Annotated in this window: 190 protein-coding genes, 3 tRNA genes, 4 rRNA genes and 3 pseudogenes; 101 read left to right on the top strand and 99 right to left on the bottom strand. The window is 58.7% G+C overall.

From position 1 onward, the window contains the following. Window positions 1–40 precede the first annotated feature (40 nt). Window positions 41–874, top strand: a complete 834-nt coding sequence (gene tauD, locus ACA064_RS01000; protein ID WP_497671721.1) for a taurine dioxygenase — start codon at window positions 41–43, stop codon at window positions 872–874. Window positions 875–985: 111 nt separating this feature from the next. Here the strand turns inward: tauD and mgrA are convergent, their stop codons facing one another. The 4 genes and pseudogenes from mgrA to ACA064_RS00980 all read right to left on the bottom strand — a co-directional run. Beyond that, the gene (gene mgrA, locus ACA064_RS00995; RefSeq protein WP_497671720.1) at window positions 986–2,023 is read right to left on the bottom strand and encodes an L-glyceraldehyde 3-phosphate reductase; all 1,038 of its coding nucleotides are present in this window, start codon (window positions 2,021–2,023) and stop codon (window positions 986–988) included. Between the two features lie 151 nt (window positions 2,024–2,174). Then, the gene (locus ACA064_RS00990) at window positions 2,175–2,576 is read right to left on the bottom strand and encodes a type II toxin-antitoxin system HicB family antitoxin (RefSeq protein WP_150641424.1); all 402 of its coding nucleotides are present in this window, start codon (window positions 2,574–2,576) and stop codon (window positions 2,175–2,177) included. A gap of 92 nt (window positions 2,577–2,668) precedes the next feature. Continuing rightward, complete coding sequence (locus ACA064_RS00985; RefSeq protein WP_497671719.1) at window positions 2,669–2,851, bottom strand: type II toxin-antitoxin system HicA family toxin; 183 nt, start codon at window positions 2,849–2,851, stop codon at window positions 2,669–2,671. A gap of 110 nt (window positions 2,852–2,961) precedes the next feature. Next, a pseudogene (locus tag ACA064_RS00980) lies at window positions 2,962–3,036 on the bottom strand (3-ketoacyl-ACP reductase); the annotation flags it as partial. A 42-nt stretch (window positions 3,037–3,078) separates the two neighbouring features. Here ACA064_RS00980 and ACA064_RS00975 point away from each other — a divergent pair. Beyond that, window positions 3,079–3,336 carry a hypothetical protein gene (locus tag ACA064_RS00975; protein ID WP_497671718.1) on the top strand — a complete coding sequence of 86 codons (258 nt, stop codon included), beginning with the start codon at window positions 3,079–3,081 and terminating at the stop codon, window positions 3,334–3,336. Window positions 3,337–3,354: 18 nt separating this feature from the next. Here the strand turns inward: ACA064_RS00975 and betT are convergent, their stop codons facing one another. Then, a complete protein-coding gene (gene betT / locus ACA064_RS00970; RefSeq protein WP_497674146.1) occupies window positions 3,355–5,310 on the bottom strand; it encodes a choline transporter BetT in 1,956 nt (651 codons plus the stop codon). Window positions 5,311–5,689: 379 nt separating this feature from the next. Beyond that, a complete protein-coding gene (epsC, locus tag ACA064_RS00965; protein WP_497671717.1) occupies window positions 5,690–6,616 on the bottom strand; it encodes a serine O-acetyltransferase EpsC in 927 nt (308 codons plus the stop codon). A 192-nt stretch (window positions 6,617–6,808) separates the two neighbouring features. On the opposite strand from epsC, the gene ACA064_RS00960 reads away from it, so the two are divergent. From ACA064_RS00960 to ACA064_RS00905, 12 genes are all read left to right on the top strand, one after another. After that, window positions 6,809–7,801 carry a D-cysteine desulfhydrase gene (locus tag ACA064_RS00960; RefSeq protein ID WP_497671716.1) on the top strand — a complete coding sequence of 331 codons (993 nt, stop codon included), beginning with the start codon at window positions 6,809–6,811 and terminating at the stop codon, window positions 7,799–7,801. Window positions 7,802–8,097: 296 nt separating this feature from the next. Further along, a complete protein-coding gene (tcyJ, locus tag ACA064_RS00955) occupies window positions 8,098–8,892 on the top strand; it encodes a cystine ABC transporter substrate-binding protein (protein ID WP_497671715.1) in 795 nt (264 codons plus the stop codon). Beyond that, window positions 8,892–9,557, top strand: coding sequence for a cystine ABC transporter permease (gene tcyL, locus ACA064_RS00950; protein ID WP_497671714.1), 666 nt, complete (start codon window positions 8,892–8,894; stop codon window positions 9,555–9,557). The genes tcyJ and tcyL overlap by 1 nt, the downstream gene beginning before the upstream one ends. A 4-nt stretch (window positions 9,558–9,561) precedes the next feature. Further along, entirely contained in the window at window positions 9,562–10,314 is a 753-nt protein-coding gene (gene tcyN / locus ACA064_RS00945; protein ID WP_497671713.1) for an L-cystine ABC transporter ATP-binding protein TcyN, read from the top strand. A 622-nt stretch (window positions 10,315–10,936) separates the two neighbouring features. Continuing rightward, window positions 10,937–11,701 carry a hypothetical protein gene (locus ACA064_RS00940; RefSeq protein WP_497671712.1) on the top strand — a complete coding sequence of 255 codons (765 nt, stop codon included), beginning with the start codon at window positions 10,937–10,939 and terminating at the stop codon, window positions 11,699–11,701. Between the two features lie 262 nt (window positions 11,702–11,963). Next, window positions 11,964–13,205 carry an SfnB family sulfur acquisition oxidoreductase gene (locus ACA064_RS00935; RefSeq protein ID WP_497671711.1) on the top strand — a complete coding sequence of 414 codons (1,242 nt, stop codon included), beginning with the start codon at window positions 11,964–11,966 and terminating at the stop codon, window positions 13,203–13,205. A 38-nt stretch (window positions 13,206–13,243) separates the two neighbouring features. Further along, window positions 13,244–14,437, top strand: a complete 1,194-nt coding sequence (locus ACA064_RS00930; protein ID WP_497671710.1) for an SfnB family sulfur acquisition oxidoreductase — start codon at window positions 13,244–13,246, stop codon at window positions 14,435–14,437. Further along, complete coding sequence (locus tag ACA064_RS00925; protein WP_497671709.1) at window positions 14,437–15,804, top strand: LLM class flavin-dependent oxidoreductase; 1,368 nt, start codon at window positions 14,437–14,439, stop codon at window positions 15,802–15,804. The genes ACA064_RS00930 and ACA064_RS00925 overlap by 1 nt, the downstream gene beginning before the upstream one ends. Before the next feature lie 127 nt (window positions 15,805–15,931). Then, window positions 15,932–16,741: a MetQ/NlpA family ABC transporter substrate-binding protein gene (locus ACA064_RS00920; RefSeq protein WP_497671708.1), complete on the top strand. Its 810-nt coding sequence runs from the start codon at window positions 15,932–15,934 to the stop codon at window positions 16,739–16,741. Window positions 16,742–16,743: 2 nt separating this feature from the next. Next, complete coding sequence (locus ACA064_RS00915; protein ID WP_497671707.1) at window positions 16,744–17,868, top strand: methionine ABC transporter ATP-binding protein; 1,125 nt, start codon at window positions 16,744–16,746, stop codon at window positions 17,866–17,868. Beyond that, entirely contained in the window at window positions 17,858–18,502 is a 645-nt protein-coding gene (locus tag ACA064_RS00910; protein WP_054595074.1) for a methionine ABC transporter permease, read from the top strand. Before ACA064_RS00915 ends, ACA064_RS00910 begins: the two co-directional genes overlap by 11 nt. A 199-nt stretch (window positions 18,503–18,701) precedes the next feature. Then, complete coding sequence (locus ACA064_RS00905) at window positions 18,702–19,331, top strand: class I SAM-dependent methyltransferase (RefSeq protein ID WP_497671706.1); 630 nt, start codon at window positions 18,702–18,704, stop codon at window positions 19,329–19,331. 30 nt (window positions 19,332–19,361) lie between these two features. Here ACA064_RS00905 and ACA064_RS00900 read toward each other — a convergent pair whose 3' ends face one another. Genes ACA064_RS00900 through ACA064_RS00890 form a run of 3 tightly spaced genes read right to left on the bottom strand, consistent with a single transcriptional unit; the run spans window position 19,362 to window position 24,585 of the window. After that, the gene (locus ACA064_RS00900; protein ID WP_497671705.1) at window positions 19,362–22,415 is read right to left on the bottom strand and encodes an efflux RND transporter permease subunit; all 3,054 of its coding nucleotides are present in this window, start codon (window positions 22,413–22,415) and stop codon (window positions 19,362–19,364) included. Further along, window positions 22,412–23,482: an efflux RND transporter periplasmic adaptor subunit gene (locus ACA064_RS00895; RefSeq protein ID WP_497671704.1), complete on the bottom strand. Its 1,071-nt coding sequence runs from the start codon at window positions 23,480–23,482 to the stop codon at window positions 22,412–22,414. The genes ACA064_RS00900 and ACA064_RS00895 overlap by 4 nt, the downstream gene beginning before the upstream one ends. After that, a complete protein-coding gene (locus ACA064_RS00890) occupies window positions 23,479–24,585 on the bottom strand; it encodes an efflux RND transporter periplasmic adaptor subunit (protein WP_497671703.1) in 1,107 nt (368 codons plus the stop codon). Before ACA064_RS00890 ends, ACA064_RS00895 begins: the two co-directional genes overlap by 4 nt. Window positions 24,586–24,746: 161 nt before the next feature. Between ACA064_RS00890 and ACA064_RS00885 the strand changes: the two genes are divergently transcribed. After that, window positions 24,747–25,907, top strand: coding sequence for an AAA family ATPase (locus ACA064_RS00885; protein WP_497671702.1), 1,161 nt, complete (start codon window positions 24,747–24,749; stop codon window positions 25,905–25,907). A gap of 175 nt (window positions 25,908–26,082) precedes the next feature. Here ACA064_RS00885 and ACA064_RS00880 read toward each other — a convergent pair whose 3' ends face one another. The 3 genes from ACA064_RS00880 to ACA064_RS00870 all read right to left on the bottom strand — a co-directional run bounded on the left by ACA064_RS00880 (window position 26,083) and on the right by ACA064_RS00870 (window position 28,619). Next, the gene (locus ACA064_RS00880) at window positions 26,083–26,865 is read right to left on the bottom strand and encodes a MetQ/NlpA family ABC transporter substrate-binding protein (RefSeq protein WP_497671701.1); all 783 of its coding nucleotides are present in this window, start codon (window positions 26,863–26,865) and stop codon (window positions 26,083–26,085) included. A 180-nt stretch (window positions 26,866–27,045) separates the two neighbouring features. Continuing rightward, on the bottom strand, window positions 27,046–27,981 hold the full coding sequence (locus ACA064_RS00875; protein ID WP_497671700.1) for a sigma 54-interacting transcriptional regulator: 936 nt from the start codon (window positions 27,979–27,981) through the stop codon (window positions 27,046–27,048). A 56-nt stretch (window positions 27,982–28,037) separates the two neighbouring features. Next, window positions 28,038–28,619, bottom strand: a complete 582-nt coding sequence (locus tag ACA064_RS00870; RefSeq protein ID WP_497671699.1) for an alpha/beta hydrolase — start codon at window positions 28,617–28,619, stop codon at window positions 28,038–28,040. A 465-nt stretch (window positions 28,620–29,084) separates the two neighbouring features. On the opposite strand from ACA064_RS00870, the gene ACA064_RS00865 reads away from it, so the two are divergent. After that, window positions 29,085–30,089, top strand: a complete 1,005-nt coding sequence (locus ACA064_RS00865; RefSeq protein WP_497671698.1) for an AraC family transcriptional regulator — start codon at window positions 29,085–29,087, stop codon at window positions 30,087–30,089. A 144-nt stretch (window positions 30,090–30,233) separates the two neighbouring features. On the opposite strand, the gene ACA064_RS00860 is transcribed toward ACA064_RS00865, so the two are convergent. Continuing rightward, window positions 30,234–30,602, bottom strand: coding sequence for a response regulator (locus ACA064_RS00860; RefSeq protein WP_497671697.1), 369 nt, complete (start codon window positions 30,600–30,602; stop codon window positions 30,234–30,236). 87 nt (window positions 30,603–30,689) lie between these two features. After that, entirely contained in the window at window positions 30,690–31,376 is a 687-nt protein-coding gene (locus tag ACA064_RS00855) for a Crp/Fnr family transcriptional regulator (RefSeq protein WP_497671696.1), read from the bottom strand. A gap of 85 nt (window positions 31,377–31,461) precedes the next feature. Between ACA064_RS00855 and ACA064_RS00850 the strand changes: the two genes are divergently transcribed. Next, window positions 31,462–31,986 carry an Mpo1 family 2-hydroxy fatty acid dioxygenase gene (locus tag ACA064_RS00850; RefSeq protein WP_497671695.1) on the top strand — a complete coding sequence of 175 codons (525 nt, stop codon included), beginning with the start codon at window positions 31,462–31,464 and terminating at the stop codon, window positions 31,984–31,986. Window positions 31,987–32,033: 47 nt separating this feature from the next. On the opposite strand, the gene ACA064_RS00845 is transcribed toward ACA064_RS00850, so the two are convergent. The 6 genes from ACA064_RS00845 to dibA form a co-directional block, all read right to left on the bottom strand. Further along, entirely contained in the window at window positions 32,034–33,023 is a 990-nt protein-coding gene (locus ACA064_RS00845; protein WP_497671694.1) for a sulfate/molybdate ABC transporter ATP-binding protein, read from the bottom strand. Window positions 33,024–33,026: 3 nt separating this feature from the next. After that, a complete protein-coding gene (cysW, locus tag ACA064_RS00840; RefSeq protein WP_497671693.1) occupies window positions 33,027–33,899 on the bottom strand; it encodes a sulfate ABC transporter permease subunit CysW in 873 nt (290 codons plus the stop codon). A 13-nt stretch (window positions 33,900–33,912) separates the two neighbouring features. Next, window positions 33,913–34,731: a sulfate ABC transporter permease subunit CysT gene (cysT, locus tag ACA064_RS00835; protein ID WP_489358652.1), complete on the bottom strand. Its 819-nt coding sequence runs from the start codon at window positions 34,729–34,731 to the stop codon at window positions 33,913–33,915. Window positions 34,732–34,896: 165 nt separating this feature from the next. Further along, the gene (locus tag ACA064_RS00830) at window positions 34,897–35,907 is read right to left on the bottom strand and encodes a sulfate ABC transporter substrate-binding protein (RefSeq protein WP_497671692.1); all 1,011 of its coding nucleotides are present in this window, start codon (window positions 35,905–35,907) and stop codon (window positions 34,897–34,899) included. A 75-nt stretch (window positions 35,908–35,982) separates the two neighbouring features. Then, window positions 35,983–36,165 carry a sulfur starvation response protein OscA gene (oscA, locus tag ACA064_RS00825; protein ID WP_007945260.1) on the bottom strand — a complete coding sequence of 61 codons (183 nt, stop codon included), beginning with the start codon at window positions 36,163–36,165 and terminating at the stop codon, window positions 35,983–35,985. A gap of 292 nt (window positions 36,166–36,457) precedes the next feature. Continuing rightward, complete coding sequence (gene dibA / locus ACA064_RS00820; RefSeq protein WP_497671691.1) at window positions 36,458–38,377, bottom strand: phosphodiesterase DibA; 1,920 nt, start codon at window positions 38,375–38,377, stop codon at window positions 36,458–36,460. 144 nt (window positions 38,378–38,521) lie between these two features. Between dibA and desA the strand changes: the two genes are divergently transcribed. Further along, entirely contained in the window at window positions 38,522–39,706 is a 1,185-nt protein-coding gene (gene desA / locus ACA064_RS00815) for a delta-9 fatty acid desaturase DesA (protein ID WP_497671690.1), read from the top strand. 271 nt (window positions 39,707–39,977) lie between these two features. Then, window positions 39,978–40,967, top strand: a complete 990-nt coding sequence (locus ACA064_RS00810) for a GGDEF domain-containing protein (RefSeq protein ID WP_497671689.1) — start codon at window positions 39,978–39,980, stop codon at window positions 40,965–40,967. 35 nt (window positions 40,968–41,002) lie between these two features. Here ACA064_RS00810 and ACA064_RS00805 read toward each other — a convergent pair. From ACA064_RS00805 to gabD, 3 genes and pseudogenes are all read right to left on the bottom strand, one after another. Next, a pseudogene (locus tag ACA064_RS00805) lies at window positions 41,003–41,404 on the bottom strand (HDOD domain-containing protein); the annotation flags it as partial. A 65-nt stretch (window positions 41,405–41,469) separates the two neighbouring features. Continuing rightward, window positions 41,470–42,747: a 4-aminobutyrate--2-oxoglutarate transaminase gene (gene gabT / locus ACA064_RS00800; RefSeq protein WP_497671688.1), complete on the bottom strand. Its 1,278-nt coding sequence runs from the start codon at window positions 42,745–42,747 to the stop codon at window positions 41,470–41,472. Between the two features lie 183 nt (window positions 42,748–42,930). After that, window positions 42,931–44,373 (bottom strand): NADP-dependent succinate-semialdehyde dehydrogenase, encoded by a 1,443-nt coding sequence (gene gabD / locus ACA064_RS00795; protein ID WP_497671687.1) that lies wholly within the window; start codon window positions 44,371–44,373, stop codon window positions 42,931–42,933. A 350-nt stretch (window positions 44,374–44,723) separates the two neighbouring features. On the opposite strand from gabD, the gene ACA064_RS00790 reads away from it, so the two are divergent. Continuing rightward, window positions 44,724–44,800: transfer RNA gene (locus ACA064_RS00790), tRNA-Arg, on the top strand. A gap of 230 nt (window positions 44,801–45,030) precedes the next feature. Here the strand turns inward: ACA064_RS00790 and ACA064_RS00785 are convergent. The 16 genes from ACA064_RS00785 to ACA064_RS00710 all read right to left on the bottom strand — a co-directional run bounded on the left by ACA064_RS00785 (window position 45,031) and on the right by ACA064_RS00710 (window position 70,117). Continuing rightward, a complete protein-coding gene (locus tag ACA064_RS00785; RefSeq protein WP_497671686.1) occupies window positions 45,031–45,945 on the bottom strand; it encodes a hypothetical protein in 915 nt (304 codons plus the stop codon). A 2-nt stretch (window positions 45,946–45,947) separates the two neighbouring features. Beyond that, window positions 45,948–47,036 (bottom strand): type IV toxin-antitoxin system AbiEi family antitoxin, encoded by a 1,089-nt coding sequence (locus tag ACA064_RS00780; RefSeq protein ID WP_497671685.1) that lies wholly within the window; start codon window positions 47,034–47,036, stop codon window positions 45,948–45,950. A gap of 353 nt (window positions 47,037–47,389) precedes the next feature. Beyond that, on the bottom strand, window positions 47,390–47,584 hold the full coding sequence (locus tag ACA064_RS00775; RefSeq protein WP_497671684.1) for a hypothetical protein: 195 nt from the start codon (window positions 47,582–47,584) through the stop codon (window positions 47,390–47,392). An 82-nt stretch (window positions 47,585–47,666) separates the two neighbouring features. Further along, window positions 47,667–48,356: a hypothetical protein gene (locus ACA064_RS00770; protein WP_497671683.1), complete on the bottom strand. Its 690-nt coding sequence runs from the start codon at window positions 48,354–48,356 to the stop codon at window positions 47,667–47,669. After that, complete coding sequence (locus tag ACA064_RS00765; RefSeq protein WP_497671682.1) at window positions 48,353–48,940, bottom strand: RNA polymerase sigma factor; 588 nt, start codon at window positions 48,938–48,940, stop codon at window positions 48,353–48,355. Before ACA064_RS00765 ends, ACA064_RS00770 begins: the two co-directional genes overlap by 4 nt. 37 nt (window positions 48,941–48,977) lie before the next feature. Beyond that, complete coding sequence (locus ACA064_RS00760; protein WP_497671681.1) at window positions 48,978–50,729, bottom strand: vWA domain-containing protein; 1,752 nt, start codon at window positions 50,727–50,729, stop codon at window positions 48,978–48,980. A gap of 85 nt (window positions 50,730–50,814) precedes the next feature. Continuing rightward, the gene (locus ACA064_RS00755; protein WP_497671680.1) at window positions 50,815–51,375 is read right to left on the bottom strand and encodes a YbhB/YbcL family Raf kinase inhibitor-like protein; all 561 of its coding nucleotides are present in this window, start codon (window positions 51,373–51,375) and stop codon (window positions 50,815–50,817) included. A gap of 159 nt (window positions 51,376–51,534) precedes the next feature. Beyond that, the gene (locus ACA064_RS00750) at window positions 51,535–52,230 is read right to left on the bottom strand and encodes a hypothetical protein (protein WP_497671679.1); all 696 of its coding nucleotides are present in this window, start codon (window positions 52,228–52,230) and stop codon (window positions 51,535–51,537) included. A 125-nt stretch (window positions 52,231–52,355) separates the two neighbouring features. Next, window positions 52,356–62,192, bottom strand: a complete 9,837-nt coding sequence (locus ACA064_RS00745; RefSeq protein ID WP_497671678.1) for a two-partner secretion domain-containing protein — start codon at window positions 62,190–62,192, stop codon at window positions 52,356–52,358. Window positions 62,193–62,217: 25 nt separating this feature from the next. Continuing rightward, the gene (locus ACA064_RS00740; protein WP_497671677.1) at window positions 62,218–63,942 is read right to left on the bottom strand and encodes a ShlB/FhaC/HecB family hemolysin secretion/activation protein; all 1,725 of its coding nucleotides are present in this window, start codon (window positions 63,940–63,942) and stop codon (window positions 62,218–62,220) included. 387 nt (window positions 63,943–64,329) lie between these two features. Next, window positions 64,330–65,841, bottom strand: coding sequence for a YdgA family protein (locus ACA064_RS00735; RefSeq protein ID WP_497671676.1), 1,512 nt, complete (start codon window positions 65,839–65,841; stop codon window positions 64,330–64,332). A gap of 286 nt (window positions 65,842–66,127) precedes the next feature. Next, the gene (locus ACA064_RS00730) at window positions 66,128–66,760 is read right to left on the bottom strand and encodes an NADH:ubiquinone oxidoreductase subunit N (RefSeq protein WP_497671675.1); all 633 of its coding nucleotides are present in this window, start codon (window positions 66,758–66,760) and stop codon (window positions 66,128–66,130) included. Between the two features lie 275 nt (window positions 66,761–67,035). Continuing rightward, window positions 67,036–67,314, bottom strand: a complete 279-nt coding sequence (locus ACA064_RS00725) for a hypothetical protein (protein WP_497671674.1) — start codon at window positions 67,312–67,314, stop codon at window positions 67,036–67,038. Between the two features lie 353 nt (window positions 67,315–67,667). Then, window positions 67,668–69,137, bottom strand: coding sequence for a Fic family protein (locus ACA064_RS00720; protein ID WP_497671673.1), 1,470 nt, complete (start codon window positions 69,135–69,137; stop codon window positions 67,668–67,670). Between the two features lie 101 nt (window positions 69,138–69,238). Then, window positions 69,239–69,484 carry a DUF2789 domain-containing protein gene (locus ACA064_RS00715; protein ID WP_497671672.1) on the bottom strand — a complete coding sequence of 82 codons (246 nt, stop codon included), beginning with the start codon at window positions 69,482–69,484 and terminating at the stop codon, window positions 69,239–69,241. Between the two features lie 168 nt (window positions 69,485–69,652). After that, complete coding sequence (locus tag ACA064_RS00710) at window positions 69,653–70,117, bottom strand: aminoacyl-tRNA deacylase (RefSeq protein WP_497671671.1); 465 nt, start codon at window positions 70,115–70,117, stop codon at window positions 69,653–69,655. Between the two features lie 222 nt (window positions 70,118–70,339). On the opposite strand from ACA064_RS00710, the gene ACA064_RS00705 reads away from it, so the two are divergent. The 3 genes from ACA064_RS00705 (at window position 70,340) to ACA064_RS00695 (ending at window position 74,216) form a co-directional block, all read left to right on the top strand. Further along, window positions 70,340–71,707 carry an NfeD family protein gene (locus ACA064_RS00705; protein ID WP_497671670.1) on the top strand — a complete coding sequence of 456 codons (1,368 nt, stop codon included), beginning with the start codon at window positions 70,340–70,342 and terminating at the stop codon, window positions 71,705–71,707. Between the two features lie 2 nt (window positions 71,708–71,709). After that, window positions 71,710–72,465 carry a slipin family protein gene (locus tag ACA064_RS00700; RefSeq protein WP_497671669.1) on the top strand — a complete coding sequence of 252 codons (756 nt, stop codon included), beginning with the start codon at window positions 71,710–71,712 and terminating at the stop codon, window positions 72,463–72,465. Between the two features lie 749 nt (window positions 72,466–73,214). Continuing rightward, the gene (locus ACA064_RS00695) at window positions 73,215–74,216 is read left to right on the top strand and encodes an RHS repeat-associated core domain-containing protein (RefSeq protein ID WP_497671668.1); all 1,002 of its coding nucleotides are present in this window, start codon (window positions 73,215–73,217) and stop codon (window positions 74,214–74,216) included. 103 nt (window positions 74,217–74,319) lie between these two features. On the opposite strand, the gene ACA064_RS00690 is transcribed toward ACA064_RS00695, so the two are convergent. The 7 genes from ACA064_RS00690 to ACA064_RS00660 form a co-directional block, all read right to left on the bottom strand. Beyond that, window positions 74,320–75,186, bottom strand: coding sequence for an ABC transporter permease (locus ACA064_RS00690; RefSeq protein WP_497671667.1), 867 nt, complete (start codon window positions 75,184–75,186; stop codon window positions 74,320–74,322). A 19-nt stretch (window positions 75,187–75,205) separates the two neighbouring features. After that, window positions 75,206–76,066 (bottom strand): ABC transporter ATP-binding protein, encoded by an 861-nt coding sequence (locus ACA064_RS00685; protein ID WP_497671666.1) that lies wholly within the window; start codon window positions 76,064–76,066, stop codon window positions 75,206–75,208. Window positions 76,067–76,071: 5 nt separating this feature from the next. After that, entirely contained in the window at window positions 76,072–77,091 is a 1,020-nt protein-coding gene (locus ACA064_RS00680; protein ID WP_497671665.1) for an ABC transporter substrate-binding protein, read from the bottom strand. Window positions 77,092–77,127: 36 nt separating this feature from the next. Continuing rightward, the gene (locus ACA064_RS00675) at window positions 77,128–78,024 is read right to left on the bottom strand and encodes a TauD/TfdA dioxygenase family protein (RefSeq protein WP_497671664.1); all 897 of its coding nucleotides are present in this window, start codon (window positions 78,022–78,024) and stop codon (window positions 77,128–77,130) included. A 368-nt stretch (window positions 78,025–78,392) separates the two neighbouring features. Next, window positions 78,393–79,751 carry an HlyD family type I secretion periplasmic adaptor subunit gene (locus tag ACA064_RS00670; RefSeq protein WP_497671663.1) on the bottom strand — a complete coding sequence of 453 codons (1,359 nt, stop codon included), beginning with the start codon at window positions 79,749–79,751 and terminating at the stop codon, window positions 78,393–78,395. Beyond that, window positions 79,741–81,897 carry a type I secretion system permease/ATPase gene (locus ACA064_RS00665; RefSeq protein ID WP_497671662.1) on the bottom strand — a complete coding sequence of 719 codons (2,157 nt, stop codon included), beginning with the start codon at window positions 81,895–81,897 and terminating at the stop codon, window positions 79,741–79,743. Before ACA064_RS00665 ends, ACA064_RS00670 begins: the two co-directional genes overlap by 11 nt. A 44-nt stretch (window positions 81,898–81,941) precedes the next feature. Continuing rightward, a complete protein-coding gene (locus ACA064_RS00660; protein ID WP_497671661.1) occupies window positions 81,942–83,294 on the bottom strand; it encodes a TolC family outer membrane protein in 1,353 nt (450 codons plus the stop codon). A gap of 350 nt (window positions 83,295–83,644) precedes the next feature. On the opposite strand from ACA064_RS00660, the pseudogene ACA064_RS00655 reads away from it, so the two are divergent. The 3 genes and pseudogenes from ACA064_RS00655 to ACA064_RS00645 all read left to right on the top strand — a co-directional run. Continuing rightward, a pseudogene (locus ACA064_RS00655) lies at window positions 83,645–91,042 on the top strand (retention module-containing protein); the annotation flags it as partial. Then, a complete protein-coding gene (locus ACA064_RS00650) occupies window positions 91,037–96,229 on the top strand; it encodes an immunoglobulin-like domain-containing protein (RefSeq protein WP_497674145.1) in 5,193 nt (1,730 codons plus the stop codon). The pseudogene ACA064_RS00655 and the gene ACA064_RS00650, both read left to right, overlap by 6 nt. A gap of 137 nt (window positions 96,230–96,366) precedes the next feature. Then, window positions 96,367–96,705: a tryptophan synthase subunit beta gene (locus tag ACA064_RS00645; RefSeq protein ID WP_489358615.1), complete on the top strand. Its 339-nt coding sequence runs from the start codon at window positions 96,367–96,369 to the stop codon at window positions 96,703–96,705. 234 nt (window positions 96,706–96,939) lie between these two features. On the opposite strand, the gene lapD is transcribed toward ACA064_RS00645, so the two are convergent. Then, window positions 96,940–98,886, bottom strand: coding sequence for a cyclic di-GMP receptor LapD (gene lapD / locus ACA064_RS00640; protein WP_497671660.1), 1,947 nt, complete (start codon window positions 98,884–98,886; stop codon window positions 96,940–96,942). 14 nt (window positions 98,887–98,900) lie between these two features. Continuing rightward, window positions 98,901–99,593, bottom strand: a complete 693-nt coding sequence (lapG, locus tag ACA064_RS00635) for a cysteine protease LapG (RefSeq protein ID WP_497671659.1) — start codon at window positions 99,591–99,593, stop codon at window positions 98,901–98,903. 267 nt (window positions 99,594–99,860) lie between these two features. Between lapG and ACA064_RS00630 the strand changes: the two genes are divergently transcribed. The 9 genes from ACA064_RS00630 to ACA064_RS00590 all read left to right on the top strand — a co-directional run bounded on the left by ACA064_RS00630 (window position 99,861) and on the right by ACA064_RS00590 (window position 112,713). Beyond that, the gene (locus tag ACA064_RS00630; RefSeq protein WP_497671658.1) at window positions 99,861–100,571 is read left to right on the top strand and encodes a GntR family transcriptional regulator; all 711 of its coding nucleotides are present in this window, start codon (window positions 99,861–99,863) and stop codon (window positions 100,569–100,571) included. 792 nt (window positions 100,572–101,363) lie between these two features. Further along, window positions 101,364–102,140, top strand: a complete 777-nt coding sequence (locus tag ACA064_RS00625; protein ID WP_497671657.1) for a DUF3050 domain-containing protein — start codon at window positions 101,364–101,366, stop codon at window positions 102,138–102,140. Next, window positions 102,137–103,066: a diiron oxygenase gene (locus ACA064_RS00620; RefSeq protein WP_497671656.1), complete on the top strand. Its 930-nt coding sequence runs from the start codon at window positions 102,137–102,139 to the stop codon at window positions 103,064–103,066. Before ACA064_RS00625 ends, ACA064_RS00620 begins: the two co-directional genes overlap by 4 nt. Window positions 103,067–103,080: 14 nt before the next feature. Beyond that, window positions 103,081–106,542, top strand: a complete 3,462-nt coding sequence (locus tag ACA064_RS00615; RefSeq protein WP_497671655.1) for a non-ribosomal peptide synthetase — start codon at window positions 103,081–103,083, stop codon at window positions 106,540–106,542. Window positions 106,543–106,574: 32 nt separating this feature from the next. Further along, complete coding sequence (locus ACA064_RS00610) at window positions 106,575–107,042, top strand: SRPBCC family protein (protein ID WP_497671654.1); 468 nt, start codon at window positions 106,575–106,577, stop codon at window positions 107,040–107,042. Window positions 107,043–107,333: 291 nt separating this feature from the next. Continuing rightward, the gene (locus ACA064_RS00605; protein WP_497671653.1) at window positions 107,334–107,834 is read left to right on the top strand and encodes a sigma-70 family RNA polymerase sigma factor; all 501 of its coding nucleotides are present in this window, start codon (window positions 107,334–107,336) and stop codon (window positions 107,832–107,834) included. After that, window positions 107,834–108,847 (top strand): FecR domain-containing protein, encoded by a 1,014-nt coding sequence (locus tag ACA064_RS00600; protein WP_497671652.1) that lies wholly within the window; start codon window positions 107,834–107,836, stop codon window positions 108,845–108,847. Before ACA064_RS00605 ends, ACA064_RS00600 begins: the two co-directional genes overlap by 1 nt. A 104-nt stretch (window positions 108,848–108,951) precedes the next feature. Beyond that, a complete protein-coding gene (locus tag ACA064_RS00595; RefSeq protein WP_497671651.1) occupies window positions 108,952–111,465 on the top strand; it encodes a TonB-dependent siderophore receptor in 2,514 nt (837 codons plus the stop codon). A 72-nt stretch (window positions 111,466–111,537) separates the two neighbouring features. Continuing rightward, the gene (locus ACA064_RS00590; RefSeq protein ID WP_497671650.1) at window positions 111,538–112,713 is read left to right on the top strand and encodes a PepSY-associated TM helix domain-containing protein; all 1,176 of its coding nucleotides are present in this window, start codon (window positions 111,538–111,540) and stop codon (window positions 112,711–112,713) included. Window positions 112,714–112,844: 131 nt separating this feature from the next. On the opposite strand, the gene rrf (ACA064_RS00585) is transcribed toward ACA064_RS00590, so the two are convergent. The 8 genes from rrf (ACA064_RS00585) to ACA064_RS00550 form a co-directional block, all read right to left on the bottom strand. Then, window positions 112,845–112,960 (bottom strand): 5S ribosomal RNA (rrf, locus tag ACA064_RS00585). A 107-nt stretch (window positions 112,961–113,067) separates the two neighbouring features. Next, window positions 113,068–113,183, bottom strand: a 5S ribosomal RNA gene (gene rrf / locus ACA064_RS00580). Window positions 113,184–113,359: 176 nt separating this feature from the next. After that, window positions 113,360–116,251: ribosomal RNA gene (locus ACA064_RS00575) — 23S ribosomal RNA — on the bottom strand. A gap of 238 nt (window positions 116,252–116,489) precedes the next feature. Further along, window positions 116,490–116,565 (bottom strand) — tRNA-Ala (locus tag ACA064_RS00570). A gap of 30 nt (window positions 116,566–116,595) precedes the next feature. Continuing rightward, window positions 116,596–116,672: transfer RNA gene (locus ACA064_RS00565), tRNA-Ile, on the bottom strand. Window positions 116,673–116,794: 122 nt separating this feature from the next. Then, window positions 116,795–118,333: ribosomal RNA gene (locus ACA064_RS00560) — 16S ribosomal RNA — on the bottom strand. The 16S, 23S and 5S rRNA genes sit together here with 2 tRNA genes alongside, the layout of an rRNA operon. Window positions 118,334–118,979: 646 nt before the next feature. After that, complete coding sequence (locus ACA064_RS00555; RefSeq protein WP_497671649.1) at window positions 118,980–120,200, bottom strand: CaiB/BaiF CoA transferase family protein; 1,221 nt, start codon at window positions 120,198–120,200, stop codon at window positions 118,980–118,982. 13 nt (window positions 120,201–120,213) lie between these two features. Further along, entirely contained in the window at window positions 120,214–121,395 is a 1,182-nt protein-coding gene (locus ACA064_RS00550) for an acyl-CoA dehydrogenase (protein WP_497671648.1), read from the bottom strand. 157 nt (window positions 121,396–121,552) lie between these two features. Here ACA064_RS00550 and ACA064_RS00545 point away from each other — a divergent pair, with 157 nt between their 5' ends. Further along, a complete protein-coding gene (locus tag ACA064_RS00545) occupies window positions 121,553–122,452 on the top strand; it encodes a LysR family transcriptional regulator (protein WP_497671647.1) in 900 nt (299 codons plus the stop codon). 292 nt (window positions 122,453–122,744) lie between these two features. Here ACA064_RS00545 and ACA064_RS00540 read toward each other — a convergent pair whose 3' ends face one another. Then, entirely contained in the window at window positions 122,745–122,912 is a 168-nt protein-coding gene (locus ACA064_RS00540; RefSeq protein ID WP_497671646.1) for a hypothetical protein, read from the bottom strand. Between ACA064_RS00540 and ACA064_RS00535 the strand changes: the two genes are divergently transcribed. From ACA064_RS00535 to ACA064_RS00490, 10 genes are all read left to right on the top strand, one after another. Then, window positions 122,905–124,026, top strand: coding sequence for a Re/Si-specific NAD(P)(+) transhydrogenase subunit alpha (locus ACA064_RS00535; RefSeq protein WP_497671645.1), 1,122 nt, complete (start codon window positions 122,905–122,907; stop codon window positions 124,024–124,026). The genes ACA064_RS00540 and ACA064_RS00535 overlap by 8 nt on opposite strands. 15 nt (window positions 124,027–124,041) lie before the next feature. Continuing rightward, window positions 124,042–124,380, top strand: coding sequence for an NAD(P) transhydrogenase subunit alpha part 2 (locus ACA064_RS00530; protein ID WP_497671644.1), 339 nt, complete (start codon window positions 124,042–124,044; stop codon window positions 124,378–124,380). After that, window positions 124,377–125,813 (top strand): NAD(P)(+) transhydrogenase (Re/Si-specific) subunit beta, encoded by a 1,437-nt coding sequence (locus ACA064_RS00525; RefSeq protein WP_497671643.1) that lies wholly within the window; start codon window positions 124,377–124,379, stop codon window positions 125,811–125,813. The genes ACA064_RS00530 and ACA064_RS00525 overlap by 4 nt, the downstream gene beginning before the upstream one ends. Window positions 125,814–125,992: 179 nt before the next feature. Next, window positions 125,993–127,486 (top strand): succinyl-CoA:acetate CoA-transferase ScpC, encoded by a 1,494-nt coding sequence (gene scpC / locus ACA064_RS00520; protein WP_497671642.1) that lies wholly within the window; start codon window positions 125,993–125,995, stop codon window positions 127,484–127,486. 319 nt (window positions 127,487–127,805) lie between these two features. Further along, the gene (locus ACA064_RS00515; protein ID WP_497671641.1) at window positions 127,806–128,021 is read left to right on the top strand and encodes a DUF1127 domain-containing protein; all 216 of its coding nucleotides are present in this window, start codon (window positions 127,806–127,808) and stop codon (window positions 128,019–128,021) included. Window positions 128,022–128,293: 272 nt separating this feature from the next. Next, the gene (locus ACA064_RS00510) at window positions 128,294–128,503 is read left to right on the top strand and encodes a DUF1127 domain-containing protein (protein WP_497671640.1); all 210 of its coding nucleotides are present in this window, start codon (window positions 128,294–128,296) and stop codon (window positions 128,501–128,503) included. Window positions 128,504–128,679: 176 nt separating this feature from the next. Beyond that, a complete protein-coding gene (locus tag ACA064_RS00505) occupies window positions 128,680–128,997 on the top strand; it encodes a DUF2388 domain-containing protein (RefSeq protein WP_497671639.1) in 318 nt (105 codons plus the stop codon). Window positions 128,998–129,103: 106 nt separating this feature from the next. Then, window positions 129,104–129,412, top strand: coding sequence for a DUF2388 domain-containing protein (locus tag ACA064_RS00500; protein ID WP_497671638.1), 309 nt, complete (start codon window positions 129,104–129,106; stop codon window positions 129,410–129,412). 26 nt (window positions 129,413–129,438) lie between these two features. Beyond that, window positions 129,439–129,759, top strand: a complete 321-nt coding sequence (locus ACA064_RS00495) for a DUF2388 domain-containing protein (RefSeq protein ID WP_497671637.1) — start codon at window positions 129,439–129,441, stop codon at window positions 129,757–129,759. Next, entirely contained in the window at window positions 129,756–131,717 is a 1,962-nt protein-coding gene (locus ACA064_RS00490) for a DUF7844 domain-containing protein (RefSeq protein WP_497671636.1), read from the top strand. Before ACA064_RS00495 ends, ACA064_RS00490 begins: the two co-directional genes overlap by 4 nt. A 156-nt stretch (window positions 131,718–131,873) precedes the next feature. Here ACA064_RS00490 and ACA064_RS00485 read toward each other — a convergent pair whose 3' ends face one another. Continuing rightward, window positions 131,874–132,275 carry a GFA family protein gene (locus ACA064_RS00485; RefSeq protein ID WP_497671635.1) on the bottom strand — a complete coding sequence of 134 codons (402 nt, stop codon included), beginning with the start codon at window positions 132,273–132,275 and terminating at the stop codon, window positions 131,874–131,876. Between the two features lie 349 nt (window positions 132,276–132,624). Here ACA064_RS00485 and ACA064_RS00480 point away from each other — a divergent pair, with 349 nt between their 5' ends. The 9 genes from ACA064_RS00480 to ACA064_RS00440 all read left to right on the top strand — a co-directional run bounded on the left by ACA064_RS00480 (window position 132,625) and on the right by ACA064_RS00440 (window position 143,109). Further along, window positions 132,625–133,932, top strand: coding sequence for a CitMHS family transporter (locus ACA064_RS00480; RefSeq protein ID WP_497671634.1), 1,308 nt, complete (start codon window positions 132,625–132,627; stop codon window positions 133,930–133,932). An 84-nt stretch (window positions 133,933–134,016) separates the two neighbouring features. After that, the gene (locus ACA064_RS00475; RefSeq protein WP_497671633.1) at window positions 134,017–134,784 is read left to right on the top strand and encodes a TerC family protein; all 768 of its coding nucleotides are present in this window, start codon (window positions 134,017–134,019) and stop codon (window positions 134,782–134,784) included. A 224-nt stretch (window positions 134,785–135,008) separates the two neighbouring features. Continuing rightward, window positions 135,009–136,667, top strand: coding sequence for a Na/Pi cotransporter family protein (locus ACA064_RS00470; RefSeq protein ID WP_497671632.1), 1,659 nt, complete (start codon window positions 135,009–135,011; stop codon window positions 136,665–136,667). 235 nt (window positions 136,668–136,902) lie between these two features. Next, on the top strand, window positions 136,903–138,282 hold the full coding sequence (locus ACA064_RS00465; RefSeq protein WP_497671631.1) for a M16 family metallopeptidase: 1,380 nt from the start codon (window positions 136,903–136,905) through the stop codon (window positions 138,280–138,282). A gap of 212 nt (window positions 138,283–138,494) precedes the next feature. After that, window positions 138,495–139,538, top strand: coding sequence for a DUF5924 family protein (locus ACA064_RS00460; protein ID WP_497671630.1), 1,044 nt, complete (start codon window positions 138,495–138,497; stop codon window positions 139,536–139,538). Window positions 139,539–139,591: 53 nt separating this feature from the next. Then, the gene (locus ACA064_RS00455; protein ID WP_497671629.1) at window positions 139,592–140,740 is read left to right on the top strand and encodes an ABC transporter permease; all 1,149 of its coding nucleotides are present in this window, start codon (window positions 139,592–139,594) and stop codon (window positions 140,738–140,740) included. Continuing rightward, entirely contained in the window at window positions 140,737–141,540 is an 804-nt protein-coding gene (locus ACA064_RS00450) for an ABC transporter ATP-binding protein (RefSeq protein ID WP_497671628.1), read from the top strand. Before ACA064_RS00455 ends, ACA064_RS00450 begins: the two co-directional genes overlap by 4 nt. A gap of 1 nt (window position 141,541) precedes the next feature. Then, window positions 141,542–142,480, top strand: coding sequence for an MlaD family protein (locus ACA064_RS00445; RefSeq protein ID WP_497671627.1), 939 nt, complete (start codon window positions 141,542–141,544; stop codon window positions 142,478–142,480). Beyond that, the gene (locus tag ACA064_RS00440; RefSeq protein ID WP_497671626.1) at window positions 142,477–143,109 is read left to right on the top strand and encodes an ABC-type transport auxiliary lipoprotein family protein; all 633 of its coding nucleotides are present in this window, start codon (window positions 142,477–142,479) and stop codon (window positions 143,107–143,109) included. Before ACA064_RS00445 ends, ACA064_RS00440 begins: the two co-directional genes overlap by 4 nt. Window positions 143,110–143,148: 39 nt before the next feature. Here ACA064_RS00440 and znuA read toward each other — a convergent pair whose 3' ends face one another. Next, window positions 143,149–144,096: a zinc ABC transporter substrate-binding protein ZnuA gene (znuA, locus tag ACA064_RS00435; RefSeq protein ID WP_497671625.1), complete on the bottom strand. Its 948-nt coding sequence runs from the start codon at window positions 144,094–144,096 to the stop codon at window positions 143,149–143,151. Window positions 144,097–144,153: 57 nt separating this feature from the next. On the opposite strand from znuA, the gene zur reads away from it, so the two are divergent. From zur to ACA064_RS00415, 4 genes are read left to right on the top strand one after another with little or no spacing between them, the layout of a single operon-like run. Continuing rightward, a complete protein-coding gene (zur, locus tag ACA064_RS00430; protein WP_497671624.1) occupies window positions 144,154–144,636 on the top strand; it encodes a zinc uptake transcriptional repressor Zur in 483 nt (160 codons plus the stop codon). After that, entirely contained in the window at window positions 144,636–145,421 is a 786-nt protein-coding gene (gene znuC, locus ACA064_RS00425) for a zinc ABC transporter ATP-binding protein ZnuC (RefSeq protein WP_497671623.1), read from the top strand. The genes zur and znuC overlap by 1 nt, the downstream gene beginning before the upstream one ends. Then, window positions 145,414–146,202 (top strand): zinc ABC transporter permease subunit ZnuB, encoded by a 789-nt coding sequence (znuB, locus tag ACA064_RS00420; protein WP_497671622.1) that lies wholly within the window; start codon window positions 145,414–145,416, stop codon window positions 146,200–146,202. The genes znuC and znuB overlap by 8 nt, the downstream gene beginning before the upstream one ends. Window positions 146,203–146,239: 37 nt before the next feature. Further along, window positions 146,240–146,956, top strand: a complete 717-nt coding sequence (locus ACA064_RS00415; protein WP_497671621.1) for a PA5502 family lipoprotein — start codon at window positions 146,240–146,242, stop codon at window positions 146,954–146,956. Window positions 146,957–147,090: 134 nt separating this feature from the next. Here the strand turns inward: ACA064_RS00415 and katE are convergent, their stop codons facing one another. Next, entirely contained in the window at window positions 147,091–149,229 is a 2,139-nt protein-coding gene (gene katE / locus ACA064_RS00410) for a catalase HPII (RefSeq protein WP_497671620.1), read from the bottom strand. Between the two features lie 262 nt (window positions 149,230–149,491). Between katE and ACA064_RS00405 the strand changes: the two genes are divergently transcribed. The 3 genes from ACA064_RS00405 (at window position 149,492) to ACA064_RS00395 (ending at window position 152,005) form a co-directional block, all read left to right on the top strand. After that, the gene (locus ACA064_RS00405) at window positions 149,492–150,499 is read left to right on the top strand and encodes a methionine ABC transporter ATP-binding protein (RefSeq protein WP_497671619.1); all 1,008 of its coding nucleotides are present in this window, start codon (window positions 149,492–149,494) and stop codon (window positions 150,497–150,499) included. Beyond that, window positions 150,499–151,173, top strand: a complete 675-nt coding sequence (locus ACA064_RS00400) for a methionine ABC transporter permease (protein ID WP_497671618.1) — start codon at window positions 150,499–150,501, stop codon at window positions 151,171–151,173. Before ACA064_RS00405 ends, ACA064_RS00400 begins: the two co-directional genes overlap by 1 nt. A 61-nt stretch (window positions 151,174–151,234) precedes the next feature. After that, entirely contained in the window at window positions 151,235–152,005 is a 771-nt protein-coding gene (locus tag ACA064_RS00395) for a MetQ/NlpA family ABC transporter substrate-binding protein (RefSeq protein WP_497671617.1), read from the top strand. A 181-nt stretch (window positions 152,006–152,186) separates the two neighbouring features. Here ACA064_RS00395 and ACA064_RS00390 read toward each other — a convergent pair whose 3' ends face one another. From ACA064_RS00390 to ACA064_RS00370, 5 genes are read right to left on the bottom strand one after another with little or no spacing between them, the layout of a single operon-like run. Beyond that, window positions 152,187–152,822 carry an SCO family protein gene (locus ACA064_RS00390; protein ID WP_497671616.1) on the bottom strand — a complete coding sequence of 212 codons (636 nt, stop codon included), beginning with the start codon at window positions 152,820–152,822 and terminating at the stop codon, window positions 152,187–152,189. Further along, complete coding sequence (gene cyoE / locus ACA064_RS00385) at window positions 152,819–153,718, bottom strand: heme o synthase (protein WP_497671615.1); 900 nt, start codon at window positions 153,716–153,718, stop codon at window positions 152,819–152,821. The genes ACA064_RS00390 and cyoE overlap by 4 nt, the downstream gene beginning before the upstream one ends. Next, complete coding sequence (locus ACA064_RS00380; RefSeq protein ID WP_497671614.1) at window positions 153,706–154,782, bottom strand: COX15/CtaA family protein; 1,077 nt, start codon at window positions 154,780–154,782, stop codon at window positions 153,706–153,708. Before ACA064_RS00380 ends, cyoE begins: the two co-directional genes overlap by 13 nt. Window positions 154,783–154,792: 10 nt before the next feature. After that, the gene (locus ACA064_RS00375) at window positions 154,793–155,401 is read right to left on the bottom strand and encodes a PA_0111/PP_0108 family redox-active disulfide protein (protein WP_497671613.1); all 609 of its coding nucleotides are present in this window, start codon (window positions 155,399–155,401) and stop codon (window positions 154,793–154,795) included. Then, on the bottom strand, window positions 155,367–156,107 hold the full coding sequence (locus ACA064_RS00370; RefSeq protein ID WP_497671612.1) for an SURF1 family protein: 741 nt from the start codon (window positions 156,105–156,107) through the stop codon (window positions 155,367–155,369). Before ACA064_RS00370 ends, ACA064_RS00375 begins: the two co-directional genes overlap by 35 nt. A 70-nt stretch (window positions 156,108–156,177) precedes the next feature. On the opposite strand from ACA064_RS00370, the gene ACA064_RS00365 reads away from it, so the two are divergent. Then, complete coding sequence (locus ACA064_RS00365) at window positions 156,178–156,381, top strand: twin transmembrane helix small protein (protein ID WP_497671611.1); 204 nt, start codon at window positions 156,178–156,180, stop codon at window positions 156,379–156,381. Window positions 156,382–156,389: 8 nt separating this feature from the next. On the opposite strand, the gene ACA064_RS00360 is transcribed toward ACA064_RS00365, so the two are convergent. The 4 genes from ACA064_RS00360 to coxB all read right to left on the bottom strand — a co-directional run bounded on the left by ACA064_RS00360 (window position 156,390) and on the right by coxB (window position 160,690). Then, on the bottom strand, window positions 156,390–157,277 hold the full coding sequence (locus ACA064_RS00360; RefSeq protein WP_497671610.1) for a cytochrome c oxidase subunit 3: 888 nt from the start codon (window positions 157,275–157,277) through the stop codon (window positions 156,390–156,392). Between the two features lie 46 nt (window positions 157,278–157,323). Then, entirely contained in the window at window positions 157,324–157,866 is a 543-nt protein-coding gene (locus ACA064_RS00355; protein WP_497671609.1) for a cytochrome c oxidase assembly protein, read from the bottom strand. 21 nt (window positions 157,867–157,887) lie between these two features. Beyond that, window positions 157,888–159,480: a cytochrome c oxidase subunit I gene (gene ctaD / locus ACA064_RS00350; RefSeq protein ID WP_497671608.1), complete on the bottom strand. Its 1,593-nt coding sequence runs from the start codon at window positions 159,478–159,480 to the stop codon at window positions 157,888–157,890. An 82-nt stretch (window positions 159,481–159,562) separates the two neighbouring features. Next, window positions 159,563–160,690, bottom strand: coding sequence for a cytochrome c oxidase subunit II (gene coxB, locus ACA064_RS00345; RefSeq protein ID WP_497671607.1), 1,128 nt, complete (start codon window positions 160,688–160,690; stop codon window positions 159,563–159,565). Between the two features lie 372 nt (window positions 160,691–161,062). Here coxB and ACA064_RS00340 point away from each other — a divergent pair, with 372 nt between their 5' ends. Continuing rightward, window positions 161,063–161,710 carry a hypothetical protein gene (locus ACA064_RS00340; protein WP_497671606.1) on the top strand — a complete coding sequence of 216 codons (648 nt, stop codon included), beginning with the start codon at window positions 161,063–161,065 and terminating at the stop codon, window positions 161,708–161,710. 162 nt (window positions 161,711–161,872) lie between these two features. On the opposite strand, the gene ACA064_RS00335 is transcribed toward ACA064_RS00340, so the two are convergent. The 3 genes from ACA064_RS00335 to ACA064_RS00325 all read right to left on the bottom strand — a co-directional run bounded on the left by ACA064_RS00335 (window position 161,873) and on the right by ACA064_RS00325 (window position 165,542). After that, the gene (locus ACA064_RS00335; protein ID WP_497671605.1) at window positions 161,873–163,414 is read right to left on the bottom strand and encodes a SulP family inorganic anion transporter; all 1,542 of its coding nucleotides are present in this window, start codon (window positions 163,412–163,414) and stop codon (window positions 161,873–161,875) included. Between the two features lie 92 nt (window positions 163,415–163,506). Beyond that, window positions 163,507–164,238, bottom strand: a complete 732-nt coding sequence (locus tag ACA064_RS00330) for a carbonic anhydrase (RefSeq protein WP_497671604.1) — start codon at window positions 164,236–164,238, stop codon at window positions 163,507–163,509. 245 nt (window positions 164,239–164,483) lie between these two features. Then, window positions 164,484–165,542 carry a PA0069 family radical SAM protein gene (locus ACA064_RS00325; protein WP_497671603.1) on the bottom strand — a complete coding sequence of 353 codons (1,059 nt, stop codon included), beginning with the start codon at window positions 165,540–165,542 and terminating at the stop codon, window positions 164,484–164,486. A 230-nt stretch (window positions 165,543–165,772) separates the two neighbouring features. Between ACA064_RS00325 and ACA064_RS00320 the strand changes: the two genes are divergently transcribed. Next, a complete protein-coding gene (locus ACA064_RS00320) occupies window positions 165,773–166,078 on the top strand; it encodes a hypothetical protein (RefSeq protein WP_497671602.1) in 306 nt (101 codons plus the stop codon). 292 nt (window positions 166,079–166,370) lie between these two features. Next, on the top strand, window positions 166,371–167,015 hold the full coding sequence (locus tag ACA064_RS00315; RefSeq protein WP_497671601.1) for a dual specificity protein phosphatase family protein: 645 nt from the start codon (window positions 166,371–166,373) through the stop codon (window positions 167,013–167,015). 27 nt (window positions 167,016–167,042) lie between these two features. Here ACA064_RS00315 and ACA064_RS00310 read toward each other — a convergent pair whose 3' ends face one another. Together ACA064_RS00310 and prlC are read right to left on the bottom strand one after the other, a co-directional pair. Next, a complete protein-coding gene (locus tag ACA064_RS00310; protein ID WP_150805063.1) occupies window positions 167,043–167,333 on the bottom strand; it encodes a YheV family putative zinc ribbon protein in 291 nt (96 codons plus the stop codon). After that, window positions 167,330–169,417, bottom strand: a complete 2,088-nt coding sequence (gene prlC / locus ACA064_RS00305; protein ID WP_497674362.1) for an oligopeptidase A — start codon at window positions 169,415–169,417, stop codon at window positions 167,330–167,332. Before prlC ends, ACA064_RS00310 begins: the two co-directional genes overlap by 4 nt. 67 nt (window positions 169,418–169,484) lie before the next feature. Here prlC and ACA064_RS00300 point away from each other — a divergent pair, with 67 nt between their 5' ends. Together ACA064_RS00300 and ACA064_RS00295 are read left to right on the top strand one after the other, a co-directional pair. After that, window positions 169,485–170,030, top strand: a complete 546-nt coding sequence (locus tag ACA064_RS00300; RefSeq protein ID WP_497671600.1) for a gamma carbonic anhydrase family protein — start codon at window positions 169,485–169,487, stop codon at window positions 170,028–170,030. A 27-nt stretch (window positions 170,031–170,057) separates the two neighbouring features. Then, window positions 170,058–170,708, top strand: coding sequence for an HAD family hydrolase (locus ACA064_RS00295; protein ID WP_497671599.1), 651 nt, complete (start codon window positions 170,058–170,060; stop codon window positions 170,706–170,708). A 71-nt stretch (window positions 170,709–170,779) separates the two neighbouring features. On the opposite strand, the gene ACA064_RS00290 is transcribed toward ACA064_RS00295, so the two are convergent. Beyond that, entirely contained in the window at window positions 170,780–171,730 is a 951-nt protein-coding gene (locus tag ACA064_RS00290; protein ID WP_497671598.1) for a homoserine kinase, read from the bottom strand. A gap of 61 nt (window positions 171,731–171,791) precedes the next feature. Then, window positions 171,792–172,079, bottom strand: coding sequence for a DUF2782 domain-containing protein (locus tag ACA064_RS00285; RefSeq protein ID WP_497671597.1), 288 nt, complete (start codon window positions 172,077–172,079; stop codon window positions 171,792–171,794). Between the two features lie 72 nt (window positions 172,080–172,151). Between ACA064_RS00285 and polA the strand changes: the two genes are divergently transcribed. Next, window positions 172,152–174,923, top strand: coding sequence for a DNA polymerase I (polA, locus tag ACA064_RS00280; RefSeq protein WP_497671596.1), 2,772 nt, complete (start codon window positions 172,152–172,154; stop codon window positions 174,921–174,923). A gap of 287 nt (window positions 174,924–175,210) precedes the next feature. Here polA and yihA read toward each other — a convergent pair whose 3' ends face one another. Next, complete coding sequence (gene yihA, locus ACA064_RS00275; protein ID WP_497671595.1) at window positions 175,211–175,852, bottom strand: ribosome biogenesis GTP-binding protein YihA/YsxC; 642 nt, start codon at window positions 175,850–175,852, stop codon at window positions 175,211–175,213. A gap of 191 nt (window positions 175,853–176,043) precedes the next feature. Here yihA and ACA064_RS00270 point away from each other — a divergent pair, with 191 nt between their 5' ends. The 7 genes from ACA064_RS00270 to ACA064_RS00240 all read left to right on the top strand — a co-directional run bounded on the left by ACA064_RS00270 (window position 176,044) and on the right by ACA064_RS00240 (window position 183,430). Next, on the top strand, window positions 176,044–176,334 hold the full coding sequence (locus ACA064_RS00270) for a c-type cytochrome (protein WP_347903030.1): 291 nt from the start codon (window positions 176,044–176,046) through the stop codon (window positions 176,332–176,334). A gap of 46 nt (window positions 176,335–176,380) precedes the next feature. Continuing rightward, window positions 176,381–176,986: a c-type cytochrome gene (locus ACA064_RS00265; RefSeq protein ID WP_497671594.1), complete on the top strand. Its 606-nt coding sequence runs from the start codon at window positions 176,381–176,383 to the stop codon at window positions 176,984–176,986. Window positions 176,987–177,185: 199 nt separating this feature from the next. After that, the gene (locus ACA064_RS00260) at window positions 177,186–177,833 is read left to right on the top strand and encodes a thiol:disulfide interchange protein DsbA/DsbL (protein ID WP_497671593.1); all 648 of its coding nucleotides are present in this window, start codon (window positions 177,186–177,188) and stop codon (window positions 177,831–177,833) included. Window positions 177,834–177,847: 14 nt separating this feature from the next. Further along, complete coding sequence (locus ACA064_RS00255) at window positions 177,848–178,723, top strand: endonuclease/exonuclease/phosphatase family protein (RefSeq protein WP_497671592.1); 876 nt, start codon at window positions 177,848–177,850, stop codon at window positions 178,721–178,723. Beyond that, on the top strand, window positions 178,724–180,853 hold the full coding sequence (locus ACA064_RS00250) for a diguanylate cyclase (protein WP_497671591.1): 2,130 nt from the start codon (window positions 178,724–178,726) through the stop codon (window positions 180,851–180,853). It begins immediately after the preceding gene. 104 nt (window positions 180,854–180,957) lie between these two features. Next, a complete protein-coding gene (locus ACA064_RS00245) occupies window positions 180,958–181,737 on the top strand; it encodes an N-acetylmuramoyl-L-alanine amidase (RefSeq protein ID WP_497671590.1) in 780 nt (259 codons plus the stop codon). A 73-nt stretch (window positions 181,738–181,810) separates the two neighbouring features. Further along, window positions 181,811–183,430, top strand: a complete 1,620-nt coding sequence (locus ACA064_RS00240) for an EAL domain-containing protein (protein ID WP_497671589.1) — start codon at window positions 181,811–181,813, stop codon at window positions 183,428–183,430. Between the two features lie 15 nt (window positions 183,431–183,445). Here ACA064_RS00240 and ACA064_RS00235 read toward each other — a convergent pair whose 3' ends face one another. Both ACA064_RS00235 and algB read right to left on the bottom strand, forming a co-directional pair. Further along, window positions 183,446–185,236 carry an ATP-binding protein gene (locus tag ACA064_RS00235; protein ID WP_497671588.1) on the bottom strand — a complete coding sequence of 597 codons (1,791 nt, stop codon included), beginning with the start codon at window positions 185,234–185,236 and terminating at the stop codon, window positions 183,446–183,448. A gap of 10 nt (window positions 185,237–185,246) precedes the next feature. Then, complete coding sequence (gene algB, locus ACA064_RS00230; RefSeq protein ID WP_497671587.1) at window positions 185,247–186,593, bottom strand: sigma-54-dependent response regulator transcription factor AlgB; 1,347 nt, start codon at window positions 186,591–186,593, stop codon at window positions 185,247–185,249. Window positions 186,594–187,033: 440 nt separating this feature from the next. On the opposite strand from algB, the gene ACA064_RS00225 reads away from it, so the two are divergent. The 5 genes from ACA064_RS00225 to ACA064_RS00205 all read left to right on the top strand — a co-directional run bounded on the left by ACA064_RS00225 (window position 187,034) and on the right by ACA064_RS00205 (window position 191,418). After that, on the top strand, window positions 187,034–187,321 hold the full coding sequence (locus ACA064_RS00225; RefSeq protein ID WP_497671586.1) for a hypothetical protein: 288 nt from the start codon (window positions 187,034–187,036) through the stop codon (window positions 187,319–187,321). 87 nt (window positions 187,322–187,408) lie between these two features. Further along, complete coding sequence (locus tag ACA064_RS00220; protein WP_003177151.1) at window positions 187,409–187,573, top strand: DUF1328 domain-containing protein; 165 nt, start codon at window positions 187,409–187,411, stop codon at window positions 187,571–187,573. Between the two features lie 2 nt (window positions 187,574–187,575). Further along, window positions 187,576–188,040, top strand: coding sequence for an inhibitor of vertebrate lysozyme family protein (locus ACA064_RS00215; RefSeq protein ID WP_497671585.1), 465 nt, complete (start codon window positions 187,576–187,578; stop codon window positions 188,038–188,040). A 714-nt stretch (window positions 188,041–188,754) separates the two neighbouring features. After that, the gene (gene gltP, locus ACA064_RS00210; RefSeq protein WP_497671584.1) at window positions 188,755–190,086 is read left to right on the top strand and encodes a glutamate/aspartate:proton symporter GltP; all 1,332 of its coding nucleotides are present in this window, start codon (window positions 188,755–188,757) and stop codon (window positions 190,084–190,086) included. Window positions 190,087–190,188: 102 nt separating this feature from the next. Next, a complete protein-coding gene (locus ACA064_RS00205) occupies window positions 190,189–191,418 on the top strand; it encodes a nucleoside recognition domain-containing protein (RefSeq protein ID WP_497671583.1) in 1,230 nt (409 codons plus the stop codon). A 39-nt stretch (window positions 191,419–191,457) separates the two neighbouring features. Here ACA064_RS00205 and ACA064_RS00200 read toward each other — a convergent pair whose 3' ends face one another. Next, window positions 191,458–192,534 carry an aminopeptidase gene (locus ACA064_RS00200; RefSeq protein WP_497671582.1) on the bottom strand — a complete coding sequence of 359 codons (1,077 nt, stop codon included), beginning with the start codon at window positions 192,532–192,534 and terminating at the stop codon, window positions 191,458–191,460. A gap of 74 nt (window positions 192,535–192,608) precedes the next feature. On the opposite strand from ACA064_RS00200, the gene ACA064_RS00195 reads away from it, so the two are divergent. Both ACA064_RS00195 and ACA064_RS00190 read left to right on the top strand, forming a co-directional pair. After that, a complete protein-coding gene (locus tag ACA064_RS00195) occupies window positions 192,609–193,025 on the top strand; it encodes a PA0061/PA0062 family lipoprotein (protein WP_497671581.1) in 417 nt (138 codons plus the stop codon). A gap of 40 nt (window positions 193,026–193,065) precedes the next feature. Further along, window positions 193,066–193,488, top strand: coding sequence for a PA0061/PA0062 family lipoprotein (locus ACA064_RS00190; protein ID WP_497671580.1), 423 nt, complete (start codon window positions 193,066–193,068; stop codon window positions 193,486–193,488). 7 nt (window positions 193,489–193,495) lie between these two features. Here ACA064_RS00190 and ACA064_RS00185 read toward each other — a convergent pair whose 3' ends face one another. Together ACA064_RS00185 and ACA064_RS00180 are read right to left on the bottom strand one after the other, a co-directional pair. After that, window positions 193,496–193,729 (bottom strand): DUF1161 domain-containing protein, encoded by a 234-nt coding sequence (locus ACA064_RS00185; RefSeq protein ID WP_497671579.1) that lies wholly within the window; start codon window positions 193,727–193,729, stop codon window positions 193,496–193,498. 205 nt (window positions 193,730–193,934) lie between these two features. Next, complete coding sequence (locus tag ACA064_RS00180) at window positions 193,935–194,366, bottom strand: OsmC family protein (RefSeq protein WP_497671578.1); 432 nt, start codon at window positions 194,364–194,366, stop codon at window positions 193,935–193,937. A 242-nt stretch (window positions 194,367–194,608) separates the two neighbouring features. Here ACA064_RS00180 and ACA064_RS00175 point away from each other — a divergent pair, with 242 nt between their 5' ends. Continuing rightward, complete coding sequence (locus ACA064_RS00175; protein ID WP_497671577.1) at window positions 194,609–195,610, top strand: LLM class flavin-dependent oxidoreductase; 1,002 nt, start codon at window positions 194,609–194,611, stop codon at window positions 195,608–195,610. 62 nt (window positions 195,611–195,672) lie between these two features. Here ACA064_RS00175 and ACA064_RS00170 read toward each other — a convergent pair whose 3' ends face one another. Together ACA064_RS00170 and ACA064_RS00165 are read right to left on the bottom strand one after the other, a co-directional pair. Further along, window positions 195,673–195,897 (bottom strand): DUF1161 domain-containing protein, encoded by a 225-nt coding sequence (locus ACA064_RS00170; protein ID WP_497671576.1) that lies wholly within the window; start codon window positions 195,895–195,897, stop codon window positions 195,673–195,675. 127 nt (window positions 195,898–196,024) lie between these two features. After that, entirely contained in the window at window positions 196,025–196,240 is a 216-nt protein-coding gene (locus tag ACA064_RS00165; RefSeq protein WP_150642221.1) for a dodecin, read from the bottom strand. A 157-nt stretch (window positions 196,241–196,397) separates the two neighbouring features. Between ACA064_RS00165 and ACA064_RS00160 the strand changes: the two genes are divergently transcribed. Further along, entirely contained in the window at window positions 196,398–196,724 is a 327-nt protein-coding gene (locus ACA064_RS00160) for an ElaB/YgaM/YqjD family protein (RefSeq protein ID WP_497671575.1), read from the top strand. On the opposite strand, the gene ACA064_RS00155 is transcribed toward ACA064_RS00160, so the two are convergent. Then, window positions 196,721–197,614: a LysR family transcriptional regulator gene (locus ACA064_RS00155; protein ID WP_497671574.1), complete on the bottom strand. Its 894-nt coding sequence runs from the start codon at window positions 197,612–197,614 to the stop codon at window positions 196,721–196,723. The two genes, ACA064_RS00160 and ACA064_RS00155, sit on opposite strands and share 4 nt — an antisense overlap. 112 nt (window positions 197,615–197,726) lie before the next feature. Here ACA064_RS00155 and trpB point away from each other — a divergent pair, with 112 nt between their 5' ends. Both trpB and trpA read left to right on the top strand, forming a co-directional pair. Further along, on the top strand, window positions 197,727–198,959 hold the full coding sequence (gene trpB / locus ACA064_RS00150) for a tryptophan synthase subunit beta (RefSeq protein ID WP_497671573.1): 1,233 nt from the start codon (window positions 197,727–197,729) through the stop codon (window positions 198,957–198,959). After that, the gene (gene trpA, locus ACA064_RS00145; RefSeq protein ID WP_497671572.1) at window positions 198,959–199,771 is read left to right on the top strand and encodes a tryptophan synthase subunit alpha; all 813 of its coding nucleotides are present in this window, start codon (window positions 198,959–198,961) and stop codon (window positions 199,769–199,771) included. The genes trpB and trpA overlap by 1 nt, the downstream gene beginning before the upstream one ends. Window positions 199,772–199,990: 219 nt before the next feature. On the opposite strand, the gene ACA064_RS00140 is transcribed toward trpA, so the two are convergent. Together ACA064_RS00140 and ACA064_RS00135 are read right to left on the bottom strand one after the other, a co-directional pair. Further along, window positions 199,991–200,353 carry a DUF6124 family protein gene (locus tag ACA064_RS00140; RefSeq protein ID WP_497671571.1) on the bottom strand — a complete coding sequence of 121 codons (363 nt, stop codon included), beginning with the start codon at window positions 200,351–200,353 and terminating at the stop codon, window positions 199,991–199,993. A gap of 466 nt (window positions 200,354–200,819) precedes the next feature. Further along, the gene (locus ACA064_RS00135) at window positions 200,820–201,146 is read right to left on the bottom strand and encodes a DOPA 4,5-dioxygenase family protein (protein ID WP_497674361.1); all 327 of its coding nucleotides are present in this window, start codon (window positions 201,144–201,146) and stop codon (window positions 200,820–200,822) included. 83 nt (window positions 201,147–201,229) lie between these two features. On the opposite strand from ACA064_RS00135, the gene ACA064_RS00130 reads away from it, so the two are divergent. After that, window positions 201,230–201,901: an NAD(P)-dependent oxidoreductase gene (locus ACA064_RS00130; protein ID WP_497671570.1), complete on the top strand. Its 672-nt coding sequence runs from the start codon at window positions 201,230–201,232 to the stop codon at window positions 201,899–201,901. Here ACA064_RS00130 and ACA064_RS00125 read toward each other — a convergent pair. After that, a complete protein-coding gene (locus ACA064_RS00125) occupies window positions 201,888–202,838 on the bottom strand; it encodes a choline sulfate utilization transcriptional regulator (RefSeq protein WP_497671569.1) in 951 nt (316 codons plus the stop codon). The genes ACA064_RS00130 and ACA064_RS00125 overlap by 14 nt on opposite strands. Window positions 202,839–202,952: 114 nt before the next feature. Between ACA064_RS00125 and betC the strand changes: the two genes are divergently transcribed. The 3 genes from betC to ACA064_RS00110 all read left to right on the top strand — a co-directional run bounded on the left by betC (window position 202,953) and on the right by ACA064_RS00110 (window position 207,132). After that, complete coding sequence (betC, locus tag ACA064_RS00120; RefSeq protein WP_497671568.1) at window positions 202,953–204,464, top strand: choline-sulfatase; 1,512 nt, start codon at window positions 202,953–202,955, stop codon at window positions 204,462–204,464. Window positions 204,465–204,482: 18 nt separating this feature from the next. Continuing rightward, complete coding sequence (gene choX, locus ACA064_RS00115) at window positions 204,483–205,403, top strand: choline ABC transporter substrate-binding protein (protein WP_497671567.1); 921 nt, start codon at window positions 204,483–204,485, stop codon at window positions 205,401–205,403. 160 nt (window positions 205,404–205,563) lie between these two features. Beyond that, entirely contained in the window at window positions 205,564–207,132 is a 1,569-nt protein-coding gene (locus ACA064_RS00110) for a SulP family inorganic anion transporter (protein WP_497671566.1), read from the top strand. A gap of 131 nt (window positions 207,133–207,263) precedes the next feature. Here ACA064_RS00110 and aroE read toward each other — a convergent pair whose 3' ends face one another. Both aroE and hemF read right to left on the bottom strand, forming a co-directional pair. Next, window positions 207,264–208,085, bottom strand: coding sequence for a shikimate dehydrogenase (gene aroE / locus ACA064_RS00105; protein WP_497671565.1), 822 nt, complete (start codon window positions 208,083–208,085; stop codon window positions 207,264–207,266). Between the two features lie 13 nt (window positions 208,086–208,098). Further along, on the bottom strand, window positions 208,099–209,013 hold the full coding sequence (gene hemF, locus ACA064_RS00100) for an oxygen-dependent coproporphyrinogen oxidase (RefSeq protein ID WP_497671564.1): 915 nt from the start codon (window positions 209,011–209,013) through the stop codon (window positions 208,099–208,101). 167 nt (window positions 209,014–209,180) lie between these two features. Here hemF and ACA064_RS00095 point away from each other — a divergent pair, with 167 nt between their 5' ends. Further along, complete coding sequence (locus ACA064_RS00095; RefSeq protein WP_497671563.1) at window positions 209,181–210,158, top strand: NADPH:quinone reductase; 978 nt, start codon at window positions 209,181–209,183, stop codon at window positions 210,156–210,158. A 126-nt stretch (window positions 210,159–210,284) separates the two neighbouring features. On the opposite strand, the gene tsaC is transcribed toward ACA064_RS00095, so the two are convergent. The 3 genes from tsaC to ACA064_RS00080 form a co-directional block, all read right to left on the bottom strand. After that, window positions 210,285–210,842 carry an L-threonylcarbamoyladenylate synthase type 1 TsaC gene (gene tsaC / locus ACA064_RS00090; protein WP_497671562.1) on the bottom strand — a complete coding sequence of 186 codons (558 nt, stop codon included), beginning with the start codon at window positions 210,840–210,842 and terminating at the stop codon, window positions 210,285–210,287. A gap of 88 nt (window positions 210,843–210,930) precedes the next feature. Beyond that, a complete protein-coding gene (dprA, locus tag ACA064_RS00085; protein WP_497671561.1) occupies window positions 210,931–212,037 on the bottom strand; it encodes a DNA-processing protein DprA in 1,107 nt (368 codons plus the stop codon). 90 nt (window positions 212,038–212,127) lie between these two features. Next, window positions 212,128–213,153 (bottom strand): LysM peptidoglycan-binding domain-containing protein, encoded by a 1,026-nt coding sequence (locus tag ACA064_RS00080; protein ID WP_497671560.1) that lies wholly within the window; start codon window positions 213,151–213,153, stop codon window positions 212,128–212,130. 146 nt (window positions 213,154–213,299) lie between these two features. On the opposite strand from ACA064_RS00080, the gene def reads away from it, so the two are divergent. From def to ACA064_RS00055, 5 genes are all read left to right on the top strand, one after another. Next, window positions 213,300–213,806, top strand: coding sequence for a peptide deformylase (gene def / locus ACA064_RS00075; RefSeq protein WP_497671559.1), 507 nt, complete (start codon window positions 213,300–213,302; stop codon window positions 213,804–213,806). Between the two features lie 69 nt (window positions 213,807–213,875). Then, window positions 213,876–214,835 carry a methionyl-tRNA formyltransferase gene (fmt, locus tag ACA064_RS00070; protein WP_497671558.1) on the top strand — a complete coding sequence of 320 codons (960 nt, stop codon included), beginning with the start codon at window positions 213,876–213,878 and terminating at the stop codon, window positions 214,833–214,835. Next, window positions 214,832–216,157 carry a 16S rRNA (cytosine(967)-C(5))-methyltransferase RsmB gene (gene rsmB / locus ACA064_RS00065; RefSeq protein ID WP_497671557.1) on the top strand — a complete coding sequence of 442 codons (1,326 nt, stop codon included), beginning with the start codon at window positions 214,832–214,834 and terminating at the stop codon, window positions 216,155–216,157. Before fmt ends, rsmB begins: the two co-directional genes overlap by 4 nt. Before the next feature lie 22 nt (window positions 216,158–216,179). After that, on the top strand, window positions 216,180–217,553 hold the full coding sequence (gene trkA / locus ACA064_RS00060; RefSeq protein WP_497671556.1) for a Trk system potassium transporter TrkA: 1,374 nt from the start codon (window positions 216,180–216,182) through the stop codon (window positions 217,551–217,553). Between the two features lie 164 nt (window positions 217,554–217,717). Further along, a complete protein-coding gene (locus ACA064_RS00055) occupies window positions 217,718–218,032 on the top strand; it encodes a tetratricopeptide repeat protein (RefSeq protein WP_497671555.1) in 315 nt (104 codons plus the stop codon). A gap of 100 nt (window positions 218,033–218,132) precedes the next feature. Here ACA064_RS00055 and ACA064_RS00050 read toward each other — a convergent pair whose 3' ends face one another. Both ACA064_RS00050 and tag read right to left on the bottom strand, forming a co-directional pair. Beyond that, the gene (locus ACA064_RS00050) at window positions 218,133–219,020 is read right to left on the bottom strand and encodes a lysophospholipid acyltransferase (protein ID WP_497671554.1); all 888 of its coding nucleotides are present in this window, start codon (window positions 219,018–219,020) and stop codon (window positions 218,133–218,135) included. A 40-nt stretch (window positions 219,021–219,060) separates the two neighbouring features. Beyond that, window positions 219,061–219,618 (bottom strand): DNA-3-methyladenine glycosylase I, encoded by a 558-nt coding sequence (gene tag, locus ACA064_RS00045; protein WP_497671553.1) that lies wholly within the window; start codon window positions 219,616–219,618, stop codon window positions 219,061–219,063. A gap of 81 nt (window positions 219,619–219,699) precedes the next feature. Between tag and glyQ the strand changes: the two genes are divergently transcribed. The 4 genes from glyQ to ACA064_RS00025 all read left to right on the top strand — a co-directional run bounded on the left by glyQ (window position 219,700) and on the right by ACA064_RS00025 (window position 224,093). Beyond that, the gene (gene glyQ, locus ACA064_RS00040) at window positions 219,700–220,653 is read left to right on the top strand and encodes a glycine--tRNA ligase subunit alpha (protein WP_461967480.1); all 954 of its coding nucleotides are present in this window, start codon (window positions 219,700–219,702) and stop codon (window positions 220,651–220,653) included. After that, entirely contained in the window at window positions 220,650–222,704 is a 2,055-nt protein-coding gene (gene glyS / locus ACA064_RS00035; RefSeq protein WP_497671552.1) for a glycine--tRNA ligase subunit beta, read from the top strand. Before glyQ ends, glyS begins: the two co-directional genes overlap by 4 nt. Window positions 222,705–222,722: 18 nt before the next feature. Next, window positions 222,723–223,256 carry a D-glycero-beta-D-manno-heptose 1,7-bisphosphate 7-phosphatase gene (gene gmhB, locus ACA064_RS00030; protein ID WP_497671551.1) on the top strand — a complete coding sequence of 178 codons (534 nt, stop codon included), beginning with the start codon at window positions 222,723–222,725 and terminating at the stop codon, window positions 223,254–223,256. 66 nt (window positions 223,257–223,322) lie between these two features. Then, window positions 223,323–224,093, top strand: a complete 771-nt coding sequence (locus ACA064_RS00025) for a lysophospholipid acyltransferase family protein (protein WP_497671550.1) — start codon at window positions 223,323–223,325, stop codon at window positions 224,091–224,093. Window positions 224,094–224,482: 389 nt separating this feature from the next. Here the strand turns inward: ACA064_RS00025 and gyrB are convergent, their stop codons facing one another. The 4 genes from gyrB to dnaA are packed head-to-tail and all read right to left on the bottom strand — an operon-like array spanning window position 224,483 to window position 230,686. Continuing rightward, the gene (gyrB, locus tag ACA064_RS00020; RefSeq protein ID WP_150642192.1) at window positions 224,483–226,900 is read right to left on the bottom strand and encodes a DNA topoisomerase (ATP-hydrolyzing) subunit B; all 2,418 of its coding nucleotides are present in this window, start codon (window positions 226,898–226,900) and stop codon (window positions 224,483–224,485) included. A 4-nt stretch (window positions 226,901–226,904) separates the two neighbouring features. Further along, window positions 226,905–228,008 carry a DNA replication/repair protein RecF gene (gene recF / locus ACA064_RS00015; RefSeq protein WP_497671549.1) on the bottom strand — a complete coding sequence of 368 codons (1,104 nt, stop codon included), beginning with the start codon at window positions 228,006–228,008 and terminating at the stop codon, window positions 226,905–226,907. Window positions 228,009–228,028: 20 nt separating this feature from the next. Beyond that, entirely contained in the window at window positions 228,029–229,132 is a 1,104-nt protein-coding gene (gene dnaN, locus ACA064_RS00010; RefSeq protein ID WP_497671548.1) for a DNA polymerase III subunit beta, read from the bottom strand. A gap of 39 nt (window positions 229,133–229,171) precedes the next feature. Further along, the gene (gene dnaA / locus ACA064_RS00005; RefSeq protein WP_497671547.1) at window positions 229,172–230,686 is read right to left on the bottom strand and encodes a chromosomal replication initiator protein DnaA; all 1,515 of its coding nucleotides are present in this window, start codon (window positions 230,684–230,686) and stop codon (window positions 229,172–229,174) included.

Below are 230,686 nucleotides of genomic sequence, written 5' to 3'. Positions count from 1 at the left end.
GATTACGCCGACACTTCGGCGCTGAATTCGAGAAACGATCATGAGCCTGAGCATTACTCCCCTTAGCTGCGCCCTTGGCGCCCGGATCAGTGGCGTCGACATCACGCAACCGCTGAACGTCGAGCAACGCGACGCCATCGAGCAGGCGCTGCTCAAGCATCAAGTCCTGTTCTTTCGTGAGCAGCCGTTGAACCCACAGCAACAGGCGCGGTTCGCCGCCAACTTCGGTGACCTGCACATCCACCCGATCTACCCCAATGTGCCGGAGCAACCTGAGGTGCTGATCCTCGACACAGCGCAGACCGACGTCCGCGACAATGCCGTCTGGCATACCGACGTGACCTTCCTGCCGACCCCGGCCCTGGGCGCGGTGCTCAGCGCCAAGCTGTTGCCGGCGTTTGGTGGCGACACCCTGTGGGCCAGCGGCATCGCGGCTTATGAAGCACTGTCGGCGCCGATGCAAAACCTGCTGCAAGGGTTGACCGCGACCCATGACTTCATCAAATCCTTCCCGCTTGAACGGTTCGGCACCACCACCGAAGACCTGGCGCGCTGGGAAGAGGCGCGCAAGAAGAACCCGCCGCTGTCGCATCCGGTAATCCGCACTCACCCGGTCAGCGGACGCAAGTCGCTGTTCGTCAATGAAGGCTTCACCACCCGTATCAATGAGCTGTCGGAAACCGAAAGCGAAGCGATCCTGAAACTGCTGTTCGCCCACGCCACCCGCCCGGAATTCACTATCCGCTGGCGCTGGGAAGAGAACGACGTAGCCTTCTGGGACAACCGCGTCACCCAACACTTCGCCGTCGACGACTACCGCCCGCAACGGCGCGTGATGCACCGGGCGACGATATTGGGGGATGTGCCGTTTTAAGATCAAAAGATCGCAGCCTGCGGCAGCTCCTACGGGGACCGGTTATCAACCCGCCTTTGTAGGAGCTGCCGCAGGCTGCGATCTTTTCGGCAGCACACCGGATTACAAGACTTACTCAGCCGTAGAAGGCTTCTCCCACAAATTAATCCCGCCTTCTTGGGCAAAGCGGTCGATTTCGGCCAACTCCTCTGCACTGAAGCTCAAATTTTTCAACGCCCCGACGTTTTCGATGATCTGCTCCGGGCGACTGGCGCCAATCAGCGCGGAGGTCACCCGGGTGTCACGCAGGGTCCAGGCCAGGGCCATTTGCGCGAGGCTTTGGCCGCGGCGTTGGGCGATTTCGTTGAGGGCGCGCACGTGGGCAATATTGGCCTGCGACAGGTGCGAGGCTTGCAGCGAACCGCCGCCCGGACGGTTCACCCGCGCATCCTTGGGTACACCGTTGAGGTATTTATCGGTCAGCAGGCCCTGGGCCAACGGAGTGAAGGCGATCACCCCGGCGCCGAGTTCATCGGTTGTATCCAGCAGGTCTTTTTCCACCCAGCGGTTGAGCAGGTTGTAGGCTGGTTGATGGATCAACAGCGGCACTTTCCACTCTTTCAGCAAAGCTGCGATTTCACGGGTTTTGGCCCCGGAATACGACGAGATACCGATGTACAGCGCCTTGCCTTGCTGCACTGCTGTGGCCAGCGCACCGGCGGTTTCTTCCAGAGGAGTATCCGGGTCGAAGCGGTGCGAATAGAAGATGTCCACATAGTCGACGCCCAACCGCTGCAGGCTCTGATCGAGGCTTGCCAGCACGTATTTGCGCGAACCGCCGCCCTGACCATACGGACCGGGCCACATGTCCCAACCGGCTTTACTGGAGATGATCAGCTCGTCGCGGTAGTGCTTGAAGTCTTCGCGCAACAAACGGCCGAAGTTGATCTCGGCGCTGCCGTAGGGCGGGCCATAGTTGTTGGCCAGGTCGAAGTGATTGATGCCCAGGTCGAAGGCAGTGCGCAGCAACGAGCGCTGGGTATCGATCGGCGTGCTGTCGCCGAAGTTGTGCCACAGGCCCAGGGACAATGCCGGCAGCACCAGACCGCTGCGTCCGACGCGGCGGTAGGGAATGGAGTCGTAGCGGTTTTCGGCAGCAATATAAGTCATCGAATCCTCTTTGGTTGGAGTCTGCGGTGTCTCTGAAACTCTGAAGGTCGTTGCGACCTTATCGCGAGCAAAGTCTTCTCATCATATTCAATACGGCACCGCTACCGCGTGATCGTTCCCCCACATATGCGCGAGGGAACGATCACCTGCTTCACGCCGACAATTCTCGCAATGCCGCCGCAGCCAGAAATCCGGACCGTGAGCTGTAACGACGGTCCCGTTTTACGGTTTGATCGATACGCTCAAGCAACTGCTCAGGAAGCGTGGCGTTGAAGCGTACCGATTTCCCGAAGTAAGGCGTCACGTCAAACTCGACCACACCCCATACACCGCCGGCATAGTCGGGATTATCAAGGTGATCATCTATCTCGTGCACTTGTGGAAGTGGATCGCCATCGGCGACCAGTCCTTCGTAATGCAAGGACAATGCTTCTTTCACGTTTTCGAATGCTTGCGACACAGTGCTACCTGCGGAGAAGCAACCCGGCACATCAGGGACAATCACTCCATAGTCTGAGTCGGCATCCTTGTGCAGAACGACTGGGAATTTCATGTTGGTGGACCCTTCCTCTAAATCCGGTATCGTTGGAGACCGGTTTCTTTCCAATACGACCCTATAAGGGTGCTCGTACCTGCTTACCGGCCTCATTTCAGTCCGGCCTGTTTCAGTATGCTGTTGATCGTACCTTTCGGCAGATCGGAGTCCGGATGCTTGATGGTGACCCTACCCGGCTTGCTCGGATGTTTGTATTGGTGATGGCTGCCTTTCACCGCCACCAGATACCACCCGTCCTCCTCGATCGCTTTGATCATTTCCCGACTTCGCATCACCCTCGCCCTTTTCGACAGCCTCTGTGGCGCACTGTACACAGCAAAGGGCAAGCTCAATACACACCATACACACTCAGTTAAATGTTAGTCTACAAATCCTGCCTTTGTTGCTTGGCGATCACGGCGCCGATGCCGCGGGAGGCTCCGGTAACAATGGCGACTTTCAACGTTTGGCTTCGCAGTCGCCATCAACTACGCCAGCAGCGCCAAAGGAGGACACCCGCATGCACACCACCATCATCATCGCCTTCGGCCTGGTCCTTCTGGCCCTGATGCTGTTGATCGGGCAGAAACTCGGTTTCAGCCAGCAAACAGTTACCTACAGTTTCATCGTCCTGTGGCTGGCACTGACGGCGATCAATGGCGCCGTGGGCATAGTCACCGCAGGGCAATCGCTGGTCTCTGAACTGATGGTCGGTAGTGTGGTGTTCAGCATACCGGTGGCCGCTCTGGTGCTGTTCATGGTGCTGAACAAAGCCTGAGCGGCCACTGGCCCTTGATCAACGCACCAGATGCAGGAACTGCATGTGCCGTTCGTACTGGTCGAGGATGTCGTTGATGATCTGCTCCTTGGTGTAACCCACCAGATCGTAGTCCTGACTGCCTTCACTCAGATGCACTTCAGCCCGGTAATACCGACGGTTGTTGAGCTCTTTGGAGCCCATCCCGCCTCGGGCGAAAGACGGTGTGAAGTAACCGCGCATCTGCACCTGATAGATGAATGGGTGCTGCTCGCCATGCCCGATTTCCAGGCTGACGCTGTCATTGGCCGGGTCCGGTTGAGCAACCACGTTGAGGCCTTTTTCGACGAACACCGCCGTCACTTCTTCGATGGCCGGGCGCACCGAGGAGTCGAGGAAACGGTACACCTCATCCCGTGACGGGAAATGCACGGCCTGGCTCAGGCGCTGACGCCAACCGCCGCGTCGCGACCCGGACACCGGTGCCAGCGAGTGCAGTTGTGCGATCTGCTTCTGCGACTCGAGGTAGAACGCCTTGTGCAGCCCCCACATCATCAGCAGCAGGATCAACGAAAACGGCAGCGAAGTGAGCACCACTGCTGATTTCAGCGAGTCGATGCTGCCGGCGAACAACAAGGCACTGGTAATCAGCGCGGTCATCGCGCCCCAGAACACCCGCAGCCATTTCGGCCCGTCTTCATCGGGGTTGCCGCCACGGGCGGAGAGCGTCGAGAGCACCACGGTGCCGGAGTCTGCCGAGGTGACGAAGAACACGAAGCTGATAAACACCGTGACCGCGATCACGGCCTTGCCCCCGGGGTAGGTTTCCAGCAGCAAGTACAGGGTCATCGACGGGTTTTCGAGGGCCGACATACCCATAGCACTCATGCCGTGATTGAGCACCTGATCGATGGCGCTGTTGCCGAAGATCGACATCCACGCCAAGGTGAAGCCCAGGGGAATCAGCAGCACGCCGAAGACGAATTCGCGGATGGTCCGGCCGCGGGAAATCCGTGCGATGAACAACCCTACGAACGGCGACCATGCAATCCACCAGGCCCAATAGAACACCGTCCAGCCGCCCAGCCAGTCGCTGGGTTTGTCATAGGCGTAGAGGTCGAAACTCTTCATCGGCAGGGCGCCGAGATAGTCGCCGATGTTCTGGATCAGGGTGTTGAGCAGGTGCTGGGTGGGCCCGGCGAACAATACGAACAGCAGCAGCGCACAGGCCAGCAGCATGTTGATGTCGGACATCACCCGCACGCCTTTATCGACCCCGGAGACGGCGACGAGGATCGCCGCGCCCATCATCAGGGTGATCAGGCCGACCTGAATCCACTGGGTGTGAGCGATACCGAACAGAAAGTCGAGACCGGAGTTGAGGTGCAATACGCCAAAGCCCATGTCCGCGCCCAAGCCGAATACCGTGGCAATGATGCCGAAGCCATCCACCGCGTAACCGATCGGACCGTTGATGCGCTTACCAATCAGAGGGTACAGCGCCGAACGCAAGGCCAGCGGCAGGTTATGCCGATAGGCGAAGTAGGCCAATGCCATACCGACGAAAGCGAACACGCCCCAGCCGTGCAGGCCCCAGTGCAGAAACAGAATCTGCATGGCCTGGCGCGCAGCGTCCGCAGTGCCGGCTTCGCCTTGGGGCGGCTGCAGCATGTGCGTCAGCGGTTCGGAAACACAGAAGAAAAACAGCGTGATGCTGATCCCTGCGGCGAACAGCATGCCGGCCCAGGACAGGTAACTGAATTCGGGTTCGTCGTGGTCGGCACCGAGCTTGATCTTGCCGTAGCCGGACAAGGCGGTGACCACCACGAAGACCAGATACAGAGTCATCGCCAGCATGTAGTACCAGCCGACCGTATTGGCCGCCCAGTTTTGTGCGGCCAGTAGCCAGGCACCGGCCTGTTCCGGCATGGCGATGACCACCAGGCCGAACAACAGAATGAAGCTCGCCGCGAAGTAGAACACTGGCGGGTTCATGCGGATCTGACCGCTTGGAGGGGTGGACGGTGCACTCATGAAAGGTGCACCTCGAGGGGATGGAATGTGGCTGGATAAAACGGACTCAGCAAAGGTAAGCCTCCTGTTGTGAGCGGGCAGCGAACCACCGGTTTAACTTGAACGTGCGTTCAAGTTAAACATGAATAGGTGTTTCAGGACTAATCGCAAGGCCAGGTGGTACTTTTCGTACGCTAGCTCAAGAAGGGTATGTGGCGAGGGGGCTTGCCCCCGTTCGGCTGCGCAGCAGTCGTAAATTCTGCCAACCCGGTGTATCTGACAAAACGGGGTTGCAGGTTTCAGGGCTGCTTCGCAGCCCAGCGGGAGCAAGCTCCCTCGCCACAGGGGATAAGCGGTGTCGCTACTTCTGCGTCCCGTCATCATGTTGCAGATTGGCCTGGGTCAGGTTGCAGCCAGCCGGCACGCTGCGGGTCAGCCAGACGTTGCCGCCGATGGTCGAGCCCTTGCCGATGGTGATCCGCCCGAGGATGGTCGCGCCAGCGTAGATCACCACATCGTCTTCGACAATCGGGTGGCGCGGATGGCCTTTTTGCAACTGGCCGTCCTCGTCCGCGGGGAAACGTTTTGCACCGAGGGTCACGGCCTGGTAGATGCGCACTCGCTCACCGATGATCGCCGTCTCGCCGATCACCACACCCGTCCCGTGATCGATAAAGAAGCTGGCGCCGATCTGCGCGCCGGGGTGGATATCGATGCCGGTTGCCGAGTGGGCAATCTCCGAACTGATTCGTGCCAGCAACGGCAAGCCGGCGCGATACAGGTGATGCGCCAGTCGATGATGAATCACCGCAAGAATTCCCGGATAGCACAACAGCACTTCATCCACGCTGCGCGCCGCCGGATCTCCGTGAAAGGCTGCCAGCACGTCGGTATCGAGCAGGCTGCGCAAGCCCGGTAAGGCCAGGGCGAAATCCTGGATCAATTGAATGGCCTTGGTTTCGACTTCGCTATCGACTTTGGCGCTTTGCCGAGCGACATAACGCAGTTCAAGACGTGCCTGGGCCAGCAAGGCATTGAGCGCCACATCCAGGGTATGGCCGACGTAGAAGTCTTCACTCTCCTCACGCAGGTCCACCGGGCCGAGGCGCATCGGGAACAGTGCGCCGCACAGCGCTTCGAGAATCTCGGCCATGGCCGCCCGCGACGGCAATTCGCGCCCGCCCTGCTCGCCGCTGATGCGGCCGTTCTGAGTACGCCACTGCTCTCGGGCATCGCGCAGTTGGCTGACTATGGTCTCCAACTGCCAATGGCTGGAACGCTCGCTCACGGTAAAGACTCCTCATTCATGCGGCCGGACGGTCTGGCTGCGGAAACGGCATCCACTTTACGGTACGGGCCCGAACCTGAATTAAGAACTAATTGTGTGGGTATCAGCACGTTTGGATATAAGCGATTGACGGTTGCCCCAGTAAAAAGGCCTGCCTATAGTCCAGACACCTCTTACAACCAGTGCGGACCCATGATCAAACAACAGCTTGCTCGCTTCAATCGTCTGGAACTCCTAGGCAACGCCACCGCGCTGGAAAAACTCGAGCGCCTGTCGACCTGGCTCGGTCGCGATGTATACGTCAAACGCGATGACACTACGCCACTGGCACTGGGCGGCAACAAGTTGCGCAAACTCGAATACCTGGCGGCCGATGCGCTGGCCGCCGGTGCCGATACCTTGATCACTGCAGGCGCCATTCAGTCCAACCATGTGCGCCAGACCGCAGCCTTGGCCGCCAAGCTCGGGCTGGGTTGTGTCGCACTGCTGGAAAACCCCATTGGCACCAGCGACAGCAACTACCTGGCAAACGGTAACCGCCTGCTGCTGGATCTGTTCGACGCCAAAGTCGAGTTGGTGGACAACCTGGACAACGCCGACGATCAGCTGCACGCCCTCGCCGAACGCCTGCGGTCCAGCGGCAAGAAACCCTATCTGGTGCCGATTGGCGGCTCCAACGCTTTAGGTGCCTTGGGTTATGTCCGGGCGGGTCTGGAGCTGGCCGCGCAGATAGAGGACAGCGGCCTGAAATTCGCCGCCGTGGTGTTGGCCTCCGGCAGTGCCGGGACCCATAGCGGTCTGGCCCTGGCGCTGAGCGAAGCGCTGCCGGATTTGCCGGTGGTGGGTGTCACGGTTTCACGCACTGAGGAAGCCCAGCGGCCGAAGGTCCAGGACCTGGCCGAGCGCACTGCTGAATTGCTCGGCATGAGTGTGCCGGCGAGCTTCAAGATTGAGCTGTGGGACGAATATTTTGCCCCGCGCTATGGCGAACCAAATGCCGGCACCCTGGCGGCGATCAAGCTGGTGGCCAGTCACGAAGGCTTGTTGCTCGATCCGGTTTACACCGGCAAGGCCATGGCCGGTTTGCTCGATGGAATCGGCCGCAATCGTTTCGATGACGGTCCGATCATCTTCCTGCACACCGGCGGGGCGCCGGCGTTGTTTGCGTATGCGGGGATGTTTTAAAAGCAAAAAATTGCAGCCTTCGGCAGCTCCTACAAAGGCAGGTTGATCACCGATCCCGTAGGAACTGCCGCAGGCTGCGATCTTTTCGAATGCGATAAAATTTTTATTCTAGAAAGGAATAAGAATGTATTTTTATATTATTTTCCTATCTAAGAGCGCTGCCATATAGTCGCGCAGTAGGCGAATATGCCGCGAGACGCAAAGGCTGCTTTAAGGCAGGATATTGCAGTCGTCCAGATCCAGAGATTCGCCTTCTTTTCCAAATGCATCTTCATAAGAAAACATAGGGGCTTTTCATGAATTTTTCCGCACTACGTCGAAACCTGCTTATCGGCTCGCTGGGTCTGGCACTTGGTGCCGGTTTGCTGGGACAAGCGGTTGCCGGTGAGCAACTGCAAAAAATCAAGGATGCCGGCGTGATCAATGTCGGACTGGAAGGCACCTATCCACCGTTCAGTTTCGTCGATGCCGACGGCAAACTGGCCGGCTTCGAAGTAGAGTTCTCTGAAGCCCTGGCCAAAGAGCTGGGCGTGAAAGTCAAACTGCAGCCAACCAAATGGGACGGCATCCTCGCGGCGCTGGAGTCCAAGCGCCTGGACGCGGTGATCAACCAGGTGACCATCTCCGAAGAGCGCAAAAAGAAGTATGACTTCTCCGAGCCCTACACCATCTCCGGGATTCAGGCGCTGACCCTGAAAAAGAACGAAGGCACCATCAAGACCGCCGCCGATCTGGCCGGCAAGAAGGTCGGTGTGGGCTTGGGCACTAACTATGAGCAATGGCTCAAGGATAACCAACCTAAAGCCATCATCAAGACCTACGACGATGATCCGACCAAGTATCAGGACCTGCGCGTAGGCCGTATCGACGCCATCCTGGTAGACCGTCTGGCCGCTCTCGAACTGACCTCCAAAGCCAAGGACACCGCCGTTGCCGGCGAACCGTTCTCTCGTCAGGAAGCCGGTATTGCCCTACGCAAAGGCGAGCCTGAACTGCTGGCGGCGGTGAACAAAGCCATCGACAAGCTGCGCGCCGACGGCACCCTGGCCAAGATCTCGCAGAAATACTTCAACGCTGACGTCACTAAATAATGGAAGAAGCTTTCCAACTCGCGCTGGATTCCGCGCCCTTCCTGCTGAAGGGCGCGTACTACACGGTCATCTTGAGCCTCGGCGGGATGTTCTTCGGCCTCGTGCTGGGCTTCGGCCTGGCCCTGATGCGCCTGTCGCGCTTCAAGATGGTGAGCTGGATTGCCCGCATCTACGTGTCGTTCTTTCGCGGCACGCCGTTGCTGGTGCAACTGTTCGTGATCTATTACGGCTTGCCACAATTGGGCATCGAACTTGATCCGCTGCCAGCGGCCCTGATCGGCTTCTCGCTGAACATGGCCGCCTACGCCTGCGAAATCCTCCGTGCCGCGATCAGCTCCATCGAGCGCGGCCAGTGGGAAGCCGCCGCCAGTATCGGCATGACCCGCGCGCAGACCCTGCGCAGGGCCATCCTGCCGCAAGCGATGCGCACGGCCCTGCCGCCGCTGGGCAACAGCTTCATTTCGCTGGTCAAGGACACCGCGCTGGCCGCCACCATTCAGGTGCCGGAACTGTTCCGTCAGGCGCAGCTGATTACCGCTCGCACCTTCGAAATCTTCACCATGTATCTGGCCGCCGCACTGATCTACTGGATTCTTGCAACGGTGCTGTCGCACCTGCAAAACCAGTTGGAAGCGCGGGTCAATCGGCACGACCAGGAGTTTTGACCCAATGATTGTCGTGGAAAAACTGACAAAGCAGTTCAAGGGTCAAGTCGTGCTCAACGGCATCGATCTGCAAGTGAAGGAAGGCGAGGTAGTGGCGATCATCGGGCCCAGCGGCTCGGGCAAGACGACCTTCCTGCGCTGTCTGAATTTTCTCGAAGAACCCACCAGTGGCCGGATCAAGGTGGGTGATATCGAGATTGATGGTAGCCGACCGTTGAACCAGCAACAGGGGCTGGTGCGCCGGTTGCGCCAGCACGTGGGTTTCGTGTTTCAGAGTTTCAACCTGTTCCCCCACCGCACGGCGCTGGAAAACGTGATCGAAGGCCCATTGGTGGTCAAAAAGATGCCAAAGGACAAAGCCCTGGTCCTGGGTCGTGCGCTGATGGCCAAGGTTGGCTTGGCGGGCAAGGAGGACGCTTACCCGCGCAGGCTGTCCGGTGGGCAGCAACAACGTGTAGCGATTGCCCGGGCGCTGGCGATGGAGCCGGAGGTGATTCTGTTCGATGAGCCTACCTCAGCCCTGGACCCGGAATTGGTTGGCGAAGTACTGGCGACCATTCGCGGCCTGGCCGAAGAGAAACGCACCATGGTGATTGTCACCCATGAAATGGGCTTCGCCCGGGATGTGGCCAATCGGGTGGTGTTTTTCGACAAGGGTGTAATCGTCGAACAGGGAGAAGCCAAGGCATTGTTTGCCAACCCGAAAGAAGAGCGTACTCGGCAGTTCCTCAGCAAGTTTCTTAACGGTCGTACTTAAATACTGCCTCGACTAACTCGTTCCAAGGATGGGGCGAGTCTGCCAAAACACATTTGTATGGTTAAGTTTCATCCCCAGCACTAATTACATCTCCTGACGAATACTTTTTCAACTTGAGCAATTAGCAGTCGTTGTATAAGTAGATCTTACATCACGCCTTTATCAAACCGTAAATCCTCCCGCCCCTACCCTATCAGCCATTCGGCCGTGCGGTTATTAATTGTATGCGACGCCCGCACATACCTCTGGTTACACATTCCTTTGATAAACCGGGAATAATCATGACTATGGTTTGCCCGGCTCTATCGGTCAGCAATGCGGTTTTTCGACGCAACAGCCTCTGGGTAAAAGTCATATGACGCGCACACTAAAATGCCAATCACATGTAGGCTTTTTCTGATTAGAGGCCTATCAATAAGTTTACCCATAGAATTGCTTGACATGAACTCCGCCCGCCACTTATCTAAACCACAACTATCAGACTCCATTACACACTCTGAATTTTTCAGCTCATTGGCTTATCACTTTGTAACTTGCGTGGCGCTATATAGGTGAAGGCTTGACACTTGCGTTGTGTACTTGCCCGAAACGGATTTCGCTGCACTCTATCAAGGAGAACGACATGACACGTAACTCAGCAAAACCGGAACTTGGCGCTCCGTCTCTGGCACACAGCCCTATGCATGGCATAGGTGTCATAGCTGCCGCTCATATGCTGATCGAGATACCGCCCTATGCCGCCATGGACGAAGGTGACCTCATCGAATTGTTCTGGGGCGGCTGCTATGTGGCGTCTCGGTCACTCAAGGCCGCCGACATCGGAAAGCCTGTCAGCCTGCGGGTGCCGGAGAGTTTTATTCAGAATGGCACTTCGCGAATCCACTATCGGGTCATGCAAGTCGGACAGGGTCCGGCGCTATCGGCTGCGAGGCGGGTCCAGGTCAAGCTTGACTGCCCGGGCGGGCAACCGTCAGAACTCTGCGGAGACGAAAACCAGGGCCTTGAACCTATGGGTATCCCTGAAACAATTCGCCGCCAAGGGGTCAACCCCAACCAAATCAAGCGCGGCGTACCACTGACCATAGAACCCTACCTGAACATGGCTGCCGAGGATGAAATCACCGTGCGCTGGGGCGATGTGCGCATGGACCTGCCCAAAGTCAAAGCCGACGAGGTCGGCAAGCCGATCAATGTCTGGGTACCCCCGGCGGTGATTCTGGAGGCAGGGGAAGACAATCAACTGGAAATCACCTACTGCATTCTCGATCGCGTCGGCAACAACTCGCGCTGGGCGCCGGCCCGCAAGCTCAAGATCGGAGCAGCCAACCCATACAGCAAAATACCGGTGAGAACGGTGCTTCGAGCGGCCGAAACCCGACGCCGCTGAGCTCTCCTCCCCGCCGCTCCGGGCTTGAAACCTCCGGAGCGGAGATCCTGACAACAGACCTTCTATGCTTATTCATAAAAGTTAGTTTATTAATTATTTATACGCGATTAGGGTATATAGACCGGACCACCGGACATTCTTGTTTTTGATTTCGCCGCAACTTTAGCGGCACTTCCATGAGATGTGAGGTAGGTATGGTCCGGAACACAATCACCCAAGTGCAGATCGCCAGGGCATTGCGTGCAGCCAAGGAGCGGCACTGATGTCTAATCTGGCAGATGCATCCGTCCAGAGTGATCTGGACATCGCCCCGCTGTTGTTGCCCGCACGGGTCCTGCGCAATGACGCAGAAGCCCTCAAAGCCGCCCATGAACTGGCTGACATCGCCCGCTTGCAAGCATCCCGGCGCGACCAGCAGCGCAAGTTACCGTGGTCGGAAATAGAGCAGCTCACCCGCAGCGGCCTGGGCAGTATTTCCATCCCCCGTGAGTTCGGCGGTCCGCAGGTCTCCTTCGTCACCTTGGCCGAAGTATTCGCGATTATTTCCGCGGCTGACCCCGCGTTGGGGCAGATCCCGCAAAACCAGTTCGGCATTCTCAATGTGCTGTTGCACAGCGCCACCGAACGGCAAAAAAAGCAGCTGTTCCAAAGCGTGCTCGAAGGCTGGCGGATCGGTAATGCGGGACCTGAGCGCGGAACCAAAAACACCCTTGAGCTCAAAGCCCGGATCAACGCCAAAGGTGACAGCTTCGTTATCGACGGCCAGAAGTTTTACTCCACCGGAGCCTTGTTCGCTCACTGGATTGCCGTCAAAGCCCTGAACGACGAAGGCAAGCAAGTCATGGCGTTCGTCCGCCGTGGCGCGCCCGGCCTGCGCATCGTCGATGACTGGTCAGGCTTTGGCCAAAGGACCACTGCCAGTGGCACCGTGCTGCTCAACAACGTACCGGTCGAAGCCGAACTGGTGGTGGATAACTGGCGGTTGAGCGAGGTTGCGAATACTCAAGGCGCCGTGTCGCAATTGATTCAGGCCGCCATTGATCTCGGTATCGCCCGTGGAGCGATCGCCGATAGCATCAACTTTGTCCGCGAACGCTCGCGCCCATGGATCGACGCCAATGTCGAACGGGCCAGCGATGACCTCTACGTGATCGCCGACATCGGTAAGCTGAAAATCGAACTGCACGCTGCCGAAGCACTGCTGCGCAAGGCTGGGCAAGTGCTCGATCAGGTCAGCACCGCACCTGTGACTGCCGAATCCGCCGCCCGCGCTTCGATTGCGGTGGCCGAAGCCAAAGTACTGACCACCGAGATCTCGTTGCTGGCCAGCGAGAAGCTGTTCGAACTGGCCGGCAGTCGCGCAACCCTCGCCGAATTCAATCTCGACCGCCACTGGCGCAATGCGCGCGTCCATACCCTTCACGACCCGGTGCGCTGGAAATATCACGCCGTGGGCGCCTATCACCTGAACGGCACCTTGCCGGCCAGGCATTCCTGGATCTGACGACCAGAACACTTTTGACCAGATCTCTGGAGAAACACATGACTCTTTCTCAACACGTCGCGGTCATAACCAGCGACGAACAAGCCCTGATCGTCGCCAGCGACCTGGCCGAAGACTTCAAACGCGACAGCGCCTTGCGTGATCGCGAGCGCCGCCTGCCATACCCGGAGCTGGAAGTATTTTCGCGCTCCGGCCTATGGGGCATCAGCGTGCCGAAGACCTATGGTGGTGCTGGCGTTTCCAATGTCACCCTGGCCAAGGTCATTGCCTTGATCGCCCAAGCCGACTCTTCCCTCGGGCAGATCCCGCAGAACCACTTTTATGCTCTCGAAGTGCTGCGGGTAAACGGCAGCCCTGAGCAGCAAAAACGCCTCTACGCCGAGGTCTTGGCCGGCCGGCGCTTCGGTAATGCGCTGGCAGAACTGGGCACCAAAACCGCCCACGACCGCGTCACCAGCCTGAAGCGTGACGGCGAGGGTTACCGTATCAACGGTCGCAAGTTCTATTCGACCGGGGCGATTTACGCGCAACGAATTCCTACGTCAGTGGTGGATGAAAACGGCGTGCAGCAATTGGCCTTTGTGCCGCGCGACAGTAAGGGTCTGACGGTGATCGACGACTGGAGCGGCTTCGGCCAGCGCACCACCGGCAGCGGTTCGGTGGTGTTCGATAACGTCTACGTCGCGGCCGAGGATGTAATCCCGTTCCAGAGCGCCTTCGAGCGCCCGACTCCGGTCGGCCCACTGGCGCAGATACTCCACGCGGCCATCGACACCGGGATTGCTCGCGCCGCGTATGAAGACGCGCTGCATTTTGTCCGGACCAAGACCCGGCCGTGGATTGATTCCGGCAACGACAAAGCCACTGAAGACCCACTGACAATCAAGAGCTTCGGCCATTTGAGCATTCGCCTGCATGCCGCCGAAGCACTGCTCGAACGCGCGGGTGAATTCCTCGACCAGGCTCAAGCTGAAACGAACGCCAAAACCGTCGCCGCAGCGTCTATCGCTGTCGCCGAAGCCCGCGCCATCAGCACCGAAATTTCCCTGGCGGCCGGAAGCACCCTGTTCGAACTGGCGGGCAGCCAGGCCACCCTGGCCGAACACGGTCTGGACCGCCACTGGCGCAATGCCCGGGTGCACACCCTGCACGACCCGGTGCGCTGGAAGTACCACGCGGTCGGCAACTATTACCTCAATGATGAAAATCCGCCGCTGCGGGGGACTATCTGATGCCCTCGCCTTTAACAAAGAGAAAAAAAATCCTGCTCAATGCTTTCAACATGAATTGCATCGGGCACATCAACCATGGCCTGTGGACTCACCCGCGGGACAATTCGACTCAATACAACACAGTCGAATACTGGACCGAACTGGCGCAACTGCTGGAGCGCGGGCTGTTCGACGGGTTGTTCATTGCCGATATCGTGGGCGTCTACGACGTCTATCAACAGTCGGTGGACGTACCGCTCAAAGAGTCGATCCAGTTGCCGGTCAATGATCCGTTGCTGCTGGTCTCGGCCATGGCCGCAGTGACCAAAAACCTTGGCTTCGGCCTGACCGCCAACCTGACCTACGAACCGCCGTATCTGTTCGCCCGACGCATGTCGACCCTCGATCACCTGAGCCGCGGTCGGGTCGGCTGGAACATCGTCACCGGTTACCTCGACAGCGCTGCCAAGGCCATGGGCCTGAGCCAGCAGGTCGAGCATGACCGGCGATACGACCAGGCCGACGAATACCTGGAAGTGCTCTACAAACTCTGGGAAGGCAGTTGGGAACACGACGCGGTGCTCAATGATCCGCAGCGGCGGATCTATGCGCAGCCTGACAAGGTCCACAAGGTGCAGCACCATGGCGAGTTTTACCAGGTCGAAGGCTATCACCTCTGTGAGCCATCCCCTCAGCGCACGCCGGTGCTGTTCCAGGCCGGCAGCTCGGATCGCGGCTTGCAGTTCGCCGGGCGGCATGCCGAGTGTGTGTTCATCAGCGGGCAGAACAAAGCGGCGACCAAGGTGCAGGTCGACAAGGTCCGCGCCAGCGCCGTCGAGGCCGGACGCAATCCCGAGGACATCAAGGTGTTCATGGGCTTGAACGTGATCGTCGGCGCCACCGAAGAACTTGCCTGGAAGAAGCATGCCGAGTACCTGAGCTACGCCAGCGCCGAGGCCGGGGTTGCGCATTTCGCCAGTTCCACGGGCATCGACTTCGCCGAGTACGAGCTCGATGAGCCGATCCAGTATGTGAAAAGCAACGCTATTCAGTCAGCCACCAAGACCCTGCAAAACAACGACTGGACACGCCGCAAATTGCTCGAACAACACGCCTTGGGCGGACGCTACATCACCCTGGTCGGCTCACCCGAACAGGTCGCCGACGAGCTCGAATCCTGGATTGGCGAAACCGGCCTGGACGGCTTCAACCTGACCCGCATCGTCACCCCGGAAAGCTATGTCGACTTCATCGACCTGGTGATCCCCGAGTTGCAACGCAGAGGCTCGTACAAGACCGCTTACGACAATGGCAGCCTGCGGGAAAAGCTGTTTCACGGGGAGGCGCATTTGCCCCAACAACATACCGGCTCGGCGTTCCGACGCTAAAAGCATCGCGAGCAAGCTCGCTCCCACAGTGGATCTGCGGTGTTCACACAACTCCTGTGGAGCGAGCTTGCTCGCGATGAGGCCCACCCAAACCCCAAATAATTAATGCACTGACTGGAAACCCATCATGACCAAAAGCCTCTTCACCCAACCAGTCAAAGCACTGGCCCTTGCCCTCGGATTGTTCAGCGCCGCCACCCACGCCGCCGATGCCCCGTTGAAAATCGGCACCACCGCCGCTTTCGCTATTCCACTGGAAACCGCCGTCATCGAGGCCGGCAAGCAAGGCCTGAAGGTCGAGCTGGTGGAGTTCAGCGACTGGATCGCACCCAACGTCAGCCTCGCCTCGGGCGATATCGACGTGAACTACTTCCAGCACATTCCGTTCCTGGAAAACGCCAAGGCCGCCGGTGGTTTTGATCTGGTGCCGTTTGCACCCGGGATCATCAACAATGTCGGGCTCTACTCGAAAAAATACAAAAGCCTCGACGAACTGCCCCAAGGCGCCAGCGTGGCCATCGCCAACGACCCGATCAACAGCGGACGCGGCTTGCAACTGCTAGCCAAGGCCGGGCTGATCAGCCTCAAACCCGGCGTCGGCTACAAGGCCACCGAAGACGACATCATCGCCAATCCGAAGAAGCTGAAAATCCTCCAGGTCGAGGCCGTGCAACTGGTGCGCGCCTACGATGACGCCGATCTGGTACAGGGCTACCCGGCCTATATCCGTCTGGCAAAAACCTTCGATGCCGAGTCTGCCTTGCTGTTCGACGGCCTCGATCACAAGGAATACGTGATCCAGTTCGTGATCCAGCCCAAGAGCAAAACCGATCCACGGCTGATCAAATTCGTCGACATCTACCAGCACTCCCCAGTCGTGCGCGCAGCGCTGGATAAAGCACACGGCAAGCTCTACCAAGCCGGCTGGGAAGGTTAAGCATGAGTACAGCGACCGCCCAACGCAGGCTGGACAACCCGCCAGCGCGCAACGCCGAACAGACCGAGTTGCATCCCGAACTGAATCACGCCCACGTGCGCTTTATCGGCCTGGGCAAGACCTACGACGGCCAACAAGGCCCGGTCACCGCCTTGCACGGTATCGACCTGGCGATCCAGCGTGGCGAGGTGTTCGGCATCATCGGCCGCAGCGGCGCCGGCAAGTCGTCGCTGATCCGCACCATCAATCGCCTGGAGCAACCGAGCAGCGGCCGGGTACTGATCGATCACGTGGACATTGGCGAGTTCGATGAGGACCGGCTGGTGGCGCTGCGTCGGCGCATCGGCATGATCTTCCAGCACTTCAATCTGATGTCGGCCAAGACCGTTTGGCAGAACGTCGAGTTGCCGCTCAAGGTTGCCGGGGTAGCCAAGGAGCAACGCGAGCGCAAGGTCCGCGAACTGTTGGAACTAGTGGGTCTGCAAGACAAGCACAAGGCCTATCCGGCGCGGCTTTCCGGCGGGCAAAAACAGCGCGTCGGGATTGCGCGGGCGCTGGTCCATGACCCGGCGATTCTGCTCTGTGACGAAGCCACTTCGGCGCTCGATCCGGAGACCACCCAGTCGATCCTCGGCCTGCTGCGCGAGATCAATCAGCGGCTCGGCCTGACCATCATTTTGATCACCCATGAGATGGCGGTGATCCGCGATATCTGTGATCGGGTGGTGGTGCTCGAACACGGACGCATCGTCGAGCAAGGGCCGGTCTGGGAAGTCTTTGGCAACCCGCAGCATGAGGTCAGCAAGACCTTGCTCGCGCCATTGCAACACGGCTTGCCGGAAGAGCTGCAAAGCCGTTTGCAAGCGCAACCGCAGTCGGCGCAGGCCGCCGTGGTGCTGCGGCTGCAGTTCACCGGCAGCGCGGCTGACGAACCGGACCTGGCCGCGCTGTTCAGCGCCCTTGGCGGCCGCGTGCGGTTGTTGCAGGGCGGAATCGAGCGAATTCAGGGGCACGCATTGGGACAACTGCTACTGGCGGTGACGGGGTCTTCGCTGAGCGCGGAACAATTACGCCAGCGCGCCACGCAATGGGCACAACAGACGGAGGTGCTGGGCTATGTGGTTTGATCGGTTACTTCAAGGCGTCATCGACACCTTCCTGATGGTCGGCGTGTCATCGCTGATCGCGCTGTTGGCGGGTATTCCACTGGCGGTGATTCTGGTCACCAGCTCCAAGGGCGGGATCTATGAAGCCCCGGCGCTGAATCGGGCGCTGGGGGCCTTCGTCAACCTGTTCCGCTCGATCCCGTTTCTGATTCTGATGGTCGCGCTGATTCCTTTCACCCGGCTGATCGTCGGCACCACCTATGGAGTATGGGCGGCCGTGGTCCCTCTGACCATCGCCGCCACGCCGTTTTTTGCGCGCATCGCCGAAGTCAGCCTGCGCGAAGTCGACCACGGCCTGATCGAAGCCGCCCAGGCCATGGGCTGCCGGCGCTGGCATATCGTCTGGCATGTGCTGTTACCGGAAGCGCTGCCGGGGATCGTCGGCGGTTTCACCATCACCCTGGTGACCATGATCAACTCCTCGGCCATGGCCGGTGCGATTGGTGCGGGCGGCTTGGGTGACATCGCGTATCGCTATGGGTATCAACGGTTCGATAGCCAGATCATGCTCACGGTGATTGTGTTGTTGGTGATTCTGGTGGCGGTGATTCAGTTGGGAGGGGATCGGTTGGCGCGGGGGTTGAATAAGCGTTGAGTCGACTGCCGCGAAGATCAAAAGATCGCAGCCTTCGGCAGCTCCTACAGGGGATTAGCGTATACCAGTGATATCGCGGGTGAACACGGTCGGCGTAGGAGCTGCCGCAGGCTGCGATCTTTTAAGGCGCGGCGCTTTTTTCGAGGTCTATCAGGTTGGGGTATAGTCGGCCCATCGCCCTTTGCCTGCGCAGCCCATCATGAAACTCGCCCCGACCGACCTCGAACAGATCACCTCTACCACCCTGGGCCATTACAACCAGGTGGCCGAGAGCTTTCGTGAAGGCACTCGCGACCACGACGTCAGCCAGAACATCGACGCGCTGCTGCGACATATTCAAGGCCAGGCGCCGTTCACTATTCTCGACTTCGGCTGCGGCCCGGGACGCGATCTGCAAACCTTCACCCGCATGGGCCATATCGCGGTGGGTCTCGACGGCTCGGAACGCCTCGCGCAAATGGCTCGCGAAGACAGCGGTTGCGAGGTCTGGCAGCAGGACTTTCTCAAGCTCGACCTGCCCAACGAGCACTTCGACGGGATTTTCGCCAATGCAGTGCTGTTTCATGTTCCTGGGCAGGAGTTGCCTCGGGTTTTGCGGCAACTACGTGCCACGTTGAAACCCGGTGGGGTGTTGTTCAGCTCCAACCCCCGTGGCGAGAATCAGGAAGGCTGGAATGGCCCGCGTTATGGTGCGTATCACGACCTGACATCGTGGCGCAGGATGTTGACCGAGGGCGGGTTTGCCGAGCTGGAACACTACTATCGACCAGCCGGGCTGCCGCGCGAGCAGCAACCCTGGTTGGCGAGTGTCTGGCGCAAGCCGGTGTAGACAGTTCGGACGCCATCGCGAGCTTGCTCGCTATTGTGCTTCTTTCTTCGGCTCGCGAATTTTGTACCAGGCCACATACAGCGCCGGCAGGAACAACAGCGTCAACAACGTGGCGATGATGATGCCGCCGATCATTGCGTAGGCCATCGGCCCCCAGAACACTTCGCGGGCGATGGGGATCATGCCCAGGCTCGCAGCGGCGGCGGTGAGCAGGATCGGTCGACGGCGGTGCTCGGTGGCTTGTACCACCGCGTCCCACGGCGCGTAGCCATCGCGCTCATACTCATCGATCTGGGTCACAAGGATCACTGAGTTGCGGATGATGATGCCGATCAGCGCGAGGATCCCGAGGATTGCCACAAAGCCCATGGGCGTACCAGTGGGGATCAGCGCCAGGACCACGCCGATCAGTCCCAGCGGCGCAACGCTGGCCACCAGGAACAGCTTCTGCACGCTGTGCAGCTGGATCATCAGGAAGGTCGCCATCAGGAACAGCATCAGCGGTACGACTTTGGCGATCGGTCCCTGAGCCTTGCTGCTTTCCTCTACCGTGCCACCGGTCTCGACCGAATAACCGACCGGCAACGCAGCGGCGAATTTGTCGATGTCAGGCTTCAACTGTTTGACCAGATCGGTTGGCTGGATCTCGTCGCGTACCGCGGCCTTGATGGTGATGGTCGGTTTGCGGTCGCGACGCCAGACCAGGGGTTGTTCAAGTTCATAACGCACACTGGCAAACGCCAATAGTGGAATCGAGGTGCCGCCCGGGGTGAGGATCTGCAGGTTCTGCAGGGTTTCCGGCGAGCCGCGCTCGGTGTCTTCGGCGCGGCCGACCACCTTGATCAGGTAGATATCGTCATGTACCTGAGTCACTGGCGAGCCGCTGACAATGCTGTTCATCAGGTTCGCCACATCTTCCGAGGACAATCCCAACTGCCGCGCCTTGTCCTGGGCGATGTCGATGCGCAGGACTTTGCCCGGTTCGTTCCAGTCGTAAATCATCTCGCCGATGTGCGAGTTGCTGTCGAGCATGGTCGCCAGATCGATGGCATGTTTGCGCACCTGATCGATCTCCTTGCCGCTGACCCGATACTGAATCGGCCGCCCCACTGGCGGGCCCATTTCCAGCGCCTGTACAAAGCTGCCGACGCCAACGAAATCTTCCCGCAGGCGTTTGTTCAAGCGTTGCATCAGCGCCGTGCGCTCTTCCAGGCCCTTGCTGACGATCACCAGTTGCGCGTAGTAAGGGTTCTGCAATTGCTGGTCGAGGGGCAGGTAAAAACGGATCGCGCCTTCACCAATGTAAGTGCTCCAGCGCAGGATGTCCGGATCGTCCTTCAGCGTCGCTTCGAAACGATCGACCGCCAGCCGGGTTTCGTTGATCGAGGCGTTTTGCGGCAGGTTCAGGTCGACCAGGATTTCCGGACGATCCGAGGACGGGAAGAACTGGTTCTGCACAAAGCCCATGGAAAACACCGCGAGCACGAACAGCAATACGGTGATGCCGATCGCCCACCAGCGATTGCGCAGACTCCACAACAGCCCGCCGTTGAAAGCGCGACCGATGCGTCCCGGTTCCGCCGAATGGGGCTTTACGTTGGTGCTGAGGATATGCACGCCGATCACCGGGGCGAACAGCACCGCGACGATCCACGACACCAGCATCGCCACGGCGATGACCGCGAACAGGGTGAAGGTGTATTCACCGGCGGAGCTGGCATTCAAACCGATGGGCACGAAGCCGGCGACGGTCACCAGGGTGCCGGTGAGCATGGGAAACGCCGTCGAGGTGTAGGCGAAGGTTGCCGCCTGCTCCTTGGTCTCGCCTTTTTCCAGGCGCGTCACCATCATTTCGACGGTGATCATCGCGTCGTCCACCAGCAGGCCGAGGGCGATGATCAACGCACCGAGGGAAATCCGCTGCATGGTGATGCCGCTGTATTCCATGAAGACGAAGACCATCGCCAGCACCAGCGGAATCGAGCAGGCCACCACCAGCCCGGCGCGCACGCCGAGGCTGACGAAACTGACGATCAGAACAATCACCACCGCTTCGAACAGCGCACGGGTAAAACCACCCACCGCCACTTCCACCACTTCGGCCTGATCGGAAACCTTGTGCACGCCGACGCCCACCGGCAGATCGGCGGTGAGTTCTTGCATACGTTGATGCAGGGCGCTGCCGAAGTCCTGAATGTTCCCGCCCTTTTTCATGGCGATTGCCAGGCCGATGGCCGGCTGACCATTAAAACGGAACAGCGGCGTTGCCGGATCGACATAACCTCGGCTGATTTCGGCGACATCCGCAAGGCGATAGAAGCGATCGTTGAGCCGCAGATTGACGTTGGCCAGGTCTTTCTCCGAAGCGAATTGCCCCGAAGTGCGCACCGAGATGCGTTCGGGTCCCGCCTCGATCACCCCGGCCGGGGTCACCGCATTCTGCGATTGCAGACTTTGCACCACCTGGCGTTGATCGATACCCAGCGCCGCGAGTTTGCGGGTGGAGAAGTTCAGGTAGAGCACTTCGTCCTGCTCGCCGATCATTTCGACTTTGCCCAGGTTCGGCACTTCACGGATCTCGGCGCGCACCTGTTCGACATAATCGCGCAACTGACGCATCGTCAGCCCGTCGGCGGTGAAGGCATACACCGAACCGTAGACATCGCCGAACTCGTCGTTGAAGGCCGGGCCCTGCAACCCTTGCGGGAAGGTGCCACGGATGTCATCGATCTTCTTGCGCACCTGGTACCAGATCTCGGGAATGTCTTTGGCACTGGTGGTGTCGCGCAGGTACACGAACACGGTGGATTCGCCGGGTCGGGTGTAGCTCTTCACGTAGTCGAGGGAATCAAGCTCTTCGAGTTTTTTCTCGATGCGGTCGGTGACCTGCTTGAGGGTTTCCTCCTGGGTCGCACCAGGCCAGCGAGTCTGGATCACCATGGTTTTGATGGTGAACGAAGGGTCTTCTTCACGGCCCAGGTTCAGGTATGAGAACACCCCCATCAGCAACGCGACGAACATCAGGTACCAGACAAAGGACTGATGCTTGATGGCCCATTCGGATAAATTGAAACTCCCTTTCATCGTGGGCTTTCCTCGTCGACTTTGACTTTCTGCCCCGGCTTGAGGCTGTTCACTCCGGCGCTGACCACCCGCTCACCGGCCTTGACCCCGGAGGCCAGGACCACCGTGTGGCCATTGCGGCTGACAAAGGTCACATCGCGGGGTGACACTGTTTGCGTCTGGATATCGATGACCCAGATCCGGCTCTTGCCGTCGACTTCCTGCACGGCACTGAGCGGCAGTTCGATACGCGGTTCGATGGCCGAGCTGAGAGTCACGCTGATGGCGGTGCCCAGGCGAAATCCGGCCGGCGTTTCGGCCAGTGTCAGACGCGCGCGCCGAGTGCGGGTCGCGCTCTGCGCTTGGGGTTCGATCTCGCGCACGATGGCGGTGGTGTTGATGCTCGGATCGAGCTGTGCGGCGACTTTGAATACCACGTCGGCGGGCAGCCGCTCAACCAGGCTCGCAGGCAGATCGATCACCGCTTCCTTGATGTCCGGCCGCGCCAGGGTCACCACTTGCTGTCCGGCGCTGACCACCTGCCCGGCTTCGGCATTCCAGGCGGTGACGATAGCAGCGTGATCGGTGCGCAGTTCGCTGTAGTTGAGCTGATCGCGGGCCTGGTTGACGGCGGCCCTGGCTTGCTCCAGTGAGGCGCTGGTGGTTTTCAGATCGGTCTGGGCAATGTCCAGCTGCGCTTGGGCGCCGACTCCGCGGTCGAACAGCTCCTGCTGCCGCCGGGCGTTGGCCTGGGCGTTGATCCATTGCGCCTCGATCCGCGCCAAGTCACCCTGCCTTGCACGCAGCTGGTTCTGTTGATCGGTCGGGTCGAGGGTCGCGAGCAAGGCGCCCTTCTCGACGTCGCTACCGACATCGACGTTGCGGCTGGCGATCCGTCCCGATACCCGAAAACCGAGATTGCTTTCAAACCGCGCCTGAATGCTCCCGGCGAAACGCCCGAGGTTTTCTTCCGATTCGGACTGGACCTCAATGGACAGCACCGGGCGCACCGGCTCCGGCGGTGGCTCTTTTTTTGAGCAAGCGACCAGCAGCAAACCGGCCGACAGCAATGCGAACAAGCGCTTCACGGCTGGGCTCCTGGCTGAGTGGAGCCCTGCGCAGGCTTCGCGGCGATCTCCACCAACATGCCCGGGTGCAACAATTGCCCACCGGCCGTCACGACATTTTCACCACCGTTCAGGCCCTCACTGATGATCACCTTTCCGGTCAGGTAACGGGCAACCTTGACCGTATGCAACTGTGCCTTGCCATCGCCGTCCACCAGCCACACGGCCGGGTCGCTGAGGTTCTTGGTCAAAGCCGACCACGGCAATTCAACAGCGGACTTGCCCGGCACCTTGGCCGTGGCACTGACCACCGAGCCCAGTTCCATGCCCGCGGGCAGTTCACTCAAGGTCACCTTGACCTGCACCGTGCCGGTTTGCGCGGAGACCGCCGGGGTGATTTCGCGGACGGTGCCGGGGGTCTTGATCTGCGGATTGTCGAGCAGGCTGACCTCCACGGTTTTATCCGTCGGCGGCTCGACCAACAGCGATTCGTAGACGTTGAATACCGCATCGCGCTCGCCGTCCCGGGCCAGGCTGAAGACCGGCACAGTGGCTTGCATCACCTGGCCGACTTCGGCCTGGCGCGCAGTGATCACCCCCGGCGCATCGGCGATCAGCGCGGTGTAACTGAGTTGCTCGCGGGCGTTGGCCAGTTGCGCCCGGGCCGCGGCCAAAGCGCTCTGGCTACTGCGCAACGCGGCCTGGGCAGCGTCGTATTCGCTCTGGCTGGTGTAGCCCTTGGGCAGGAGTTTCTGCTGGCGGACGAATGCCGCAGCGGTCTGCTTGACCCGCGCCTGCTCGGCAACCACTTGCGCCTGGGCTGAATCGACATTGGTCTGCAGGTCTTTAGGGTCGAGTCTGGCCAGCACCTGCCTGGCCGAAACCCGGTCACCGACATCGACCATACGCTGGATGATCTTGCCGCCTACCCGAAACGACAATTCAGTCTGGACCCGTGCCTGGACATCACCGGTGAGCGTTACCGTAGCGGCAAAGTCGGCAGGTCTCACCTCCTGCACAAACACCCGCGGGCGTTGGCGCTCCACGGGCTGTTTATCGCCACATGCGGTCAACAAGGCAAATAGGCTCAGGCCTACGACCAATTTCATTCCGGGACCAGCCATGCAGACTCCTTTGCGTGATACGGGCGGACACGTGACGATACGAATGTGAGCTTAGAACAGGCTTGCGCTTGCACATACGATGTGCAGCGACTCTGTAGTGAGGGATCACTGCGTTCCCGACAATAAGGCAAACTGCCGAACCACGCAGCAGGAACTTCCTCATGCTAAAAACCCTCGCGGTGGCCAATTACCGCTCGATCAACAAACTGGTCATCCCCCTCGATCGATTGAACGTGATTACCGGCCCCAACGGCAGCGGCAAGTCCAACTTGTATCGCGCCCTGCGCCTATTGGCGGAGACAGCCCAGGGCGGCGTAATCAATGGGCTGGCCCGTGAGGGTGGGCTGGATTCAACCTTTTGGGCCGGGCCCGAGATCCTTTCGCGACGTATGCGCAACGCAGAAGTGGCCGTCGAAGCCTCTGTGCGCCGGGCCCCAAAGCGCTTGCGCCTGGGATTTTCTGGTGAAGATTTCAGCTACTCGATCGCACTGGGCTTGCCAGAACCCAGCCTTTCGTACTTTTCTCTGGACCCGGAAATCAAACGCGAATGTATTTGGGCTGGACCGATTTATCGTCCCGCCAGCCTGCTGGTCGATCGCGCCGGCTCGATGATCCGTGCCCGCGAAGACCGCAGTTGGGATGTGCTCGCACAACACACACCGACCTTCGACAGCCTGTTTGATCAGGTCGGCAGCCTGCGCTCCTCACCAGAAGTGTTATTGCTGCGCGAGACCATTCGTGGCTGGCGTTTTTATGACCATTTTCGCAGCGATGCCGAGGCCCCCGCGCGCCAACCGCAACTGGGCACCCGCACCCCGGTGTTGCACCATGACGGTCGCGATCTCGCCGCTGCGTTGCAAACCATCCGTGAAATCGGTGATCCAGAGGCGTTACAGTCCGCCATCAGCGACGCCTTCCCCGGCGCAACGCTGAATATCGCGCCGCTGCAAGGTGGGCGCTTCGCCATTGAGTTTAATCAGGAAGGTTTGTTGCGCCCGCTGTCTGCCGCGGAACTGTCGGATGGCACGCTGCGTTATCTGCTGCTGATCGCCGCGCTACTGACCTCACGTCCACCGACGCTTATGGTGCTCAACGAACCGGAAACCAGCTTGCACCCAGATCTGTTACCGGCGTTGGCGCGGCTGATCATCCGCGCCTCGGAAAATTGCCAGGTGTGGGTGGTGTCCCACGCCAGCCGCTTGATCGCGGCTCTGCAGCAAGACCCGGAGTGCAATTCCATCGTGCTGGAGAAGCATTTCGGCCAGACCGAGGTCGTTGGCCAAGGGATGCTGGATGAACCGGCGTGGTATTGGCCGGATTGAGGGTTAAGACGGTATCTACGGGATTGTGTGGTAACTGTGGGAGCGTGGCTTGCCTGCGAAAGGTCCGTCCGAAGGACCGTTCTCTCAGCCAATAAAAAACGCCGACGCTTTACCAGCCGTCGACGTTGAAACCTTGAAACCTTGAAACCTTGAAAGGGTTTTAAAGCGCGCTGAATCAGAACGCCGGCAATACTGCGCCGCTGTATTTTTTCGCGATGAATGCTTTCACTTCCGGGCTGGTCAGTGCCTTGGCGAGTTTCTGGATGGCATCGCTGTCCTTGTTGTCCGGACGGGCAACCAGGAAGTTCACGTACGGCGAATCGGCACCTTCGATAATCAGCGCATCCTTGGCCGGGTTCAGGCCGGCTTCCAGCGCGTAGTTGGTGTTGATCATGTCCAGGTCGACCTGGTCCAGAACACGCGGCAGCAGGGCCGACTCAAGCTCTTTGAACTTGAAGTTATGCGGGTTCTTGGCGATATCTTTCGGGGTCGCCAGCGCATTTTTCGGGTCTTTCAATTCGATCAGACCAGCCTTCTGCAGCAGGATCAACGCACGACCGCTGTTGCTGCCTTCGTTCGGGATAGCGATGGTCGCGCCGTCTTTGAGCTCGGCCAGGGTTTTGACTTTCTTCGAGTAGCCACCGAAAGGTTCGACGTGAACGCCGATCACGGTCACCAGATTAGTGCCTTTGCCTTCGTTAAAGCTTTTCAGGTACGGCAGGGTCTGGAAGTAGTTGGCGTCCAGACGCTTCTGATCGACCTGCACGTTCGGTTGCACATAGTCAGTGAAGACCTTGATTTCCAGATCCACGCCTTCTTTGGCGAGGGTCGGCTTGATCAGTTCAAGAATTTCAGCGTGGGGCACCGGCGTTGCGGCAACCACCAGTTTCTCGCCAGCCTGGGCGATGCCTGCGGCCAGGGCAGCCGCCAGTGCGGTGAACAACAGAACCTTTTTCATGCAGTGTCCTTATCGAAAATCACAGTCGTCATCGACGACGGCTTCAAGTGAGGTGCCAATGAAATGCTATCGCTGGCGTGGAGCGGACAATACCGGGATTTTTTATTCCCTAACAATATCTTTTATTCACTTTCATATTCCATTTTATTCATACAGGCGCCGCCCGCTCCACACCGCGACCTACAAAGACTGCGTAAGCCGTTCGAGCAGGCTTTTCAGGGCTGCCCGCTCGCCAGCAGAACCGCCGTTGATGACTCGCTCGACCTGGTGCTCGATCAGCGGTAACGGCGCCAGGGTTTCCGGCAGATTCAGATGCTCGGGCAAAATCTCGTCGCCACTGCTGACCAGCAACGCAAAGTGAATGACGTTCTCCAGCTCACGGGTATTGCCCGGCCAACTGTGATGCTCCAGAAGTTGCTGCGCCGCTTCGCTGATCAAGGGCACCGGCAAGTCCAGACGCTGGCTGTAGATGCCGAGGAAATACTCGGCTAGTGAAAGGATATCGCCGACCCGTTCGCGCAATGCCGGCAGTTCCAGCTGGCCTTCGCTCAAGTAGTGATAAAGCCGCTCATGAAATTTCCCGGCAGCCACCGCTTGCGCCAGATCGATGCTGGTAGCCGCTACCAGCCGCACATCCACCGGGCTCGGCTGCTGGGCGCCAACGCGGGTAACTTCATGGTTCTCCAGTGCCGCGAGCAGTTTGACCTGGATTGGCAGCGGCAAGTCACCGATTTCGTCCAGGTACAAGGTGCCGCCGTTGGCTGAACCGAACCAACCTGCGCGGCTGCTGGCCGAGCCGCTGTGACTGCCGGCGGCATAACCGAACAACTCGGCATCGGCGTAGGTCGGACTGATCGCTCCGCAGTTGACCGAAACGAACAAACCACCACGGTCGCTGCCCCGGTGGATATGCCGCGCGAGCAGTTCTTTACCGCTCCCGGTTTCGCCGCGGATCAGCACGGAAATCGAACGTGGTGCCAGTTGTTCGAGTTCGTGGCGCAGTTGTCGTGAACGGGGATCGACGAATACCAGCGCCTTGGCGCGAATGCTCAGCGGGCTTTTTTCCGCGTCGGGAAAGGTCAGCAGTGGCTGACCGAAGGTTTCATGCAGACTCATGACAGACTCCCGCCCAAATCCGCCGGGAGACGGGAGGCGTTAAAAAAATAAAAGACTCAAGCGCGGCGCAGAGAATGCTGTTCCATGCGATTTTGCAGACGGTAAAGATAAGCGAAGCCCTGCTCCCAGCGTTGGTGCCCGGACTTAACATTGATGTGTCCGGCACCGGTCAGAATCCCGGCTTCGGCGCCCCAGTTGCGGGCCAGCTCCAGAGCACGAGTGGCGCTGACCGCACTGTCGTTATCCGAGCTGACAACCTGGCAGGGGAACGGCAACAGGTGCGTCGGGATCGGCGCGAAGTTGCGCAAGGCCGGCGCGCAGGCAGGGCGTTCGACATCCGCTGGTGCGACCAGCAACGCGCCGCGGACCTGACGCAAAAAGCTGAAGGGCGCCTGTGCTGCCCAATGGGCAACGGTGATGCAACCCAGACTGTGGGCAATCAGGATCACCGGTGTGCTGTCAGCCGCGATCGCCTGCGCCAAGGCTGCGACCCAATCCTCGCGACGCGGCGTCAACCAGTCGGCCTGCTCCACGCGCGCGCTGTTTGGCAAACTGTTCTGCCAGTGGCTTTGCCAATGATCTTCTGGCGATCCTTGCCAGCCCGGCACGATCAGGTAGCGAATTGATTCGTTGCGCATGGGGAGCCCTCCGGCTGCTTGTCTGTTCAGGATCGATTATAGGGAGGAGAGTTATATTCGTTAAGGAATAAGAAGATATTTATTAATGCATTTTAGGAATATACAACTCATAACCCCGGAAATAAAAAAAGGCCGCACCCTGCCAAGGAGACGGCCCGAAAATCGTTGAATCAGGATTGAATCATTGACCTAAAACACTTATATCTCAAAGTATTATTATTCGTTATTAATAGAATATATTCGAATAATAGAACCCGCGACGACTCTCAAGGCCATACCATTCAAGGCACGGGCGCGCCTGAGCACGATCAACCCGTGCGTTGTAGTACATTCGGGCGCCTGGGGCTTGCAGAAGTACCCTGCATGATTCCATTCTCTGGTTATTGATGTTCGCATCCTGCCCTGCGTCATTGCGCAGCGTGCTACCTGTGAACGCCAACCTGTTGACTGGAAGCGCCAATCATCATGATTGAACCTACCTCTCTCGCCAGCTGGACCCGCGCCCTGCGCAAACAACTCGACGCTCTTGGCCTCGACAGCGATGCACTGTGCCGCGAAGCCGGGCTCGACCCGCAACTGATGGACGACCCGAACGCCAGTTATCCGCTGTCCGCCACCACGCGTCTCTGGGAAATAGCGGTCAAGGCCAGCGGCGACCCGGCGATCGGCTTGCGGGTTTCACGTTTCGTCAGCCCGACCACCTTTCACGCGCTGGGATATGCGCTAGTGGCCAGCGGTAGCTTGCGCGAAGTCTTTGAGCGGATTGTGCGTTATCACCAGGTGGTCAGCGACGCTCTGGAGCTGGAATTAAACCTGAATGGCGACCGCTATTGCTTTCATTTGAAGGTGCCTCAAAGCAGCCCAGCACCGGCGTTCGAAGCCATTGATGCCTTTGCGGCGATCTATGTGCGTACCTGCCGCAATCGTCTGGGCCGGGACTATGCGCCGCTGGCGGTGTACCTGCGCCGGCCGGAACCAGCTGACCCCAAACACTGGCATACGGTGTTCCGCGCACCAGTCTTCTTTGCGGCCGAAGAGGACCGTCTGGAGTTTGCCGTCAGCGATTTCGACAGTCACCTGGATGACGCCAACCCGGAACTGGCCGAACACAACGAAACGGTGCTAACGCGCACCCTTACGCAATCGAAACCATTGACCTGGGAGCGCAAGGTCCGCTCTGCAATTGAAGCGCAATTACCAGAAGGCGAACCCTCTGCCGAACGCATCGCCGAGGCTTTGCATTTGAGCCTGCGCAGTCTGCAGCGACATCTGGCCGATGAAGGTTGTCGCTTTGATACCTTGCTCAATGAGTGTCGGGAGAATCTGGCGCTGCTGCACCTGCGTGACCCGCAGTGCTCATTGAGCGAGATCAGCTATCTATTGGGTTTTGCCGACATCAGCAGCTTCAGCCGCGCATTCAAGCGCTGGACTGGAATGACACCGGGGCAGTTTCGGGATGGGTTGCGCTGAACAATGAGATTTGTATTGCCTGTGCCGGCCTCATCGCGAGCAGGCTCGCTCCCACAGGTAAGGGGGTGTTCACAAACCTGTGGTCAGACTCATACCTTGTGGGAGCGAGCTTGCTCGCGATGGCATCAGCCCAGACACCACCAATCAGCGCCCTCGATCACGCCGCAACAATTTGCGCACCCGCGTCACCAACTCACTCACGGCAAACGGTTTGAGCAAATAATCATCGGCATCCAACTCAAGCCCGCGCAGTCGGTCTTCAATTCCGTCTTTGGTGGTCAGAAACAACACCGGCGTCGCGCCGCGCTTACGGATTTGCTGCTGCAATTGCCAGGCATTCAGTCCAGGCAACATGACGTCAAGGATGACCAGATCGTACTCAGGCCGCTCTTCGATAAAGCGTCGCCCCTGCATCCCGTCGACCGCCACATCCACCGCATAGCTCGCTTCGCCCAGGCCCTCGGCCAAGAGCTTTGCAGTCTTGGGTTCGTCTTCCACTAACAGCAAACGCATGGTGCACCTCGATTTTGGTAGATACAGGCTAGGCGCCTTGGTAACCATTGCCCATCACTAACGGTTATTTCGGATGAGCCGACGGATTCAGGTCTGCGCCGCGCCCCGTAATTTTTCCAGGTCCAGCACCTCGATTTCGCCGTATCCCAACTGCACGATGCCCTGGTTCTGCAGATCCTTGAGGATCTGATTAGTGGTCTGCCGGGACAGCGAAAGCATCAGTGCCAACTGGTCCTGGGGCAACTGCAGGACCCGCCGCGAGGGCTCGCTCTGGCCATAACCTTCAGCAATCATCAGCAGCCGGTGAGCCACGCGCGCCGCCGCTGGCATCAGACTCAACTGTTCGAGATTGATGAATGTCAGGCGCAATTTATGGCTCATCAACAACGCCAGGTGGCGCCAATAGTGTGGATGTTCTCCCAGCAGTTCGAGCAACGCGGCCTGAGGCACCTGCAACAGAATGCAGCGGCCGACTCCGCAGGCGTCGTGGGTTCGCGGCCGGCCATCGAACAGGCAGATTTCACCGAACCAGTGCGGCGGTTCGACCATGCTCAGCAGCGCTTCCTTGCCCTGCTCGTTGACCGCGCCAATACGCACCGCCCCCTCAAGCACTGCATACAAACCGCAAGGCGGATCACCGCGCTTGAACAACCTCTGCCCGGGCGCCAGGCGCCGCACCCTGGCGGCGGTCAGCAGACTATCCTGTAACAAGGCAGGCAAATTATTGAACCACTGACCGCTTGATAAGCGCGGACGCCAGGCCTGCATATCCATTTGAACTCCAGTTGATTGTCGCCTGGCTGACAGAGCGAAGATTGAGCGCAGGGCATGATCGAACTCCCTACAGGAGGAAATAACAATGAAAAGCCTCGTTGACCATCTCAGTCAATACGCCACCTACCATCGTGACCCGCGAAATATCGTCAGCCACTTTATTGGCATTCCACTGATTGTGGTGGCTGTTGCGGTATTGCTGTCACGGCCGCAATGGTCGCTGGCCGGGCTCTGGGTGTCGCCAGCGGTGCTGTTGGCATTGGCTTGCGCGTGGTTTTATTTGCGCCTGGAACTGCGCCTGGGAGTGCTGATGAGCGTATTGCTCGGCCTGTCCGTTTGGCTAGGTCATGTGCTCGCGCTACAGAGCACGCTCGTCTGGCTCGGCAGCGGAATCGGCATGTTCGTCATCGGTTGGGCAATCCAGTTTGTCGGCCATCACTACGAAGGACGCAAACCGGCGTTTGTCGATGATGTGACGGGACTGATCGTCGGGCCGTTGTTTGTCGTGGTTGAACTGGCGTTCATGCTGGGGTTGCGGCAAGACCTCAAAGAGCAGATCGAGGCGCGAGTGGGTGGGGTGCGGATCAATCGGAAAAATGCGGCGGCTTGAAAATTTTTAAAAGATCGCAGCCTGCGGCAGGCTGCGATCTTTTGATCTTAAAGGTTAGCGACTTTCTGCCAGACCTTGGGTTTGAAGAACAGCGTCTCACCGCGCGCCAGGCCGATCAGGCTGTCGTGATCCTTGACCACTTCTGCTTCGATCAACTCATTCTGCCCTTCGACTTTCAGCGTCACCCGGGTAGTCGCGCCCAGCGGGCGGATATCGCGCACTTCAGCGGCGTGGTGGTCTTCCAGTTCATGGCGCGACAACGACACCTCATGGGGACGGAACAGCACGTGGTTGTCTTCACCAAGGTGCAGGCGATTGGAGTCTCCAAGGAAGTGGTACACAAAATCGCTGGCCGGGTTTTCATAGACTTCACCCGGCGAACCGATCTGCTCGATCACGCCCTTGTTCATCACCACGATCCGGTCGGCCACTTCCATGGCCTCCTCCTGGTCATGGGTCACAAACACCGAGGTCAGGTTGATGTCTTCGTGCAACCGCGCCAGCCAGCGACGCAGTTCTTTACGAACCTTGGCATCCAGCGCGCCAAAGGGTTCGTCCAGTAGCAGGACTTTCGGCTCCACCGCCAGGGCACGGGCCAGGGCGATACGTTGACGCTGGCCACCGGAAAGCTGTTCCGGATAACGATCGGAGAGCCAGTCCAGTTGCACCATGTTCAGCAGTTCGTGGACTTTGACAGCGATCTGGCTTTCCGTCGGGCGCTGGTTTTTCGGCTTCATGCGCAGACCGAACGCGACGTTGTCGAACACCGTCATGTGGCGAAACAGCGCGTAGTGCTGGAACACGAACCCGACGTTGCGATCACGCACGTCATGGCCGGAGACGTCTTCGCCATGGAACACGATGCTGCCGGCATCCGGGGTTTCGAGCCCGGCGATGATCCGCAGCAGGGTGGTCTTGCCGCAACCGGACGGGCCGAGCAGCGCCACCAGCTCACCGCTCTGGATGTCCAGATTGATGCTGTTCAGGGCCTTGAAGGCGTGGAAGTTCTTGCTGACATTACGGACTTCGATCGACATGATTTATTCCTCCGCCGCACTGGCGCGCAGGCGGTTAATACGGTTCTCGCTCCACTGCTTGAGCAGCAGGATGAAGAGCGCCAGGATCAGCAACAGACTCGCCACGGCGAACGCCGCAACGTGGTTGTATTCGTTGTAGAGAATCTCGACATGCAGCGGCAAGGTGTTGGTCACCCCACGGATGTGCCCGGACACCACCGAAACCGCGCCGAACTCACCCATTGCCCGCGCGGTACAGAGCACCACGCCATAGATCAGACCCCACTTGATGTTCGGCACAGTGATATGCCAGAACATTTGCCAGCCATTGGCACCGAGCAACCGCGCGGCTTCTTCTTCCTGGGTACCCTGTTCCTGCATCAGCGGGATCAGTTCCCGGGCCACGAACGGCACGGTGACAAAGATGGTCGCCAACACAATGCCCGGCAGCGCAAAGACGATCTGGATGTCGTGGTCCTGCAGCCATGGGCCGAAGAAGCCCTGGGCACCGAACATCAGTACATAGACCAGACCGGCGATCACTGGCGAGACCGAAAACGGCAAGTCGATCAGGGTCACCAGCATGCTCTTGCCGCGGAACGAGTACTTGCTCACGCACCAGGCGGCGCTGACGCCGAACACCAGATTGAGTGGCACCGAAATCAACACCGCGATCACCGTCAGCTTCAGGGCCGATAGCGCATCCGGCTCGAAGATCGCGGAGAAGAAGGCGCCGAGGCCGAGTTTCAGCCCTTGGGACACCACGATAAACAGCGGCAACAACAGAAACAGGGCAAAGATCAGCCAGCCGAGGCCGATCAGAATGCGTCGTGAAACGGCGCTGCCACGACGGGCGGCGTTGGCCGAGGAAGCGGCGGTAAGCGTTGAACTGGACATATTCCGGGCCTCCTTATGGGGTTTCGATGCGCCGCTGCAACAAGTTGATCAGCAGCAACAGGACGAAGGAAACCACCAGCATCAGCACGCCGATGGAGGTGGCGCCGGTGTAGTCATATTGGTCGAGCTTGACCATGATCAGCAGCGGCAGGATCTCGGTCTTCATCGGCATGTTGCCGGCGATGAAGATCACCGACCCGTACTCGCCAACGCCTCGGGCAAAGGCCAGGGCGAAACCGGTCAGCCAGGCGGGCAGCAAGGCCGGCACCAGGATGTAGCGGAACACCTGCAACGGCTTGGCTCCCAGGCAGGCAGCGGCTTCTTCGACTTCCCGGGGAATGTCGGCGAGCACTGGCTGCACCGTACGCACCACGAACGGCAAGGTGACGAAGGTCAGTGCCAGGGTGATACCCAGCGGGGTGTAGGCGATTTTGAAGCCCAGATCAGCGGCGAACTGCCCGACCAGGCCATTGGGCGCATACAGTGCCGTCAGCGCAATACCGGCCACGGCGGTGGGCAGCGCGAATGGCAGGTCGATCATCGCGTCGATGATCTTGCGTCCGGGGAAGGTGTAGCGCACAAGCACCCAGGCTAGCAATGTACCGATGATGCCGTTGATGATCGCGGCGTACAGCGCGGTACCGAAACTCAGCTTCAACGCCGCCAGCACACGGGGTGCGGAGATGATCGCCCAGAATTGATCCCAGGTGAGTTGAGCGGCATGCACGAACATCGCTGCCAGGGGTATGAGCACAATCAGGCTGAGGTACACCAAGGTGTAACCCAGCGTCAGCCCGAAGCCGGGTATGACGGGGGAGATACGACGCGACATAAAAGTCCTTGGTTGACTGAACGGACACGCAAAGCCCGCAAACGAATGCGGGCTCTACTGTATGAGCGAGCTTGCTCGCGATGGTCGTTAATGATGACGCGTTTTTACTGGGTAAACGCGGCGCTCTTGAGTCCATCGCGAGCAAGCTCGCTCCTACAATTTTCCTTACTGAGCGGTGTAAATCTTGTCGAACACACCACCGTCATTGAAGAATTTCGGTTGGGCAGTTTTCCAGCCGCCGAAGTCTTTGTCGATAGTCACCAGGTCCAGTTTCGGGAACTGTTGGGCATACTTGGCCGCCACATCCTTGTCACGCGGACGGTAGAAGTTCTTCGCCGCGATCTCCTGGCCGGCCGGGCTGTACAGGTATTTCAAATAGGCTTCGGCGATTTCGGTATTGCCCTTTTTTTCGGCGTTTTTATCCACCACCGCCACTGGCGGCTCGGCGAGGATCGACAGGGATGGCACCACAATGTCGAACTTATCGGCACCGCCGTCTTCTTTCAGGGCCAGGAAGGCTTCGTTTTCCCAGGCCAGCAGCACGTCACCCTGACCGTTGTTGACGAAGGTAATGGTCGAACCACGGGCACCGGTATCCAGCACGGGAACATGCTTGAACAGCTCCTGGACGTATTCCTGAGCCTTGGCCTCGCTACCGCCGGCTTTCAGGCCATAGGCCCAGGCGGCAAGGAAGTTCCAGCGCGCACCGCCGCTGGTTTTCGGGTTCGGGGTGATCACTTCAACCCCGTTTTTGGTCAGATCGCCCCAGTCCTTGATGCCCTTGGGGTTGCCCTTGCGCACCAGGAACACGATGGTCGAGGTGTAGGGAGTACTGGCCTCAGGCAAGCGTTTCTGCCAATCCACCGGCAGGGACTTGCCGAGCTTGGCGATTTCGTCGATGTCACCGGCCAGTGCCAGAGTCACCACGTCAGCCCGCAAGCCATCAATCACCGCCCGACCCTGTTTGCCCGAGCCACCGTGGGATTGCTGGATTTTCACGTTGTCGCCAGCGTGGTCTTGCTTCCAGAATTTGACGAACTCAGCGTTGTAATCCTGATACAGCTCACGGGTCGGGTCATACGACACGTTGAGCAACTCGTAATCCTTGGCAACCGCGGAACCAGCAAAAACAGCACTGGCCAGCGCGGCCAGAGCGTAACGGCGAATCGACGACATAGTGAAAGCTCCTGAAATTCTTGGGGTGTTGGCTTTTCTTATGGGTTCTGGAATCCGGTTGCCTCGGATATTGCTTCAGCTCGGTTTGTTACTTGGGTTCTGCAAGCGGAATTTTTCTTTGCGTTCGATCTGTACCACTTGAGCGTTATGCACGGTGATTTCCACCGCCCCGAAGCGCAGGTCGCGCAATGCGCTCTGGATCTCGCGCAAGATGGTCGCTTCGTCCTGGCCGTCAACGCTACGTAGAGATGCGCTCATGGTGCTGCTCCTGAAATAAGAGGTGCCTGGCAGTGGCGGCACTGCTTGCGGCGTGAGAGCAATAGTAGATAGGTGCTGATATTCTTAAAAATACTATTTAAGAATGTTTATATAACCAGAATGAATTATTTGCTGGGACGGGGGTTTGCGTGGGGATTGGGGGTGGCAAGATCAAAAGATCGCAGGCTTCGCCAGCTCCTACGAAGGCTCCGCGTTCACCCTGAATGAACGCAAATCCCGTAGGAGCTGCCGCAGATTGCGATCTTTTTGGACGACACTCGGGCTTCAGGCTTTACCGAATCACCGGCGCTCTCGCCCAGTCCAGTTGCTCTGCCGGCACTGGCCGCCCAAACCAGTAACCCTGGCCCAGGTCGCAGCCATGCTCGAGCAGGAAACCCGCCTGCTCGATCTGCTCGATGCCTTCAGCATGCACTTGCATGCCCATGCTTTGCGCCAGAGCGATAATTACCCGAACAATGGCTGCATCGTCGTCATCCCAAGGCAATCCGGCGACGAAACCCTGATCGATCTTGAGTTTCTGCACCGGCAGCCGCTTGAGCCGCAGCAGCGATGAATAACCCGTGCCAAAGTCATCAATGGCCAGGCGCAAACCCAGTTCGCGCAACCGGTGCATTTGCTCCAGCGCTACTTCGGGGTCTTCCATCACCGCACTTTCGGTGACTTCCAACTCCAAAAAAGCCGGATCCAGGCCTGTGTCGTGCAACACCTGGGCAACCTGCTGATAAAGCTCACGACGGGCGAACAGGCGACTGGAAACATTCACCGCGACGAACGACAGCGCCACTCCGGCCTTCAACCATTGGCACATCTGCTGACAGGCTTGCTGCATCACCCAGGCATCAATCTCGGCAATCAATCCGGTGCGCTCGGCAATCGGAATGAACTCCGCCGGCGCCACCAGGCCACGCTCGGGGTGCTCCCAGCGCACCAGCGCCTCGACGCCGATCAACCGACTGGTTCGCAATTCATGCACCGGCTGGTAGTACACCCGCAGCTCCTGCTGCTCCAGGGCGCGCCGCAACTCATTGGCGATTTCTACCCGGTGCTGAGCGTGAGCAGTGAGTTCTTCGGTGTACAGGGCATACCCTTCACGCCCGGCACTTTTGGCCTTGAACAGCGCCGAATCAGCATTGCGCAGTAGTTGCTCGGCACTCAACGCATCGCTGGGGAACAGACTGATGCCGATGCTGGCGTTGATGAAGAGCTGGTGCCCGTCGAACTTGAACGGCTCCTTCAGCCCGTCGATGATCCGCTGAGCCAGCGCTGCCGCTTGCATCAATTGCGGGCAACTTTCGGCCAGTACGGCAAACTCGTCGCCACCCAGTCGCGCCAAAGTGACCCCGGTGCCGAACATCCCTCGCAGCCGCTCGGCCACCGCCTTGAGCAGCTGATCGCCGACGTTGTGGCCGAGGCTATCGTTGATGATCTTGAAGTGATCCAGATCGATCAGCAGCAAGGCGCAGCCACGCTTGTGAATCTGCGCCGAGGCCAGCGCCTGCTCGGCCCGGTCGGTGAAGAGCAAGCGATTGGGCAAGTCGGTCAGCGGATCGTGGTGCGCCAGATGGGCCAGTTCGTGCTGCGAATCCTTGATCGCGCTGATGTCGGAAAATACCGCGACATACTGACTGAGTTCACCCTGGTCATCCTTTATGACCCGGATGGTCTGCCACTGGGGGTAGATCTCACCACACTTTCGCCGGTTCCAGATCTCACCGCTCCACTCGCCGGTGTTTTCCAGCGACTCAAACATCGCTGCATAGAAGGTCGATGGATGATGGCCGGACTTGAACATGCTCGGCTGGCGACCGAGCACTTCTTCACGCTGATAGCCGGTAATTTCCATGAATGCACGGTTCACATGGACGATCAGCCCATGACGGTCGCTGACCAGCACTCCTTCGCGGGTGCAATCGAACACCGCCGCGGCCTGACGCAACCGCTCACGGTCCTCACTATGGTGGCGTAACGTTGTGCCGAGACCGAGAAACCTCAGCAATCGTGCACGAGCGATGAAGATCAGACCGGCACTGAACAGGGCCCAGACATAACCGTTGATCAGTTGCCAGTGGACCAGATCGATCGACTCATCGAGGAAACTGCTCAATAAATGTCCACTGAGTTGCAGCCAGAAAACTGACAGCAGCAGGTAGAGCAACGCTGCACGCATCGCATCTTGATAAGAAGCCGTCATAAGGCGATCAATGTCCTCGCAAAAAGTACGGATTATAAGATAAGTAACATCCATACACTCTTATCTGAAAGGGCGACTGTTTTTATCTGTGGGCTGAGTGATAATGCGTTCGCTGTTTTCATTTTTTCGAGGGCCATACAACCTATGTGGTACAACGGTTTTCTCGACTTGTCGCCCTGGCAACTGGTGGCAGTCACCCTGTTGATGACCCATGTGACCATTGTCGGCGTCACAGTCTATCTACACCGCTATTCAGCCCATCGCTCCCTGGAGCTCAATGCCGGCCTGAAACATTTCTTCCGCTTCTGGCTGTGGCTGACCACGGCGCAGAACACCCGCGAGTGGACCGCTATCCACCGCAAGCATCACGCCAAATGCGAAACCGTCGATGATCCGCACAGCCCGGTGATCAAAGGCCTTTCCACGGTTTTGCGCAAGGGTGCCGAGCTGTACCGCGCCGAAGCGGAAAACCCCGAGACCCTGCGCATCTACGGCAAGAACTGCCCGGACGACTGGATCGAACGCAACCTCTACACTCGTTTCCCGCTGTTGGGTATAGCGATCATGGGCGTGATCGACCTGCTGCTGTTCGGCACCATCGGCATCACCATCTGGGCGATCCAGATGATGTGGATTCCGTTCTGGGCCGCCGGTGTCATCAACGGCCTGGGCCATGCCGTCGGCTACCGCAACTTCGAATGCCGCGACGCGGCGACCAATCTGGTGCCCTGGGGCATCCTGGTCGGTGGCGAAGAACTGCACAACAACCATCACACCTACCCTAACTCGGCCAAACTGTCGGTGAAGAAGTGGGAGTTCGATCTCGGTTGGGCATGGATCAAGGTCTTCAGCTTCCTGCGTCTGGCCAAGGTCCAGCGGGTCGCGCCGATCGCCCACCGGGTCGAAGGCAAGGGCAGTCTGGACATGGATACCGCCATGGCGATTCTCAACAACCGCTTCCAGATCATGGCCCAGTACCGCAAATTGGTCATCGCTCCGCTGGTCAAGCAGGAGCTGGAAAAGGTCGATCACTCGGTCCGCCACCAGTTCCACAGGGCCAAGCGTCTGCTCTCGCGGGAAACCAGCCTGCTGGATGACAAGCACCACCTGCGTATCCAGACCATGCTCGAGCACAGTCAGGCGTTGAAGGTCATTTACGAAAAACGTCTCGCATTGCAGCAGATCTGGGTCAAGACCAGCACCAACGGTCATGACATGCTGGCGGCGATCAAGGAGTGGGTTAACGAAGCCGAGGCCAGCGGTATTCAATCGCTGCGCGACTTCGCCCACCAGCTGAAAACTTACTCGCTGCGCCCTGCCACCACCTGACCCCATGGTGAGGGACGAGGGGGCTTGCCTCTGTTGGCGCCGGGGTCGCGCTCGACCATAGCCGCCGTAAACCTGGCGATGCGTTTTAACTGACAAAACGCAGTCGCAGGGTTTGGGGCGGCTTGACCGCCCAGCGGAAGCAAGCTTCATCCCCACAAAAACGGGAACTTAGCTGCAAATCCCCTATCTCAAGGAGCAATTCGCCATCCAGGCGGGCTTTGCTGTGGCCGCTTTTGAACCTTGAGCGGCACGTCCCTCGAGATTTGTGCCGATGATCCCTAAAGATCTACACACTCCATCCTCACAACCGTGGCCCGACGCTGCGCAAACGCTGCTTGCCTTGATGCATGCCCAAGGCGAAGTCGCGCGCCTGAGCGAGCGTGAACAACTGTTCAGTTCCTTGCTGGTGAGCGTCAACGCGGTACTTTGGGCTTTCGACTGGGAAGCTCGAAAAGTGCTGTATGTCAGCCCGGCCTATGAGCGAATCTTCGGCCGCTCCGCGGGCCTGCTGTTGGCCGACTACAACGAGTGGCGCAACAGCATTTACCCGGACGACCTCGAGTACGCCGAACGCAGCCTGGCCGAGGTCTTGCGCAAAGGCGCCGTCGAAGATCGCGAATACCGCATCATCGCGGCTGACGGCCAGATTCGCTGGATCAGCGATAAATGCTTCATCAATCGCCAGGCCGAGCCTGGACAGCCGGTGATCGTGGTCGGCTTTGCCGAAGACATCACCGAAAAGAAACAGCTCGAAGCCGAACTGCAACGCCTGGCCACCACTGACGTCCTGACACAGAGCAGCAATCGTCGACACTTTTTCGAATGCGCCAATCGCGAATTCGAAAAGGCTCGACTGGAAGGTTCGCCGTTGGCCTTTCTGTTGCTGGATATAGATGATTTCAAGGTGGTCAACGACACCTACGGCCACCCGGAAGGTGATCTGGTGCTGCAGCGCATCGCCGAAAGTGGTCGCGCAACCTTGCGTCGCGGCGATTTGTTCGGGCGCATTGGTGGTGAGGAGTTCGCAGCGATCTTCCCCGGCTGCGCGCCCGACATGGCCATGCAAGTGGCGGAACGTCTGCAACGGGAAATTCAGAAACTGAGCTTCAACCATGATGGCCAGACCTTCGGTATCACTGTGAGCCAGGGCTTGACCAGCCTCACCGCCAAAGACCAAAGCCTGGACAGCCTGTTCGCTCGCGCCGACGCCGCGATGTATGAGGCCAAGCGTCAGGGCAAAAACCGGGTTGTTTTGGGGTGAAGTCTGAACCCATCACCACAGGTATGATTTTCAACCTAGCCTTTGCGCAACCGCATAAGCTCCGGCAAGCCGATCTTGAGCAGGCGCGCGGTCTTGCTTTTGGCAATTTCCTCAACGCCTTCTGAAGGCCTCAGGCGCGCCAGTTGTGCGGCGATGTTCATCACTAACGCTTCACGGCAGTAAACCCCGCCACCGAGCTGATAGACCGCCGCGATCAGCTCACGCAACTCCAGCGGCAAACGCCAGCGTGTACGCAGGGCCGAACCGTAGGCGGCACCGAATTCGACCAACGCGTTGCCGATCTCTTCCTGATCATCCAGCTCGCCGCCCGCCTGCTTCCATTCCTGCAAGCAACGCAACAACGCCAGATCCCCCAGGCGATGCAGCATGCCGGCGCAATAGCAGCGTTCCTGATCCAGATCCAGCAAGCGCGCCATCCAGGATCTACCGACAAACCCATAAAAAAACCCGCCGAAGCGGGTTTTTTTCTATCAGCCAGCAATCAGAGCTCGGAGAAACACTCTTCGATGATTGCCAGGCCTTTGTCCAGTTGCTCGTCCGGCGAAGTCAGCGGTACCAGGACCCGCAGCACGTTGCCATAAGTACCGCACGACAGCAGGATCAGACCCTTGTCGCGAGCCTTGGCCACAACCTGCGCCACAGCAGCGGCGTTCGGCTTGTGGCTGTCGCCGTTTTCAAACAGCTCGACAGCGATCATCGCGCCCAGGGCACGGACTTCGCCGATTACCGGGTACTTGGCTTGAATGGCTTTCAGGCCAGTCACCAGGCGCTCGCCGACTGCCTTGCAGCGATCCAGCAGGTGCTCTTCTTCGAACACTTCCATCACTGCCAGCGCAGCTGCGCAAGCAACCGGGCTACCGGCGTAGGTGCCGCCCAGGCCGCCTGGAGCGATGGCGTCCATGTATTCGGCCTTGCCGCACACACCGGCCAGCGGGAAACCGCCAGCGATGGATTTGGCGAAGGTGGTCAGGTCGGCTGCAACGCCCATCTGCTCCATGGCGAAGAAGGTGCCAGTACGGCCAGCGCCGGTTTGCACTTCGTCAGCGATCAACAGAATGCCGTGCTGGTCGCACAGGGCACGCAGACGTTTCATGAACTCTTTCGGCGCGACATAGAAACCACCTTCGCCCTGAACTGGCTCGATGATGATTGCAGCGATGTCACGCGGCTCGGCGTCGTTCTTGAAGATACGCTCGATGCTGGCGATCGAATCGTCGATGCTCACGCCATGCAGTTCATTCGGGTACAGCGCACGGAAGATGCCGCCTGGCATCAGGCCCATGCCGGCCGAATAAGGTACGACTTTACCGGTCAGGCCCAGGGTCATCATGGTGCGACCGTGGTAAGCGCCGGTGAAGGCGATCACGCCCGCACGGCCAGTGGCGGCACGGGCGATTTTCACGGCGTTTTCTACGGCTTCGGAACCGGTAGTGACCAGCAGGGTTTTCTTGGCAAAGTCACCAGGAACCTTGGCGTTCACTTTTTCGCACAGTTCTACATAAGGTTCGTAAGCCAGCACCTGGAAGCAGGTGTGAGTCAGCTTGTTCAGCTGCGCAGTCACCGCCGCGATGATTTTCGGGTGCAGGTGACCGGTGTTCAGCACGGCGATACCGCCGGCGAAGTCGATGAACTCGCGACCTTCAACGTCGATAACCGTGGCGTTTTTCGCCGACTCGGCGAAGATCGGGTGAATCTGGCCAACACCGCGTGGTACAGCGGCTTCGCGGCGTTTCATCAAAGAAGCGTTAGTCTTGCTCATAGTGTCCTCATTCACCGCTCATCGGGCGGCGTGGTTCAAGGAAAATGCGGCGGGGAGGCAACTACGGCAGCATGCGATGATCGACTGCCACAGCTTTCCCGGCCACAGAGAAAATTCCGTGTGAAGCTCGGAAAGGGACAGCGCTCTCGTGCCCTTTCCGATTCAAGCAATGCCTTGCCGGACTCAGATGCCCAGGCAGAGGTATTTGATTTCCAGGTAATCTTCGATGCCGTATTTGGAACCTTCACGGCCCAGGCCCGAGGCCTTGATGCCGCCGAATGGCGCGACTTCGTTGGAGATCAACCCGGTGTTGACGCCGACCATGCCGTATTCCAGGGCTTCCGCCACACGGAACACACGACCCAGGTCGCGAGCATAGAAGTAGGAAGCCAGACCGAACTCGGTGTCGTTTGCCATCGCGATCACATCGGCTTCGTCTTTGAAGCGGAACAGTGGCGCCAATGGGCCGAAGGTTTCTTCCTTGGCCACTGCGGCATTGTTTGGCACGTTGGTCAGAATGGTCGGCTCGAAGAAGTTGCCTTCCATGCTCTTGCCACCCGCCAACAGGGTCGCTCCTTTGCTCAGGGCGTCAGCAATGTGCTCCTGAACCTTGGCCACGGCTTTTTCGTCGATCAGTGGGCCGGTGGTGGTGCCGTCTTCCAGACCGTTACCGATTTTCAACTTGGCCACAGCCACTTTCAGCTTCTCGGCAAACGCGTCGTAGACCGATTCCTGAATGTACAGACGGTTGGCGCAGACGCAGGTCTGGCCGTTGTTGCGGTACTTGGAGATGATCGCGCCTTCGACAGCCTTATCCAGATCGGCATCGTCGAACACGATGAACGGAGCGTTGCCGCCCAGCTCCAGGGAAACCTTCTTGATGTCCTTGGCGCATTCAGCCATCAGTTGACGACCGATTTCGGTCGAGCCAGTGAAGGACAGTTTGCGCACGATCGGGTTGCTGGTCAGCTCGCCGCCAATGTCACCGGCGCTGCCGGTGACTACGCTCAGCACGCCTTTCGGGATACCGGCACGGTGTGCCAGCTCAACCAGCGCCAGGGCCGAGAACGGGGTTTGCGAAGCAGGCTTGATCACCATGGTGCAACCGGCGGCCAGAGCCGGGCCGGCTTTACGGGTGATCATCGCGGCCGGGAAGTTCCACGGGGTGATAGCGGCGGTCACACCGATCGGCTGCTTGAGCACGATCAGGCGCTTGTCCGGCTGGTGGCCAGGAATCACGTCACCGTAGATGCGCTTGGCTTCTTCGGCGAACCACTCGATAAAGGAAGCGGCATAAACAATTTCGCCCTTGGCTTCAGCCAATGGCTTGCCTTGCTCGAGGGTCATCAGGCGGCCGAGGTCGTCCTGGTTTTCAATCAACAGTTCGAACCAGCGACGCAGCTTGTTTGCACGCTCTTTGGCGGTCAGTGAGCGCCAGGCCGGCAGGGCTTTGTCAGCAGCTTCAATAGCGCGACGGGTTTCGGCAGCGCCCATTTTCGGCACAGTGCCCAGAATTTCGCCTGTTGCCGGGTTGTTGACCTTGATCGTCTGACCATTGTCCGCATCGACCCAAGCGCCATCGATATAGGCTTGCTGGCGGAACAATTGGGTGTCTTTGAGCTGCATGTGGGCTTTTCCTTAACAGCACCGCGCAGGCGCGGAGCGAATTATTAATTGTAGAAAGGCGCCTCAAGGGCTGCCGTCAGGAAATTCATTCACCGGCTGAAGCACATAAATAACGCACATAAAGTAACTCGTGCGGTTCAGCACCCAGACAAGAGCGTTTGAAATCTCAAACGAATCCTAGGATCAAAGGGGGTAAAGGACAATAGGCTGTTCGAAAAAAAGAACAAAAATGGCGCTTTTGCTGAAATTTTCTGATCAACGTACTAAACGGCCGTTTAGCGTCGCAAAACATCAGGCGATTCAGCAGCATGGACGCCCGCTATGCTTATGAGTATCATGGCGCCCGCATTGCACCAGTAGCTCAGCTGGATAGAGTACTGCCCTCCGAAGGCAGTGGTCGTGGGTTCGAATCCCGCCTGGTGCACCAGCTACAAACGAAAAAGCCCCAGGTCTTATGGCCTGGGGCTTTTTTGTGGGCGTTGTCTCGTCCTGAATAAGGTTTACACCTGTTTCAGGACTAGACACGTTGACATCCGATCCCTTTGCTTACGAATCTTCCCCTCACCGTGACAGTTTCACTCAGAAAATCCCCAGCAAAGTCCCCGTGTTTATAGGAATTCTGAGGGAAAATTAGCGTTCTCGGCTAACGCGGATGACCTAGTCAGCCAAGCCTCGTTGTATCAGACCCAACACCTCAGTGACCAAGCCTGCGGCGAAGCGCTGGTCTCGTATCCGGTCGTCGGAGGCTTCCTCTGCATTGCCGTGCACAAACTGGCCGAACAGTACTGGCCCAGTGAGCAAGTACCCATCTACATCACCATTACCTTCGGCAAATTTGCGTTGCAACGCATTAAGTCCGGCGTCGACTGCCTCGGGGTGTTCGGCACCCTGTATTCGATTCAAGAACAGTGATGCAACGTCTTGAGCTGAACCTGCGTAGCGCATCACGTGGATCAGGTCTGCCGCATCTTTTGGGTCGTTGCGGTGGTCAAATGCAAGGGCCTTGAGAATGATGAATGCCACTACGTCAGCAAAGCGGATGACTTCGACCGCGACGCCTCGATTGTCCAGCAGCTCTGCTGTTATCTGCTTCTCGCAATACCAATTGTGCGTTATTTCGGCGTGAGGGATAGCGAGTGCGGAGACTGCTTCCCCATCAATTGGAATGTTGGCACCTGGTTGTGCGTCTTCCGCGCCGCGGAGGAATTCGACAAGAACGTAAGCGTGCTCTGAGACCTGCCGCTGCCACCGCCAGGCTGACTCACGTTGCTTGTCATCAACGAAGCGACGAAAGCCGCGAGCGGTGAGCTGGTCAGCAAGTGACGCGTAGCCCTCGCCCTCGGCAATTACTTGAAGATTTAGTACCACGTCGACATCAGAGGTGCCGAAGTGAGCAGGGACATCCGGGGAGGCCTCTGGAGTCAGATACCGAGGGACGAGCCCACCAACTAATCTCAGTGTGTCCTTAAGTGTCCCGAAAGCGCTCAGCAGTGTCACAAGAACCCGTTCGCATACCTCAGTATGGTTTGCAGAGTAGCCGTCTGCTGTCTTCGGCTTAGGTGCCAGCGCCATCGTTAAATCTCCAAAATGTCCCGTCGGAATTGTGCAGCTAGTTCGGCGTTTCGCCCGCGCCCGTCCAGTAGATCAAGGTACTGAATGAAATGGCTGGAAAACCATGCACCTTTATGCTCGCTCCGGAACAACAGGCCCGCGCCAGAGCGTTCGATTAGCACTACGTTGTAGCCCTTTTCAGCAGGCTTTAACCCAATAGAACTTGGGAAGCTCATCAGCAGCTCAGGCGAGACACCGATTTCGGCTATCTCAACACCGGTCAGCAGCGGTGACACAAAGTTGGCTGCGGTTGATCCAGTAAACGCCCAACTAGCTTCGACCTTGGCGTCTCTGGCTTTCCACGCGATTTTGGTCATCAGTTCTTGTGGGTTTGAGCAGAACAAATACCAGTGGCTACGCGGCTGCTTCTTCTTTTTCCAAGCCTCTGCCCACGCGTCGAGAAGATCACCAGGTTTGGTAAGTTTTCTGCGTTGGTTTCGACCACGTCCTTCTGATTCAACTAGCCATTCACGCCGTTCCAGTTCGTGCAGTACGCCAGAAACGGTAAAGGCTGACGTTTCGGAGCTAACAGCAAGTTCATCACCGGTGAACCACTCTCCCCTAGTCTGAAGGAGCGCGTGCACAACCTTCTCGCGTGATCCTGTGAACAGTGCTACCGAGCGCTGCTTGGTAGTCGCCGCATGGGGGCGCTCAATATTGACCAACCACCGGTCCTGGCGAAGGTAAAGCGAACCGCTGGAGTCGTAGTATCCGATGTTGCGGATCTTCAGCTCTCGGCGAGCCCCTTCGCTTAAGCGTTCTGCAACGACCATTGGGACTATGAATTCTGAGCCTTCATTTCGGCCCCGAAAGCCGTCCAGGGACCACACAGCCTTCCTGACGTCCCGCGGGTAGCCCTCACGAATTAACTCTATAGGTACGGTCCACCTGCCATCGGGGGTGGCGAGATCAACGACGACGTCGACTGCGCTGTCACCGATTGAAACCTCATATTGGATTTGCTCAACAGAAACGCCCGTGGCTTCCTGAAGTGTTGAGAGGAAGGCATCAAGCAACGGTTTCTGTGCAGGGTTCGCAATGCTTCTAGACATGGTTTTTTCCAGATATCAAAGCAAAAAATGGCTATTCCTTATGGATTTAGCTTAGTTTTTCTGTACAGATAAACAAGCATTTTCTAAACGTTACTTATGTAATAACTCTTCCTTATCTGTACAGACAAGGAAGCAGAAATACATAAGGAAGCAATAATTACGGGCTGTTTAGCGATTTGCCCATGGTCACGTGGTGACACCACTTTGCGCCCACGGGTATGCCTAACCGAAACACCGCCACTGACATCCATACAAACCGGGCCTCACAGCCTCCAGTTCAAACGACGCCTGGGCCAGCTACAAACGAAAAAGCCCCAGGTTTTATGGCCTGGGGCTTTTTTGTGGGCGTTGATTCAAGATCTTTTTTTGGACTTGCCACCCGCAGGTGCTTCGATTGGCTCACTTGTCACATCCAATTCCTCAAGATCATCATCCTCTTCCGACGTCGGGAGCGGATCTTTGCGGCTTTCAGTGATTGCCCGGCGTATTTCCTCGCCCATGACCGGACAATTCTTGAGCAGGGCAATGCGGTCGATTCGTTGCGTCACGGCTACTCTCCAACGCATCAGCAATTGGTTCAATAGTGCGCCCTTTCAATTATCGACGCCAACCTGCTGACCGTCATTGACCTCACTGGTCCTGCAATTCCTTGAGTCGAGCCGTGAGGTCGTTCTTCGGGAAACGCTTGTGCAACGCCTCTAGCTGGGCGTCCGCGGCTTTTTCCTGACCAAGGCCGCGCAGGCGCAGGACCTCTCGCAGTTCCTCATCCAGGGTTCTGGAGGGCGCTGCGGCACGCTTGCTGACCTTGGCCTTCGCCTCATCCGCCATAGATTCACTGGCTTTTGCCTGGGATTCAGCACTAAACGACTCGGTTTGCGCTGGCATAGCGAAACTGGCCGCTGGAGCCGCTGGGGAGGGAGCTGACAAGGCGCCAGCAGGGGCGCCGCCCTGGATGGGTTGCGGCATTGATTCGGCAAGTTCAGCCGACCCGGGCGCAGCCTGCCGTTTGGCGCTGCTCGGCGCGGACAGTTTTGGTTCGGGGGCAAAGTCATACTTGGGTTGTTGTTCCGGCGAACGCTGCACCAACGCCAGCATCAGCGCGACGCCCACCAGGCTGGCGAAAGCCACTTGCCAGCGGGGTTTCTGGCAGGCCTGTAGCCAACGCTGCCAAAAGCTTGGCGATGGCGCGGGAGTTTCGCGACGAGCGGCGGCGAGGATCAGCGAATCCAGTCTGGCCGGTGGTTCACCCGTTGCTTGTTGACGAAAATGTTGGATTAGATCGTCTTGCGCTGAATCCGGCGGCTGTCGGGCGTCAGTCATGTGAGTACCTCCTCGGCCAGCAGCCGACGCAGTTTTTGCTGTGCATAACGGAAACGGCTTTTCACCGTTTCCAGCGGCGTCTCGGTCAGGGTTGCGATCTGTGGCAGCTCGAGGTCGCCGTGGACCCGCAACAGGAAAACTTCGCGCTGATCGGCGGGCAACTCCTGTAGTGCCGCTTCCAGACGCAGGCTGTCACGACTCAGGGTCAGCAGCTGCTCCGGTCCGGCAGCGTCATCGATCAGTGCGTGGGCCTGTTCGTCGTAGCTGTCGTGCAGGGGATTGTGGATTCCCTGTTTGCGCCAGTGGTCGATCAGCCGGTTGCGGGCGATCTGATAGAGCCAGGTACGAAAATTCGCCCGCCCTTGTGGCTGGCTGGTGCTGCGGATCAGGCTCAGCCAGGTTTCCTGGTAAACCTCTTCGGCCAGTTCGGTCTTGCCGCTCAAGCCAAGGAGGAAACGGTACAAGCCTTGCCGATGACGCTCATACAAAACTTCGAAGGCCACCGCATCGCCGGTGCGATAGCGCGCCAGCAGCGTTTCATCGCTGCCGGCGGAGTCGGTGGATGATGCATTCGCGGCAGACATATCAGTAAGGGACTCCTTGGCTCTGCTCACTGTGGCGTTATTCGACGCGACTGTTGTCTGCTGCACTCGGCCGCTGACTGACCGTTGCTGCCGGGGTTTGCAGGCTTTGCGCCAACTCGACCAATTGCACGAACTCGCCACGCAGGCCAAATCGATCATCGCCCCGTGCGCCACGGGCAAGTGCCACGGTGTCGCTCAAGCCAAAGGAGCCGGTGTAGCGCCCATCCTTAAGCTGCTGGGAAAACGCCGCCACTGCCGCAGCAAAGCGCAGATCGTCGCTGGCCTGTGCCAACTTGCCGGACTGCTCGCCCTGAACGATCGGCCGTTCGATCAAGCGGCTGGCACTACCCTCCGGCAGTTGATAGCGCACTCGTAGCATCGCCAGTTCATTGGTTTTTCCATCTTGTTGGGCGGCTTGCCCACTGGTGTAGCGCAACGGCTCCAGCCAACCCTTTTCGCCTTTTGGTACGATTTCGTACAGCGCGGTGACCGTATGCCCGGCACCAATCTCGCCCGCATCGACCTTATCGTTGCTGAAATCCTCGCGTTTCAACGCGCGATTCTCGTAGCCGAGCAGCCGGTATTCACTGACCTGCGCAGGGTTGAACTCCAGTTGCAGCTTGACGTTTTTCGCCACCACCGCGAGGGTCGAGCCAAGTTGATCGACCAGCACCTTGCGCGCCTCCCGCAGGTTGTCGATGTAGGCGTAGTTACCATCGCCGGCATCTGCCAGTTGCTCCATGAGGTGTTCATTGTAGTTGTCCACACCGAACCCCAGGGTGGTCAGGGAAACGCCGGTTTTACGTTTATCCACAGCCATTTGCTTGAGGCTGTCGAAATCGCTGACGCCTACGTTGAAGTCGCCATCGGTGGCCAGCAGGATGCGATTGATGCCTTTGGCAATAAAGCCCTGCTGAGCCATCTGGTACGCCAACTCGATACCCGAGGCACCGGCGGTCGAGCCACCTGCGGTCAACTGCTCAATGGCCGTGCGGATCTTCGCCTTGTCGCGCCCGGAGGTCGGCTCCAGGACCACCCGTGATTCACCGGCATACACCACCAACGACACCCGATCCTGCTCGCGCAATTGGTCGACCAACAGCTTCAGCGTGCTTTTGACCAGCGGCAAGCCTTCGCGGCGATCCATGGAACCGGACACGTCCACCAGAAACACCAGATTCGCTGGCGCCAGTTCAGCCACTGCGCGATCCGAAGCCTTGATGCCAATGCGTAGCAGACGGGTGTGTGGATTCCATGGTGTAGGCGCCAACTCTGTGGTCACGCCAAATGGCGTGCCGTCGCTGGGCAGGGCGTAATCGTAGGGGAAGTAATTGACCATTTCCTCCAGGCGCACCGCGCCTTCCGGCGGCAGGCGGCCCTGATTGAGCAAGCGCCGCACGTTGGCATAGCTGCCGGTGTCGACGTCGACACTGAAGGTCGATACTGGCGCTTGGGCAACGCTCTGGATCGGGTTATCCGCCAGAGCCTGATACTGCTCGCGTTGCTCATCCCGATAACCCGGCGCAGAGGCTTCACCGGCCGCTATTGGCGCGTACATCGTGGCAGGCGCGGGCATCGCTCCCAGGCTGCGCTTGGCCAGCGTCGCATCGGCCATCCGCGCCTCGCTGTGCACCGAGGATTTCATCTCGCTGTGCAGCGCACCTTGTGCCGGCGGCGGAGGGGCGGCGGTGTCGGGTTTGGATGACACGCCACAGCCGGCAATCGCCAGCAGCAACCCGGCGGCGAAACCCTGTGCGGCCGGGCGAAGAAAATGCAGAGGAAGTGACATCTGGCTGACCTCGGGAGGAAATGATCCATTCATCCTCTGAGACGGACAGCTCTGGCGATTCGGGTTAAGTCCCGAAGAATATTTTTCAGCGCTGGTAACGCCGCACCACGCTGCTGTTGCGCAGCACATGGCCTTTGATCTTCTCCATAAGCTGCGCACGGGTCAGGCCGCCAGGCAACGCATCCGGAGCGAGATCGAGGGCGTAGATCTGGATCACATAGTGATGAGCGCTGTCGCCGACCGGCGGGCAGGGACCGGCATAGGTGGTGGTATTTTTGCTGTTGGTCCCACCGAGCCCTTCGAGAGTCGATTGGTCACTCGCTCCGGAGGCGATAACGCGAGTGGTGGCGGCGATGCCGTAATGCACCCAGTGATCGACCCCCAGGCCTTTTTGCCCATCCGGGTCGTGCATGACAATGGCGTAGCTGGCGGTGCCCTTGTTCCCATCGCTCCAGCTCAGCACCGGAGAAACATTTTGCCCGCCGCAATCGTTGGCATCGCTGGCATTGGCCTGGCTGAACAGCGCATTGTCCGGCGCCCCGGGAGTGGTCAGGGTGAAGCGCTCCTGGGCCTGGGCGGGTAGTTGCAGACCAAGCACGAGTGCACTGGCGACCAACCAGGTGTTGAGCGGAACAAGTCGGGACATGACAGAGCACCTTCTGCGGATGGGATCGTCGTGGGCCAGGAAACTATAGCTTGCCTGATGGACAGCACTTCCTCGGTTTCTCACCAGCCCGCACGCCCCGTTACAAATGTCTTTACGTAATCCCAGTTCTTAACTACCCGGCTTTTCCGTGATCAGTATTTATTTTCGGGTAAGGCTTAACTTTTCAAAAGCATAAACAATCAATGTATACACCGCACCTGCAGTCACGCCGATCAAGAAACACAACGGCAGACCTCGCGCTGCATTGACCACCCAAAATTCCAGATACCGACTCTCGTCCCAATCAATATCAAACGACGACGTTCCCAGGAAAAACCATATAAAAACGCCACATGCCGCGCCACCGATCACATAACGCCACCGACTGACAAAAAAGCGTTCCAGCAGCAAAAGCAAAGGCCACCCAAACATCACGCTCAAGAAACCGCCTATCAGGAAAAATATCCAGAATGTCTGGAAAAGGTTTGGTTCCTTCACCAGGACAGTCATTACTCCTCCGAGCACTAACCCACCAGAAACTGGAAGAGCCAGAATCTTATGCGCGCGAACCTTTTCATTTTCTGCAGGCAGGTACGGTGCCAACCCAACCAGCAACGTGAACAAGAGCCCTGAAAGCAACCCGCTCAGCCCGTACTCAATCAAGTCAGATAGAGTGTGGCTTTTGAAAACGCTACAAAACAACAAGCCGCACAACAAACCAGCAAGCAAATACTTCAATCTGAAATTATAAAAAAACCTCTCAACCAGCCACAGAGCAGGTATACCGAAAACAATCGATAGCACACTGCCGAAAAATAAAAATCGACCAAACGCCAAAAATTCAAAATTATTCATGGCCGAATTGACCAGCCCAAACCCAATGCCTCCACAAAGGGGTACCGCAAAAAACTTTAGCGCCCGACTCATCGCTTCACCTGTAACTTGTGCCCAAAGCCGGCGCTAAACACCGGCCTGACGCATTACGGCTTCTCATGGGCTTTCAAGTCTATCCAAATAGCTTTGGCATTCGATCCCCACACGAGAGGTGCTGCCCAATCATTTGAGTTGAACGCCGGACTATTTCCTGTGCCCCAGCCTTTGGTATCTATCTTGAACCCATCAGGTCCATCCGGAACGATTGACCGCACCACGAACCCCGGATCCAAAGCGTGCATACCGGGTAACGTGATATTGATAAGGCTCTGTGTATCGGGATCAGTCAAGTGAGCGACGTACCCAAGCTTTTGTCCGGCAATGTAAAGCTCACTGACGTCTCCGCTTTTCACTTCCGTGCTTGCGATACCACCCGGGCCTGCATTCCGTTTCAACGCGTCGTACTGCTGTGCCAATGAGCCACAGCCGCCATTGAAAGACCAGCACCCCGTAGAGACGTCGCTGTATTCGTGGGGCTGCTTTGTACTACCGAAAACGGATTCCCAGCCGGACATAACCGTAGCAATATTGCCGCCGGCTGTGCCTTGGGAGTTAATGAATGTGCCTTGACTAACCGCGTCTCTGAACTTGGTTTGACAAGACTCGGCGCTGCCGCCCGCGCAATTTTTCTGAGACCAGGTATCAAAACTTGCCAGACCCGAGGCAAGGTTAGCGGCCAGCAGCAGACTGTTGGTCTCAATATCACTGATTGCGCCAAACGCAAGTTTGTCTTTAGCTTTCTCAGCCTGATCTGCGGCATAAATCTCACCGAAAGATTTGGCCCCTTCAACAATTTGTGCAATGTGCGTGTCCAGACATGCCTGATCGGTGCACGCCATTAACTGAGCATCATTGGCATCACTGAACTTTTTGGCTTCAACCTTCACGTTATTTCGACACGCCGTGTCATCCGCGGTGCAACTCTTCAACATTGTGGAGAGCAGCTGGATATCAGTGTGCTTCAGGTAGTTGTTTTCGACTTCAAGCAGGCCACTCGTCGCCCCTGACACGCCCCCGGCGCTCGCGCCAGCGACCCCGACAGACGCCATTAACAAAGCTTTTTTTACATCGACAGAAAGGTCCATTTTCAGGATTTGCTCGGCCATGTAAGGCGCCGTCAAACCGGTAGCGCCCGCTCCCAGTGCACTGGCCCCGACCGTGCCGCCTGAAAGCCCCTGTGCCGCGCCGGCCATCGTGTGCAGGAAAACACGTGCAGCGCCGCCTTCGTCCCAAACAGACTGGGCAACCCTGTCGCCAGCTTTTTCTGCTATGTCGCGCTTCTGGTCAGCATAATCGCCCAGCTTCTTATAAGTGTCCGCTGCGGTGGTATTAGCAACGATGCCAAATGCCGTCCCACCTCCAACTCCGCCTAAACCGCCAGCTATCAGCCCGGTGACGATGTCGGCAAGTACCCGGTCGTCCCCGCCCACATCCCAGTTCTTTTTGACATTGTTCAAGTTTGCTTCAGCGGTCCGGACCTCTTCAGGATTTTTTGCCTCACGTAATTGCTTCGAAGCCTCTTCCAGCTTGGCCGAGGCGTAGGTACTGATGAGGCCTTTTTCTAGCTCAACGGTCCCCTGAATCAAATCAATACGCTCCTGCATCGCCTTCTGGTCAGGACGATCCAGGGTTTGGTTTGCATCCGCGGTGTCTCGATTCAGCCCAACCAGATCACTCGCGCCCGCCGCATTACGAACAACGATCGTGCCCTCGCTGATGGCACTGCGAGTACTGCTGTGGTCGGCGTCTGTGAGCGCCAGTGGGACGCCACCGCCCACAGTGGTGCCTGACGGAGTGTCTCCATAACCGCTGCTATACGAGACTGTAAGGCCTGCCGCCCGGCTCTCGATTTCACTGGCGTTCTTGATATCGCTGACATGCAACCTGTCCGTACTCAGAGAGTTCTTGTCGGGCGAAGCTTCGCTGGCAATGACCGCGCCTTGCAGAACGGTGTTTTTGCCGACCGCGATGTCATAGCCGCCCTTGCCTGCAAACAGCCCACTCTGGTCTGTCACCGCCTGGTAGTCGCTGTTCATGTTGCCTGCGGCGAGACTTGCAGAGGCCGCCACTGTCGCGCCATAGCAGAACGGCGGTATGCAGATACTCCCGCCGAAGCCGGCACTGCCTTGTTTGCTTTTTTGTGTCTCGCTGTCCTGGCGCGAAATGATGTTGAGGTTGCCGTCAATCAACGCCTGGATGCTGTCAGCCCGAACCTGCGCACCAGCCAGAGTGGTGTCGTTGCCGCTGCGAAGTACGAGCGATCCTGTCTGCAAAGTGCTGTTGACCTGGGTGACGGAACTGCCGTTTCCCATGCCTTTGGCGATCTGCGTGCCCAGATCGAGGGTGAACCCGTTTTGTTGACCAATGTTGAAACTGGCACCGATGGCGGTTTTGTTATTGGTACTGTCGTTGACCCGCTCAACGGTGTTCTGTGCGCTCTCCAGGGTGATGTTGTTTTTCGCCAGCAGAAAGGTATTGGCCGCTTTCAAATCGCTGCCGATTATATGGATATCGCCAGCCGTGCCAGCTGCGCTGCCACTGGCGATAATGGAGAGATCCTGGCCCGCATTGATCGTGCTCTGCTTAGCGGTCTGGCTATCGTATTGGCTCGTGCTTTTGCTGTGAGTATTGGCAAGTTCGGTGCCTATTTTTATCAGCGAGCCATTGCCAGCAGTGCCACCTTCTTTATCTTTGAAACCCGACTTTGCGTCGTTGGCATCAGAGGCCATGCCACCCAGGTTGTAAGTCGCTAAAGCCGCTTGAGCCATCTTCACCGCTTTGAGTCGGGGATCATCGGCGTCATTGGCGGCTTTGACCGACGTCTGAATGCTCTTGGCAGTATCGACGATCGCGCCCCCGATGACCCGCCCCACGGCCAGGCTATTGGACTTGTCTACACTGCTTTGACTCGCGGTTTCCATGCCGGCGGCGATGGTCACGTTAGAACCGCTGAGGCTCATGTTTTTGGTACTGACCAAATCGCTGGCGATCACCCCGAGATCACGACCTGCCGCGAGGCTGACATTTCCCTCACTGGAGCCGATGGTGCTGCCAGTCAAGGTAGTTTGAGCGGCATTTCCGGTATGGCTCTGACCACTGATCGACAGATGTTGGTTGCCAGTGATGTCATCCATACCGAGGTTATTGCCCGTCAGAACACCCGACAAGTCGCGGTTTTTTTCCTTATGCAGTTCGGTGCGGGTGAAGGTATTTTCAGCTGCGTTGATGGTCAGGTCGCGGCCGGCGCGGACCGACAGATCCTGGGTGCTGACCAATGAGGAGCCGGTCACTGTGGCGTCACGGCGGGCTGTCACATCGACGGTATTGCCCGAAATGACGCTGCCGGCCGCCATGGTTTGCGTTTCCGCAAGCTGATCCTCGACCTTGCTCGACTTGAAACCACCCCAGCTGCTTTTGCTCGAGCTTTTTTCGTGCCGGGCACTGGTTGAATCAGTGGCAGCGACAATTTGTACATCATTGCCTGCCGAGAGAATGACCCCGCCCTTTTCGGCCGCCACGTCACTGCCTTTGATCGCCAGGTCATTACCGGCCAGCAAAATGCTGTTGCCGCCAGAAGTCACCAAACTCCCCACGCTGGTGGTGCTGGTCACTTCATCAAGCTGGCTCTTCTTGCTCGAGGAGGTTTTCTTGGTCTTGCTGTAAAAGCTGTAATCCTGATTGTCGGCAGACAGGAGCGTCAGGTTGTTGCCAGCGACCAGGTACGCTTCATTCCCCGCACTGATCTTGCTGGCGACGACATTGATGTCGCGTCCGGCTTCGCTGTTGGAGTTGTTGCCGGCGCTCAGTTCGCTCGCCACTTGGGTGGTGTGGTCGTTCGATTCGCTGATGCGTGTTTTGCCGTGCTTGGATTTGCTATCAACGTTGTGCATGTCGCCGGCCGAGGCGATGTTGAGGTCGCGGCCGGCTCCGACGTCGAGGTTCTGGCCGGCCTTGGCCTGACTGGCGATAACGTTGATGTCGCGCCCGGCGCCCATGGCCAGATTGCCGCCGGCGGTTACCGTGGCGGCGAGGTTTTTGACCTCGGTGGTGATGCTGGACCTGTGCCCGCCGTTGAAGATTTCGTGTTTTTCGCTGACGTCGGCTACGGCCACCAGGTTGAGGTCACGACCTGCGCCCAGGCGGGCATCGGCGCCGCCGCTCAGGGCGCCATGATTGGTCAGGTCGCGCCCGGCGTTGACCACGAGGTTTTCCCGTGCACTGACACTGCCTCCGGCATCGGTCAGGGTGCGCATGCCCCCGCCGTCGCGGACTTGAATCGCGGTGCGGTCGTTAACGATATCGCCCTTGAGGGTGCTGAGGCTGACCTGCGTGCCGCGAATGTCGCCGGCCATGGCGTTGCGGATACTGTCCTGCGCAAGCAGGCTCAGGTTGTTCCCGGCTTCCACCAGCCCGCCCTGATACACACTGCCACCGCTGGAGACGCTCAGGTTATCGGTGGCGCGCAGGGTGCCAACGTTGATCAGGTCGTTGCCGGTGATCAGGTTCAGGTCGCGGCCCTGGATCAGGCTGCTGCCGCGCACGTTGCGCGACTCGGCCTGTGCCAGGTACAGCACCGGCACCAACAACGACTGACCATCAACGACCCGGCTCTCCATCCAGACGATATCGTGAGTCAGCGCGCTGACCTGCTGATTGCTCAACGAAACACCGACGCTGAGCCGCAAGGCGTCCTTGCTGGCAAGGGCGTTGTCCATCAGGTAGCGGAATTGGTCGTAGTCGCTGGTCAGTCCGCCTGCGAGGAAGCGCTGGCCGGTTCGGGCCAGTACTGCGTCGCGGATCAACCGCGACTCATACAACCCGTCGCCCAATCGGCGCCAGGTATCGTCCCGGTTGTAGCCCATCTCGCCGAGCATGTAGTCGGAACTGAGGAAGTTCGACAGACTGGTCAGATTGGGGTTGGTTTCGATCAGATAATGGCTTTTCGGGTCGTTGCTTTTGATGAGCAGCCCGTAGTCGCCGTTTGGCAGGTGAAAGCTCGGTGCGGCGGTCGGGTCAACGGCGGCGAATGGCACGCCGCTGTAGTCCACGGGTACGAAGCTGAGTTTGATGCTGCCATCGGCTGCGATACTTTCGATGCGCTGGACCGACGCAGGGGCTTGGGCGCTGACGTCGGTGGCTTTTTTGTTGAGGGTGATGTTGATGCCACCGACTTCGGGGCCGGTCTGATCGTCGCCCAGGGTTCCGGTCAGTTGGGCCAGGGTGTTTTCGTGCAGAGTGCCATTTTGCAGGGTCCTGGCGACATTCAGAGTGACCGTACCGCCCGCTTGCATCGTCGCCGCATACAGCGGTTGTGCGTCGTCATTCCAGGTGGTGACATTGCTTTGTTCGAGGAAGCGATTGTCGCTTGAACGGGCCTTCAATTCCTCGAAACGCGCCTTGTCGAAAGTGCCTGCAGCGACGGCGGCATTGAACGCTGGTACGTCGCTGAATTCCATCTGGTCCCAGTAATCCGTCGAAATACGCTCGGGTGTTCCAATGACAGTAGTGTTCCTGCCGGTGCGCGTGGTCGCACCCTGGTTGAGCAGGTCATTGGCGGTGATGCTCAGGTTGCCGTTGGCCGCCATCAGGCTGTAGCGGTTCTGGACGTTGTCCGCCTGCACCAGAAGATTCTTACCGGCCACCAGGCGGGCCGAGGCCGAGTCCTTCAGGGCCGATTCAGTGAAAGTCTGCTCAATGGTTATCTGGCCACGCTTGAAGGAGTCATGCCCGTCGCAGTGCTGGCCACACACCCAACTCAGACTGCCGCCGGTCAACACAGCGCTGAGCTCGAATACGGCCTTGGCGTTCTCCACCGACAGCGCTTTGAGGTCGATATTGCCTTCACTTTCGATGGTGCCGGAAAGGTTACTGAAGCTCTGCGCCAGACCGCCGTTCAACGCGGCGAAACTCAGGTCGCCACGGCTGTAGATATCGCCGTAGAGGTTGCTCAGGCTGTTGCCGCGCAGAACCATGTCCGAGCCGCTGAACAGCAACGTGTCGGCAGCATTACTGATGCCATTGCTGGCGCTGAGGCTGACTTTGCCCTGGGCGCCGAGGGTGCCGCGGTTGTTGATCTGTGCCGCGGCGATGGTGAGATGCTGACGAGCGGTCAGATAGCCCAGGTTATCCAGGGTCCCGCGCAAGTTGAGCTCGGTGTCGGTGCCACTGGCCAGGCGTCCGCCGTTCTGGCTGAGGTTATTGGCATTGAGAGTGAGCTTGCGTTGTGCCGAGAGGTGACCGCTGTTGTTCAGGTCGCCGGCCAGGGTCAGGCTCAGATCACCGTCGCTGAGCAGTTCGCCGGCGTTGCTCAGACTGCCCACATTGAGAATCAGGCCAGTGGCACTCGCCAGGCGATCACCCGTATTGAGCACCAGTGCCTGGGCGCTGGTGTAGGTCAGTGTGTCATTGAGTTGCAGACGACCCAGGCCTTCGACCGCGCCGATCGTCCATTGACCGCTGCCCAGACCGGTAATGCTGCCCTGGGTACCGCGCAGGCCCGTCACGTTCAGGCTGAACAAACCGGTGCCGGCATGTTGTATCTGGCCTGCGCGGTTGTCCAGTTGCGCAGCCTTGAGGCCAAACGCCTGGCTGCCGATGTCGATGGCGCCACCGTCGTTGTTCAGATTTCCCGTGAGATCAACGGTGCTGGTCGCTCCCGCCAGCGCCTGCAGTTGGCCGCCGGCGCTGTTGTCCAGGCTGCCACCGATCAGGCTCAGCCCGGAGCTCGATTCGATCAGGCCACCCTGGTTCAGCAGGTTCCCGCTAGTGATCAGGTTGAGCTGGTTGCCACTGATCTGGCCGGCGTTGCGGTTGTCCAGGGTCGAACCTTCGATCCACACCTGGTCTTTGGCGAACAGTTTGCCGGCCTGGTTGGTCAACGCATCGACCGTCAGCCGCAGGTCGCCGACCAGGCTGGCGATAAGGCCGGCCTTACCGGCATCGGCGCTGTTGTTGGCGCTGCCGGCGGTCACGCTGACGCTATCGCCCTGAATCGTCCCGCCCTGGTTCTGCAGTTCACCCTGAGCCAGGTTCAACTCGGTGGCGGCGCCGCTGGTGAGGATCATGCCGTTGCGGTTTTGCAGAGTCTGGCCGCTGTAACTCAGCCCTTCGCTGCCCGCCAGCAACTGTCCTTGCTGATTGTTGTAGAGCGTCACGGCCTGGATATCCAGGCGTTTGCCGCGCACGGTACCACCCTGGTTATCGAGCAGGGTCAGCGTCTTGAGCAGCACGCTGTGTTCGCCGGCATCGATCACGCCCGTAACGTTGCTCAGCACATTGCTGATGCTCAGTTCGACGTTGTCGCCGTTGCTGACCAGTGCGCCGTGGTTGCTGTTGTTGAGATCCTGAGCGGTGATGTCGATGCTGCGACCCAACAGGATGCCGGCGCTGTTGTCCAGATGCTTGGCGTCCAGATGCAAACGGCCGTCACTCTGAATGCGCCCCTGAGTGTTGAGCAATTGCGCCTGGGATGTGAGCGGCCCGTTGAGCACCAGGCTGACGCCCTGCTCGCCACCGGCCAGCAGGCCGGTATCGCGGTTGTCCAGGCCGGCGGCCTGCACATCGAGTTGGTCGCCGACGATTCGTCCGCCGCGGTTGTCGATCTGCCCGCCTTCAGCGATCAGCAGCAATTGCTTGCCGACGATCACGCCTTGCTGGTTGCTCAAGCTGGCGGCTCGCAGGTCAATATCGCCCAGACTGGCTTGCAGGCGACCCAGGGCGTTGTTCAAGTGGTGTTGGACGTTGAGTGTCAGCTTGCCGGTTTCGGCGCTGAGCACGCCGCCGTCGTTGCTGCTCAGGCTGACGAGGCTGGCATTCAGCGTGCCGCCAATCAGGCTGCCGCCGCTGTTGAGCAGATCGCCTGCGGTAACGTTAAGCAGTTCACCGCCTTGCAGCACGCCACTGGAATTGTTCAGCCCCTGGCTGTTGATCGTCACACGCTCGCCGACGATTTGGCCCTTGCGATTGTCGAGATCGCCCTGGCTGGTCAGCTGCAGGTCGGTACCGAGCAGAATGCCGCTCTGGTTCGCGATATTGCCGGCGCTCACCGTTAACCCGGCACTGGCCTGGGCGCGACCCTGGGTATTGTCGAAAGCCTTGGCGACGTTCAACGCCAACGCACCATTTTCGGCGCTGATGAGGCCTTGTGCGCTGTTATCCAGGCTCGACACACTCACCGTGACCTGATTGGCCGCGAGCGTCCCGCCCTGGTTGATCAATTCATTGCCAGACACACTCAATACGCTGGCGGCCTGGACCTTGCCCCGGGTGTTATCGAGTTTCTCGGTGGCGCGCACCTGCGCATCACCCAGGCTCGCAGCCAGTAGGCCAGCCTGGTTGGCGAGTTTGGCAGTGGTGATGTCCAGGCTGCCGGCGATGATGTTTCCCGCGCGGTTGTCCAGCTCGCGGCTGTCAAGCTTCAGGCTGCCGCCGGCGACTTCGATCCGCCCTTCGCGGTTATCCAGGGTGTCGAGTTGCAGTGTTGCGGCTTGACCCGCACCAAAGCGAATCAGCCCGCCCAGGTTGACGATCGCCGGGGTGCCGAGCACCAGCGATTGCTCGCCAAACATACGTGCGGCCGCGCCCTGGTTGATCAGCCTGGCGCTGCTCAGGTTGACCGCAGCGGCTTGAATCACCCCGCTCTGATTGTTCAGGACCTGAGTGGCGTTGGCGCTCAGAGAGCGGCTTGCCAGCAAGTTGCCGTTGTTGGTCAGGGTCTGGCTGTTGAGGACCACATCACCGGTCGAATTTCGACTGTTGTCGATTTCGACTCCGGCTTCGAGGGTGCCCGGGTTGCTGATTTGTCCGGCGTTTATCGTGATCTGCTGGCGTGCCGCCAGGCTCTGCTGGTTGACCAACTCGCCGGGGGTGCGCACCTCGGCACTGCCGGCGGCGTAAGTTTTACCGGTCAGCGCCACGCTTTGTGCATTGACCCGCAGATTACCTTGGGCGGACGTCTGCGCCATGCTCAGATGCCCATTGGCATCGAGCTGAATATCCCCGCCGCTGGCGGCCAGTGTACCGTCGAGTTTCACCCCGACACCGGCCTCGGTGCCCACCAGCTTGATCGCCCCGGCGTACATCCCGCCGAGCGCCGAAGAGTCAATGGCCAATTCCGGCTTGGCGCTGCCGTCATCGGCACGCGCGGTCGGATTCAGGGTGTGCGCGTCGACATCGTTGCGCCCGGCCACGATGGTCAGGTTGCGTGCGTTGATCTGGGCGTTGATTTTCGCCGAGCGGGTGATGATTTCGAAGCTGTCGACACTGCTCGCATCCAGCCCCAGGCCTTCGATCGAGACGCTGCCCTGGTCGACCTGAAAACGCTCCAGTCGGCCGTTATCGAGGAGCGGCTTGCCGGTGGTCAAGGTCACCCGCGGCGTGTTGATAAAACCGCAGCCGTTGCAACTGATGCCGTAGGGGTTGGCGACGATCACCCGCGCCGATTGCCCCGCCACTTCGGTGTAACCGCGCAACTGGCTGGGGTTGCCGCCATTGACTTCGTTGAGGATGGTTTGCGCGGCAGCGGCCTTGAGGTTCGGGTTGCCAAGGATGATCCCGCCCAGTTGCGTCCCCTGGGTCCGCCCCGTGGCGTTGTTGAGGATCACCCCGTTGGCGCCGACGTTGTAGTCCTTGAACTGGTTGTGGGACAGGCCGCTGCCATTTGGTGCGGCGATGTTGACGATCGGTACGCCATTGCCCGCCTGGCCGAGGCTGGTGCCCGGGCCGCTGACGACGATACCTTCGGCCTGCACCAATAGCGGTTGCCAGAACAGGGCGTTGGCCAGGATGAGCGCCAACCCGCGCTTGGGCATGCCCCAGAAGCGCACACGGGATATCAGGGCAGCAGAAGGCTGGCGGGCCAGGAAGGCCAGTTGACGAACATCCATGTCGAGATTCTCGGAAAAGCGGAAATTAGAGGAAAAAATCCATACGGAAGTAGATCGGCGCTTCGCGCTCGATCAGGGCATCCGGTCGTTCCAGGGAATGGGCAAAGGTCACGCTGGCAGCCACGTTCCGACCACGGGCGAACAACTCCAGGGAGTTGCTGGAAACGCGGCCGTGCTGATCGCCGTTGAAGCGGTCGCCACGAATCACACCCTGGTCGTAACCCAGGCTGGTGCCGTATTCACCGAACACCGGGAGCAGCCATGCCAGGGTCACCGGACGACTCCAGCGCAGGTCGTTGCGCCAGTAACCGCCGCTGTCTCCGGACAATGTCTGGTCCTTGTAACCGCGTATCGATGCTGAACCGCCCAGGCTCATGCGCTGGGGGCTGAACAACAGGTCTTCGCTGCGCTGCCCGGTGGCCAGGCTGGTGAAACTGAAGGACTCACCCCACAGCGTGAACGGCTGCAGGTAGCTCAGGGTCGCCGTGTATTTTCGGTAACGGGCTTCAGGGTTGCGGTCGTGGGGAATGCTCGGGTCGTCAGCCTCGGTACCTTGCGCACCGAAAGCGCCAATGCCCTTCTGCATCCCCAGATCGAGGTTGACGAATGCACTGCCGATCCGCCGGCCGTGGTTAATGCCGAACTGCGCCTCACTGAGGCGATTGCTGCTGTTGTCGAGGCGGCTGTCTTCGATGAAGTTGTTGGTGCGCAGGTAGGCCAGACCGGCATTGAGCGAGGTCTTGCTCACGGCGTCGCGGTGGATCACTCGCTCGGCCCGCAGCTGATGGTTTTCGTTGTCGCCGCTCTGCTTGAAGTCGTAGCCGTTGGCCTGGAACTGCGAGCGGTAGTCGCTCTGGCTGTAGGTGTAGCTGAAGTTCCACCAGCCCCAGGGCAGGTTGTAATAGAGCATGGCGTTTTTCGAGGTGCGCTGGTGGTCGCTCACCGCATCATGGCCGCCGCGCAACATCAGCTGATCGGCCAGCCCCAGCGGACTGTCCCATTCGAGACCGGTATTCCACTGCTGTTCACCGGTGCTTTTCTGCCCGTCGTTGTTACGCGACAGATTGGCGCGCCAGGGTTTGAGAGGGGTATTTCTGACCAGGACTTCGCTGCCGCCGATTTCGCTACCCGGCGTCAACTCCATTTGCGCTTGATTGGATGGCAGGCGGTTCAGTTGATCGACCAGCTGTTCGATCTCGCGCAGATTGAGCAGATCACCGGTCTTGCCAGGAAAGCCCATCGCCAGTTCACGTTCGGAGAGTTTGCTGCCGTCCGCGCCCTTCAAGCCTTCGAGTTTGCCTTCGACAACCAGTACCTTCAGGTGACCGGTGGACAGGTCCTGTTGTGGCAAATAGGCACGACTGGTAACCATCCCCCTGTCGATGTAGTAATCAGTGATGACCTTGAGCAACTCGTTGAGCTGCGAGACACCCAGACATTGACCGATATAGGGCTTGAGCAGACGCTCGCGGTCGAGGGCAGACAAGCTGTCGGCGCCCTTGAGTTCGATGTCTTTGATCGGGAAGCAGCGGGTGTCGACCGGAGCGCCTGGTGCGCTGGGAATGACTTCTTTGCCAGGCAGCTCCTTGAGTTCTTCAAGGCGCCGGCGTTGCTCCTCAAGGAGCCGATTCTGGCGATCGCGGATCAGCTCCTGATCGCCGGGATTGGTGGCGGCATGTGCGCTGTTTTGAGTAAATAACGACAACAGTAATACGCAGAATAACAACCGAGTCCGTGGTAGCAAATACATGTTCGATCCATCGAATATCAAGGGCGGAAAATTAACATCGAAACTAAGTTCAGCCAAGGCACTAACAATTGCACTAATGGCATCATAATATCACCAGCAACATACTGATTAATAACGGATTTTATCTTATTAAGAACTACTGGATAATTACCATAATTTTTAAATCCGACGAACGGTAAATTTTTTGATACATTTTCTCATTGGGACAAATCAATACTCTTTTTAATCACCCTACTAAATAAGTGGCCTTCTCTGTTATTACCTTCGGCATGAAGTTTAGAAGTTACGGCGCACCAAACAAAACGCCCAGCCGACCCGCGGATGCGGAGGCTGGGCGTTCGGCTGAAACCTGCGATTAACGCAGTTTTAGCGGATCCGGAAAGCGGCTTACTGGACGGCGTCAGCGCCACCCAGTTTGCTCATCACGAAGCCGATAAACTGCTCGACCGTCATCTTCTGGCCGTTGAAATCCACCTGATTGTTGGCGTAACGCAATTTGGACACGATGTTGTTGCCGTCCAGTGTCGCCAGTTGAGTCCCTACCGCCATGCTGCTGACCATTTCACTGGCCATGGTTCCTTGGTCGGCAATCACCTTGGCATCGGTCTGGCCTTCGATCTGTGCCTGCACACTGGCGACGTCGGCGATCATCGGTTTGGACAGCAACAGATTGAAGTCCAGCAGCGCAATCAGCTGCTTGCCCACTTCAACCGGCGGCAGATCCATCGATTGCGGTCTGGCCAGATCGACCACCAGGCTCATACGGCTTTCACCGTTGGCAGTGTTGAACGACAGGTTTTCCAGGGCGAGCTGCGGTTTGGCGTCCAGCAGTTTTTCCAGCCCAGCCTTGACCTGGGCCTGCTCGGCTTCGCTCAAAATCAGTTCTGGCACTGGCTCACCGGCGGCAGCCGCAGCGGCGGCGGCTGCCTCGTAGGGCTGCAGCTTGCTTTGATAAACCTGCACCAGCGACAGGGTGGCCGGAATATCGAGGTTCTTCATGCTCCAGGCCATATTGGCCGCGCCGACAGCCTTGTCGTTGTAGAGGATTTCGCCAACCTTGTAATCAGCACGACCCGCCCCGTTAGTCCCGGACTCTTGGGTGGAGCTTTTCAGTTCGGCGTTTTTGAAGGTCACTACCGACTGCTTGTCACCGAAGGTGGTCTTGGTGCTGGTCAGCTCAAGGGTGTTTTGCCCCAGGTAATAGCCGTAGGTGCTTTTGCTGAGGTTGCTGGCCAGGGTCAGGCCGTTGAGTTCGATCAGTACCGGCGTCTGGTCCTCGGCGACCGTCGACAGCGTGAGGCTGTCCATGTAGCCCTTGGCTTTGACCTGCTGCGCCTGGGCACTGGCGGCAACATCGAGGTTCAGGCCGGAAAACTTCAGATTGGACTTCTCATCCAGCGCGACCTCCAGTGGCAGCAGCTCGAGCTTGCTGTCGGTGGAGTTGTCGTAACCGATGTTGACCACCCCCTTGACCGGGGCAGCATCCTTGGTGGCGGCGAACCATTTTTCGGTAAGCGGGGTCTTTTCCAGCTCGTAGTGACTGGTCGCCAGGACCGGCAGCCATTTGAGCGTAACCAGACGCGAGAAGGGTAGCGGGCCATGTTCGATACGGTCGACGAACAGCAGTTCGATGCCTTCGGGGTTGTCGCTGAACATTTCGCCCTGACCTTTGAGGCGGTAGTGCGCGGTACTGGTGAATATCCGGCGGTCCAGCGAGACCAGCTCCAGGGTGGCGTTGCCTTGGGAACCGACCAGGGCGGTTTGCAGCTCTTTATTGGCATCAGCGATCGAAGTCTGCAGCACCCCTTCCAGTTTGGTGCCGGTGTACCAGGCGCCGCCCGCGCTGATTGCACCGACCGCGACAACAATTGCTAACAGTACGCCTGCTGATTTATTCATGCTTTACCCGATCGATGTCCGTAGTTGAAAGTGTGGCGGTCTTCCCTGAACCCTTGACGGGTTGCGGCTCGACTCCGCTAAAAGTGCTGGGAGATTAGCATTTGCGGCACAGGGCGACCCAACCTTTGAAGGTGAACCAGCGGTCAGGTCGAGGTCATCAGGCGCACAAGCAAAAAGATCGCAGCCTTCGGCAGCTCCTACAAGTTTTGCGTACGCGCGCATCTACACGGGTGTACTCGCTTGTCGTAGGAACTGCCGCAGGTTGCGATCTTTAGGTTTTCATTCCTCAGGAATACTCCACTTCCATCTCATCGAGCTGATGATCAAAACTCTTCAGCCGCGCGGTCCAGGTGTACACCAGCACTTCAAAATCCCGGCTGATCACTGCCCCGCCCGGTGACGCCGCGCGCGTGTCATGGAAATCAAGCTGATAGCGTTCCCGGGCCATGGCGCTGGCGACGTCGCAGAGTTCGCGGGCGTTATTGAGCCAGTGCCGACCGTCAGCAACTTGTTTGTCGAGGGCCAGACACTGGTGTTTCAAGGCTTCCAGGCTTTTTTCCAGCGGGGTGCCGGTGAGTTCGCCCATGACTTCCTGGAAGGTGCGTCCCGGTTGCCAGTAACTGCCCCAGAAGTAACGATCGAACACCGTTTCAACGCGGCGCAACGCGACCTTGGTGTCCCAGATCATCACCAGGGTCTTGCCTTGTTCGAGCTGCTTTTTCTTGATCCGCTGACCCTGAAGCGAAGCCCAGGCGAACATCACCATCGACAGCACCGCAATCAACGCCACCGCGCTGTCGAGGAAGAGCAGCGCCTTGTCGATCTGATGAGCCAGCATAATGCCGTAGAAATAGGTGGCAGAGAGCAGCACCACCGCAGCGATGGCGCACCAGAAGCCGGGAGCATAAGGGTTTTTCATTATTGGAATCCCCATGACCATCGCGAACCTTGATCTGTGGACAAGCGCAAACAGCCGCGCGTCCACCCAACTGATCAAAGCATAGCAACGGCCTCAGGGTTTCGCGTGCGAAGAACCTTGCGTTCGTCTGCTTTCCAAATTATCACCCTCTTCAGACCATTCGCGGGGCACACCCGCTCCTCCCAAAGTTCACGCAATACCTGTGGGAGCGGGCTTGCTCGCGAAGACTGACTGACAGTCGACGACCCTCTCAGCCAGAATTCGAGAACGAAAGGTCAAGTCGCCTTCAGCGCCTGTGCGGTTAAGCGATGCTGCACTTCTTCCATCATGTCCAGGCCGTCTCTCAATGACACAAACGCGGCATTGATGAAGCGGTAAAGATCCTGATCGTCGATATCGCGGATGGTGACCGAGGTGAGAGTTTCCAGCAGATCGGTGCCGATACGGATGCGGCTACAAGCGGTTTCATGGAGAAAATGAGTCGCAGCGAGGGTGTTGAAGGCTAGAACAGAGGCGGCGGTGGGGTTGGATGTCAGGGGGCGAAATGGAGTCATTGGGTATATCTCGTAGATAATTTTTTGGAGCCTCCATTGATCGTCGCCAAACGAAAAAGGGTGGCAGCTGTACGCAGGTTGGCGAACCGGTTATCTACGAAACCCGGCAGACCCGAAGGTCTCCCGCGCACAGCCGCCATAGATCAGCATGCCTTCACCAAAGGGAAAAGCATGGAATCGGTGCGCTGAAACGCGTCGTAGAAAAAAGGATCGCCAAATCCTGTCGCCGATATGCGGCGACGGGGCGAACTATAGAAGGGATGGTTCGGGGTCTGCAACCAAACAGGCTGGCCGCTTACTTTTCTTGACGTTTTTTTTAGCTTTTTCATACACAGCACTGTGTACGCACTTACCTAAACCAACACCTTCCCCGCCTCCTCTTCAATAAAATCAAAAACCTCCTCCGGCACGCTGTACTGGAACTGCTTGCGCCGGTGCTTGGAGACCTTGCCCTCGTTGTCCAAGCACATCATCACCAGCCTGGATAGGTCGCTGCCACGCACGTCAAAACGCTGATTAACGGCTTTGACCACGCGGTCGTAGCGTTCGAGGAATTCGGTTTCTTCGCGTAGCTCGACTTCGAGGGCGCGACGGGCCATTTGCAGGGTGAATTCGACGCAGCGAGTGGCGTCCCAGAACCGGTAAATGGAAGGATGGCCGATGAATTCACATGCCATTTTATCCGCGTCCAGCCAGGTGACGTTCCAGAACTCACGAGCGGGCAGGGAGAAATCCTTGAGTGCAGCCAGATAGCTTTGTTCTTCGTGTTTCATGGCGACCGATACGGGCAGCAGCAGGCCATTTTCGAGTGCGCCGCAGTGGCAAAGCGTCTGATGGATCAGAAATCGCGACAATCGGCCGTTGCCATCCATAAACGGGTGAAGAAAGACGAAACCAAAGGCCGTTACAGCCGCGGCAACCAATGGATCGACGTGACGCGAAGCCTGATTGGCGAAGGTCATTAGCTCTTGCATCAATTCACGGCACAGATCTGGTGCCGGTGGCACATAGCTGACACCAGCAGCCCCTCGCAATCCATTGTGGAGATGGTTTTGCTCGTGTCGAAACAGCACGGCTTTATCGAAGGGGTTGGAGACGGTGCTGTTCTGCAACTCGACCAGATAATCTTCGCTGAGCTCGCGGCCTTCATGGGCCTGACGTAGCAACTGAACGAAGCGTCGGGACTTTTCTTCGCTGGGTTCTTCCTTCTCGATCGCAAAAGAATCACGGGTTTCGTGGAGGTAGGCCCAGTTGATGGCGCGATCCATCATTTCCGGGGGTAAGGTCGCCATAAAGCCTTTGGCACGGCCGAGGATGTCGAGGCTGAGCAAGGCTTCGAGTTCCGGGGTCCGTTCCACCGTGGCGCAGTAGTCAAGAGAGCCTAGACCGTTGAAGTCGATACGCCAGCGGCTATTGCGGACGGCGGGGCCGGTTACATAGAGTTGCGGATCAAATAACGGCACAACGCTGCCGCGCACCGGAGTTGCATATTCGAGCTGTTGCTTTGTGAAGCTTTCCCATAGATAGCAAGCCTTGCGGATAAAGACGCCATTAGGTGCTTTGGCCAACTCGGTCACTAATTGCTCGGCAGAAATGGTTTCAAGCGCTTGGACGAGGATGCCAAGGTTGATGCCTTCGTGTTTGAGGGCAAACAAAATATGTTCGAGCATCGAGTCCTGAGCAGGCGCCACGGATTGCGGAACAGCCAGGCAATCCCCGATCAAGGTGATCCGGGTAACAGGCTTGATCATTGCTGAGCGTTTTGGCTCAAAGGCTTTAAGGCTTAGCGCCTTACGCAGGTGGGCGTATCCGACAACAGACATGGTGAGCTTCCACAGAAAAAATTCACTTTGGCGATTAAAGCTCAGATTTTTTTACCACTCACCAGATTTTTTTACATTTCGCCTGTTTTCATCAGATTTTTTTACACCCCCCGCCCCTTCCTCAGCAGCACATCCAGCTGATCCACCACCTCCGCCCAATCAGCATCGTCGAGAATTTCGTCGCGCAAGAAATCCGCCTGGCTCTTGGTCCAGAAGAAGGCGTCGGCCAGGTGCAGCTCGGGTTTGAGCGGCGAATGGGTGGCGATGAATTTGTCGATGCCCTCTGGGTCATCAGGCAGACCGAGTTGTTTGAACAGGGATGGCAGGCTGTGGGTGGGTGATTCCATGGGGGACTCCTGGGTTTTAGGCTGGAGGGGTGGCAGTGATTGAGTGGGTGATCTTATTGCGACTGCTGCGCAGTCGATCGCGGGCAAGCCACGCTCCCACATTTGACCGCATAGTCCCTGTGGGAGCCGGTTTGTCCGCGAAGACGGCTAGATAATCACTGCACATTGTCATGAATTACTCACCTCGCACACTTCGGCATGGGGCACCATTTTCAGGTACTGGTCCATGCTCAGATGGACGAGGTTGTTGTGGTTGCCGGCCTCCAGGTAAATGTCATCCTGACGGGTCAGCAGTGGATCGATGACCATCTTCATGCCATAGGATTCGCCCAGAGCGGGCACGGCACCGCGTTCGCAGTCGTTGAACAGATGGGCCAGCGTGCTTTCGCGGGTGATTTGCCATTCGCCGCTGCCACGGACTTTGCTCAGGTCCAGATGCCGGCTGGCGGGCAGGACGGCCATCAGGTAGTGCCCATGGTGGTCGTCGAGAATCACTGATTTCGCCACGCGTTCAGCGGGGATGCCCGCCACCCGGGCGGTTTCCAGGCTGCTCGACGAGTGAGGATGAGTCACGACGTCGTAGTCGCATTTGGCCTGTTCCAGGCTCAAATGCACGGTTCTTGCCATACGCATGATGCACCTCGGTGTCCTGCTCAACAGCTGCAGGACGATGGGTTAACAACTGATTTCCCCTTAAAGAGTCTAGGCCGTGCATCGGGTACCGACCACCACAAACTGCTGATCGGTTCCGTGAAGTCGCTGATCAAAATTCGTTCAGCCCGTTGCTCTACTAAACTCCAGTTCAGAGCCGGCAAATGGCTGACAGCCGGTAGCGCATGACTCTCCGGGGGTCATATGTACAGAGGTGGATGGCGGGCAGTGTTGCTGTGGTTGCTGATCGGGTTACCGACCGGGCAGGCGTGGGCTGTGGACCCGGTAGCGGTGCTGACGGTGAACGATGTGATCAGCCCGGCCAGCGCCGACTACGTGGTTCGAGGCATCAACAAGGCTGCCGATGAGCACGCGCAACTGGTGGTGCTGACCATCGATACCCCGGGCGGGCTGGACACTTCGATGCGCTCGATCATCAAGGCGATCCTCGCCAGCCCCGTGCCAGTGGCCAGTTTCGTCGCCCCCAGCGGCGCCCGTGCCGCCAGTGCCGGGACTTACATTCTCTATGCCAGCCATGTCGCCGCCATGGCACCGGGCACCAATCTGGGCGCGGCGACCCCCGTACAAATCGGTATGCCCGGGCAACCAAACCCGCCAGCGGCGCCACGTTCCGACAAGGAGCCGGAGCCTGATACCACCAAAGACACCCTGACCCACAAGCAGATCAACGACGCCGCCGCGTATATCCGTGGCCTGGCGCAATTGCGTGGGCGCAACGTCGATTGGGCTGAGCAGGCGGTGCGTGAAGCGGTCAGTCTGTCGGCTCAGGAAGCGCTGAAACTCAAGGTGGTCGATTACGTGGCGGACGATGTGAACGGTCTGCTCAAGCAACTCGACGGCAAGACCCTGAATGTCGCCGGGCAGGAGGTGCGGCTGCAGACCGCCGGCGCTGCGCTGATCAGCCATGACCCGGACTGGCGCACCAAGCTGCTGTCGGTGATTACCCATCCCAGCGTGGCGTTGATCCTTATGATGATTGGCGTGTACGGCCTGTTCTTCGAGTTCATGTACCCGGGTACCGGTGCTGGCGGCGTGCTGGGCGGGATCTGCCTGCTGCTGGGGCTGTATGCCCTGCAACTGCTACCGGTGAACTACGCGGGCGTGGCGCTGATTCTGCTGGGCATCTCCTTCATGGTCGCCGAGGCGTTTTTGCCGACGTTCGGGGTGATCGGGTTCGGCGGGATCGCGGCTTTTGTCGCCGGAGCAGTGATTCTGATGGACACCGATGTGCCGGGTTATGGCATTCCGCTGTCCTTGATCATCACCCTGGCCGTAGGCAGTGCCCTGTTGTTGGTGGCACTCGCGAGCATGGCAATGAGGGCGCGACGGCGACGACTGGTCAGCGGTGATGCAGGACTGGTGGGCAGCACTACGCCGGTGATCTCCGTGCAACCCGACAACCCTTGCAACGGCTGGGTGCAGCTGCAAGGGGAAAACTGGCAGGTGTCGAGCCCGATGCCACTGCGACCCGGACAACAGGTGCAGGTGGTGGCGCGCAAGGGACTGCTATTGGAAGTGACTGCGGCACAGGTGATACCACGAGGAGGATGATCATGGGTCTGGAACTGGGTTTTGGCGCGCTGCTGGCGCTCTTGATTGCGTTGATAGCGTCAGCGTTTCGTATCCTGCGTGAATACGAGCGCGGGGTGGTGTTCCAGCTCGGACGCTTCTGGCAGGTCAAGGGCCCCGGACTGATTCTGTTGATTCCGGTGGTGCAGCAAATGGTTCGGGTGGACCTGCGCACAGTAGTGCTCGATGTGCCGCCGCAAGACGTGATCACCCGCGATAACGTGTCAGTGAAGGTCAATGCTGTGCTGTATTTCCGGGTGCTCGACCCGCAGAGAGCAATCATCCAGGTCGAGGACTTCCTCATGGCCACCAGCCAACTGGCGCAAACCACCTTGCGGGCAGTGCTGGGCAAACATGAACTGGACGAATTGCTCGCCGAACGCGAACGCCTGAACACCGATATCCAGCAAGTGCTGGATGCCCAGACCGACGCTTGGGGAATCAAGGTGGCCAACGTCGAGATCAAGCATGTCGACCTCAACGAATCGATGATTCGCGCCATCGCCAAACAGGCCGAAGCCGAACGGGAACGGCGGGCCAAGGTGATCCATGCCGAAGGCGAGCTGCAGGCTTCGGAAAAACTTATGCAAGCCGCCGAAATGCTTGGCCGCCAGCCGGGGGCGATGCAGCTGCGCTATATGCAGACCCTGGGGGCGATTGCCGGTGACAAGACCTCGACCATCGTCTTTCCGTTGCCGATCGAGTTGTTGAAGGGCATGGCGGAGTTGTCGAAGGAGTGAGTGGGCCCTCGGTCCAAATCTCTGGGAAGCTCGGATCATTAGCAGGCAAGCGGAATGGCCGGTTGTCGCTGCGATGCGTTGATTTGTACGTGGTACGTGGTACGTATTACGTTCGCGGCGGTAGCATTGAGGCCCGGTCAGCGATAGAGAGCCTTCCCTTCTTCAGAGACGATGTATGGCAACCGGCCCTATATCGCGGGCAAATCGGATCGCCGCACCGCCGCTCCCAGATTAAATTTGTGTCGGGTCACATGATGCTATCCAACACAAAACCTGGTGGGAGCGGGTTTGCCGAAATGCCAGTCAGTTAAGGATCATCACACCTGTGGCGAGGGAACTTGCTCCCGCTGGGACGCGCAGCGGCCCTAAAACCTGCAAGCCGGCTCTGCCAGACATACCGCATGTACAGGCTTTACGACTGCTGCGCAGCCGAGCGGGAGCAAGCTCCCTCGCCACAGGGGATCGCTCGACCATAGATTTCTGTTAACTGACTGGCATTAGGGGCTCGCCCGCGAAGGCGAGCGACGATCAGATTTGCACTAGGTCTTGTCTTCACGGACGGTAAACAGGCGCTCTTCCACTTCCGTGTATTCGAGGCGGCATATGGGGGTCAGGGGCGGAAGGTAATACTCGAGCGCCCGTGCACCGCAGCCGTGTCGGCGGCGATGTTTGAATGGAGTTTTTGTCTTGGCCAAGGTTGCGACCCTAGCAGTTCTGCTAGTTCCCAGCGTTGGACCGAGCGAGTAAAAATGGAGGTCTTCAGTCACATCGACCGTATCACCAAGGAAGGCATTTCCATGGCCCACTCAATTGTTGATGACCACACCAACCCGCTACAGCAATGCACAATCCTGTTGGCGACCGACAACAAAAACTCGGTGCTCGCCGAAGTCGTTGCCGACAAAACAAACCACATCGCCTATTCAGCCTACGGCCATCAGTCCGCGCAACAGGAGGTCATGACGCGCTTGGGCTTCAATGGCGAACTGCGAGAGGTGCAAACCAGCTGGTATTTATTGGGCAACGGGTATCGCGCGTACAACCCACTATTGATGCGTTTTCATAGCCCGGACAATTTGAGTCCGTTTGGAGCGGGCGGGTTGAATGCGTATATGTATTGTGGCGGTGAGCCGGTGATGAATAAGGATCCGACGGGGCATATTATCCAGAAAATCTTTCTGGCTTTTCGCACTGGTGCCAACAACCTGATAGAGACAAAAAATACTTTGGTGAATATCTATAGAGGGCAAATAGCAGAAGGTCAAAACCCTGTGAACGCTTTGGTTTCAAGCGTTAATGGAGGAGTGCTCAATACGTTGGGAGCTTCCAACCCGAATCGACTCTCAAAGCTTGGGGCGGCGCCAAGTAATAAGTCCTTCACAGCTAAAGATGGTTGGTCTCACTCTAAGGTTGTGGGAGGAAGTTCAACGCCTGCTCCGGATGCATCTTACTTAGCGGGCCCCGATTCGAACAGCAGTGGAAGTATGTGGGACCGCTTCGCTAGAAATCAACCAGGGTCGTCCCAAAACGCACCCCCAAGGAGCTCGACCAGTAGGGACGACAATCCTAACCTGAAGATCCCAAAGCAAAAGTCCTATCCCCAAGTCCCAACCACTACTGGACACCCTTCTAGCTACGGGCCGGGGAGAGGTGCTAGCCCATTTAACCCGTCGCATAAAATCCCGTCTTCATCATCACCGTACCCAACGACTTTAGAAGTGGAGAGCTCTGACGTCAGGCGCAAAAAATAAGCTGAACTCATTCCACTTCTTGTCTCCAGTTACCAACTGTAGCTCTGCTTGGTCAATCACTGGCTTACCCGTGATTGACCACACAGCATTCACATTTATCGCCTCACCGCTGCATCCCCCACCGCTTCACCGTCACCCGCTCCAACGTATCGAACACCAGGTTCTCCACCAGCAATCCAATCAGAATCACCACCGCCAACCCGGCAAAGACCTTGTCGGTGTACAGCTCATTTCGGTTCTGAAAGATGTACCAGCCCAACCCACCCTTTCCGCTGGTGGCGCCGAACACCAGTTCGGCAGCAATCAACGTGCGCCAGGCAAAGGCCCAGCCGATTTTCAAGCCGGCGAGGATGGATGGCAGTGCGGCCGGGATCAGGATGAACAGTACGAAGCGGATGCCCTTCAGGCCGTAATTACGCCCGGCCATGCGCAGGGTTTCCGAGACACCTAGAAATCCGGCGTAGGTGTTCAAGGCCAGCGCCCAAAGCACCGAATGCACCAGCACGAAAATCAGGCTGTTCTGCCCGAGACCGAACCACAGCAGGGCCAGCGGCAGCAGGGCAATGGCCGGCAATGGGTTGAACATCGAGGTCAGGGTGCTCAGCAGGTCACGTCCGAACTGAGTCGAGACCGCCAGGGTAGTCAAGGCAAAGGCCAGGACGATGCCGATCAGGTAACCCTTGAGCAGCACGACGAGTGAAATGCCGACCTTGCCCAGCAGCTCGCCGCTGAGCAGACCTTCGTAAAGTGCGCTGCTGGTTTGCAGGAAGCTGGGCAGCAACAGGTCGTTGTTCTGGAAGCGGGCGACGACTTCCCACAGCACCGCGAGCAAAATCAGGATCAGGCTTTTGCGTAACCAGCCTTGTTGCCAGAGGCGCTGGCCGAGGGGCAGTTCGCGCTCCAGCGGGACGCTCAGCAGCGGTTCCAATGCAACTTCGTATTCCTGGCGTACGGGTGATGAATGGCTCATCGGGCAATCCTCCATTAGCTCAATAAGCGATGCGAATATCGGCGAAATTCAGTTCACGGTTGTTTTCAACCGTCTGGCCTTCGTCAAACAGCAGCCGATGAGTACGCCGCGCCGACTCCTGGAATTCCACGCCACCGAGGCTGTGCAAGTCGTACTGATGGCTGTGGATTTCTGCGCGTACGCGCCCCGGGTGCGGCGACAGCAACAGAATGCGATTGCCGACCACCAGCGCCTCTTCGATGGAGTGAGTGACGAACAGCAAGGTGAAGCGCACCTCCTCCCAGAGCAGCAGCAATTCTTCCTGCATCTTGCGTCGGGTCAGGGCGTCGAGGGCGGCGAAAGGTTCGTCCATTAGCAGGATCTTCGGCTGCATCGCCAAGGCCCGGGCAATCGCCACCCGAGCTTTCATGCCACCGGACAAGGTGTGCGGATAGGCATCGGCAAAGGCCGCCAGACCGACCTTGTCCAGGTAGTGCAGCGCCCGTTCCTCGGCTTCGCGACGCTTGAGGGTTTTCGAGGCGAGCAGCGGGAACATGACGTTCTGTTTAACGGTTTTCCACGGCGGCAGTTGATCGAACTCCTGGAACACCACGATCCGGTCCGGCCCCGGCGTGGTAACGGTTTGCCCTTGCAGACGGATCTGCCCTTCACAGGGCTGGATAAACCCGGCAACTGCCTTGAGCAGCGTTGATTTGCCGCAACCCGAAGGACCGAGCAGCACAAAGCGGTCGGCAGGATCGATCTCGAAGCTGACCTGGTGGGTCGCCCGAACGACGCGCTGCGGAGTGCGGTACTCGAGGCTGACATGATCGACCGACAGCAGCGCTGGCGCTGCTGTGATCAGATTGCTGGCCGTGTGGCCTTGCACAGGCGCGTTCATTTCTGTCAGCTCCCTTGCAGCGGCTTCGCATCCTGGAAGAAGTAGTCCTTCCATGATTCGGGTTTGTTTTTGATCGCGCCGACTCGGTGGAGGAATTCCGCCAGCGGGTAGGTATTTTTCGGCGTGACGCTGAATTCGAACTGCGGGTTGTCGATGATTTTCAGCAAGTCGGCGCGGTCGATCTTGGCTTTGGTGACGCGGATATAGGTATCAGCAGCCGCGCCTTTGTCGTTCTGGGCAAACTCGGCGGCTTCGGTCAGGGCTTCGATGAAGGCTTTGTAGGTTTTCGGGTTCTCGTTGCGGAATTTCTCGGTGGCGAACAGCACGGTTGGCGAGTTCGGGCCGAGCAGGTCATAGGTGTTGAGGACTACATGCACCTTGGGGTTTTTCAATGCCTGATCCTGGAACGGCGGGTTGGAAAAATGCCCGGTCAGCTCGGTGCCGCCAGCGATCAGCGCGGCAGTGGCGTCCGGGTGCGGGACGGCGATGGTGTACTTGTCCAGGCGATTGAAGTCCTTGTCGCCCCATTGCTTGGCGGCGGCGTATTGCAGGAAGCGCGACTGCACGGAAACGCCGACCGCTGGCACGGCGATGCGGTCCTTCTCGGTGAAGTCAGCGATGGTTTTGACCTGCGGATTATTGCTCACCAGGTAGTACGGGAAGTTGCCCAGCGAGGCCACGGCTTTTACATTTTGCTTGCCGTGAGTGCGGTCCCAGATGGTCAGTAGTGGACCGACCCCGGCACCGGCGATATCGATGGAGCCGGAGAGCAACGCGTCGTTGACCGCCGCGCCGCCAGACAGTTGGGTCCAGTCGACCTTGATGTCGATGCCCTCCTCCTTGCCGTGTTTTTCGATCAGGTTTTGATCGCGCACCACGTTGAGCAGCAGGTAAACAATGCCGAACTGCTCGGCGATGCGGATCTCGCCTTCGGCATGGGCGGCGCTCGGGGCCACCAGGCTACTGGCGAGCAGGCTGAACCCCAGGCCGATGCTGGCGGCCACGGATTTGATTCGTTTGGACATGGAAAATCTCCTGGCTATAGGAAGTGCCGTGGTCGATCAGTAAGGGGCGTCGCCCTGAATGGTGGTGCGATAGAGCTTGCGGCGCAGATGGCTCGGGCAACCGGCGGCGAGGTGGCTCAGCGAACGGTTGTCCCAGAACACCAGGTCGTGGGCCTGCCATTGGTGGCGATAGATGTTTTCCGGCAGCACGCTGTGGGCGTAGAGCTCGGCCAGCAACTGCTGACTTTCGTCTTCCGGCAAACCGACGATGCGGGTGGTGAAACCTTCACTGACAAAAAGCGCCTTGCGGCCGTTTTCCGGATGGGTGCGGACGATCGGATGCACCACTTCGCTGACCTGAGCGAGCTGCTCCGGGGTCAGGGTCGGCCGCCAGTTGCCTTCGAATTTGCTTTCGCTGTAGCGCGCGGTGTAGGAATGCGCGGCCGAGCGACCTTCGACCGCTTTACGCAGCGCTTGCGGCAAGCCATCCCAGGCTTTGTGCATATCGGCGAACAGGGTGTCGCCGCCTTCGGCCGGGAGCTCCTGGGCATGCAGCATCGAGCCCAGGCTCGGCAGCTCCTTGTAGGAGAGGTCGGAGTGCCAGAATTTGCCGGCGTCGCCCAGGCCGATGGATTGGCCGTTCTCGATGATGTTGGAGACGATGAGGATTTCCGGGTGGCCTGCCAGCAGGAACTGCTTGAGCACGTGGATCTGCAACACCCCGAAGCGGCGGCTGAAGGCGATTTGCTGCTCTGGAGTTATGCGCTGATCGCGAAACACCACCACGTGATGGTCCAGGTGCGCACGGTGAATGCGGGAGAAGTCTTGGTCATTGACCCGACGGGCCAGGTCAAGCCCGATGATTTCGGCACCCACGGCGCCGCTGAATGGGCGGATTTCGAAAGTTTGCGCCGCGATGTTCGCGGCGCTTGGGGAAGCAGTAGCTGCAGACATAAATCACTCCCACGCACGGCACGCTCAAGGGCGCGCGCGTCGATCAGAAACTCACGGAAGTCCCGTGCTGGTTCATTTCGTGCGGCGCGCCGATTGGTCGGCAGGTACGCAGGGGTTTGACTTTATAGACATAAGAACAGTAGTTTAAATACCGTTAGAGAATAACGATATGACCCGTTGAATGGCGCTCGATTGTTCCCATGGCTCTGCGTGGGAAAAGATCAAAAGATCGCAGCCTGCGGCAGCTCCTACGGGGTCCGGGTACACTCGCGAATTCGAGGTCGTACGCAAATCCGTAGGAGCTGCCGCAGGCTGCGATCTTTTTGGCAGCACACGGTCCAGCATGGGAACGATCATCAGGTGGATGATTACCGCTCATGCAACGCCTCGGCCCGAGCGCGGATGATGGGTTTGAGCAGGTAGCTGAGGATGCTTTTCTTGCCGGTGATGATATCCACCGAAGCGACCATGCCGGGGATGATCAGCAGCGGCTTTTCGTCAGTGCCCAGGTGGCTGCGGTCGGTGCGCAGGGTGATCACGTAGTAGGTGTTCTTCTTGTCTTCATCGGTGATGGTGTCGGCACCGATCTGCTCCAGCTTGGCTTTCAGGCCGCCATAGATGGTGTAGTCGTAGGCAGTGAACTTGACGATGGCTTCTTGCCCGGGATGCAGGAAGGCGATGTCTTGTGGGCGAATCCGTGCTTCGACCAACAGCGTGTCATCCAGTGGAACGATTTCCACCAGGTCACTGCCCGGCTGGATTACGCCGCCGATGGTGTTGACCAGCAATTGCTTGATGATGCCGCGTACCGGCGACGTCACCAGCGTACGGCTGACGCGGTCTTCCAGGGCCTTGCCAGTGGCACTGGCCTTGCTCAGGTCGGTGCGGGCCTCATTAAGTTGGGTTAGGGCCTCACTGCGGAATCTGCCGCGGGTCTCGTCGATTTTGCGCGCGACTTCCTTGATCGCCGATTCTGCACGTGGAATCGCCAGGGTGGTGGCGTCCACCTGGCCACGGGTTTCCACTTCCGCGCGCTTGAGACGCAAAACCTCCACCGGAGAAATCGCACCCTGCGCCACCAGCGGCTCGGACATGCCGATTTCCTGACGCAGCAACTGCAGGCTGCTGCGGTATTGCGCCTGCTTGGAGGTGAACTCGCGCAGTTCTTGCTGACGCTGGATCAATTGCTCCTGCAAGCCTCCGACTTCATCGAGCAATTGCTGACGGCGACTGTCGTACAACGATTGCTCGCTGGCCGCCTGACCGGGTACGGCCTTGAGCACATCGGCCGGAACCTTGAGCGGGCGGTCGTCGACTTCGGCACTCAGGCGCTCCACCCGCAACAGCATGGACAGTCGATCCGCCTCGGTTTCGCCGACGTTGGACACAAAACGAGTGTCATCGAGCCGAATCAGCGGCGCACCGGCTTCAACGATCTGCCCTTCCCTGACAAATAGTTCAGCGACGATGCCCCCTTCCAGGTTCTGGATTTTCTGCAGTTTCGACGACGGGATCGCCTTGCCGTCGCCACGGGTGACTTCATCGATCACCGCGAAGTTGGCCCACAACAACAGGAACACGAAGAAGCCGATGATCGCCCAGATGGTCAGGCGCACCACTCGCGGGGCGTCTTCGATCAGGGCTTTGTTGACCTCGGGCAATGGTTGCCCTTGCAGGGAGTCGGAGCCTTTGAAGTAACGGCGGATCGCGCCAGACTTAAGCAACACTGATCTGCCCCTTCTTCAACGCTTCCATCACCACGGCTTTGGGCCCATCAGCCAGAATCTGTCCACGGTCGACCACCAGTAACCGGTCCACCAGCGAGAGCAGCGAGGCACGGTGCGTCACCAGCACCACGGTCTTGTTTGCTACCACGGCTTGCAGGCGTTGTTTCAAGCGTTCTTCACCGGTGTTGTCCATGGCGCTGGTCGGTTCGTCGAGCAGCAGAATCGGCGGGTTGAGCAACAGCGCGCGGGCCAGGGCGACGTTCTGGCGCTGACCGCCGGACAGGTTTTGCCCACGTTCGCCGACCTGCAGTTCGTAGCCTTGTGGATGCAGTCGGGCGAATTCATGCACGCCAGCCAGTTCGGCGGCTTGCAGGACCAGTTCGTCTTCTACGTAGCGGGCTCCGGATACCAGGTTGTCGCGCAGGGTGCCGGCGAGCAATTGGATGTCCTGAGGCACGTAGCCAATGTTGTGGCGCAGTTCGCTGACGTCGATCTGGCGAATGTCGACGCCATCGACCAGCAAGGCACCTTCGTCCGGCTGATAGAGCCCGACCAACAATTTGGCCAACGAGCTTTTGCCCGAGCCGCTGCGGCCGATGATGCCGATTTTTTCCCCAGGCTTGATCACCAGGTTGATGTTTTTCAGTGCCGGGTTTTGCTGGTTCGGGTAGGTGAAGCTCAGCTGACGGCACTCGATGGCGCCCTGCAGGACCTTGCGGCTCAACGGACGCTCTTCGAAATTACGCTCTTGTGGCAGCTCCATCATCTGGTCGACCGACGTCATGGTCACCCGCGCTTGCTGGTAGCGGGTCAGCAGGCCGGATAACGAGGCCAGCGGGCTGAGAGCACGGCCACTGAGCATGTAACAGGCGATCAGGCCGCCCATGCTGAGATTACCGTCGATGATCTGGTACACGCCGAAGACGATCATGATCACCCCGGCCAGTTGCTGGATCAGCAGGGTAATGTTCATCGCCAGACCGGAGAGCAGTTTCACCCGCAGTTCAAGGCGGCTGAGGGTGCCAATGGTTTGCTCCCACTGGTACTGACGCTCGCTTTCGGCGTTGTTGACCTTGACCGCATCGAGCCCGGCGAGGGTTTCGATAAGGCTCGACTGACGCTCGGCGGCCAGCGCCATGGTCCGTTCCATGGTCGCCACCAGAGGCTTTTGCAATGCATAGCCGATCAGCAGGGCAATCGGGAAGGCCAGTACTGGAATCCACACCAGATGCCCACCGATGATGGCGATCACCATGAAGATCAGCAGGGTAAACGGCAGGTCGATCAGGCTGGTGAGGGTCAGCGAGGCGAGGAAATCCCGCAGGCTCTGGAACTCATGAATGTTCTGGGCAAAGCTGCCGACCCGCGCCGGACGGTATTTCATGGCCATGCCGACGATGCGCTCGAACAGCGTCGCCGAGATAATCAGGTCGGTCTTTTTCCCGGCCAGATCCAGGCACAGACTGCGCAAACTCTTGAGGATCAGGTCGAACAAATAGGCACCGCCGATACCGATAGCCAGAACCCACAGCGTGGCGGTGGCCTGGTTCGGTACAACGCGGTCGTAGACGTTCATCACAAACAGCGGCGCGGCCATGGCGATGATGTTGATCAGGAAACTGGCGGCGATGGCGTCGGCGTACAGCCAGCGCGAACGCTTCAAGGTGTCGCGAAACCAGGAACGGGCACGCGGGATCAGCGTGCCGTGGTTCACATCGAATTTGTGTTGAGGCTGGGCAAAGAACGCTTGCCCGATGTAATCGTCAGCCAACAACTCGCGGCTGACGCTGACCTCACCTCCGTCACTTTCGCTGAGCAGCAAACGTGCGTTGTCTTCGCCTTCCCAGCCGATCAGGACCGCGCTGCGGCCATCCTTGAGCAGCAACAACACTGGCATGGCAATCGCCGGGATCTGCTCCAGTTTGCGTTGCAGCACCCGCCCTTGCAGGCCAGCCCGCGCAGCCGCCCGGGGAAGCAATTCGACGCTCAACCGCTGTGCCGGCAATGGCAGGCCGGTGGTCAGCATCGCCGCGCTGGCAGGTTTCTGGTGCAGCGTGCAAAGGGCTAGCAGGCCGTCCAGTAATGGATCGTCGTGCAGCGTGCGTGGATCATGACTGAGATGAACTCGACTGACTTCTGATTCCACGCTGGGCACTCTTGACTGACTGTTGGACGATTACGAAGGGTTGCTCAATTCATCCCGGGCAATTGAACCTTGGGCTTCACGTCGTTTTGCACGATGGACGCCATGGGTGCTACTACTCCCTGGCTTTTGAGCAATTCGCCCATGGTCGCCTTGATTCGATACTGAGTAAATAACTGAATGTTCTTGATCTCCGCCAGCCGACGGGAAGCAGTAAACAGTTCGTTTTCACTGTCGAGCAAATCGAGCAAGGTGCGCTCGCCGAGGCTGAATTGTTGCTGATAGGACGTACGTACGCTGGTGCTGCGATCGACGTATTGCTGAGCGATCGGTAGCTGAGCGTTGGCATTGTTCAAGGCGTTCCAGGCCAGGCCCAGTTCCTCGTTTAATACCCGCAGGGCATTGTTGCGAATATCCAGCGCCTCGCTGGATTGATAGGACTTGGATTCCAAGTCGGCCTTGTTACTGCCACCGGCGAACAGATTGAAGCGCATACGCAGCATGGCCTGCCATTCGTTGTTGTGTCCGTCCATCCCATCGATATCGTTATCGGCGCTGCGCCCCAATTCTGCATCGAAACGCGGGTAGAACACCGACTTGGCGGCTTCGTACTGACTCTCGGCAGCGGCGATGTCGGACTCGGCCGAACGCAGGATCGGGCTGTTCTCCAGCATTTGTCGGCGAGCTTCATTCAGGTCGGCCGGCAGCAGCGCGATGAAGCCCGCTGGGCGCTCCAGTTGGTCGGGCATCTGGCCAACAGCACTCAGGAAGTTGGTCTGGGCATCGGCCAGATTGGTTTGTTCGGTGATCAGGTTGTTGCGCGCCTGGGCCAGACGCGCGTCGGCCTGGTCAAGGTCGGCCAGGCGACCGACGCCACGCTGAGTGCGCAACTGGATCTGGTCATAGATGCGTTCGTGACTGTGCAGGTTGTCTTCGGCCAGTCGCACGAAATCGCGTCGGGTCAGCACATCCAGGTAAACCTGTGCGACGGTCAGTGCGGTGCGCTCAGAAGAACCCAGCAATGAGTAAGCGCGGGAGTTGACGTTGGCTTGTTGGCGACCCACTTCGCTGGACGTCGCGAACCCGTCAAAAACCATTTGCGACAGGCGCAGGCTCGACTCGCTGCGATTCAGGTTTTCCCAGTGGTCGCTGCCTTGACCACTGCGCGTACTAACGCTGTCAGTGCCTTCACGGCCATAACCGCCGAGCAGATCGACCCGTGGCAGGTACCCGCCTTTGGCCGCTTTTAATTGATAATCCGCCGAAAGACGGCTGTTAACCCCTGCCTGGATTTCCGGATGGACATTCAGCGCTTGTTGCATGGCTTCGGGCAGGGTTTGAGCTTGAACAACACTGGCGGCGAGGACGAACGGTAAAGCCTTCAACAGATGCGCACGCATGTTAAAAATTCCTAAGGACTTCTTGTCTCAAATCACAGCAGATTCGTGGCGCTGCATCGGAAAATGGCAACCGGAATGACCGCATGTCGGAAAGTAAAAAAACGGTACTGGGTCACACGCTTTAGGACGGGATCGGCGCATAAATATCAATGTGACATTAGTGGGACGATTGTTTAGGATGGCGGGCAGAAGGTCAATAGATTGGCATAAAGTTAATCGCGGATAATTATAAGTCAGAATATTGACGCAAAAAAAGCGTCAAAAGAACATACAAGTGCGTCCAGACTGATTCGGCGATTGCCCGTCAGGTCCATGGAAGCCTACTGAGCGGTACTCCCGGAGAGTCTTCAATGAGCAGTGTTGTTGCCATCGTCAAAAGCATTGTTGGTCAAGTGTTTGCCGTTTCCCCAGAAGGCATCAGACGCGTACTCATTGAAGGTGATCGCCTGTTCGTTGGCGACCAGGTGGACACCGGCCTGGCGGGCGCCGTTACCCTTGAACTGGCCGACGGTCGCATCCTCGACCTGGGCCGCGACACCCAATGGAGCGCCAGCGATCCGGACTCCAGCACCGACCTCGCTCAAGCGACCGCGCAAGCCGCACCGTCGGTAGAGGAATTGCAACAAGCCATCGCCGCCGGTGCCGACCCGACTACCGAACTCGAAGCTACCGCTGCCGGCCCAAGCGCTGCGGGCACGGGAGGTGCTGCGGGTGGTGGTCATAGTTTTGTGGTGCTGGATGCGACGGCTGGTCGGGTTGATCCGACTATTGGTTTTCCGACTGCGGGCATCGGGTCTGCAACCTCGACGCTGGAAGACACCCCGGGCGCGCAAACTGCCGACAACGGCACCAACGTGCTGCGCGGCTCGACTCTGAGCCTCAGTGCTACGCCAACCATCACCGAAGCCGGTGGGGTGCTGGTTTACACCGCGAATGTGACTCAGGCACCGCTGAGCGATCTGACCATTACCCTGTCCAATGGCTCGGTTATCGTGATCCCGGCCGGCCAGTTGACGGGTAGCGTCAACGTTTCCCTCGCAGCCAATGACAGCGTCTACACCGACCCAGGCCAGATCACCGTCAGCGTGACCGGTATTACTGGCGGCAGCGGCCTGGCCCTGACCGTCGACCCGGCGCCTGCGGTCACGCAAGTCACCGACACCATCGACACCACCACGGTTACCCTGACTGCCGGCTCGACCGTCACCGAAGGCGGGCAGATCTCCTACACCGCCACCCTGAGCAATCCGGCCGGCACCGCGATGAGCGTGACCCTGAGCAACGGCGCGGTGATCAACATCGCCGCCGGTCAAACCAGCGGCACCGCGATCGTCGACACGCCGATCAATGACGTCCACCAGAACGGCAGCATCGTCAGCACCACCATCCAAAGCACCACTGGCGGCAACTTCGAGAACCTGGTCACGGATCCGGCGCCGGCGCTGACCACCATTACCGACTCGGTGGACAACACCGGCCTGAGCCTGACGGCCAGCAACAGCATCACCGAAGGCGGACAAATCACCTACACCGCGACCCTGAGCAACCCGGCCGGCACCGCCATGAGCGTGACCCTGAGCAACGGCGCGGTGATCTCCATCGTCGCCGGCCAGACCAGCGGCACCGCGATCGTCGACACCCCGGTCAACGACGTCCACCAGAACGGCAGCACTGTCAGCACCACGATTCAAAGCACCAGCGGTGGCAATTTCGAGAACCTGGTCACGGATCCGGCACCCGCGCTGACCACCATTACCGACTCGATCGACAACACCGGCTTGAGCCTGACCGCGACCGGTTCGGTGGTGGAAGGTGGCCCGATCACCTACACCGCCACGCTGAGCAATCCGGCCGGCACGGCGATGAGCGTGACCCTGAGCAACGGCGCGGTGATCAGCATCGCCGCCGGCCAGACCACCGGCACCGCGATCGTCGACACCCCGGTCAATGACGTCCATCAGAACGGCAGCACCGTCAGCACCACCATTCAAAGCACCAGCGGTGGCAACTTCGAAAACCTGGTCACGGATCCGGCGCCGGCGCTGACCACCATTACCGACTCGGTGGACAACACCGGCCTGAGCCTGACGGCCAGCGAGAGCATCACCGAAGGCGGACAGATCACCTACACCGCGACCCTGAGCAATCCGGCCGGCACGGCGATGAGCGTGACCCTGTCCAACGGCGCGGTGATCAACATCGCCGCCGGTCAAACCAGCGGCACCGCGATCGTCGACACCCCGATCAATGACGTCCATCAGAACGGCAGCACCGTCAGCACCACCATCCAAAGCACCAGCGGTGGCAATTTCGAAAACCTGGTCACGGATCCGGCACCCGCGCTGACCACCATTACCGACTCGATCGACAACACCGGCTTGAGCCTGACCGCGACCGGTTCGGTGGTGGAAGGTGGCCCGATCACCTACACCGCCACCCTAAGCAACCCGGCCGGCACCGCGATGAGCGTGACCCTGTCCAACGGCGCGGTGATCAGCATCGAAGCGGGCCAGACCAGCGGCACTGCGATCGTCGATACCCCGATCAACGACGTCCATCAGAACGGCAGCACTGTCAGCACCACCATCCAAAGCACCAGCGGTGGCAATTTCGAGAACCTGGTCACGGATCCGGCACCCGCGCTGACCACCATCACCGACTCGGTGGATAACACTGGCCTGAGCCTAACCGCCAGCGAGAGCATCACCGAAGGCGGACAGATCACCTACACCGCCACCCTGAGCAATCCCGCCGGCACGGCGATGAGCGTGACCCTGTCCAACGGCGCGGTGATCAACATCGCCGCCGGTCAAACCAGCGGCACCGCGATCATCGACACGCCGATCAACGACGTCCACCAGAACGGCAGCACTGTCAGCACCACCATTCAAAGCACCAGCGGTGGCAACTTCGAAAACCTGGTCACGGATCCGGCGCCCGCGCTGACCACCATCACCGACTCGATCGACAACACCGGCCTGAGCCTGACCGCGACCGGTTCGGTGGTGGAAGGTGGCCCGATCACCTACACCGCCACGCTGAGCAATCCGGCCGGCACGGCCATGAGCGTGACCCTGTCCAACGGCGCGGTGATCAACATCGCCGCCGGTCAAACCAGCGGCACCGCGATCATCGACACGCCGATCAACGACGTCCACCAGAACGGCAGCACCGTCAGCACCACCATTGAAAGCACCAGCGGCGGCAATTTCGAGCAGCTGACCCTGAGCACCGACCCGGCGGTGACCACCATCACCGACTCGATCGACAACACCGGCCTGAGCCTGACCGCCACCGGCTCAGTGGTGGAAGGCGGACAGATCACCTACACCGCCACCCTGAGCAATCCGGCCGGCACCGCGATGAGCTTGACCCTGAGCAACGGCGCGGTGATCAACATCGCCGCCGGTCAAACCAGCGGCACCGCGATCGTCGACACCCCGGTCAACGACGTCCACCAGAACGGCAGCACCGTCAGCACCACCATTGAAAGCACCAGCGGCGGCAATTTCGAAAACCTGGTCACGGATCCGGCACCGGCGCTGACCACCATCACCGACTCGCTCGACAACACCGGCCTGAGCCTGACCGCCACCGGTTCGGTGGTGGAAGGCGGGCAAATCACCTACACCGCGACCCTGAGCAACCCGGCCGGCACCGCCATGAGCGTGACCCTGAGCAACGGCGCGGTGATCAACATCGCCGCCGGTCAAACCAGCGGCACCGCGATCGTCGACACCCCGGTCAACGACGTCCACCAGAACGGCAGCACTGTCAGCACCACCATCCAAAGCACCAGCGGCGGCAATTTCGAGCAGCTGACCCTGAGCACCGACCCGGCGGTGACCACCATCACCGACTCGATCGACAACACCGGCCTGAGCCTGACCGCCACCGGCTCAGTGGTGGAAGGCGGACAGATCACCTACACCGCCACCCTGAGCAATCCGGCCGGCACCGCGATGAGCTTGACCCTGAGCAACGGCGCGGTGATCAACATCGCCGCCGGTCAAACCAGCGGCACCGCGATCGTCGACACCCCGGTCAACGACGTCCACCAGAACGGCAGCACCGTCAGCACCACCATTGAAAGCACCAGCGGCGGCAATTTCGAAAACCTGGTCACGGATCCGGCACCGGCGCTGACCACCATCACCGACTCGCTCGACAACACCGGCCTGAGCCTGACCGCCACCGGTTCGGTGGTGGAAGGCGGGCAAATCACCTACACCGCGACCCTGAGCAACCCGGCCGGCACCGCCATGAGCGTGACCCTGAGCAACGGCGCGGTGATCAACATCGCCGCCGGTCAAACCAGCGGCACCGCGATCGTCGACACCCCGGTCAACGACGTCCACCAGAACGGCAGCACTGTCAGCACCACCATCCAAAGCACCAGCGGTGGCAATTTCGAGAACCTGGTCACGGATCCGGCACCCGCGCTGACCACCATCACCGACTCGGTGGATAACACTGGCCTGAGCCTAACCGCCAGCGAGAGCATCACCGAAGGCGGACAGATCACCTACACCGCCACCCTGAGCAATCCCGCCGGCACGGCGATGAGCGTGACCCTGTCCAACGGCGCGGTGATCAACATCGCCGCCGGTCAAACCAGCGGCACCGCGATCATCGACACGCCGATCAACGACGTCCACCAGAACGGCAGCACTGTCAGCACCACCATTCAAAGCACCAGCGGTGGCAATTTCGAAAACCTGGTCACGGATCCGGCACCCGCGCTGACCACCATTACCGACTCGATCGACAACACCGGCTTGAGCCTGACCGCGACCGGTTCGGTGGTGGAAGGTGGCCCGATCACCTACACCGCCACCCTAAGCAACCCGGCCGGCACCGCGATGAGCGTGACCCTGAGCAACGGCGCGGTGATCAACATCGCCGCCGGCCAGACCACCGGCACCGCGATCGTCGACACCCCGATCAATGACGTCCACCAAAACGGCAGCACCGTCAGCACCACCATTCAAAGCACCAGCGGTGGCAATTTCGAGAACCTGGTCACGGATCCGGCGCCGGCGCTGACCACCATTACCGACTCGGTGGATAACACTGGCCTGACCTTGACGGCCAGCGAGAGCATCACCGAAGGCGGACAGATCACCTACACCGCGACCCTGAGCAACCCGGCCGGCACGGCGATGAGCGTGACCCTGTCCAACGGCGCGGTGATCAACATCGCCGCCGGTCAAACCAGCGGCACCGCGATCGTCGACACGCCGATCAATGACGTCCATCAGAACGGCAGCACCGTCAGCACCACCATCCAAAGCACCAGCGGTGGCAATTTCGAGAACCTGGTGCCGAGCACCGATCCGGCGGTGACGACCATCACCGACTCGGTGGATAACACCGGCCTGACCTTGACGGCCAGCGAGAGCATCACCGAAGGCGGACAGATCACCTACACCGCCACCCTGAGTAATCCAGCCGGCACCGCGATGAGCGTGACCCTGTCCAACGGCGCGGTGATCAGCATCGAAGCGGGCCAGACCAGCGGCACTGCGATCGTCGATACCCCGATCAACGACGTCCATCAGAACGGCAGCACTGTCAGCACCACCATCCAAAGCACCAGCGGTGGCAATTTCGAGAACCTGGTCACGGATCCGGCACCGGCGCTGACCACCATTACCGACTCGGTGGACAACACCGGCCTGAGCCTGACGGCCAGCGAGAGCATCACCGAAGGCGGACAGATCACCTACACCGCGACCCTGAGCAATCCGGCCGGCACGGCGATGAGCGTGACCCTGTCCAACGGCGCGGTGATCAACATCGCCGCCGGTCAAACCAGCGGCACCGCGATCATCGACACGCCGATCAACGACGTCCACCAGAACGGCAGCACTGTCAGCACCACCATTCAAAGCACCAGCGGTGGCAATTTCGAAAACCTGGTCACGGATCCGGCACCCGCGCTGACCACCATTACCGACTCGATCGACAACACCGGCTTGAGCCTGACCGCGACCGGTTCGGTGGTGGAAGGTGGCCCGATCACCTACACCGCCACCCTGAGCAATCCCGCCGGCACGGCGATGAGCGTGACCCTGTCCAACGGCGCGGTGATCAACATCGCCGCCGGTCAAACCAGCGGCACCGCGATCGTCGACACCCCGATCAATGACGTCCACCAAAACGGCAGCACCGTCAGCACCACCATTCAAAGCACCAGCGGTGGCAATTTCGAGAACCTGGTCACGGATCCGGCGCCGGCGCTGACCACCATTACCGACTCGGTGGATAACACTGGCCTGACCTTGACGGCCAGCGAGAGCATCACCGAAGGCGGACAGATCACCTACACCGCGACCCTGAGCAACCCGGCCGGCACGGCGATGAGCGTGACCCTGTCCAACGGCGCGGTGATCAACATCGCCGCCGGTCAAACCAGCGGCACCGCGATCGTCGACACGCCGATCAATGACGTCCATCAGAACGGCAGCACCGTCAGCACCACCATCCAAAGCACCAGCGGTGGCAATTTCGAGAACCTGGTGCCGAGCACCGATCCGGCGGTGACGACCATCACCGACTCGGTGGATAACACCGGCCTGACCTTGACGGCCAGCGAGAGCATCACCGAAGGCGGACAGATCACCTACACCGCCACCCTGAGTAATCCAGCCGGCACCGCGATGAGCGTGACCCTGTCCAACGGCGCGGTGATCAGCATCGAAGCGGGCCAGACCAGCGGCACTGCGATCGTCGATACCCCGATCAACGACGTCCATCAGAACGGCAGCACTGTCAGCACCACCATCCAAAGCACCAGCGGTGGCAATTTCGAGAACCTGGTCACGGATCCGGCACCCGCGCTGACCACCATCACCGACTCGGTGGATAACACTGGCCTGAGCCTAACCGCCAGCGAGAGCATCACCGAAGGCGGACAGATCACCTACACCGCCACCCTGAGCAATCCCGCCGGCACGGCGATGAGCGTGACCCTGTCCAACGGCGCGGTGATCAACATCGCCGCCGGTCAAACCAGCGGCACCGCGATCATCGACACGCCGATCAACGACGTCCACCAGAACGGCAGCACTGTCAGCACCACCATTCAAAGCACCAGCGGTGGCAACTTCGAAAACCTGGTCACGGATCCGGCGCCCGCGCTGACCACCATCACCGACTCGATCGACAACACCGGCCTGAGCCTGACCGCGACCGGTTCGGTGGTGGAAGGTGGCCCGATCACCTACACCGCCACGCTGAGCAATCCGGCCGGCACGGCCATGAGCGTGACCCTGTCCAACGGCGCGGTGATCAACATCGCCGCCGGTCAAACCAGCGGCACCGCGATCGTCGACACCCCGATCAACGACGTCCACCAGAACGGCAGCACCGTCAGCACCACCATTGAAAGCACCAGCGGCGGCAATTTCGAGCAGCTGACCCTGAGCACCGACCCGGCGGTGACCACCATCACCGACTCGATCGACAACACCGGCCTGAGCCTGACCGCCACCGGCTCAGTGGTGGAAGGCGGACAGATCACCTACACCGCCACCCTGAGCAATCCGGCCGGCACCGCGATGAGCTTGACCCTGAGCAACGGCGCGGTGATCAACATCGCCGCCGGTCAAACCAGCGGCACCGCGATCGTCGACACCCCGGTCAACGACGTCCACCAGAACGGCAGCACCGTCAGCACCACCATTGAAAGCACCAGCGGCGGCAATTTCGAAAACCTGGTCACGGATCCGGCACCGGCGCTGACCACCATCACCGACTCGCTCGACAACACCGGCCTGAGCCTGACCGCCACCGGTTCGGTGGTGGAAGGCGGGCAAATCACCTACACCGCGACCCTGAGCAACCCGGCCGGCACCGCCATGAGCGTGACCCTGAGCAACGGCGCGGTGATCAACATCGCCGCCGGTCAAACCAGCGGCACCGCGATCGTCGACACCCCGGTCAACGACGTCCACCAGAACGGCAGCACCGTCAGCACCACCATTGAAAGCACCAGCGGCGGCAATTTCGAGCAGCTGACCCTGAGCACCGACCCGGCGGTGACCACCATCACCGACTCGATCGACAACACCGGCCTGACCTTGACCGCCAGCGAGAGCATCACCGAAGGCGGGCAAATCACCTACACCGCGACCCTGAGCAACCCGGCCGGCACCGCCATGAGCGTGACCCTGAGCAACGGCGCGGTGATCTCCATCGCCGCCGGTCAAACCAGCGGCACCGCGATCGTCGATACCCCGATCAACGACGTCCACCAGAACGGCAGCACTGTCAGCACCACCATCCAAAGCACCAGCGGCGGCAATTTCGAGCAGCTGACCCTGAGCACCGATCCGGCGGTGACCACCATTACCGACTCGGTGGATAACACTGGCCTGACCTTGACGGCCAGCGAGAGCATCACCGAAGGCGGGCAAATCACCTACACCGCCACCCTGAGCAACCCGGCCGGCACGGCCATGAGCGTGACCCTGTCCAACGGCGCGGTGATCAACATCGCCGCCGGTCAAACCAGCGGCACCGCGATCGTCGACACCCCGATCAACGACGTCCACCAGAACGGCAGCACCGTCAGCACCACCATTGAAAGCACCAGCGGCGGCAATTTCGAGCAGCTGACCCTGAGCACCGACCCGGCGGTGACCACCATCACCGACTCGATCGACAACACCGGCCTGAGCCTGACCGCCACCGGCTCAGTGGTGGAAGGCGGACAGATCACCTACACCGCCACCCTGAGCAATCCGGCCGGCACCGCGATGAGCGTGACCCTGAGCAACGGCGCGGTGATCAACATCGCCGCCGGTCAAACCAGCGGCACCGCGATCGTCGACACGCCGATCAATGACGTCCACCAGAACGGCAGCACCGTCAGCACCACCATTCAAAGCACCAGCGGTGGCAACTTCGAAAACCTGGTCACGGATCCGGCGCCGGCGGTGACCACCATTACCGATTCCGTCGACACCACTACCCTGGCCCTCTCGGCCCAGACCGATGTCAACGAAGGCCAATCGATCACCTACACCGTCACACTGAACAACAAAGCTGGCAGTGACATGCTGATCAAGCTGAGCAATGGTGAAACCGTCACCATCCTCAAGGATGCAGTTTCTGGTTCTGTGACCGTCAACGCGCCAAGCGATGATGTGTTCATCGATGCCCGTACCATCAAAGTCAGCATTGATGAGAGCGCCATCACTGGCGGTAACTTCGAGAAAATCGCAGTTACCCCAGGTGACGTGTCCACCGTGGTCAACGACACCGTTGATGATGTGAAGGTCGTGCTGAGCGCCACCGGTAACGTCAATGAAGGCGGCCAGATCACTTACACCGCCACCTTGGTCGACAAAAACAACAACCCGGTCAGCAACCTCGGCACCTCGCTGGTTATCAAACTGAGCAATGGTGAAAGCATCACCATTGGCAACGACCAAAGTTCCAACTCCGTGCATGTCACGGCACCGAGCGATGTGTACACCGGCGCGCCTGACGTCTCGACCAAGATCACCACTGTTGTCAGCGGCGGTGACAAGTACGAGAACCTGATTGTCAGCGACACACCGGCCGTGACCAAAGTGACTGACGTGGTCAACACCACCACCGTCGGCATCACCGGTGACACCTCGGTTACCGAAGGCCTGACTGCGCATTACACCCTGAGCCTGAGCAATCCTTCTCACGCAGAAGTGACTGTGACCCTGACCTACAGCGGCACTGCAGCCGATGGCACGGACTTCACCGGGGTGACCACGGTCAAGATCCCGGCAAACAGCAGTGGCGTTGGCTTCGACATCAATACCATTAACGATACGTTCGTCGAAGGCTCCGAGAACTTCGTGGTCAGGATCGACAAGGTCAGTGGCGGCAATTTCGAGAACATCGCGGTCAACCCGGACAAGAGCAGCGTCACCACGACGATCATCGATAACGACCACGCGCCAGTATCTGCCGGCGGCGCTGTCAGCGGCACCGAGGACGGCGAAATCATCCTGTCGTGGGACAATTTCAAGGTCACTGATGTTGATGGCGATAGTGCGCTGAGCGTGACTATTACCCAACTGCCAGGCGCTGGCACCTTGATGTACAACAACGGCACGGGCTGGGTGAATGTCACCGCGAACCAAACCATCAGCCAGGCTGATATCGCCGCCAGCAAACTGAAGTTCGTGCCGATCCATGACCAATCGGGTACTGATGGCTACGGCGGCACTGATATCGGCAACATGAAGGCCGATTACGCGCAGATCAAGTTCAAGCCCACCGACGGTTCCAACTTGGGCAACGAAGCCATCTTGAAAGTCGACATCACGCCAGTCGCCGACGCACCGACACTGAGCGTGGCGGGCAACAATGTGACCTCGACCGGCCTGATCAAGGAAATCTGGACCGGCCTGGCCGGCCTGGGCACCAGCGGCAGTGGTGCAGCAGTCGGCATCCTGAAGTCGGTGATCGACGCTGCCGGCAAACCGAACAGCAGCAACCTGGTGACCAACGTTCAGTCCGATGGCAGTGTGGTCGCAGGTACCGCATCGAAGACCTCCGGCCTGATCTACCTCGAGGCTGGCAAGACTTACAAGTTCACCGGCACCGGCGATGACAGCCTGCTGGTGACCATCGGCGGCAAGAACGTTGCCGACATCACGTGGGGCGCGGGTGGCAAGCTTGATGGGGAGGCATTCAAGCCGACCACCAGCGGCTACTACACCCTCGACATCTACCACCACAACCAGAGTGGCCCGGGTAGCTACGACGTCAACCTGTCGGTCAATGGCGCCACTGCCGTGGACCTGGGTAAAGCGGATGTGCCGCTGTATACCGGCATCTCCGACCTGACCAATGCCGGCGTATCGGTCTCGGACCTGCACGGCACCAACGGCGAAGGCTACTACGAAGGCTACAAGCTCAACGAAGGGGCGGAAAACGGCAGTGTGCATCTGGCAGCAATCAATACTGCGCTGACTGATATCGATGGCTCTGAAGCCCTGAGCGTGAAGATCGGTGGCTTCCCCAAAGGCATGGTCGTCAGCGATGGTGCAGGCCACACCGCGACCGTCGGTGTATCCGGTGAAGCGGATGTCACGGGCTGGACGCTCAGCACACTGACCCTGACCCCGCCACCGTATTACAACGGCCAGTTCACGCTGACCGTCACTTCTACCTCCACCGAAAGCCTGGGCGGTTCGGCCAGCAGTACGACGCAGATTCCGGTCACGGTTTACCCGGCGGTCTATAATTCGATCACCGCCACCGCAGCAAATGACACGGCCACCGGCACCGACGGCAACGACATCATGGTCGCCGATATCGGCGGGCTGACGATTGTACCGGGCACCAACTACAACATCGCGTTCATGGTGGATAGCTCGGGCAGTATGGGCGACGCCATGGCTGCCGCCAAGAAATCCCTGGAAGCGGTGTTCACCTCACTGATTGCCAGCGCAACTTCAAAAGAGGCCAACCCCGGCATCGTGAAGGTCTTCCTGGTGGACTTCGATAGCACGGTCAAGCAATCGATTTCAGTCGACCTGTCGAGCTCTACGGCTTTAAAGGATCTGAAAGGCATTCTCGAGGACATGAGGTCCGATGGCTACACAAACTACGAGGACGTTTTCAAGACGACAGCCAACTGGTTCAACAGCACCGACGCGAAGAGCAATCTGAATGCGACCAATCTGACCTACTTCATTACCGATGGTGAACCGACCGCCTACATGTCGAGAGAACAGACCAATCCGGTAGTCGTTGCCTACGGTAAGAGCGGTTTGACTGACCTGACTCTGGACAACCTGCTGACGCTGAAAAACTACACCCCTGGCATCGTCTTCAAGGCCGACATCGGCGGCGAGAGCCGCGTGCTGGTCGATGCCGACGGCAGCCTGCACAAATGGTCCGAGAATGATAAGGGGAAATGGAGCTCGTCCAATTTTGGCAACAACGTCACCATTCACCCTCAGGGTGACGGGACTTATGAAGTTTCGGTCGTCGCCTATGATGGCTTTTTCGATAACCCCAGCGCGGCAAACGCCAAAGCAGCTTTTACGCTGTTGGCGGATGCCAAAAGCTCGGTCGTGGCGATCGGTCTGAACAGCGATGTCGACGCCAGCGACTTGGCTCCCTACAACACCAAGGGAGAGCCGCAGACCAATATCAACCCTTCGGACCTGGCTAACGCGATTCTCGGCCACAGCAAAGCCGCAGTGCCGGGCAACGACACGGTTAATGGTGGTGAGGGTAGCGACATCCTGTTCGGCGACCTTGTGAGTTTCAGCGGTATCACTGGTGAAGGCTATACCGCTCTGCAGGCCTTCGTCGGTCAGCAAAATGGGCTGGAAACCAGCAAAGTCACCCTGAGCAATGTGCACCAGTACATCACCGAGCACTACAACGCCTTCGACATCTCCGGCAGCCACGACGGTAATGACAAACTGCTCGGCGATGCGGGCAACGACATCATCTTCGGCCAGGGTGGCGATGACCACCTCGATGGTGGCAATGGTAATGACATCCTGCTCGGCGGTACCGGCATCGACACGCTGTTGGGTGGCGCGGGCAACGACCTGCTGTACGGCGGTAAGGGCAGCGACATTCTGAGTGGCGATTCGGGTGCCGACACCTTCGTCTGGAAAGCTGGCGACACCGGCAAAGACGTGATCAAGGACTTCAAGGCCAGTGAGGGCGACCGCATCGACCTGCGAGATCTGTTGCAGGGCGAGACCGACAGCACGATCGACAACTTCCTGAAGATCACCACCGCTGAAGGCGTGTCGACCCTGCAGGTCAGTTCCGAAGGCAAGCTCAATGCCGCTGGCGGTATCGCCAATGCCGACGTGACCATCAAGCTGGAAGGCAACAACTGGACGGGCGTCAGCGTCAATTCGCTGATTTCCGGCGGTGATCCGACCATCAAGGTCGATCACAACAACAGCTGATCCGCGAATACACCGGCCACCCCTCTTGGGCGGCCGGTGAGCGCTTCGTGACGATTTTCTCTTCCCACCGCATACTCGCACCCAGTTGGCCTATGCTGCTGACAGCATGACGCTGGTTCATACATGAGGGATTCTCAATGTTCTACGTGCAACGCGATGCTCAAGGTCAGTTGGTTCGCGTGGAAGCCGCCGCCTACGCCGAAGCGACGGAAACGCTCCCCGCCGACCACCATGAAATCCAGGCCTGGTACGCCAACGAAGCGGTGGAAACCAGCCTCAAGCAACTCAAGCAGAGCGACCTGGATATGATCCGGGTACTCGACGACCTGATTCAAGTGCTGACCAGCAAAGGGGTGATTCGTGTCACCGACCTGCCGCCGGCAGCCCAGGCCAAGCTGATGGACCGGACCCAGGCTCGTGAAGCCCTGGGTGGCTTGAGCCATCTGATCAATGATGAAGAGACGGGATTGATCTAACCCCCTATCTGTGGCGAGGGAGCTTGCTCCCGCCGGACTGCGCAGCAGTCCCAACCAGCCATCGAGCTTATAGATAGAAGTGGCGTTCACACCATCGTGGATTGACACAGATCCTGTAGGAGTGAGCTTGCTCGCGATGAACAGGAGAGCGCTGCGCTGATTCAGGCGCCCCGCGTTATCGTTGGCGACCATCGCGAGCAAGCTCGCTCCTACCGACAACACCTCTCCAAAGCCTCACTTCCAGGGCGCAGGCTCGCCGAACAGCTGGCCTTGCACGCCGTACAGGCCCATCTCGCGAATCACCAGCAGCTCGCCCTCGGTCTCTACTCGTTCGGCAATCAGCGGCAAATCGATGCTGTGGGCGGCACGCTGGATCGCTTCGATAAAAAGACGTTTATCACTCTCCTGATCAATAGCGCGAATATAGCTGCCGTCGATTTTCAGGTAGGCCAGCCCCAGCCGCGCCAGGTTGCCGATCATGCTGAATCGCCCACCAAAGCGTTGCAGGCTCAGAGAGAAACCGAGCTCATGCAAACGAAAGGTCAAGTGTTCCAGCACCGCTTGCTCCGGTAATTGCTCTTCACCGATTTCCAGAGTCAACCTTGGTCCGAGATCGGAGTGCTGACGCAGCAGATCGAAGACCCGGTTCAATGCCTGCGGATCAGCCAGGGTCGCGGCAGACAAGTTCAGCGCCAGCGACTCTTCATGGTCGGCCATCTGCGCCAGGACCAGCTCAAGCATCAAGCGATCCAGCCGCGCGGTCCAGCCGAAGCGCTCAAGCCACGGCAGGAAGCGCCCGGCCGGGATGGTCTGTCCTTGGTCGTCGAGCAAGCGCGACAGCACTTTATAGTGCAACACCAGCTGGGTGTCCTGGCTGGCCACCACAGGCTGGAAATACAGTTCAAAACGTTGCTGAGCCAGCGCCCGATCCAGCAAGGTGCGCCAGGCATGATGGTCGTCGCCGACGCTGGCCGCGGCGCTATGATCGAGGCAAATCCAGCTGGCCTCACCCTGGGATTCAGCCTGGGCCAGCGCCTGATCAGCAAGACCGAGCAAGGCTTGCGGCGAGTCCCCGTGGTTGAATGGCGCAAGCCCGATATAGGCCACCGGTGACACGTCCGAGGCGCCGGTCGCTTGCAGGCTGAGCAAGGTATTCTCCAGGCCCTGCGCCAGTTGCAAGGCTTCCTCACGAACCAGCCCCGGCGCCAGCACGGCGAATTCGCCACCGCGGATCCGCGTTACCAGATTCAGGGTTTCCGGGTATTTGGCGCACTCGCGCAGCAGTTGTTCACCGACCGCCTGCAACAGCTGATCGGTGCGTTGCCCGCCCAGGCGTTGATTCAATCCAGCCAGGTCCTTGACCCTCAGCAGCAACAGATAACCGGAACTCGCCTGCTCCGGATTGGTGACTCGGGCATTGAGTTGCATCTCGAAATAACGCCGATTGGCCAGGCCCGTCAGGTTGTCTTGATAAGACTCGACCCGCAGTTTTTCGCTGCGCTCAGCCTGTTCCTGGAACAACGCCTTGAGCTTCTCCACCATCTGGTTCATGGCCTGTACCACCCGCCGCAATTCCGGCGTGCGCGGCAGCTCGGGCAAGCTGAGGAATTCGCGGCGGGCGATGGCATGGGATTGCTTGACCATATAGTCCAGCGGCTTCAACTGCCGACGCAGCAACAGCGCCCCCAGCACCGCGCTCGCCGCACCACAGATCAATAGCCAACCCAGACTGCCCAGGGCGCTCTGCCAGAGTTTGGCCAATGCAAACATCGGATGGCTGACCACTTCGACCCGCGCCGCCTGTTCCCAGCCACGACTGACGAGAGCATCACCACCGGCGGCGTCCAGGCCAATCAATTTGACGAACCAGCCCGGCACGCTGTTAATTTCCGGAATGCCGCTACGCTCGACGAGGGTCTTGTCGGTCGCCAGGTCCACCACCCGAATGCTCGCGTAATAGCCGCTGTCGAAAATCGAACTGACCAATAGCTCGACCATCGCCGGGTCGTCGATATTCGGCGTCAGGGATAACGCCAGCGCCGTCGCGGCATCTTGCGCGTGGGAACGCAGTTGATTGACGTACTGAGCTCGCGAGCTTTCCAGACTGACCATGAAGCTGCCGCTGAAGGCGACCACCAGGAACAGACAGATAGCGATCAACAGTTGTTTAAACAGGGACATCTAAGCTCGTGCTCCTAGTTAGTCGTCTCGACTGGAAAACCTTCGGCCTGCATTTTTTTCAGTACATCCTGCCAACGCGACAAGCGCTTGGTATCACCGACTTTCTTGTTGCCCTTGGCCCCTGGCAGCCATAATCCTTCGGCATTGAAGGAGTAGACCGGCAGCAAGTCGGTTCGTTGACTGGCCGGTTTGATGGTATCGATCAGGCTGTCGAGGACCAGCGGCATGGCGTCCGGGTTCGAGTAATAGGTCAGCACCATGTGCGCGCGGTTCAAGCGCAAGGCCTTGACATAGGTAATCCGCAGTTTGTCGCTGGAGACCCCGAGACGGCGCAGGCTGAAGTACTTGGCAATGGCGTAGTCCTCACAATCACCTGCGCCCTTCCATAAGGCTTCAATCGGTGTCTCCCAGTAATCGACCTGATGCCACAGGTCGATGTCTTCTACGTAGCGCATGTGATTGTTGAAGAACTGATTAACCAATCTGAGCTGTTCCAGCTCGCCGACCTGGTTTTGCGAGGACAGCAATCGCTGCCAGGCATCGATTCTCTGCTGCCCCTCCCCCAAAGGACCGTACAATGAGCCGGCTCGACGACTGATCAGCGAAAAATCCCAATCGGCATGCAAACCACCCAGCAGGACGCCGGCCAGAAGCACCGCTGAACATATCCAGCGCAGGGTCCGAGGGAGAGCTAACCGTACCGCCAATGCGAGTCGTCCGTGAGGGGGCTGGAAATCGATTGATGGTGAAGGTTCGATAGGTAAAAGACAATGGCACCGTGCAATCACGGCTCGCCGGACGCGCTAGACTAAGGTGAATGCATAAGAGCTGTCGCAGGTTGTGATCCTGGCAGTCTCCCAGGCGCCGAAAGTCGGTTGTCATGAGAACATCAAGCGGTTTGACAAGTGACCGAGCAGTCACTAGTGTGCTTTGGATCCAATTCCCATCTATTTCACAAAGAGGGTAGCGTCGTCGTGACACAGAAGCCGAACCCTTTGAGCAGTATTCCGGTCAGCGGACCGATACCCGCCCATCTCGCGCGCTCAGTGATTGAAGAAACCTTGCGCTCGGCCATCCTCGATGGCCGCTTGCCATGTGGCACTGCCCTTCGTCAGCAAGACCTGGCCGATCTGTTTGGGGTGAGTCGCATGCCTGTGCGTGAAGCCTTGCGACAACTGGAAGCGCAGTCGTTGCTGCACGTGATCGCACACAAAGGTGCCGTCGTCGCGCCTTTGATCGAAGGCGATGCCGTCGAGACTTACGCCCTGCGCATCCTGCTGGAATCCGAAGCCCTGCGCCTCTCGATTCCCTTGCTTGAGCCTGGTGATTTTGCCCTGGCCGCACACTACATCGACGCCCTCGAAGCCGAAACCGATTACGCCGAGATGGGCGGGCTCAACCGCCTGTTCCACATGGCCCTGTACGGTAAGGCCACCAACCGCAGGCTATTGAGCCTGGTAGAAAACGGGCTGATCGAAGAAGAGCGTTTTCTGCGCTTCAACCTTGAGGCCATGGGCTTGGGGAAAATCTCCCAGGAGGACCATCGGCACCTGCTGCGAATGGCTGAAGAGCGGAACATCGAACAGTGTGTAAAAGCCCTTGAGAACCATCTCAACCGCGGGGTCGAAGTGATTACCCGTTATCTGAACGATACCGATCCTCTGGGCAAGAAAACACCGAAGTGAAGAACGTGGGGAGAGCTGATCAGCCCCACGGGGCCCGCTTGATCATCAACACTCACTTCGGACTGCTCAGCGAGTAATCTGCCCGCAAATCCTTCTTGCCCCCCTCCAGAAAGCACCTCGCTTCCGAACGCTGCACCCGCCAGAACCTGAGCACCAGCTCCCATTTCCAGTATTCAAAGCAGCTTCATTCCTGCACCAGTGATAGCAGTGCCATCCATTTGGGCTCACTCTTGAGTTTGCCAACTAAAAATGATCGAGCGGCGTGTATCTGCACTGTCCTCGCGCACTGGACGCACAGAAGGAGGCTTGCCACAGGAAGGAAGGACCGGGCTGTTACCGACCGCCTCCGACACCATCAAACAACTTCAACTCATCCATCAGAAAGTTGCTCCGAGTGAGGCATTCACTCATTTACTTTATTCTGACTTACATAAGCCGGAAGGACCAACTTCATCTCAATAAAACAGACTCCAATTGTTTTATTGGAACTTGTCGCGCCTGAAAAATCGCCTCTTGCAAATAATATAAAAAACACTTGCCCAACACTTATATCGTGTATTAATTTTTCCCCGCCGATATAAACTTGCCCAGCCAGTTCATCTCGGCACGCTCTGCATCACTGACAACTAACGTTGCAGCGCAATCTACAGCCAAGCCTACAGGCCATGGCGTACAAGGCGGTTAACCCTTGAACCTTATCAATACCAACTTGAGGCACTCGTTCGCCCGCTGAAAAGTTAACCAGGCTTCCCGCCACTTAAAAACCCGCTATCAGAAGTTAGAGGCCATACCATGAAAACAAACAAAGAACTGCTTCAACTTAAAAAAGCAGAATTAAGTGTCCACCCGATCTTTTCCGAAATCAACTCGCTGCCGATACTCCAGCGGTTTATGGAAACCCATGTGTTCGCTGTGTGGGATTTCATGTCGCTGACCAAACGCCTGCAACAGGAACTGACCTGCGTAAAGTTGCCGTGGCTTGCGCCGCAGGACCCTCAGGCGGCTCGACTGATCAATGAAATTGTCCTGGGTGAAGAGTCGGATAATCGAGTCGAACACGGTCATTACAGCCATTACGAGCTGTACCTGGATGCAATGCGCGAAGTCGGCGCCCGCACCGCGGTGATCGAACGCTTCGTGGCGCTGCAACGCGAAGGCGTGAACTACGACACTGCCCTGCAAAGCGTAGAGGTTGATCCGGCCGCGGCGAATTTCGTCCGGCATACCCTGCACACGGCGCTGCATGCTCCGGCACACAGCGTCGCCGCAGCATTTCTGCACGGTCGCGAAAGCGTCATCCCGCAGATGTTTCAGCGCCTCCTCGACGATTGGGGCATTGGCATCGAACAGGCGCCGACCTTTCGTTATTACCTGGAACGACATATCGAAGTCGATTCCGAAGACCATGGCCCGGCCGCGGAAAAACTCCTCGCACGACTGGTCGATGGCGACCCGCAACGTGAAGAGGAGGTTTACTCCACCGCCATCGAGGCTGTGCAAAGCCGCATCGCATTGTGGGATGGCTTGCGCCTGAGCATGGCTGAAACCATCGCCGAGGTGAGCGTATGAACGCCGCCGACTACCAATCCTTCGCCGAGTCCTGGGAAAGCCGGGCAACCATCCGCACCCGCCCACGGCGCATGGTCGAGAACGACGACAAGCTGATCTATCCCCTGAGTCGCCAGCCCCTGGTGCTGGGCGAAAGTTTTTTGCGCGAGTGCCCCGAACAGCGGGATTTTGCCCTGGTGCAGACGCTCTACAAATTCATCAACGACGTGGTGATTTTCGAAACCGAGATAGTCAATAAAACCGCGCGCAGCATTGCCAAGAATCGCTTCGCGGTGCCCTTCCCTTTCGCCTGTCGCTACGACGCCATGACCGTGGTGGTGGATGAGGACTACCACGCGCTGGTGGCCATGGACTTCATGCAACAGACCATCGCCATGACCGGCATCACGCCGATCGAATTGCCCCGCGAAATCGAACTGAGCCGGGCAATTCCAGCGGCACTGACACTGGCCCCGGAACACCTGCGCGCCGCCGTGGAGCTGATCTGCGTGGCGATTGCCGAGAACACGGTGACCAACGACGTCGCGGCATTCGCCAAGGACGACACGGTCAAGCAATCGATCAAAGGAATGATGGCCGACCACCTGCTGGACGAAGGCCGACACTCGGTTTTCTGGGCAAGGCTGGTGCGGATCTACTGGCATGGCGCAAGCGAAACCGATCGGCACAGCATTGCGCAGATCCTGCCGGTGTTCATCGCCCACTACCTGACCAACGACATCCAGAAGGCTTTCGACTTTCAGTTGATCGAGCACTTGCAGCTCAGTGATGCCGCAAGGCTGGCACTCAAGAGTGAAGTCTGCGGGCTGGCCTTCCCGATCAATCGCCATCACCCACTGGTCGCCAACATCGTGCGGTTTTTGCGCAGCAGTTCGTTGCTGGATTCGCCATGCGTCCAGCACGCCCTTAGCGCCTACCTGGTCTGACCGAGGAGAACATCATGAGACGGCTCGACATTCTACTCATAGGCCAGAGTCAGGCGTTGAACGACCTGGCGCTGGAACTGGAACAACATGGCCACTCACTTGCCCGCCTGACGGACAGTCGGGCCCTCAACCAACAACCGGTCAGCAGCGCCGACCTGCTGATCGACGACGGCAGCCTGACAATTTCGGCCCAGCGTCTGCGGGATTTTGGCGACTGCGTACGGCTGAGTTTGCGATTGGCCGCAGGACCATTAAGCGAATACGGCTTACCGCAATTCGAAGTGCTCTGCGGGTACGAATCCGGCGACGAACAGCGGCTGATTGCCCGATTGTCGGTGGCTGATGAACCTTCAGGCAACGGCCAGACACTGCGTATGCGGGTAGTGACCGAGTTGGTGGACGCTGTGGCGGTGATGGTCAGTCGCTTCTCCCGCGATGCCGATTACTTCCTGCATGCCGAGTCCGCCGAACCTTGCCCCCAGGAACATCAGGAAAACTTGCTGCTGCTGGAGCGGCTGTCTTACGCGCATCGGTTCAATCTCACCCATCAACCGCAGTTGCTGCTAATCGCGCAAACCCCAACGATCGAAAGGCTTGAACAAAGCCTCAAGGCATTCGCCGGCCGACCTGCACTGAACATCGCCGGCACGTCCATCAGCTATGGCGATTTGCACGCCCAAAGCCTGGCGATCCAGCAGCGACTGCGGCCGCTACTGGAACAACGCAGGGCTGTCGACGGGCCTCTGGTGGTGGGTATTTGCCTGCCGAAATCCAGCGCGCTTTATGCAGGTATTCTGGCGATTCTCGGCAGCGGCGCGGTGTATCTGCCACTCGAGCCGGGCCATCCACTGCAGCGCCAGCAGTACATCCTGGAAAATGCCGGAGCGCGGCTGTTGCTTCACGATGGCCTGCACCCGCTCAGCACCGAGATGCCGGGATTGGACATCAGCCGCATCGAGGCCTGCGACGCAGATCTCTCGCTACCGCTGATGAGTCAAAGACCCGCTTGTGATGCGCCATGCATGGCGCTATATACCTCCGGCACCACCGGCCATCCCAAGGGTGTGTTGCTGAGCCAGCGCAATCTGGCCCATTTCACTGCCTGGTACGCCGACTATGTGCAGCTGACCGAGCACAGTCGGGTGTTGCAGTTTTCGTCCTTGAGCTTCGACTCATCGCTGATCGATATCTTCCCGACGCTAGTCCAGGGCGCCGAATTGATCGTCCCCAGCAACGACGAGCGCCGTGACCCACTGCAACTGGTGGAGTTGATCCGCCGTCAGCGTCTGAGCCACGGATTTCTGCCACCGGCACTGCTGAGCATTTTGCCCCTCGACCAGCCGTTGGGGCTCAAGCATGTGATGACTGGCGGCGACGTCTGCGAACCCTACGTGATCGAGCGCCTGACCCGACAATGCCGGCTGTACAACCTCTATGGTCCGACGGAAGCCACGGTGCTGATCACCGCGCGACAACTGCAGGCTGGCGACAGCAACCGCACCCTGGGTGCGCCGATCGCCAACAGCCAGGTGCTGATTCTCGATGAAGCCTTGCAGCCGGTTGCCGAGCACACCGTGGGTGAGCTGTACATCGTCGGGCCCGGGGTCTGCCTGGGCTATTTGAATAACCCGCGGCAGACCGCTGAACGTTATCTCGACTTGCCATTGCCCGACGGCCAAAGCCTGCGCGCCTATCGCACCGGCGATATGGCGAAGTGGACGGCCGACGGCATTGAGCTCTGCGGCCGGCGAGATAATCAGGTGAAGATTCGCGGCTTCCGGGTCGAGCCGGAGGAAATCGAACACTGCCTTCGTGATAGTCAATTGTTCCGTCAGGTCGCGGTGGTCATCGACAGCAATCGACGAATTCTGGCCTTTCTCGCCCAACCCCAGGAAGACCAGCCGGGCAGCGCTCGCGAAGCGTTGAAAGCGCACGCACTACAGTTTCTGCCGGACTATATGCAGCCAGTTGCCTGGACCGAACTGGCGAACATGCCTTACGCCAGCAACGGCAAAGTGGATCGCAAAGCCTTGCTGGAACTGCCGGTCAGTTTCCTTGAAAACCATCCGCGTCGATTACCCGAAACAGCCGACGAAGCGCAGTTGCTGGAGCTGTGGGCCGAGTTACTGGAGTTGCCGTCCAGCGATATTTCCACCGACGAAAGCTTCTTCAATCTCGGCGGCCACTCGATTCTCCTGTCACGAATGCTCCTGGGTTTGCGCCAACAATTCGGACGCAGTATCTCGATCAACCGCTTCATCGAAGTGCCGACCATCGCCAGGCTGGCGACGCTGGTCAGCGGTAACAGCAGCGAAGAAGTGCTCAGCGAAAAGGCCATGGCCGACGCCTTCCGCAAACTGGATATACAAGCCTTGCCGGTCAGCCGGATGGGGGATGTGCACAAGGTGATCGTCACTGGCGCCAACAGCTTTGTCGGCGTGCACATTGTCGAGGCGCTGCTGGCCTGGGGCGCGACCGAAGTCGCGTGCCTGGTACGCGACGGTGCCGGGCAATCGGCCGCCCAGCGCTTTGCCCAGTCCTTGCGCGAAAACCGCCTGGAGCATCTGGACCTGAGCCGGGTGCGGGTTTACGCGGCCGATATCACCCAGCCCGAGCTGGGGCTTGCACCTGAGGTGTACGAACGGCTCGACCGGGAGTTCGGCGCCTTGGTGCACAACGCCGCCAACGTCAATCACGTCATGGATTACCAGTCATTGGCCGCGGATAACGTCGAGCCGATTTTCGAGTGCCTGCGCTTGTGCGAAGGACGCAGCAAGAAGGTCTTCAACTTCGTCTCCACCCTATCGGCCTCCAGCACTATCGATGCCGATGGCCGGGTTCTCGAACAACCTGCCGCACTGACTCCGCCGATTTACATCAAGAACGGCTACAACCTGTCCAAGTGGGTCGGCGAACGGATTCTCGAGCGTGCTCGCGAGCGTGGGGTCCGGGTCAATCTCTATCGACCGGGCAACATCAGCTTCAACAGCCTCACGGGCGTCTGCCAACCGCACAAGAATCGCTTGATGCTGATGCTCAAGGGCTCGATTCAACTGGGCCAAGTGCCGGAGTTCAGCCTGAATTTCGACTTGATGCCGGTGGACTTTCTTGCCCGCTTTATCGCCTTCCACGCCAGCCGCTATCACCCGGAACAGGCAGTGTTCAATCTGCATAACCCCGAGCCGCTGAGCTGGGACGCTTATGTGGCGTCCTTTCGCGAGGCCGGCCGCGAGTTCTGCATGGTCAGCGTTGCCGACTGGCAACAGCAACTGAGCCGGGTCGACAGCGAGAACGCATTGTTCGGCGTGCTCGGTTTCTACCTCAACGGCTTCGAGGAAGACATCGGCGACATCTCGATGATCGGCCACGACAACGCCCTGGCCGGCGTCCGGCTGATGGGCGCGCACTACCCGCAAAAGTCCCCCGCGCTGTTGCGCAAGGGCTGCGACTACCTGAAAGAAATTGATTTCATCTGATTCATCAAACCCCTATCAAACTGGAGCACACCATGACCACTCTGCAACCCGACACCCTGATCAAAAACCCCCATGGCTGCCACGTTGTGTCCTCGGTCGAGGTTCCCGCCGCTGCACCGCGTGTGTGGGAGGTGGTCGGCAACTTCGCCGGCTTCGATCAATTCATCCCCGCACTGTCGCACATCGAGATGACCGGCGAAGGCGTGTCCTCGCTGCGCAAGAAATTCTTCAAGGACGGCAATCGGGTAGTCGAGCAACTCAACTCGCGGGATGATCAGGCCATGAGCATGACCTGGACGACGATCTACAACACCCTGGGGGTCGCCAACCTGTGGGCCGCCATGACTGTCGAGCCGCTGGATGTGGACAAGTCCCGAGCGACCTGGACCATCATCGCCGAACCGGCCCAGGGCGGTGCCGAGGCCTTGCCGGGGTTCAAGGATTTTGTTCAGGGCTTTGCCGATGACTCGATGAACAATGTGCTCAAGCTGTTTGTGTAAGGTTCGAATTCATCGGTGATAGACACTCCGCAATTGCGAGCAAGCTCGCTCCCACACGGGACCTGCGCCGACCACACTTTTGTGGTCGGTGCAAAACCCTGTGGGAGCGAGCTTGCTCGCGATGAACGATAACGCGGTTCCGCATATCCACCCAGAAACCTGTCGCACGGCGTACTGAAGCGGATAAAGCACGATAGTGATACCGACTGACCGAACGGTGGTTGCAAAATCCACGAAGCCTGAATGACAATGCGACTAATTATCATTTATGACGTTCGGGCTGCCGTATTCATGCCATCTTCTGATTTTGCAGTGCAGGCGCTCTACAGCAATCATCACGGCTGGCTGAACACCTGGCTGCGCTGCCGGCTGGGCAATGCCGCCGATGCCGCGGATCTGGCCCAGGACACCTTTGTCCGTTTGCTGCAACGAACCGAACGTCTAGAACTGAAAGCCCCGCGGGCCTTTCTGCGCACGATTGCCCGCGGCCTGGTGATCGACCACTGGCGCCGTGAGGAAATCGAGCGTGCCTACCTGGAATCCATCGCCCATCTACCCGAAGCGCAAACCCCAAGTGCCGAGGCCCGCGCGCTGGTGCTGGAACTGTTGGAAAGCATCGCGCGGATGCTCGAAGGTTTGAAACCAAAGGTGCGCAAGGCATTCCTGCTGGCGCAATGCGAAGGCCTGACCCACAAGCAGATTGCCGAACAGATGGGGCTGTCCTTGCGCTCGGTCGAGCGCTATGTCGCCGATGCGCTGTATCACTGTTACCTGCTGCGTTATGAATCGTGATGCCTGTGGATAACGCTTCGATGAACCTGCGGGCCCAGAGCAATCCGCACCCTCAGGTGGTCAAACAAGCCATCCATTGGCTGCTGCGACTGCGCAATAACGCCACCCCCGGGTTGCGCCAACAATGCGAAACCTGGCGTGCGGCGCATCATGAGCACGAACTGGCCTGGCAACGGGTGCAGTCGCTGCAACACGAACTGAGCAGCAACCTGCGCGCGGTGCCAGGGGCTCATGTGGCGCTGGACACCCTGGAGAACAGCGCGCAACGCTTAGGCCGACGCCAGACCTTGAAGTTGCTGTCCGCAGCGTTGCTTATGGGCTCGGCCGCCTGGGTGGGCAAGGATCTGGCGGTCTGGCAACAATGGAGCGCCGACTTCGCCACCGCCATGGGCGAACATCGCGGCTTTCAACTCCCGGATGGCTCGCGCCTTGAGCTCAATACCGATAGCGCAGCCGACCTGGACTTCACCACGCAGCAGCGACTGATCAAGCTTACCCGCGGCGAAATCATGGTGAGTTGCGGGACCGATCGCCAGGCCGCGAACGGTCGCCCTCTATTGGTCCAGAGCCGACACGGCCTTTTCGAAGGCCTCGACGCGCGCTTTGTGGTCAGACAGGACAGCGACTGCACCCGACTGAGCGTCACCGCCGGTAGCGTCGCAATCCTCTCGCCGCATCGGGCGGATGGCTTGTCTTCGCAAGTGCACGCGGGGCAAAGCTATCTGATCGACCATTCGCAAGCCAGGCTGGCCGCGCCGCTGGACATGGACGTGGGGGCCTGGGCGGAGGGCTTGATCGTCACGCGCAATATGCGCCTGGCCGACTTCCTCGAGGAGGTGGGACGTTATCGGCACGGCTATCTGGGCTGCGCGCAGCAGATTGCCGACTTGCGCCTGTCCGGGGTTTTCCGCCTGGAAGACACCGAAACATTGCTGGCCATCCTCCCGCAAACTCTGCCGATACAGCTGCGCTACCGCACCCGTTGGTGGGTGACGCTGGAGCGTCAGGTCTGATTTCTTTTGTGCCCGCCGATTTATTTTGGCGGGTTTTCCCTGTGAGTCCGGCTTGGTCAGTAAGCACTTCAATTTGCCTTCAGCGACTTCCACGGAAACCCATAATGACTGTTCGCGCCACCCGCCAGAGCCCCTTCGTTTTATCCCCGGACGCTTCCTCCAATACGCCTCTTGGTAAAGCCGTCCGAGCCGCGCTGCTCTGCACCGCACTGGGCGTCAGTGCCCTGCCCGCATTCGCTCAAGCAGCCGATACGCAAGCCTTCGCCACGAGCCGCAGCTACAGCATTGCCGGCGGTTCGCTGAGCGATGTGCTCAATCAGTTCGCGCGCCAGGCAGGCATCACCCTGTCGACGACACCGGAGCAGACCCAGGGTCGCCAGTCTCCGGGATTGCAGGGCGAATATTCGGCGGATCAAGCTTTAAGCCATTTGCTCAGCGGTTCGGGTTTGCAAGCCATCAGCCAGGATGGCAGCAGCTATGTGCTGCGGCCGTTGCCCGAGAGCGAGGCGCTGGCGTTGCCAACCACTGACATCAGGGGCTTTGCGCTGGGTAATGCCCTGGGCAGCATGGCGGGCTACAACGCTACCCACAGCCAGGTCGCCACCAAGACCAGTACCGCGTTGCTGGAAACCTCGCAAAGCGTGTCGGTGGTGACCCGCGAGCAAATGGATGATCAGGGATCGCAAACCGTGTCCCAGGCCATGCGCTACACCCCCGGAGTCCTGACCAATCCCTATGGCGCCACCCATCGCTATGACTACGTGGCGATGCGCGGCTTCAACGATGGCTCGGTGGACAACATCTACCTCGACGGCCTGAAGTCCATGGGTGACAGCGGCACCTACAGCACCATGCAGGTCGACCCGTACTTCCTCGAAAGGATCGATATTCTCAAGGGCCCCTCCTCGGTGCTCTATGGCCGCAGTTCGCCCGGTGGCCTGGTCGCCCTCACCAGCAAGAAGCCGCTGTATGAGCCCTACCATCAGATCCAGGCCACGGTAGGCACCCAAGGCCAACGTGGCATGAGTTTCGATTTCAGCGGCCCTGTGGATGATGACAAGCGCGTTGCCTGGCGCCTGACGGGACTGGCGGACCAATCCGACACCCAATTCGATCACACCGAGGAAAAACGCTACGCCCTGGCACCGACGGTCAGCATCGACTTCACCGATGACACCTCCCTGACCCTGCAAGCCTATCTGCAACACGATCCCGACGGCGGTTACCACGGCGGCATGCCGGCCGACGGCGCGCTGCACAAACGCAATGGCCAGCGTATCTCCGAGAACTTCTTCGAAGGTGAGCCAGGGGTAGATAGTTTCAAACGTGACCAGCAGTCGGTTGGCTATCAATTCGAACATCGCTTCAACGATGTGTTTACTGCCCGACAGAACTTCCGCTACCTGGACTCCAAAGTGAAGATCGATCAGGTCTACGCCTATGGCTGGACCACGCCAACCAGCAATGAACTCAATCGCTACTACACCGGTGGCGACGAAAAGCTGCATGCCTTCATTGTCGATAACATGCTGCAGGCCGAGTTCTTCACCGGCGCAACCAAGCACACGGTACTGATGGGTGCCGACTATCAACGACGCAAGACGGTGGTGGACTGGGCCAGCGGTGGGCTGGCACCGATCGATGCGTTCAATCCGGTATATGGCAACTCGGACATCAGTTACTACAGTCCCACCAGCTATGTGCGGCGTCTCGAACAGACCGGTGTTTACCTGCAAGACCTGATCGAAATGGACAAATGGCGCTTCTCCCTTGGCCTGCGCCAGGATTGGGTCGAAACCTCTGACGAGAATCGCCTGGCCGAATTCAATCGGCCCGAGGGCACCGAAATCAGTGACAACCGCACCAAGCTGACCGGACGCGCCGGCGCGCTGTACCTGTTCGATAATGGTGTGGCGCCTTACATCAGCTATTCCGAGTCGTTCAACCCGAACTCCTATTCAGACGCCGCTGGCAACCCTCTGGCCCCTACCGATGGCACCCAATGGGAAGTCGGCCTGAAGTATCAGCCACCGGGCACCGAGAATCTGTTTACCGCTTCGCTGTTCCGTATCGATCAGGAAAACCTGGCAACCAAACTGCCGCAGGAAAACTTCTATCGAGGCATTGGCGCCGTTCGCTCCCAGGGCCTGGAGCTGGAAGCGCACATGCAGTGGACCGATAACCTGAAAGTGCTGGGCAGCTATACCTTCACCGACATCGAGTTCTCGAAGTCGATGATCAGCACCCTGAGCGCCGCCAGCGACGTTATCGAGAACAAGGGCAATTCGCCGACGCAGGCCCCGCGGCATATGGCTTCGGTTTGGGCCGACTATAAGTTCGACAGCGCAGCACTGGATGGTCTGCGGGTTGGTGGCGGTGTGCGTTATGTCGGCTACAGCTGGGCCGATGCGGAAAACACCATGAAGGTGCCCTCCTACACCCTGTTCGATGCCTCGGTGGGTTATGACTTGGGCAAGGTCGGCTTGAAGGGTGTTGATGTTCGCCTCAATGCCAACAACCTGACCAACGAATCCTATATCGCCTCCTGTGCGAGCCTGGACTTCTGCTACATGGGCGAAGAACGCAACGTCGCCGCAACGGTGAGCTACCAGTTCTAATCATTGGTCACTCCCCACAGAGCCAGCACCTGAAACCAGGGGCTGGCTTTGTCGTTTCTACGGGAAAATTTCATGCGTGCATTTCTGGTTTTACTTCATCGTTATATCGGCCTGGCCACCGCGCTGTTCCTGCTGATGGCAGGCCTGACCGGCAGCATCCTGGCGTTCAATCACGAGCTGGATGAGTGGCTCAATCCCGGCTTTTACGAGGCTCCTGCGCAAGGTCTGGCACTCCCACCTGGTGCGCTGGTGGACAAGCTGCAGGCAGCGCATCCGAGACTGCAAGTCTGGTACATGGAGTACCCGAACGAGGCGGGACACACGGCAATGCTCGCCGCGGTGCCTCGCAACGATCCGGCCACAGGCAAGCCGTTTGCCGAGCCGAATCAGGTGTTCTATTACGATCCTGTCAGTGGTGAGCAAAGGGGGCAGCGCTTTTGGGGTGCCTGTTGTTTCCAGCGCGAGAACTTCATCCCGTTCATGCTCGAATTCCACTACAACCTTGTCCTGCCCGGTAACTGGGGGTTGTTGCTGATGGGATTAGTGGCTATCGCGTGGGTACTCGATTGTTTCATTGCGCTCTGGCTGACCTTTCCCCGAGGCAAGCCATTCTGGAACAAGTGGGCGACTGCCTGGAAGATCAAAGGTGGGCATGCTTATCGGATGAACATGGACATCCATCGCGCTGGCGGGCTGTGGCTTTGGTTGCTACTGCTACCCATCGCCGTCAGCAGCGTCGCCATGAACCTCCCAAGCCAGGTCTTCAAGCCTGTCGTTTCATTGTTCTCGCCGATTGAGCCGAGCGTCTATGAGGCCCGTGGGCGGATGCCCGCCGAGCAGTTGGGGGCGACTCGTCTGAGCTATCAGGAGGCGTATGAATTGGCCCGGGAAGAAGGTAAGCGAATGGGTTTGAACCTGGCCATCGGCGAGCTGTATTACAGCTTTGAATACAACTTCTATGGCGCGGGTTTTGGCCAACATGACACCGAGGCTCAGGGTAAGTCCTGGCTGTTCTTCCATGGGACTGATGGGCGCTTGCTGGGACAGGAAATAGCCGGGCAAGGCACACTGGGGGAGCGCTTCTATCGGCTACAGCTGCCGATCCACGGGGGACGGATCATTGGTTTCACCGGACAGGTCATGATTGCGCTGCTAGGCGTTTTGATTGCAGTGCTGTCGGGGACGGGGATCTACATCTGGTGGCGCAAGTTGCTTGCTCGCAGAAGTAGCAAGGCACGTAAAGCTTAGAAGGACGTTCGAGCAGGAACGGTCCTGGCAACAGACCGTTTCCAACCTGCAGCTCACCGCTTGTAGCTTGTGGCTGCTCCCAAAAAACAAAACCCCTGTCTGCGTAAGCAGACAGGGGTTTCGGAATTCAATCTTGACGATGACCTACTCTCACATGGGGAAACCCCACACTACCATCGGCGATGCATCGTTTCACTGCTGAGTTCGGGATGGGATCAGGTGGTTCCAATGCTCTATGGTCGTCAAGAAATTCTGTGACCAGCCCGTTACCGCAATAACGTGCCAGCAAAAATCGGTGACTTCTACTAAAACAAAACCCTACCTGCATACGCAGATAGGGGTTTCGGAATTTAATCTTGACGATGACCTACTCTCACATGGGGAAACCCCACACTACCATCGGCGATGCATCGTTTCACTGCTGAGTTCGGGATGGGATCAGGTGGTTCCAATGCTCTATGGTCGTCAAGAAATTCGGTAGCCGGGTCGTGGGCCTTTTCAGGTTCACGCTCCAGCGAATGGGTATGTGATAGCTTGGTGTTTTGTGAGTATCTCGAACTTTCGGTTCGTTTCGTCTTCACACACCGCAATCTGGTGCCCTCTCTTTGTTTCCAAAAGCAGGGCCAACAAATTGCTTGGGTGTTATATGGTCAAGCCTCACGGGCAATTAGTATTGGTTAGCTCAACGCCTCACAGCGCTTACACACCCAACCTATCAACGTCGTAGTCTTCGACGGCCCTTCAGGGGACTCAAGGTCCCAGTGAGATCTCATCTTGAGGCTAGTTTCCCGCTTAGATGCTTTCAGCGGTTATCTATTCCGAACATAGCTACCCGGCAATGCCACTGGCGTGACAACCGGAACACCAGAGGTTCGTCCACTCCGGTCCTCTCGTACTAGGAGCAGCCCCTCTCAAATCTCAAACGTCCACGGCAGATAGGGACCGAACTGTCTCACGACGTTCTAAACCCAGCTCGCGTACCACTTTAAATGGCGAACAGCCATACCCTTGGGACCGGCTTCAGCCCCAGGATGTGATGAGCCGACATCGAGGTGCCAAACACCGCCGTCGATATGAACTCTTGGGCGGTATCAGCCTGTTATCCCCGGAGTACCTTTTATCCGTTGAGCGATGGCCCTTCCATACAGAACCACCGGATCACTAAGACCTACTTTCGTACCTGCTCGACGTGTCTGTCTCGCAGTCAAGCGCGCTTTTGCCTTTATACTCTACGACCGATTTCCGACCGGTCTGAGCGCACCTTCGTACTCCTCCGTTACTCTTTAGGAGGAGACCGCCCCAGTCAAACTACCCACCATACACTGTCCTCGATCCGGATAACGGACCTGAGTTAGAACCTCAAAGTTGCCAGGGTGGTATTTCAAGGTTGGCTCCACGCGAACTGGCGTCCACGCTTCAAAGCCTCCCACCTATCCTACACAAGCAAATTCAAAGTCCAGTGCAAAGCTATAGTAAAGGTTCACGGGGTCTTTCCGTCTAGCCGCGGATACACTGCATCTTCACAGCGATTTCAATTTCACTGAGTCTCGGGTGGAGACAGCGCCGCCATCGTTACGCCATTCGTGCAGGTCGGAACTTACCCGACAAGGAATTTCGCTACCTTAGGACCGTTATAGTTACGGCCGCCGTTTACCGGGGCTTCGATCAAGAGCTTCGCGTTAGCTAACCCCATCAATTAACCTTCCGGCACCGGGCAGGCGTCACACCCTATACGTCCACTTTCGTGTTTGCAGAGTGCTGTGTTTTTAATAAACAGTCGCAGCGGCCTGGTATCTTCGACCGGCATGGGCTTACGCAGTAAATGCTTCACCCTCACCGGCGCACCTTCTCCCGAAGTTACGGTGCCATTTTGCCTAGTTCCTTCACCCGAGTTCTCTCAAGCGCCTTGGTATTCTCTACCCAACCACCTGTGTCGGTTTGGGGTACGGTTCCTGGTTACCTGAAGCTTAGAAGCTTTTCTTGGAAGCATGGCATCAACCACTTCGTGTTCTAAAAGAACACTCGTCATCAGCTCTCGGCCTTAGACTCCCGGATTTACCTAAGAGTCCAGCCTACCACCTTAAACTTGGACAACCAACGCCAAGCTGGCCTAGCCTTCTCCGTCCCTCCATCGCAATAACCAGAAGTACAGGAATATTAACCTGTTTTCCATCGACTACGCTTTTCAGCCTCGCCTTAGGGACCGACTAACCCTGCGTCGATTAACGTTGCGCAGGAAACCTTGGTCTTTCGGCGTGGGTGTTTTTCACACCCATTATCGTTACTCATGTCAGCATTCGCACTTCTGATACCTCCAGCAAGCTTCTCAACTCACCTTCACAGGCTTACAGAACGCTCCTCTACCGCATCACCTAAGTGATACCCGTAGCTTCGGTGTATGGTTTGAGCCCCGTTAAATCTTCCGCGCAGGCCGACTCGACTAGTGAGCTATTACGCTTTCTTTAAAGGGTGGCTGCTTCTAAGCCAACCTCCTAGCTGTCTAAGCCTTCCCACATCGTTTCCCACTTAACCATAACTTTGGGACCTTAGCTGACGGTCTGGGTTGTTTCCCTTTTCACGACGGACGTTAGCACCCGCCGTGTGTCTCCCATGCTCGGCACTTGTAGGTATTCGGAGTTTGCATCGGTTTGGTAAGTCGGGATGACCCCCTAGCCGAAACAGTGCTCTACCCCCTACAGTGATACATGAGGCGCTACCTAAATAGCTTTCGAGGAGAACCAGCTATCTCCGAGCTTGATTAGCCTTTCACTCCGATCCACAGGTCATCCGCTAACTTTTCAACGGTAGTCGGTTCGGTCCTCCAGTTAGTGTTACCCAACCTTCAACCTGCCCATGGATAGATCGCCCGGTTTCGGGTCTATTCCCAGCGACTAGACGCCCTATTAAGACTCGCTTTCGCTACGCCTCCCCTATTCGGTTAAGCTCGCCACTGAAAATAAGTCGCTGACCCATTATACAAAAGGTACGCAGTCACCCAACAAAGTGGGCTCCCACTGCTTGTACGCATACGGTTTCAGGATCTATTTCACTCCCCTCTCCGGGGTTCTTTTCGCCTTTCCCTCACGGTACTAGTTCACTATCGGTCAGTCAGTAGTATTTAGCCTTGGAGGATGGTCCCCCCATATTCAGACAAGGTTTCTCGTGCCCCGTCCTACTCGATTTCATGACCAAGAGATTTTCGCGTACAGGGCTATCACCCACTATGGCCGCACTTTCCAGAGCGTTCCGCTAATCTCAAAGCCACTTAAGGGCTAGTCCCCGTTCGCTCGCCACTACTAAGGGAATCTCGGTTGATTTCTTTTCCTCAGGGTACTTAGATGTTTCAGTTCCCCTGGTTCGCTTCTTACGCCTATGTATTCAGCGTAAGATACCTAACTTATGTTAGGTGGGTTCCCCCATTCAGACATCTCCGGATCAAAGTCTGTTTGCCGACTCCCCGAAGCTTTTCGCAGGCTACCACGTCTTTCATCGCCTCTGACTGCCAAGGCATCCACCGTATGCGCTTCTTCACTTGACCATATAACCCCAAGCAATCTGGTTATACTGTGAAGACGACATTCGCCGAAAATTCGCAATTTAACTCACAAATTTTACCTTAGCCTGTAACAACACCAGTGAAAGTGCTGTCCAGTCTATCTTTCTATCACATACCCAAATTTTTAAAGAACGATCTAATCAAAAAGATCAGAAATCAACATTCACCATCACAGTGATGGAATGCTCATTTCTAAGCTTTACAAGTCAGAAGCAGTAAGTGGTGGAGCCAAACGGGATCGAACCGTTGACCTCCTGCGTGCAAGGCAGGCGCTCTCCCAGCTGAGCTATGGCCCCGTATTTCTACAGGCGTGTCCCACACAAAATTGGTGGGTCTGGGCAGATTCGAACTGCCGACCTCACCCTTATCAGGGGTGCGCTCTAACCAACTGAGCTACAGACCCAATTTCGAGCTTGTAACTGTTAGCGTGAGCTATCAGCGTGGAGCTTAAAGCTGCTTCTATCGTCTTCTTCAATGAATCAAGCAATTCGTGTGGGAACTTATGGAGCAGCTGATGTCGTCGATTAAGGAGGTGATCCAGCCGCAGGTTCCCCTACGGCTACCTTGTTACGACTTCACCCCAGTCATGAATCACACCGTGGTAACCGTCCTCCCGAAGGTTAGACTAGCTACTTCTGGTGCAACCCACTCCCATGGTGTGACGGGCGGTGTGTACAAGGCCCGGGAACGTATTCACCGCGACATTCTGATTCGCGATTACTAGCGATTCCGACTTCACGCAGTCGAGTTGCAGACTGCGATCCGGACTACGATCGGTTTTCTGGGATTAGCTCCACCTCGCGGCTTGGCAACCCTCTGTACCGACCATTGTAGCACGTGTGTAGCCCAGGCCGTAAGGGCCATGATGACTTGACGTCATCCCCACCTTCCTCCGGTTTGTCACCGGCAGTCTCCTTAGAGTGCCCACCATTACGTGCTGGTAACTAAGGACAAGGGTTGCGCTCGTTACGGGACTTAACCCAACATCTCACGACACGAGCTGACGACAGCCATGCAGCACCTGTCTCAATGTTCCCGAAGGCACTCCGCCATCTCTGGCAGATTCATTGGATGTCAAGGCCTGGTAAGGTTCTTCGCGTTGCTTCGAATTAAACCACATGCTCCACCGCTTGTGCGGGCCCCCGTCAATTCATTTGAGTTTTAACCTTGCGGCCGTACTCCCCAGGCGGTCAACTTAATGCGTTAGCTGCGCCACTAAGAGCTCAAGGCTCCCAACGGCTAGTTGACATCGTTTACGGCGTGGACTACCAGGGTATCTAATCCTGTTTGCTCCCCACGCTTTCGCACCTCAGTGTCAGTATCAGTCCAGGTGGTCGCCTTCGCCACTGGTGTTCCTTCCTATATCTACGCATTTCACCGCTACACAGGAAATTCCACCACCCTCTACCATACTCTAGCTCGACAGTTTTGAATGCAGTTCCCAGGTTGAGCCCGGGGATTTCACATCCAACTTAACGAACCACCTACGCGCGCTTTACGCCCAGTAATTCCGATTAACGCTTGCACCCTCTGTATTACCGCGGCTGCTGGCACAGAGTTAGCCGGTGCTTATTCTGTCGGTAACGTCAAGACCATCACGTATTAGGTAACGGCCCTTCCTCCCAACTTAAAGTGCTTTACAATCCGAAGACCTTCTTCACACACGCGGCATGGCTGGATCAGGCTTTCGCCCATTGTCCAATATTCCCCACTGCTGCCTCCCGTAGGAGTCTGGACCGTGTCTCAGTTCCAGTGTGACTGATCATCCTCTCAGACCAGTTACGGATCGTCGCCTTGGTGAGCCATTACCCCACCAACTAGCTAATCCGACCTAGGCTCATCTGATAGCGCAAGGCCCGAAGGTCCCCTGCTTTCTCCCGTAGGACGTATGCGGTATTAGCGTCCGTTTCCGAACGTTATCCCCCACTACCAGGCAGATTCCTAGGCATTACTCACCCGTCCGCCGCTCGCCACCAGGTACAAGTACCCGTGCTGCCGCTCGACTTGCATGTGTTAGGCCTGCCGCCAGCGTTCAATCTGAGCCATGATCAAACTCTTCAGTTCAAACATCTTTGGGTTTTTAGAAAACCCTAAATTTAGCTCAGCAATCGTTGGTTACATCTTTGATTTCTCGCGGAGTAACTTGTGATGCTGATAATCTTGTTGACTATCAGTCTGACTCCACAAGCACCCACACGAATTGCTTGATTCAGTTGTTAAAGAGCGGTTGGTTAAGATCTTTCGTCTCAACCGAGGCGCGCATTCTACGCTTTCCTCTGCTGCTGTCAAGCGGTTATTTTCAGAAGTTTTCAAAGTTTCCTTTGTAACTTCAACCACTTGGCGCTTCCGATCACTCGTTAGCGGGAGGCGAATTCTACAGCGTTACTCGCTGCTGTCAACACCTGTTTTACACCGCTTTCGACCGAGTGGATCGAACCGTTGATAACGTCAAACCAACCGACCTTATCAACTCCTTCTGGGCTTCGATGAACTGAAGCAACTCGCTGCCGAAAACTGCGTAACTCTTTGTTTACCAAGGAGTTTTCCGTTTCGACTGCGCCGGAAGTGGGGCGAATTATAGACTTCCAGGATCTGCCGTCAAGGACTAATTGAGGCTTTCTATCAATAAGCCTGAAAAAGCCTGAAAAGCGCCGGTTTTGCTCCCTTCTATATAGAAGAGCAGAGAGCGCCTCTATATAGAAGGGAATACTTACAGCACGCCAGCTTCTCGCAAAGCAGCGACGGCTGATGGCTCCATGCCCAGCACCTGCTGCAATATCTGCAAGGTGTGCTCGCCCAAGAGAGGAGGGGCATTGCGGTATTCAACCGGCGTCTCGGAAAGACGAATCGGACTGGCTACCTGTGGAACCAGCCCCGCCAGAGCATGGGGCAGCTCGATTGCCAGCCCGCGCGCCTGGACCTGCGGATCGGCAAACACCTGGGCCAGGTCATTGATCGGCCCACACGGCACACCGGCCTGCTCCAGCAGCGTCACCCACTCTGCGGTGGTCTTGAATACCGTGGCCTGACGAATCAGCGGAATCAACACCGCACGGTTGGCTACCCGCAGCTTGTTCGTGACAAATCGCGGATCGTCCGCCCATTGTGGCTGCCCGGCCGCTTCGGCAAACTTGCGAAACTGCCCGTCGTTGCCAACGGTAAGAATGAAGTTACCATCCGCAGTCGGGAAATCCTGATACGGCACAATGTTCGGATGGGCATTGCCTAACCGCTTGGGAGCGACTCCGGTGGTCAGGTAGTTCATCGCCTGGTTGCCCAGACAAGCCACCTGAACATCCAGCAACGCCATATCGATATGCTGGCCGCCGCCGTCATGATCCCGATGCGCCAGTGCCGCAAGGATTGCGACCGTCGAGTAGAGCCCGGTCAGGATATCCGTCAGCGCGACGCCGACTTTCACCGGCCCGGCACCTTCGTCACCCTCAGGGCGGCCAGTCAGGCTCATCAAACCGCCCAGGCCCTGAATCATGAAGTCATAACCGGCACGTTTGGCATACGGACCGGTCTGGCCAAAGCCAGTGATCGAGCAATAGATCAGCTCGGGGTTAAGCGCCTTGAGCGACTCGTAGTCCAGCCCATACGCCGCCAGGCCACCCACCTTGAAGTTCTCGATCAGGATATCCGACTTGGCCGCCAGCTCACGCACCAGGCGCTGCCCTTCCGGACGAGTGAAGTCGATGGTGACCGACTGCTTGTTGCGATTGGCCGACAGGTAGTAGGCCGCCTCGCTGGTGTTCTCGCCATAGGCGTCCTTCAGGAACGGCGGGCCCCAGGCGCGCGTGTCATCACCATTACCCGGACGCTCGACCTTGATGACCTCAGCCCCGAGATCGGCGAGAATTTGCCCGGCCCAGGGGCCGGCCAGCACTCGCGATAAATCCAGTACTCGTAGATGCGAAAGCGCGCCCATGGTCGTTCTCCTATTAATAGAACGCCTGGATGCCTGTCTGTGCACGACCGAGGATCAGCGCGTGAACGTCGTGAGTACCTTCATAGGTGTTCACCACTTCCAGGTTGACCAGATGGCGGGCCACCCCGAACTCGTCGGAGATACCGTTGCCACCCAACATGTCACGGGCCATACGAGCGATGTCCAGGGACTTGCCGCAGGAGTTGCGCTTCATCATCGAGGTGATCTCGACGGCAGCGGTGCCTTCGTCCTTCATCCGGCCGAGACGCAAGCAACCTTGCAGGGCCATGGTGATTTCAGTCTGCATGTCGGCCAGTTTTTTCTGGATCAATTGGGTGGCAGCCAATGGCCGGCCAAACTGCTGACGATCCAGGGTGTATTGGCGAGCGGTGTGCCAGCAGAACTCGGCAGCACCCAGCGCACCCCAGGCGATGCCATAACGGGCCGAGTTAAGGCAAGTAAAGGGGCCTTTCAAACCACGGACGTCCGGGAAGATGTTCTCTTCCGGCACAAACACGTTATCCATGACGATCTCGCCGGTGATGGAGGCGCGCAAGCCAACCTTGCCGTGAATCGCCGGGGTGCTCAGACCTTTCCAGCCTTTTTCCAGCACGAAACCGCGAATGTCGCCGGCATCGTCCTTACCCCAGACCACAAAGACATCAGCGATCGGGCTGTTGGTGATCCACATCTTGCTGCCCGTCAGGCTGTAGCCGCCTTCCACTTTGCGCGCACGAGTGATCATCGAGCCAGGGTCGGAACCGTGGTCAGGCTCGGTCAGACCAAAGCAACCGATCCATTCACCCGAGGCCAGTTTTGGCAGGTACTTCTGCTTTTGAGCTTCGGTACCGAATTCATTGATCGGCACCATCACCAGCGAGGACTGCACGCTCATCATCGAGCGATAGCCGGAGTCGACACGCTCGACCTCACGAGCAATCAGACCGTAGCTGACGTAGTTCAGACCACTGCCGCCGTATTGTTCAGGAATGGTCGCACCCAACAGACCCACCTCACCCATCTCGCGGAAGATCGCCGGATCGGTCTTTTCATGGCGGAAAGCTTCGAGAACGCGCGGCGCGAGCTTCTGCTGAGCGAATTGCTGGGTAGTATCCCGGATCATGCGTTCTTCTTGGGTGAGCTGTTGATCCAGCAGCAGGGGATCGATCCAGTTGAAGCTAGCTTTACCGCCCATGGGTGAGTCCTCACGAATCAGGTGAAATGTCGTGGACTGATCCTAGGCCGACACACCGATTACGGCAAACGAGGATTTTGCATAATGTTGTGCTAATTTCTCACTCCGTAATAGCTCGAAACCGCTTTTTGACAGTTCTTTTGTGAGGTTGCCGTACATGCGCAGGAAGATCCCCAGCACTAGTGCACTGATCAGCTTTGAAGCGGCAGCCCGCCACGAGAGCTTTACCAAGGCAGCGCAAGAGCTTTCTCTTACCCAGGGCGCCATTTGTCGGCAGATAGCCAGCCTGGAAGAGTTCTTGAGTGTTGAACTGTTCCGACGCTCCCGCCGTGGGGTGAAGCTGACCGAAGCAGGGCTGTCTTATAGCCGCCGGATCGCCACCCAGCTGGATGCCGTAGAGCGCGATACGCTGTCGGTGATGGGCCAGCAGGGCGCCAACGTCATCGAGCTGGCCGTAGTCCCGACGTTCGGCACCCAATGGCTGCTGCCGCGCCTCAAGGATTTCCAGCAGCAACACCCGGAAGTCACGGTCAACCTGACCAACCGTACCCGGCCATTCCTGTTCGCCGACACCGACTTCGATGCCGCGATTTACTTTGGCGATGCCGATTGGTCGGGTACTGAGTCCCACAGGCTGATGGGTGAAAACCCGATGCCCGTCTGCAGCCCACGGCTAATGGGGTCTGAAAGCCATCTGAGCGCCGAACGGATAGCCGAGTTGCCACTACTGCAACAAACCACCCGACCTTATGCCTGGCGCCAATGGTTCGGCTCACAGAACCTTAATATCCCTCGGGACATGACAGGCCCGCGTTACGAGCTATTCTCCATGCTCGCCCAAGCCGCCATGCACGACATGGGCATCGCATTGATTCCGCCCTTCCTGATTAAGCGGGAATTGGCCGAGAGGCGCCTGGTGATCGCCAACCACCAGGCACTGTCCAGTATTAAGGCGTATTACCTGATGATTCCCGACCGAAAGGTCGAATCAGCCTCTTTACGGGCATTCCGCGACTGGCTGGTGAGCCAGGCGCAGAGTTATAGCCTCGAAGACTAAAGGCGCCCAGGCATTAACTGACCCCGTAGTCAGCAATTTGAAATCCCTACAGATATAACTATATGTCGCAATTAAGAAAACTGTACCTACATGAGGAACAATCGTCCCATAAGCGCCGGAAATCATGGCTTCCAGCGGCTATTTCGAGCCGATGCCAGCTCATTCATAGCGCCGATCTGGAAATTCTCGAATTTCGGCCAGAATCCATGCAAGGCACGACTTACAAGGGATCGAGCATTGGTATTGCGACATTCGGTCACGGGGTGACTTGTAGTTAATTTTCCGTCACGTGTCATAAACCCTTGAAGGGCACAAAGTTCGCCTGCAAAATGCCGCGCCCCGCCTTGATTAGTGCGGGGTCGTGCTGATCGGCCGCCCCAGCCTGCACCATCCGGAGTGCGCTGGCCTTTTTAAAAAGATCAAAAGCAATAAGATCCAGCAGGAGATTTGACGTGCACATTGGTGTTCCTCTCGAAACCCAAACGGGTGAAACGCGGGTTGCTGCAACCCCTGAAACCATCAAGAAGCTGATCGGCCAGGGTCATAAAGTCACTGTGCAAAGCGGCGCCGGCATTAACGCCAGCGTTGTCGACAGTGCCTATGAGGCAGTAGGTGCGACCATTGGCAGCGCCAACGATGCGTTCGGTGCAGAGCTGATTCTCAAGGTCGTCGCTCCCAGCGACAGCGAGCTGGCTCTGATCAAGAGCGGCACTGTAGTGGTGGGCATGCTCAACCCGTTCAGCAATGAAACCATTGCCAAGATGGCTGAGTGTGGCATCACCGCCTTCGCCCTCGAAGCCGCACCGCGCACCTCCCGTGCTCAGAGCCTTGATGTGCTGTCGTCCCAGGCCAACATTGCCGGCTATAAAGCCGTGCTGGTGGCCGCTCATCACTATCCGCGCTTCATGCCGATGCTGATGACCGCTGCGGGTACCGTGAAAGCTGCACGGGTGCTGATTCTCGGCGCCGGCGTTGCCGGTTTGCAGGCCATTGCCACGGCCAAGCGGCTAGGTGCGGTGATCGAGGCCTCGGACGTGCGTCCGGCGGTGAAGGAGCAGATCGAATCCCTCGGCGCCAAGTTCGTCGACGTGCCTTACGAGACCGATGAAGAACGCGAATGCGCCGTCGGTGTCGGCGGTTACGCGCGACCAATGCCGGCCAGCTGGATGCAGCGCCAGGCGCTGGCGGTCCACGAACGCGCCAAGCAGGCGGACATCGTCATTACCACTGCGTTGATCCCGGGTCGCAAGGCTCCGGTATTGCTGAGCGCCGAAACCGTTGCGCAAATGAAGCCCGGCTCGGTGGTGATCGATCTGGCGGCGGCTCAAGGCGGCAACTGCCCGCTGACGGTGGCCGATCAAGTGATCATCGCTCATGGCGTGACCATCGTCGGCCATACCAACCTGGCGGCGCAGGTCGCTGCAGACGCCTCGGCGCTGTATGCCCGTAACCTGCTGGACTTCCTGAAGCTGGTCTTCACTCCGGAAGGCCAATTCCAGATCAACCTCGAAGACGATATCGTCGCCGCGTGCCTGATGTGCCGCGACGGTCAAGTCCTCCGCAAAAACGCTTAAGCAGGGATTCTGACGATGGAAGAGCTTATCTCCCCCGGTATCTACAACCTGATCATCTTCGTGCTGGCGATTTATGTCGGTTATCACGTGGTCTGGAACGTTACACCTGCACTGCACACGCCGTTGATGGCGGTGACCAACGCCATTTCGGCGATTGTCATCGTTGGCGCCATGCTGGCTGCTGCCCTGACCGTCACCCCACTAGGCAAGACCATGGGCACCCTGGCCGTGGCGTTGGCCGCGGTGAACGTGTTCGGTGGCTTCCTGGTAACTCGACGCATGCTTGAGATGTTCAAGAAGAAAGCGCCCAAGGTTAAAGAACTGCCAGTAGAACAAGAGGTGCAGAAGTCATGAGCATGAACCTCGTAACCACCCTGTACCTAGTCGCGTCGATCTGCTTCATCCAGGCCCTTAAAGGCTTGTCGCACCCGACCACCTCCCGTCGCGGCAACCTGTACGGCATGCTCGGTATGGGTCTGGCGATTCTCACCACCGTAGGTTTGATCTACAAACTCGGGGCCGAGCTGGCAACCGACGGTATCGGCTACGTGATCGTCGGCCTGCTGGTCGGCGGCACCGCCGGTTCGATCATGGCCAAGCGCGTCGAAATGACCAAAATGCCGGAACTGGTCGCCTTCATGCACAGCATGATCGGTATGGCCGCGGTGTTCATCGCGATCGCGGCCGTGGTCGAGCCGCAATCGCTGGGTATCGTCAAGCTACTGGGCGATTCAATTCCAGCGGGTAACCGCCTGGAGCTGTTCCTGGGCGCGGCGATCGGTGCCATTACCTTCTCCGGTTCGGTGATTGCCTTCGGCAAGCTGTCGGGCAAATACAAATTCCGTCTGTTCCAAGGCGCACCCGTACAGTTCAGCGGCCAACACAAGCTTAACCTGGTGCTGGGCTTGTCCACGCTGGGCCTGGGCCTGGTGTTCACGTTTACCGGCGACCTCACGGCGTTCGCAGTGATGCTGGCGCTGGCTTTCGTGCTGGGCGTGCTGATTATCATCCCGATCGGCGGCGCGGACATGCCGGTGGTGGTGTCGATGCTCAACAGCTACTCGGGTTGGGCGGCGGCCGGTATCGGTTTCTCGCTGAACAACTCGATGCTGATCATCGCCGGTTCCCTGGTCGGCTCATCGGGTGCGATTCTCTCGTACATCATGTGCAAGGCGATGAACCGTTCGTTCTTCAATGTACTGCTCGGCGGTTTCGGCGGCGCAACTGAAGCGGCCGGCCCTGCCGGCTCCACGGAAGCGCGCCCGGTAAAATCCGGCTCGTCCGATGACGCCGCGTTCCTGCTGACCAACGCCGATACCGTGATCATCGTGCCCGGCTATGGCCTGGCTGTGGCGCGTGCCCAGCACTCGCTGATGGAGCTGGCGGAGAAGCTGACCCACCGTGGCGTCACCGTAAAGTTCGCGATTCACCCGGTTGCCGGGCGGATGCCGGGGCACATGAACGTCCTGCTGGCCGAGGCCGAAGTGCCTTACGAGCAAGTGTTCGAGATGGAAGACATCAACTCCGAATTCGGTCAGACCGACGTGGTACTGGTGCTCGGCGCCAACGACGTGGTCAACCCGGCGGCGAAGAATGATCCGAAATCGCCGATTGCCGGCATGCCGATTCTCGAGGCTTATAAAGCCAAGACCGTGATCGTCAACAAACGCTCGATGGCCAGCGGTTATGCCGGTCTGGAAAACGAACTGTTCTATCTGGACAAGACCATGATGGTTTTCGGCGACGCCAAGAAAGTCATTGAAGACATGGTTAAAGCCGTCGAATAAACACTGCTCCAACGCAATACCAAAAACCCCGGCCTCGAGTAGGCTGGGGTTTTTTATTGCCCGCAAAAACCGACCAAAGGCTCTAAATCAAGGGTCGGCATTCGACCATGGTAGCGGGAGGAATTTTTTTGAAGCCACTAAACTGTATCCCTTGCTTTCGTTGCCCGAGATAACCATCCATGTACCGTGATCGTATTCGCTTGCCTTCGCTGTTAAACAAGATCATGAGCGCGGCTGATGCCGCCGCGTTGATCAAGGACGGCATGACCGTCGGCATGAGCGGTTTTACCCGCTCCGGCGATGCCAAAGCCGTGCCCCATGCACTGGCCGAACGCGCCAAAGTGACTCCGCTGAAAATCAGCCTGATGACTGGCGCCAGCCTGGGCAACGACCTCGACAAACAACTTACCGAAGCCGGCGTACTCTCGCGACGCATGCCGTTCCAGGTCGACAGCACCCTGCGCAAAGCCATCAACGATGGCTCGGTGATGTTTATCGACCAGCACCTTTCCGACACCGTCGAGCAACTGCGCAATCGCCAGATCAAAGCCGTAGACCTGGCGGTGATCGAATGCGTTGCCATCACCGAAGAAGGCCATCTGGTCTTGAGTACCTCTGTGGGTAACTCGGCCAGTTTCGCGATCCTGGCCAAAGAGGTGATCATCGAGATCAATCTGGCTCAGCCGCTGGAGCTCGAAGGTCTGCATGACATCTATATCCCGAGCTATCGGCCGACCCGCCTGCCGATTCCGATACTCAAGGCTGACAGCCGCATCGGCAGCCCTGCGGTGCAGATCGACCCGGCGAAGATCGTCGGTATTGTCATCAGCAACCAGCCCGACTCAGCGTCTACCGTATTGCCGCCAGACCTGGATACCCAGGCCATCGCCAATCACCTGGTGGAGTTCTTCAAGAAGGAAGTGCGGGAAAACCGCCTGACCAACAGCTTGATGCCGCTGCAAGCGGGCGTCGGTACCATCGCCAACGCAGTGATGCACGGTCTGCTCGAATCACCATTCCACGATATGACCATGTACTCGGAAGTACTGCAGGACTCCACCTTTGATCTGTTCGACGCCGGCAAACTGCGCTTCGCCTCGGGCAGTTCCTTAACCCTGTCGGCCAAAAAGCACGCTGAAGTCTTCAGCGACCTGAGCCGTTACAAACCGCAACTGGTACTGCGCCCGCAGGAGATTTCCAATCACCCGGAAGTCATCCGCCGCCTGGGCATCATCGGCATCAACACCGCGCTGGAATTCGACCTGTACGGTAACGTCAACTCCACTCACGTCTGCGGCACGCGGATGATGAACGGCATTGGTGGCTCGGGCGACTTTTCGCGCAATGCACACCTGGCGATCTTCGTTACCAAATCGATTGCCAAGGGCGGGTCGATCTCCAGCGTAGTGCCGATGGTCAGCCATGTTGACCATACCGAGCACGACGTCGACATTCTCGTTACCGAGATAGGCTTGGCGGACTTGCGTGGCCTGGCGCCACGGGAGCGGGCGAGGGTGGTCATCGACAACTGCGTGCACCCTGCCTATCGCGAAGCCTTGAACGACTACTTCAAAGCCGCCTGCGCCATAGGCGGGCACACTCCGCACATCCTGCGTGAAGCACTCAGCTGGCACATTAACCTGGATGAAACCGGGAAAATGCTCGCGGTGTAATTGGTACAGTTGGCAGCTGACGCAAACACAAATTTGTCAGCTGCTCGCTACCACATCATCTTCCGTCAGAAACTGTACTGCTGTACCGGTCTTTTCCTACCGAAATCCCCTACCTTTCTGGGTCATATGGCTGAAATTGCACCATTAACGTGCAGATAGGTACAGTTGCTTCAATTTTTACCAGTACAGCACCTATAAACAGTTAACTGGTCCCTCACAATACAGGTGAACTGTATCTACAGAGACTTGCTCAAGAGGAGGATCATTGGCATCAGTTAAACCACTACCTAATCCCGCCACAAGCGGAAGGATGCTAACCATGGAACGTACACTCAGTTCCGACCTGTTCTTCGAAGACACCGCTGTAAACACCCAGGCTTCCATGCCTCTTCGTGTTCTCGCCAACCTGATGCTGTGGCAGCGCCGCATCTCCAGCCGCCACCAACTGGCTCGCCTGGATTCGCGTCTGCTGGCTGACGCAGGGATTAGCGAAGCACAACGCTACGAAGAGTTGAGCAAGCCGTTCTGGCGCTAACTTAGCGTCGCTGGCTCTGACCCACCGGGTCCACCGCCAGCACTTGAATTGAACAAACAAAACCCGTCGCGGGCAACCGCGACGGGTTTTGTCGTTTCAGGGTCTGAAAAAAAGGTGCCGTACAGAGACGCCAACTTCAAACAAGTACAGTTTTCACATAAACATAACTGAACCAGTACAATTCAGCTCTGTTGTATCTGTAATCACATTCTCGTTGCGAACAACATGGTGTTCCAAGGCCAGCATCCCGGCCTCCCAGCAAGGAAGGCACCATGAATCGCTTAGTGGAAGTAGCTGAACCCAAAGCCCGCCAGCAGTCGGCCATCCATGTACTGGGTCGCCTGTTCGCAGCACTTGCCCGGAGCATGGAGAGAGCTCGCACACGCCGTTTACTCGGCCAGTTGAACGCCCAGCAACTGGCCGACCTGGGCATCAGTTACGCCGACCGCATAGCCGAACTGGACAAACCATTCTGGCGTTAACTGCCTATAGTTGAAGTGGCAGGACTATTCGAACAGCCGCAGTACGGCCTAATATCCATCGAGAACGTGGCGAACTCTGCAAAGCGTGCGTCTGATTTCCAAGGCAGCACAATCGCAGTAGCTGCCAGGTGCTTTGCTCGGTGCCACTTTTATCTGTTTTCTACAGGAGTTACACCATGTCCCGTCTTCGTCTGCTCAGCGCTGCAGCCCTGCTGGTCGTGGCCGCCAATGCGCATGCCACCAGCTTCATTGTTACCACGGACGCTGTCGTCAATGCGCTCAAGGCCACGTCGGACGCCACCTCCGACCTGACCTCCTCGCTGCGTGACGACAAGATCGTCCGTGAGGCCCGTGATGACGCCGCCAGCTTCGTCGCCACCGAAGGCGCCATCCGCGGCGTGAAACTGGAAAGCGCCCTGGACCACATTCGCCAGCAGGCGCCGGAGTTGAATGCGAGCGACACACAGCTGGCACAAGCGATCCTGGCAATCTGATCGCAAGACGCAAGCGGGGCACGTCTGCCGTGCCCCGATCCTTCGATGCTGGCTCTAGCCCGGGCATTGCGCTAGCCTTGGCATTCGCTTTCAGCTATCGAGTCCCATGCGCTTTCTGCCAAGTCCGCTCATAGTCGCCCTATGCATCGCTGCCTGCTGGACAGGTCCGGCGCAGGCCCTCGAACTCAGCACCCAAGGCCTGGTGCTCAGCGGCTATGCCACCAGCAAAGTGATCTCCGCTCCCTTTGAGAACAAACTGATCCTGGCCGCCCAGGATGACGCCGCAGCGTTTATCGCCAGTGATGGGCAACTGCGTGGAGCTCAACTGCAATCCGCGCTGAATTTCCTGCGCCATACCCAATCAAAACTTCGTGCCAGCGACCTTGAACTGGCACAGGCAATTCTCGTCCAATAGTTATCCCTGCCTTTCGGAGTCATCCCATGCGTAGCCCGCTGATTGTCGCCACTCTTGGCCTGCTGTTGTTAGCCGATGTGACCCAGGCACAAACCCTGGTAGCCACCAGTAACATCATTATTCGTGCCTTTGAGCGATCGATTGATTTCACCTCGGACACCACCTCTTCCATTCGCGACTCGAAAGTCGTGCGCGAAGCTCACGACGACGCCGCCAGTTTTGTAGCCAGCGAAGGCGATATCCGCGGCGCACAGCTGGAAGCTGCCTTCGATACCCTGCGAAGCCATGTGCCCGAAGCGCGCGCTGCCAGTGATCAGGTTCTCGCTGAAGCCATCCTCGCCCTGTGAAGTCGCTCGCCGCCTGGCTGCTGGCCGGGGCTGTATTGCTGCTGGGCAACACGGCCCAGGCCGACCTGCAGCTACGGCTCAAGACCGAGGGTCTGAGCCCTGCCGAGCAACAGGCCAGCCAGGCACTGCTGGATGAGGCGATGCAAGCGCTGCCACCGCGCTTCATCCAGCAACTGGACCGGCGCATCGATGTCGGCTGGACCAACAAGATGCCGAGCAACGCCTACGGCCAGGCGTCGCTGGTCGCCGAACTCGATCTAAATCGCAATCTGCTTGCCAGCCTCACCGATGGCTCTGCGGCGAAGAAAAAAACCCATCGCCCGCACGTTACAGTGCGCCGGGAATTGCTTGCCACGGTGCTGCACGAACTGACCCATATCTACGATCGTTCGCGTTTATGGCCGAACGCCGAACGCACGCTGATCCAGCGCTGCACGCGGCAGAACAACAGCTCGGGGCTGATCGGTATCCCGGACCAATGCCGCGGTCAGACGGCGCGGCGCTTTACCCTCAGTGACGACCCACGCCTGCTGGACCTGGCCGGCTGGCCGCAGTACGTCGGGCGCCGTGGCGAACGCGAACAGTACAACCGGCAGATCGCCCGCAGCCCGGATATCTACGAGACCAGCAGTCCGAAAGAGTTCGTCGCGGTCAACATGGAGTACTTTCTCCTTGACCCGAGCTACGCTTGCCGTCGTCCCGCGCTGTACCGTTACTACAAAGAGCATTTCGGCTGGGCGCCCGCCGCCAGGGATAATTGCGCCAAGTCATTCGCCTTCCTCAACGCCGGCAATGATTTTGCCAAACAGCCGCTAGGGCAGGTTGACCCGGAGCGGGTGTACGCCGTCGATTACCTGTTGGCCGAAGCCAATCAGAATTGGGTCAGCCGTTGGGGGCATAGCATGCTGCGGTTGGTGATCTGCGCGCCGGGACGCCCGCGCGGGCCAGACTGCCGGCTGGACCTGGACCAGCACTTGGTGCTGTCCTATCGCGCCTTTGTCGGCGACGTGCAGCTGTCGAGTTGGGACGGCCTGACGGGGGCTTACCCATCGCGACTGTTTGTCCTGCCGCTGGCCCAGGTGATCGATGAATACACCAAGACCGAGCTGCGCAGTCTGGCGTCGGTGCCGCTCAACCTGTCACGCAGCGAAATAGAGGATGTGGTCGAGCACGCCGCCGAGATGCACTGGAGCTACGACGGCAACTATTTTTTCATCTCCAATAACTGCGCCGTCGAAAGCCTCAAGTTGTTGCGCAGTGGCAGCAATAATCCACAGCTGATCGGTCTGGACAGCATCATCCCCAACGGTTTGCTGGAAGTGCTCAAGGCTCGCGGGCTGGCGGACACCAGCGTACTGGACGATCCGCGCGAGGCGTTGCGACTGGGCTATCGCTTTGACTCGTTCCGCGACCGTTATCAAGCGATGTTCGGGGTATTGAAGAAACATCTGCCTATCAAACAGACCAGCGTCGAAGACTGGTTGTCGCTGAGCGCGGCAGAACGTCGCCCATGGTTCGACCAGGCTGATCTGCGCACCAGCGCCGCCTTGCTGCTCCTGGAACAGGCGAGTTTTCGCCGGCAATTGCTGCTGGCTCAGGACGAAGTCAAACAACGTTATCTCGGCGCCCGTGACCTGAAAAACGGCGGCATGGATAAAGCCAATAAGACTTTGCAACAAATTCTCGCCAATAGCGGCTACCTCAGCCGTCCGGCCGAACTGTTGGGCAGGGGTGGTTATGGCTTGCCTCAGGCCAGCGAGTGGCAACGGCTCGAATCGGAAAGCAACCTGCGGCAGAAACAGCTGCAAGCCCTCACAGGGGATCTGGACAAAGAAGTCCGCGCTTTGCTCGAACCAGGCCGCGCAGCCGAGATTGCGGCGAATGAGGCCAACGTCAAGCAAGTCGGCGAGCATTTGCGGGCGTTGCACAAGGCTGCGGGTGGGTTGGAGTTGCCTTAACCTTCGCTGGAAAGCCCCAATGTAGGAGCGAGCTTGCTCGCGATGGACTCAAGGGCGACGCGTTTATTCAGAAAACACGCGTTATCGTTAACGTCCATCGAGAGCAAGCTCGCTCCCACAAGGGACAAGCCCGCTCCTTGTAATTCAACACAACCCCTATAGGCTTTCCTCGGCCTCCTCGGGCAGCCCCTCATCCAGATGCACCCACGGCAGCCGGCTGTCAGTCCAGATATGTCGATCAGCGGGCGCCAACTCTGGATGGTCGAGGGTCGCGATGGTCACATCGATGCTATCCGGGCTCAGTTGGGTAACCAGAGCCAGTTGAGCACCGCAGTTCTGACAGAAATACCGCACGCAGCTTGGCGAAGACTCGTACTGCCCTGGAGTGCCGGCCAGCCACTGGAAGGCGCTGCGGGGGAGGGTGATCCAGGTCGTTACCAGTCCGCCGCTGACTTTTCGACAAATCGAACAATGACAATGGGCAATATCTCGCAGAGGGCCGTTGAACTGATAACGCAGCCTGCCGCAATGGCAGCCGCCGGTATGGAGCTTGGTCATATCGATGTCTCCTCGAATGTCTGCAGGATCTTGAATGCGATCCTCACCCGACAATTCCTACACTGTAAATCCCCAATTCGTCCGGCAGGCAACTCGTCAGACGTTTCATCAGCGAAAGCTGGCTGAAAGCTTGCGCGATTAGGATCGCCCTCACTCCCGGCAATAGACCGGTTGGCCAAAGCAAGTGTTTCGACCTCTTGTGGCCCGATTAACAACAACAATGGTGATTCTGATGTTTGCTGCTATCCGCCCGTCCGCCTCGACTCCTCCCGTACGCCTCGTGCTTCCCGTTCTGCGCTGACCTGTCCGGTTCGCCATTCCCTAGCCGCGCTACGCCTGGAGTATTCCTATGCTGACTTTCCTTGGCTTTGCCATGGTCATCACGTTCATGTTCCTGATCATGACCAAGCGCCTGTCTGCGCTGATCGCCTTGATCATCATCCCGATCCTGTTTGCCTTATTCGGTGGTTTCGCGCCGAAAATCGGCCCGATGATGCTCGAGGGCATCACCAAACTCGCCCCGACCGGGGTGATGCTGATGTTCGCCATTCTCTACTTCGCCTTGATGATCGACTCCGGGCTATTCGACCCGGCGGTGCGCAAGATCCTCAAGCTGGTCAAAGGCGACCCGTTGAAGGTCTCGGTCGGTACCGCCGTACTGGCGCTGATTGTGTCCATGGACGGTGACGGCGCCACCACCTACATGATCTGCGTGGCCGCCATGCTGCCGCTCTACAGCCGCATTGGCATGAGTCCGCGGATCATGGCCGGTCTGATCATCCTCGCCGGCGGCGTGATGAACATGACCCCCTGGGGTGGCCCGACCGCTCGTGCAGCCAGTGCCCTGCATATTGACCCGTCGGATATCTTCGTGCCGATGATCCCGGCCATGCTTGCCGGCGTGGCGGCGATCCTGGCGATTGCCTATATGTACGGTAAGCGCGAACGCGCACGCCTGGGTGAGTTGCACCTGATAGGCGACGAAGTCGACCACAGCGAAATCAGTGTTTCGCAGTTCCCGGATGCCCGTCGTCCGAAGCTGATCTGGTTCAACGGCGGTCTGACCCTGGTGCTGATGGGCACATTGGTCGCCGGTCTGCTGCCACTGCCGGTGCTGTTCATGGTGGCCTTCAGTATCGCCATGATCGTCAACTACCCATGCCTGCAACAGCAAAAGGACCGTGTCGCGGCGCACGCCGGTAGCGTACTGGCAGTGGTCGGGCTGATTTTCGCCGCGGGTATCTTCACTGGCATCCTGTCCGGCACCGGCATGGTAGATGCAATGTCGAAAAGCCTGCTGGCGGTGATTCCAGAGGTTCTCGGCCCGTACCTGGCGGTAATCACGGCGCTGGTGAGCATGCCGTTCACTTTCTTCATGTCCAACGATGCTTTTTATTACGGCGTGTTACCGGTTCTCGCCGAAGCCGCCAGCCACTACGGCATCACTGCCGTGGAAATGGCACGTGCCTCGATCGTCGGTCAACCCGTCCACTTGCTGAGCCCGCTGGTGCCGTCGACCTATTTGCTGGTAGCACTGGCCGGAATCGACTTCGGCGATCACCAGCGTTTCACCTTGAAGTGGGCAGTTCTGGTTTGCCTGTGCATAATGTTCGCCGCTTTGCTGATGGGGATTTTTCCGCTATTCAGCACTCTATAAGCTCAAGTCTCACCACGACGGGTCTAAACTTCGATTCTCAAAGTCTGGCCCGCTGCGGTTCAACACTCGCTCAAAGGAATACACATGGAATGGCTGACCAACCCGGAAATCTGGGTTGCCTTCTTTACGCTGACTGCCCTGGAAATCGTCTTGGGCATCGACAACATCATCATGATCTCGATTCTGGTCAGCCGTATGCCCAAGCATATGCAGGCCCGCACGCGGATTTTCGGCTTGGCGCTGGCGATGATCACCCGGATCCTGTTGTTGCTGTCGATCACTTGGGTCATGCGTTTGACCGCCGATCTGTTCACGGTCGCCGGCCAGGGTATTTCCGGGCGTGACCTGATCCTGTTCTTCGGTGGTCTGTTCCTGCTCTGGAAAAGCTCGCAAGAGATGTATCACGCGCTGGAAGGCGAAGATGAAAGCCTCGACGAGCCGACAGCCAAGGGCGGTAATTTCCTTTACACCATCATCCAGATCGCGATCATCGACATCGTTTTCTCCCTGGACTCGGTGATCACCGCGGTCGGCATGGTTTCCCATGTGCCGGTCATGGTCGCGGCGATCATTGTCGCGGTCCTGGTAATGATGATGGCTGCAGGCACCATCAGCGACTTCATCGACAAACACCCGTCGCTGAAAATGCTCGCGCTGTCGTTCCTGTTGCTGGTCGGTACCGTCTTGATCGCCGAATCCTTCGAAGTGCATTTGCCAAAAGGCTACGTCTACTTCGCCATGGCGTTCTCGCTGGCAGTGGAAGCGATCAACATCAAGATGCGCACCGCAATGGCGAAAAAGCGCAAGCAACAAGATCCAGTGAAACTGCGCAAGGACATCCCAGGCCAATAACCTGAGGTTGCACTATTGAAGAAGGGGCTTTCGAGCCCCTTTTTTACGTCCGCATTGTCGCGAAAGAAGGACGCAAAAGAAGCTGACTTCATGACAGTTTTGTTTCAATCGACGCTTTAGCTATGCGATGCTGGCGCCCAGACCGTTAGCCAACTAAAGCTTAAGTACAGAACTTAGAGCGTCGCTTGCCCCTTTGGGGCGCTTTTCACCCCAGGGGGCCCTGTATGCTGACCCTGCTCAATCTGCTCTCTGCCGTGGCCTTGTTGATTTGGGGCACGCACATCGTCCGAACCGGCATCTTGCGGGTCTACGGCTCGAACCTGCGTCACTTGATTGGCCAGAACATGTCCAAGCGCCCGCTGGCGTTTATTGCCGGGATTCTGGTGACCGCCATGGTCCAGAGCAGCAACGCCACGGCCATGCTGGTCACCTCGTTCGTTGGCCAAGGCTTGATGGCGCTGACGCCAGCACTGGCAACCATGCTCGGCGCCGACGTCGGTACCGCGCTGATGGCCCGGGTGCTGACCCTCGATCTGTCCTGGCTCTCGCCGCTGCTGATTTTCCTCGGAGTGATCTTCTTTCTCTCGCGCAAACAGACTCGCGCCGGGCAATTAGGGCGGGTCGGCATCGGTCTGGGGTTGATCATTCTTGCCCTGCAACTGATCGTCGAAGCTGCGGCGCCGATCACCCAGGCGCAAGGGGTGAAGGTGGTGTTTGCCTCGCTGACCGGGGATATCCTGCTCGACGCCCTGGTCGGCGCCCTGTTCGCGATGGTTTCCTATTCCAGCTTGGCAGCCGTCCTGCTCACGGCGACGCTGGCCAGCGCGGGGGTCATCAGCCTGCCGGTGGCCATCGGCCTGGTGATCGGCGCAAACATCGGCAGTGGTGTATTGGCCTTCCTCAGCACCAGCATGCAGAACGCCGCCGGCCGTCAAGTGGCGCTGGGCAGCCTGCTGTACAAACTGATCGGCCTGTTACTGATCATCCCGGTGCTCGATCCACTGGTGCATTGGATGGACTCCCTCGATTACGGTCCGCAAGGCCTGGTGATCGGTTTTCATCTGCTCTACAACACTGTCCGTTGCTTGCTGCTGCTGCCCAGCGTCGGGCCGATGGCGCGGCTCTGTGCCTGGCTGTTGCCGGAGCGTCCGGAGACCAACGGCCTGGCTCGGCCGCGCCATCTGGATCCGACCGCACTGGTCACCCCAAGCCTGGCACTGGCCAACGCGGCGCGGGAAACCCTGCGCATTGGCGACCTGATCGACAATATGCTCGAATCGATGCTCGAAGTACTGCGGGGCAAACAGACCGCCGTGACCCAGGAGATGCGGCGCATGAGTGATGATGTCGAAGCCCTCTACAGCGCGATCAAGCTCTATCTGGCGCAGATGCCCCGCGAGGATCTCAGCGACCAGGACAGCCGACGCTGGGCGGAAATCATTGAGCTGGCGATCAACCTGAAACTCGCCGGCGATCTGATCGAGCGCATGTTGCGCAAGGTTCAGCAACAGAAGACCTCACAACGCCGCTCATTCTCCGAAATTGGCCTGGAGGAACTGGCGGACCTGCACAGCCAGTTGATCGTCAACCTGCGTCTGGGCCTGTCGGTGTTCCTCAGCGGCGACAAGGAGAGCGCCCGGCAATTGTTGCGGGAAAAACGCCGCTTCCGCGCTCAGGAACGGCGCCTGGCCCATGCCCATGTCAGCCGCTTGCAACGCAAGATTGTGCAAAGTATCGAGACCAGTTCACTGCATCTGGAGTTGATCGCCGATATGAAGCGCTTGAATTCACTGTTCTGCAGCAGTGCTTATGTAGTGTTGGAGACCTCCGACACCGGAGCACTGGAAGTAGACGATTTGGCTGACATCACCCATTCGCCTTGAACGTCTGGCGTTGGTAGAAGTCAGTTCAAACTGATGACAGTTAACTCTGTGGCGAGGGAGCTTGCTCCCGCTGGACCGCGCAGCGGTCCTGAAATCAGCCAACGCGACTGGTCCGATAGAACGCATATACCGGTTTTACGACTGCTGCGCAGCCGAGCGGGAGCAAGCTGCCTCGCCACAAAAGCCGGTTCACTCAAACTATTGAGTCCGGTATTTATCCGCCAGGAAGCTTGTTATGCGTTGTCTGCTGTTCGCTTTGCTGTTGCTCGGCTCAACCCCTTCATTTGCCCTGGATCGCTTCCAGGTCGAAGGCTATGTGCTGCCAAACGGTCTGCAAGTGCTGCTCAAACCCGGCGGTGAACGCGGCCATGTGGCGATCCGTCTGGTGGTCGGGGTCGGTCTGGATGATTTCAGCTGCGTCGACAAGGAACTGCCGCACCTGCTCGAACATCTGCTATTCAGCGGCACTGACGCCAGCGGCGAAGGCGGGCTGGAAGAACGCATGCAGGCACTGGGCGGCGAGTGGAATGCCTACACCAGCAACGCCGATACTGCCTTTGTCATTGAAGCGCCGGCGAAGAACCAGCGCAAAGTCCTCGATCTATTGCTCGCGCTGCTGACCCAAACCCAAATCGACGACGCTGCGATCCATGCCGCCAAGCAAGTGGTCCAGCGCGAGGATGGCGGTCACTACACCCACTTGCAGCGCTGGCTGGACCGCCAGGACCTAGGCCACAAGGCCAGCAATCAGCTGGCGGTGGAACTCGGGCTGAAATGCGCCGAGCGGGCCGAGGTCGATCGCCTGACCCTCGAACAACTGAAGAAGGTACGCAAAGACTGGTACGCACCCAACAACATGACGCTAATCATCGTCGGCGACCTCGAGCGCCTGTTGCCCGCGTATCTGGAGCGTACCTATGGTCAGCTGGAACCGGTGGAGCCCAGCGAGCATTCGCCGCTGCCGGAAATCCGCAACAGTGCAGAACTCAAACGCAACCTGATCCACGGCTGGCTCGGTGACGGTGCCAAGCTGCACTGGCTGTTTCCCGAGCCCGTCCTGGATAAGCAGCACGACGAAACTTTCGACTTGCTCAAGGATTATCTGGACTGGGCGCTGTATCGCCAATTGCGCCTCGCCCATGGCCTGTCTTATGGCCCCTGGAGCGAGCGCGAAGTGTTCGGCGGCGTTGGTTTCCTCAGTCTGAGCGCCGATCTGGAGCGTGATGACCTGCCGCAGGCCGAGCAGGTGCTCAATGATATGAAGGCCAGACTGCTCAAGGATGGACTTGATCCCGGCACCTTTACCCGCCTGCAACAGGCCGCCGTCGCCCGTCAGGCCTGGGCCGTGCAAGGTAATAGTGCTTTGGCGGATTACTACTGGAGCGCCCTCAGCGATTATGACAATGGCCGTTTTGCCAATCCGGCCAAGCGCCTGCAGGCGGTCAGTCTGAAGCAAGCCAACCAGGCCATGCGCCAGTTGCTCGACCAGCCCGGTTACCTGCGGATCGAGAAGCCCTTGATGAGCTACGACAGTTTGACCTGGGTGGCGGGTGGGGTGCTGGGGTTGATCGCGCTGGCTTTACTGGGTTGGGGTATGCATCGCAGAAAACAATAGCAGCAGCGAACGCCAAACCCTGTGGCGAGGGAGCTTGCTCCCGCTGGGCCGCGAAGCGGCCCCCAAAACCGGTCATCGCGATACATCAGATATGTCGCGTTAGCCTGCCATACGGCGGCTTCGCACCCGAGCGGGAGCAAGCTCCCTCGCCACGAGGACGCACCACCGGTATTGTGTCGAGGATTTTCCCTACTAAGACTGCGAATAACCGAATGCCTAACTGGACTCCTCACATACAGCGCATCATGGAACTGATGAAGCGTTATCCAGGGGTGATTGCGCTCGGTGGTTTTATCTCCGGCGTCGGCAGCTTCATGTTGGTGGATCGCCAGCAAGGCCTGGCGACCTGGATCACCGCCATCATGCTGGTGAGCTGGATCTGGCTGATGCTGGAACACAGTCTGACCAAACTCTTCACCAGGATCTTCAAGCGCGAGATTCCCCAGCCGTTGCTGCGTTATGCAACGCAGATGATCCATCAGGAAAGTCTGTTCTTCGTCCTGCCGTTCTTCTTCATCACCACCACCTGGAACAGCGGGCAACTGTTTTTCACCGGGATTCTCTGCGCTGCGGCGCTGATTTCGATTATCGATCCGTTGTATTACAAATGGCTGGCGCCACGCCGCTGGCTGTTTCTGGCGCTGCATACGTTGACCTTGTTTGCCGCCTTGCTGACCGCGCTGCCGATCATCCTGCACCTGACCACCGCGCAAAGCTTCAAGCTGGCACTGGGCATCGCCATGCTGCTGTCGTTCCCGAGCCTGGCGTCGAGCTTTCCGATTCGCAACTGGCGCGGTGGGCTGATGTTGCTGGGGATGACTTTGGCTATCGGCGGTGCCGGCTGGCTGTTGCGCTCCTGGGTACCACCGGCGACCTTGTGGATGACTGAGGTGGCCATCACCACTCAAATGCAGGACAGAACCCCCGGCGCCAGCCTGGAAGAAGTCAACGCCAGCCAGGTACGCAGTAGCGGTTTGTATGCCTTCACCTCGATCAACGCGCCCCGGGGGCTGAATGAACGGATCTATCACGTCTGGAAATTCAACGGCAAAGAGGTCGACCGCATTGCCCTGGATATCCGCGGCGGGCGCAAGGAAGGCTACCGGGCCTGGACCCACAAACAGGTTTTCCCGGACAATCCGGTCGGCAGCTGGCAGGTTAGGGTGCTGACCGAAGACGGCCAGGTGATCGGCGTATTGCGCTTCAAGGTGACCGACGCAGGTCAAAACACCAAGGTGCCGATCAAGGCAAAGTAGCCGCGATCGTGGTATTAGGTAGCACTGTGTAATAGCCAGGCAGCAAGGAGCTTATGACCAGCAGCTCAATGGCCGGCAACGCCCGGCTGGACACCTCGATCGCTCCTGCGCGGTTGCGGGTCACGGGTGACTGGACGCTCGCTCACTACGCCGATCTCAAGCGCCTGAGCGAAAGTCTTCACGGCCAGTACGACGACACCACCCACATCGACCTCAATAGCCTCGGCGCCCTCGACACCGCCGGGGCGTCGCTGCTTGTGGAACTGCTGGGTGCCGAACGCCTGGGCAAGTCCGCCGAACATCCCGATTGCAGTCTGTCCGCCGCCGACCGTGCGCTGCTGCAAACCGTCTACTGCTCGCTGACCGACTTCTGCGTACCGGTCAAAGAACCCGAGGTGAGTGTCGGCATTCAATTGCTGACCCGGATCGGTCACGCCGTCGACGCCGTCTGGCAGGACACCCTGCAGCTCCTGGGCTTTATCGGCCTGATCCTCGAAACCCTGGCCCGCGGACTGCTGCGCCCCAAACGCTGGCGCATCACCTCGATTGTTGCGCACATCGAGCAGACCGGGCTGGACGCCGCCCCCATCGTTGCCTTGCTGACCTTTCTGGTAGGGGCGGTGGTGGCCTTTCTCGGCGCCACGGTACTGGCCAGTTTCGGCGCGAGCATCTTTACCGTGGACCTGGTCGCGTTCTCCTTCCTGCGCGAGTTCGGCGTGCTGCTGACCGCCATCCTGATGGCCGGACGCACCGCCAGCGCTTTTACCGCGCAAATCGGCTCGATGAAGGCCAACGAAGAAATCGACGCCATTCGCACACTCGGCCTCGATCCGCTGGAACTGTTGGTGGTGCCACGGGTCCTGGCATTGTTGGTGGCGCTGCCGATGCTGACTTTTCTGGCGATGCTCTCGGGCATCGTCGGCGGCGGGGTGGTCTGCGCACTGTCGCTGGATATCTCGCCGGCGATGTTCCTCTCGCTGCTGCAATCGGACATCGGTGTTCAGCACTTTCTGGTGGGAATGGTGAAGGCACCGTTTTTCGCCTTCCTGATCGCTGCGATTGGCTGTCTGGAGGGCTTCAAGGTCAGCGGCAGCGCCGAATCCGTAGGCGCCCACACCACCTCCAGCGTGGTGCAATCGATTTTCGTGGTGATCGTCCTCGATGCCGTAGCGGCATTGTTCTTTATGGAGATCAGCTGGTGAGTCGTTTACCCCGAGCCCCCACCGAGGCGGTGATCGAGGTCCGCGGGCTATGCAATCGCTTCGGCAGTCAGAGCGTGCATGAAAACCTCGACCTGGATTTGTACAAGGGCGAGATTCTCGCCGTGGTCGGCGGATCTGGGAGCGGCAAGTCCGTACTGTTGCGCAGCATCATTGGTCTGCGGCGGCCCAGCGAAGGCTTGGTACGCGTGTTCGGCCAAGACCTGCCAAGCCTCTCGGAACACCAGCGATCGCTGGTGGAGCGGCGCTTCGGTGTGCTGTTTCAGAAGGGTGCGCTGTTCTCCTCGCTGACGGTCACCGAAAATGTCGCGCTGCCACTGATCGAGCACGCGGGCTTGAGCCGTGCCGACGCCGAGCATCTGGCGGCGGTGAAGCTGGCGCTGGCCGGGTTACCGCTGTCGGCTGCCGACAAATACCCGGCCTCGCTGTCCGGCGGCATGATCAAGCGCGCAGCGCTGGCTCGGGCCTTGGCGCTGGACCCGGACATCCTGTTCCTCGATGAGCCGACCGCCGGCCTTGATCCGATTGGCGCCGCGGCCTTCGATCAATTGATCCTGACCCTGCGCGATGCACTGGGCCTGAGTGTATTCCTGGTCACTCACGACCTCGATACGCTGTACACCATCACCGACCGGGTCGCGGTGCTCGCGCAGAAAAAGGTGCTGGTGGCGGACGTCATCGATAAGGTCTCCGAGACCGACGACGCCTGGATTCACGAATACTTCCATGGCCCGCGCGGCCGCGCGGCCCTTCTAGCCGCTACACAGCTCAACGAGGTATGACATGGAAACCCGAGCCCATCATGTATTGATCGGCCTGTTCACCGTGATAGTGGTGGTCGGTGCCTTGCTGTTCGGTCTGTGGCTGGCCAAGTCCAGCGTCGACACTGAGTTCAAGGATTATGAAGTCGTCTTCAATGAGGCGGTCAGCGGCTTGTCCAACGGTAGCGCGGTGCAGTACAGCGGGATCAAGGTCGGCGATGTAGTGGCCCTGCGCCTGGACCCGAAAGATCCGCGCCGGGTGCTGGCGCGCATCCGTCTGAGCGGCGATACCCCGATCAAGGAAGATACCCAGGCCAAGCTGGCGCTAACCGGGATAACCGGCACCTCGATCATCCAGCTCAGCGGCGGCACACCGCAAAGCCCCCCACTCAAGGGGCACAATGGCCAGCTGCCGGTGATTGTGGCCTCGCCATCACCGATCGCCCGCTTGTTGAACAACAGTAACGACCTGATGACCAGCATCAATGAGCTGCTGCATAACGCCAACCGGATGTTCTCACCAGAAAACGTCGACCGCATCAGCAGCACCCTCGAACACCTGGAGCAAACCACCGGCACCATCGCCGATCAACGCGGCGACATCCGTCAGGCCATGCAACAGCTGGCATCGGTCGGCAAACAGGCCAGTGCCACCCTGGAGCAGACTAGCGCGCTGATGCGCAACGCCAACGGTTTGCTCAACGATCAAGGCAAGCAGATGTTCGGCAGTGCCGAACAGGCCATGCAATCGCTCGAGCAGAGCAGCGCGACCATCAACAAATTACTCACGAACAACCAGGACTCACTGAACAGCGGCATGCAGGGCCTCAACGGACTGGCTCCGGCCATGCGGGAACTGCGCGACACCCTGAGTTCGTTACGGACCATCTCCCGCCGCCTGGAAGCCAACCCCAGCGGTTACCTGCTGGGCAGCGACAAGAACAAGGAGTTCACCCCATGAAGTTTGCCTGCCGCGTAACCGGTCCATTCACACTGATCGCCGGCTTCGTCCTGACCAGCGCCTGCTCGATCCTGCCCAAGGCCGAACCTGCCGATGTTTATCGCCTGCCATCGGCGCAGAGCAGTGCACCGGCTGCTCAAACTTTGCCCTGGTCATTACGCCTGGCCAAACCCCAGGCAAGCGAAGCCTTGAACAGCCCGAACATCGCCGTCGTGCCGCAAGGCGATCTGATCAGCAGCTACAAGGCCTCGCGCTGGAGCGATCCGGCACCGACCCTGTTGCGCAACCGGCTGTTCGATGGCTTTCAGCGTGAAGGACGGGTGTCGTTGCTCAGCACCGACGACAGCAATCTACAGGCTGATTTTGAGTTAGGCGGGCAATTGCAGGCGTTCCAGACCGAGTATCAAGGCGGTGCCGCGCAAGTGGTGATTCGTCTGGATGCACGGCTGGTGCGCGACATGGATCAACGGATCATCGCCAGCCGCCGTTTTGAAGTGCGCCAGCCGCTGAGCGACTCGAAAGTCCCGGCGGTGGTGGCAGGCTTCGGTCAAGCCAGCGACACGCTGACAAGCCAAGTGGTCGGCTGGACGGTGGAGCAGGGGCAGCGCTATTCCCGGCAACTACCCTAACCTGTAGAGCATGGCTTTGCGGCGAGAGGGGGCGCGCGCCTACAACTGCTCCAGACAACCCGCCAGATCATTGCCAAGTTTTTCCAGCAACTGCTCATACCCTTGGGCAGTGGCGGGCGTGTAACCGCCCAGCGCATCCAGCTCAGCCAGTTTTACCGGCAGCCCGGCAACCAGCGTCTCGGCCAACCGTGGACGCAGCGGTGGTTCACTGAAGACGCAAGTCTTGCCGACTTCCTGCAAGCGCTGACGCATCGCCGCCACATGCTGAGCACCAGGTTGCACTTCGGTCGCCACACTGAACACGCCGGCATGCTTGAGGCCGTAGGCTTGCTCGAAATAATCGAAAGCCTCGTGGAACACAAAATAGGGTTTGCCTTGAATACCGGCCAATCGGGCTTTCAAGCGTGCGTCCAGGGCATCCAGGCGCTCATCGAAGGCCTTGCGGTTGCGCTGATAACGATCGCTGTTGACCGGGTCGGCAACACTCAGGTCCGCGGCCATCTTCGCCGCAATCACTCGGGCATTGAGCGGTGACAGCCAGAGATGAGCGTCCAGGCTGCCGGGCCGATGATCGTGATCATGCTCATCGGCGTGTTCAGTTTCTTCAGCATCTTCGCCATGGGAGTGGCTATCTTCGCCGAAATGCCGCAATTTCAGAGCAGGCAGGTCCTGCACAGCGACAGTTGGCAGACTGCGCCCCTTGAGCACCCTCGGCAGGAAACCTTCCATGTCCGGGCCGATCCAGTAGAGCAGGTCCACCGACTGTACCCGCCGAACGTCGGAAGGGCGCAAGGCATAGTTATGCGGGGACGCTCCCGGCGGCAGCAGCACTTCGGGGACACCAACGCCGTCCTGCACCGCAGCGGCGATCAACTGCAGGGGTTTGATGCTGGTGAGTACCTTTACTTCGGCATGGGCAGGGCTGATCACGAACAAACTGGCAGCAAATGCGACAAAAAGGGCAAAAAGTCGGGACACGATGACCACTCGGAGAGGCGAGAACGGGTAACATAATAACGTCTCTCACAAATATCGTCGCCGCTCATGCCTAAAACACCGCTTGCCAGCCGTCCCCATGACCACTCTCATTGCGTGCACAGCGCGCTATCGGAAGCCGATGCACTTTGTGCCCGTCAAGGCCTGCGCCTGACCGCACTGCGTCGGCGGGTGCTGGAATTGGTCTGGCAAAGCCACAAACCCCTGGGTGCCTACGACATCCTCGCGGTCCTCAGCGAGCAGGATGGTCGCCGCGCCGCGCCGCCGACCGTTTACCGAGCGCTGGATTTCCTGCTGGAAAACGGCCTGGTGCATCGCATCTCGTCCCTCAACGCCTTCGTCGGCTGCAATCATCCGGAGCATGCCCACCAAGGTCAGTTCCTGATCTGCCGTGAATGCCACGCCGCTATCGAACTCGAACAGAAAACCATCAGCGACGCGATTGTCAGCAGCGCTGGCGAGGTCGGTTTTGTGGTCGAAGGGCAAACCGTCGAAATTGTCGGTCTCTGCTCGGGTTGCCAGGGGGCTTGATGAGCACTGCGTTGATCCGTCTAGACAAGGTGGCGGTAACCTTTGCCGGGCAGAACGTGCTGGATAATATCCAGCTCAGCGTCGAGCCCAGGCAAATCGTCACCTTGATCGGCCCCAATGGCGCCGGCAAGACCACCCTGGTACGTGCCGTGCTCGGCCTGCTCAAGCCGGACAGCGGTAGCGTCTGGCGCAAGCCGAAACTGCGGGTCGGGTATATGCCGCAGAAACTGCACGTCGACCCGACGTTGCCCTTGTCGGTACTGCGCTTTCTGCGATTGGTGCCGGGCGTCGATCGCGCCCGGGCCTTGGCCGCGCTCAATGAAGTCGGCGCCGAGCAGGTGATCGATAATCCGGTGCAAAGCATCTCCGGCGGGGAAATGCAGCGCGTGTTGCTGGCCCGCGCCTTGTTGCGCGAACCGGAACTGCTGGTGCTCGACGAGCCGGTGCAAGGCGTCGATGTCGCCGGCCAGGCTGAGCTCTACAGCCTCATCACCCGGCTGCGCGACCGGCATGGTTGCGGGGTGCTGATGGTTTCCCACGATTTGCATCTGGTTATGAGCACCACCGATCAAGTGGTCTGCCTCAATCGCCATGTCTGCTGCTCCGGGCATCCCGAGCAGGTCAGCGGCGATCCGGCATTCGTCGAGCTGTTTGGCAAGAACGCGCAAAGCCTGGCGATCTATCACCACCATCACGATCACGCCCATGACCTGCATGGCGCGGTGGTCAGTGAGGCCCCGGCGGCCCACGTCCATGTCCACGGAGATAGCTGCAAGCATGGCTGATTTTCTGTTTTACGCTTTGCTGGCAGGCTTGGCCCTGGCCTTGGTCGCGGGGCCCTTGGGCTCGTTCGTAGTCTGGCGTCGCATGGCCTATTTTGGCGACACCCTTTCCCATGCGGCCTTGCTTGGGGTTGCCCTTGGGTTTCTGCTGGATGTCAGCCCGACCGTGGCAGTCACCGTCGGCTGTCTGCTGCTGGCGGTCTTGCTGGTGACCTTGCAACAACGCCAGCCGCTGGCTTCTGACACTTTATTGGGAATTCTCGCACCGAGCACCCTGTCTTTAGGCCTGGTGGTACTAAGCTTCATGCATGAAGTGCGGATCGACCTGATGGCCTATCTATTCGGCGACTTACTGGCGATCAGTCCGCCTGATCTGGCGTGGATCCTTGGCGGTAGCGCGGCGGTATTGCTGTTGCTGGTGTCGCTGTGGCGGCCATTGCTGGCGATCACCGTGCACGAAGAACTGGCCACGGTTGAAGGCTTGCCGGTGGCGGCGTTGCGCCTGACCTTGATGCTATTGATTGCCGTAGTGATTGCGGTCGCAATGAAAATCGTCGGCGTATTGCTGATCACTTCATTGCTGATCATTCCCGCAGCCGCGGCTCAGCGTCACGCCCGCTCGCCGGAGCAGATGGCCCTTGGCGCAAGCCTGCTGGGGATGCTCGCAGTGTGTGGCGGGCTGGCGCTGTCCTGGTTCAAGGACACTCCGGCCGGCCCATCCATCGTGGTCACTGCTGCCGCGCTGTTTCTGCTGAGTTTTGTCCTGCCCCGAAGAGGGGTGTAGACTTGCTCGCTTTTTGCGCAATTAGAGAGTCGCAGGAATGAAGCCGTTCGCCTCACGTTATCTGCTCCTTGTCGCATTTTCCCTGCTGCTGGGCGCTTGCCAAAGCACGCCGCCCGCGGCCACCGAGGTCCCGGATAACCGGGCAGCGGCCATGGCGCAACTGGAGCAAAACCTCGCCAGCAGCGAACTGGCCACCGCAGAAGATCAACTGAGCACATTGCAGGCCCAATCGCCCAACGACCCGGCGCTGGAGCAGTATCAACGGCGGTTGGCCGAGGCTTATTTGCAACGCAGCCAGATCGTCCTGCAAAAAGGCGACGTCAACGCTGCAGCTACCGCGCTGAGCCGCGCCCGGGCGTTGATGCCCAAAGCCCCGGCGCTGACCGGAGGCGTCAACAGCGCAATCACCCATGCCCGCAAAGCCGACCTGGATAAAGCCGAAGCAGCCCTGAAAGCGACCGACCCCAAACCCGTCGCCAAAGTGATCGACCCTACCGCCGAAAGCACCACCATTGCGCTGAACCTCACCGACATCACCAAACTGCGCAAGCAACTGGATACTATTGCTACTGACGTGGTGAATTACCAATGCGATGTGAGCATCCAGGTGCCGCGCACCCAGGATTACCCGTGGCTGGCCACGCTGCTGAGCAAACGGGTGAAAAGGCTCGACTCCGATTTTGATTTGCAGATCCAGCGCCAGATCCTGCGCCACATTCCGGCGCAGATGGTTCTAAGTCCGCGTAAGCCTTGATAAAAATCAAAAGATCGCAGCCTGCGGCAGCTCCTACAGAATTGCATACGCCCGATAATTCACGGTGGTACGCAGTCGGTGTAGGAGCTGCCGCAGGCTGCGATCTTTTAATGGTTTAACCCACGCCGACGAAATTAAGCCGGAATCGCCTTGGCCTTGGGCTCCCGATCCCAGACCCGATGCTGGGCAATCGCCGCAAAAAACGCCTTCAGCGCCTTGGCATCCCCACCAACAATCAATCCCGCATCCGCCTCCAGTTTCAGCACATCCAGCAGCTGTTTCGCTTCGCCGTGCAAAGCAATCGCTTTCAGGTGTTTGTACGCCTCCAGCAGGTAATGCAGCGCCACGCCATCGCTGCTCAATGCCTGTACCGACTTGGCCCCGCCCGGCACAAACACCGCGTCGAACGCCACTGACGGCAACCCCTCCATGGATGCATCCACCGCCAGGCTCTTGCCGTCCGCAGTGGTCACGGGAGCGGAAGTCGGGCCGAGTAATTTGGCATGGGCGCCTTCGGCTTCCAAAGCCTTCTTCAGTGCGGCAATTGCCGCACCATCGACACCGTCCGCTGCCAGGATCGCCACTTTGCGGGTTTTGATATCACCCGAGAGCAGGTTGGCCTGACTCAAGGCCGGCGATTCGGCGAGTGAAGTTTTGCGTTCGGCCACCGTCCCGGCTTTCGGTGCCGGCAAGCCCAGGTTCTGCGCCACGCGCCCGGCCAGTTCCAGATCTATATTGGCCAGAATTTCATTGACCTGACGTTCGCGAATCCATAGCCGCTCGACCTTGCCCAACTCGAAGCTGTAGGCGGAGATAATGTGCTCCTGCTCGTGTTTGCTCATGCTCTTGAAGAACAGCCGGGCCTGAGAGAAGTGATCGCTGAACGACTCGCTGCGCTGACGGATCTTCTGCGCGTCGATCCGCTCAGGGTAGCTTTCGAAGCCACCGTCCTGTGCAGCCGGCGGGGTTTCCAGCGGCCAGCCGCCATCGACGGAGTTTGGCTCATAGGACGCGCGGCCCTTGTCGATGGTCATGCGATGCATGGCGTCACGCTGTCCATTGTGGAACGGCGCCACCGGACGGTTGATCGGGATCTCGTGGAAATTCGGCCCGCCCAGTCGACTGATCTGCGTATCGGTGTAGGAAAACAACCGACCTTGCAACAGCGGGTCGTTGGAGAAATCGATACCGGGCACGATATGCCCAGGGCAGAAGGCAACCTGCTCGGTCTCGGCAAAGAAGTTGTCCGGATTGCGATTGAGCACCATTTTCCCCAGCGGCGTAATCGGCACCAGTTCTTCAGGGATGATCTTGGTCGGATCGAGCAGGTCGAAGTCGAAGCTGTGTTCGTCTTCTTCAGCGACAATTTGTACGCCGAACTCCCACTCCGGATAGTCCCCACCTTCAATCGACTCCCACAGATCGCGGCGATGGAAGTCGGTGTCCTTGCCCGCCAGTTTCTGCGCTTCATCCCAGACCAGAGAACAAGTCCCGGCTTTTGGTCGCCAGTGGAATTTGACGAAGGTGGATTTTCCCTCGGCATTGATCATGCGAAAGGTGTGTACGCCGAAGCCCTGCATGGTGCGCAGGCTTTTCGGAATCGCCCGGTCGGACATGGCCCACATCACCATGTGCGCGGATTCCGGCTGCAACGAAACGAAATCCCAGAAGGTGTCGTGTGCCGAGCCACCGGTGGGTATTTCATTGTGCGGCTCGGGTTTTACCGCGTGGACGAAGTCGGGAAACTTGATCGCATCCTGGATAAAGAACACCGGCATGTTGTTGCCGACCAGATCGAAGTTGCCCTCATCGGTGAAGAATTTGACTGCGAAACCGCGCACATCCCGCACGGTATCGCCGGAACCGCGAGGGCCCTGGACCGTCGAAAACCGCACGAAGACCGGGGTTTTCTTGCCGGGGTCTTGCAGGAAGCCGGCCTTGGTCAGCGCCGTATGCCCTTCATAGGTCTGAAAATAACCATGAGCGCCCACACCACGGGCGTGGACGATGCGCTCGGGAATCCGCTCGTGGTCAAAATGCGTGATCTTCTCACGCATGATGAAGTCTTCCAGCAGCGATGGCCCGCGAGCGCCGACCCTCAAGGTGTTTTTGTTATCGACGACCTTTACACCCTGATTGGTGCGTAACGCCTGGTCGGTGGCATCAGAGCGAAACGTTTCCAGACTTTGCAGTTTGGCGTTGGTGTTACCACGGTCCACGGTGTCGGTTCCGGCCAGCTGGCTCTTCGCTGGGGCAGGCTTCTTAGTACTCATCAGACAAGAACTCCTCGTTTGCGATTCCCGGCGCTCCCGGGTTTCATGGGCAATCCCCAGGCACGGCACCTGGGTATTTTCGAGTGGCTTAACTAATGACTGGTACCGATTTGCGCCGTTCCTTTTTTATGACCTTTGATCGCGTTATTGCCAAATGAAAGGATGAATACGAAATAAATGCTAAGAACCTCTATACGGACAGGCTAAAATGCGCGCCCGGCTAACCGCTGACCCTTTCTAACGCGCCCACAAGGTTCGCTACGTGATCGAGTTTCAAAACGTCCATAAAACCTACCGGGTTGCCGGCAAGGATATTCCTGCCCTGCATCCGACCAGCCTGCGTGTCGAGGATGGCCAGGTATTCGGCCTGATCGGCCATTCCGGCGCGGGAAAAAGTACCCTGTTGCGTCTGATCAACCGCCTGGAAGCCCCGAGCGGCGGCAAGATCTTCGTCGATGACGAAGAAGTCACCGCGCTCGACGCCAATGGCCTGCGGCGTTTCCGTCAGCAGGTCGGGATGATCTTCCAGCACTTCAATCTGCTGGCGTCCAAGACCGTAGCCGACAACGTTGCGCTGCCGCTGACCCTGGCCGGCGAACTGTCCCGCAGTGAGATAAACCGGCGTGTTGCCGAGTTGCTCGCACGAGTAGGCCTGGCCGACCACGCCAAAAAATACCCGGCGCAGTTGTCCGGTGGGCAGAAGCAGCGTGTCGGCATTGCCCGCGCGTTGGCGACCAAGCCGAAAATCCTGCTCTGCGACGAAGCCACCAGCGCCCTTGACCCGCAAACCACGGCGTCGGTCCTGCAATTGCTGGCCGAGATCAACCGCGAGTTGAATCTGACCATCGTGCTGATCACCCATGAGATGGACGTGATCCGTCGGGTCTGCGATCAAGTGGCGGTGATGGATGCTGGCGTCATCGTCGAGCAAGGCTCGGTGGCCCAGGTGTTCCTGCATCCCAAGCACCCGACCACCAAGCGCTTTGTGCAGGAAGACGAGCAAATCGATGAAAGCGAACAACGCGATGACTTTGCCCACGTCCCTGGCCGCATAGTGCGTCTGACCTTCCAGGGTGAAGCGACCTACGCGCCATTGCTGGGTACCGTCGCCCGAGAAACGGGTGTGGACTACAGCATCCTTGCCGGGCGTATCGATCGCATCAAAGACGTCCCTTACGGGCAACTGACCCTGGCCGTCACCGGTGGCGACATGGAAGCCGCGTTCGCCCACTTCACCGCGGCGGACGTCCATATGGAGGTGCTGCGCTAATGGAAGCCCTTACCGTTTTCTTCGCCAATATCGACTGGTTCGAAATCTGGCTGGCCACCGGCGACACCCTGCTGATGCTCGGTGGTTCGTTGCTGTTCACCGTGTTGCTCGGCCTGCCGCTGGGTGTGCTGTTGTTCCTCTGCAGCCCGCGCCAGTTGCTCGAGGCCAGAGGCGTTTACGCGATGCTGTCGCTGGTGGTGAACATCTTGCGCTCGTTGCCATTCATCATTCTGTTGATCGTGATGATCCCTTTTACCGTACTGATCACCGGCACCTCGCTGGGTGTGGCCGGGGCGATTCCGCCGCTGGTAGTGGGCGCGACGCCGTTCTTCGCGCGACTGGTGGAAACCGCGCTGCGTGAAGTCGATCGCGGCATTATCGAAGCGACCCAGGCCATGGGCGCGACTACGCGGCAGATCATCATCAATGCCTTGCTGCCGGAAGCGCGGCCAGGCATTTTCGCCGCGATCACGGTGACGGCGATTACGCTGGTGTCCTACACCGCGATGGCCGGTGTGGTCGGCGCGGGTGGTCTGGGCGACCTGGCGATCCGTTTCGGTTACCAGCGTTTCCAGACCGACGTCATGGTGGTCACTGTGGTGTTGCTGCTGGTGCTGGTACAAATTCTGCAAACCGTCGGCGATAAGCTGGTGGTGCACTTTTCCCGAAAATAACTGTAACCGCCAGCCACGGCTGGCAGGCGCCTGGACAGGCACCTAACAAGGAGTTTGCTGGATGAAAAAACTACTCGTCGCGTTCGCTGCCGTTGCAGCGTTTTCCGCTCAAGCAGAAACCCTGACCGTGGCCGCAAGCCCGGTGCCGCACGCGGAAATCCTCGAATTCGTTAAACCGGCGCTGGCCAAAGAGGGTGTCGACCTCAAGGTCAAAGTCTTCACCGACTATATCCAGCCGAACGTACAAGTGGCCGAGAAGCGCCTGGACGCCAACTTCTTCCAGCACCAGCCGTACCTGGATGAGTTCAACAAGGCCAAGGGCACTAACCTGATTAGCGTTGCCGGTGTGCACCTGGAACCGCTGGGAGCTTACTCCAGCAAGTACAAAACCCTCGCAGAACTGCCAGGCGGCTCCAACGTGGTGATCCCGAACGACGCCACCAACGGTGGCCGCTCCTTGCTGCTGCTGGCAAAGGCCGGGCTGATCAAGTTGAAGGATTCGAACAACATCCTCTCGACCGTCCGGGACATTACCGAGAACGCCAAAGACCTGAAGTTCCGTGAACTGGAAGCAGCCACCATCCCGCGCGTGCTGACCCAGGTCGACCTGGCGCTGATCAATACTAACTACGCGCTGGAAGCCCAGCTTGATCCGGCCAAGGATGCGCTGGTCATCGAAGGCAAAGACTCGCCTTACGTGAACATCCTGGTTGCCCGCCCGGACGACAAGGATTCCGAGGCCATGAAGAAACTGGTTACCGCCTTGCACAGCCCGGAAGTGAAGCAGTTCATTCTGGAAAAATACAAAGGCGCGGTATTGCCAGCGTTCTGATGTAAAACGGGGGTGCAATCATTGCACCCCCCGCTTCGTTTCAATCCCTTCGCACTAACCAAAAATCAAAAGATCGCAGCCTGCGGCAGCTCCTACGGAATTTGTGTACACCTATGGATTCATGGGCGTACGCGGTTGGCGTAGGAGCTGCCGCAGGCTGCGATCTTTTGGGGCCACTAGATTATTTCCGCTGCAACATCGCCGGCAACTGGACCACCAGTTTCTGGTTGTTCAGCGGCGCGCGAATGAAACCACGCTGGGTGCCATCCGGGCCGATCACGGCCAGGTTGCCGCTGTGGTCGACGGTGTAGTTGGGTTTGCTGGTATCCGCCGGTATGAACGGAATGCTCACGGCATTGGCGAGTTTCTGCACGTCCTCTACCGAGGCGCCGGTCAGGCCTTTGAAGTCCGGGTCGAAGTAGCCCAGGTACTGCTTGAGCTGCTTGGGGTTGTCCCGGGCCGGGTCGACGCTGACCAGGATGATCTGCAGCTTGTCGACCGCCTCCTTGGGCAACTCGCTCTTGATCTGCCGCAGCTGGGCGAGGGTGGTCGGGCAAATGTCCGGGCAGAAGGTGTAGCCGAAGAACAGCAGGCTCCATTTGTCTTTCAGCTCGTTGACCGTCACGGCCTGGCCATCCTGGTCAACCATCTGTAGATCCGGCAACTGACGACTCTGCGGCAACAGAATGATCCCGGCATCGATCAGCGCGGTCGGGTCACCCTGGCCTCTACCATTGAGCACTTTGTTGACGGTAAGTCCCAGGATCAAAGCCACCAGGGCCACTAGAATAAAGACGGTTTTCTGAGTTCGAGTCATAGGCTCAACAATAGGTAATGGTCTACGAGCAGCGCGATAAACAGCAGGAACAAGTAGTAGATAGAGTACTTGAAGGTGTTGATCGCCGCGTGCGGCCGAGTGCCACGGTACAGCACGAAGGCCCATTGCAGGAACCTCGCGCCAAGGCCCAGGGCGCAAATCAGGTAAAGCATACCGCTCATGTGGATGACAAACGGCAGCAGGCTGACCGCGAGCAGGACGAAGGTGTAGAGCACGATATGGACCTTGGTGTAGTGCTCGCCATGGGTCACCGGCAACATCGGGATATCGGCCTTGGCGTATTCCTCCTTGCGGTGAATCGCCAGCGCCCAGAAATGCGGCGGGGTCCAGGCGAAGATGATCAGTACCAGCAGCAGCGGCTCGGCACTGACATGCCCGGTGACGGCGACCCAGCCGAGCAACGGTGGAGCGGCGCCGGCCAGCCCGCCGATGACAATATTCTGTGGCGTGGCGCGTTTGAGGAAACCGGTGTAGATCACCGCATAGCCGAGCAGCGAGGCCAGGGTCAGCCAGGCAGTCAGCGGGTTAGTGAAGGCCAGCAGCACGGCCTGGCCAGCCAGCGCCAACGCAAAAGCGAAAGTCAGCGCCGCCGTCGGTGAAACCCGTCCTTCGGCCAGCGGCCTTTTATGGGTTCGGGCCATGACCGCATCGATCCGCCGATCTACCACATGGTTGACCGCCGCCGCGCCCCCCGCGCACATCGCGATCCCCAGATTACCAAACACCAGCACCGTCCACGGCACCCCGGCGCGAGTGGCGAGAAACATCCCCACCAGTGAGGTGATGAGCATCAGCACCACCACCTTGGGTTTGGTCAGCTCCAGATAGTCACGCCAGATTGCCTGACTGTGACGTTCGCCGATCAAAGTCGCCATGGCATCTCTCCTTTTATTGTTATAGGGCCGCCTGATTGTTTGCGGGCGAGCCGCCAACGCACAGGGACCTGATGCTTGACCCGAACCAGGCTGGTTCGCGCGTGGTAATTGACCAGTACCAGCGTCAGCAGCAGCGCCGCTCCGCCAGCGTTATGAGCGACAGCAACCGACAGTGGCAGATGAAACAGCACATTGCTCACCCCCAGGCTGATCTGCACGGCCAGTGCCACCAGCACCAGTCCGGCAAGACGACTCATACCCACCGCCCGCAATTGCCAGGCCAGCCCCAGCAGTACCAGGGTGACCACCAGCGCGCCAATGCGATGGGTCAGGTGAATCGCGGTGCGCGCATCGCTGTCCAGCTGGCCACCGAGGTAATTCGGGCCGATGTGCTGGGTCAGGTGAAAGCCATTGGCAAAGTCGGCGGCCGGCAACCACTGTCCATGACAGGTAGGAAAATCGATACAGGCCACCGCTGCATAGTTCGAGCTGACCCAGCCACCGAGAGCGATTTGCCCGATCACCAGCAATAGCCCGGCAGTCGCCCAGTACTGCAGGCGCCGCGGTACCGTCAGCGCTGGCAACACCCCGGACAGGCGCAGCGTCAGCAAAAACAACAGGCTCAAGGTGGCAAAACCACCGAGCAAATGCCCGGTAACCACTTGCGGCCACAGCTTGAGGGTCACCGTCCACATACCGAACGCCGCTTGAGCGCACACCACCGCCAGCAAAAACAGCGGTAGCTTCAGCGGATGCCCCGGGTGATGACGATGGGTCCAGGCCCGTGCGGCCAGCAACACAATCAGCAACCCCAGGGCCCCGGCAAAGTAGCGGTGGACCATCTCGTTCCAGCCCTTATGGGCCTCCACCGGCGCATCGGGATAATGCAGTTCGGCATGGGCCAGCTGGGCTTCGCTTTTCGGCACACTGATAAAACCGTAGCAGCCCGGCCAATCAGGGCAGCCCAGCCCGGCATGGGTCAGCCGGGTATAGGCGCCGAGTAACACCACTATCAGTGCCAGCAATGTGGCAAACAACGCGAGGCGAAATCCAGGTTTGGCCATGACGATGCCCTTATCCGATGTTCGACAGTTTCAGCAGATGGCGCAGGTCGTTGAGCAGATCCTTGCCTTTGACCCTGGCGTCATAGCGCAACACCAGGTTGCCGTGAGGATCGATGATCCACAGTTGCGCCGTACCATGGCCCTGCGCAGCCTTGCCCCCGGCACCTTGAGTATAGGTCGGTAGATCAAGTGAATAGCGCTGCAGCTGCGGGTACTCGAGTTGCAGCTTGGCATCGTATTCGGCATTCAGCGGCTGGGAGACAGCCAGTGCATGAGTGGCGCGGGACGCATCACGCCCCAGACCGATCTGGATCTGTCGCGCCAAATAAACCAACTGCTGGCAGTCCACGGAACACTCCTGCGGTGCGCTGACCAGGATCTGCCAGCGGCTTTCGTCAGCCTGCACGCCAAGCTCTGCGCGAGTCTGGCCGTTACCGATCAATTCGCCGTGATAACTGCGACTTTCCGGTACCCAGAACTGCAATTTGTACATGCCGGTGGCAAGGATCATCGGGCCGATTACCATCAGCAGAATCAGAATCAGCTGCCAGCGCCCGCGCCGACGACTTGGCGACCTGCGCGCCTCAGACATGTTGGGTGGATTCATGGCCGCTCCCATGGTGTTTCTCCCTTGCGTTGTGCCAACCGAGATAGAGATAAAGGCCGAACAGTGCCACCGCCATGGCAAACCACTGCACGGCATAACCGAGATGTTTTTCCGGCCCCATGGCCACTACCGGCCAATCGGCCTGGTAAGTGGCAGGGCCACTTTCTGCGCGCAGCTCAAAGGCAAAACCCTTGCGCCCCAACTCGGCCCAGAGACTGGCCGGGGCCACTGCCGTCACCAGCCGAGGCCAGTTCGCGCCCGCCGGATCGGCATGCAACTGAAAGGTTGCGCCTGGGGCGACATAGACCCAGGCATCGAGATCCATTGTTTGTGCGGGGGTGGTGAACACCGGCGGAGTGCGCCGATCCGGCCACGGCAGCCAGCCGCGATTGAGCAATAACCACAGACCACTGGGCTGGTCGAAAAACGCTTGCAGCAACTCGACCCCGACCTTGCCGTCACGGGTGCGGTTATCCAGCAGAAAGCTGTGCTCTGCGTCGAACTGCCCGTGCAGGCGCACTCGCCGGAACGCCGGGTCCTGCGCATCCGGCAATTGCTCGAGGGCAACCGGCTCTGCCGCCCGGCGCTCGGCGTAGCTCTCGAGCAGCAGGCGTTTGTGTTCGCCCCGGTCCAATTGCCAGAAACCCAGGAAGATCATCAATGGCAGCAGCACCAGAACCACAAGGCTCGGTACAACGCCCGGGCGAAAACCTTTCATGGCATCGCCGCAGATGCAGGAATTCGACTAGCTATACTGACTCGCATCGCGTTCCCCCCGGAGTATCACCATGCTTAAAACCGCAATCGTCCTGATGCTGATAGCCACGGTCATCAGCCTGTTCAGCGGCCTGTTCTTTCTGGTCAAGGACGAAAGCAGTTCGAACCGACTGGTCATTGCCCTGACTGTTCGTGTCAGCCTGGCCGCTGTCACCGTCGGCTTGATCGCCTGGGGTTTCTTCAGCGGCCAGCTGGTGTCGCACGCGCCCTGGTAAGCGGAACGTCAGAGCACGTACACAAAGACAAACAAACCAATCCACACCACATCGACGAAGTGCCAATACCAACTGGCGGCTTCGAAAGCGAATTGATGCTCGGCATTGAAATGCCCACGCATGACCCGCATCAGCATCACGAACAGGATGATGGTGCCGATGGTCACGTGGGCGCCGTGAAAGCCAGTGAGCATGAAGAAGGTCGCGCCGTAGACACCCGACCCCAGCGTCAGACCAAGCTCGTGATAGGCGTGGATATATTCTTCGGCCTGAAAGCCAAGGAACGCGCAGCCTAGCAACACCGTCAGTGCCAGCCAGATTTTCAGCGCGCCGCGATGACCTTTTTTCAAAGCATGGTGGGCGATGGTCACGGTCACGCTGGAGCTGACCAGCAACACCGTGTTGAGCAAAGGCAGCCCCCAGGGGCTGATGACTTCTTTCGGTGCTGGAAAGAGTTTCGGGTCGGGGTTGTTCAGTAGTGGCCAGATGAACTCGAAGTTCGGCCACAGCATGTGCGCGACACCTTTGGCCCCCTCGCCACCCAGTGCCGGTCCGGATATGTTCCGCACGTAGAACAGCGCACCGAAGAACGCGATGAAGAACATCACTTCGGAGAAGATGAACCAGCTCATCCCCCAGCGAAATGAGCGATCCATCTGCGCACTGTACAAACCGGAGCGGCTCTCCTTGATCACCGTGCCAAACCAGCCGAACAGCATGTAGGCCAGCAGCAGGCTACCGATAAAGAAAATCAGCGGCCCGTGGGATTCCGGTCGTGCGGCCTTGAGGTCATTGAACCAGGTGCCCAGACCATACATGGTGATCAGCATGCCGAACGTGGCAATGATCGGCCATTTGCTCTGGGCTGGAACGTAATAATGCTCGTGAGTTGCCATTTATTGTTCTCCTTATCGGGCACGCTTCAACGCCTGGCTACCTGGATCAGTTAACAACCACAGGTGGATGGCGAGCGGTGATATCGAACAGCGTGTAAGCCAGCGTCAGGTGTTTCACATCCTTGGGCATGTCGCGGTCAACGATGAAACGCACCGGCATCTCGATCCGCTGCCCCGGCTGCAAAACCTGCTGGGTGAAGCAGAAACACTCGGTCTTATGGAAGTACATCGCCGCCTCGGCTGGAGAAATACTCGGAATCGCCTGGGCAGTCATGGGGTGATCGGTCGGGTTGTAGGCCACGAACAGCATCTCGTTGACCGCCCCGGGATACACCAGGATTTCGTCGGACTTGGAGTAGAAATCCCAGACCATGTCGATGGAGTTAGTGGAGAGAAACTGCACCCGTACCTGGCGCGACTGGTCTATCACCTGTGTGCCTTCGTACTGCCCGGCGGTCTTGCCGTTGATGCCGAACGCCTTGCACATCACGTCGTAGATCGGCACCAGGGCAAAACCGAAGGCGAACATCGCCACCACCAGAATCAGCAGGCGGGTGACCAGGCGCTTGATAGGCACAGACTCAGCCATGATCGACTCCCGGCACGCGGTTCATTTCACCTCCGGCGGCGTGGTGAAGGTGTGATACGGAGCCGGCGACGGAATACTCCACTCCAGACCCTCAGCACCATCCCAAGGCTTGGCCGGTGCGGGTTCGCCGCTGCGGATGCACTTGATGACGATGAACAGGAAGAAGATCTGCGTGGCGCCGAACATGAAGGCACCGATCGAGGAGACCATGTTGAAGTCGGCGAACTGCAGGTTGTAGTCCGGAATACGCCGCGGCATCCCCGCCAGCCCGACAAAGTGCATCGGGAAGAAGGCCATGTTCATGCCGATGAAGGACAGCCAGAAGTGCAGTTTGCCCAGGGTCTCGTCGTACATACGCCCGGTCCACTTCGGCAGCCAGTAGTAGGCTGAGGCGAAGATCCCGAAGATCGCCCCCGGCACCAGCACATAGTGGAAGTGCGCCACCACGAAGTAGGTGTCGTGGTACTGGAAGTCCGCAGGGGCAATGGCCAGCATCAGCCCGGAGAAGCCACCGATGGTGAACAGAATGACGAAGGCCACCGCGAACAGCATCGGTGTCTCGAAGCTCAACGAACCTTGCCACATGGTGCTGGCCCAGTTGAACACCTTGACTCCGGTCGGCACCGCGATCAACAGCGTGGCGTACATGAAGAACAGCTCGCCCACCAACGGAATGCCCACCACGAACATGTGGTGCGCCCAGACGATGAATGACAGGAAGGCAATACTCGCCGTGGCGTAGACCATCGAGGTGTAGCCAAACAACGGTTTGCGCGAGAAGGTCGGGATGATCGCGCTGACGGCACCGAAGGCCGGCAGGATCATGATGTACACCTCGGGGTGACCGAAGAACCAGAACACATGCTGGAACAGCACCGGATCACCACCACCGGCGGCACTGAAGAAGCTGGTGCCGAAGTGGATGTCCATCAGCATCATGGTCACGCAACCGGCCAGCACCGGCATCACCGCAATCAACAGGAACGCGGTGATCAGCCAGGTCCAGACGAACAGCGGCATTTTCATCAAGGTCATGCCGGGCGCACGCAGGTTGAGGATGGTGGCGATCACGTTGATCGCGCCCATGATCGAACTGATACCCATCATGTGAATGGCAAGGATGAAAAAGGTCACGCTTTCCGGGGCGTAGGTGGTCGACAACGGGGCGTAGAAGGTCCAGCCGAAGTTCGGCCCGCCACCCGGTGAAAACAGGGTCGAGATTAACAACAGGAACGCCGCCACCAATAGCCAGAAGCTGAAGTTGTTCATTCGTGGCAGGGCCATGTCCGGAGCACCGATCATCAACGGGATCATCCAGTTGGCAAGGCCGACGAACGCCGGCATCACCGCACCGAAGACCATGATCAGCCCGTGCATGGTGGTCATCTGGTTGAAGAATTCCGGCTGGACGATCTGCAAGCCCGGCTGGAACAACTCGGCGCGGATCACCATGGCGAACGAACCACCGAGCAGGAACATAGCAAAACTGAACCACAGGTACAGGGTCCCGATGTCTTTGTGGTTGGTGGTCAGCACCCAGCGCATCAAGCCTTTGGCCGGGCCGTGGGCGTGGTCATGAGCTACATGAGTGTGGTCATCGGTCAAAGTACTCATGTCCTGTCTCCTGCAAACGGGTGAACGGTGCGGTGACGGGCAATGAGCCCCAACCGGTTCCGGGAACACGCAATAGACCGGGTCATTTGCTTTCCGCCTGTTTCAGAGCCAGCACGTCTTTGGGCGTGACCATGTCGCCCTTGCTGTTGCCCCAGGCATTACGCTCATAGGTCACAACGGCGGCGATATCGACTTCCGAAAGCTGTTTGCCAAAGGCCGCCATCGCGGTGCCTGGCTTGCCGTGATAGACAATGCTCAGGTGATCTTCCTTCGGTCCGGTGGCGATCTTCGAGCCCTTGAGCGCCGGGAACATGGGCGGCAGGCCCTGGCCCTCGGCCTGGTGACAGGCCACGCAGCTGGTGTGGTAGACCTTGTCGCCGCGAGCCACCAGCTCTTCGAGGGTCCACTCTTTGGAGGTCAGCTCTTTGAGTTTGCCGGCCTCGGCTTTGCGTTCAGCCAGCCAGGTGTCGTAATCGGCCCTGGACTTGACCTCGACCACGATCGGCATGAAGCCGTGATCCTTGCCGCACAGCTCAGTGCATTGACCGCGGTAGAGGCCAGGCTTCTCGACCCGGGTCCAGGCTTCGTTGACGAACCCCGGAATCGCATCGCGCTTCACCGCAAAGTCCGGAACCCACCAGGAGTGGATCACATCCGCGGCGGTCACCAGAAAGCGCACCTTGGCACCGACCGGCAGCACCAGCGGCTGGTCGACTTCCAATAGATAATGCTCACCCTTGGTGGCCTGGTTATGGATTTGCTCGGCGGGCGTGGCCATATTGCTGAAGAACTCGACGTCCTGGCCCAGGTATTTGTAATGCCACTTCCACTGATAGCCGGTGACCTGGATGTCGACATCCGATTCCGTACTGTCGTAGATCTCAATGAGGGTTTTGGTCGCGGGGATGGCCATCGCCACCAGAATCAGGAAAGGCACGATGGTCCACAGGATTTCGACCGTCGTACTTTCATGAAATTTGGCAGCCACCTGACCGGTAGAACGACGGTGGACGATCATCGACCAGAACATGGCACCGAAGACCACGATGCCAATCACCACACAGATCCAGAAAATGGTCATGTGCAGGTCGAATACCTTGTTGCTTACCTCAGTAGCCCCAGGTGCCATATTCACGGTCCAGGCGGCTTGCGCCTGGCTGAATATTGACCACAACACAAGGCCCACCCAGACTTGTGGATGTCGCATCATTGCGGGTTCCCCTTATCGTTCTTTTTATCCCGCCGGCTTTCACCTGCGGCCAAGGAAGCGGCTGCCCCAGACTACGAACTCAAACCGCGAAACCTCGGCTGCACCTGCAGTCGGGCGTCATCAGCTAACTCCATACAGACCCGAGTATAGACAGCGACTCAGACCTCGCAACGCGATGGCGTAAATCAGCTGAGACAGATTGGTCTTGCGCCTGAGGCCGCGGAGGGAGAGGGATACCTGACGAATGGTGGCAAATGGATATAACGTAGGCATATAACCATGAAATAATTATGACAAATGCGTCTAAGCAGTTTTTGCACGCAAGCTAACTTATGTCTTCCCTATTTCATTGCCTCGTTTCCTGGAGCTTCCATGAACACCGCCGCATTGCGCGAGCAGATTCAACACGCCCTTCAACATGAAGCCGAAACGGGCCATTTGACGCGTCAGCTGGAAACCCAATTGCCGCACCTTCACCCGGCCATCCAGTTACCCGATGCCGACGCCAAGGGCGTTTTGACTCGTTTTGTTACAGCTTATATAGAACAAGTCCCGGATCTGCTCGACGCGGCCAACGATGTGGCGCGAGAAGCAGGCATCGAAGATCAGATAAAGCCTGTTCTGAAAATCGCCGAGCAGTTCTTCATCCAGCCGCCGGCAATCATGGAAGGCCATACAGGCCTTGATGGCCTGCTGGACGAAGCCTACCTGGCTCTTCGTCTGGTCGAGGAGGTCAACGATCTCTACATCAAGCATTTCGGTCAGCCATTGATCCCGCTGGACATGACCGTCGCCAACCTGATCACCCATCAGCTGATCGGCGAAGAATTCGCCAACCAACTGGATGAGGCGGTGCATCACGCGGTAGACGAAATGCTTAACGAAGAGAGCTTCGCGCTCGAGTCAGTCGAGACCTACCGCGAAAAACTCGCCAGCCCGGACACCGGAGCCGCCTGGAAACGCTGGCCATGCCTGTCGCGCCAACTGGGCGTGGAGTTGGAGCTCGATAAGCCGGCCTGACCAATACCCTTTGCGGGCATCTGGCCTTGAAAAGATCGCACCCTACGGCAGCTCCTACAGATTTAGCGTACCCCTGATAATCCGAGGGCATGCGCGATCGGCGGAGCTGCCGCAGGCTGCGATCCTGGCGATCTTGCCGTCACCCAAAAACTCGGGATGATGTCAGGCCCCGGCCGACCCCATCCCGGCTGTCGTACGCAATCGCCCTTCCAGTCGGCGCTTCAAGCCACGCGCCTCGATCACCAGCTTCGAGCCTTTGGCCGCGTTGGCCCGGCCCCACTCCTCCAGCAGCTCAAGGCAGGAATGGTCGATGTAACTCAGGTTACTCAATGGCACATGCACCGTAGCACCCGCTGGAATGGTTGCCAGTACCTGCGTCAATGCAGGCACCTTGAGAAAGGTCGCCGCACCGGTCAACCGCAATTCCATCTCGCCCTCAGGGGGCAGATCGATCAGACTGATTTTCAACCGCGATGCCTTCCAGGCGAGTTTCGCCAAGGTCAGGCCGAAGCCGATCAGCACACCGGTCAACAGGTCAGTGAAGATGATTGCCAGGGCTGTGGCCGCGTAGGTCAGCATCGGCATCCGGCCATAGCGACCGAGCCCGCGGAAGGCCTTGAGGTCGACCAGCTTTATCCCGGTGTAGACCAACACCCCGGCCAGACTCGCCACCGGAATGCTTTGCAGCACACTGGACAGCAGCAATACAAATGCCAGTAGCCATACGCCATGGAATATTGCCGAGAGCCGTGTGGTCGCGCCAGCCTGCACATTCGCCGAGCTGCGTACGATCACCCCGGTCATTGGCAGCGCACCGAGCAGACCGCAGAGCATGTTGCCAACGCCCTGTGCCGACAGTTCCCGATCGAAATCCGAACGCTGTCCGTTATGCATGCGGTCCACCGCCGCGGCCGACAACAGCGTTTCGGCACTGGCGATAAAGGCCACGGCGAACGCGGCAATCAGCAGATTGGGATCGGCCAGATTGAGCAGGTCGGACGGTCGCAGCCAATCAATCGCGTCTGCCAAATTGGCCGGTACTTCGACTCGTTTGACCTGCAATGCGAGGACAAGGCTCGCAACAGTCGTAAGACCGACGCCTAGCAGGGCACCAGGAACAAACCGCAACGACTGTGGACGTAACTTGTCCCACAGCCACATCACCAGAATCGTCGATAACCCGAGCAACCCGGCCTGCCAGCCGAGCCCGCCACCCAGTGTTGGCAATGCCTGAGCCAGAGCGGCGGGGAAGCCTGCCAGGTTATCCAGCCCGGACGGTTTGGGCGCGCCGTCGAGCATCACATGTATCTGCGAAAGCACGATCAACACGCCGATTCCGGCGAGCATCCCGTAGACCACTGCCGGTGCCGTGACTCTGAACCAGCACCCCAGACGTAAACGCCCGGCGACCAATTGCAGAAAACCGGCCAGCAACAGAATCGGCCCGAGCATGGCCACTCCATGCTGACGCACCAGTTCAAACACCAACACCGCCAGACCCGCAGCCGGGCCACTGACCTGGAGCGGCGAGCCTGCCAGCCAACCGACTACCAGACCGCCGATTATTCCGGTGATCAAGCCTTTGGACGGCGGCAGGCCTGAAGCGATGGCAATGCCCATGCACAAGGGCAGGGCAACGAGAAACACCACCACCGAAGCCAACAGCTCCCGTGGCAGAACATCTTTTAATTGTGCAGCACGCATGAAGACTCTCCCGAGACTTTCTTCAGGCGTGGCAAAGCCCGACCGCTGAATCAGCAGCCACGGCTAAACCACACCGGGATAATTAGGAAGATCTAGAAGCGCGCCTTGGGCGTCGCAACGGGAATCGGATGACTGCCATCCAGCGGCAGGAAGCAACCCTTGTCCGCGTCGTAGGCTTTGATTTCACTGGTTTCGATGTTGTAGACCCAGCCATGGATAAACAGCTGACCCTTGGCCATGCGCGAGGCCACCGATGGGTGAGTGCGCAAGTGCTGCAACTGGGCAATAACGTTTTCTTCGGTCAGCACATGCATGCTTTCATTTTCGTCAACACAATCGCAGTTGTCCTGCACCATTGTCTTGGCCACTTCCGCATGACGCAGCCAGGCTTTGACCGTAGGCATTTTTTCCAGGCTTTGTGGATTGAGCACCGCGCGCATCGCGCCGCAATCGGAGTGCCCGCAAATGATGATGTGCTGCACACCCAGCGCCAGGACGGCGTACTCAATGGCGGTGGATACGCCTCCGTTCATTTGCCCGTAAGGCGGCACCACGTTACCCACGTTGCGGGTCACGAACAGATCGCCCGGGGCGCTTTGGGTGATTAATTCAGGAACGATGCGCGAATCGGCACACGCGATGAACATTGCCCTTGGCTGTTGGGCCGTGGCGAGTTTTTTGAAGAGTTCTTCCTGCTGCGGGAAAATCTCGTGATGGAAATGCAAAAAGCCGTCAACGATATGCTGCAGCGCTGCATCGGCGCTTTCGGCCTCCGGGAGGGCTGAAACCGACGCAGCCAACGGCTGTTTATCCTTGTCACTCATGATTCATCCTCTTTGACGGATTAAGGGAATTTTCCGGTTTTATCCGGCACGAGGCCAGTGGTTGAATAAAAAACATTCACCCCCGCAGACCGCAACCAACCGGTCACTCGATGAACAAGGTAACCGTCGAAACTTAATTCAAACTGAATCGAGCGCTCTAGCACGCTGATTCCACGTCGATAAAAACGTGACTGGAGTATAGATGACCGCTCCATTGGCACTATTCAACGATAGGCCAATTCCCCTCAAAGCAGCGTCATCTGGCCGCCCGGCGGGCAAAAAGCGTCACAATCGAGATTGAAACCTTCTCGTCGATTCAACCCAAACCGTTTGATGGCTTTGGCGAAGCGCAGCGCCAGTAAATCGGCAAACGGCCCTTCACCCCGCATGCGTGCGCCGAAGCGACTGTCGTACAGCTCACCGCCACGACTTTGGCGAATCAGGCTCAGCACATGGGCTGCGCGCTGTGGATAGTGAGCGGCCAGCCATTCCTCGAACAGCGGCGCGACCTCCAGCGGCAGGCGCAGCATCATGTAACCCGCGCTTTGTGCGCCAGCGGCCTGGGCTTCGCCAAGCAGGCTTTCCAGTTCGCTGTCGTTGATCATCGGAATCATCGGCGAACACAGCACGCCCACCGGAATTCCCGCTTCGCTCATGACCCTGATTGCCCGCAACCGGGCCTTGGGCGCTGCAGCCCGCGGTTCGAGTATGCGTTTTAGCTCATCATCGAGGGTAGTCAGGCTGATCATCACTGCCACCAGGCGCTGTTGCGCCAACTCCACCAGCAAATCCAGATCACGAAGAATCAGCGAGCCTTTGGTGATAATGGTCACTGGATGGCGATAGCGCAGCAGCACTTCCAGGGTTCGCCGAGTGATTCTGTGCTCGCGCTCAATCGGCTGATAAGGATCGGTATTGGACCCGAGGTTGATTGGCGCGCATTTGTAGCCACGCTTCGACAACTGCTGCTCTAGCACATCGGCAGCATTGGTCTTGGCGATCAGCCTGGTCTCGAAATCCAGCCCTGGCGACAGGTCCCAATAGGCATGACTGGGTCGCGCGTAGCAGTAGATGCAACCGTGTTCGCAGCCACGATAGGGGTTGATCGAACGATCGAAGGGCAGGTCCGGCGAGGTGTTACGAGTGATGATGGTTTTCGCCGTCTCGATGCGCACCTCGGTGCCTTGGGTTTCGGGCGCCTCCTGATACCAGCCGTCGTCCTCGGCGACCGAGCGGTTCGGTGCGAAGCGATTGGGCGGGTTCGTTGCGGTGCCGCGTCCGCGAGGGGGCAAGGGTGTGAACATTGAACGGGCCTCCTTAGCTGTATGTGCATACAGTATCCGAGCATCAGGGCTCTGAACAGTGCCGTTCGGCACTTCTGAAGTGCTACAAATCAAATGCCCGAAGGGTTATATATCGAAAGTTTTCAGAGAAAAACGATGATACATATAAAGTCTGCACAGCCCCCCATAACATCTATGGTTAGTTCTACTCATACGCAACATCACTAAAACAAACATACAGGTATCAAGTAATGTCGTTTTTCAATCAGCGCGGTATCTTCATGCAACTGCTGGCTCCCACCATAGTCAATCCGAATGAAGCACAAGTTTCAATGCAACTGACGCGAAAAGAGTTGGGTTGGGATGCTGAAAACCAAGTGCAGACCGAGACCCTTGTCGACTCTACCTTCGTAACCGCCGTCTCCCACGACGGTGGCCGCTCCTTCAGCATCCGCGCCAACGCACCGGATGTTGACGGCAACCGCATTATTAACGACGAGGATAAAGCCAAACTTCTCGCGTTGGCCGTGGCTTACTCCCGCATTGTCAATCCTTGATAAGTGCTACACAGGCTTTTATCAACGCGTATAGCTTGCATAAAAAAGACGCTAACTCTGTGCGAAGTTTCTTCGCACAGAGGATCTATTAAGAAGACCTGGCGGCCATCAATTATGTTTCGATATTTACCCGAGCGCATCGGCCGATGTCGGTTTCATATCATCGCACCTGTAAGTCAGACACTTCGCGTTCCCCCAGACCTGACAATTCTTTGACCTCCACCTCACGGGTCTTTGACCGGCTCGGCCAATACTACGCTCCATCAATTCCCTTCATACTGGCGCCTCACGCATGTCGAAAATCAGCGTCTTACCCGCTTTGTGTCTTTCTTTCGTGGTGATTTTCACGACGGCACCGGCTCAAGCTAGCGAAGCTCCGTCGACTCGGCCCGCTGAATGGGCGCAGCCCGTCGAAGTCCAGTACAACCTGTACCAGATGTCCCCGACGCTCTTGCGCAGTGCTTTACCCGATGAAGGCGCAGTCCCTTTGCTGAAAACGCTCAAGGTCGGCACTGTGATCAACTTCTTGCCGGAATCGGACTCAAGCTGGTTATCGGCGCCCGATATCACCCAAGTGCAATTGCCTTATCGAACCAACCATGTCGATGACGCCGACGTACTGGCTGCAATACGCGCAATAAAGGCCGCCGAAAGCAAAGGCCCGGTATTGATGCACTGCAAACATGGATCGGATCGCACCGGTCTGATGGCCGCGATGTACCGCGTAGTGCAGCAGGGGTGGACTAAAGAGGAGGCCTTGAATGAAATGACCCAAGGCGGATTTGGGGATAACGCCCACTTCAAGGATGGCATTCGCTACATGATGCAGGCCGACGTCGAAAAACTGCGCACTGCGCTACTCAGTGGCGCATGCAGTACCAGTCCGTTCGCGATCTGTTCGATGAAAAGCTGGTTCAAAACCGCCAACGCTGGGTAGTCGGCGGTTTCGAGGGGTGGTCGAGACTCAGTGCTGATCGTCAGGCTTTTTCTTCAGCTTCGGATTCGGAAAAAACTGCACTGCCTGGACTTTTGCATCCGGCGCTTTCAACGCCGAGACATTGACCCGGGTACCCAACTCCTTGGGCACCGACAGACCTTGCTCGTTGAGCGTGTCGGAGTAACCGCAGGCCACGCATTCGCGGTGCGGCACGTCGTCTTCGCTCCACATCATCAACTTGTCCGGCTCGCTGCATGCCGGGCAGACGGCCCCGGCGATGAAGCGTTTCTTGGTTTTGCTCACAGGTCCATCACTCATGCTGCTGCGTCCTCACTCAGGCCGCTATGGCGCAAGAGTGCGTCAATCGACGGTTCACGTCCGCGGAAATCGACGAACAGCACCATGGGTTCCTGAGAACCGCCACGGGCCAGGATAGCCTCCCGGAACGCACGGCCGGTCTCGGCGTTGAGCACGCCTTCTTCCTCGAACCTCGAAAAAGCGTCAGCCGACAGCACTTCGGCCCATTTGTAGCTGTAGTAACCCGCCGCATAACCGCCGGCGAAGATATGCGCAAAGCTGTTGGGAAAACGGTTGTAGACCGGCGGACGCATGACCGAGACCTCGTTACGTATACCTTCGAGCACCTGCGCTACGCTACGGCCATCACCGTGAGTGGCATGCAGCTCGAAGTCGAACAACGAAAACTCCAGTTGGCGAACCATCATCAGGCCGGACTGGAAGTTCTTCGCCGCAAGCATCTTTTCCAGCAGGTCCTGGGGCAGCGGCTCAGCGGTTTCGTAGTGACCGGAAATCAGCGCCAGGCCTTCCGGCTCCCAGCACCAGTTCTCCATGAACTGGCTCGGCAACTCCACCGCGTCCCAGGCCACGCCGTTGATTCCGGACACTCCTGAATACTCGACGCGGGTCAGCAGGTGATGCAGTCCGTGGCCGAACTCGTGGAACAGGGTGGTGACTTCATCGTGGGTCAACAGGGCCGGTTTGCCGCTGTCGGCCGGGGTGAAGTTACACACCAGGTTGGCCACCGGACTTTGCAGCACGCCTTCGGCGGTGCGCCGACGATCGCGAGCGCCGTCCATCCAGGCGCCGCCGCGCTTGTTGGCACGGGCATACAGATCGAAGAAGAAACGCCCGACGTGCTGGCCGTTTTCCTTGATTTCGAACAGGCGAACATCCGGGTGCCAGGTGTCGAAGCCTTTCAGCTCGGCGATCTCGATGCCGTACAGACGCTGAACGATGGCGAACAGGCCGCTCAGCACCTTGTCGATCGGGAAGTAGGCGCGCAGTGTTTCCTGGGCCACGCTGTAGCGCTGTTCCCGGAGTTTCTCACCGTAGAAACCGCTGTCCCAGCTTTGCAGGTCCGGGCAGCCTTGCTCGGCGGCGTAGGCTTTGAGTTGTTCCAGGTCCTGGGCGGCAAAGGGTTTACTGCGATTGGCCAGGTCGCGCAGGAAGCTCAGCACCTGATCGCTGGATTCGGCCATTTTGGTGGCCAGGCTCAGCTCCGAGAAACTGGCGAAACCCAATAGTTGAGCCAGCTCCTGACGCAGGTCGAGAATCTCTTCCATTACCGGACCGTTGTCGTTCTGACCGGCGTTCGGGCCTTGGTCCGACGCACGGGTGCAATAGGCGGCGTAGACTTCTTCGCGCAGTGCACGGTCCTGGGCGTAGGTCATCACCGCAAAATAGCTCGGGAATTCCAGGCTGATCAGCCACCCATCCAGGCCTTTGGCCTGGGCCGCGGCCGCCATTTGCGCCTTGGCCGAGTCAGTCAGACCGGCCAGGGCCGCGTCGTCGGTAACGTGTTTGGTCCAGGCCTGGGTGGCATCGAGCAATTGGTTGGAGAAGCGGCTGCCCAGTTCGGAGAGTTTGCTCTGCACTTCGGCGTAACGCTTTTGTTGCGCCTCGGGCAGATCGATACCCGACAGGCGGAAATCGCGTAGGGCGTGTTCCAGAATGGTTTTTTGCGCCACTTCGAAATCGGCGGATTCCGGACTATTGGCCAAGGCTTCGAAGGCCTGGAACAGCTCGCGGTTCTGGCCCAGCTCAGTGGCGTAGGCGCTCAACGCCGGCAGGCAAGCTTCATAAGCCTCACGCAGTTCAGGACTGTTGCACACCGCGTTCAGGTGGCTGACCGGGCTCCAGGCAGCGCCCAGGCGATCGTTCAGTTCATCCATGGCCAGCACGAGGCCCTCCCAGGCAGGCTGGGTGCCCTGGCTCTGGAGGATTTCTGCGACGACGGCGCGGTTGTCCGCGAGGATCTGTTCGATGGCTGGTTGCACGTGCTCGGCACGGATCGCCGAGAACGGCGGCAAGTCGTAGGACTGCAGAAGAGGGTTGTTCACGCTCACGGTTTGGCACCTTGGCTGGAAGAAACATTGGGCCATCTTAATTACAATCGACACTTACTGCAGCTATCAGCCCCATTAATAAATGTCACAGAGGGAATCCAGCTTGGCCATTCGTACCTACCAGAACCACACCCCGAGACTGGGCGAGCGGGCTTTTGTCGACAGCTCGGCGGTGGTCATCGGCGACGTTGCAATCGGCGCTGACAGCTCGGTCTGGCCGCTGACGGTAATTCGCGGCGACATGCAGCGCATCCGCATCGGCGAGCGCACCAGCGTGCAGGACGGCTGCGTGTTGCATATCACCCACGCCGGGCCCTTCAACCCGAACGGCTTCCCGTTGTTGATCGGTGATGACGTGACCATTGCCCACAAAGTGATGCTCCACGGTTGCACGGTCGGCAGCCGAATCCTGATTGGCATGGGCAGCATTGTCATGGATGGCGCGGTGGTGGAGGACGAGGTAATCATCGGCGCCGGCAGCCTGGTGCCACCGGGTAAACGCCTGGCAAGCGGTTTTCTCTATGTGGGCAGCCCGGTCAAGCAAATCCGGGCGCTGACTGACAAGGAGCGGGCCTTTTTCACCTACAGCGCAGCCAATTACGTGAAGCTCAAGGAGCTGCATCTGGCCGAAGGCTACGACCAGGCCTGATCTCTGCGCCATTACTCAGGAATCACCATGCATTACCAAAGTGTTTTGTTCGACCTCGATGGCACCCTGACCGACCCTCGCGAAGGCATCACCCGTTCAATCCAGTTCGCGCTGAGCAAACTGGGGATTGATGAGCCGGACCTGACCAGGCTTGAACACTTTATCGGCCCGCCGCTGCTGCAAGCCTTCATGCAGTTCTACGACTTCGACGAAGCCAGAGCCTGGGAAGCGGTGAATTTCTATCGTGAGCGCTTCAAGGTCACCGGGCTGTATGAAAACCGCGTGTTCGACGGTGTCACGCCGCTGCTGGAAACTCTCAGCGGGCAAGGGCGACAGTTATATATCGCCACCTCGAAACCCTGGGTGTTTGCGCGGGAAATCGCCCGCCACTTCGACTTCGCCAAGCACTTCAAAGTGATCTACGGCAGCGAACTGGACGGTACTCGCACCGACAAAGTCGAGCTGATTCGCCATCTGGTGGCCGAAGAAGGCCTCGATCCAAGGGACACCTTGATGATCGGCGACCGCAAACACGACTTGATTGGCGCCCGACTCAACGGACTGGATGCGGCAGCGGTGGGTTATGGCTTTGGCAGCCGGGAAGAGCTGAACGCCGAACAACCGGCGTATCACTTCGAATCGCTGAGCGAATTGCATCGGGCGTTTTTGCCGCGCTGATCAAATCCGTTCGTCGGCAAGCTTCGCACCAGCCAGGTCAAATGCCAGCGCGGGGCTTGCCCACAATGCGATTACAGCGCGAATGGCAATGGCGTACGGATGGTCTGGCGTTGCACCAGGCGCTGCTGAAACTCCATCGGGTCATGAATCAGCACGTCTTGCCCGGCAAAGGATTCGGCGGCGATCAGGCGTGACAACCAGAAACGCACACAGGCCACCCGCAACATCGTCGGCCAGAGCTCGGCTTCGGCCGCGGTAAAGGGCCGCAATGTTGCATAAGCACCCAGCAAGGCCCGCGCACGCGGTCCGTCGATCAGCCCGGTTTCATCCGAACACCAGTCATTCAGGGCGATTGCCACGTCGTAGAGCATCGGTCCGGAACAGGCGTTGTAGAAGTCGATCAGGCCGGTCAGGTGTGTGCCTTCGAACATTGCGTTATCACGGAACAGATCGGCGTGGATATTGGCCCGTGGCAGTGCGAGGATTTTTTCCTTGCAACGATCGAACTCATCAAGAGCATCCTGCAGCAAGCCGCGTTGCTCCGAACTCAGCTTCGGCATCAACTGCGCACCTTCGTCCTGCATCCAGTCCAGACCGCGATCGGTCTTGCGCTCAAGGACTTTACCCAGGGTAGCCAGGTGCAGATGACCGAGCAGTTCACCCACCTGCACGCAGTGTTGGGCGTTCGCCTCTTTGACGTGCTTGCCAGCCAGTCGCGGTTGCAGCAGCGCCGGTTTGCCGGCGAGTTCGCGCAGGGCTTCTCCGTCAGTCGTGCGCAGCGCATAAGGCACCGGCAGATCGGCTTCATGCAGCACGTCGAGCAATTCGATGAAGAACGGCATTTCCTGGACCGGGCCGCGCTCCACCAGGGTCAGGACAAACTCACCCTGCTCAAGGCTGATGAAGAAGTTAGTGTTTTCACTACCAGCGGCAATCCCCTGGAAGTCAAGCAGGCGGCCGAGCCCGTAAGGGGCGAGAAAGGTTTCCAGCTCAGGCCGAGCCAGGGGGGTGAACACAGACATGGTTAAAACTGCCAGTACGGGCGCCGCGATCCAGCCAGCGCCGATTAAAGTTAAGAACGAGTTACCACTCGAAAATTTTCCACGACGGAATCAGCATATCCGGCTGGTCCGAGCGGATGAAGTTGCCATCGGAGCCATCGGCGCGCACCAGGAAGTACGGTTTACCGACACTCGGGGTGACCTTGATGGCGTACAGGAAACCGTTTTGGCGGTACTCCTGAATGGTCTTGTCGCCTTCAGTACGGATGGTTACATCCGGGTCCGCTGATGGCGCATCATCCGCAGCCATCACCGCCAAGGGCGTGATTGCAAACAAGCTGGCCAGCAGCAAGCGATTTAGTGTGCGCATGATAACCTTGTCCCTTTGTCTTCAACGGTCCCGCTATTCTAGCGCCGGACCCGCCGAAAAGGTTGATCCTGCATGAGCCAAGCCCCCCTCGTCCTGGTGGACGGTTCTTCTTACCTGTACCGCGCCTTTCATGCGCTGCCACCGCTGACCACCTCCAAAGGCCTGCCGACCGGCGCGGTCAAGGGTGTATTGAACATGCTCAAGAGTCTGCGCAAGCAGTACCCGGACAGCCCGTTCGCAGTGGTCTTCGACGCCAAGGGCGGGACATTTCGCGATGACATGTACGCCGAATACAAGGCCAATCGTCCGAGCATGCCCGATGATATGCGGGTACAGATCGAGCCTCTGCATGCGAGCGTGAGTGCCCTGGGCTTCCCGTTGCTGTGCGTCGAAGGCGTCGAGGCCGACGATGTGATTGGCACGCTGGCCCGCAGCAGCGCGGCCGCCGACCGACCGGTGGTGATCTCCACGGGCGACAAGGACATGGCGCAACTGGTCGACGGGCACATTACCTTGGTCAACACCATGACCGGTAGCGCGCTGGATGTGGCTGGCGTGAAAGAGAAATTCGGCGTCGCTCCCGAGCAGATCATCGATTATCTGGCCCTCATGGGCGATTCGTCCGACAACATTCCGGGCGTTCCGGGTATAGGACCCAAGACTGCTTCCGGCTTGCTGGTAGGGGTAAACGGTGGCCTGACCGAGCTCTATGCACAGCTCGATATCGTCCCGACCCTGCCGATCCGCGGCGCCAAGACCCTGCCGGCCAAGCTCGAAGAGCACAAGGAGATGGCATTCCTCTCCTATCAATTGGCGACCATCAAGATCGACGTGCCACTGGATATCGGTCTCGATGACCTGCAAATGGGCCCGCCGGATCACGACAAGCTTGCCGAGCTCTATACCCTGCTGGAATTCAAGAGCTGGTTCGAGGAGAACCAGCGCGATGCCAAGCGTTCCGGCCAGGAGGTCGCCGCTCCGGTCGCCGAAGAAGCCGCCGTCGATACCGAACTCAAGTACAGCACCATCCTCACCCAGGCGGACTTCGACCTGTGGCTGAAGAAACTCAACGACGCGAAGCTGATTGCCTTCGACACCGAAACCACCGGTATCGATGCCCAGCAGGCACAATTGGTCGGCCTGTCTTTCGCTGTACAAGCCAACGAAGCGGCCTACATCCCGCTGACCCATTCCTACATGGGCGTGCCGGATCAGCTGGATCGCGACACCGTGCTGCGCGCACTGAAACCGATTCTGGAAGACCCGAGCAAGCTCAAGGTCGGCCAGCATGCCAAGTTCGACATGAACATCCTGGCCAACTGTGCCATCGGAGGCGATCAGGCCTGCGGCATTTCGGTGCAAGGCATCGCCTTCGACACCATGCTCGAATCCTATGTCCTGGACTCGACGGCAACCCGTCACGACATGGACAGCCTGGCGCTCAAGTACCTGAATTACACCACCACCAGTTTCCAGGACATCGCCGGCAAGGGCGCCAAGCAGCTGACCTTTGACCAGATTTCTCTGGAACTGGCCGGGCCTTACGCCGCCGAAGACGCCGACGTCACCCTGCGTCTGCATCAGACTCTGCAAGAAAAACTCAACGCCATCCCAAGCCTGAGTAAGGTCCTGAGCGAAATCGAAATGCCGCTGGTGCCAGTACTGGCGCGGATTGAACGCCAAGGCGCGCTGGTCGATGCCAACTTGTTGGGCATACAAAGCGTTGAGTTGGGCGAGAAAATGATCGCTCTTGAGCGTGAGGCATTTGCCATCGCTGGAGAAGAATTCAACTTGGGTTCGCCGAAGCAATTGGGCGTGATCCTGTACGAAAAACTCGGCCTGCCGATTCTCAGCAAAACCGCCAAGGGCCAGGCCTCCACTGCCGAAGCCGTGTTGGCGGAACTGGCCGAGCAGGATTTCCCGCTGCCCAAAGTGCTGATGCAATACCGCTCCCTGAGCAAGCTGAAAAGCACCTACACCGACCGCTTGCCGGAGCAGATCAACCCGCGCACCGGGCGCATCCACACCTCCTACCATCAAGCAGTGGCGGCGACCGGGCGGTTGTCTTCCAGTGATCCGAACCTGCAGAACATTCCGATCCGTACCGCCGAAGGTCGGCGGATTCGCCAGGCGTTCGTCGCCCCCAAAGGCTACAAGCTGCTGGCGGCCGACTATTCGCAGATCGAACTGCGGATCATGGCCCACCTGGCCAAGGACGAAGGTTTGTTACATGCCTTCCGCCACAACCTGGACGTGCACAAGGCAACGGCCGCCGAGGTGTTCGGCGTAGAGCTTACCGAGGTCACCTCAGATCAGCGCCGCAGTGCCAAGGCCATTAACTTCGGCCTGATCTACGGCATGAGCGCGTTCGGGCTGGCCAAGCAGATCGGCGTCGATCGCAAGCAATCCCAAGCCTATATCGACCGCTATTTTGCCCGTTACCCAGGCGTGCTCGAGTACATGGAGCGCACCCGCGCCCAAGCCGCCGAACAAGGTTTCGTCGAAACCATTTTTGGCCGGCGCCTGTACCTGCCCGAGATCAATGCGAAAAACCAGGCCCTGCGCAAAGGCGCCGAACGTACCGCGATCAACGCGCCGATGCAGGGAACGGCGGCGGACATCATCAAAAAGGCGATGATCGCGGTGGACAATTGGCTGACATCATCCGGTCTGGACGCCAAAGTGATCCTGCAGGTGCACGATGAACTGGTACTTGAGGTTCGCGAGGATCTGGTCGACCAGGTGCGCGAGGAAATCCGTGGCCATATGAGTGCCGCGGCAGCACTCGATGTGCCGCTTTTGGTCGAAGTTGGTGTTGGAAACAACTGGGACGAGGCGCATTAAGGCGTCTTTCAGGGCTTTTTTGCTGCGGCATAGTGCCGCAGCAAAAGACCAGCAAAGGGCAATTAGTTCGGGAAATTCCAGGGCTTATTGCCAATAGTTTTTTAACTGGCGGAACTAAACCTGTGAACTACCACTCAGAGTTATTGAATGGCTGGTGAAGCCCTTCAATGCTCCTATGTTGTGTTAAGTGTTGGCAGATATCTGGACCCCGCCCTAGCGGTCCGGAGCTTGAACCCCGAACTTCTCCTCCCCATACGAAGTCCGGGGTTTTTTTTGCCTGCAATTCCTTACTCGGCCACTTCCGCGCCTTTATCCGCCAACTCCATCCAGCCCGCCAATACAGTGTAGGCGTCTTCCAGCCCCATGCGTTTGGGTGCCGAAAACAGCTGAATGGTAATGGTATCGCCCCAGCCCTTACGAATATCCGCCTGCACCTTGAGCAGGGTGTTTTTCGCTGCGCCGTAGGTCAGTTTGTCGGCCTTGGTCAGCAAAATGTGCATCGGCATGCCGCTGGCAACCGCCCAATCGAGCATCAGCAGGTCGAAATCAGTCATTGGATGACGGATGTCCATCATCAAAATCAAACCTTTCAAACTCTCGCGACCGCCCAAATAGGCTTCCAGGTGGCGCTGCCAGTGCAATTTCAGCGGGATCGGCACCTTGGCATAGCCATAACCCGGCAGGTCGACCAGGCGGCGATCATCGTCTAGCTTGAAGAAGTTCAGCAGTTGCGTGCGACCCGGAGTCTTCGAGGTTCGGGCCAGGCTGGCGTGAGTCAGGGTGTTCAAGGCGCTGGACTTGCCGGCGTTGGAACGCCCGGCGAAGGCTACTTCAAAGCCTTCGTCGTCCGGACATTGGTCGACTTTGGCGGCGCTGAGCATGAAGGTGGACTGTTGGCACAGACCGAGAATGGGGTTCTTGAGTTGCATGAGATATCCGATGTGGGCGGTGCCGAGAATGGACGCGGCGAGCAGTGTCGTTTCCGTTTCAGTAGCGCCAGTATATAATGCCGCAGATTTTGTGTGCGCTTTGTCCCAACGTAGGATGAAGTTCACGAGAGCGATTGACCTTGATTGCGCATTAGAACGCAGCACGCTCTCAACCCTGAAAAGGTCGTTTTATGACGAAATGGCTGCTAGCTGCCGGTGTCTTGATGCCGCTTTACAGCGCTCAGGCTACACAGGATCCGGAAGCTGTGTACAACCGTGTTTGTGGAGCCTGTCATTCCGGCCAACTCCCCACAGCGCCTCAAAAGGGCGATCAGGAAGCTTGGGCGCCGAGGTTGGCGCAAGGTATGGAGACGCTGGTGCAACACGTGACCCAGGGTTTCAAGGCGATGCCGCCGCGTGGTTTGTGCATGGACTGCAGTGCCGAGGATTACCGAGCAATCATCCAGTGGATGAGCGAGTGATCCCGGCCCATAACTCTTTAACCCTTAGCCGTAGTTGGATTAGCTGATGAACAAATTGATCGTGAGTCTGCTGTTAACCCTGGGGATCTCCGGCATAGCCAATGCTGCAGGCGATGCTACTGCTGGTCAGGCGAAAGCCGCAGTATGTGGCGCCTGTCATGGCCCGGATGGCAACAGCATGGCGCCAAACTTTCCAAAACTGGCGGGTCAGGGCGAGCGTTACCTGAACAAACAACTGCAAGACATCAAGTCCGGCAAGCGCACCGTCCTGGAGATGACCGGCCTGTTGACCAACCTCAGTGATCAGGATCTGGCTGACATCTCCGCGTACTTCGCCAGCCAGAAGGGCAGTGTTGGCGCCGCCGATCCAAAGGTTGTGGCTCGCGGTGAAGAGTTGTTCCGTGGTGGCAAGCTGGATCAAGGCATGCCTTCGTGCACCGGCTGCCACTCGCCGAATGGTGCGGGTCTCGCGGCTGCAGGCTTCCCGCATCTGGGCGGCCAGCATGCTCAGTACATCGCCAAGCAATTGACCGACTTCCGTGAAGGCGCTCGTACCAACGACGGCGACACGAAGATCATGCAAAGCATTGCGGCCAAGCTGAGCAACAAAGACATCGAAGCGGTGTCCAGCTACATTCAAGGCCTGCACTAAGGTCTGTTCGATCGGCGTTGCGCAAGGTGTACATCTTTCGCAACGTTAACGATCTATTAATCCGTCGATGCGAACATAAAAGGGTGGCTCAGGCTGCCCTTTTTTATGGCGGCTGCCGTTACACTAGCGAACTCAAGCCCATCCGGACCTGTCTGATTTCAGGTCACGCGAGGCGACCCCATTTGTCCAGGAGTAAAGCATGCGTAATCTGATTCTCAGCGCCGCGCTCGTCAGCGCCAGCCTGTTCGGCATGACCGCCCAGGCTGCCGGCGAACCGCTTGAAGCCGGTAAACAATATGTCGAGCTGAGCAGCACCGTGCCGGTTGCCGTACCTGGCAAGATCGAAGTAGTGGAGCTGTTCTGGTACGGCTGCCCGCATTGCTATGCGTTCGAGCCAACCATCAATCCCTGGGTTGAAAAACTGCCTGCCGATGTGAACTTCGTACGCATTCCGGCGATGTTCGGCGGAATCTGGAACGTTCACGGCCAGTTGTTCATCACCCTGGAAGCCATGGGTGTGGAGCACAAGGTTCACAAGGCCGTATTCGAAGCCATCCACGGTGGCAAGAAGCTCGCGACTCCGGAAGAAATGGCCGAATTCCTGGCAACCGAAGGCGTCGACAAGGATAAATTCCTGAGCACCTACAATTCCTTCGCCGTCAAAGGCAAGGTCGAAGATGCCAAGAAGAAGGCTCAGGCCTATCAGATCACCGGGGTACCGACCATGATCGTCAACGGCAAATACCGCTTCGACCTCGGCACGGCCGGCGGCCCTGAGGGTGCGTTGAACGTGGCTGATCAATTGATCGCCAAGGAACGCGCCGCACCCAAGGCTGTTGCCAACTAAGCGCGGCACTCGCCATGCGCCGCTGGGGTACTGAACGCATCGTTGGCCTGCATGAACCGCGGGTCAACGAGCATCATCTGGAATCGACTGGCCTCCCCGCCGACAGTCGTCTGCGTCTGCTCAGCTTCAATATTCAGGTCGGCATCAGTACCGAGCGCTATCGGCATTACCTGACCCGTGGCTGGCAACATCTGCTGCCGCATACCGGGCGTGCCGACAATCTGCAAAAGATCGGCAACCTGCTGGGCGACTTCGATCTGGTCGCCTTGCAGGAAGCCGATGGCGGCAGCCTGCGGTCGGGTTACGTCAATCAGGTCGAACACCTGGCCCAACTGGGCGCCTTCCCTTACTGGTATCAACAGCTCAACCGTAATCTCGGTCGCCTGGGCCAGCACAGCAATGGTGTGCTCAGCCGTTTGCGTCCTTGGGCTATCGAAGATCATCCATTACCTGGCCCGAAAGGCCGTGGGGCGATCCTGGTGCGCTTTGGCGAGGGACCGGAAGCGCTGGTCGTTGTCATGATGCATCTGGCGTTGGGCGCTCGTGCCCGAACCCTGCAGTTGGCCTATATCCGCGACATGATCGGTGGTTACCGGCATCAGGTGCTGATGGGCGACATGAACACCCATGCCAGCGATTTGCTGCAAAGCTCCCCCTTGCGCGATCTCGGCCTGTTGGCGCCACAGCTTGAGGCGACGTTCCCCAGCTGGCGTCCACAACGCTGCCTCGATCATATTCTGCTAAGCCCCAGCCTGACCCTGGAACGGGTCGAAGTGCTGGCCCAACCCATTTCCGATCACCTGCCGGTCGCGGTAGAGATTCGTCTGCCGGGTTCGCTCACGGCTGATGCATTGCCCGCATTGATTCCTGCCCCCTCGCGGATCCCTTGAATGAGCGACGAAGCACAGCGCTGGAAAGAAAAGTACCTCAAGAGCGTCGAACAACAGGAAAAGCTCGAACGTCGCTGGGATGCCCGTCTCGATTTGCTTCGCCGTGGCCTGGTCCGCAGCACACTGGCAGCGGAGGGCTCCGACCCGGCCGTTGACCTGTGCATGAAAGAAATGCGCGAGGTCGTTCGCACCGACGATATGGATGCGGGTCTGGCGGCGTTGCTGCCGCGCCTGGAAAAAGCCGTGCTCGATTCCGAGCAGCGCCGGGAAACCCGCATTGATCAAATCGGTTCCGCGCTGACAGCCCTGGTCGCTCAGCTACAAGCCTTGCCGCTGCCTCGAGAAGTGAGTCGGCCGCTCAAGAGCTTTGCCAAGCAACTGGACAGCCGCGTCGGCCAGGCCCGCGAAATCCCCTTGCTGCTCGGAGAACTCAGTGGCTTGCAAGGCCAGGCACTGAGCCTGCTGGATAATCCGGCAGAGCCCAGTCGTCCAGGTTTGCTGCAACGATTGTTTGGGGGCAGGGAAGCGGCTGAAGGCCTGACCGAGGCCGGCAATGGCTTGAAAGCTGCGCATGGCCAGCAACCCATGGAAGCGCTTCGAGAGCCCGTTGTCCGGGCTCTGGTTCCGGCCGAACCTGTACGCGAGTTCTTTCGGTCGAGTGTTGTCGCTCCCGCCGCTGTGGCAGGTGCGCAGGCAGTGGCCTCACAGGCCGCAGATCCCTCTGTAACGCTGGTTCCAGCTCCAGAGCCGGACTACAGCGCGCTACAATCCGAGGTGTTGGTTTTTGTCCCGCCTGTGCTGGACTTGCCAGCGCCGAAGATTGCCCTGCCGACAGCGGTTCAAGAACTGCCGCAGGCCGACTCCACGGCAGCACCGCAGCCCCCGACAGCCAGCACTGAAGTTGTTCAGGCGGTCAGCAGTCCTGATGAGCTGCTGCCTGCCGCCAACGAGCCGGAGCACGATGCACCAGCGTTGCCCGATAACCTGCCTTGCGCGTCGGTCATGCCGCAGTCGCTGACGGCTGTTGATTCGCAGACGCCTCAAGGCGACACCCTCTACGCCCTGCCTGACTCACCGGAGCCGTCCTACAGCTCAGTGGCCAGGCACATCGAAGATACGCTGGTCGGCCTGCTCGATGAGCTCAGCCTGCCCGAGCGCCATAAAGCGCAAGCCGAGGTTATGCGCCTTCGGTTGCAAAATGGCTTGAACTGGTACGAACTGCTGCCGATCCTCGATGATCTTGCGGTCTTAATGCTAGCAATCACTGACAGCGGCCAACATGAGTTCGAGGTTTACCTCAAGCAACTCAATGAACGACTCGAGTCATTCCAGAGCAACCTGCAAGCAGCCAGCGACGGCCATGCCGACAGCCGTTCAGCGGCACGTGAAATGAATACCCAAATACGCGAACAGGTCGATGGCCTGCAGAGCAGCGTGCAAGAGGCGGCGGATCTGAATGGTCTCAAGCAAGTGCTGGAGAACCATCTTGAAGGTCTGCTCGGCACTATGGATCAGCACCAGAAGCAACGTGATCAGCGTGAGCAGGAAGTTGCCGAGCGCCTGCAAGGGCTGGCCGAGCGAGTGGCAAGTATGGAGCAGGAAGCTCAGGGCTATCGTGAGCACCTTGAAGAACACCGGCAAAAGGCGCTGATCGATCCGCTGACCGGCCTGCCGAACCGCGCCGCCTGGAGTGAGCGACTGGATCACGAGGTCGCTCAATGGCAGCAGCACGGCCACCCCCTGCTGTTGGCCATACTCGACCTCGACCACTTCAAGCGCATCAACGATAACTACGGGCACCTGGCCGGCGACAAAGTGCTGAAACTCATTGCCGGAGTCCTGCGCAAGCGTCTGCGCGGCTCGGACTTTATCGCCCGGTTTGGCGGCGAGGAGTTTGTATTGTTGGTTCCCGACACGCCATTAGCGGTCGGAGCAAAACTAGCGGAAAGCCTGAGGACGGCCATTGAGGCGTGCCCGTTTCACTTCAAAGGGGAGCGGGTGACGATAACCGTCTCCATGGGCATGACGGCATTCAAACCAGGTGAATATAGCGATCTGGTGCTAAAAAGAGCCGATCAGGCGCTTTACCGAGCCAAAGCTATGGGTCGCAACAGTGTGGTACTGGACTGATCGTCAATTGTTCCATTTTGTTTAAAACACAGTTTTTTCGCCGGTTCTGCGAATGGCTGTACGTTACACTGTTGCATTATTGTCTTCAGCGATACTGCTCTTCCATGAAAATTTTTGCTCTCGTGCTGTCGCTTCTTGTAGTGGCCGGCTGCGCCAAAGGTCCGAGGATCGATACCAGTCATGTTTCGGTCAACCACGATAGCCGCATTCAGTTCGTGGTGCTGCATTACACCTCCGCTTCGCAGGAGGATTCGCTGGCCTTGCTGACCCATGGCGAAGTCAGCAGTCATTACCTGATTGGCGTCAACCCGCCGACCATCTACAGGCTAATGGATGAAAGCCTCCGGGCCTGGCACGCCGGGGAAAGTGAATGGCTAGGTCGAACCTGGCTGAACTCCAGCTCCATCGGCATCGAAATCGTCAATCCGGGCTTTCTCGATACACCCACCGGCCGTGTCTGGTACCCCTATACCGAAGGTCAGATCGAGGCATTGATCGTTCTGCTCAAGGACATCAGCAAGCGTTACAACATGGACCGACGCCATATCGTCGGACATAGCGACATCGCACCCATGCGCAAACTCGACCCTGGCCCGCTGTTTCCCTGGAAGCGCCTAGCCGACGAAGGACTGGGTATCTGGCCCGACACTCAGGCCGTGGCTCGCCAGCAATTATTGTTCGCGGCGCAGCTGCCGGGCATCAGTTGGTTCCAGAGCCAGCTGGCCCGCCTTGGTTACGCCACGCCTCAGACCGGAGAACTCGATGAGGGCACTCGTAATGTCCTGGCAGCCTTCCAGATGCACTATCGCCCGGCACGTTTTGACGGTGTACCGGACGCGCAAAGTGCGGCGATTCTTCAGGTGCTCAACCAGACAAAATATTGACGCCGCCGGGCGGTCCGCGCTATTTCTCCATCAGTTGCTATAACTCATTGGTAATCTTTTGGATCTCCAATAAATGCCAGCCGCTCGAGAGGCCCTACGAAGTTGGTTCTATCGCCCGTGGTTGTTGGCGATGCTGGCTGCTGTGCTAAGCGCCGCATTGCTACTGATGGCTAGTCTGAGTGTAGCCTTGCATCAGGTTCAGCAACGCGAAAGTGAGCAAATGAATGCTCAGGGAGAGCGCTTTCTCGAGCGCCTGGAACAACTGTTCGGCCAATTGCGAGAAGGCCTTGATGAACTGGAAGGCCAACCGCTGCGAGGCTGCAGCGGCGAAATGATCGCGACCTTGCAGCAGGTCAGCTTCAGTTACCGCTTTGTTTATGAAGCGGCCTACATCGATGACACACAGTCCTGCTCGAACCGTCCGCGCCAAGGCGGCCTCGCTGCCGCACGGACCCCGGACATCACCGGACCGACCTACAGCTATTGGCTGAACACCTCGACGGAACCCAATGAAAACCGTGCGGCATTGATGCTCGGACGCGGCAATTTTCGTGTGGCGACTTCCCGCGGTCATCTGACCGATATGGTTGACCTGCCTCCCGGCAGCAGCTTGCTGGTAGTGCTCGACCAAGGCACAAGGGCAATCCCGGTGCTGGGCTCCGCGCAACCTTGGCCACCGACCCAGCCGTGGTCCGCGGTCAATAGTGATGCCCTGCAGGTGACGCATGATCGGCTGATTTACCAGATGCCGACCAACAACCCGGAATACCAACTGGTACTCATTGCTCCACGCACCAGCCTGCAGGTCGGAATGTCCGGAGCCTGGCGCTGGTTGTTACCCATCAGTCTGTTGTTGGCGATCTTGATCGGATGGTTGGTCCTGCAGCTGGCTCGCCAGCGTCAATCACTGGGCGGCGAGTTGCAGGGTGCCTTGCGCCGTGGTGAGTTACAGGTCTTGTATCAACCCATTTTCGATCTGCGCAACCGGCAATGTGTTGGAGCTGAAGCACTGCTGCGCTGGCGCCGGCCGGACGGTACCTTGACCAGCCCGGACCTGTTTATCCCCCTGGCGGAAAACACCGGGCAGATACGCCAGATCACCGACTTTGTATTACAGCGCCTGCTGGAACAATTGGGTCAGCTATTGCGGTCCAATCCGCAGCTGTACATTTCAGTCAACCTGGCGGCCTGCGATGTGATGGTGCCTCGTGTCGGGCAGGTCATGGCCCGTTTGCTGGCCCTGCATCGGGTGGCGGCGCGACAGATTGCCTTTGAAGTGACCGAGCGTGGGCTGATCGACGTGGACATCGCCCGGGACAACCTGCAGGCATTGCGCGATGTCGGCCATCAAGTGCTGATCGATGACTTTGGTACTGGCTATTGCAGTCTTGCCTACCTGCAAACCCTGCCCGTGGACTGCCTGAAAATCGACAAAGCCTTTATTGATGCCCTGGGACACGATGCCGCGAGCAGTGGCGTCGCACCGCATATCATTCGAATGGCGCATGCCCTGGAACTCAAGGTGATTGCCGAAGGCATCGAATATGAATCCCAGGCCTCTCTACTGAGCAGCGAGGGAGTGAACTTCGGGCAGGGCTGGCTGTTTGCCCATGCCCTGAGTGCCGTGCAGTTCATCGAGTTGATCACCCGGGGTCGCCGAATAGCGCCGCGGCGCCTGGATGATGAAGCCTGAATGCGCACCGAATGCCTATAACGGCAGTGCCATATAAAACTGCGTGCCTTGCCCCGGTCGTGAGTAGACGCCCATGCGCCCACCGTGCAGTTGTACGATTTCCTTGCACAATGCCAGACCCAGACCGGCACCGCCCTTCTTGCGCCCGACCTGTACGAATGGCTCGAAAATCCGCCCCTGTTGGCCGTAAGCTATGCCTTCGCCGTTGTCCTCGACACTGATAATCACCCGCTCGCCGTGTCGACGGGCCTGCAATCGGATCTGCCCGTCCCGGCCAGTATGACGCAGCGCATTGCCAATCAGGTTATCCAGCACCCGTTCGAGCTGAGACTGGTCAGCTTGCAACCAGGGCAGTGGCGATTGCACCTCCACCCGCAAATCGATGCCTTGCTCGCTGGCTTGCTCAGCGAAACGACCTTGGGCCTGATCAAGCAGATCCATGATAGGGCATGGCGCAAGCGTGAGCTTTTGCAGGCCGTTCTGATAACGCGAGAAGTTCAGCAGGTCGTTGATCAACTGCATCAAGCGCTGCATTTCTTCATTGACGGTTTTGAGCAGGTCGGCCTCGCGGGAGTCGTCGGCAAAATGCACACGCTCCTGGAGCAAACCAAAGGCCATGTGCATTCCGGTGACGGGTGTGCGCAGCTCATGAGAAGCACGTAACACGAACTCACTGCGGACTCGTTCGAAGGTGCGCTGTTCGGTGACGTCGTGCAAAACCATGACCGCACCGAGTATGTGCCCTTGGGTATGACTGACCGGTGTCAGGCTGTAGGTCAGCAGCCGCGACTCGCCATCGACTTCGATACTCAAATCCTCCGGTGCGCGCTCCAGACTGCTGCCGCGCAGCACCAGTTGCAGTTCGTCATCAAGCTCTGGACGTTCAAGAGCAGTGCCCAAACCCTGACCCAGTCGCTCCTCGTCCCAACCCAATTGTCGTTGTGCCACCGGGTTGAGATGCTCCAGGCGCCCTTGTCGGTCAATCATCAGCAGGCCGTCGTCGATACTGTCGAGCACTGCCTGCAAACGTTGCTGACCAGCGAGCAACTCATCGATATTTGTCGCCTGATGCTGGCGCAGGGCTTCGGCCATAATCCCGAAGCGACGGGTCAGTAGATTCATTTCCGCCGCCGAGGAAATTGGTAGCGTTACCTCGAAATTGCCCTGGCCGATATTGTCCGCCGCCTTGGCCAGCGCCTCGATGGGCGCGCCGAAGCGTTGGGCGATGCCATGGGCGGTGATAAAGCCGATGATCAGTACCGCCAGGCCCACCAACCCGAGTAGCCCGCTGATCAGCAGCGCACGTTCTCTTGCCTGGATTTGGGTTTGATTGATGTTGTCCAGTGCTCGCTTGTGTTCAGCGATCAAGCCATTGCGCAGCACATTGAATTTTTCGGCCAGGCTCGGGTTTTCGCTCAGGTTTTGCAACTGCACCTTGGCGCGGTCGTACTCGTCGAGAAAGCTCAGATAGTCTGCTCGGGCCTGGGTAAAGCCGTGGTACTGATCATTCATGCCTTGCTCGTGCCGAATGCCTTGATCGAGCAACTCGAAGTAATGCTGCCTGGACGCCTCCAACGCTGCCGAGTCAGGCTTCTCGTTAAGCATGAACATAAACTGATCGCCCAGGGTCTGTCGCAGCTTCAGTCCTAGATCGAGGGTGATGAAATTGCTGCGGATCAGCGACTCCTGGCTACTGGCCATCTGCATCACGCCGACGAGCCCGAGCAGCAGCCCGAGCAAGGCGACGGTGATCAACGCCGAAATACTCAGAAACAGCCGAGTACGCAGCTTCATCGCGAGCTTCATTGGGCGCCGCTCATAAGTTGTACTGTTTGCGTTTTCGGTACAGCGTCGAGGCATCGATGCCGAGCGTTTTGGCGGCTTGATCAAGGGTGTCGCTGGTGGCCAGAACTGCACCGATATGGGCTTTTTCCAGCTCGTCCAGGCTCAACGCTGCACCGATCCGCGGAGCGTTGTTGATTGGCTGCTCAGCCATGCCCAAATGGCTGATTTCTACCCGTTCCTGTGGGCAGATGATGCTCGCGCGCTCGACCACGTTGCGCAGTTCGCGGATGTTGCCCGGCCAGCGATAGTTGAGCAGCGCCTCACGGGCTTGATCACTGAAACCGCGAGCCGGCCGTGCGTATTCCTTGACGAAGCGGGCCAGGAAGCGATCCGCCAGGGTCAGAATATCCTCGCTGCGCTCGCGCAGAGGCGGTAGGTGCAAGGTGATGACATTCAACCGATAGAGCAAGTCTTCACGGAAACGCCCCTCTCGGACCATGTCTTCGAGATTGAGGTTGGTGGCCGCAAGGATCCTTACATCGGCTCGACGCGTCACCGGGTCGCCGACCCGTTCGTACTCCTTGTCCTGAATGAAGCGCAACAGCTTGGGTTGCAAGGCCAGGGGAAAGTCACCGATTTCATCGAGAAACAGAGTCCCGCCGTCAGCCTGGTTGACCCGACCCAATGTGCTTTCGCTGGCACCGGTGAAGGCCCCCCGGCTGTGGCCAAACATCTCGCTTTCCATCAGCTCGGCGCTCAGCGATGGACAGTTGATGGTGACACAGGATTTCTTCGCGCGCTTGCTCCAGCCATGAATGGCTTGGGACAGTTCGCCTTTACCAGTACCGGACTCGCCGAGGATCAGAATATTGGCATCGGTACCGGCAACCTGGCGTGCGGTTTCCAGAACCACTTTCATCGCCGGGCTATGGGAGTCCAGGCCGTCCTTGGGTTTGCGTACTTCGCCTTCGAGCGCCTCCAGCCGCGCCGAGAGCTGACGCACTTCCAGTTGCTTGGCTGTGGCGAGGCGCAATTGGTCCGGGCTGCAAGGCTTGACCAGATAATCCGCGGCCCCAGCCTGGATTGCATCGACGGCGGTATCCACGGCGGAATGGGCAGTGACGATCACTACTCGCATCCAGGGCGCCTGGATACGCATCTGTGCCAGAACATCGAGGCCATTGTCTTCGCCCAGGCGCAGGTCGAGGAAGCACAAGTCGAATACCTGACGTTGCAACAACGCGTCAGCTTGAGCCGCGCTGTTGGCGGTGGCCACGGTATAGCCTTCATCCTCCAGGCAGTAGCGGAAGGTGCGAAGAATGGCGGATTCATCATCCACTAGAAGAATACGCCCCTGATGCTCCGTGGCTGATTCCATTTCCTGCGCTCCTTAATGAATGATCTTATGTTAGTCCCGAAAAAATCGGGCAAGTTGCATGGTCAATCTTGGTCCAATCCGCAGCGGCCGGGTTAGCTATCTATTCAAAATAATACTAACCGTATGATTCAGTTGGTTTTTTAATAAAACCCAACAATTCAACGCTCCCCCACTCTCCCTTGTGACACCCGCGATCTCCGTTGTCTCCAAAAATTTTTCGAATGCCTGGCCATAGATCGTGCAATACGCACGACGTATGGCGTGCCATCGTGCAAGATGCGTTTGAAAGTATTTTTCATTAAGTCATAACTTATTGATTTTAATCGGTTTATTTCAAATAAAAAGCTGGCATGCAGGCTGCAATAGTCTGATTAACCAAAGGCGCTTCCAATTTTTAAGAAGTGCCCTCGAATGACCACCAGTGTGGGAGGAGCTTCAGGATGATTCGCCAACGTCTCGCCCAATTGCCTATCTCGCCTCTGCATCTGCAGCAAGGGCTGTTTGCCAGTCTGGCACTGCTTCTCACGCTGATGGGTGGTCAGCAGTTCCAGCGCTGGGATCAGAGCCAGCAAGAAGTGGCGCCACGCTTGGCGACCCAACACACCACGCAAACCCATTTCAGCGCAGTCAGCAGTCGGTTTGCTGATTCCGCCCCCCTGCATCTGATGGACGTTGACCAGGCACAACCTGTGACCGAGTCGCCTGATCAGGAACGCTGGGTGTTTTAGTACCAGGACTTGGCGCGCGTTGCTCGGCGCCGGGGATCGTAAGAAGTAAACGCAATACCTTTAATTAGATGCGTAAGGAGAATCACCATGTTGAGCTGGGCAATCACATTCTTGATCATTGCCATCATCGCTGCGGTATTGGGCTTCGGTGGTATCGCGGGCACCGCCACGGGTATCGCCAAGATTCTTTTTGTCGTGTTCCTGGTGATGTTTATTGCTTCCTTCTTCTTTGGCCGTCGCGGCCGAGGCTGAACATGAGCGTTTCGTTAAAGACATTGGCAGCCGCCCTCTTGCTGGGCGGGAACGCCATGGCGATGGCTGCCAATGACGGTCAGGCACGGGTCAGCCAGTTACTGGCCGCGGACCCGCAGTACCGTGAGACCTGGCAGGACGTCGTGAAAAAGGAAGAGCGTCTACCTGAGTGGGTCATTAACCTGTCAGGTGATGCCGAGCAAATGAATGCCGTTGAAGAAGATGGCGAAAAGTACCTGGTCGGCCCGCTTTGTGAAACCTCGCAGAGCTGCCTGAACAAGCGCCTGATCGTCGCCTTCAGTTTCGACAAGAAGGATGCCTACGCCATGTTGGTCGAAGTGCCGCAAGGCCTTCCCGCTGACAAATCGCCGACGCGACACGCCGAATATCGTTTCCTCGGCAAGCCTGACGATGGCATGCAGGCCTTGTTGAAAGAACAGCTGAAGAAAGATCCAAACTGGTACTGAGTTCAATCCAGGAAAGAAGTCGGGACATTTACTTCTTTCTTTTGCGCCACCCGAGGAAGGCAGGCGTATGACCAAGGGGCCGGGACGTTCTGATCGATGCGGATTGGAGTGACCTAGGGGTACATGGGGTGCCTCCGCAAGGGCCGGGTCAGGAAATGCGACGCAAGCTCGCAAGCCACTCAAGGCTAGGCGGGCTTGCGTTGTGTTTGAACACTCAAAGGCTTGTCCTTGAGCGTTCCGCTGAGTCCTCATGCTTATCCTGTGAAAAATTCCCTCGTTGCTCTTCCCAACCGTTTCGCGGTGTTTCATCGCGACCGTATATCGAGAAACTTGGCGCTGACTCCAGCGACGATTTCGCCATTCGCTGTAGGTTATTTCCCTGAATTTCGTCGTACTTCATACCATCAATAAATCCCAAATCTCCCCTGCGATGGCCGGTTCACGGCACCTATGCCTGCCGATATGTCGTATTCGAACCGGCTGGGACGATGGTTTTGTTTGAGAAATCTCATGCCGATTCGGCATAGGGTAGGCGTTTACGGCATTAGACGCGCCCCTCTTGCATCGGAATAGTTGCGCCTTTTTTCGCCTGCCGAAGAGCCGAAAATGCTCGCTCGCGGTGACCTTATACGGGGGCAGATGCCCCGACTTTTTCGCAATTGAGCGTTCCAGTTTGTGCATCTTCCCGAGTCAACTTGAAATAAGGGTAACGATATGAAGAAGGCAAGACTAAGCCTCGCCTGGCAGATCCTCATCGGTCTGGTGTTGGGGATTGCAATTGGGGCGCTGCTCAACCATTTCAGTGCCGAAAAAGCCTGGTGGATCAGCAACGTCCTGCAACCGGCGGGCGATATCTTTATCCGTCTGATCAAGATGATCGTGATCCCGATCGTGGTCTCGTCGCTGATTGTCGGCATTGCTGGCGTAGGGGATGCGAAGAAACTCGGGAGCATTGGTCTCAAGACCATTCTTTACTTCGAAGTGGTGACCACCATCGCCATCGTTGTCGGCCTGGTGTTGGCCAACGTGTTCCATCCGGGCGCGGGTATCGACATGAGCACCTTGGGTACTGTGGATATTTCCAAGTACCAGGCAACTGCCGCCGAGGTTCAGCATGAACATGCGTTCATCGAAACCATCCTCAACCTGATTCCTTCGAACATCTTCGCCGCCATAGCCCGTGGCGAGATGCTGCCGATCATCTTCTTCTCCGTACTCTTCGGTCTTGGCCTGTCGAGCCTGCAGTCCGATTTGCGCGACCCGCTGGTGAAGATGTTCCAGGGCGTGTCGGAAAGCATGTTCAAAGTCACCCACATGATCATGAACTACGCCCCGATCGGCGTATTTGCACTGATCGCGGTGACCGTCGCCAATTTTGGCTTCGCGTCCCTGCTGCCGCTGGCCAAGCTGGTGATCCTGGTCTACGTGGCCATCGCCTTCTTCGCTTTCGTGGTGCTCGGGTTGATCGCTCGCCTGTTCGGCTTCTCGGTGCTCAAGCTGATGCGCATCTTCAAGGATGAGCTGGTACTCGCTTACTCCACCGCAAGCTCGGAAACCGTGTTGCCACGAGTGATCGAGAAGATGGAAGCCTACGGCGCACCGAAAGCCATTTGCAGCTTCGTGGTACCGACCGGTTATTCCTTCAACCTCGACGGCTCGACGCTGTATCAAAGCATCGCGGCGCTCTTTATCGCCCAGCTGTATGGCATCGACCTGTCGATCAGCCAGCAATTGCTGCTGGTGCTGACCCTGATGGTCACCTCCAAAGGCATCGCCGGTGTTCCGGGCGTTTCCTTCGTGGTGCTGCTGGCGACCCTGGGCAGTGTCGGGATTCCATTGGAAGGGCTGGCGTTCATCGCCGGTGTCGACCGCATCATGGACATGGCCCGTACCGCGCTGAACGTGATCGGCAATGCCCTCGCCGTATTGGTCATCTCGCGCTGGGAAGGCATGTACGACGACGCCAAAGGCCAACGTTACTGGAACTCCCTGCCACACTGGCGCAGCAAAGAGCCGCTGCCAGCTGGCGAGACTTCCACTAACTAAGGCCCTGTAAAGGCTGACCAAACCAGACCCCGGGAAACCGGGGTTTGTTGTTTCTGGCAATCGACCGCTATCATTCGCCGCATCTTTTGGGGGATTTACCTGATGCTCAATGGCCTATGGCTTAGCTTCTTCATCGTGGCTGCCGTTTCGGCACTGGCGCAGTGGTTGATTGGGGGCAACGCCGGGATCTTCTCGGCGATGGTGGAAAGCATTTTCGGCATGGCCAAGTTGTCGGTGGAGGTCATGGTCCTGCTGTTCGGCACCCTGACCCTCTGGCTGGGCTTTTTGCGGATCGCCGAAAAGGCCGGGATCGTTGACTGGCTGGCCAAGGCACTCGGTCCACTGTTCTTGCGCCTGATGCCGGAAGTACCCGCCGGCCATCCGGCCATTGGCTTGATCACCCTGAACTTCGCCGCCAATGGCCTGGGTCTGGACAACGCGGCCACGCCGATCGGCCTGAAGGCCATGCGTGCCTTGCAGGACATTAACCCCAGCGCGACCACGGCGAGCAACGCGCAGATCCTGTTTCTGGTGCTCAATGCCTCGTCCCTGACCCTGCTGCCGGTAACGATCTTCATGTACCGCGCCCAGCAAGGCGCTCCCGACCCGACATTGGTATTCCTGCCGATCCTGCTGGCCACCAGTGCCTCGACACTGGTCGGCCTGCTGTCGGTGGCGGTCATGCAGCGCCTGAGGCTGTGGGACCCTGTGGTGCTGGCCTACCTGATCCCGGGTGCATTGCTGCTGGGCAGCTTCATGGCCTTGCTGGCGACGCTTTCCGCGACAGCGCTGGCCAGCCTGTCATCGATTCTCGGCAACCTGACATTGTTCGGCTTGATCATGCTGTTTCTGGTGATCGGCGCACTAAGGAAGGTCAAGGTCTACGAAGCATTCATCGAAGGCGCCAAAGAAGGCTTCGATGTGGCCAAGAACCTGCTGCCGTACCTGGTGGCGATGCTCTGTGCGGTGGGCGTGCTGAGGGCATCCGGGGCGCTGGACTTCGGCCTGGACGGGATTCGTCACCTGGTGGAATGGCTCGGCTGGGATACTCGCTTCGTCGATGCCTTGCCCACGGCGCTGGTCAAACCCTTCTCTGGCAGCGCCGCCCGCGCCATGTTGATCGAAACCATGCAGACCCAGGGCGTGGACAGCTTCCCGGCGCTGGCGGCCGCAATCATTCAGGGCAGCACCGAAACCACCTTCTATGTGCTGGCGGTGTACTTCGGCGCCGTCGGCATTCAACGCGCCCGCCATGCGGTTGGTTGCGCCCTGCTGGCGGAGTTTGCCGGCGTGGTGGCGGCGATCCTGGTGTGTTACTGGTTCTTCGGCTAATTCAGAAGCAGGCAGCCCAAGCGGGTTTATGGGTGCGGTTCAGCCAGCTATGGCGCCGGGCTGCGCCAGCCTGGCCAACACCGCCTTACGCTGCAGCAGCGGTAACATGCCGAGCTTTTCAACCTCGGCATAAAACCTCGGCCAATCACCTCCTGACTGCCGGAACAATTCGGCAAACGCCGGTACCCATTGGTCGTACAAACCAAAGGGCAGCAGCTTGGCGTTGTTCATCGGCGCATTGATCCAGGCATCGTAACGGTTAGCGCCGGCCCATTGGCTATCGCGCAACTGACGATACTCGCTGCGCAATCGCTCAAACTCGGCGGCTTTGCGCTGGCGCATCTGCTCAGTCGACAACGGCAATGCATACAGTTGTTCAAGCCGCGTGCGCGTTTCGAGGACTAGCTGAATGAATTGCTCGCGCTGCCGCATTTCGGCCCCACTGAGCGGTGGTAATCCACGGGCCGCACGCCATTGACGAGTCCCTTCCTGCTCGACAAAGGTGGCGAAGGATTCATTGAACTCGGTATCGTCTTTCACATAAAAACGCTGATGCGCCAGCTCATGGAAGATCAACGTTGCCAAGCGCTCATCGCCCCAGTGCATCATCGAGCTGATGATCGGATCGTTGAACCAGCCCAGGGTCGAGTAGGCCTCCACCCCGCCGATCGACACGTCCATGCCTTGCTGACGCTGCAACGCAGCCTCACCCCGCGCCGCCCCCAGGCTGTAATAACCGCGATAGGCCACACAACCGGCAATCGGGAAACAATGATTTTGCGGAGTCAGGGAAAACTCGGGTGTGGCGAACACGTTCCACACCACAAATGGCCGCCCGATATCGGCGTACAGCCGGTAACTTTTATTGTCCGGCAGGTGCAGGTGCTGGCTGGCGAATTCGCGGGCCTTCTGAGAACGGGCCAGATGCTGGCGAAGTAGCGGGTCGCGGGCCGGATCGGCAATCACCTCGGCCACCGGCTCACGCGCACGCAGCAACTGCCACTGACCGCTGGCCAACTGGCTGTAATAAGTGACGCTCGAACAACCGTTCAGCAGTAAAAGCAGCAACCAGGGAAACCAAAGGCCAAACTTACGGTCGAGTACCCCATGGCTCATACGCTGCCTATCCAAATCGAATCGTCCTGTGAGTGTCTGCTTGCAAGACTATCTCGCCTACCCGGAGCTTCGCTATGCGCAAGTTAATGCTAACGAGTGGCCTGCTGATGTTAGCTGGCTGCGCTGGACTGCCCGACCCAGATCCGACACAAGCCTGGATCGATCTTGAGACCCATCAGGACACGGCACTGCAAGCTCTGGAAGTCGACGATAAAACTTCGACCGACAAACGTTTTTTCGAGGTCCCGCCCGGCAGCCATGAGCTGACCGTGCGTTATCAATTCCCTGTGGAGCCGACCAATATCGGCCCGAACGCCGCCGAACCGCTCTGGCGTGACTGTCAGTTGAGTGTGAAATTCAAGGATTTCAACGCCGGCCAGCGTTATCAGCTGCAAGCCGGGAACATTGGTTTCCGGCCATGGGCCAAGCTCTATGACCAACAGCGCAAAGTAGTTGGCCAAGGGCAGCCGGCAGGCTGTCAACGCACCTGATCGGCGCTATGCTGAAACCCTGACCGTTCGGGATTTCATCATGCGTACGCCACTGCTGTTACTCGCCCTCGGTTCTCTCGCCGCCTGCGCCAGCAGCCCGTTGCCGCCGGTCGACCCGCAACTGGCCTGGGTCGACCTCGCCACCCCGACCCCGGGCGGCAAAATGGTCATGGCTGAGCGCCTGGACAAGCAAAAGTTGCGTGACGGGCGGTTTTTCCAGGTCACTCCCGGCAGCCATGAGCTGCAAGTACGCTTCGACTTCGAAATTTACGGTGGTGGGGTGAACGTGATGGCCACCCCGCAGGAGCGTATGTGTTACCTGACGGTGCGCTATGACCACTTCGAAGCGGGCCAGCGTTATCGCCTGGAAGCCCGCTCGCTGGCCTTCAACGCCAGTGCCCGGCTGTATAACGCCAAGCGCGAGATCGTCGCAGAAGATCGAGTGGTGAATTGCGTGCCTTGATCGGCAGCTATCTATCGTTTCGTTGATAGATGATTTTCTTGGTGCCGTATTCACAGCTACCGACCACCATGTTTTTGTCGTGCACCTCTTCATTGCTGACAATTTCCAGGGTGTAGGACGCCACGTTGTTGGACTGAATCTTCGCTTCGATCTCGGCCTTTAGCTCTTCACAGGATTTCGGTGCTGCCAGAGCCGAAGTGGCCAGAGCGCTACAGATAACCGCCAAAGCAAAACGTTTCATGGTTAAAGCTCCCTAGATACGGCGCGCAAGAGCATGCGCTACAGCCGCAGTCACTCATTCGACCACAGTTTTACAAATGTAGGGGCGAGCTTGCTCGCGATGGACTCAAGATCGGCGCGTTTATTCAGACAACACGCGTTATCGTTAACGTCCATCGCGAGCAAGCTCGCTCCTACAGGGGACCAGCGTACGGTTCAGTCGCGAATCAGCTAACCAACTCTCCATCCAGCGTGATCTTGGCATTCAACACCTTCGACACCGGGCAGCCTTCTTTGGCTTTTTTACTCAGCTCGTCGAATTGCTGCTGAGTGGCGCCAGGGATTTTCGCCTTGAGCGTCAGATGCACAGCGGTAATCGCAAAACCACCGTCGACCTGGTCCAGCGTCACCTCGGCATCGGTATCGATGCTGGTAGCTTTGAGGTTGGCCTCGCCGAGAATCATCGAAAACGCCATGGAGAAACAACCCGCGTGAGCGGCGCCAATCAGCTCTTCCGGATTGGTGCCCGGGCCGCCTTCGAAACGTGCCTTGAAGCCATAAGGTGCATCTTTCAGGACCCCGGTTTCAGTCGAAATAGCACCCACGCCGGTTTTCAGATCACCTACCCAATGAGCCGATGCTTTCTTTTTGATACTCATCTCTGTCTCCTCAAGATCCAGCGCGAGAGGGTCGCGCCTTCATGGTTTTCCGTTGCTAGGGTTCTGAGGATAGAACGACTGGCAAAGTTCATCTTGTCGGATCGAACCGCTTATCTGGTAGGCAATTTCAGTTCAGCTATTGAAACTCGGGTATATGCCCACATTTCATAGAACAGGCTAGTAGACATCGGCAGGTTTTGGCTCGTGACAAAAGCCTGCGCACCCATTGGAGAAGCAGGTTTATGAAACAACTGTCTGATATCAAGTTCTCGACCCTCGATCTGGTGCCTGTGCGTGAGAACGGCAGCCCGGCGCAATCGCTGCACAACTCGCTGGACCTGGCGCAACACGTCGAGAAGTTCGGCTACCAGCGTTTCTGGGTCGCCGAACACCACAACATGGATGGCATCGCCAGCTCCGCGACCGCGGTCCTCCTGGGTTATCTGGCGGGCGGCACTTCGACCATTCGGGTCGGCTCCGGCGGCGTGATGCTGCCCAACCATGCACCGCTGATAATCGCCGAGCAGTTCGGCACCCTGGAAAGCCTGTACCCGGGACGGATCGATCTCGGCCTGGGCCGTGCACCGGGTTCCGATCAGATGACCGCTCGCGCCCTGCGCCGTGAACGCTCCGGCAGTGCTGATGATTTCCCCGAAGATGTCGCCGAACTGATGCGCTACCTCGGCCCGCGCACCCCTGATCAAAAAGTGATCGCCGTTCCGGGTACCGGGACCAATGTGCCGGTCTGGTTGCTGGGGTCCAGCCTGTTCAGTGCGCAACTGGCCGGGGAGCGCGGGTTGCCTTACGCCTTCGCCTCACATTTCGCTCCGCGTTACATGCATGAAGCGATTCGCGTTTACCGCAACCACTTTAAGCCTTCGGCAGTGCTCGACAAGCCGTACGTGATGCTCGGCGTGCCGCTGGTAGCCGCGGACACCGACGAGCAGGCCGATTACCTGGCGACCTCGGTCTATCAACGGATTCTCGCCCTGATGCGCGGCCAGAGCCTGGTGCAGCGCCCACCGGTGAAAAGCATGGACGGCCTGTGGCTGCCCCATGAGAAAGAAGCGGTAGCCAGTTTCCTTGGTTTGGCGATGGTCGGCAGTCCGGATAAAATCCGCGCCAAACTGGAGGTGCTGATCGAGCAGACGGGAGCCGATGAGCTGATTTTCACCTGCGACCTGTATGAGCATGCCGATCGGCTGCACTCCTACGAGTTGCTGGCGCAGGTGATGAAGGGCTGACGGTCAAAAAGCACTCATAAAAAAGCCGACGCAACCGCGTCGGCTTTGATGTCCAGGCAGGATTAACCTTGCTTGTAGACGATTTCCTTAGCGCCCTTATCACAGGTGCCGACCACTTTGCCGCCAGCCGCTGTGCCTTTATCGACGATTTCCAGCGAGTAGTTCGCGATGCCTTTGGCATCGAGCTTCGCTGCAATCTCAGCTTTCAACTCTTCGCACGGCTTGCCATCTGCAAGGGCTGTTCCCGCAATGCTCAACAAACCTAACGCCAATATGAATTTTTTCATCGCTCGCTTCCCCTGGTCAAATCAAAACGGGGCGTCGACGTTCTTCGCTGACGCGCCCAAGACTGCGGCGCTTTGCCATTCCCTATGGCAATCTGCCAGCGCACAAGTTCAGAAGCCTAGTTGAATCTCAACTACTGGCAATCCGGAAGCCGACTTTAAGCGTTACCTGAAAGTGGTCCACCTTGCCGTCCTTGATGTGCCCGCGGGTCTCCGTCACCTCAAACCACTCCAGATACTTCAGACTTTTGTTGGCTTCGGCCAACGCGTTATTGATGGCGTCTTCGATGCTGGTGGTGGAAGATCCAACCAGTTCGACTTTCTTGTAGGTGTGATGGTCAGTCATGTCGTTCTCCTGAGGGTGTGACTACAGCCTAGCAGCGATTTTTCGTATCACTTCTGTCGGTTATTGCCTCGGGAAAGTTCAGATTTACTGCACTTTCCCCAACCCCTGGAGTCCCAACCTTCACACGTCACTCATCATCAATGCAGGAGAGCCACCCATGGCCACCACTTCTTTACGTAAAGCCTCATTGCAAAGCATGGAAGCCGAGATCGAGAGTCTGCTCAAGTCGCTGGAAAGCCTTAAGGACGACGCCTCGGACGAGTCGCGTAAAACCCTCAAAGCGCTGAAAAGCAACGCCGAAAATGCGCTGAAACACTCGCGTCATCTGCTCAGCGATGCTTATGAAGAAGTCAAAGTCAAAACCCGTGAAACCGGGATTGCCACCCGCGATTACGCCCAGGAACACCCTTGGACCACCGCCGGTGTCGCGGTCGGTGCCCTGGGTTTGCTGGCGGCTTACCTGCTGCTCAAACGCGGGGATTAACCGGTTTGGCGCAGCTCATGCTTGAGCCACTGCGCCAACTGCCGAGCGCGCCCGTCCGCGGCGCGCTTGGGTAGCCACAACGCCAGTTGCGCCGGGGTTTCACAAAAACCCCACGGCGCAACCAGGCGACCGGCGCGCAAGTCCTCCGTCACCAGCGGCTCAGGAGCAATGGCCACCCCAAGCCCGGCCACCGCAGCTTCCAGCAAATAATACAAATGCTCAAAACCCTGACCGTACTTCAATGCGCCGGCAGAGATGGCGCTTTGCCGCGCCCAACTGGGCCAGGCTTGCGGGCGAGAAGTGGTGTGCAATAGCGCCTCACTCAAGAGCGCCTCGGCCGGTGCCTCGCGCAGCCGTTCATAACCGGCGAAACGCGGGCTCATGACCGGGCCGATGCGCTCGCTGGCCAGTTCATACACCTGCATGTCCGCCGGCCACGGCGGCTCGGCGAACACCAGCAAGGCATCGAGCCCCGGTCGACGTGGATCGAGATCACCTTCACCGGCCGACAGGTGCAGGCGCAGGTCCGGCAAGTCGGCATTCAATCGCCCCAAGCGCGGGATAAACCAGCGCGCCAGCAAACTGCCTGAGCAGCCGAGCACGAACGGCGCGTCAGCCGTGCTTTGCGTCAGTTCGGCGCACACCGTGCGCAAACGCTCGAAGGCTTCAGTGCTGGCATCACGTAGTCGTACGCCGGAATCTGTGAGTTTAAGGCCGCGCCCATCCTTGATGAAAAGACTCACACCCAGGTGTTCTTCCAGCACTTTCAACTGCCGACTGACCGCACCATGGGTCACGTGCAGCTGTTCGGCCGCCTGGCTGACACTGTTTAACCGGGCAGTGGCTTCGAAAGCACGCAATGCATTCAGCGGGGGGAGGTCATGGCTCATGGGATCTGTGAGTTTTCCTGACAGGTTGTGGCGATCTTATCGGTTTTCAGGCTCGAACGTCAGGGGTAGAGTGAACGCCATTGCCTTTCCATGAACTCAGCTGGAGCGCCCCATGACCCAGACTACGACCCCATCCAATCTGCGCAACGGCCCTGATGCCAACGGCCTGTTTGGCGCGTTCGGCGGCCGCTACGTAGCCGAAACCCTGATGCCGCTGGTCCTCGACCTGGCCCGCGAATACGAAGCGGCCAAGGAAGATCCGGCCTTCCTCAAGGAATTGGCCTACTTCCAGCGCGACTATGTCGGTCGTCCAAGCCCGCTGTATTACGCCGAGCGTCTGACTGAGTTCTGCGGCGGCGCCAAGATCTACCTCAAGCGTGAAGAGCTGAACCACACTGGCGCGCACAAGATCAACAACTGCATCGGTCAGATCCTGCTGGCGCGGCGCATGGGCAAGAAACGCATTATCGCCGAGACCGGCGCCGGCATGCACGGCGTGGCGACTGCCACCGTGGCTGCACGTTTCGGCCTTGATTGCGTGATCTACATGGGCACCACCGACATTGAGCGCCAGCAAGCCAACGTGTTCCGCATGAAGCTGCTGGGCGCTGAAGTGATTCCAGTAGTCGCCGGCACCGGCACCCTGAAAGACGCGATGAACGAAGCCCTGCGCGACTGGGTGACCAACGTCGACAGCACTTTCTACCTGATCGGCACCGTGGCCGGTCCGCACCCGTACCCTGCGATGGTTCGCGACTTCCAGGCGGTGATCGGCAAGGAAACCCGCGACCAGCTGCAAGCTCAGGAAGGCCGTCTGCCAGACAGCCTGGTGGCATGCATCGGTGGCGGTTCCAACGCCATGGGCCTGTTCCATCCGTTCCTCGATGACAGCAGCGTACAGATCATCGGCGTTGAAGCGGCCGGTCACGGCATCGAAACCGGCAAACACGCCGCCAGCCTCAATGGCGGGGAACCGGGCGTGTTGCACGGCAACCGGACCTTTCTGCTCCAGGACGACGACGGCCAGATCATCGACGCCCACTCGATTTCCGCCGGCCTCGACTACCCCGGCATCGGCCCTGAACACGCCTGGTTGCACGACATTGGCCGCGTCGAATACACCTCGGTTACCGATAACGAAGCGCTCGATGCATTCCACAAATGCTGCCGCCTGGAAGGCATCATTCCGGCGCTCGAAAGTGCCCACGCCCTGGCCGAAGTGTTCAAACGCGCGCCGACCCTGCCGAAAGATCACCTGATGGTGGTCAACCTGTCCGGTCGTGGCGACAAAGATATGCAAACCGTGATGCACCACATGGAACAGTCCCAGCAGGAGAAACACTGATGAGCCGCCTGCAAACACGCTTTGCCGAACTCAAAGAACAGAACCGCGCCGCCCTGGTGACCTTTGTCACTGCCGGCGACCCGAGCTATGACACCTCGCTGGCGATCCTCAAAGGTTTGCCGGCGGCTGGCGCCGACGTGATCGAGCTGGGTATGCCCTTCACCGATCCGATGGCCGATGGCCCGGCGATTCAGCTGGCCAATATCCGTGCCCTGGGTGCCAAGCAGAATTTGGCGAAAACCCTGCAAATGGTCCGCGAGTTCCGCGCCGGCAACAGCGACACTCCGCTGGTGCTGATGGGCTACTTCAACCCGATCCACCACTATGGTGTGCCGCGCTTCATCGCCGAAGCCAAAGAGGCTGGCGTCGATGGCCTGATCGTGGTCGACCTGCCGCCGGAGCATAACGGTGAACTCTGCGACCCGGCCCAGGCCGCGGGTCTGGACTTTATCCGCCTGACCACGCCGACCACCGATGACGTGCGTCTGCCGACCGTCCTCAACGGCAGCTCCGGCTTCGTTTACTACGTGTCGGTGGCCGGTGTGACCGGTGCGGGCGCAGCGACCCTGGAGCACGTCGAAGAAGCCGTTGCGCGCTTGCGTCGGCATACCGACCTGCCGATCAGCATCGGTTTCGGTATCCGTACTCCGGAGCAAGCGGCGGCCATCGCCCGCCTGGCCGACGGCGTGGTAGTGGGTTCGGCGCTGATCGACCATATCGCCAATGCCGCAACGTCCGAGCAAGCCGTGGATGGCGTGCTGAGCTTGTGCGCGGCACTGGCTGAAGGGGTGCGTGGTGCTCGCGTTGGCTAAGTAAGCGGCGCTCTGTAAAAAAGGGGTTTGGACTGAGTGTCTGAACCCCTTTTTTTTTTTGGTTTCGATTTTTGCGTTGGTCGGTCTGACGCTATCGCGAGCAAGCTCGCTCCCACATTTGATCCGGATCAGCCCACCATGGTGTGATCGACTCGGACCCTGTGGGAGCGGGCTTGCTCGCGAAGAACGATAACGCGGTCCCCTGCCAAACCCCACCCGTCAGTGCACCGGGTTTTCCAGGTCCAGCGCCCGGTTCACCAACAACTGACCCAACTCGACCATCTGCTGGATCGCCAACGCCACATGGCGACGCGAGCCTTCGAGATCAAAGGCCAGATCACCGGCCATGACACAGGCCGAGGTGAGGGTCTCGTAGGCGTTGGCCAGCAGGGTTTCGTTGCTGGCGTCCAAGGAGACGCTGAAAAGGGCGCTTGGGCGGGTGTTGGCGAAGCGTTGGGGGTCGGGTTTAGGGCCCAAGTGATGATCAAGGGCGCGTTCGGCGGCTTTGTGGAGCCTTGTCGAATCGAGGGATTCGTAGAGGGAGATACTGGTTTCAGGCGGATTAGGAGTTGGTTTGAACATGATGTTATTCCGAGACTAAGGAGCCAACACCTTTTCGCTTGCTTCAAAAGAGGTGGCAGCTGTGTATAGGTGTGCAAGACCGGTCTCGGAACCCGGCAGACCCGAAGGTCTCCCACACACAGCCGCCATAACGATTCGCGAGCATAAAAAAATGCTCGATGAATTGCCATCAACGATTGTGCCCGAGCCGGACTTGCACGTCCGTGTCACCGATTTTGCGGTGACGGACGCAGATTAGTACCCGCATCCGAGCCCCACAAGTTCACGCATAGCGCTAGAAGTTGAAGGAAATATCCGATGTCTTTGGCGAATTTCGGTGGTGTTTGATCTGATGCTATCGCGAGCAAGCCCGCTCCCACATTGGATTTGCGTTGTGCACGCAATGGTGTGATCAACACAGAGCTAATGTGGGAGCGGGCTTGCTCGCGATGAGGCCCTGACTATCACTGTAGAAATTGAACCCTGCTCAAAAAATCGACACATCCAACGGCCGCACCGCGCCCATCCAGATTGCATGTTCGGTATGGTCGACCAGATCATCCCCAGTATCCGGGTGCACAAACACCACCAGCCCTTTGCGATTCAGCGCCAGCCACGGCACTACGACGCCGAACTGTTCGGGCTCGAAGGCCAACTGGCAGCTCCAGTCCGGATGCGGACCCACTGGCCGTTCATGCACACGCCCCATTTTCAATGGAAACAATTGTGCGGCTTGCTCACACAGGGTTCGTGCCTGGTCGAGGGTACTGGCGTCGAAATAGACATGGGCGTGGTAGCCCTTGATCCGTTGCATCTGAAACCCTCGCGACAACGTCGAACCCTTGCGGCTGCTCATGGGTCAAAACCGATATAAGCAGGCCATAAGGAAGTTCAGCCATGAAAAACGCCGAAACGCCGGTGGTTAAACTGGTGCTCTATGGTGCCATGAGTAGCCTCGGCAGTGCGCTGATGGCTGAGATGCTGCGGCGCCAACATGAAGTCATCGCCATTCTCGATGACCTGACGGCACTCGCGCCACGCCCCGGTTTACGCACCAAGAGCGGAAATCTGTTCGATGCCGAACGGGTCAAACAAAGCGTGGCCGGCTGCTCCGCGGTGATCTGCCTGCTGGATGCGCCGGGGCTACCGATGAACCACGAGCATGTGGAAAAAGCCCTGATTCCCGGGCCTGTCGAGCAAGTCCTTGCCGTCGACGCGTTGATCGCCGGCATGCAGGCGATGGGCATCCACCGGCTATTTCTGGTCGGCGACTTTACCGTACTGGATGACCCTGAGGTGGAGGACCGCTTGCAACGCCACGCCGCCGAAGAAATCCTCGACGCCCTGCAAACCAGCACCTTGCACTGGACCTTGGTCAACTCGCCGCATAGCGTTGCCAGACTGACCATCGAGCACTTCAGCCAGGTCAGCACCAACCTTGAGCCGGGTCTGGCCGAGGTGCTTGAGCGACTCAATCGCGTCGCGGTCGGTATTGCCGATGAACTGCGGCTGAATCTGCACATCGGCCAGCACGTGACCTTTGTCCCAACTGACCCTACACCGCAATAGAGGGTAGAGGGACACCGGTCAGCGATTCAGCGCTGCTGGCCTGCTCAGCCATCAACCAGTCGACGAACTGCTGGATCAGCGGTCCGCGGCGTTTGCGCTGGGGCAAGACTACGTAATAGCCGAAGCTGGACATCGCCGTTTCGGCGATCGGCCGACAGAGCCAGCCCTGCTCCAGCAAGTTATCCACAAGGTGCCGCCAGCCGATGGCCACGCCCTGACCGGCAATCGCCGCTTGAATCAACAATGTGTAGTTGTCGAAACGCAAAGGCCCCGGGGCAGGCGCCGAAGCAATGCCCAGCTGGCGAAAAACCCCAGTCCAGTCAAACCAATGGCTGCTGTTCTCACCGCGCAAATGCAGCAGGGGGAACTCCAATAGCGAATGAGCCGGCAAGGGCGTCGGACGATCCTTCAACAGCTGCGGGCTGCACACCGGAAACACTTCTTCGCTGAACAACCAGTGGCTCTCACCCTGTTTGAAGCGGCCATCGCCGAACCACACGGCCACATCGATATCGGGGCGCAGCATGTTGTGGTTGCGTTCGCTGGTGACCAGGCTGACATCGACTTGCGGGTTGGCTTCGTGAAAGCGGTGCAGGCGTGGCATCAGCCAGTAAGCCGCAAAGGCGAAGTCGGTGGCGACCTGCAACACCTCATGCTGATGCTGGGCGCTGATCGCGCTCAAACCGGCATCCATGCACTGCAATCCGGCCTGCACCTGTTCGAACAGAGTCATTCCGGCCTCGGTCAGTTCGATACCGCGATAGATCCGGTCGAACAAACGCGTGCCCAGCTGCTCCTCGAGCCGCTTGATCTGCTGGCTGACCGCCGGCTGGGTGGTACCAAGCTCCACCGCCGCCGCGGTAAAGCTGCGGTGGCGGCCGGCGGCTTCGAAAGCGCGGAACAGGTCGAGGGATAAATCACCAAGAGCGTCATACATAAGCTGTGCTTATCCTAGTCATTGCCGTGCATGGGCTTTACCACTAAGTCCGTGGGCTCCATTCTCGATCACAGCACTTTCGCATAAATACTCACTATGGAATGACGCGATCACATGAAGCGCAAGAACATTCTTTTTATCATGGCCGATCAAATGGCCGCGCCAATGTTGCCGTTCTACGGCCCATCGCCCATCAAATTGCCCAACCTGAGCCGCCTGGCTGCTGAAGGCGTGGTGTTCGATGCCGCCTACTGCAATAGTCCGCTCTGTGCGCCTTCGCGCTTTACCCTGGTCAGCGGGCAATTACCGAGCAAGATCGGCGCCTACGACAACGCGGCCGATTTTCCCGCCGATGTACCGACCTATGCCCACTACCTGCGGCGCCTCGGCTACCGCACCGCGCTGTCAGGCAAGATGCACTTCTGTGGCCCGGATCAGTTACACGGTTATGAAGAACGCCTGACCAGCGACATCTACCCGGCCGATTACGGCTGGTCGGTGAACTGGGACGAGCCGGACGTACGTCCGACCTGGTTCCACAACATGTCCTCGGTGCTGCAGGCCGGGCCGTGTGTGCGCACCAACCAGCTGGATTTCGATGAAGAGGTGGTGTTCAAGGCCCAGCAGTACTTGTTCGATCACATCCGCGAAGATAGCGATCAGCCGTTCTGCCTGACAGTGTCGATGACCCATCCCCACGACCCCTACACCATTCCCAAAGCGTTCTGGGACCTGTATCAGGATGAAGATATTCCGCTGCCGCAGACACCCGCGCAGAGTGATCTCGATCCGCATTCCCAGCGTTTGCTCAAGGTCTATGACCTGTGGGACAAGCCGCTGCCTGTGGATAAAATTCGCGACGCCCGCCGCGCCTATTTCGGAGCGTGCAGCTATATTGACGGTAACGTCGGCAAACTCCTGCAAACACTCGAGGATACCGGGCTGATCGACGACACCATTATTATCTTTTCCGGCGACCACGGCGATATGCTTGGTGAGCGCGGGCTCTGGTACAAAATGCACTGGTTTGAAATGGCCGCGCGCGTGCCACTGCTGGTCAGTGCGCCGGGGCAATTCGCTGCCGGACGGGTCAGCGCTGCGGTATCGACCGCCGATTTGCTGCCGACCCTGGTGGAGCTGGCCGGTGGTGAGCTGGAGCCGGGTCTGCCTCTGGACGGTCGCTCGCTGGTTTCGCACCTGCAGGGGCAGGGCGGTCACGACGAAGTCTTTGGCGAATACATGGCCGAAGGCACCATCAGCCCGCTGATGATGATTCGCCGTGGCAACTACAAATTCATCTATAGCGAAGACGACCCGTGCCTGCTCTTCGACGTCCACAACGACCCGAGCGAGCAGGAAGAACTCAGCCAGTCGCCGCAGCATCGGCAGCTGTTTGATGAGTTCCTGGCCGAAGCCCGGGCGAAATGGGATATCCCGGCGATCCACCAACAGGTGCTCGCCAGCCAGCGCCGCCGGCGTTTTGTCGCCGAATCGCTGGCCATTGGCATGCTGAAGAGCTGGGACCACCAGCCGCTGGTCGACGCCAGTCAGCAGTACATGCGCAACCACATCGACCTCGACGATCTGGAGCGCAAAGCACGTTATCCACAACCCTGCCAAAACTAATAATGTAAGGGGAAGAGCATGCAAAGGTTATCCACAGTACTGACCGCAGGGCTATTGGCTCTGGGCAGCGTGTCGGCTTACGCCGAGCAAAGCTGCAACACAGTGAAAATGGCGGACCCGGGCTGGAGCGACATTGCCGCGACCAATGCCATCACCGGTTTTCTGTTGGACGGCATGGGCTACAAGGCCAAGGTCGATACCTTGGCGGTGCCGATTACCTTTGGCGGGCTCAAGGACGGCCAGGTGGATGTCTTCCTTGGCAACTGGATGCCGGCACAGCAGGGCTTTTACGACAAGTTCGTGGCCAACGGTGATGTCACCCAACTGGCGAAGAACCTCGACGGCACCGAATTTACCCTGGCGGTGCCGGACTATGTCTGGGACGCGGGAGTGCGTAACTTTTCCGACTTGAACAAGTACGCGGACAAGTTCGACAAAAAAATCTTTGGCATCGGCTCTGGCGCGCCAGCGAACATCTCGTTGCAAGACATCATCAAGAAAAACGACTTCGAGCTGGGTCAGTGGAAACTGATCGAGTCCAGCGAGCAGGCAATGCTGGCTGAAGTGTCCCGGGCAGTTAAGAAACAAAAGTTCGTGACCTTCCTCGGCTGGACTCCGCACCCAATGAACGTGCAGTTGAAAATGCATTATCTGAAAGGCGGCGAAAAGTATTTCGGCGACACCGGCAGCGTCTATACCCTGACCCGCAAGGGTTATGCACAGGCCTGCCCGAACGTCGGCAAGCTGCTGACCAACCTGAGTTTCACCCAGGAAATGGAAAACAGCATCATGGCCGAGGTGGTGAACAAGAAAGTCAGCAACGCCGACGCCGCCAAAGCCTGGATCAAAGCCAACCCGACGGTGCTGGACAAGTGGCTGGATGGGGTGAAGACCGTGGATGGCAAGGATGCGTTGGGGGCGGTGAAGGCGAAGTTGTAAGACCTTTATGGCCCCTTCGCGGGCAAGCCGGCTCCCACGCGAACCCTGTGGGAGCGGCGGTGCGGCGATCCGACTTGCCCGCGAATCGATTTTCAATCTTGCGCCACAGTACCTGAACCTCCACCCTGACACCCTTCAAAGACCCCAACCGAGAGGACCCATGGCCTGGCCCAATCGCCATAAACTCTTCCCTTTCCTGAGCTGGTTGCCCCGGCAAACCCGCGCCAGCGTCGGCCGCGATCTGATCGTCGGCTTGAGCGGGGCGATTCTGGCGTTGCCGCAGTCTATCGCCTACGCGCTGATTGCCGGCCTGCCCCCCGAGTACGGGCTGTATGCGGCGATTGTTCCAGTGCTGATCGCCTGTCTTTGGGGCTCCTCCTGGCACCTGATCTGCGGCCCGACGGCGGCCATTTCGATTGTGCTGTATGCCAGTGTCAGTCCGTTGGCCGTATCCGGCTCCCAGGACTACATCACGCTGATCCTGCTACTGACCTTCCTCGCCGGGGTTTTCCAGTGCCTGCTGGGCATGTTGCGCTTCGGCGCGCTGGTGAATTTCGTCTCTCATTCAGTGGTGCTGGGCTTCACCCTTGGCGCCGCAGTGGTTATTGCTCTTGGGCAATTGCCTAATCTGCTGGGGCTGGATCTGCCGAGTCAGGCGACGGCGCTGAACAGTTTGCTGTCGCTTATCAGCCATATCGATGCTCTGGATAAACCTTCGCTGGTGTTGGGGTTTGGCACTCTGGCGCTGGGCATCATCCTCAAACTCCTGCTGCCACGCTGGCCGACCTTATTGATTACCTTGACGCTGAGCGGCGTGCTGGTCTGGTTGTGGCCGGCGATGTTCGGCCATGTGAAGCTGGTCAGTTCATTCGTTGGCAAGCTGCCACCCTTCAGCCCGCTGCCACTGGATCTGGACCTGGTGCTGCGCCTGCTGCCTAGCGCAGTCGCGGTGGGGATGCTTGGGCTGGTCACCAGTTTGTCGATTGCCCGCTCGTTGTCGGCACGTTCACAGCAAATACTCGACGCTAACCAGGAAATTCGCGCTCAGGGGCTATCTAATATTGTCGGCAGTTTTTTCTCAGGCTCACTGTCGGCCGGCTCTTTTACCCGTTCTGGCCTCAGCTATGAAGCTGGTGCCTGCTCGCCGTTATCCGGGGTGTTTGCCGCATTGTGGGTGGCATTGTTTGCCGTGACCGGAGCGACGCTAATCGCGCACATTCCGATCCCGGCGATGGCTGGCAGTATTTTGCTGATCTGTTGGGGGCTGGTCGACCATCGCGGTATCCGGTCGTTGTTTCGGGTCAGCCGCGCCGAGTTCGCGGTCATGGCACTGACGTGCGTCGCCACCCTGCTGCTGGAACTACAGACGGCGATCTATGCCGGGGTGCTGGCCTCGCTGTTCTTCTATCTCAAGCGCACCTCGCAACCGCGGGTGCAGCAGTGGCGCGACGGTGACGAAGACATTCTGCGAGTCGGCGGCTCGATCTTCTTTGGCGCCAGCCATTACCTGCAAGTGCGTTTGCAGCGCATGCACGGTGAACGGGTGGTGATCGATGCGCAGCAGATCAACTTCATCGATTATTCCGGGGTGGAAATGCTCCATCAGGAAGCGCGACGGTTGTTGCAGCAAAATCGCAGCCTGACCCTGCGCCGGGCCAGGCCGCAGGTAGTGGAGGAGTTGAGAAAACTCGAAGGGGCGGAGAAATGCCCGATTCGGTTTGAGGACTAACCGGGGCGCGACCGAAAAGATCGCAGCCTTCGGCAGCTCCTACACCGACCGCATATACCCGCAATTTCGCAGTCAGACACAAATCCCGTAGGAGCTGCCGCAGGCTGCGATCTTTTTGCGGCCAGCTCGTATTACAAAGCCAATTGCCTACGCAATTCCGCCAGCACCGGCGCAGTATCCGGACGCACGCCGCGCCACAGGAAGAAGGCTTCGGCCGCCTGTTCCGCCAGCATCCCCAAGCCATCCATTGCCACTGCGGCGCCGTGTTCACTGGCCCAGCGGCAGAAGGCAGTCGGTTCCTTGCTGTACATCATGTCGTAGCACAGGGTCTTGCCCGGCTCGATCAGGCTACTGGCAATCGGCGGCACATCGCCCGTCAGGCTCGCCGACGTCGCATTGATGATCAGATCCACCGGCTCCTGCAGCCAGTCGAAGCTGCTGGCGGACACCGGCCCGAGGTCGTCGAACAGCTCCGCCAGCAACTCGGCCTTTTGCACAGTGCGATTGGCGATAATCACCGACGATGGCTGCTCGGCCAGTAACGGCTCCAGCGCACCGCGCACCGCACCGCCGGCACCCAGCAGCAGAATGCGTTTGCCCTTGAGGCTGAACCCGGCATTGACCGTCAGATCCCGCACCAACCCGGCGCCATCGGTGTTATCCCCCAACAGACTGCCGTCCGCGAGTTTGCTCAAGGTGTTGACCGCCCCGGCCCGCTGCGCCCGAGCCGTCAGGCTGTCGGCCAGGCGATAGGCGTCTTCCTTGAACGGCACAGTGACGTTGGCGCCGCGGCCCTCAAGAAAAAATGCCTTGGCGCAGCCGGAAAAGTCGTCGAGCGGCGCCAGCAAGGTGCTGTAGTCCAGTTGCTGAGCGGTCTGCTCGGCGAACAGGCGATGAATCAGCGGCGATTTGCTGTGGCCAATCGGGTTACCGAATACGACGTAACGGTCCATCAGAATTCCTCATTCAGGCCTTGGCCAACCAATCGCGGTCTTGCAGGAAGTATTCGGTCAGGCGCGCTTCTTCGCTGCCCGGTTCAGCTTTCCAGTCGTAGCTCCAGCGCACTTGCGGCGGCAGCGACATCAGGATCGATTCGGTACGCCCGCCCGATTGCAGGCCGAACAAGGTGCCACGGTCGTAAACCAGATTGAACTCGACATAACGACCCCGGCGAAACTCCTGGAATTCCCGTTGTTTCTCGGTGTAAGCATCCGCTTTGCGACGCTGGACGATTGGCAGGTAGGCCTCGATATAGGCATTACCAATGGCGCGCATGAAGGCGAAGCTGGTGTCGAAGTCCCACTCATTCAGGTCATCGAAGAACAGACCGCCAATGCCCCGCGGCTCGTTGCGGTGCTTGATGTAGAAATAGCTGTCGCACCAGGCTTTGTAACGCGGATAGACATCCGGCCCGAACGGCGCACAAGCCTGCTCGGCGACACGGTGCCAGTGCACGCAGTCTTCTTCGACGCCGTAGTAGGGAGTCAGGTCGAAGCCGCCGCCGAACCACCAGACCGGCTCTTCGCCTTCTTTCTCGGCGATGAAAAATCGCACGTTGGCGTGGGACGTCGGCACATGAGGGTTGTGTGGGTGAATCACCAACGACACGCCGAGGGCTTCAAAACCGCGCCCGGCCAGTTCAGGCCGATGGGCGCTGGCGGACGGCGGTAGTCCGCTGCCGAACACGTGGGAAAAGTTGACGCCGCCTTTTTCGATGACCTGACCGTTCTCGATCACCCGGGTGCGACCGCCACCACCGGCAGGCCGGGTCCAGGCGTCTTCGACGAAGCGAGTGCCGCCGTCTTCGGCTTCCAGAGCGGTGCAAATGCGGTCTTGCAGGTCGAGCAGGTAGGCTTTTACGGCCTCGGTGCGGGTAGTCATGGCATCACCTTGAATCGGGCAAAGCTACGCGGCACTTCGAACGGAGCGTGAGGCCGGCGCAAATGGGCGCGTAGCATAACACCGCAACCTGCCCCGCCGCAGTTGACGAAGGTCAAGCTTAGGAGTCCGATAGGAGCCTTTCGCGAAAAGACCCAAGGAGATTGCAGATGGCCAAACGTATCCAGTTCCGTGCCCATGGCGGCCCCGAAGTACTTGAGTATGTAGACTACCAACCGGCAGCGCCGGGTCCGCAACAGGTTCGCGTCAGCAACAAGGCCATTGGCCTGAATTTCATCGACACCTATTTCCGCAGCGGCCTCTATGCGCCGCCGTCCTTGCCCTCGGGCCTGGGTGCCGAAGGCGCCGGCGTGGTCGAGGCGGTCGGCAGTGAAGTCACTCAATTCAAAGTCGGCGACCGTGTGGCTTATGGCAGCGGTCCGCTGGGCGCCTACAGTGATGTGCATGTGCTGCCGGCCGCTAATCTGGTGCATCTACCCGACGCCATCAGCTTCGAACAAGCGGCGGGCGTGATGCTTAAAGGCCTGACAGTGCAATATCTGCTGCGTCAGACCTATGAGCTCAAGGGTGGCGAAACCATCCTGTTCCATGCTGCCGCGGGTGGTGTTGGCTCCTTGGCCTGCCAATGGGCCAAGTCGTTGGGAGTGAAGCTGATTGGCACGGTCAGCTCGCCTGAAAAGGCCGCCCTCGCCAAATCCCTCGGCGCTTGGGAGACCATCGACTACAGCAAGGAAAACGTCGCACAACGGGTGCTGGAATTGACTGACGGCAAGAAGTGCCCGGTGGTTTATGACGGCGTCGGCAAAGATACCTGGCTCACTTCATTGGACAGCGCGGCGCCACGCGGCCTGGTGGTGAGCTTCGGCAACGCCTCGGGCGCGGTCGACGGGGTGAACCTGGGGATTCTGTCGGCCAAGGGCTCGTTGTACGTGACCCGGCCGACTCTGGCGACTTACGCCAACAACGCCGAGAACCTGCAACGCATGGCCGATGAGCTATTCGGGATGATCATCAGCGGCAAGATAAAGGTGGATATCAATCAGCGTTATCCATTGGCGGAAGCGGCCAAGGCACAGACCGAGTTGTCGGCGCGGCGCACGACGGGATCGACGATTTTGTTGCCGTAATGCTGAACTCATGAGGTGTCTGTGAAGATGCCATCGCGAGCAGGTTCGCTCCCACATCTATTGGATCTGTGATCGACGCAATTCCCTATGGGAGCGAGCCTGCTCGCGATGAAGTTCACACCAACTTCACGCCGGACGCACAATTTTCCCGGTCGCCAGATCGCGAATCAGGCTCGGGTTTTTGCGCCCACCCAGGTTGCCGCCCAGTACCAGGTCGATCTGCCCGCGAAAATATTGCTCGACGCGAATCCTGGTACGCGCCGCTGGCCGGCCCTGGGGGTTGGCCGAGGTTGATACCAGCGGACCGACCAGCGCACATAACTCGCGGACTTGCGGGTGATCACTGACCCGCAAGGCCACGGTGTCGTGAATTCCGGTGATCCACTCGGGTAGCATGCCCTGGTGCGGCACCAGCCAGGTATTGGGCCCCGGCCAGGTACTGGCCATGCGGTCCATCCAGCTTTGCGGGAAGTCTTCGAAAAGAAAATCGAACTGCCGGATGTTATCCGCGATCAGGATCAAACCTTTATCTACAGACCGTGATTTGATCGCCAGCAGGCGATCCACCGCTTCTTCGTTCCATGGGTCGCAACCCAGACCCCAGACCGCTTCGGTTGGATAGGCAATCACCGCTCCTGCGCGAATTTCTCGTGCGGCTTGTTGCACACGCCAACTGCTGACCATTGCTGACTCTCCGGAATAAGGCTGAGGCCAGTTTACCGTTGTTCATTATAAAACCTAGGGTGCGCTCTCAATAGATGGCGGTCGCCCCCTAACTTACCCGCGCAAACCAGCGTCCATTTTCACAGACTGCCCGGCCGTCCATCTCCAACTCCGTCAGCGCCGCCAGGACCTTGGACAAAGCCCAGCCGCTGGCGCCAGCCAAGGCTTCACTGGTATGTGGCGCGGCATGCAGCAAACGCAACAAAAGATGATCGACCTTCGCTGGCGCAGCTATTGCGGCGGGCGGCAGCCTTTGCCAGCCGCGCAAGGCTTCGAGGATATGTTCGATGGTCTCGACCAGCACCGCGCCATCACGGATCAACTGATGGCAACCGCGAGCGCCGGGATGATGGATGGATCCTGGAATGGCATACACCTCGCGGCCTTGCTCCGCTGCCAGCCGCGCGGTGATCAACGATCCGCTGGCCACACTGGCCTCGACCACCAACACTCCCAGGGACAATCCACTGATGATTCGATTGCGTCGAGGAAAGTTGCTGGGGTGCGGCCCGGCATCCAGCGGGAACTCGGAAACCACTGCGCTGCCCTGAGCAATCATCGCCTCGGCCAGCTTGCGGTTGCGCTGTGGATAAAAATTTTCCAGCCCGGTGCCGAGCACGCCGACCGTTTGCCCGCCGACGTCCAGAGCGGCCTGATGCGCGGCGCTGTCGATTCCCAGTGCCAGGCCGCTGGTAATCACAAAACCAGCGCCTGCAAGGCTGCGGGAAAAAGCCGCGGCAGTATCCATCCCAGGGCGCGAGGCCCGACGACTGCCGACCATCGCCAATTGCGGTTTTTCCAGAATGCCCGGATCACCGGCCACGAATAATAACGGCGGGGCGCCGTCCAGTTCAGCCAGCAGCGCAGGGTAGCCGGGCTGGTCCAGCATCAGTAAATGCTGGTCGGGGCGCTCAAGCCAGGCCAAGGCATGGCTGGCGCCGTCACGGATCTCGACACTGCGTCGGGCATCTGCACATGCCGCCGGCAGGCCCAATGCACGCCAGGCACTGGCCGGCGCGCTGATGGCTGCCGAGGCCGAACCAAAGGCTTCCAGCAGCTTTTGAAAACGTCGCGGGCCGAGTTCCGGTAGACGATGCAAACGCAAACGGGCTTCCAGTTCCGCAGGCGAAACCTGGGCAATAGCAGACAGAGACATAGATCATCCTTGATCGTTATAAGGGCCTGTCGAAACAGGAATAAGCTGTGGATAAGTCTGTTGGTAACTTGTTGAGAGTTTCCGTTTTTTTTATGGGTTTCGAACCTTGTCCATCACCGCCAGAGAGCGCGATGCATTCAGCACCAGGCCATAGCTGAGCTTTTCGTAAGTGCGGAACACCATCAGTAACCCGGCGCGCTCATCGGGGATTTTCACTTCGCTGCCGGTCACCCGGTCACGCACGGTTTCCCCGGTTTTCATCACCGCCAGCACATTGCCTTCGGCCAGGCCATCACGGCGGCCTTTGTTCAGGGTTACCACATCAAACACACCGATCTGCGTCACCCCGCGTGGCACATCGATGATCAGGCCGTTGATCTCGCCTTGTGGCGAGCTGGGCATGAAGGTCGAGTTGATCGCCCGTTCCTCGCTGCTGAACAACCGGTCGCCCAGACGCACCTCTTGAGTGGTGCGTTGCAGGGCCAGCGTGGCAACGTCACCTTCGGTGGCAACGATTTCCCCGCCGCCGATGTCGTCGGCGTTGATCCCGAGGAACTCCTTGCTCTGCGGGTCGGTGTAGACCTTGCCCTGACGGAAGATGCCGTAGACCGACTGGTCCGCAGCGAAGGTACCGCGAGCGTAGATGCGGTCACCCATGCCACTGAGCACCCGCTCGGCATCGCCGGCGACGATGTACGGGGCCTTGTCGAAATCCTCGACCTTGTCGACGATACGGTTACTCAGCAAGAAGCTGTCGATCGCTTGCAGCGGTATGCTCGGGATGGCGTCGGCCACCGGCGTGCTGCGGATTCGTGGCGACAGCTTGATGGTGCCCCGTGAAGCCCCGCGATTGAGGGTCAGGCGTGGCTGTCCGTTGATGTAGACCAGTGACAGCGAGTCGCCGGGGTAGATCAGGTTGGGGTTTTCGATTTGCGGGTTGACCTGCCAGATTTCCGGCCACTTCCACGGCTCCCGGAGGAATTTCCCGGAAATGTCCCAGAGTGTGTCGCCTGCCACCACGGTGTAATGCTGTGGAAAACCGTCCCTGAGCTGCACTTGCGCCTGCGCGATACCGACCGAGGCCAACAGAAGCAGGGCGAGTAGTGATTTCCTCATCCAGTGAATCCCTTTATTATGTACGTTCGCGTGAAACGCTAGAGTCCCTGCGGCTCGCTCCCTTCCAGGAGAACGTTTTGCAACGGTAGCCTGACCTGTCAGGTAACCGACCCTGACTTTACCTCACACGTGCAGCAATTACGCTTATGGCCATTTTAGACATCCTCGAATACCCTGACCCGCGCCTGCGCACTATCGCCAAACCTGTGGCTGTAGTGGACGACGAAGTGCGTCAGTTGGTCGATGACATGTTTGAAACAATGTATGAAGCACCTGGCATCGGCCTGGCTGCGACCCAGGTCAACGTGCACAGACGCATCGTGGTCATGGACCTCTCTGAAGACCGCAGCGAACCACGGGTATTCATCAACCCCCAGTTTGAAGTCCTGACCGACGAAATGGGCCAGTATCAGGAAGGCTGCCTCTCGGTACCGGGCTTCTACGAAAACGTCGATCGACCGCAGCGCGTGAAGATCAACGCGCTGGACCGTGACGGCCAGCCTTATGAGCTGATCGCCGAAGGCCTGCTGGCGGTGTGTATTCAACATGAATGCGACCACCTCAATGGCAAATTATTCGTCGATTACCTGTCCACGCTCAAACGTGACCGGATCAAGAAGAAGCTGGAAAAGCTACATCGCCAGAACGCTTGATCCCTTCCTTCCAAAGGCTTGCTGTAGCAAGCCTTTTTCTTTTTCGAGTGCCTTCAACCGAGAATCCCCATGACTGAGCCATTGCGCATCGTCTTTGCCGGCACCCCCGAATTCGCCGCCGAACACCTCAAGGCCTTGCTCGACAGCCCGTATGAGATCGTGGCGGTCTATACCCAACCGGATCGTCCGGCGGGACGCGGGCAAAAGCTGATGCCGAGCCCGGTCAAGCAACTCGCCGAGCAGCACAACATCAGCGTCCTGCAGCCACCGACCCTGCGTGACGCAGCGGCCCAGGCGGAACTGGCAGCACTCAAACCCGACTTGCTGGTGGTGGTGGCCTACGGCTTGATCCTGCCGCAAGCGGTGCTGGATATTCCGCGCCTGGGTTGCATCAACAGTCATGCTTCGCTGTTGCCGCGCTGGCGCGGTGCGGCGCCGATCCAGCGCGCCGTCGAAGCCGGTGACGCCGAAAGCGGTGTGACCGTGATGCGCATGGAACTGGGTCTGGATACCGGGCCGATGCTGCTGAAAGTCACCACCCCGATCAGCACCGACGACACTGGCGGCAGCCTCCACGACCGTCTAGCCGAAATGGGTCCGCCTGCCGTGGTCCAGGCCATTGCCGGTCTGGCCGCAGGAACCCTCGAAGGCGAAGTGCAGGATGACAGCCTTGCTACCTACGCCCACAAGCTGAACAAGAACGAAGCGCGCATCGACTGGAGCCGCCCGGCCGTCGAGCTGGAACGCCTGGTCCGCGCGTTCAATCCATGGCCGATCTGCCACAGCACCCTCAATGGCGAAGCCCTGAAAGTCCTCGCCGCGAAACTCGCCGATGGTCAGGGCGCACCGGGTGAAGTGCTCAGCGCCAGCAAAGACGGCCTGATCGTCGCTTGCGGCGAACAGGCCTTGTGCCTGACCCGCCTGCAATTACCCGGTGGCAAAGCGCTGAACTTCAGCGACTTGTTCAACAGCCGACGCGAGAAATTCGCCGTCGGTACCGTGCTGGATCAAACGATGGACGCCCAATGAATCCGCGTCTGGCCGCCGCCAAGGCCCTGGCTGCAGTACTCAACGGTAAAGCTTCGCTCAACAGTTCGTTGCCGATTCAACTGGATAAGGTCGAGCTTCGTGATCGTGGTTTCACTCAGGATCTGGCCTTCGGCACCGCTCGCTGGCAGCCGCGTTTGTCGGCGCTGGCGGCCAAGCTGCTGCAAAAACCCTTCAAAGCGGCCGACGCCGATGTCGAGGCGTTGCTGTTGGTCGGTCTCTACCAACTGCTCTACACCCGCGTGCCGGCCCATGCCGCCATCGGCGAAACCGTCGGTTGCGCCGAGAAGCTGAAAAAACCTTGGGCCAAGGCCTTGCTCAATGCCGTGCTGCGCCGTGCCCAGCGTGAAAGCGAAGCGCTGCTCAGCGAGCTGGAACACGATCCTGTGGTCCGTACCGCCCATCCGCGCTGGCTGCAAAAATCCCTCAAGGCGTTCTGGCCTGAGCAGTGGGAAGCCATCTGCGCGGCGAACAACGCCCATCCGCCGATGATCCTGCGGGTCAATCGCCACCATCATAGTCGCGATGCCTACCTGCAATTGCTGAGTGACGCCGGTGTGGCGGCCAATGCTTGCGTCTACAGCCAGGACGGCATCGTGCTCGACGAGCCGGGCGACGTACGCAACTTGCCAGGCTTCGCCGAAGGCTGGATCAGCGTGCAGGACGAAGCCGCACAACTGGCCGCCGACCTGCTGGATCTGGCGCCGGGGCAACGGGTGCTCGACGCCTGCTGCGCGCCAGGCGGCAAGACCTGCCACATCATGGAGGTCGAGCCGGCGCTGGCCGGCGTGGTCGCGGTGGATCTGGAAGCCAAGCGCCTGGTGCGGGTACGGGAAAATCTCCAGCGGCTTGGCCTGAGCGCCGAGCTGATTGCCGCCGATGGCCGCGATACCGCCACCTGGTGGGACGGCAAGCCGTTCCAGCGGATCCTGCTGGACGCGCCATGCTCGGCCACCGGGGTCATCCGCCGTCACCCGGACATCAAACTGACTCGCCAGCCCGACGACATTGCCGCCCTGGCGGTGCTGCAGGGTGAACTGCTGGACGCGTTGTGGCCGACCCTCGAAGTCGGCGGCATCCTGCTGTATGCCACCTGCTCGACCTTGCCGACCGAGAACACCGAAGTTATCGAAGCCTTTCTGGCCCGGACTCCAGGCGCCCGCGAGCTCGACATCGCCGGCCAGCTCGGGCAGCCTGCGGCCGGTATCAAGCAACCTCATGGCCGCCAGTTGCTGGTCCAGGAGGGCGGGCATGACGGTTTCTACTACGCCAAGTTGATCAAGATTGCCGCCGCGCGCGGTTAACCGGTTTTAAGGGAGTGACTGGATGAAAATCATCATCCTCGGCGCAGGGCAGGTCGGCGGTTCGCTGGCGGAACACCTGGCCAGTGAAGCCAATGACATCACGGTGGTCGACACCGACGGCGAGCGGCTGCGCGATCTCGGCGACCGGCTGGATATCCGCACCGTTCAGGGCCGTGGTTCGCTCCCGACAGTGCTGCGTCAGGCCGGCGCGGATGATGCCGACATGCTGGTGGCAGTCACCAACAGTGACGAAACCAATATGGTTGCCTGTCAGGTCGCCCACACCCTATTCCATACCCCGACCAAGATCGCCCGTGTGCGCGAAGCGGCTTATCTGACCCGCGCCGGCCTGTTCGACAACGATGCGATTCCGGTCGACGTGCTGATCAGCCCGGAACAGGTGGTGACCAACTACATCAAGCGCCTGATCGAACACCCCGGTGCCTTGCAGGTCATCGACTTCGCCGAAGGCAAGGCCCAGCTGGTGGCGATCAAGGCTTATTACGGCGGGCCGCTGGTGGGTCATCAACTGCGGCAGTTGCGCGAGCACATGCCGAATGTCGAGACCCGCGTTGCCGCCATCTTCCGCCGCGACCGGCCGATCCTGCCCAAGGGTGATACGGTGATCGAAGCCGACGACGAAGTATTTTTCATCGCCGCCAAAGCGAACATTCGTGCAGTGATGAGCGAAATGCGCCGCCTCGATGAAAGTTACAAGCGCGTGGTGATCGCCGGTGGCGGGCAAATCGGCGAACGCCTGGCCGAAGCCATCGAAAGTCGCTATCAGGTGAAGATCATCGAGATGAACCCGGCGCGTTGCCGTTATCTTTCGGACAACCTCGACAGCACTGTGGTGTTGCAGGGCAGTGCGTCAGACCGCGACCTGCTGATGGAGGAAAACATCGCCGACGCCGATATTTTCCTGGCGCTGACCAACGACGACGAAGCCAACATCATGTCCTCGCTGCTGGCCAAACGCCTGGGCGCGAAGAAGGTCATGACCATCATCAACAACCCGGCCTATGTCGACCTGATCCAGGGTGGTGACATCGATATCGCCATCAGCCCGCAGCTGACGACCATTGGCACCTTGCTCGCCCACGTGCGGCGCGGCGATATTGTCAGCGTGCACTCGTTGCGCCGTGGTGCAGCGGAGGCCATCGAGGCGATTGCCCACGGTGATGCGAAATCGAGCAAGGTGATCGGCCGCTCCATCGAAGACATCGGCCTGCCACCGGGCACGACGATCGGGGCGATCATCCGTGACGAAGAAGTCATCATCGCTCACGATGACACGGTGATCGCGGCGGGTGACCACGTGATTCTGTTCCTTGTGGATAAAAAACATATCCGCGATGTGGAGAAGCTGTTCCATGTGGGATTGAGCTTCTTCTGATCCAGATTATCTGGCGTTAGACATTCCGTCTTCGCGGGCAAGTCGGATCGCCGCACCGCCGCTCCCACAAGGACACCGCTAACTCCTGTGGGAGCGGGTTTGCCCGCGTAAGCTATCTTGAAGACCCATGTCATATCTGACATTACCCATTCAAGGAGCCCTAAATGATCCAATCCCTGGAAAAAATGCTCGCCAAAGGTGTGGATAACTCGCTGCTGCGCTTTGGCCTGGGCAAGGGTTATCTGGATCTGGGCGAGAACGCCAAGGCGGCCGAGCATTTTCAACGCTGTGTCGATTTCGATCCGAAGTATTCCGCGGCCTGGAAGCTGCTCGGCAAGGCGCATCTGGCACTGGCTGATTATCCGGCTGCCCGCCACGCCTGGGAGCAAGGGCTCGAAGCAGCACGCGGGCATGGCGACAAACAGGCGGAAAAGGAAATGACGGTGTTTTTGAAGAAGCTTGATCGTCAAGCTAACTGACCTGTTGCGCCCTTGATTGAACGGTTGTGGATAACCCTGTAGGAGCTGCCGCAGGCTGCGATCTTTTGATCTTTTTTCCAGGGTTATCCACAGAAACGCTTCAGTACCAGCGCTCCTCACCCGGTGGCCGTTTCTTGAAGCGCTTCATGCTCCACATGTACTGGCTCGGATAGGCGCGTACATATTTCTCGACGACCTGGCTCATTGCCGCGCAGGAAGTCTCGGTATCGGTGCTGTACATCGCCTCTGGCGCGGCTTCGAGGATCACTTTGTAACCTGAACCGTCGGGCAGCCGCAGGGCATGCAGGAACACCCCGACCGCTTTGCCACCGGCGAGCATGTTCGGGACGAATTTGCTGGTCAGGGCCTTGGTGGCAAAGAAGGGCACGAAAATCCCGGCCGATTCGGACGGTTCCGGGTCAGCCGGGATACCCACCGCTCCCCCTTTGCGCACTTCCTTGATGACGCTGAGGATCCCTTCTTTGGTGGACGCCGCGACACGGTTACCCAATTGCACCCGCTGCTTGCGCAACAAGTCGTCCACCGCCTTGAGCTTGGGCGGTCGATAGAAAATGATCGGTTTGCACTGGCTGCAATAAAAGTGGTTCAACACTTCCCAATTGCCAAGGTGGCTGGTGATGCCGACCACCCCCTTGCCTGAGGCCAATGCCTCTTTGAGCACGTCGAGGCCTTCGACTTCCCGCACCAGATCGATGGAGCGCTGGGCTGGCCAGATCCAGGCGCAGGCACTTTCGGTGAGGGACTTGCCGATGTCTTTCAGGCTTTGGCCCACCAGACGCTCGCGTTCGGCCGGATCCATTTCCGGGAAGCACTTGGCCAGGTTGATCCGCACCACATCGCGGGAACGGTTAGGGGTTTTCCACATCACCCAGCCAATGGCCGAGCCGACTGCCTGCACTGCCCGCCACGGGAGCAGGGCAAACAACCGCAGAGCGCCTACTAGCAAGGCGCCTTTCAACTTATCCACAGGTCACTCCTGATCTTGTGCTGTGCGCGAGGCGGCTATTCTAACCGCCGTTCGCCAAGGTCGCGTAGCGATCGCAATCCCGGGTGTGGTCCATGACCATGCCCGAGGCCTGCATCAGCGCGTAGCAAATGGTCGGACCGACGAAGGTGAAACCGGCCTTTTTCAAGCCTTTGCTCATTTCCACAGCCACCGGCGTCACGGCCGGTACTTCGCTGCGATCCTTGAAATGATTGATCTTCGGAACGCCACCGACAAAGGACCAGAGAAACTCCACCGGGTCCTCCAGCGCCAGCCAGGCCTGGGCATTGCGCCGGGCGGCGTTGAGTTTCAGGCGATTGCGGATTATCCCCGGATCGAGCATCAAATCATCGATTTCGGCATCGCTCATCTGCGCTACGCGCTGTATGTCGAAATCAAACAGTACCTCACGATAACGCTCGCGTTTCCTCAGCACAGTGATCCACGATAGGCCGGCCTGGAACCCTTCAAGCAAAAGCAACTCGAACAAGCGCTGCGCATCGCGTAGCGGCACGCCCCACTCCTGATCGTGATAAGCCATGTACAGCGGATCTTCGGAACACCAAAAGCAGCGTGGCATAAGGCTCCAGGGGGTCGAGGCGCGACCGAATCGGGTATACTCCCGCTCTTTAAATCGCAGCCCAAGAAACAGGTGAATTTCGTGAGCCAGCCTACGCCAGCCGTGCGTACCTTCCAAGACTTGATCCTCGCCCTCCAGCAATACTGGGCCGAGCAAGGTTGTGTGGTACTTCAGCCCTACGATATGGAAGTAGGCGCCGGCACTTTCCACACCGCCACATTCCTCCGTGCCATCGGCCCGGAAACCTGGAACGCCGCTTATGTGCAGCCCAGTCGGCGTCCGACTGATGGCCGCTACGGCGAAAACCCGAACCGTTTGCAGCACTACTACCAGTTCCAGGTGGTATTGAAGCCAAACCCGGACAACTTCCAGGAACTGTACCTGGGGTCGCTCAAGCACGTCGGTCTCGACCCGTTAGTGCACGACATCCGCTTCGTCGAAGACAACTGGGAATCGCCGACCCTCGGTGCCTGGGGTCTGGGCTGGGAAGTCTGGCTCAACGGCATGGAAGTGACTCAGTTCACTTACTTCCAGCAAGCGGGCGGCATCGAGTGCTATCCGGTGACCGGCGAAATCACTTACGGTCTCGAGCGTCTGGCCATGTACCTGCAGGGCGTGGACTCGGTCTACGACCTGGTCTGGGCTGACGGCCCGTTCGGCAAGGTGACCTACGGCGACGTGTTCCACCAGAACGAAGTGGAGCAGTCGACCTACAACTTCGAACAGGCCAACGTCGAGAAGCTGTTCGAGCTGTTCGACTTCTATGAAAGCGAAGCCAAGCGTCTGATCGAACTGGATCAGCCGTTGCCGTTGCCAAGCTATGAAATGGTTCTGAAGGCTTCGCACACCTTCAACCTGCTGGATGCTCGCCGGGCGATCTCGGTGACTGCGCGTCAGCAATACATTCTGCGTGTACGGACCCTGGCGCGCTCCGTGGCCCAAGCCTATCTGCTGGCTCGCGCCAAGCTGGGCTTCCCGATGGCGACCCCGGATCTGCGTGATGAAGTGTTGGCTAAGCTGGAGGCTGCACAATGAGTGCTCAAGATTTTCTGGTTGAACTGGGCACCGAAGAACTGCCACCCAAAGCCCTGAACACTCTGGCTGAGGCGTTCCTCGCCGGTATCGACAAAGGCCTGCAAGCCGCTGGCCTGAACTACGAGACCAAAACCGTCTACGCCGCGCCGCGTCGTCTGGCCGTATTGATCACTGCACTGGCCACTCACCAGCCAGATCGCAGCATCAACCTCGATGGCCCGCCGCGTCAGGCGGCGTTCGATGCCGAAGGCAATCCGACCCAGGCCGCCCTGGGCTTCGCCAAGAAGTGCGGCGTTGATCTCAGCGAAATCGATCAGAGTGGCGCGAAACTTCGCTACAGCCAGCGCATCGAAGGCAAGCCGACTGTCAGTCTGCTGCCGACCATCGTCGAAGATTCCCTGAACGATCTGCCGATTCCCAAGCGCATGCGCTGGGGGGCGCGCAAGGAAGAGTTCGTTCGCCCGACCCAGTGGCTGGTCATGCTGCTCGGTGACCAGGTCATCGATTGCACCATCCTCGCCCAGAAAGCCGGTCGCGACTCCCGTGGTCACCGCTTCCATCACCCTGAAAGCGTGCGTATCACCGCGCCGGCCAACTACCTGCAAGACCTGCGTGCTGCTTACGTGCTGGCGGACTCCAATGAGCGTCGCGAGCTGATCAGCAAGCGCACTGCCGAGTTGGCGGCGTTGCAGGAAGGTACGGCGATCGTGCCGCCGAGCCTGCTCGACGAAGTGACCGCGCTGGTAGAGTGGCCGGTGCCGCTGGTCTGCTCGTTCGAAGAGCGGTTCCTCGAGGTGCCCCAGGAAGCCCTGATCACCACCATGCAGGACAACCAGAAGTATTTCTGCCTGCTGGATGCCGATGGCAAGTTGCTGCCACGCTTCATCACTGTGGCCAACATCGAAAGCAAAGACCCCCAACAGATCATCTCGGGTAACGAGAAGGTGGTTCGCCCACGTCTGACCGACGCCGAGTTCTTCTTCAAGCAAGACAAGAAGCAGAAACTCGAAAGCTTCAACCTGCGCCTGCAGAACGTGGTGTTCCAGGAAAAACTGGGCAGTGTGTTCGACAAAGCCGAGCGGGTTTCCAAACTGGCGGCGTTCATCGCTCAACGCATCGGCGGCGACCCGACCCGTGCAGCCCGCGCCGGCCTGCTGTCCAAGTGCGACCTGGCGACCGAAATGGTCGGCGAGTTCCCGGAGATGCAAGGTGTCGCCGGTTACTACTACGCCCTCAACGACGGTGAACCGCAAGACGTGGCCCTGGCGCTGAACGAACAATACATGCCGCGCGGTGCCGGCGCTGAACTGCCGACCACTGTTACCGGTGCCGCCGTAGCGATCGCTGACAAGCTCGACACCCTGGTGGGTATTTTCGGTATCGGCATGCTGCCGACCGGGAGCAAAGACCCGTACGCCTTGCGCCGCGCTGCCCTTGGCGTGCTGCGGATCCTGATCGACAAGAAGCTCGATCTGGACCTGACCGAAGCGGTGGCGTTCGCCGTCAACGCATTTGGCGCCAAGGTCAAGGCGGCCGGTCTGGCCGACCTGGTGCTGGAGTTCGTCTTCGACCGTCTGCGCGCACGTTACGAAGACGAAGGCGTGGATGTGGGCACCTACCTGTCGGTTCGCGCCCTGAAACCGGGTTCGGCACTGGACTTCGATCAACGTGTGCAAGCCGTCGAAGCGTTCCGCAAGCTGCCGGAAGCCGCGGCACTGGCGGCGGTGAACAAGCGCGTATCGAACCTGCTGAGCAAGGCCGAAGGCACGATCCCGAGCATCGTCGAAGCCAAGTACTTCGACAACGCCAACGAGTTTTCGCTGTACTCGGCGATCCAGCAGGCTGATCAGGCGGTCCAGCCAATGGCTGCGGCGCGTCAGTACAGCGAATCGCTGGCCCGTCTGGCAGCGCTGCGCGAGCCGGTCGATGCATTCTTTGAAGCGGTGATGGTCAACGCTGAAGATGCCAAGGTACGGGCCAACCGTTATGCATTGCTGGCGCGTCTGCGTGGGCTGTTCCTCGGTGTCGCCGATATTTCGCTATTGGGCTGATTGTTTAAGGGGCGGAGTTTGAAACTGCTGATTCTCGATCGGGACGGGGTGATTAATTACGACTCCGACGCTTACATCAAGTCGGTGGAGGAGTGGATTCCGCTCCCCGGTTCGATCGCAGCCATCGCGCAGTTGAGCAAGGCCGGCTGGACGGTAGCCGTCGCTACCAACCAGTCGGGCATCGCTCGCGGCTATTACGACGTCGCCATCCTGGACGCCATGCACGCGCGTTTACGCTCGCTAGTAGCGGAGCAGGGCGGAGAAGTCGGGCTCATCGTCTATTGCCCTCACGGGCCGGACGATGGCTGCGATTGCCGCAAGCCAAAACCCGGCATGCTGAAAACCATTGCCGCTCATTACGACGTGGCGCTGACCCATCTATGGTTTGTCGGCGACACTCTCGGTGACCTGGAAGCCGCAAAAGCCGTCGACTGTCAGCCAGTTTTGGTAAAAACCGGTAAAGGCGAAAAGACTCTGGGTAAAACCCTACCGGTAGGCACCTTGATTTTTGACGATCTGGCGGCAGTTGCCGCTGAACTTATCCACATTTAGAGCTCTTCTGACGACATCCTGACCAAGGACAGTTCGGGAGTGCGCTTTTAATAGGCAAATGCCGCTATGTCGATCCTGCAGGCAATCAGAACTTTTTTCTTTTACCTGCTGCTGGGCACCACCTCGTTGCTCTGGTGCAGCCTGAGCTTTTTTATTGCGCCTTTTTTACCGTTCAAGGCGCGCTATCGTTTTATCAACGTGTACTGGTGCCATTGCGCGCTGTGGCTGAGCAAGGTGTTCCTCGATATCCGCTATGAAGTGCGGGGCGCCGAGAACGTGCCTGAACAGCCGTGCGTGATTCTGTCGAACCACCAGAGCACCTGGGAGACATTCTTCCTGTCGGCCTACTTCGAGCCGTTGAGCCAGGTGCTCAAGCGCGAGCTGCTCTATGTGCCGTTCTTCGGTTGGGCAATGGCCATGCTGCGACCTATCGCCATCGACCGTGACAACCCCAAGGCGGCGCTCAAGCATGTGGCAAAGAAGGGCCACGAACTGCTCAAGGATGGTGTCTGGGTCCTGATCTTTCCGGAAGGCACGCGGGTTCCTTTTGGCAAGATCGGAAAATTCTCACGCGGTGGCACCGCATTGGCGGTCAACGCTGCGTTGCCGGTTCTGCCAATTGCGCACAACGCGGGCAAGTTCTGGCCGAAGACTGGCTGGGCTAAAAAGCCCGGTACGATCACCGTGGTGATCGGCGCGCCGATGTATGCCGAAGGCACCGGGCCTCGTGCTATCGCTGAGCTCAATGACCGGGTTGCCGCCTGGAACGAGCAGGCTCAGCGGGACATGGGTTCATTGCCGCCTATCACTGCGGAACCGGAAAAAGTGGCTATCTGAGATTCTGTGGATAACCTGTGTGCAATTTCGTTCAAAACCGTCAAATATTCTCTGTAAGCTTATGATTTATATATATATTTCTTAAAGCCATAAAATAACGAAAACCGTGCATAAGTTTTTTATGACGATAAAAAAACCGGCTCTTATAGCCGGTTTTTTCTGCCTGTTGAAAAGAGGGCTAGCACGCAAAAAGATCAAAAGATCGCAGCCTGCGGCAGCTCCTACAGGACCGAGCACGCCACACATTTCGCGACTACCATCTCCCAGTAGGAGCTGCCGCAGGCTGCGATCTTGGCGTCCAGATAGACACCGCATACATCTGCGAATATTGAACAAAAAAAGGCCAACGCTAAGCGTTGGCCTTTTTTATTTCAGCAGGTCACACCCAATCAGAAGTCCAGGTTGGACACAGCCAGAGCGTTGGTTTCGATGAACTCACGACGTGGCTCGACCGCATCACCCATCAGGGTGTTGAAGATCTGGTCGGCACCGATGGCGTCTTCGATCGTCACTTTGAGCATCCGGCGCACGCTTGGGTCCATGGTGGTTTCCCAGAGCTGGTCCGGGTTCATCTCACCGAGACCTTTGTAGCGCTGGATGGTGTGGCGCTTGGTGCTTTCGGCCATCAACCATTCCAGGGCTTCCTTGAACTCGGTGACGGGCTTCTTGCGCTCGCCGCGTTGAATATAAGCGCCTTCGTCCAGCAAGGTGCTCAATTGAGCGCCAAGGGTGACGACGGTCTTGTAGTCATTGCTGCCGAAGAAGTCGCGGTTGAAGGTGATGTAGTTCGACAGGCCATGGGAGATCAGTTCGACCTCTGGCAGCCAGACGTTACGTTCACGGTCTTCACGCAGGCTGGCTTTATAGACCAGGCCGGATTTTTCCACGGTACGCAGGCGGACTTCGTACTGGGCCAGCCAATCCTGCATCACGGCGTGATCAGACAGCTGCTCCAGGCTCACCGCAGGCAGGTAGATGAAGTGCTCGGTCAGTTCCTGTGGATACAGGCGCGACAAACGCTTGAGGGTCTTCATCACCATGCGGAAGTCATTTACCAGACGCTCCAGCGCCTCACCGGAAATACCCGGGGCTTCGTCGTTCAGGTGCAGGCTTGCATCTTCAAGGGCCGACTGCGTCATGTACTCTTCCATGGCGTCGTCGTCTTTGATGTATTGCTCTTGCTTGCCTTTCTTCACTTTGTACAGAGGTGGCTGAGCGATGTAGATGTAGCCACGCTCGATCAGCTCAGGCAGCTGACGGAAGAAGAAGGTCAGCAGCAATGTACGGATGTGCGAACCGTCGACGTCAGCATCGGTCATGATGATGATGTTGTGGTAACGCAGCTTGTCGATGTTGTACTCATCGCGACCGATGCCGCAGCCCAGCGCAGTGATCAAGGTGCCAACCTCTTGCGAGGAAATCATCTTGTCGAAGCGGGCTTTCTCAACGTTAAGGATTTTACCTTTCAGCGGCAGAATCGCTTGAGTCTTGCGGTTACGTCCCTGCTTGGCGGAGCCGCCAGCAGAGTCACCTTCCACCAGGTACAGTTCGGAAAGGGCAGGGTCCTTTTCCTGGCAGTCCGCCAGTTTTCCCGGCAGGCCGGCGATATCCAGCGCGCCTTTACGACGGGTCATCTCACGGGCTTTACGCGCCGCTTCACGAGCACGCGCAGCGTCGATCATCTTGCCGACGACCAGCTTGGCTTCGTTCGGGTTTTCCAACAGGAAGTCAGAGAAGTGCTTACCCATTTCCTGTTCGACAGCGGTCTTCACTTCGGAAGACACCAGCTTGTCTTTGGTCTGGGAGCTGAACTTCGGATCCGGCACTTTTACCGAAATAATCGCGGTCAAACCTTCACGGGCATCGTCACCAGTGGTCGCGACTTTATGCTTCTTCGCCAGACCTTCCGCTTCGATGTAGGTGTTCAGGTTACGCGTCAGCGCCGAACGGAAGCCCACCAGGTGGGTGCCGCCGTCGCGCTGCGGAATGTTGTTGGTGAAGCACAACAGGTTCTCGTTGAAGCTGTCGTTCCACTGCAGAGCGACTTCGACACCAATACCATCTTCACGCTGGACGTTGAAGTGGAACACCTGGTTGACCGGAGTCTTGTTGGTGTTCAGGTATTCAACGAACGCACGCAGGCCACCTTCGTACTTGAACAGCTCTTCCTTGCCGCTGCGTTCGTCCTTGAGGACGATACCGACACCGGAGTTGAGGAAGGACAGTTCACGAATCCGCTTGGCCAGAATGTCCCAGCTGAAGTGGATGTTCTTGAAGGTCAGATCGGACGGCTTGAAGTGAATCTGGGTACCGGTGGTTTCAGTCTCACCGACGATTTTCATCGGTTCCTGAGGAACACCGTGGACATAGGTCTGTTCCCAGACTTTGCCGCTGCGACGAACCGTCAACACCAACAACTCGGACAGCGCGTTCACTACCGACACACCTACACCGTGCAAACCACCGGATACTTTGTAGGAGTTGTCATCGAACTTACCACCGGCGTGCAGCACGGTCATGATGACTTCGGCTGCCGAGACGCCTTCTTCTTTATGCACGTCTACCGGAATGCCGCGACCGTTGTCACGCACAGTGATGGATTCATCCGGGTGGATAATAATACTGATGTCGTCGCAATGGCCGGCCAAAGCTTCGTCGATCGAGTTATCAACCACCTCGAATACCATGTGGTGCAGACCGCTGCCATCGTCGGTGTCACCAATGTACATACCGGGACGTTTGCGTACGGCATCCAGGCCTTTCAGCACTTTGATGCTGGTTGAGTCGTACGTATATTCTTCGCTCATGCCTTCACTCCCGATGGTCGTGGGTCTGGGTGATACGGCCCTGTTCCACGTGGAACAAAGCGACTGGCGTTTCCGTCTGCCAGCCTTCCCTCAATAATTCGTGATCTACACAGGTGATAAACACCTGGCAGCGTAAGTCTTCCAACAAGCGGCAAAGTGCGCGGCGGTGCTGCTCGTCCAGTTCGGACGGCAAGTCATCCACTAGATAAATACACTGGCCACGCCGGGCTTGGCTGACCAGATGCCCCTGGGCGATCCGCAATGCACAGACCACCAACTTCTGCTGACCGCGGGACAAGATGTCCGCGGCATTGTGAGCGCCCAATCTAAGACGCAAATCAGCGCGTTGTGGTCCGGCTTGGGTATGGCCCATTTGCTGATCCCGGTGAAGGGATGTGGCGAGCACAGCACTCAGTTCTCGCTCTTTGTCCCAACCTCGGTAATAGCTAAGCGTTAAGCCCTCGAGCTCAACCAGTTCGCTCAAGGTTTGTTCAAAGACTGGTTTCAAGGCTTTGATGTAGGCGCGGCGGTATTCATCAATTTCAGCGCTGGCCTGGCACAGTTCCCTGTCCCAAACCGCTTGCGAAACGGCGTCAAGTGTACCATGCCGCAGCCATGAGTTCCGCTGCCGAAGGGCCTTCTGCAGGCGCTGCCAAGTGGACATGAAACGGGGTTCCACGTGGAACACACCCCAGTCCAGAAACTGCCGACGAATTTTCGGAGCGCCTTCCAACAATCGAAAGCTGTCAGGGTTGATCAGTTGCAGGGGCAGTATTTCGGCCAACTGCGCTGCGCTACGAGCGTTCTGCCCATCGATGCGAATTTGAAATTCCCCTTGGCGGTCTCGGGAAATTCCCAAAGCACTTTGCCCGCCCCCAGCCAATTCCACCTGGCCGAATACCGTGCACGCCAATTGCTCGTATTGAATGACCGGTAATAAGCGGACACTGCGAAACGAACGGGCAAGCCCCAGCAGGTGGATGGCTTCCAGAACACTGGTTTTGCCGCTGCCGTTGGCGCCGTACAGGATATTAATGCGGGGGGAAGGGGAGAAGGTCACCGGGTGCAAATTGCGCACCGCGGTGACCGAGACGCGACTGAGGGACATCTAGCTTCTGCTGAGCATGTTTACAGGCGCATCGGCATTACAACGTAAGCCGAGTCGTCGTTGTCTGACTCTTGCACCAATGCGCTGCTGTTGGAGTCGGACAGAATCAGGCGGACCTGTTCGGTGGTCATCACGCCCAGCACATCGAGCAAGTAGCTCACGTTAAAGCCAATCTCCAGCGGGCCGCCGTTGTATTCGACTCCCACTTCTTCCTCGGCTTCTTCTTGTTCCGGGTTATTCGCCTGGATCTTCAGCTGACCGTTGGCCAGTTGCAGACGAATGCCACGGTACTTCTCGTTGGAGAGAATAGCGGTACGGCTGAAGGCTTCACGCAGCGCCTGACGATCGCCGAGTACCAGCTTGTCACCGCCTTTAGGCAGCACGCGCTCGTAATCCGGGAACTTGCCATCAACCAGCTTGGAGGTGAAGGTGAACTCGCCGGTGGTGGCACGGATGTGATGCTGACCCAGGACGATGCTGACCAATCCATCCGGCTCGGTCAACAGGCGTGCCAGCTCCAGGATACCTTTACGCGGCACGATCACCTGATGACGGTCCGGCTGACCGATATCGGCCTGCATCGAGCACATTGCCAGACGGTGGCCATCGGTGGCGACCGCGCGGATGATGCCAGCTGACACTTCCAACAGCATGCCGTTGAGGTAATAGCGCACGTCCTGCTGAGCCATGGCGAAGCTGGTGCGTTCGATCAAACGACGCAGCTTGCTTTGCACAAGAGTGCAGGTCAGCGAACCCGGGCCTTCTTCGACAGTCGGGAAATCGTTGGCTGGCAAGGTGGACAAGGTGAAGCGGCTACGGCCGGCTTTCACCACCAGCTTCTGCTCGTCGACCTTGATGTCGATCAGGGCGTCGTTTGGCAGACTCTTGCAGATGTCCATCAGCTTGCGTGCCGGGACAGTAATTTCGCCTGGCTCGGCAGGCTCTTCGAGTTGCACACGACCGACCAGCTCGACTTCCAGGTCAGTACCGGTCAGCGATAGTTGCTGGCCCTCGACAACCAACAGCACGTTGGAAAGCACCGGCAAGGTCTGGCGGCGCTCGACGACGCCTGCGACCAGTTGCAGGGGTTTCAACAGGGCTTCGCGTTGAATGGTGAAATGCATGGTCTAGTCCCTTGCCTTAATAAGCTGCGCTGGTGTTCATCAAGTGGTCAGTGTACGCAGCAGGTTCTTGTAGTCCTCGCGGATGTCCGCGTCGGATTCCTTGAGCTCGTTGATCTTGCGGCATGCGTGCAAGACCGTGGTGTGATCTCGGCCACCAAACACATCGCCGATTTCCGGCAGGCTGTGGTTGGTCAGCTCTTTGGACAATGCCATCGCTACCTGACGTGGACGTGCAACCGAACGCGAACGGCGTTTGGACAGCAAATCGGAAATCTTGATCTTGTAGTATTCGGCGACCGTGCGCTGAATGTTATCCACAGAGACCAGTTTATCCTGCAGTGCCAGCAGGTCCTTCAGGGACTCGCGGATCAACTCAATGGTGATGTCGCGGCCCATGAAGTGCGAGTGGGCGATAACACGTTTAAGTGCACCTTCGAGCTCACGCACGTTGGAGCGAATACGCTGGGCAATGAAGAACGCAGCGTCATGGGGCAGATCGACTTTGGCCTGGTCTGCCTTCTTCATCAGAATCGCAACCCGGGTCTCAAGTTCCGGCGGCTCCACAGCTACCGTCAGGCCCCAGCCGAAGCGGGATTTGAGGCGCTCTTCAAGGCCTTCGATTTCTTTCGGATAGCGGTCACTGGTGAGAATGACCTGCTGGCCACCTTCAAGCAGTGCGTTGAACGTGTGGAAGAACTCTTCCTGGGAACGTTCCTTACGGGCGAAGAACTGGATGTCATCGATCAGCAGCGCATCGACCGAACGGTAGAAGCGCTTGAATTCATTGATCGCATTGAGCTGCAATGCTTTGACCATGTCCGCCACGAAGCGCTCGGAATGCAGGTATACGACCTTGGCATTCGGGTTCTTCTTTAATAGGTGGTTACCCACAGCGTGCATCAAGTGAGTTTTACCCAAGCCAACACCACCATAAAGGAACAGCGGGTTGTAACCGTGCTTGGGATTGTCGGCCACCTGCCAGGCTGCAGCCCGGGCCAACTGGTTGGACTTACCTTCGACGAAGTTCTCGAAGGTGAAGGTGCGGTTCAGGTAGCTGGTGTGCTTGAGCGCGCCCTCAACCTGCACGGTGCGCTGTTCGGAGCGTACCGGGGCTTGTTGCGAGCTGGCACCCGCCATCGGGTCGAAGCTGTCGCGAGAGGGCTCTTCACTGACCTCGGCGGTCTTTTGCGTAGCCCGTTTGGCGGGCGCACTCGGGGCCGGAGCATTGGCCACGGGGGCAGCAGCAGCCTGCGCTTGAGAAGCCGCGGCCGCCAAAGGCGCATTAGGTGCAGCGCGAGGTGCTGAACTGCGCTTGCTGCCTATTAATAAGGAAAGCGCAGGCGCCAGGCCATTGCCATGCTCATCGAGCAACTCGAGCACGCGGCCCAGGTACTTTTCGTTGACCCAATCGAGAACAAAACGATTCGGTGCGTAAACACGCAACTCGTCGCCCTCGGCTTCGACCTGTAGTGGACGGATCCAAGTGTTGAATTGCTGGGCAGGCAGCTCATCGCGCAGAAGCTCCACGCACTGCTGCCAAAGTTCCACTGACAC

It is taken from the genome of Pseudomonas sp. LBUM1658, assembly GCF_059716055.1.
Note: the sequence above shows the minus strand (reverse complement) of the source record. Positions and strands in the feature narration are given on the sequence as shown.

Excerpts from the sequence above, each read along its gene's own strand:
- ACA064_RS00725 (WP_497671674.1), bottom strand. The coding sequence starts at position 67,314 with ATGACTCCATTTCGCCCCCTGACATCCAACCCCACCGCCGCCTCTGTT.
- ACA064_RS00715 (WP_497671672.1), bottom strand. The coding sequence starts at position 69,484 with ATGGAATCACCCACCCACAGCCTGCCATCCCTGTTCAAACAACTCGGT.
- ACA064_RS00515 (WP_497671641.1), top strand. The coding sequence starts at position 127,806 with ATGGAACGTACACTCAGTTCCGACCTGTTCTTCGAAGACACCGCTGTA.
- gyrB (WP_150642192.1), bottom strand. The coding sequence starts at position 226,900 with ATGAGCGAAGAATATACGTACGACTCAACCAGCATCAAAGTGCTGAAA.
- desA (WP_497671690.1), top strand. The coding sequence starts at position 38,522 with ATGTGGTACAACGGTTTTCTCGACTTGTCGCCCTGGCAACTGGTGGCA.
- scpC (WP_497671642.1), top strand. The coding sequence starts at position 125,993 with ATGTACCGTGATCGTATTCGCTTGCCTTCGCTGTTAAACAAGATCATG.
- polA (WP_497671596.1), top strand. The coding sequence starts at position 172,152 with ATGAGCCAAGCCCCCCTCGTCCTGGTGGACGGTTCTTCTTACCTGTAC.
- ACA064_RS00690 (WP_497671667.1), bottom strand. The coding sequence starts at position 75,186 with ATGAGCCATTCATCACCCGTACGCCAGGAATACGAAGTTGCATTGGAA.
- ACA064_RS00590 (WP_497671650.1), top strand. The coding sequence starts at position 111,538 with ATGCGTGCATTTCTGGTTTTACTTCATCGTTATATCGGCCTGGCCACC.
- ACA064_RS00445 (WP_497671627.1), top strand. The coding sequence starts at position 141,542 with ATGGAAACCCGAGCCCATCATGTATTGATCGGCCTGTTCACCGTGATA.
- coxB (WP_497671607.1), bottom strand. The coding sequence starts at position 160,690 with ATGATGCGACATCCACAAGTCTGGGTGGGCCTTGTGTTGTGGTCAATA.
- ACA064_RS00885 (WP_497671702.1), top strand. The coding sequence starts at position 24,747 with ATGCTAAAAACCCTCGCGGTGGCCAATTACCGCTCGATCAACAAACTG.
- ACA064_RS00055 (WP_497671555.1), top strand. The coding sequence starts at position 217,718 with ATGATCCAATCCCTGGAAAAAATGCTCGCCAAAGGTGTGGATAACTCG.
- ACA064_RS00195 (WP_497671581.1), top strand. The coding sequence starts at position 192,609 with ATGCGCAAGTTAATGCTAACGAGTGGCCTGCTGATGTTAGCTGGCTGC.
- ACA064_RS00165 (WP_150642221.1), bottom strand. The coding sequence starts at position 196,240 with ATGACTGACCATCACACCTACAAGAAAGTCGAACTGGTTGGATCTTCC.
- rsmB (WP_497671557.1), top strand. The coding sequence starts at position 214,832 with ATGAATCCGCGTCTGGCCGCCGCCAAGGCCCTGGCTGCAGTACTCAAC.
- fmt (WP_497671558.1), top strand. The coding sequence starts at position 213,876 with ATGACTGAGCCATTGCGCATCGTCTTTGCCGGCACCCCCGAATTCGCC.
- glyS (WP_497671552.1), top strand. The coding sequence starts at position 220,650 with ATGAGTGCTCAAGATTTTCTGGTTGAACTGGGCACCGAAGAACTGCCA.
- ACA064_RS00285 (WP_497671597.1), bottom strand. The coding sequence starts at position 172,079 with ATGCGCACACTAAATCGCTTGCTGCTGGCCAGCTTGTTTGCAATCACG.
- dibA (WP_497671691.1), bottom strand. The coding sequence starts at position 38,377 with ATGACGGCTTCTTATCAAGATGCGATGCGTGCAGCGTTGCTCTACCTG.
- ACA064_RS00335 (WP_497671605.1), bottom strand. The coding sequence starts at position 163,414 with ATGCGTGCTGCACAATTAAAAGATGTTCTGCCACGGGAGCTGTTGGCT.
- ACA064_RS00360 (WP_497671610.1), bottom strand. The coding sequence starts at position 157,277 with ATGGCAACTCACGAGCATTATTACGTTCCAGCCCAGAGCAAATGGCCG.
- ACA064_RS00470 (WP_497671632.1), top strand. The coding sequence starts at position 135,009 with ATGCTGACCCTGCTCAATCTGCTCTCTGCCGTGGCCTTGTTGATTTGG.
- ACA064_RS00175 (WP_497671577.1), top strand. The coding sequence starts at position 194,609 with ATGAAACAACTGTCTGATATCAAGTTCTCGACCCTCGATCTGGTGCCT.
- cyoE (WP_497671615.1), bottom strand. The coding sequence starts at position 153,718 with ATGGCGACTTTGATCGGCGAACGTCACAGTCAGGCAATCTGGCGTGAC.
- ACA064_RS00960 (WP_497671716.1), top strand. The coding sequence starts at position 6,809 with ATGATCAAACAACAGCTTGCTCGCTTCAATCGTCTGGAACTCCTAGGC.
- ACA064_RS00855 (WP_497671696.1), bottom strand. The coding sequence starts at position 31,376 with ATGGATATGCAGGCCTGGCGTCCGCGCTTATCAAGCGGTCAGTGGTTC.
- ACA064_RS00265 (WP_497671594.1), top strand. The coding sequence starts at position 176,381 with ATGAACAAATTGATCGTGAGTCTGCTGTTAACCCTGGGGATCTCCGGC.
- mgrA (WP_497671720.1), bottom strand. The coding sequence starts at position 2,023 with ATGACTTATATTGCTGCCGAAAACCGCTACGACTCCATTCCCTACCGC.
- ACA064_RS00325 (WP_497671603.1), bottom strand. The coding sequence starts at position 165,542 with ATGTTCACACCCTTGCCCCCTCGCGGACGCGGCACCGCAACGAACCCG.
- ACA064_RS00180 (WP_497671578.1), bottom strand. The coding sequence starts at position 194,366 with ATGAGTATCAAAAAGAAAGCATCGGCTCATTGGGTAGGTGATCTGAAA.
- ACA064_RS00890 (WP_497671703.1), bottom strand. The coding sequence starts at position 24,585 with ATGGCTGGTCCCGGAATGAAATTGGTCGTAGGCCTGAGCCTATTTGCC.
- ACA064_RS00530 (WP_497671644.1), top strand. The coding sequence starts at position 124,042 with ATGGAAGAGCTTATCTCCCCCGGTATCTACAACCTGATCATCTTCGTG.
- ACA064_RS00930 (WP_497671710.1), top strand. The coding sequence starts at position 13,244 with ATGACTCTTTCTCAACACGTCGCGGTCATAACCAGCGACGAACAAGCC.
- ACA064_RS00395 (WP_497671617.1), top strand. The coding sequence starts at position 151,235 with ATGAAAAAACTACTCGTCGCGTTCGCTGCCGTTGCAGCGTTTTCCGCT.
- ACA064_RS00845 (WP_497671694.1), bottom strand. The coding sequence starts at position 33,023 with ATGTCGATCGAAGTCCGTAATGTCAGCAAGAACTTCCACGCCTTCAAG.
- ACA064_RS00730 (WP_497671675.1), bottom strand. The coding sequence starts at position 66,760 with ATGAAAAACCCTTATGCTCCCGGCTTCTGGTGCGCCATCGCTGCGGTG.
- ACA064_RS00975 (WP_497671718.1), top strand. The coding sequence starts at position 3,079 with ATGCACACCACCATCATCATCGCCTTCGGCCTGGTCCTTCTGGCCCTG.
- choX (WP_497671567.1), top strand. The coding sequence starts at position 204,483 with ATGCAAAGGTTATCCACAGTACTGACCGCAGGGCTATTGGCTCTGGGC.
- tsaC (WP_497671562.1), bottom strand. The coding sequence starts at position 210,842 with ATGGTCAGCAGTTGGCGTGTGCAACAAGCCGCACGAGAAATTCGCGCA.
- ACA064_RS00760 (WP_497671681.1), bottom strand. The coding sequence starts at position 50,729 with ATGTCACTTCCTCTGCATTTTCTTCGCCCGGCCGCACAGGGTTTCGCC.
- ACA064_RS00465 (WP_497671631.1), top strand. The coding sequence starts at position 136,903 with ATGCGTTGTCTGCTGTTCGCTTTGCTGTTGCTCGGCTCAACCCCTTCA.
- ACA064_RS00720 (WP_497671673.1), bottom strand. The coding sequence starts at position 69,137 with ATGTCTGTTGTCGGATACGCCCACCTGCGTAAGGCGCTAAGCCTTAAA.
- ACA064_RS00415 (WP_497671621.1), top strand. The coding sequence starts at position 146,240 with ATGAAGCCGTTCGCCTCACGTTATCTGCTCCTTGTCGCATTTTCCCTG.
- tcyN (WP_497671713.1), top strand. The coding sequence starts at position 9,562 with ATGATTGTCGTGGAAAAACTGACAAAGCAGTTCAAGGGTCAAGTCGTG.
- dprA (WP_497671561.1), bottom strand. The coding sequence starts at position 212,037 with ATGTCTCTGTCTGCTATTGCCCAGGTTTCGCCTGCGGAACTGGAAGCC.
- ACA064_RS00880 (WP_497671701.1), bottom strand. The coding sequence starts at position 26,865 with ATGAAAAAGGTTCTGTTGTTCACCGCACTGGCGGCTGCCCTGGCCGCA.
- ACA064_RS00205 (WP_497671583.1), top strand. The coding sequence starts at position 190,189 with ATGCTCAATGGCCTATGGCTTAGCTTCTTCATCGTGGCTGCCGTTTCG.
- ACA064_RS00310 (WP_150805063.1), bottom strand. The coding sequence starts at position 167,333 with ATGAGTGATGGACCTGTGAGCAAAACCAAGAAACGCTTCATCGCCGGG.
- ACA064_RS00525 (WP_497671643.1), top strand. The coding sequence starts at position 124,377 with ATGAGCATGAACCTCGTAACCACCCTGTACCTAGTCGCGTCGATCTGC.
- tcyL (WP_497671714.1), top strand. The coding sequence starts at position 8,892 with ATGGAAGAAGCTTTCCAACTCGCGCTGGATTCCGCGCCCTTCCTGCTG.
- tcyJ (WP_497671715.1), top strand. The coding sequence starts at position 8,098 with ATGAATTTTTCCGCACTACGTCGAAACCTGCTTATCGGCTCGCTGGGT.
- lapD (WP_497671660.1), bottom strand. The coding sequence starts at position 98,886 with ATGTCCCTGTTTAAACAACTGTTGATCGCTATCTGTCTGTTCCTGGTG.
- ACA064_RS00400 (WP_497671618.1), top strand. The coding sequence starts at position 150,499 with ATGGAAGCCCTTACCGTTTTCTTCGCCAATATCGACTGGTTCGAAATC.
- ACA064_RS00510 (WP_497671640.1), top strand. The coding sequence starts at position 128,294 with ATGAATCGCTTAGTGGAAGTAGCTGAACCCAAAGCCCGCCAGCAGTCG.
- ACA064_RS00900 (WP_497671705.1), bottom strand. The coding sequence starts at position 22,415 with ATGAAAGGGAGTTTCAATTTATCCGAATGGGCCATCAAGCATCAGTCC.
- trpB (WP_497671573.1), top strand. The coding sequence starts at position 197,727 with ATGACCCAGACTACGACCCCATCCAATCTGCGCAACGGCCCTGATGCC.
- ACA064_RS00605 (WP_497671653.1), top strand. The coding sequence starts at position 107,334 with ATGCCATCTTCTGATTTTGCAGTGCAGGCGCTCTACAGCAATCATCAC.
- ACA064_RS00595 (WP_497671651.1), top strand. The coding sequence starts at position 108,952 with ATGACTGTTCGCGCCACCCGCCAGAGCCCCTTCGTTTTATCCCCGGAC.
- ACA064_RS00765 (WP_497671682.1), bottom strand. The coding sequence starts at position 48,940 with ATGTCTGCCGCGAATGCATCATCCACCGACTCCGCCGGCAGCGATGAA.
- ACA064_RS00295 (WP_497671599.1), top strand. The coding sequence starts at position 170,058 with ATGCATTACCAAAGTGTTTTGTTCGACCTCGATGGCACCCTGACCGAC.
- oscA (WP_007945260.1), bottom strand. The coding sequence starts at position 36,165 with ATGAGCGCATCTCTACGTAGCGTTGACGGCCAGGACGAAGCGACCATC.
- ACA064_RS00550 (WP_497671648.1), bottom strand. The coding sequence starts at position 121,395 with ATGGGCGGTAAAGCTAGCTTCAACTGGATCGATCCCCTGCTGCTGGAT.
- ACA064_RS00870 (WP_497671699.1), bottom strand. The coding sequence starts at position 28,619 with ATGCGCAACGAATCAATTCGCTACCTGATCGTGCCGGGCTGGCAAGGA.
- ACA064_RS00865 (WP_497671698.1), top strand. The coding sequence starts at position 29,085 with ATGATTGAACCTACCTCTCTCGCCAGCTGGACCCGCGCCCTGCGCAAA.
- ACA064_RS00695 (WP_497671668.1), top strand. The coding sequence starts at position 73,215 with ATGGAGGTCTTCAGTCACATCGACCGTATCACCAAGGAAGGCATTTCC.
- gltP (WP_497671584.1), top strand. The coding sequence starts at position 188,755 with ATGAAGAAGGCAAGACTAAGCCTCGCCTGGCAGATCCTCATCGGTCTG.
- ACA064_RS00125 (WP_497671569.1), bottom strand. The coding sequence starts at position 202,838 with ATGTATGACGCTCTTGGTGATTTATCCCTCGACCTGTTCCGCGCTTTC.
- ACA064_RS00910 (WP_054595074.1), top strand. The coding sequence starts at position 17,858 with ATGTGGTTTGATCGGTTACTTCAAGGCGTCATCGACACCTTCCTGATG.
- ACA064_RS00905 (WP_497671706.1), top strand. The coding sequence starts at position 18,702 with ATGAAACTCGCCCCGACCGACCTCGAACAGATCACCTCTACCACCCTG.
- ACA064_RS00370 (WP_497671612.1), bottom strand. The coding sequence starts at position 156,107 with ATGAAAGGTTTTCGCCCGGGCGTTGTACCGAGCCTTGTGGTTCTGGTG.
- zur (WP_497671624.1), top strand. The coding sequence starts at position 144,154 with ATGCCTAAAACACCGCTTGCCAGCCGTCCCCATGACCACTCTCATTGC.
- tauD (WP_497671721.1), top strand. The coding sequence starts at position 41 with ATGAGCCTGAGCATTACTCCCCTTAGCTGCGCCCTTGGCGCCCGGATC.
- ACA064_RS00095 (WP_497671563.1), top strand. The coding sequence starts at position 209,181 with ATGGCCAAACGTATCCAGTTCCGTGCCCATGGCGGCCCCGAAGTACTT.
- ACA064_RS00710 (WP_497671671.1), bottom strand. The coding sequence starts at position 70,117 with ATGCGTATGGCAAGAACCGTGCATTTGAGCCTGGAACAGGCCAAATGC.
- ACA064_RS00340 (WP_497671606.1), top strand. The coding sequence starts at position 161,063 with ATGAACACCGCCGCATTGCGCGAGCAGATTCAACACGCCCTTCAACAT.
- tag (WP_497671553.1), bottom strand. The coding sequence starts at position 219,618 with ATGCCACGCTGCTTTTGGTGTTCCGAAGATCCGCTGTACATGGCTTAT.
- ACA064_RS00485 (WP_497671635.1), bottom strand. The coding sequence starts at position 132,275 with ATGACCAAGCTCCATACCGGCGGCTGCCATTGCGGCAGGCTGCGTTAT.
- ACA064_RS00810 (WP_497671689.1), top strand. The coding sequence starts at position 39,978 with ATGATCCCTAAAGATCTACACACTCCATCCTCACAACCGTGGCCCGAC.
- def (WP_497671559.1), top strand. The coding sequence starts at position 213,300 with ATGGCCATTTTAGACATCCTCGAATACCCTGACCCGCGCCTGCGCACT.
- ACA064_RS00680 (WP_497671665.1), bottom strand. The coding sequence starts at position 77,091 with ATGTCCAAACGAATCAAATCCGTGGCCGCCAGCATCGGCCTGGGGTTC.
- dnaN (WP_497671548.1), bottom strand. The coding sequence starts at position 229,132 with ATGCATTTCACCATTCAACGCGAAGCCCTGTTGAAACCCCTGCAACTG.
- ACA064_RS00440 (WP_497671626.1), top strand. The coding sequence starts at position 142,477 with ATGAAGTTTGCCTGCCGCGTAACCGGTCCATTCACACTGATCGCCGGC.
- ACA064_RS00495 (WP_497671637.1), top strand. The coding sequence starts at position 129,439 with ATGCGTAGCCCGCTGATTGTCGCCACTCTTGGCCTGCTGTTGTTAGCC.
- ACA064_RS00615 (WP_497671655.1), top strand. The coding sequence starts at position 103,081 with ATGAGACGGCTCGACATTCTACTCATAGGCCAGAGTCAGGCGTTGAAC.
- ACA064_RS00675 (WP_497671664.1), bottom strand. The coding sequence starts at position 78,024 with ATGTCTGCAGCTACTGCTTCCCCAAGCGCCGCGAACATCGCGGCGCAA.
- gabD (WP_497671687.1), bottom strand. The coding sequence starts at position 44,373 with ATGCAGCTCAAAGACACCCAATTGTTCCGCCAGCAAGCCTATATCGAT.
- ACA064_RS00740 (WP_497671677.1), bottom strand. The coding sequence starts at position 63,942 with ATGTATTTGCTACCACGGACTCGGTTGTTATTCTGCGTATTACTGTTG.
- trpA (WP_497671572.1), top strand. The coding sequence starts at position 198,959 with ATGAGCCGCCTGCAAACACGCTTTGCCGAACTCAAAGAACAGAACCGC.
- ACA064_RS00330 (WP_497671604.1), bottom strand. The coding sequence starts at position 164,238 with ATGAGTGACAAGGATAAACAGCCGTTGGCTGCGTCGGTTTCAGCCCTC.
- ACA064_RS00270 (WP_347903030.1), top strand. The coding sequence starts at position 176,044 with ATGACGAAATGGCTGCTAGCTGCCGGTGTCTTGATGCCGCTTTACAGC.
- ACA064_RS00390 (WP_497671616.1), bottom strand. The coding sequence starts at position 152,822 with ATGACTCGAACTCAGAAAACCGTCTTTATTCTAGTGGCCCTGGTGGCT.
- katE (WP_497671620.1), bottom strand. The coding sequence starts at position 149,229 with ATGAGTACTAAGAAGCCTGCCCCAGCGAAGAGCCAGCTGGCCGGAACC.
- ACA064_RS00140 (WP_497671571.1), bottom strand. The coding sequence starts at position 200,353 with ATGTTCAAACCAACTCCTAATCCGCCTGAAACCAGTATCTCCCTCTAC.
- ACA064_RS00455 (WP_497671629.1), top strand. The coding sequence starts at position 139,592 with ATGACCAGCAGCTCAATGGCCGGCAACGCCCGGCTGGACACCTCGATC.
- znuC (WP_497671623.1), top strand. The coding sequence starts at position 144,636 with ATGAGCACTGCGTTGATCCGTCTAGACAAGGTGGCGGTAACCTTTGCC.
- ACA064_RS00260 (WP_497671593.1), top strand. The coding sequence starts at position 177,186 with ATGCGTAATCTGATTCTCAGCGCCGCGCTCGTCAGCGCCAGCCTGTTC.
- recF (WP_497671549.1), bottom strand. The coding sequence starts at position 228,008 with ATGTCCCTCAGTCGCGTCTCGGTCACCGCGGTGCGCAATTTGCACCCG.
- ACA064_RS00365 (WP_497671611.1), top strand. The coding sequence starts at position 156,178 with ATGCTTAAAACCGCAATCGTCCTGATGCTGATAGCCACGGTCATCAGC.
- ACA064_RS00025 (WP_497671550.1), top strand. The coding sequence starts at position 223,323 with ATGTCGATCCTGCAGGCAATCAGAACTTTTTTCTTTTACCTGCTGCTG.
- ACA064_RS00785 (WP_497671686.1), bottom strand. The coding sequence starts at position 45,945 with ATGGCGCTGGCACCTAAGCCGAAGACAGCAGACGGCTACTCTGCAAAC.
- ACA064_RS00985 (WP_497671719.1), bottom strand. The coding sequence starts at position 2,851 with ATGCGAAGTCGGGAAATGATCAAAGCGATCGAGGAGGACGGGTGGTAT.
- ACA064_RS00915 (WP_497671707.1), top strand. The coding sequence starts at position 16,744 with ATGAGTACAGCGACCGCCCAACGCAGGCTGGACAACCCGCCAGCGCGC.
- ACA064_RS00170 (WP_497671576.1), bottom strand. The coding sequence starts at position 195,897 with ATGAAAAAATTCATATTGGCGTTAGGTTTGTTGAGCATTGCGGGAACA.
- ACA064_RS00875 (WP_497671700.1), bottom strand. The coding sequence starts at position 27,981 with ATGAGTCTGCATGAAACCTTCGGTCAGCCACTGCTGACCTTTCCCGAC.
- ACA064_RS00255 (WP_497671592.1), top strand. The coding sequence starts at position 177,848 with ATGCGCCGCTGGGGTACTGAACGCATCGTTGGCCTGCATGAACCGCGG.
- ACA064_RS00200 (WP_497671582.1), bottom strand. The coding sequence starts at position 192,534 with ATGAGCCATGGGGTACTCGACCGTAAGTTTGGCCTTTGGTTTCCCTGG.
- ACA064_RS00935 (WP_497671711.1), top strand. The coding sequence starts at position 11,964 with ATGTCTAATCTGGCAGATGCATCCGTCCAGAGTGATCTGGACATCGCC.
- ACA064_RS00240 (WP_497671589.1), top strand. The coding sequence starts at position 181,811 with ATGCCAGCCGCTCGAGAGGCCCTACGAAGTTGGTTCTATCGCCCGTGG.
- ACA064_RS00155 (WP_497671574.1), bottom strand. The coding sequence starts at position 197,614 with ATGAGCCATGACCTCCCCCCGCTGAATGCATTGCGTGCTTTCGAAGCC.
- prlC (WP_497674362.1), bottom strand. The coding sequence starts at position 169,417 with ATGGCCCAATGTTTCTTCCAGCCAAGGTGCCAAACCGTGAGCGTGAAC.
- ACA064_RS00215 (WP_497671585.1), top strand. The coding sequence starts at position 187,576 with ATGAGCGTTTCGTTAAAGACATTGGCAGCCGCCCTCTTGCTGGGCGGG.
- ACA064_RS00555 (WP_497671649.1), bottom strand. The coding sequence starts at position 120,200 with ATGGGCGCGCTTTCGCATCTACGAGTACTGGATTTATCGCGAGTGCTG.
- ACA064_RS00705 (WP_497671670.1), top strand. The coding sequence starts at position 70,340 with ATGTACAGAGGTGGATGGCGGGCAGTGTTGCTGTGGTTGCTGATCGGG.
- trkA (WP_497671556.1), top strand. The coding sequence starts at position 216,180 with ATGAAAATCATCATCCTCGGCGCAGGGCAGGTCGGCGGTTCGCTGGCG.
- ACA064_RS00610 (WP_497671654.1), top strand. The coding sequence starts at position 106,575 with ATGACCACTCTGCAACCCGACACCCTGATCAAAAACCCCCATGGCTGC.
- ACA064_RS00480 (WP_497671634.1), top strand. The coding sequence starts at position 132,625 with ATGCTGACTTTCCTTGGCTTTGCCATGGTCATCACGTTCATGTTCCTG.
- ACA064_RS00185 (WP_497671579.1), bottom strand. The coding sequence starts at position 193,729 with ATGAAACGTTTTGCTTTGGCGGTTATCTGTAGCGCTCTGGCCACTTCG.
- ctaD (WP_497671608.1), bottom strand. The coding sequence starts at position 159,480 with ATGAGTACTTTGACCGATGACCACACTCATGTAGCTCATGACCACGCC.
- ACA064_RS00860 (WP_497671697.1), bottom strand. The coding sequence starts at position 30,602 with ATGCGTTTGCTGTTAGTGGAAGACGAACCCAAGACTGCAAAGCTCTTG.
- ACA064_RS00745 (WP_497671678.1), bottom strand. The coding sequence starts at position 62,192 with ATGGATGTTCGTCAACTGGCCTTCCTGGCCCGCCAGCCTTCTGCTGCC.
- hemF (WP_497671564.1), bottom strand. The coding sequence starts at position 209,013 with ATGACTACCCGCACCGAGGCCGTAAAAGCCTACCTGCTCGACCTGCAA.
- ACA064_RS00830 (WP_497671692.1), bottom strand. The coding sequence starts at position 35,907 with ATGTCGTCGATTCGCCGTTACGCTCTGGCCGCGCTGGCCAGTGCTGTT.
- ACA064_RS00545 (WP_497671647.1), top strand. The coding sequence starts at position 121,553 with ATGCGCAGGAAGATCCCCAGCACTAGTGCACTGATCAGCTTTGAAGCG.
- ACA064_RS00940 (WP_497671712.1), top strand. The coding sequence starts at position 10,937 with ATGACACGTAACTCAGCAAAACCGGAACTTGGCGCTCCGTCTCTGGCA.
- betC (WP_497671568.1), top strand. The coding sequence starts at position 202,953 with ATGAAGCGCAAGAACATTCTTTTTATCATGGCCGATCAAATGGCCGCG.
- ACA064_RS00625 (WP_497671657.1), top strand. The coding sequence starts at position 101,364 with ATGAAAACAAACAAAGAACTGCTTCAACTTAAAAAAGCAGAATTAAGT.
- ACA064_RS00080 (WP_497671560.1), bottom strand. The coding sequence starts at position 213,153 with ATGAGGAAATCACTACTCGCCCTGCTTCTGTTGGCCTCGGTCGGTATC.
- ACA064_RS00135 (WP_497674361.1), bottom strand. The coding sequence starts at position 201,146 with ATGCAACGGATCAAGGGCTACCACGCCCATGTCTATTTCGACGCCAGT.
- ACA064_RS00460 (WP_497671630.1), top strand. The coding sequence starts at position 138,495 with ATGCCTAACTGGACTCCTCACATACAGCGCATCATGGAACTGATGAAG.
- ACA064_RS00750 (WP_497671679.1), bottom strand. The coding sequence starts at position 52,230 with ATGAATAATTTTGAATTTTTGGCGTTTGGTCGATTTTTATTTTTCGGC.
- ACA064_RS00735 (WP_497671676.1), bottom strand. The coding sequence starts at position 65,841 with ATGAATAAATCAGCAGGCGTACTGTTAGCAATTGTTGTCGCGGTCGGT.
- ACA064_RS00685 (WP_497671666.1), bottom strand. The coding sequence starts at position 76,066 with ATGAACGCGCCTGTGCAAGGCCACACGGCCAGCAATCTGATCACAGCA.
- ACA064_RS00505 (WP_497671639.1), top strand. The coding sequence starts at position 128,680 with ATGTCCCGTCTTCGTCTGCTCAGCGCTGCAGCCCTGCTGGTCGTGGCC.
- aroE (WP_497671565.1), bottom strand. The coding sequence starts at position 208,085 with ATGGACCGTTACGTCGTATTCGGTAACCCGATTGGCCACAGCAAATCG.
- ACA064_RS00990 (WP_150641424.1), bottom strand. The coding sequence starts at position 2,576 with ATGAAATTCCCAGTCGTTCTGCACAAGGATGCCGACTCAGACTATGGA.
- ACA064_RS00235 (WP_497671588.1), bottom strand. The coding sequence starts at position 185,236 with ATGAAGCTCGCGATGAAGCTGCGTACTCGGCTGTTTCTGAGTATTTCG.
- ACA064_RS00770 (WP_497671683.1), bottom strand. The coding sequence starts at position 48,356 with ATGACTGACGCCCGACAGCCGCCGGATTCAGCGCAAGACGATCTAATC.
- ACA064_RS00660 (WP_497671661.1), bottom strand. The coding sequence starts at position 83,294 with ATGCGTGCGCATCTGTTGAAGGCTTTACCGTTCGTCCTCGCCGCCAGT.
- ACA064_RS00920 (WP_497671708.1), top strand. The coding sequence starts at position 15,932 with ATGACCAAAAGCCTCTTCACCCAACCAGTCAAAGCACTGGCCCTTGCC.
- ACA064_RS00250 (WP_497671591.1), top strand. The coding sequence starts at position 178,724 with ATGAGCGACGAAGCACAGCGCTGGAAAGAAAAGTACCTCAAGAGCGTC.
- ACA064_RS00540 (WP_497671646.1), bottom strand. The coding sequence starts at position 122,912 with ATGTGCACGTCAAATCTCCTGCTGGATCTTATTGCTTTTGATCTTTTT.
- ACA064_RS00160 (WP_497671575.1), top strand. The coding sequence starts at position 196,398 with ATGGCCACCACTTCTTTACGTAAAGCCTCATTGCAAAGCATGGAAGCC.
- ACA064_RS00925 (WP_497671709.1), top strand. The coding sequence starts at position 14,437 with ATGCCCTCGCCTTTAACAAAGAGAAAAAAAATCCTGCTCAATGCTTTC.
- ACA064_RS00755 (WP_497671680.1), bottom strand. The coding sequence starts at position 51,375 with ATGTCCCGACTTGTTCCGCTCAACACCTGGTTGGTCGCCAGTGCACTC.
- ACA064_RS00600 (WP_497671652.1), top strand. The coding sequence starts at position 107,834 with ATGCCTGTGGATAACGCTTCGATGAACCTGCGGGCCCAGAGCAATCCG.
- gabT (WP_497671688.1), bottom strand. The coding sequence starts at position 42,747 with ATGAGCAAGACTAACGCTTCTTTGATGAAACGCCGCGAAGCCGCTGTA.
- ACA064_RS00130 (WP_497671570.1), top strand. The coding sequence starts at position 201,230 with ATGAAAAACGCCGAAACGCCGGTGGTTAAACTGGTGCTCTATGGTGCC.
- ACA064_RS00315 (WP_497671601.1), top strand. The coding sequence starts at position 166,371 with ATGTCGAAAATCAGCGTCTTACCCGCTTTGTGTCTTTCTTTCGTGGTG.
- ACA064_RS00475 (WP_497671633.1), top strand. The coding sequence starts at position 134,017 with ATGGAATGGCTGACCAACCCGGAAATCTGGGTTGCCTTCTTTACGCTG.
- cysW (WP_497671693.1), bottom strand. The coding sequence starts at position 33,899 with ATGTCCAGTTCAACGCTTACCGCCGCTTCCTCGGCCAACGCCGCCCGT.
- ACA064_RS00700 (WP_497671669.1), top strand. The coding sequence starts at position 71,710 with ATGGGTCTGGAACTGGGTTTTGGCGCGCTGCTGGCGCTCTTGATTGCG.
- ACA064_RS00375 (WP_497671613.1), bottom strand. The coding sequence starts at position 155,401 with ATGGGAGCGGCCATGAATCCACCCAACATGTCTGAGGCGCGCAGGTCG.
- ACA064_RS00645 (WP_489358615.1), top strand. The coding sequence starts at position 96,367 with ATGTTCTACGTGCAACGCGATGCTCAAGGTCAGTTGGTTCGCGTGGAA.
- ACA064_RS00245 (WP_497671590.1), top strand. The coding sequence starts at position 180,958 with ATGAAAATTTTTGCTCTCGTGCTGTCGCTTCTTGTAGTGGCCGGCTGC.
- ACA064_RS00850 (WP_497671695.1), top strand. The coding sequence starts at position 31,462 with ATGAAAAGCCTCGTTGACCATCTCAGTCAATACGCCACCTACCATCGT.
- ACA064_RS00780 (WP_497671685.1), bottom strand. The coding sequence starts at position 47,036 with ATGTCTAGAAGCATTGCGAACCCTGCACAGAAACCGTTGCTTGATGCC.
- algB (WP_497671587.1), bottom strand. The coding sequence starts at position 186,593 with ATGGAATCAGCCACGGAGCATCAGGGGCGTATTCTTCTAGTGGATGAT.
- ACA064_RS00290 (WP_497671598.1), bottom strand. The coding sequence starts at position 171,730 with ATGTCTGTGTTCACCCCCCTGGCTCGGCCTGAGCTGGAAACCTTTCTC.
- ACA064_RS00225 (WP_497671586.1), top strand. The coding sequence starts at position 187,034 with ATGATTCGCCAACGTCTCGCCCAATTGCCTATCTCGCCTCTGCATCTG.
- ACA064_RS00620 (WP_497671656.1), top strand. The coding sequence starts at position 102,137 with ATGAACGCCGCCGACTACCAATCCTTCGCCGAGTCCTGGGAAAGCCGG.
- ACA064_RS00320 (WP_497671602.1), top strand. The coding sequence starts at position 165,773 with ATGTCGTTTTTCAATCAGCGCGGTATCTTCATGCAACTGCTGGCTCCC.
- ACA064_RS00380 (WP_497671614.1), bottom strand. The coding sequence starts at position 154,782 with ATGGCCAAACCTGGATTTCGCCTCGCGTTGTTTGCCACATTGCTGGCA.
- ACA064_RS00190 (WP_497671580.1), top strand. The coding sequence starts at position 193,066 with ATGCGTACGCCACTGCTGTTACTCGCCCTCGGTTCTCTCGCCGCCTGC.
- cysT (WP_489358652.1), bottom strand. The coding sequence starts at position 34,731 with ATGTCGCGTCGTATCTCCCCCGTCATACCCGGCTTCGGGCTGACGCTG.
- znuB (WP_497671622.1), top strand. The coding sequence starts at position 145,414 with ATGGCTGATTTTCTGTTTTACGCTTTGCTGGCAGGCTTGGCCCTGGCC.
- ACA064_RS00220 (WP_003177151.1), top strand. The coding sequence starts at position 187,409 with ATGTTGAGCTGGGCAATCACATTCTTGATCATTGCCATCATCGCTGCG.
- ACA064_RS00355 (WP_497671609.1), bottom strand. The coding sequence starts at position 157,866 with ATGGCTGAGTCTGTGCCTATCAAGCGCCTGGTCACCCGCCTGCTGATT.
- ACA064_RS00110 (WP_497671566.1), top strand. The coding sequence starts at position 205,564 with ATGGCCTGGCCCAATCGCCATAAACTCTTCCCTTTCCTGAGCTGGTTG.
- yihA (WP_497671595.1), bottom strand. The coding sequence starts at position 175,852 with ATGCAACTCAAGAACCCCATTCTCGGTCTGTGCCAACAGTCCACCTTC.
- betT (WP_497674146.1), bottom strand. The coding sequence starts at position 5,310 with ATGAACCCGCCAGTGTTCTACTTCGCGGCGAGCTTCATTCTGTTGTTC.
- ACA064_RS00500 (WP_497671638.1), top strand. The coding sequence starts at position 129,104 with ATGCGCTTTCTGCCAAGTCCGCTCATAGTCGCCCTATGCATCGCTGCC.